This window comes from Variovorax sp. 160MFSha2.1 (assembly GCF_048305075.1).
Classification (GTDB): domain Bacteria; phylum Pseudomonadota; class Gammaproteobacteria; order Burkholderiales; family Burkholderiaceae_C; genus Variovorax; species Variovorax guangxiensis.
Genome location: NZ_CP157624.1, coordinates 2,500,300 through 2,725,397 on the forward strand (window position 1 = coordinate 2,500,300; position 225,098 = coordinate 2,725,397).

Consider the following 225,098-nt stretch of genomic DNA (forward strand, 5'->3'; position numbering starts at 1 on the left):
CAGGCGCTGCTTGATGACGAAGACCTCGACGAAGAGCGCTTGGACAAGCAGGTGGAGTACTACACGGCAGTCGAGATTACCCGCGACCTGCTGGCGGAGCAGGCCTACCAGCCCGTGCATGCGGATGTCGCATTGCAAAAGCATGCGAAAGTTGAGATGCCGCGGACAACGTACTACGGGATCGCGCGGCTGGCAGACTTGGTGGCTCTGCACCAGGCGCACGGAAAAGCCCTGTACGAGCGCAATATCCGTTACTTCCTAGGCAGTAGCAAATCCGATGTCAACAAGGCCATCAAGACGACCTTGCATGACTGTCCTGCGGACTTCTTCTATTTGAATAACGGCGTCACTGCCGTCTGCGACTTGATCGAACCCAAGGCCAACAAGAACGGCATCAAGAATTTCAAGGTGCGGGGCCTGTCCATCATCAACGGCGCGCAGACCGTGGCGTCGGCCGCCGAGTTCGTGCGGCAGCATCCGGGCAGGAGCATCGATGACGCCAAGGTGATGCTCACGTTGATCAAGGCATCGGCAGACGGCCAGTTTGGGAAGAACGTGACCAAGGCCCGCAACCACCAGAATCCGGTTCAAACCGCGAACTTCGCGTCGCTTGACGAGAACCAGGAGCGGCTGCGGCAGGAGATTGGCCACCTGGGATTCGATTACCACTATCGCCCCGAGGCCCTCGCAACCGGTGCCGGGGCCATCACGCTCGACGAGGCGTTGCGGGCGTTGGCCTTGCAACAGAACGATCCACGCTATGCTGTTTGGCTCAAGACCGAACCGGCGCGGCTCGCCAACCCCGACTCCGTCGAATACCAGGGGCTGTTCGCCGCCAGCCTATCGGGGGCGTTGTTGGTCAACGCCGTCCTGTACCACCGCGCGATTCGCACTCTAGTGGTGGATTACGAACAGAATGCCCCTGCGCGCAGTCAAGAACGCCTCATCTATCGACATGGCATTCACTTGATCGCGACCGTCATGATGAAGCGCCTGCGCAACCGCATTCGCGCAGCAGCCGTCATCGAATCCGCTGCGATTCCCGCGCTGATCAGCCAGCCGCTCGATCAACTCCGACAGCAGGCTTTCGATCTCGGCGGGCAACGGCTGATTCTGGAGGGTCCGTTGGCTTACTTCCGCAATCAGGGCAACGTCGCAGCCTTCCTGGCCGAGCTGATGGAAGCACATTTCGCGCTTAGTACCGATCCGGCCCTAGCGCCCCTACGCAATACCCAGAATGCATCGGACGCGTATCCGCGCAAGCGCCTGATCGACTACTTGTCGAGTCGGGCGCCACAACTATGAGAGTGATGTCATGACTAAACAAAAACTAGAACTTACCTGGATCGGCAAGGAGAAGCGGCCGAAGCTGGAACCGCGCATCCTTCTAGAAGATCCAGAGAAGTCGTATCACGCCAAGCACCGTGTGACGAACAATGACGTCTTCGACAACCGATTGATTTTTGGCGACAACCTATTAGCGCTCAAGGCGCTGGAGGCCGAGTTTGCTGGCAAGGTGAAGTGCGTGTTCATTGATCCGCCCTATAACACGGGAAGCGCGTTCGAGCATTATGAGGATGGACTAGAGCACTCCATCTGGTTGGGTTTGATTCGTGACCGGCTGGAGCTCATCAAACGTCTGCTTTCAGATGATGGATCGCTATGGATATCTATTGACGACAATGAAGCACACTACCTAAAGGTGCTGTGCGACGAGATCTTCGGGAGAGCTAATTTTGTTGCGTCGGTGATATGGCAGAAACTCTTCACGGTAAAGAACTCTGCGAAGTATTTTTCCGACATGCATGAATACGTTCTTGTTTACGCCAAGGATATTGCAGGGTGGCAACGAAATCTTTTACCTAGAAGCGCCGCGCTTGATGACTCGTACTCCAATCAGGATAACGATCCGCGTGGCCCTTGGACTACCAATGCTATTCAAGCGCGCAACTTTTACAGTCAGGGAACATACGAAATCGTCTCTCCATCCGGGAAGTCTTTCACCCCGCCATCAGGCACCTATTGGCGAGTCTCGAAGGCTACGTTTGACGAACTTGAAAAGGATGGGCGCATCTGGTGGGGTCGAGCTGGCACTGCAACGCCTCGAATCAAGAAATTCCTCAGCGAAGCGAAGCAAGGAGTAGTTCCGGCGACACTATGGTTTCACGAAGAAGTAGGAACCAACGCAGAAGCGAAGGTTGAAATTCGCAAGCTCTTCGAGGGGATAAATGATGACGATGTTTTCATGACCCCCAAACCCGAAAAACTGCTTAAAAGAATTTTGGAGCTCGCTACCAACCCTGGCGATCTGGTGCTCGATTCCTTCGCAGGCTCAGGTACCACCGGGGCGGTTGCTCACAAGATGGGCCGTCGCTGGATCATGGTCGAGTTGGGGGAGCACTGCCACACCCACATCATCCCGCGCCTGAAGAAGGTGATCGACGGCGAGGACAAGGGCGGTATCACCCAAAGTGTCGACTGGAAAGGAGGCGGCGGGTTCCGCTATCACCGCCTCGCCCCCAGCCTGATCGTCAACGACCGCTGGGGCAACCCGGTCATCAATCCCGAATACAACGCTGCGCAACTGGCCGAGGCGTTGGCCAAGTTGGAAGGCTTCACCTACGCGCCATCGGAAACACACTGGTGGCAGCACGGCCATTCCAGTGAGCGCGATTTCATCTACGCCACCACACAGAACCTCTCTGCGGAACAGTTCCAGGCGCTGTCCGATGAAGTGGGCGCTGAGCAAAGCCTGCTGGTGTGCTGCGCCGCTTTCCACGGCGTCACGGCGGCCAAAGCGGCGGAGCGCTGGCCGAACCTGACGCTGAAGAAGATCCCGAAAATGGTGCTGGCTCGCTGCCACTGGGGCCGCGACGACTACAGCCTGAATGTGAGCAACTTGCCGATGGTGGATATGGAGAAAGCTGAGCCTGCGGCCGCTGGTAATACCGCTAAGAACACCAAGAGCAGAAAAGCCGCCCTCGCCGACGCGGGACAGGGTGGCCTGTTCGGGGAGAACGAATAATGAACGCCCGCGTCCTGCACGCCGTCACCGGTCGCCTGTCTCTTCGTCCGCCCCAGGCGGAATCTCTCATTAAGCTGGTTAGCGCGCTCGACGCAGCGCCCGAACTCTTGGATCACGAGCGCGATGTCTCGGCGATTCTTTCCACGCTGAAGGCTGAGTTCAGCACGCTGGAGGACTTCGAGCGCGAGTTTCCGTCACTGTGCTTTGCGCTGGCAACAGGAGTGGGCAAGACGCGCCTGATGGGAGCATTCATCGCTTACCTGCATCTGGCCCACGGCATCAATAACTTCTTCGTGCTCGCGCCCAACCTGACGATCTACAACAAGCTCATCACGGACTTCACGCGCAACACGCCGAAGTACGTTTTCAAGGGCATCGCCGAATTCGCGCAACAACCGCCGCTGATCATCACAGGTGACAACTACGACCAGACTGGCGCGGCGGTGGATGACCAGCCACAGGGCTTCGCCCACGACGTGCGCATCAACATCTTCAACATCTCCAAAATCAACTCCGAGGTGCGCGGCGGCAAGGAGCCGCGCATCAAGCGGATGAAGGAAGTGCTGGGCGACAGCTACTTCAACCATCTCGCGACCCTGCCAGACCTCGTGCTGCTGATGGACGAATCGCATCGTTACCGCGCCAGCGCGGGTGAGCGTGCCATCAATGAACTGAGGCCGCTGTTTGGCCTGGAGGTGACGGCGACGCCATTCGTCGAATCGAGCAAGGGGCCGGTGCCGTTCAAGAACGTGGTGATGGACTATCCGCTGGCGCGGGCGATGGAGGACGGCTTCGTCAAAGAGCCTGCCGTGGTCACCCAGCGCAACTTCGACGCCAAGGCGCACACGCCCGAGGAGATCGAGAAGACCAAGCTGGAAGACGGTGTGCGCCTGCACGAGACGACCAAGGTCGAGCTGCTCACCTACGCCCGCGAGAACGGCGTCAAGCCAGTCAAGCCTTTCATGCTTGTCATCGCTCGCGATACCACGCACGCGGGTCAGCTCTTGGCGCTTCTGGAGTCGGAAGCCTTCTATGAGGGCCGCTACCAGGGCAAGGTGATTCAGGTCGATTCAAGCCGTACCGGCGCGGAAGAAGAGATGATCACCCGCCTGTTGGCCGTGGAGAGCGTGGACGAGCCGACCGAGATCGTGATTCACGTCAACATGCTCAAAGAAGGTTGGGACGTGACCAACCTCTACACCATCGTGCCGTTGCGCGCAGCCAATGCCCGCACCTTGATCGAACAGTCCATCGGCCGCGGCCTGCGACTGCCCTACGGCAAGCGCACGGGCGTCGCGACGGTGGACCGCTTGAACATCGTCGCGCACGACAAGTTCCAGGAGATCATTGACGAGGCCAACCGCGGCGACTCGCCGATTCGCCTAAAGCAGGTCATCCTCGATGCGCCCAGTGCCGACGACAGGAAGGTCAGCGTGCAGGTCGAGTCTGGGGCGGCGGCGCGCCTCGGTCTGACGGAAGCCCCGGTCGTGGTCACGGGGGCTTCAGCCACTGACAGTGGAGCGGAAGTCCCCGTGCCCAAACCGGTGTTCAGCACGGAGGCGGAGAAGCAGGCCGCGCGCGTGGTCATGGACGTCATCGGCAAGTACGAGGTCAAGCGCGATCTTGTGCCCACCAGCAGCGCGTTGCTGAAACCCGAAGTTCAGAAGGAAATCCTCGCGGAGGTCGCGGAGCGGCTGAAGCCGCTGCAAGGCGAATTGCTGGCGGGCGCGGATGCATCAGCCTCCGCTCTTGATTTGTCCTCCGTGGTGGCGAAGACCACCGAAATCGTCGTGCAGCAGACCATCGACATCCCGCGCATCGCGGTGGTGCCGACTGGCGAAGTCACAACGGGCTTCCACGCCTTCAAGCTGGATGTGAGCCAGCTCCATCTTCAGCCGGGTGAGCGCGCGATCGTCGGGCAGATGCTGCGCACCAACGAGCAGTTCACCCTTGCCGCCGAGGTCGGGCTCAAAGAGCAGCGCCCTGAAGACTACATCGTCCACGCGCTGGTGGACTTCGACGACATCGACTACTTCACCCACGCCGATCTGCTCTACGACCTCGCAGGCCAGATGGTGCAGCACCTGCGCGGCTATCTGTCCGAGGATGAAGCCATCAGCGTTCTTGATCGTGACCGCCGCCTGATCGCGCGGGAAATCCACGCGCAGATGATGGCCCACTTCTGGGAAGAGGCGACGGAGTACGAGGTGCAGGTCAGTCGCGGCTTCACCGAACTCAAACCGTGCAACTACACCGCCACGGCGGGCCAAACGGCTCACCACTTCCGGGAGACCGTGACTGAGACAAGTCGCATCAAGCAGATGCTATTCGGCGGCTTCGCGCGTTGCCTGTACCCGCTGCAGAAGTTCGACTCGGATACCGAACGGCGCTTCGCCATCATCCTGGAGCGCGAAGCGACGAAGTGGTTCAAGCCTGCTAAGGGGCAGTTCCAGATCTACTACAAGCTTGGCACCGAGCAGCCGGAGTACATCCCGGACTTCGTCGCCGAAATGGACTCGACGATCTTGGTGGTGGAGACCAAAGCACGCGGCGACATCAACACGCAAGAGGTGCAGGCCAAAGCTGCTGCTGCCTTGCAGTGGTGCCAGCACGCGTCGGACTTCACGGCGAGCGTCGGCGGCAAACCGTGGCGGTATCTGCTCGTACCTCACGATGAAGTCAATGAGTCGCGGCGGATGGCCGACTTTTTGAGATTTGTCAAGGCTTGAGGCACTACCGTATCTGGCGACTTGCTCAACTCAGATGACGCAATAAGGAATAGCCATGGCCAAGGCCGAAGCAAGCGTTGAAGAGCTGGTATCAATGATCGAGCGGGGCGAACTGCGCTTGCCAGAGATGCAGCGCCAGTATGTGTGGCGCTCCACGCGAGTGCGCGATCTGCTGGATTCGCTGTATCGCGGCTACCCCTCGGGCGCAATCCTGCTTTGGGAAACGGATGAAGCTGTGCCGCTGCAGGATTTCGCGGTCAGCCAGAGCACGAATCCTTACCAGAGCACGCGGCTCCTGCTGGATGGTCAGCAGCGTCTGACATCGCTCTCTGCCGTCATTCGCGGCGAGCCAGTATCGGTACGCGGCCGTCGTCGGCCTATCGACTTGCTGTTCAATTTGGAACATCCCGACCAGTTGGCGGTCGTGACCGAAGTGGAAGAGAACGGCGACGACGAGGATGATGTTGACGACGATAGCGAACTGATTGGCGATGAGACGGACTCGACCGAGGACGAACTGCTCAAGCGCTTCAACAAGATGACTTTCGTGGTGGCCACGAGGAAGCTGGAGCAGTTGCCGCATTGGGTGAAAGTGTCGGAAGTGTTCAAGACCGACAACGATGCGCCGTTCCTCAAACGTGCGGGCATCAGTGGTTTTGACGATCCTCGTTACGAGAAGCACAGCCAGCGTCTGGCCCGGCTACGTGGCATCCGCAAGTACGTTTATCGGATGGATGTACTGGAACGGATGCTTTCCTACGATGAGGTCACGGAAATCTTCGTCCGGGTCAATTCACTGGGAGCCAAGCTGCGCAGTTCCGACCTGGCTCTGGCGCAGATCACCGCGAAATGGCGGCACTCGCTGCAAACGTTCCAGGATTTTCAGAAGGCCTGTGCCAAGACGGGCTTTGACCTCGATCTCGGTTTGCACCTGAAGAACCTGATGGCGTTTGCCACCGGTCAATCACGTTTCCAGATCGTGGGTAGCCTGAATGTGGAGAAGCTGCAGAAGGCATGGAAAGAAGCCTGCGATGGCATGGAATTCGCGCTCAACTTCCTGCGCAGCAATCTTGGCATCGATAGCCCGGCACTGTTGTCGTCGCCTTTCCTGCTGGTGGTGCTGGCGTATTTCGGGCATAGCCGCAACTATGCGCTGAGCAACGATGAGGCCCGCCAACTGCGCTACTGGGCGCTGATAGCCAATGCCAAAGGCCGCTTCTCCCGAGGCTCCAGCGAGACCATTCTGGATCAGGATTTAGCAAATATTCGTCAGGGCGGAGCGGTGAGCGAGCTGATCGACCGGCTGCGCCTGCAGTTCGGCCGCCTCGACATTACCGCGGAGGAGCTGGAAGGCCGCAACCAGCGCAGCGCGCTGTTCAAGACCATGTTCCTGGCTTTCCGTGCTGCCGGTGCGAAAGATTGGCGCAGCCATCTGACCATTGCTCTGGATCATTCGGGCGCCCAGCATCGCTTGCAGTTCCATCACATCTTTCCCAAAGCTGTACTGAAGACCAGCTTCACTGCCCGCGAGGCGGATGACATCGCCAATCTGGCCTTCATCGGCGGCAAGACGAATCGCGCGATCAGCGACAAGGCTCCGGCGGTTTACTTGCCCCCGCTGGTGGACCAGCTTGGCGAGCCAGCGTTCGCAGCACAGTGCATCCCGGTTGAGGCTTCGCTGCTGGAAGTGGAAAGCTACAAGGCTTTCTTGCTTGAACGACGCAACAGGATTGCAACTGTGCTGAATACGTTTGTTGGGCCTGCAGACTAAGTCGGTGGATGGCTGCGTATGAGGCCAGGGGTGTTGAGTTCCATGCAACAGTCCCCCTTGGAGCTTACTGGATCAGTTACAGATGGAAATCAGCACTCTGTCGTGTGATGGGCACAGTTCGCTCCCGACCGCCCTCGGTCCATGACCCTTGAGGGCGATGTGGTCGCCTCGATTCGCGTAACTGGGTTGGAACTTGTTCGCGTCCTCCCGACGCAATCCGAAGGCGGCCTGTAGCTGAAAGCCCATGCGTACGTGCGAGTCAAATCTGGCCGACGGTACCCAGTTTTGGGCGGCCATTTGATGAGATCGAGAGGCCACGCGACCGAGAACTACGGCTTGGGAATAAGCAGAGCGATCACGTACACCAGTTCGAGCCGCATGACCTTAGTGCTCTAGAAGCCCGCATGCGCTCGTTTCTGCGGCGGCACTCCGTACTGCCATCCCTCACCTTTGCGGCATATCCTTCACCGAGTAGCCAAGACTCACAGTCGCATCCTCCGGAATAGCCGGCATGGTCGCATTCCACGCCTGCCAATCCGCCCGCATCGCAGCCAGCCGCTCAGGCTGCTTCTTCGCCAGATTCGCCCGCTCGCGTTCGTCGCCGGGGATGTTGAACAGGTACTCGTTGCCGTCGACCTTCAGGTACTTCCAGTCGCCGTCGCGCAGGGCCTCTTGCCCGCGATGGTTCATGCGCCAGTGCAGCGGGCGGCGGAAGCTCTTCGATGCGTCCTTGAGCACGGGCATCAGCGAAACGCCGTCCAGCGGGTAGTCGGGGTGCGCGGCCACGCCGGCTGCGTCGAGCATGGTGGCGGACCAGTCCATGGTCATGCACAGCTGGGTGCTCTCGCCGCCCTTGCCGATCACCGCTGGCCAGTGCGCGATCCATGGCACGCGGATGCCGCCTTCGGTCAGATCCATCTTGCCGCCGACCAGCGGCCAGTTGTCGGAGAAGCGTTCGCCGCCGTTGTCGCTGGTGAACACGACCAGGGTGTTGTCGGCCATGCCGTGCTTCTTCAGCGCGTCCATGATCCAGCCGATGCCTTCGTCCATGTGATGGATCATGCGGCGGTACACGTGGATGTTGCCGCCGGCCAGGTCGAACAGGTTGTCCTTGATGTTCGGTGCCTTGGCCGCGTCGTCGCGGGTTTCCCAGGGCCAGTGGGGGGCGGTGTAGTGCAGGCTCAGGAAGAAGGGGGCTTCCTCTTTTTTCTGAAGCTCTGCCATGCGCTCGACGTAGTCGACGGCGCGTTTGGAGAGGATGTCGGTGAGGTAGCCCTCTTCAACCTTGTCTTCCTCGCCGAACCACAGGTCGTGGCGGCCGGTGGAGTCGCAATGCGTGAAGTAGTCGACGCCGCCCGACATGGGTCCGAAGAACTCGTCGTACCCCGAGCGCAGCGGGCCGAAGGTGGGCGGGTAGCCCAGGTGCCATTTGCCGATGAGCGCGGTCTGGTAGCCGCTGGCCTTCAGCAGCGAGGGCAGGGTGGGGTGGTCGGTGGGCAGGCCCAGGGTGGTGCTGCCACGGCTCCTGCTGTTGATGGGCTCCTCGGCCGCGCCGCGCAGGCGGTACTGGTAGCGGCCGGTGATCATGCCGAAGCGCGTGGGTGAGCACACGGGCGAGTTCGAGTAGCCCTGCGTGAGCTTCAGGCCGTTGGCGGCCAGGCCGTCGAGCACGGGCGAGACGGGGCCGAACGCAGCGTCGCGGCCGCCGTAGCAGCCGAGGTCGGCATAGCCGAGGTCGTCGGCCACGATGAAGATGATGTTGGGTCTTGCCATGTCTCTCTGGGGCTCTCTCTCGCTTGCTTGGTTCTTTGCTTCTGCTTGTCGGGGGTCAGGGCTGGTAGCCTGATTTCTGCACCACCGGCGCCCATTGCGCACGGTAGGCCTTGAGCATCGCAGCGGTCTGCGCCTGGGTGCTCACCACGGGCGTCATGCCCGAGTCCTTGAACTTGCGCTGCGTGTCCGGGTCCTGCATGACTTCGCGGATGACGACGGCGAGGCGCTCGACCTTTTCCTTCGGCATGGTGGCCGGCGCGAAGAAGGTGTTCCAGCCGGTGGCCGCGAGGTCGAGGCCGGCTTCCTTGAAGGTGGGCACGTCGGGCACGAAGGGCGAGCGCTTGGCGCCCGAAATGGCGAGGATGCGCAGCTTGCCCGCGGTGTGCTGCGGCACGGCCACGTCTTCGGTGTCGACGGCCACGGGCACCTGCCCGCCGATCACGTCGTTCAGCAGGGGCGCCGAGCCGCGGTAGCCGATCACCTGGGTCTGCACCTTGGCCTTCTCGCCGACCATGAGGCCGAAGAAGTGCGGCAGGCTGCCGGTGGCCGGCACGCCCACGTTGGCCTGCGCGGGGTTGGCGCGCATCCAGGCGAGCAGGTGGTTCAGTTCGCGCACGGGCAGGGTGGGCGACACGGCGAGCGCGAAGTTGTAGTCGTTGACGTACGACACGGGCACGAAGTCGCGGTCGGGGTCGTAGTTGTTGTCCTTGAAGACCAGCGGCGCCACGATCATCACGGCGGGGTTGGCGAGCATCAGCACGTTCTGGCTGGCGGGCGTGGCCTTCACCTGCTGCGCCGCGAGGCGGCCGCCGGCGCCGGGCTTGTTGTCGACCACCACGGGCACGCCCAGGCGGGTGGTGAGCTTGTCGCCCACGATGCGCGCCACGCGGTCGGTGGCGCCGCCGGGGGCGTAGCCGACGACGATGCGCAGTGGCGTGTCGAACTTGACCTCGGCGGCCGTCGCGCCGCCAGCGAAAGCCGTCGCGAGGCCGGCGATGGCCAGCAGGCCGGCAAGGCGGCGGGTGATGGAGAGGGATGGGGTCGGCAGCATGGTGGGCAGGTCCTTGTCTTCGTCGTTCAGGCGATGGCTATCGATGGCAATCGAGTATGGCCGCGGGATCCGCAGTTGCGGACGATTCTGAAGAGGCCGCGCTCGATTGATCAAATCAACCATTCACCGGACTTACCCTTCCTTCATTGCCGTTCTGCCTGCTGTCTCAATCCACCTTCATGCCGGTGGCCTTCACGATGCGGCCGTAGCGCGCCTGGCTGGCGGCCAGGTGCTCGCTGGCCACGGTGCCGGTTTCTCCCAGCGGAACCATGTCGAGCGAGGCGAGGCGCGACTTGATCTCGGGCAGCGCCATCGCCTTCTGCAGCGCGGCGCGCAGCGTCTGCGCCACAGGCTCGGGCGTGCCGGCCGGCAGCATCGAGACGTAGAGCACTTCGAATTCGAGGCCCTTCAGGCCCAGTTCGCCCACGGTGGGCACCTGGGGCAGCAGCGGCGAGCGTTGCTTGCCGGTCACGGCCAGGGCGCGCAGCTTGCCCGCCTGCACCTGCGGCAGCAGGCCCGGCGTGGCGAGGATGCCGGCCTGCACCTCGTCGCCCATCAGCGCCAGCACGGCGGGGGCGTTGCCCTTGTAGGGCACGTGGGTGATCTTCGCGCCCGTGTCGCTGGCGAAGATCTCGGCGGCGATGTGGCCCGGGCTGCCGTTGCCGGCCGAGCTGAAGGTGGCGGGCTCGGCCTTGGCCTGGGCGATGAACTCGGGCAGCGTCTTCGCCTTCACGCCCTGCGCCACGCCGAAGGCCAGGCCCGAGGAGCTGAAGATCATCAGCGGCTTCAGGTCTTTTGCCGCGAAGGGCATCGAGGCGTACAGGTGCGGGTTGATGGTGAAGGTGCTGTCGATGCCCAGCAGCACGGTGTAGCCGTCGGCCGGGCTCTTGGCGACCAGGTCGGCGCCGATGTTGCCGCCCGCGCCGGGCCGGTTGTCGACGATGAAGGGCTGCTTCAGGTCTTTTTGCAGCGCGTCGGCCAGCGCGCGGGCGAGGATGTCGATGGGCCCGCCGGCCGGGAAGTTGACGAGCAGCCGCACCGCCTTGGCGGGGTAGGGCGCGTCGGCGGCCAGGGCCTGCGTGGTGGCGGTGGCGCCGAAGGCGAGGGCTGCGCAGGCCGCAAGGGCAGCGGCGAGGCGGCGGCGCGTGCCGCGAAAGGTGTTGCTGGGCGAACCGGTGGTCATGTCGTCTTGTCTCCGTTATCCAGGGCAACTCTAGGTGGCCGGCGGGGGCGGCACAACTGAAAGCTCTTCTGCCAGCTATTCCAGCTGGTTATATTGAAGAGGCCACTCTCCCAAGGAAACACCGTGTCAGCCATGAACTTTGGGCGCCTGAAGATGCGCCACCTGCAGTGCCTCGTGATGGTGGCGCAGGAGCGCAACCTGGTGCGCGCGGCCAAGGCGCTGTCGCTCACGCAGCCGGCGGTGTCGAAGACGGTCGCCGAGCTGGAGGAGATCGTCGGCCGCCAGCTGCTGCTGCGCCGCCGGCGAGGCGTGGAGCTCACTCCCGCCGCCGAGGTGCTGGTGCGCCACGCCGTCTCGGCGCTGCGCGGCCTGCGCGAGGGCCTGGGCCTGGCCATGGACCAGCCCGAGGCCGACCAGCTGCGCGTGGCCGTCGGCGCGCTGCCGAACATGGTGGCCAACCTGCTGCCCGAGGCCGTGGCCATGCTGCACGCCTCGCAGCCGGCGCTGCGGGTGCGCGTGGTGAGCGGCACCAACGCGCAGCTGATGACGCAGCTGCGCCAGGGCGAGATCGACCTCGTGCTCGGCCGCCTCGCGCAGGCCTCGGCCATGGCCGACCTGGCCTTCGAGCAGCTCTACAGCGAGCCGCTGCTGCTGGTCGCGCGGCCCGGGCATCCGCTGGCGGCACGCCGCAAGCCGCCACTCGACGCGCTGGCGGGCCACCCGCTGGTGCTGCCGGTGTCGGGCACGCTGATACGGCACACGGCGGATGCCTTTCTCATCGCGCAGGGCATGGCGCTGCCCGGGCGGATGGTGGAGGCGACCGACACCAGCTTCGTGCTGGGGCTGCTGCGGCGCTCCGACGCGGTGTGGTTCGCGCCGCAGGGAGCCGTCGAAGGGCTGGTCGAGCGCGGTGAACTCAAGCGGCTGGCCATCGACACCTCCAGCACCGAGGGGCCGGTGGGGCTCACCATGCGGCGCGGCGACGAGCCCGGCGAGGGCGCGCGGCTGCTGGTCGATGCCATCCGCGAGATCGTGGCTGCACGGCCCCGCGAGCCTGAGCGGGTGCCGGCATGAGCGGCAGCGAGAAGACCGCCCCCGGCGAGCGCCAGTCGCTGGTCGACGCCCTGCGCGGCTTCGCACTGCTGGGCATCCTCGTCGTGAACATCGCGAGCTTTTCTTCCACGTATTACGGCGCGGGCATTCCAGACCCGATGGCGCAGTCGGTGCTCGAACGCGCGGCGCTGCTGGTGCGCACGCTGGTGTTCGAGACCAAGTTCTACCTGCTGTTTTCCTTCCTCTTCGGCTACAGCTTCACGCTGCAGATGCAGCCGGCCGAGCGCAACGGAAAGTCTTTCGTGCCGCGCATGGGGCGGCGGCTGGTGGGGCTGTGGGTGCTGGGGCTGCTGCATGCGGTGGTGCTGTACCACGGCGACATTCTCACCACCTACGCGGTGCTCGGGGCGGTGCTGCTTGTGCTGCGGCGGCGCGGCGACTTGTTCATGGCGCGCGCCGCGGTGTTCCTGGTGCTGGCCACCTCGCTGCTGTGGGCGGGCATCGGCTACCTGCTGGTGAAGGCGGGCGTGCCGAACGATACGCGCACGGCCTATGCGGATGCCGCCAGGGCGCTGGCCGCGTATCGCGGAACGCCGTTCACGGTGATCGTGCAGCACCTGCGCGAGCTCTCGCAGATCTGGTGGATCACCGGACTGGTGCAGGCGCCGACGGCGCTGGCGATGTTCTTCGCGGGCTTCATCGCGGGGCGGCGCGAGCTGTTCGCCAATGCCGATGCGTACCGGCCGCTGTTCGAGCGCCTGCTGCGCTGGGGGCTGGTCATCGGGCTGCCGGGCGCGGCGGTGTACGCCTTTCCTTCGATCCGGCTGGACAACCCGGTGCGCGAGCTCTATGGCCTCGCGGCCACGCTGCTCACCGCGCCATTCCTCACGGCAGCCTACGCGGCCGGCCTCGTGCTGCTGATGCTGTCGCCGCGCGGCCGGGTGCTCGAAGCCATGCTCGCGCCGGCAGGCCGCATGGCGCTGACCAACTACCTGATGCAGTCGCTGGTCTGCGCATGGCTCTTCCTGGCCTACGGGCTGCGCTGGATCGGCACCATGGGCCCGCTGGCCGCCACCGGCATCGCCTTCGCGATCTTCGCGGCGCAGCTGGTGCTGAGCCGCTGGTGGATGGGGCGCTTCGTCTACGGGCCGGTCGAGTGGGTGCTGCGTGCGTTCACGAACCTGGAGCGTCCGCCGATGCGGCGCAAGGGGGTTCAGCGCGGCAGCAGCGTCGACAGCTGATAGACCGCGAAGCCCAGCAGGATCGCGCCCGACAGCCGGTTGATCGACTGCATGGTCTTGGCACTGAGCTTGTGCCGCACCGACGACACCATCGTCGACAGCCCCAGCCACCACAGCGCGGAGCCCAGGAACACGCCGAGCACCATCGTCGCGGCCTGGGAGGCGCCGAGGGTGTGGCCTGCAACGTGGCCCGTCGAAATGGACGCGAACACCGCGACGAAGGACAGGATCGTCATCGGGTTCGCCAGCGTGAGCACGAAGACCGAGAGCGTGGCCTTCAGCGGCGTGGTGGCGTCCGCCGCCTGCCGGGCCTCGGTCGCCACCGGCGCGCGAAGCAGCTGAACGCCCATCCAAGCGAGGAAGGCGGCGCCGCCCAGCGCAAGCGGCACGCGGGCCGCCACCATCGACGCGATGACGGCCGACACGCCCAGTGCGCCGATGGCGCCATAGAAGGCATCGGCCAGCGCGGCGCCGAGCCCGCTGAGAAAGCCGATGCCGCGGCCATGCGCGAGGGTGCGCTGGATGCACAGGAGGCCGATGGGGCCTACGGGTGCCGCGATGGAGAGCCCGATGACGAGGGCCTTGAGGAAGAGGGTGGAGTCCATGCTGTAAATTGTGTTTACAGCTTCGCCTGAGGAGAATGGCGAAGCTCAGGCGGAATGCGCTTCCTGCCTGAAATTCAAGACGAATCGACCGCCGAAGCCTGAAATCCATGGAAATCGACAGCAAGAACTGGCAGATCCTCGAAGTGCTGCAGGCCGATGCGCGCACCTCGCTCACGGCGCTGGCGCGGCAGGTGGGGCTTTCGGTGCCGTCGACCTCGGAGCGCGTGAAGCGGCTGGAAGAAGCCGGCGTGCTGGCCGGCTACCGGGCGGTGGTGCCTCCGCGCAAGGTGGGCTATACGGTGACGGCACTGGTCGGCATCACCACGCCGCAGCCCGACAAGGCGCGGCTGCTGAAATTGCTGGAGGGTCGAAACGAGGTGCTCGAGTGCTTCCACGTCACGGGGCAGGACTCTTACGTGCTGAAGGTGGCCGCGCGCGACATCGAGCACCTGGAAGCCTTCGTGAGCGCCATCAACCACCTGGGCGAGACGCGCACGTCGATCGTGATGTCGGTGCCGATTCCGCCGCGCGCCGTTACCGCCCCGAACATGGAAAAGCAGCCGCGCCGCTAGGGGCGCCAGGGTGCTAGGTTGGAGGCAGTGGCCGCGACCACAGCCAGGCCAGCACGCAGGCCATGCACCCGATGGCCAGCGCGGCGAGCCACGCACGGTGCGCGGTGAACGACACGATCACCGCGCACACCGCCATCGTCACGGTCGCGCTCCATTTGGCGCGCCGGCTCACGGTGCGGCCGTTGGCCCAGTTGTGCAGCAGCGGGCCGAAGAGGCGGTGGCTCAGCAGCCACGCATGCAGCCTCGGCGAGCTGCGGGCGGCGGCCCATGCGGCCATCAGGATGAACACCGTGGTCGGCATGCCGGGCACGATCACGCCGATGAGGCCCAGCACCAGGCACAGCACCGCGAAGGCATAGAGCAGCGCGCGCGTGAGTGCGGGCTTGCGTTCGGGGGCGGGGGCCGGCTCTGGCTTCAAGACAGGATCAGGCCGGGGCCTGTCCTTGTTGCGGCAGCTGTTCGCGCTCGGGCAGCCCGTCGGCCGAGATGCGCATCTTCGGCAGGAACTGCGGATACTCGCGCTGCATGAAGTCGATGAGGCCCTCTCGCACGCTGCAGCGCAGGTCGAAGGTCAGGCCCGAGGTGGCGGCCGTGCACAGCACGCGGATCTGCATGGTGCGCTCCGTGGCGTCGGTCACGCGCACGTTGAAGAAGCGGCCGTCCCACTCGGGCGCGGCCTTCACGATGCGCTCGACCTCGGCGCGCAGCGGCGCGAGCGGCATGCCGTAGTCGACGTAGACGAACACCGCGCCCAGCAGTTGCGACGAATGCCGCGTCCAGTTCTGGAACGGCTTCTCGATGAAATAGCTCAGCGGCAGGATCAGGCGGCGCTCGTCCCAGATCTTCAGGACGACGAAGGTGCCGGTGATTTCCTCGACGCGGCCCCATTCGCCCTCGACCACCAGCACGTCGTCGATGCGGATCGGCTGCGCCAGCGCGATCTGCAGGCCGGCGATGAGGTTGCTGAACACGGGCTTGGCGGCAAGACCGGCCACGATGCCGATCACGCCGGCCGAGGCCAGCAGGCTCGCGCCCACCTGGCGCGCGCCGGGGAAGGTCATGAGCATCATCGCGCCGCCGGCCACGATGACCACCGACATGGCGGTGCGCGCCAGCACACGGGTTTGCGTGAGCACGCGGCGGGCCTGCAGGTTGTCGGCGATGTCGGAGGGGTTCTGCGCCAGCACGCCTTCGGCGAAGCCGCTGATGGCCTTCACCGTGAGCCAGGTGGCGGCGGCGATGAGCAGCAGGCCGGTGAGATGGCGGACGTTGCCGATGAAGCGCAGGTCGTCCGGCGCGCCCTGCCACACCATGGTGAGCGCCACCAGCGGGAACACGAGCCGGGCGGGAGCCCTGCAATTGACCACCATCGCATGGATGGCCGGCGCGGGGCGGGTGATCCGCCTGAGCACCAGGCCGACGATGCGGTGGGCGAGAAGAGAGAGGGGAACTGCGATCAGTGCGGCAAGCCAGGTGCCGAACCAGGGATGGGCGAGTATCTCTTGGGTCATCAGGCTGTGGTCGTCTTCGCTTGTGCTGTTGTCTCGTTCAGAGGTTGAAGAATGCGCGCCGCGTCGTCGCGCAGCTGCGTGGCGAGTGCCGTGGCCAGGTCGAGGCGGCGAAGCAGCCAGGGGCTGATGTCGTTGTCGAACGGGTCGGGCAGGGGGATCGGGCCGCCGACGGCGGTCGAACCCGAACTCTCGGGGTGGGAGGGGCCGGTGGTCGGAATGGTTCCGATGGCCGCCTCGATTCGTTGCGCGGTGCGGCCGATGGGGCCTTCCACCTCCGCCGGCGTGAGGCGGTCGCGCCGCAGCACCAGCATCGACTTCACCGCGCTGAGCTGCGCGAGCAGCTGGTAGCTGTGGGCCTGCAGGTGCTCCAGCGGCTCCAGCGGCGGCTGCACGGCGCGCGGCTCGGAAAGCGAACGCTGCGTGGCCTGCACCAGCGCCGAGAGGCTGTCGTAGGCCTCGCGGCGCGCAAGGCGCCACTCGAGCTCGGGGCTGCTGTCGATGGCCTTGAGCTGGCCCAGGCCCAGCGCGAGGCGTGCATGGCGGGCCTGCGCGGTGAGCACGCGCGAGACCAGCGCCGGGATCTGCGTGCGCTCCCACGAGGGCAGCACGTAGCAGAAGCCCCAGGCCAGCGCGGCGCCGATGAGCGTGTCGGCGATGCGCTCGAAGAGCGCGAAGATCGGCGCGATGCCCACGTTCAGCATGTGGGCCTGTACCAGGCCCAGCACGGTGGCGGCCACCGCCGTGATGAGGTAGCGCCGCACCGCGAAGCTGTGCGCGATGGCCTGCGCGACCGTGACGATGACCAGCAGCATCAGCGCCGAGGGGTGCGCCGACAGCAGCCCCACCGCCAGCACGCAGCCCAGCAGCGTGCCGGCCACGCGGGCGTTGCGCCGCTCCAGCGTCTGCGAGAGGCTGCCGCGCAGCACCACCACGATGGTCAGCAGGATCCAGTAGTCGTGCGAGCCCCAGGGCATCGACACCGCGATGGCGTAGCCGGCCGCGATGGCCAGCGCGGCGCGGATGGCGTGGCGCAGCGGCGGCTGGTCCCAGCTCCACAGCGTGAAGAAGGGGCGCAGCGACCAGTCGGTCGGGCTCACGAAGAGCTGCCAGTTGGCGCGCACCACGGCCAGGTTGGGCTCGGCGTCGCCGCGTGCCATGGCCGACAGGCGCAGCACCTCGTCGTTGATGTGGCCGATGCGGCTGGCCAGCCCGCGCGCGAGCATGGCGGCCGTGGGCCCGATGTGGCCGCCGCCGCTGCCATCGGCGCTGTCGTCGGCCGAGACGTGGATGGCCGCCAGGCGCGGGCGGCGGTCGACCACGGCGTCGGGGTGGCGGCCGAAGAGCAGGGCGTCGGCCAGCGCGACGGTTTCGTCGGCGAGTTCTTCGAGCACGCGGCGCATCTCGATGAGCGCCTCCGCATGCGCGGGGTGGGCGCGCAGGGTGTCCAGGTCGAGCTCGCTGGCCAGCAGCTGGTCGCGCATCTCGAGCACGATCACCAGCATGGCGGCCAGGCGCTGGCGGCGCGGGGTGCGCGGCGATTCGAGGACGATGTCGCGCGTGGCCTGCAGCTGGTCGGCCAGCGCGGCCTGCTCGCGCAGCAGCTGGCCCAGCAGGGGCGCGGGGGTGTCGCGCACGTCGCGGGTCTCGTCCTGCGGCAGGAACTGGCTGGCCTCGGTGCGCATGAGCGCGGCCAGCGAATACAGCACGTCGGCCACAGACTGGGTGCGAAAGCGCCCGTTGAGCGCCAGGTTGGCGAGCGTGGCCCAGATCACGTACAGCCCCGCGCCCAGCCCGAAGTGCCAGGTGCGCTCGATGGCGTCGGCCATGCCGGAAGGCGCGGGCGTGGCCATGGAGAAGATCATCGAGAACATCACCGCGATGGCGATCGGGATGCCGCGCTTGCCCCAGGCCATGGCCAGGAAGGCCATGAAGGTGGCGGGCACCAGCACCAGCCCGAGGCGGATGGGGGCGCTGTGCAGCATCTGCACCGCGAAGAAGAGCGGCAGCCCGATGAGCGGCGCTGGCAGCATCTGCAGGAACTTGCCGCGGCGCGGGCCGGGCAGGTCGGGCGGCGCGGTGACGATCACGCCGGTGGCGGCGGCCGATGCCGCGATGGTGCCCAGCCAGAGATGGACCCCGCCGGAGATGAAGAGCAGGCCCAGCGCGACGGTGAGCCCGCTCGCGACGTAGTGGCTCAGCGCGATGCGCAGAGCGGCACGGACCCGGGGCGCGGCGCTGCTGGGCCCCTGCATCGTCACTTGGCGGAGGAGTTGCCTTCGGAAGGCGCGCCGTTGGCGGGTGCCTCGCGGCGCACGCGCGTGAGCTTGCGCGGAGCGGGAGCCGCCGCCGGCGCGGCCGGGGTTTCGGCTTCGGCTGCCTCGTCGGCGAAGCCCGGCACCGTACTGCGGGCGTAGAGGTCGGTCGAGTCGTTGGAGTTGCCGGCGCTCGCCTTGGCGGAGGCAGACACGGCGCGCACGCGGTCGCTGGCGCGAAGCTTGTCGTCCACGGTGGCGAATTTGGAGTACTTGGCGAGCAGCGGCACCAGCTGGCCGTACACGCGCGGGGCACCGGCCAGGCATTCGCGCTGGTCCATGAACTCGGGCTCGCCCGTGAAGTTGCCGATCAGGCCGCCGGCCTCGGTGACCAGCAGCGAGCCCGCCGCCACGTCCCAGGGGTTCAGTCCGGTCTCGAAGAAGGCGTCGGTGAAGCCGGCCGCCACGTAGGCGAGGTCGAGCGCGGCGGCGCCGGGGCGGCGCAGGCCGGCGGCGCGGGGCATCATGTCCGCCATGATGGCCAGGTACTGCTTGAAGTTGTCGCCGGTGCGGAAGGGGAAGCCGGTGGAGATCAGGCACTCGTTGAGGCGGGTGCGCTTCGAGACGCGGATGCGGCGCTCGTTCATGTAGGCGCCGCGGCCCTTGGTGGCGGTGAACAGGTCGTTGCGGGTGGGGTCGTAGACCACGGCCTGCTCGATCTTGCCGCGCACCGACAGCGCGATCGACACGCAGTAGACCGGGAAGCCGTGGATGAAATTGGTGGTGCCGTCCAGCGGATCGATGATCCAGACGTAGTCGGAGTCCTTGGCGCCGTACTGGCTGCCGGATTCTTCCGCCAGGATGCCGTGCCCCGGGTACGCGCCGAGCAGCGTCTCGATGATCGCTTGCTCGCTGGCGTGGTCGACTTCGGTGACGAAGTCGTTGACCTGCTTCTGGGAGATGCGCACGGCCTCCACGTCGAGGGCGGCACGATTGATGATGGCGCCAGCGGCGCGTGCGGCCTTGACGGCCACGTTGAGCATGGGATGCAGGTTGGGGGACGACATTGGATTGTGGGAAGAACGGTGGGGAGGGCCCCCGGAGACGGCCCGGCGATGCGGGCGGCGAGAATCGGGGGATTTTACCGGCTCCGCCCGTTAGTGTCCGCCAACCCTCCATGCGCACCCGTTTCATCCTGATCCAGACCAGCCACGCCGGCAACGTGGGCGCCGCCGCCCGCGCCATGAAGACCATGGGTTTTTCCGACCTGGTGCTGGTGGCCCCGCGCTGGGCCAACGTGCTGCGGCGCGAGGAAACCATCCAGCGCGCGAGCGGCGCGCTCGACGTGCTGGCCAACGCCCGCATCGTCGAGACGCTCGACGAGGCCCTCGACGGCGTCACACACCTGTGCGCCACGGCAATGATCCCGCGCGACTTCGGCCCGCCCACGCGCACGCCCCGCGAGCACCTGGAGCCGCTCGCCAAGCAGGGCGACCAGCACGTGGCCTTCCTGTTTGGCTCCGAGCGTTTCGGCATGCGCAACGAGGACGTCTACCGCTGCAACGTGGCCCTGAGCATTCCCACCGACCCGAAGTTCGGCTCGCTCAACCTGGGTGCGGCCATCCAGGTGATCGCCTACGAATGGCGGCTGGCGCTGGGCGGCTACGAGGTGCGCGAGGCCATCCAGCCCGTGCAGGCGGCAGACGCCCAGGCCGTGGCCGGCATGCTCGACCACTGGGAGCGCTCGCTGGTGGAGATCGGCTTCCTCGACCCCGGGGCGCCCAAGAAGCTCATGCCCAGGCTGCAGCAGCTCTTCAACCGGGCCCAGCCCACGCCGGAGGAGATCCACATCCTGCGCGGCATCGCCAAGGCGATGAGCGACGCCACCCGGCCGCCGAGGGGAGACAAGGCAGACAAGGGCGGCAAGGCCCCCGGGAACGACTAAAACCTTATCGTTCGTACGCGAAGACGCCCGGCCTTAGACTGCGCGGCCCCTATCGATATAACGACAACAGACAGAAGGCACAAGGCAGCGATGTTCTCCAGACTGCGCGCCGACATCCGGTGCATCCTCGAACGCGACCCGGCCGCCCGAAGCGCCTGGGAAGTGATCACGGTCTACCCCGGCTTCCACGCCGTGGTGCTGCATCGCTGGGCGCACGCCTGTTGGACCCATGGCTTCAAGTGGCCCGCGCGCGCCATCGCGCACTGGGCCCGCTGGCTGACCGGCATCGAGATCCACCCCGCCGCCAAGATCGGCGAGCGCGTGTTCTTCGACCACGCCATGGGCGTCGTCGTCGGCGAGACGGCCGAGATCGGCGACGGCTGCACCATCTACCAGGGCGTGACGCTGGGCGGCACCTCGCTCTACAAGGGCACCAAGCGGCATCCGACGCTGGGGCGCGACGTGGTCGTGAGCGCCGGGGCCAAGGTGCTGGGCGGCTTCGTGGTGGGCGACGGCGCCAAGATCGGCAGCAACGCGGTGGTCATCAAGCCGGTGCCGGCCGGCGCGACGGCGGTGGGCATCCCGGCGCGGATCATCCCCTCGAAGGCCGGCGAGAGCGCCGACGTGGCCACGCCGCAAAAGTTCTCTGCCTACGGCATCACGCAGGACGACGACCCGCTGAGCCAGGCCATGCGCAGCCTGATCGAAAACGCATCGAGCCAGGAACACCAGATCGCGCTGCTGTGGCAGGCCATCGAGAAGCTCTCGGCGCAACCCGGCAGCAAGGACTGCGTGCCGGGCGACGCGGCGCGCGACGAGAGCTTCGAGGCCGACAAGCTCTCGCAGCTCATCGGCAAGTAGAAGGAAAAGAGAAAAAAGAAGCGCGGTCAGCCGCCGCGCTTGGCCGGCGCATGCAGCGCGCCGTGGACGTGGCCCGCGTGCTGCCCGAAGCTCTCGGGTGCCAGCGCGGTGGTGTCCAGCTCCTGCAGGATGCCGCAGGCGTTCGCCGATTCGGGGCCGCAGCACTGCTGGCGCAGCGCCTTCAATTGCTTCTCGAGCGTCTTCAGCTCGGCGATGCGCGCGGCCACGTGGCCGATGTGGTCGTCCAGCAGCTGGTTGACCTCGCCGCAGTCTTCCTGCGGCGCATCGCGGAATTTGAGCAAGCTGCGGATCTCGTCCAGCGTCATGTCCAGCGAGCGGCAGCGGCGGATGAAGCCCAGGCGCTGGGCGTGGTCTTCGTCGTAGATGCGGTAGTTGCCCTCGGTGCGCGCGGGCTCGGGCAGCAGTTGCTCGCGCTCGTAGTACCGGATGGTTTCGACCGGCGTGTTCGCGACCTTGGCCAGTTCACCGATTTTCATGATGCGGCAAATGAACAAGTGGAATGAGTGATTGACTCTACACCTGCTTCAGGGTTTCCAATCGATTCCATGACGAACCAGAACGCCCTGAACCCGCCCGTGCCGCGCGCGCATGCGCACTCTCATCCGCATCCGCATGCCCATGAAGAGGGACATGGTCACACCCACGAGCACACGCAGCCGAAGGCGGCCGATGCATGCTGCGGCTGCAGCGCAAGCAGCCACTCGGCGATCCCGCTGGCGCCCGATGTGAGCGACGTGCCCACCGGCGCCTTGCTCTTTCGCATTCCCACCATGGACTGCGCGGTGGAAGAGTCCGAAATCCGCCGTGCGCTGGAGCCCATCGCGGGCGTCAAGGCGCTGCGCTTCCGCCTCGGCGAGCGCACCATGGCCATCACCACCGACGACGGCGTGCTGCCCGAGGCGCTTGCCGCCATCCGCAAGGCGGGTTTCAAGCCCGAGCCGCTGAATGCACCGGGCGCGCAGGCAGCCCCGGCAGCGCCCGCGAAGATCGCCGGCATGAGCGCGGGGCTCGCGCGGCTGGTTGCGGCGCTGGTGCTGGCGATCGCGGCCGAGTCGGTCTCGTTCATGGGGCTGGAGGGCCGGGGCTTCATGGTGTTCGAGATGGCGCTGGCGCTTGGTGCCATCGGCCTCGCGGGCCTCGACACCTACAAGAAGGGCTTCGCGGCGCTGGTGCGCGGGCGCCTGAACATCAACGCGCTGATGGCGGTGGCCGTCACCGGCGCATTCATCATCGGCCAGTGGCCCGAGGCCGCGATGGTGATGGCGCTCTACGCCATTGCCGAGCTCATCGAGGCCCGCGCCGTGGACCGCGCGCGCAACGCCATCCAGAGCCTGCTGGCGCTCGCACCCGAGCAGGCGGAGGTGAAGCAGGCCGATGGCAGCTGGAAGACGGTGATGGCGAGCGAGGTGCCGCTGCAGGCCATCGCGCGCATCCGCCCCGGCGGTCGCGTGCCGCTGGACGGCATCGTCACCGAAGGCTCCAGCGCGATCGATCAGGCGCCGGTCACCGGCGAGAGCATTCCGGTCGACAAGACCATCGGCGACCAAGTGTTCGCCGGCACCATCAACCAGACTGCCGCGCTGGAGTTCCGCGTGACTGCCGTAGCGGCCAATACCACGCTCGCGCGCATCATCCACGCGGTCGAGGAGGCGCAGGGCTCGCGCGCGCCCACGCAGCGCTTCGTCGACAGGTTCGCCGCCATCTACACGCCCACCGTCTTCGTGCTGGCGCTGGCCGTCGCGGTGCTCACGCCGTTCTTCATGGACTGGACCTGGCTGCAGGCCATCTACAAGGCGCTGGTGCTGCTGGTCATCGCCTGCCCGTGCGCGCTGGTGATCTCCACGCCGGTGACGGTGGTGAGCGCGCTGGCTTCGGCCGCGCGGCGCGGCATTCTCATCAAGGGCGGCACCTACCTCGAAGAGGCGCGCAAGCTCAAGGCCGTGGCGCTGGACAAGACAGGCACCATCACCGAAGGCAAGCCGAAGCTGGTGGAGTCGTCGCTGATCGGCGAATCCTCGGGCAACGAGGCGGCCGTGTTCGCCGTGGCTGCGAGCATTGCCGGCCGCTCCGATCACCCGGTGTCGAAGGCCATCGCCGAGGGGCTGAAGGGACCGCAGGGCGCCGTCGCCGACTTCACCGCGCTGCCCGGCCGCGGCGTGCAGGCCGCGCATGCTGGGCAGGTCTATGTGCTGGGCAACCACCGGCTGATCGAGGAGCGCGGCCTTTGCACACCGTCGCTCGAAGCCGACCTCGAGCGCCACGAGGAAGCCGGCCGCACCGTCACGCTGCTGGCTTCGGACAAGGCCGTGCTCGCGCTCTTCGCGGTGGCCGACACCATCAAGGAATCGTCGCAGGCGGCGGTGGCCGAGCTGCGCTCGCTGGGCGTCATGCCCGTGATGCTCACCGGCGACAACACCGCCACCGCCAGGACAATCGGCGCTCATGCCGGCATCGAGGACGTGCGCGGCAACCTGCTGCCCGAAGAGAAGCTCGACGCCGTCAAGGCCATGCAGCAGCGCTACGGCGCCGCAGCGATGACCGGCGACGGCATCAACGACGCCCCCGCGCTCGCGCAGGCCGACATCGGCTTCGCGATGGGCGGCGCCGGCACCGACACCGCGATGGAGGCGGCCGACGTGGTCATCATGAACGACGACCTGCGCCGCATCCCCGAAACCATCCGTCTTTCGCGCCGCGCCCACTCGGTGCTCTGGCAGAACATCACGCTGGCGCTGGGCATCAAGGCCGTGTTCTTCGTGCTCGCCGTGTTCGGCAGCGCGACCATGTGGATGGCGGTGTTCGCGGACATGGGCGCCAGCCTGCTGGTGGTGGCGAACGGGCTGCGGTTGATGCGCGCGCAGAAGTGAGCGAGCCTTACCAGCGCGCGGCCCACTTCTCCAGCGGCACGCGCGCCGCATTGCAGACGTAGCTCACCGAGTGATACCAGCCCGCGAGCATCATCAGTTCGATGAGCTGTGCGTGGCTCCAGTGGGCGCGCAGGGCTTCCCAGAGCGCGTCGTCGACGTCGCTGGTGTGGTGGAGCTGATCGACCATCGACACCAGCAGACGGTCGCGTGGGGCGAGCAGCGAGAGATCGCCGTCGGGCGATGCCATCACGCTGCGGTCGATGTCGTCGAAGCCGGCGGCGTCGGCGAATCCGGTCCAGTGAACGCCCCATTCGTATTCGGCGCCGCAGCGGGCGCAGACCCGCAGGATGACGATCTCGCGCTCCCGCAGGCTGATGGCCGCCTTGCGCCCCAGCAGGTAGCGGCCGAGTTCCATCGTGCGCTCGGCAAGCGCGGGGTTGACGGCCAGCACGCGGAACAGCGCGAGTATTTCGGGCGCCTGCGGCGGCGTCATGCGTGTGAGCAGCTCGCCGATGGGCTCGGGGTAGGGGGCTTCGAGCGGGGGGATGCGCGGGGTGCGCTGTGTGGTGGTGTCGGTCAAGAGGTTGTCTCCTTCGTTGCAACCGGGTTGAAATCGCTACGGAATACGTAGCGGTCGATCGCAGTCTATCGCTACGAATTGCGTAGCGCAAGCGCGTACACTCGCACGATCGATCAATGAAGGCTTCGCATGGAAGACGCACAACCCGCCGCATCGCGCCGCCCCGTCATGCGGTTGCTGGAGCAGCTCGGCCGCAAGGGCACCCTGCGCATCCTCTGGGAGCTGCGCGACGGGCAGCCTCAGAGCTTCAGGGCGTTGCGCACGAGCACGGACCAGATGTCGCCCTCGGTGCTGAACGACCGGCTCAAGGAGCTGCGCGCGGCCGGTGTGGTCGAGCTCGCCGTGGCGGGCTATGTGCTGACCGAGGCCGGCGCGGAGCTGGTCAGGCGCCTGCTGCCGCTGAACCAGTGGGCCAACCGCTGGCTCGATGACGCGGCTTCGAACTAACATCGGCCGAAATCCAACTCCCGGCTACCCGATGTCCGTCACTTCGCTCCTGCTGCAGCTCATCGTCATCCTGGTCACTGCGCGTCTTTGCGGCTGGATCCTTCGCCATGTGGGCCAGCCCGGCGTGGTCGGCGAGATGGCCGCGGGCCTGATGCTCGGGCCGGTCGTGATGGGCGCGCTCTTTCCCTCGCTGCACGCGCAGCTGTTCTCGAAGGAGTCGCTGCAGGGGCTCTCCTCGCTTTCCACGCTGGGGCTGGTGCTCTTCATGTTCGTGGTCGGCCTCGAGCTGCGTGCCTCGAAGGGCGTGCGCGAGCAGCTGCGCTCGGCGGGCTACGTGGGCGTGCTGAGCGTGGTCGTGCCCATGGCGCTGGGCATCGCGATCGCACCGGCGCTGCATCCCACGCTCGCGCCGGCAGGTGTCGGCTTCTGGCCCTTTGCTCTTTTCATCGCGGCGGCGCTGTCGATCACCGCCTTCCCGGTGATGGCGCGCATCCTGAAAGACCGCGGCATGACGCGCACGCCCTTCGGCCAGCTCTCGCTGGGCGCGGCTGCCGTGGTCGACGTGTTCGCCTGGATCCTGCTGGCCGTGGTGGTCGCGCTGGTCGGCGCGGGCGAGGGCTACCAGGGGCTGCTGAAGACCACGCTGGGCATGGCGGTGGTGCTTGCGGCGCTGTTCCTCGGGCTCAAGCCGGCCTTCGCGTGGCTGCTGCGCGTCAAGGCGCCCGAAGGCGAGCCCTCGACCACGGTGATGGCGGCGCTGATGATCGGCCTGCTGGCAACTTCGCTGGTCACCGAGTGGCTGCACCTGCATGCGGTGTTCGGCGCCTTCCTGTTCGGCGCCTGCCTGCCGCGCGACGACCGGCTGCTGAAGTCGCTCACCGAGCGCATCGAGCCGATCTCCATCGTGGTGCTGATGCCGCTCTTCTTCGCCCTTGCCGGACTTGGCACCACGGCCAACGCCTTCTCGGGCGCGAGCCTGGGCGCGATGCTGCTGATCGTGGGCGTTGCCACCGTGGGCAAGATCGCCGGCGGCGCGGCCGGCGCGCGCATGGCGGGCTACGGCTGGCGCGACAGCCTGGCCACCGGCTCGCTGATGAACGCGCGCGGGCTGATGGAACTCATCGTGATGAAGATCGGCCTCGACGCGGGGCTGATCGGCCCCGAGCTCTTCACCATGCTGCTGGTGATGGCGCTCGCGACCACCGCGATGACGGGGCCGCTGATCAACCTGTTCATCGGCCGCAAGCAGGCGGTTGCAGCGGACGCCGCGCACGCCAAGCCCTGACTTCCATCAGCGCTTCGCCACGGTGAAGCCGATACGCGTCTCGCCGCCCCGGCTGGCCGCGAACACCCGCCCGCCGTGCATGCGGGCAATGGCTTCCACGATCGACAGGCCCAGCCCGTGGTGCCGCGTGGAGCCGTCGCGGGCCTGTGCGGCGCGATAGAAGCGCTCGAACAGGCGGGGCAGGGCGGCGGGGTCGATGGGGTCGCCCTTGTTGACCACGGCCACGGCGAACTCGGTGGCGCTTTCCTCGCCGATCTCGATGCGTATCGTCGAAGCCGGCGCCGCGAAGCGTATGGCGTTGCCCAGCAGGTTGAAGAGCGCGCGACGCAGCAGCGCCGCGTCCACATCGGCCATGGCCTCCCCGCGCACCTCGGCGCGCAGGCCGGCTTCCTCCAGCATGGCGTCGTAGAAGTCGATCACGTCGGTTGCCTGCGCCGCAAGGCTCGCCACCGCCCGCGTGCGCATCGGCGCGCCGCGCTCGGCCTGCGAGAGAAAAAGCATATCGGTGACGATGCCCGAGAGCCGGCCGACTTCTTCCAGGTTGGAGGCGAGCACGGTCTGCAGCTCCTCGTTGCTGCGCGGGCGGGTGAGAGCGAGTTCGGTGGAGCCGATCAGGTTGGCCAGGGGCGTGCGCAGTTCGTGCGCCACGTCGGCGTTGAAGGATTCGAGCTGTACATAGGCCCGCTGCACCCGCAGCAGCAGGGCGTTGAACTGGGTGATCCAGGGGCGCAGCTCTTCGGCGAAGTCGCTGGCGTCGATGGGCTGGTTGGCCTTGTCGGGCGCCATCGCGGCGGTGCGCTCGGTCAGCGTCTTGAGCGGCTTCAGGCCCCGGCGCACCAGCCACATGCCGGTGAGCGAGACCAGCGCGGTGCCCAGCACCACGGCGCCCAGCAGCGTCCACGCCAGGCGGCGCAGGAGCTGGGCTTCCTGCGCGGTGTTCACGCCGAGGCGCACCGACAGCTGCGTGGTGGCGCCGGCCTGAGTCCACGGCACCTGCAGGTCGCGCAGCATCCATTTGCCGCCGGTGGCGGGCCTCGATTCGAAGAGCCGCCTGCCGCCGGCGGAGATCGACAGCGTCACGTCGTCCTGCATCGAGAAGAAGTCGTCGAGCTTGTGGCGCAGGAAGACGAGGTCGCCGCCTTTCTCGGCCTCCAGCAGCAGGTGCTCCACCAGCACCGCCTTGTTGGCGAGCTCCTCTTCCTGCTTCTGGCCGAAGTTCCAGGCGGTGACGAGGTAAATGGCGAAGCAGATCACGCTCAGCCCGAACAGGGTCTGTGCGGCGAGCCAGAGGGACAGCCGGCTCTGCAGGGATTGCGGCCGGGCGCTCAAGTCCAGGAGCGGTCTTCCAGCACGTAGCCCATGCCACGCACCGTGTGCAGCAGCTTCACCTCGAAGGGGTCGTCGAGCTTGCTGCGCAGGCGGCGGATGGCCACTTCCACCACATTGGTGTCGCTGTCGAAGTTCATGTCCCACACCTGCTCGGCAAGCGTGGTGCGCGAAAGAATCTGGCCGCGTCGGCGCAGCAGCACCAGCAGCAACGTGAACTCCTTGGCCGTCAGATCCAGCCGCGTGCGGTTGCGCATGCATTTGCGGCTGACCAGGTCGACCTCCAGGTCGGCCAGCCGCAGCACCGTAGAGTCCTGCGGCTTGCCGCGGCGCAGCAGGGCCTGCACGCGCGCCAGCAGCTCGGAGAAGGAGAAGGGCTTGACCAGATAGTCGTCGGCGCCCTGCTGCAGCCCCTGAACGCGGTCTTCGACCTTGTCGCGCGCCGTGAGCACGAGCACCGGCACGTTCTTCGTGCGGCGGATGGCCTGCAGCACGGCAAAGCCGTCGATGCCGGGGAGCATCACATCGAGCAGGATCAGCGCGTAGTCACCCTCGGTGGCGAGGTACTTTCCCTCGATGCCGTCGCGGGCTATGTCGACGACGTAACCGTTCTCCTCGAGCCCCTTCTTGAGGTAGTCGCCCAGCTTGGGCTCGTCTTCGATGACAAGGATTCGCATCTGCGGATGGTATCGAAGCACTTACGGTACGGGGGTTACGTTTCGGTAATCCTGCTGACAGACAAAGCCTCACCCCCCGGTCGTACATTGCGCCGGCCCGCTTCGTTCAGGGCCTGCGCCTTGCAGGGCCATTGCCGAAATGCCCGATGCAGCCCGCCGATATACTTTTTGCCTCCATGCGCCGCTGGTTCCTCATCTTCATGCTCGTCCTGCTGCCGTTCCAGTTCAGCTGGGCGTCGGCATCGGCGTACTGCCAGCATGAGCGCGACACCCGGCCCGACCACTGGGGCCACCACGAAAGCGAAACCCGCGGCACCGACCGCAGCCACAGCGGCGAAGGTGCGCAGAAGAACTCCAGCACCCAGCCCAATGCGGTGGTCGGCGATTGCGCCGTCTGCCACTTCGGCCATGCCCAGCATGCCGATGCGCTGGACGAACCGGTGGCCTCCGTGGCGCGTGTGGCCCAGCCGCTGCGCGCGACGCCCGACGAGCGTTTCGCCTCGCATGTCTCCGACGTTCCGGTCCGCCCCGACTGGTCTCTCGCCTCCTGATTCGGCGAGAGCACACCACCCCCTTCTGATACCCACCATCAGCTAGCCGAGCTCTCGCCGAATTCGTCCGTCCGTTGTTTCGCAACCCAGGAGAATTCGATGCGCACGCTCTTCGTGCCGCTGGCCGTGCTGGCCATGGCGGCGCCCCCGGCTTTTTCGCAGGTCGCTCAGGCCTCCGCCGGAGTCCCCCATTCACAACCCGCGCCGTCCGGTGCGGCCAACACCCGTGTGCAGGAGCCCGCGGGTCCGCTGACCCTTCGCAGCGCCGTCGCCATGGCGATGCGGGCCAACCCCGGCCTGTCCTCCGCATTGCGCGAGCAGGAGGCCACCGAGGGCGCCGTCGTCCAGGCCGGCGCCTGGCCCAACCCCACGCTCGACGTGCAGTTGGAAGACATGCGTCGCGACAACCGCACCACCACGCTGCAGCTGAGCCAGCCCATTGAGCTGGGCGGCAAGCGCTCGGCCCGCGTCACAGCGGCCGAGCGGGCGCGCGACCAGGCGGCCTCGGCGCTGGCTGGGCGCCGCGCCGAGATCCGCGCGGCCACTGTCACAGCCTTCTTCGACGTGCTGACCGCGCAGGAGCGCCTGCGGCTCGCGCAGGATTCGGTGGGCCTCGCGCAGACCGCCACCCGCGCTGCCGCCAACCGCGTGGCTGCCGGCAAGGTCTCGCCGCTGGAGGAAACCAAGGCGCGCGTGGCCGAGGCCGGCATCCGCGTCGAGCTGATGCAGGCCGAGGGCACGCTGCGCTCGGCACGCCAGCAGCTCGCAGCGCTGTGGGGTAATCCCGCCCCCCGCTTCACGCAGGTGGATGGCGCGGTCGACCAGCTGCCGGCGATAGCTTCGGCGCAGGACATCGCCGGCAGGCTCGCCGATGCACCGGTGGTGCGGCAGGCGCGGCTCGAGGTCGATCGGCGCAAGGCGCTGGCCGACCTGGAGCGCGCCAGGCGCATTCCCGACGTGACCGTCTCGCTGGGCGCCAAGCGCGTGCCGGCTTCCGAGGGCGAGACCGGCAGCAGCCGGCGCAACCAGGTGGTGCTGGGGCTGTCGGTGCCGCTGCCGATCTTCGACACCAACCGGGGCAACGTCGCCGAGGCGCTGAGCCGCGAGGAAAAGGCACGCGACGACCTCGCCGCCGCCGAGTTGCAGCTGGGCACCGACGTGGCCCAGGCCACCGAGCGCCTGCGCTCCGCGCACGCCACCGCCGAGACGCTGCAGCGCGACGCGCTGCCCGGCGCCGAGAGCGCCTACAAGGCCGCCACCAAGGGCTTCGAGCTGGGCAAGTTCAGCTTTCTCGAAGCGCTGGATGCGCAGCGCACGCTGTTCCAGGTGCGCGCGCAGTACCTGCTCGCCCTGGCCGACGCGCACCGCGCCGCGGGAGAGCTCGACCGGCTGCTGGGCAATGAAGGCGACGCGACCGCTCCCGCGATGACCACGCCCGTCGCGCGCTGACAGGCAAACAAGGAATTCCACAGATCATGAACACAGAAGAACGCAAGACTTTCGCCGAGCGTGTCGGCAAGAAGCAGCTGATCGCCATCGCGGCGGTGCTCGTGCTGGGCGCGGGTGCCGGGGCGCTGATATTGCGCAGCGCGCCAGCCAAGCCCGAGGCGGCCGGCCATTCGGAAGCCGCCGGCCATGGCGACGGCGAGCACCACGAGGAGGGCGGCCACAAGGAAGAGGGCCACAAGGAGGCCAAGGCCGGCGAAGACCATGACCACAACCACGGCGAGGCCAAGGGCCACGGCGACAAGGAGCATCACGCCGAGGAAGGCAAGGGCGAGGCCAAGGCAGCCTCCGGCGAAACCAGAGGCGAAGAGAAGTCCGCCGCCCACAAGGAAGACGAGGAAAAGATCGCCTTCACCGACGAGCAGATCAAGGCTGCCGACATCGCCATCGAGAGCGCCGGCCCCGCGCGCATCAAGCTGTCGCTGCAGCTGCCCGGCGAGATCAAGTTCAACGAAGACCGCACGGCGCATGTGGTGCCGCGCGTGGCGGGCGTGGTCGACAGCGTGCCGGCCAACCTGGGCCAGGAGGTCAAGCGCGGCGAGGTGCTCGCGGTGCTGTCGAGCCCGGGGCTCTCTGAGCAGCGCAGCGAGCTGCAGTCGGCGCAGCGCCGGCTGGAGCTGGCCCGCACGACGTATGAGCGCGAGAAGAAGCTGTGGGAGGAGAAGATCTCGCCGCAGCAGGACTACCTGCAGGCCGAGCAGGCCATGCAGGAGGCGCGCATCGCCGTGGCCAACGCCAACCAGAAGCTGCTGGCGCTGGGCGCCACGCCCGGCTCGTCGGCGCTGGGCCGCTACGAGCTGCGCGCGCCCTTCGACGGCATGGTGGTCGAGAAGCACATCTCGCTCGGCGAATCGGTGGGCGAGGCGGTCAACGTCTTCACCATCTCCGACCTGTCGACCGTGTGGGCCGAGATCAGCGTGGCCGCCAGCAACCTGAACCTGGTGCGCGTCGGCGAGCAGGTGAAGATCCGCTCCAGCGCCTTCGACCAGACCGCGACCGGCAAGGTCTCGTACGTGGGCTCGCTGATCGGCGCGCAGACGCGCACCGCCACGGCGCGCGTCACGCTGACCAACCCCGACCGCATCTGGCGCCCGGGCCTCTTCGTGAATGTCGAGCTGGTGGCCTCCGAGACCGAGGCGCCCGTGACGGTCGCGGCCGACGCGGTGCAGACCGTGGAAGACAAGCCCACCGTGTTCCTGCGCGTGCCCGGCGGCTTCCTGCCGCAGCACGTGCAGACAGGCCGCAGCGACGGCAAGCGCGTCGAGATCGTCGGCGGGCTGAAGCCCGGTACGGCGTATGCGGCCAGCGGCAGCTTCGTCGTGAAGTCGCAGCAGGGCAAGAGCTCGGCCACGCACACCCACTGAGGAAGCCCGCATGTTCGAACGAATCATCCGCTTCTCCATCGAGCAGCGCTGGCTGGTGCTGCTCGCCGTGTTCGGCATGGCGGCGCTCGGCATCTTCAGCTACCAGAAGCTGCCTATCGACGCCGTGCCCGACATCACCAACGTGCAGGTGCAGATCAACACCGCCGCGCCCGGCTACTCCCCGCTGGAGACCGAGCAGCGCGTGACCTACCCGGTAGAGACAGTCATGGCCGGCCTGCCGGGCCTGCAGCAGACGCGCTCGCTCTCGCGCTACGGCCTCTCGCAAGTCACGGTGATCTTCAAGGACGGCACCGACATCTACTTCGCGCGCCAGCTCGTCAACGAGCGCATACAGTCCGCGCGCGAGAGCATGCCGCGCGGCATCTCGCCGGTGATAGGGCCGATTTCCACCGGCCTGGGCGAGATCTATCTCTGGACCGTCGAGGCGGAGGAGGGCGCGAAAAAGGCCGACGGCAAGCCGTATTCGCCCACCGACCTGCGCGAGATACAGGACTGGATCATCAAGCCGCAGCTGCGCAACGTGCCGGGCGTGACCGAGATCAACTCCATCGGCGGCTTCGCCAAGGAGTTCCAGATCGCGCCCGACCCGGCCAAGCTGCTGGCCCACGGCCTGACCATGGGCGATATCGTGCTCGCGCTGGAGCGCAACAACGCCAACGTGGGCGCGGGCTACATCGAGAAGCGCGGCGAGCAATACCTCATTCGCGCGCCGGGGCAGGTGAAGTCGGCCGAGGACATCGGCAATGTCATTCTGGGCAACGCCAACGGCATTCCGCTGCGCGTGCAGGACGTGGCCGAGGTCGGCATCGGCCGCGAACTGCGCACGGGTGCTGCCACCGACAACGGCCGCGAGGTGGTGCTGGGCACAGTGTTCATGCTGATCGGCGAGAACAGCCGCACGGTGTCGCAGGCCGTCGACAAGAAGATGCAGGAAATCAACCGCACGCTGCCCGCCGGCGTGAAGGCTGTGACGGTGTACGACCGCACGGTGCTGGTCGACAAGGCCATCGCCACGGTGAAGAAGAACCTGTTCGAGGGCGCGGTGCTGGTCATCGCGATCCTGTTCCTGTTCCTCGGCAACATCCGCGCCGCGATCATCACGGCGCTCGTCATTCCGCTGTCGATGCTCTTCACCTTCACCGGCATGGTGAACCAGAAGGTCAGCGCCAACCTCATGAGCCTGGGCGCGCTGGACTTCGGCATCATCATCGACGGAGCGGTGGTGATCGTGGAGAACTGCGTGCGAAGGCTGGCCCACGCGCAGGCCCACAAGGGCAGGCCGCTCACGCGCAGCGAGCGCTTCCACGAGGTGTTCGCAGCCTCGCAGGAGGCGCGGCGCGCGCTGCTGTTCGGCCAGCTGATCATCATGATCGTGTACCTGCCGATCTTTGCGCTCACGGGTGTCGAGGGCAAGCTGTTCCACCCGATGGCCTTCACCGTGGTGATCGCGCTGTTGGGCGCGATGGTTTTGTCGATCACCTTCATTCCCGCTGCCGTGGCGCTCTTCATCGGCAACAAGGTCAGCGAGAAGGAAAACCGCCTGATGCTGTGGGCCAAGCGAGTCTACGAGCCGCTGCTGGCGCGCGTGATGGCGGCCAAGCCGCTGGTCATCACCTTCGCCGCCGTTGCTGTGGTGCTGTCGGGCCTGCTGGCCACGCGCCTGGGCACGGAGTTCGTGCCCAGCCTGAGCGAGGGCGACTTCGCCATCCAGGCGCTGCGAATTCCGGGCACCAGCCTGACGCAGTCGGTCGAGATGCAGAAGCAGCTCGAGCGCACGCTGAAGGCGAAGTTTCCGGAGATCGAGCGCGTGTTCGCGCGCACCGGCACGGCCGAGATCGCGTCCGACCCGATGCCGCCGAACATCTCCGACGGCTACATCATGCTCAAGCCCGAGAGCGAGTGGCCCACGCCGAAGCGCTCGCGCGCCGAGGTGCTCGCGGCGGTGCAGGAAGAAGTGGAGAAGCTGCCGGGCAACAACTACGAGTTCTCGCAGCCCATCCAGCTTCGCTTCAACGAGCTGATCTCGGGCGTGCGCAGCGACGTGGCGGTGAAGATCTTCGGCGACGACATGGACGTGCTGAACAAGACCGCGGCAGAGGTCTCGGGCGTGCTCAACGGCATTGCCGGCGCGGCGGAGGTGAAGATCGAGCAGACCACCGGCTTGCCGATGCTCACGGTGAATATCGACCGCACCAAGACCGCACGCTACGGCCTCAACGTGGGCGACGTGCAGGACGCCATCTCCGCCGCCGTGGGCGGGCGCGAGGCGGGCACGCTGTTCGACGGCGACCGGCGCTTCGACATCATCGTGCGCCTGCCCGAGGAGCTGCGCACCGACCTTGAGGCCATCAAGCGCCTGCCCGTGGCCCTGCCCAAGGGCGCGGGCGCCGAGGGCCTGCGCACCAGCTTCATTCCGCTGGGCGAGGTGGCCACGCTGGATATCGCGCCCGGCCCCAACCAGGTGAGCCGCGAGGACGGCAAGCGCCGCATCGTGGTCAGCGCCAACGTGCGCGGGCGCGACCTCGGCTCCTTCGTGGCCGAGGCCGAGGAGGCGATGGGCAAGGTGAAGATCCCCACCGGCTACTGGACCGTGTGGGGCGGCCAGTACGAGAACCTCGCCTCGGCCACGCAGCGGCTGCAGATCGTGGTGCCGGTGTCGCTGCTCCTGGTGTTCACGCTGCTGTTCGCGATGTTCGGCAACATCAAGGACGGGCTGCTGGTGTTCACCGGCATCCCGTTCGCGCTCACGGGCGGCATCGTGGCGCTGTGGATGCGCGGCATTCCGCTGTCGATCTCGGCGGCGGTGGGCTTCATCGCGCTGTCGGGCGTGGCGGTGCTCAACGGGCTGGTGATGATCTCCTTCATCCGCAACCTGCGCGAGAGCGGACTGCCATTGGACGCGGCCATCCGCGAGGGTGCGCTCACTCGGCTGCGGCCGGTGCTGATGACGGCGCTGGTCGCCTCGCTGGGCTTCGTGCCGATGGCCATCGCCACAGGCACCGGCGCCGAGGTGCAGCGGCCGCTGGCCACGGTGGTGATCGGCGGTATCCTGTCGTCGACCGCGCTGACGCTGCTGGTGCTGCCGCTGCTCTACCGCATCGCCCACCGGCGCGACGAGGAAGAGGAGAAGGCGCAGCAACAGGCGATCGGCGCGCCGCCCGATCCTTCGGACCCTTCACTGCGAGGTTCCCATGGCACATGAGCATGCCCACGCCACCGGCGGCAACGAGAAGGCACTGCGCTGGGCGCTGCTGCTGACCTCGGCCTACCTCGTTGCCGAGGTGGTGGGCGGGCTGGTGTCGGGCAGCCTCGCGCTGCTGTCCGATGCCGCGCACATGTTCACCGACACGGTGGCGCTGGCGATCTCGCTGGCCGCCATCTGGATCGGCAAGCGGCCGGCCGACCGGCGGCGCACCTTCGGCTACTACCGCTTCGAGATCCTGGCGGCGGTGCTCAACGCGGTGCTGCTGTTCTTCGTGGCGATCTACGTGCTGTACGAGGCCTACCGGCGCATCTCGGCGCCGGCCGAGATCCAGTCGACCACGATGCTGCTGGTGGCCGCCGGCGGGCTGGTGGTCAACCTCATCGGCATGCGGCTGCTGGCCTCCGGCAAGGACCGGAGCCTCAACGTGAAGGGCGCGTACCTGGAGGTGTGGGCCGACATGCTGGGCTCCATCGGCGTGATCGTCGGCGCCATCGTCATTCGCTACACGGGCTGGGGCTGGGTCGACTCGGTGATCGCCGTGGCCATCGGCCTCTGGGTGCTGCCGCGCACCTGGCGCCTGCTGCGCGAGAGTCTCAACGTGCTGCTCGAAGGCGTGCCCGACGAGGTGGACCTGCCCGCGATCGAGAGCGCGCTGCTGGGCAGCGAGGGCGTCGCGAGCCTGCACGACCTGCACGTGTGGGCGCTGTCCAGCGGCAAGGTGAGCCTGAGCGTGCACGTGGTGTGCACGCCGGAGGTGGGCGACCTGGCGCCGCTCACGCAGCGGCTGCGCGCGATGCTGGCCGAGCGCTTCGATATCCACCATTCGACCGTGCAGGCTGAACGGGTGCCCTGCGAGCAGGCGGCCGACACGCACGGTTTCGGGGCGGTGAAGGGGCGGTGAGGGCCCAGAGCGGGGTTCGGGCCGATTTTTTTGGAAGAAAGAGCGATCCGGCTGTCACAAGCGCGTGCGGCCGGACGTCTTGCAGGCGAGGGCGGCCATCGGGGGCGCCCCTTCGCACTCCTCGCACTCTTTCTTGACCAAGGAATCGACCATGAAGATCGCCATCATCGGAGGCTCCGGCCTCATCGGCTCCAGGCTTGCCGCCCGCCTGCGGGAGGCCGGCCACGACGTCGTCGCCGCATCGCCCTCCACGGGCGTCAACACCCTCACCGGCGAGGGCCTGGACGAGGCGCTCGCGGGCGCCCGCGTCGTCGTCGACGTGGCGAATTCGCCCTCGTTCGAGGACCAGGCGGCGCTCGACTTCTTCGCGACCGCGGGGCGCAACCTGCTCGCGGCCGAGGTGAAGGCCGGCGTGGTGCATCACATCGCGCTGTCGGTGGTCGGCACCGCGCGCCTGCTCGACAGCGGCTACTTCCGCGCCAAGCAGCTCCAGGAAGACCTGATCGAGGCCTCGCCCGTGCCCTACACCATCGTGCAGGCCACGCAGTTCTTCGAGTTCGTGGGCGCCATCGCGGCGTCGGGCGTGCAGGACGGCGTGGCTCGGCTTTCGGACGCGCTCATCCAGCCGATGGCGGCCGACGACGTGGCGGCGGCGCTGGCCGAGGTCGTGACCGAGCTGCCGGCGCGCGGCCGGATCGAGATCGCCGGGCCCGAGGCCTTGCCGCTCGACGCGCTGGTGCGCCGCTTCTTCGCGGCGACGGGCGATGCCCGGAAGGTCGTGACCGACCCCGGCGCACGCTACTTCGGCGTGCAGCTCGACGACCGTTCGCTGACGCCCGGATCGAACCCGCGCCTGGGCGCGATCCGCTTCGACGAGTGGCTGGCGCGGCGCGCAGCGGCCTGAGCGAGGAGGAACACAGCCACCGGCCGTTTCAGCCTGCGGGGGACGGCTGTTGGACAATCGCGTCCGGACTACCTCCCCATGCACGCAGATCGATGAGCAGCCGCTACGACAACAAGTCTTTCACCCAGGCGAAGGCCGAGCCGCGCGCCCCGCAGCGCCGCAGGGTCCACGGCGGCTCGCCGGCGCAGCCGCCGATGGCCTTCGACGTGGGTTACGGCTCGGCACCTCCCGCCGCGCCGGCGCGGACCTGGCGCTCGACGGTGGTCGGCATCGCTATAGGCTTCGGCATCGTGCTCGCCTTCGCCATGAAGTGGCTCATGAGCTACCAGATCGATAGCGCCGAGGAACGGCGCGTTCAGCAGAAGGCCGTGCGCGCGGCCGCTGCGCGCTGCTACGGGCTGGTGTCGAACGCCGCCATCAACGCCTGCCTGAAGGACGTCGAGGCGAAGAGCGCGCAGGCGGCGCAATGAGCAACAGGCTCAGCGGGCTCGAATGGCCGACTTGGGCCTGAAGGCCTTGCAGACGGAATCGTCGGTCTCGAGATAGGGCCCACCGATCAGGTCGATGCAATAGGGCACGGCCGCGAAGATGCCCGGCACCACCTGCACGCCCTCGGTGTCCTTCAGCCCTTCGAGCGTTTCCGCGATCGACTTGGGCTGGCCGGGCAGGTTGATGATCAGGCTCTTGTCACGGATCACCGCCACCTGACGCGAGAGGATCGCGGTGGGTACGAAGCGCAGGCTGATCTGGCGCATCTGTTCGCCGAAGCCCGGCATTTCCTTGTGCGCTACGGCCAGCGTGGCCTCGGGCGTCACGTCGCGCAGGGCGGGGCCGGTGCCGCCGGTGGTCAGCACCAGCGAGCAGCCGGCGTCGACCAGCTCGATCAGCGTGGCGCTGATGCGGTCCGCCTCGTCGGGGATCAGCCGGGGTTCGAATTCGATGGGGTTCTTCAGCGCCCGGCCCAGCCATTCTTTCAGCGAGGGCAGGCCCTTGTCCTCGTAGGTGCCGCTGGAGGCGCGGTCGCTGACGGAGACGATGCCGATGCGCACCGGATCGAATGCAGCCTCGCTCATGCGTCTTCTTCCCGGTCCTGGGCTGCCGCTGCGGCGGCATGGTCGGCGCCGCCGTGCACGGCCAGCTGGGCGCGCACCACCTGGAACACCTCGCGATAGGCCTTGCCCTGGCGCGGCGCCTCGCCGGCGGGGCCGGCCTTCATGTCCTTGCGGGCCTGGCGCACCAGGGCGCGAAGCTGCTGGGCGTCGGTGGCGGGGTGGGTTTCGATCCAGCCGCCGAGGGCGTCGTCGTCGGCAATCAGCCTGTCGCGCCAGCGCTCGGCCTCGTGCAGGGCGGCGACTTCGGCGGCCGGCACGGTGTTCTGCTCTGCCAGGGCCCGCTTCACGGCCTCCAGCGCCTCGGGCTCCAGCTTGCGCATGAGCTTGCCGACGTACTGCATCTGGCGGCGCTTGCCCTCGAAATTGGTGATGCGCTTGGCTTCGGCGATGGCCTCGACCAGCTTCTCGTCGAGCTGGAGCGCGTCGAACAGGCCGGCGCGCAGGGTGAGCAGCTCGGCGCCCAGCTTCTGCAGCTCTTCGCTTTCGCGCTTCAGGTCGGTGCGGCTGGCGTCGTCGGAGCCCTTGAGCTCGCGCTTGAGTTCGAGGTCGAGCTCGCTGCCTTCGGCCACGAAATGGCCGCGGACGTAATAGCCTTTTTTGGGTTTGCGGGACATGGGATGGATTCTGGGCCGCGCCGCGAGGCGTTGCAACGCGTGCAATGCGCGGTGGGAAGCTGCTGAAAACGGGAAATGGGGGGCGCAAGTATCATAGCCACCACATGACGACATCCTCCTCGCGCGCCGATTCCGGCTTCGCCTACAGCCGCTCCTTCTTCGAAAACCTGGTCGACACCGCCCTGGCGCACGCCAAGCGGCTGGGTGCCACCGACGCCGGGGCCGAGGCCTCCGAGGGCTGCGGCCTGAGCGTCTCGGTGCGCAAGGGCGAACTGGAAAACGTCGAGCGCAACCGCGACAAGTCGCTGGGCGTCACGGTCTACGTGGGCCACCGCCGCGGCAATGCCAGCACCTCCGATTTCTCCGAGGCGGCCATCGCCCAGACGGTGCAGGCGGCCTACGACATCGCCCGCTTCACCGCCGAAGACCCCGTGAGCGGCCTGCCGGACGAGGAAGACATCGCCAAGGAGCACCCCGAGCTCGACCTGTTCCACCCCTGGGACGTGACCAGCGAGCAGGCCGCCAAGCTGGCCCTCGAATGCGAGGAAGCGGCCCTTTCGACCGACAAGCGCATCACCAACAGCGAGGGCGCGGGCGTCTCGGCCCAGCAGAGCCACTTCTTCAGCGCCCACACGCATGGCTTTCGCGGCGGTTATGCCAGCTCGCGGCACTCCATCTCGGTGGCGCCCATCGCCGGCAAGGGCGACGACATGCAGCGCGACGCCTGGTACAGCTCCATGCGCTCGGCCGACGAACTGGCCAGCCCGCAGGCCGTAGGCCGCTACGCCGCCGAACGCGCGCTCAGCCGCCTGAAGTCGCGCAAGATCAAGACCGTCGAATGCCCGGTGCTCTTCGAGTCGCCGCTGGCCGTGGGCCTGCTGGGCTCGCTGGTGCAGGCCGTGAGCGGCGGATCGCTGTATCGCAAGAGCACATTCCTGCTCGACTCGCTGGGCAAGCCCGTGCTGCCCGCGCACGTCGACGTGGCCGAAGACCCGCACCTGTTGCGCGGCAAGGGCAGCGCCCCCTTCGACGACGAAGGCGTGACCACCCGGGCGCGCAAGGTGGTCGATGCAGGCCGCCTCGAGGGCTACTTCCTCTCGACCTACTCGGCGCGCAAGCTGGGCATGAAGACCACCGGCAACGCCGGCGGCTCGCACAACCTGACGCTGAGCTCGCGCCTGACGAAGCACACCGACGACCTCGACGCCATGCTCGCCAAGCTGGGCACCGGCCTCTTCGTGATCGAGCTGATGGGGCAGGGCGTGAACTACGTGACCGGCGACTACTCGCGCGGCGCCAGCGGCTTCTGGGTGGAAAAGGGCAAGATCGCCTTCCCGGTGCAGGAGATCACGATCGCCGGCAACCTGAAGGACATGCTGCTGGGTATTGAAGCCATCGGGGCCGATGCCTACACTTTCGGCGCCAAGACCACGGGGTCGGTCCTGGTGAACCGCATGAAGGTCGCCGGCGCCTGAAGGCTGCGCCGCCGGCCTGCGCGCGAGGGCTAGTCGAACATGAGGCACAACGCAGCGCGAAAACCCGAACTCGAGCACGAACTGATGCGCGACCCGAGGCTCGGCTTCGAGCCGGCGGGCGGCAGTTCGGTGCGCTGCCTGCAGCACGGCGTGCCCTGGCCCTTCGACTGCTGGCACTACCACGACGAATACGAGCTGCAGTGCATCAACCGCAGCAGCGGCGATGCCTTCGTCGGCGACCACATCGGGCGCTTCGAGCCCGGCTACGTGGCGCTGGTGGGTGCCCGGCTGCCCCATACCTGGATCTCGCACGACGTGCCACCCGAGGGCATCGCCGAGCGCAGCATGGTCATCCACTTCCGCGACGAGCCGCTGCGCAAGGGCACGGACCTGTTCCCCGAGCTGAAGGCGGTGCTGCCGATGCTCGACCGGGCGAAGCTGGGCATCGAGTTCTTCGGCATCGGCGACCTCGTGCGCGAGCGCTTCCAGCGCGTGCAGGGGCAAGAGGGCATGGCGCGGCTGTCGGCCTTCATCGGACTGCTGCACGAGCTGGCCCGCTGGCCCGACTGGCGGCAGATTTCCAGCACTGCGGAGCCGGTGGCCGAGGATCCGAGCGTCAACACGCGCATGCGCCGAGTGCTCGACCACCTCGACCGGCACCTCACGGAAGAACTCTCTCTGCCGGCAGTGTGCGCCGTGGCCAACATGGCCGAGAGCAGCTTCTCGCGCTGGTTCCACAGGCACATGGGCGCCACCTTCACCGACTTCGTCACGCGGCTGCGCGTGGCCAAGGCCTGCGAGATGCTGCAGAAGTCGGACAGGCTGGTGAGCGACATCTGCTACGAGGTGGGCTTCGCGAACCTTGCGAACTTCAACCGCCGCTTCCTGCAGCTCAAGGGCATGACGCCCTCGGTCTACCGGCAGCAGGCGCAGGACCGCTTCGGGCTGCGCACCGCGCAGAACACGCCGCTGGTCACCACGGACTGAAGTCAGGCGGCCGTGTCTCGCGGCGTCAGGTGCCGGGTCAGCGCCCAGAACAGCAGCGCCGCGCCGCTGACAAGGGCTCCGGCCAGGCAGACGCCGTTCCAGCCCGCATGGGCGTACACCATCGTCGAAGCCATCGATCCAGTGGCGGAGCCGATGGAGTAGAAGATCATGTACCCGGCCGTCAGCCGGCTCTGCGCCTCGGGGCGCACGCGGTAGATCAGGCTCTGGTTGGCCACGTGCACCGACTGCAGGCCGAAGTCGATGACGATCACGCCCGCCACCATCGCCCAGATGGACCACGGCAGCATCGCGATGAGCCCCCACGACAACAGCATCGCGCTCAGGCCGATGCAGGTGGTGCGCTGCGCGCGGCCTCGGTCCGACTGGCGGCCCGCTCGCGCGGCACCTAGCGCCCCGGCCGCGCCTGCCAGCCCGAACAGGCCCACCTGCGTGTGCGAGAGCGAGAAGGGCGGTGCCGTGAGCGGCAGCACCATCGGCGTCAGCAGCATGGTGACGGACATGAAGATCAGCATCGCGAGCACGGCGCGGATGCGCAGCACCGGCTCCTGCGCGAAGAGCGCGAACACCGAGCGGATCAGCCGGGGGTACGAGATGCCCGGCGCGGGCCGCGTGCGCGCGGGCAGTACCATCCACAGCAGCCCGGCGACCACCAGCGTGGCCGCCGCCGAGGCCAGGTACACCGAGCGCCAGCCGAAGAGATCCGACAGCGTGCCCGAGACCGCCCGCGCCAGCAGGATGCCGATGATGATGCCGCTGGTGACGGTACCCACCACGCGGCCGCGCTCGCCTGGCGCGGCCATGCTCGCGGCGTAGGCGACCAGCACCTGCGTCACCACGGCCAGCACGCCCACGGCGGCCATCGCCGGCAGCAGCACCGACGCGCTGGGCGCCAGCGCCACGGCCAGCAGCGCGGCCACCGACAGCAGCGACTGCCCGACGATCAGCCGGCGGCGGTCGACGAGGTCGCCCAGCGGAACCACCAGCAGCAGCCCCAGCCCGTAGCCGATCTGCGTGATGGTGATGACGACGCCGACAGTGGCGGGCCGGATGCCGAAGGTGTGCGCCAGCGTGTCCAGCAGCGGCTGCGCGTAGTAGACGTTGGCCACAGCCAGACCGCAGGCGATGGCGAAGAGGAGCGCCAGTGCGCCCGATATCGACGGCGTGTCGCATGGGCGCGCGAAGGTGGCCTGGCATGGCGGCGTGGTGCTCATGATTGCTCTATTTGGTTTCAAATAAAAACTGAAATCGATTCTATCGATGAAGTTTTGAAATGCAACCAGGCGGGGTCGAAAGCCCTCGACTCCGGCAAAACCCCAAGCAGGCTGGTCATGAAAATACCAGTGCCCCGGCTCGCGTGTACGCGGCGCCGCGCCGCCGCTGCCTACGCTTCGTTCCACCTGTTTCCGCCGCGATCCGCCGGCAATTCGCGACAGGTTCAAAGGAGACAAAACGATGGCTGTTCAAGAAAACCGGCACCGGCTCAAGGGCTGCGCGATGCTGCTGGCGGCGCTGGCCGCATGGGGCGGCGCGGCCCAGGCCCAGCAGGTCTGCAAGGAGGACCTGCGCGTCCTGTCCCAGCCCCGCGACGGGCTGACCCTGCTCGAAAAGTACAAGGACGAGTTCAAGGCCCTGAGCGGCGCCTCGTTCAGCATCGACAACCTCAACGAGAACGACCGCCGCACCAAGACCCGCGCAGACGCCTCGACCGTGGGCAAGTACAACGTGTACTACGTCGACGAGGCCAATGTGCCGCTGTTCGCCCAGTCGAAGTGGATCGTGCCGCTGGCGAAGTACTACCCCGCCGACTACGACTACGCCGACTTCGACCCCGGCCGCCAGAAGGTCGCGACCTTCGACGGCCAGGTCTGGTTCGCGCCGCTCACCGGTGGCGGCGACCTGCTGGTCTACCGCAAGGACCTGCTGGAGAAGGCCGGCATCAAGCCCCCGACCACGCTGGAGGAATTCGCCGAGGCCGCGAAGAAGCTCAACGATCCGGCCAACGGCGTCTACGGCGTGGCGCTGCGCGGCCAGCGCGGCTCGGGCGCCAATGTGTGGCGCTGGATGCCTTTCTTCCGCGGCTATGGCGGCCAGTGGTTCGACGGCGACAAGCCCGTGTTCGACTCGCCCGCGGCCGTGAAGGCCACGCAGACCTATCTCGATCTCTTCAAGTACTCCGCGCCCGGCACCAAGACCGGCGGCTGGGACGAATCCACCGGCGCCTTCCTCGCAGGCAAGGTGGCGATGCTGATCGAGTCGACTCCGCTGGCCGGCAACGCGCTCGACCCGAAGATGTCGACCGTGATCGGCAAGGTCGCCTACCTGCCGCCGCCCACGCCGCTGACCGGCGGCGGCTACGGCCACGGCCTGGCCATCGGCGCCAAGGCCAACAAGACCGAGGAGGCCAAGAAGTGCGCCGGCCTCTTCGTCGCCTGGGCCACTTCTAAGAAGCAGGAGCAGCGCCGCCTCGCCGAAGGCCAGTTCGGCGAACTCAACCGCACCAGCGTGCTGGCCAGCCCCGAGTTCGCCAAGCGCTACGGCGCCGACCTCGGCAAGGCGCTGGCCGACACCGGCAAGGTCACGGCCGTGAACTTCTGGCAGGACCCGGCCTGGCCCGACCTCGGCGACCGCTGGGGGATCATCCTCGAAGAGCTGATCACCGGCTCGCGCACCGACATCAAGGGCGGGCTCGACGAACTCGACGCCTACGCGAAGCAACTGGTCGCGCGGCGCAAGAAGTAATGACGCTCAGGGAGAAGAAAAAGAAGACGGCGACGGCAACCCGGCTGCCGCTCGTCTTCATCGGGCCCGGCCTGCTGGTGCTTGCAGTGCTGGCGCTGGTGCCCACCCTTTTCGCGATCGGCATCTCGCTGCAGGACCGCGAGCTGGGCCAGGCCGACACCGCCTGGGTCTGGCTGTCGAACTACGTCCAGCTCTTTTCCGACCGGCGCTTCCTCAATTCGGTGCGCGTGTCGCTGGTGTGGGAGGTGCTGACCGTCAGCGCCACCATGGGCCTCGCGGTGCTGCTGGGCGTGCTGATGTTCCAGTGCACCACAGCGCGCTGGCGCAACGTGCTGTCGATGCTGTTCATCGTGCCCGTGCTGCTGCCGCGCGTGTCGGCGGCCTTCGTGTGGAAGTTCGCCTTCCACCCGCTGTTCGGACTGCTGACCTGGCCGTACAAGGCCGTCACCGGAGAACCGCTGGACCTGCTCGCCAGCCCGGTGACCGCGCTGCTGACCGTGGCCTTCGTCGACGTGTGGCAGTGGGGCCTGTTCTTCGCAGTCATCGTGCTGAAGCTGCTCGAAACCCTGCCGCCGCAGCCCTTCGAGGCCGCGCGCATGGACCACGCGAAGACCTGGGAGGTGTACGCCTACGTGGCTCTGCCGATGCTCAAGGCGCCGCTGGTCAGCCTGTGCTTCGTGAAGATGGTGGAGTCGCTGCGCGCCTTCGACCTGATCTACGTGATGACCCGCGGCGGCCCCGGCATCTCGACCGAGACGCTGGACATGTACGCCTTCTCGCAGGGCTTCATCGAGTCGGGCCGCATCTCGTACGCCTCGGGCATGGCGGTGCTGATGATGATCGCCTCGACCGTGGCCTTCACCTACATCTGGAAATGGACGCGGCCGAAATGAGCGCATCCCCCAACAGGAAAATGAAGAAGCTGTCCCTCGGCACGCTGCTCGCGCGGCTGGTGCTGGTCCTGGCCGGGCTCTCGGCGCTGGTGCCGGTGCTGTGGACCTTTCTCAACTCGTTCAAGAACCGGGTCGACATCGTCTCGGCCGTGCCCAAGTTCTTCTTCACGCCCACCCTGGAGAACTACGTCTACGTGCTGAGCCGCGAGGCGGTGACGCAGGGGCTGCTCAACTCCGTCGTGGTGGTGGGCGCGGCGGTGATCGCGGGCGCGGTGCTCGGGCTGCCTGCGGCCTACGCGCTCGCGCGCTATCCGCTGCGCTGGGCGAACGACATCCAGTTCTTCGTGCTCTCGATGCGCTTCCTGCCGCCGGTGGCGGTGGCCATTCCGCTGATGGTGATCTGGCTGCAGCTGGAGTTGTACGACACGCGCATCGCGCTCGTCGTCACCTACACGCTGCTCACGCTCTCCACCGTGATCTGGCTCGCCATTCCCGCCTTCAAGGCGGTACCGAAGGAAGTGGAGGAGGCCGGCCGCGTCGACGGCTACGGCCCCTACGCGATCTTCTTCAAGGTGGCGCTGCCGATCGCCGCGCGCTCGCTGATCGGCGCCATCGCCTTCGGCTTCGTGCTGGTGTGGAACGAGTTCCTCATCGCGCTGATGCTCACCACTTCGGATGCGAAGACGCTGCCCATCGTGGCCTCCGAGCTGAGCCAGCTCGGGCGCGACGTGCCCTGGGGCATCCTGAATGCCTCCGTCATCCTGCTGTCGCTGCCGCCGCTGCTCATGGTCGGCGTGCTCAGCGGCTTCCTCAACGCGGCGTTCAAGCGCAAGCGCGACGCGGCATGAGCCCCGGCGTGCATCACGGCGCACAACCCATTTCCCTGAAGAACGACATGTCCGCAATCAGCTGTCACAACATCATCAAGCGCTACGGCGACACGCAGGTCGTCCACCAGTTCGACCTCGACGTGTCCGACAACGAGTTCGTCGTGTTCCTCGGCCCCTCGGGCTGCGGCAAGTCGACCATCCTGCGCATGCTCGCGGGCCTGGAAGACATCTCCGGCGGCGACCTCATGATCGGCGGCCAGCGGGTGAACGACCTGCCGCCGCAGGAGCGCGGCATCGCGATGGTGTTCCAGAACTACGCGCTCTATCCGCACATGAGCGTGCGCGACAACATCGCCTTCGGCCTCAAGCGGCTGAAGGTGCCGAAGGCGGAGATCGACGCGCGCATCAAGGAGGTGTCGGACACGCTGGGGCTGGAGCGCTACCTGCAGCGCAAGCCCACGGAACTCTCGGGCGGGCAGCAGCAGCGCGTGGCGATCGCGCGGGCGATGATCAAGACGCCGAAGGTGTTTCTCTTCGACGAGCCGCTGTCGAATCTCGACGCCAAGCTGCGCAACCACATGCGCATCGAGATCGCCCGCCTGCACCAGGCGCTGAAGACCACCACCGTCTACGTGACCCACGACCAGCACGAGGCGATGACGCTGGCCGACCGCATCGTGCTGCTGCGAGACGGGCGCATCGAGCAGGTCGGTTCGCCGCGCGAGATCTTCGAGCGGCCGCGCTCGGCCTTCGTGGCAGGTTTCATCGGCACGCCGCCGATGAATCTGGTGGAGATGGATGTGCGCGACGACGGGGTGGCCACCGGAACCATCGAACTCGCTGGCCTCGAAGGCACCGTGTGGGTGGACGCGCACCGCTTCGCGCTCGAAGGCCGCAAGCGCGTCACGCTCGGCGTGCGGCCCGCGCACCTGCACCCCGACGCCAGCGAAGGGCAGGGTGGCGGCTTCCACGGCGAGGTGCAGCTCATCGAGTACCTCGGCAACGAGGTGCTGGTGAGCTTCGGACAGGGCGACGGCGAGATCGCCGCGCTCATGCCCTCCGCGCAGTGCCCGGGGCTGCGCGAGCGCGTGCGCTTCGTGGCCGACCCGGCGCAGGTGCACCTCTTCGACATCGACTCCGGCGCCTCGCTGCTGCGCGCCGGCACCTCATTGCATTGACCGACGACACACAGACAACACCCATTCAAGGACTCGAATACATGAAAGCACTGGTTCTGGAAAAGGCGCACGAGCTCAGGCTGCGCGACGTCGAACTGCCCCTGGACATGGGGCCGCGCGACGTGAAGATCCGCATGCACACCGTGGGCGTGTGCGGCAGCGACGTGCACTACTACCAGCACGGCGGCATCGGCCCCTACGTGGTGGAGGACCCGATGGTCCTCGGCCACGAAGCCTCGGGCACCGTGGTCGAGGTGGGCGCCGAGGTCACGAACCTCAAGCCCGGCGACCGCGTGTGCATGGAGCCCGGCATCCCGGCGGCCGATTCGCGCGCCACGCTGGAAGGCATCTACAACCTCGACCCGGCCGTGCGCTTCTGGGCCACGCCGCCCATCCACGGCTGCCTCACGCCCTACGTGGTGCACCCGGCGGCCTTCACCTTCCGGCTGCCTGACAACGTGAGCTTCGGCGAGGGCGCTATCGTCGAGCCGCTGTCGATCGGCCTGCAGGCCGCGAAGAAGGCGGCGCTGAAGCCGGGCGACGTGGCCGTGGTCGTCGGCGCCGGCACCATCGGCGCGATGACGGCGCTGGCGGCGCTCGCGGGCGGCGCGGCGCGCGTGATCCTCGCGGACCTCGTGCCCGAGAAGCTGGCGCTCTTCGACAGCAACCCGGCGGTGACGACCGTCGACGTGCGCGGCGCCGACCTCGCCGGGGCCGTGAAGTCGCTCACCGACGGCTGGGGCGCCAACGTGGTCTTCGAGGCCAGCGGCAGCGCACGCGCCTTCGAGGGCATCGTCGACCTGCTGTGCCCCGGCGGCTGCCTGGTGCTGGTGGGCATGCCCGGCGGCAAGGTGCCGATGGACATCGTCGCGATCCAGTCGAAGGAAGTTCGCATCGAGTCGGTGTTCCGCTACGCCAACATCTTCCCGCGCGCGCTGGCGCTGATCGCCTCGGGGCAGGTCGACGTCAAGCCCTTCATCTCGCGCACCTTCGCGTTCACCGATGGCGTGCGGGCCTTCGAGGAAGCGGCGGCGGGGCGCGCGGGCGACGTGAAGATCCAGATCGAGTTTCCGCAGGGCGCAGAAGCCTGACGCATTCCTGAAGCCCCGTTCCGGCAGCCGCCGGGGCAAGGGGAAATGCCGGGGGGCGGGGCGCGCATGCGCGGCTACAGTGGCCGGGTTTTGCCACCCGGAGACCGCGAGCCGATGCCCCTGCAGTTTCGCAACGTAGTCCTCACAGGCGCCTGCGGCGGCCTGGGCCAGGCGCTTGCACGCGAGCTGATCGAAGAAGGAGCGCAGGTTGCGCTGGCAGGGCTCGATGCCGGAAAACTGGAAGCACTGGCCGCGCTGGCACCCGGGCGCTGCGCGGTCTACACGCCCGACGTGTCGAACGGGCCGCAGATGCAGGCCCTGGCCGTCGACTGGATGGCCAGGGCCGGCGTGCCCGACCTGGTGATCGCCAATGCCGGCGTCGCCGGCGGCTACAACACCGCCCAGGCCGACGACCTGGCCGTGTTCCGCCGCATGCTCGAAATCAACCTGCTGGGCGCGGCCACCACCTTCCAGCCTTTCGTCGCCGCGATGTGCGCGCAGCGGCGCGGCGCGCTCGTCGGCATGGCCAGCATCGCCGGCTGGCGCGGCATGCCGGGCAACGGCGCGTACTGCGCGAGCAAGGCCGGCCTGATCCGCTACCTTGAAAGCCTGCGCGCCGAGTTGCGAGAGACGGGGCTCACGGTGCACACGGTCAGCCCGGGCTACATCCGCACCGCGCTCACCGCCGGCAACCGCTTTGCGATGCCGGGGCTGCTCGAAGCCGACGATGCCGCGCACCGGCTGCTGGCGGCCGTGGCGGCTGGGCGCGAGAAGATCGTGCTGCCGCGCCGCATCGGCTGGCTGTCGAAGGCGCTCGACCTGCTGCCGGAGAAACTGCACGACCGCCTGCTGCGCGGCCAGCCGCGCAAGCCGCGCGTGGGCGAGGCGGGCGCCACTGCAATTCCCGGACTTCCCAAGGAGCCTCCGACCCGATGACGCCGCCGAACGACGCCGTACCCACCCACGAACAGATCGCGCTGATCGGCGCCGGCCCCTCCGGCCTTGCCGGCGCACGCAACCTGCAGAAGCACGGCGTGCCGTTCCAGGGCTTCGAGGCGCATGGCGACGTGGGCGGGCTGTGGGACATCTCCAACCCGCGCTCCACGGTCTATCACTCCGCGCACCTGATCTCGAGCAAGCGCACCACCGAGTTCAGCGAGTTCCCGATGGCCGACACGGTGGCCGACTACCCGAGCCACCGCGAACTGCGCCGCTACTTCAGCGACTTCGCCGACCGCTTCGGGCTGCGCGAGCACTTCCGCTTCAACACGCGCGTGCTGCGCGTCGAGCCGGTGAGCGATTCGCCCGGCACGCACTGGCTCGTGACCGCCGAGGATGCCGAAGGCACCATCGAGACGGCCGAGTACAGGGGCGTGGTCATCGCCAACGGCACGCTCGCCGAGCCCAAGCGGCCCAGCTTCGACGGCCACTTCGACGGCGAGCTGCTGCACACCAGCGACTACAAGCACCCCGAGCTCTTCAAGGACAAGCGCGTGCTGATCGTCGGCGCGGGCAACTCGGGCTGCGACATCGCGGTCGATGCCGTGCACTACGCGAGGAGCGTCGACATCTCTGTGCGGCGCGGCTACTACTTCGTGCCCAAGTACGTGTTCGGCAAGCCGGCCGACACGCTGGGCGGCAAGCGCCCGCTGCCGCCATGGCTCAAGCAGCGCATCGACTCGACGGTGCTCAAGTGGTTCACCGGCGATCCGGTGCGCTTCGGCTTCCCGAAGCCCGACTACCGGATGTACGAGTCGCACCCCATCGTGAACTCGCTGGTGCTGCACCACGTGGGCCACGGCGACATCGGCGTGCGCGCCGACATCGCGCGGCTCGACGGGCATACGGTGCACTTCAAGGACGGCGGCGCGCGCGACTACGACCTGATCCTCGCTGCCACCGGCTACGCGCTGCACTACCCGTTCATCGACCGCGAGCTGCTGAACTGGCAGGGCATGGCGCCGCGGCTGTACCTGAACATCTTCTCGCCGCGCTTCGAGAACATCGCGGTGCTCGGGATGATCGAGGCCAGCGGCATCGGCTGGCAGGGCCGCTACGAGCAGGCCGAACTGGTGGCGCGCTACTTTCGCGCGCAGGCGGGCGATTCGCCGAAGGCAGCCGCCTTGCGGGCCGCTGCGCAGGGGCCGGCGCCCGACCTGTCGGGCGGCTTCAAGTACCTGCAGCTGGAGCGCATGGCGTATTACGTGCACAAGGACACCTATCGCGCGGCCGTGCGCAATGCCGCCGCTGCGCTGGCCGATCCCACCTGAAGAAAAACGAAGGAGGCCCTCCGCATGCTGCCTGTCGACGAGATACGCCTGCATTTCAATCCGGCCTCGCTGGTGCTGCTCAACGTGGTGCTGGGCTTCCTGATGTTCGGCATCGCGCTGGACACGCGCATCGAGGACTTCAAGCGCGTGGCGCGCATGCCCGGCGCCATGGCCGTGGGCATCGGCGCGCAGTTCATCGTGCTGCCGGCCGTGACCTATGTGCTCACGCTGGTCCTCAAGCCGGGACCGAGCATCGCGCTGGGCATGATCCTGGTGGCCTGCTGCCCGCCGGGGAACATTTCGCAGATCCTCACGCACCGCGCGGGCGGCAACGTGGCGCTGTCGGTGTCGATGACGGCGATCTCGAACGCGATCTCCATCGTGGTGATGCCGCTGAACTTCGCCTTCTGGGGCGGCCTGCATCCGACGGCCTCGGCGCTGTTGAAGACCATCGCGCTCGATCCGCTGGACATGCTGGGGCACATCGTGGCGATCATCGGCATTCCCTTCGTGCTGGGCGTGGCCTGCGCGCACAGGCTGCCGGCGCTCACGGCGCGCATCAAGAAGCCGGTGGGCGTGCTGAGTTTTATCGCGCTGATCGTGTTCATCATCGGCGCCATCGCGGGCAACTGGCGCTTCTTCCTCGACTACGTGGGGCTGGTGCTGCTGGCGGTGGTGATCCACGACGCGCTGGCCTTCGGAACGGGATACATCTGCGCGCGGCTTTCGGGGCTGGGCGACTACGACCGGCGCGCGGTGTCCATCGAGGTGGGCATCCGCAACTCGGGGCTCGGGCTGGTGCTGATCTTCAGCTTCTTCGGCGGGCTCGGCGGCATGGCCGTGGTGGCGGGCGTATGGGGCTTCTGGGACATCATCGCGGGCCTCGCACTGGCGAGCTGGTGGGGGCGCAAGCCCGCGAAGCCATGAGCGGCGGCGAAGGCATCGTGGCGCGTCGCGTGCTGGTGACCGGGGCCGACGGCTTCCTGGGGCGCAGCCTGCTCGCCACCCTGGCGCAGCAGGGCACGCTGGAGGCGCTGGTCGCGGTCGACGTGCGCGAAGTGCCGCCGGACCGGCAGCTCATGGGCGTCACCTACCGGCAGCTGGACGTACGCGATTCGCGCGTCGCCGAGACCATCGCCGACCACGCCATCGACACGGTGGTGCACCTCGCTTCCATCGTCACGCCCGGCAAGGATTCGAACCGCGTCTTCGAGCATTCGGTGGACGTGGGCGGCACGCGCAATGTGCTCGACGCCAGCGTGGCGAACGGTGTGCGGCACATCGTGGTGTCGTCCAGCGGCGCGGCCTACGGCTACCACGCGGACAACCCGGCGTGGATCACCGAGTCACAGCCGCTGCGTGGCAACACGGTGTTCGCCTACGCCGACCACAAGCGGCAGGTGGAGGAGATGCTGGCCGACTACCGCGCCCGGCATCCCGCGCTGGCGCAGACCGTGCTGCGCATCGGCACGATCCTCGGCGAGCGGGTGGACAACCAGATCACGGCGCTGTTCGAGAAGAAGCGGCTCATCGCGATACGCGGCAGCGCGAGCCCCTTCGTCTTCATCTGCGACGAGGACGTGACCGGCGCCATCGCGCATGCGCTCGGCGGTGCGCCGCCCGGTTGCTACAACCTCGCGGGCGACGGCGCGCTGGGCATCCACGAGATCGCTTCGCGCCTCGGCAAGAGCGCGGTCGACTGGCCGGCCGGCGTGCTGAAGACCGCGCTGGCGGTGGGCTCGGCGCTGGGCGTGAGCCGCTACGGGCCGGAGCAGCTCGACTTCCTGCGCTACCGGCCGGTGCTGCTCAACACCGCGCTGAAGGAGCGCTTCGGCTACGTGCCGAGCAAGACCAGCAGCGAAGCCTTCGACGCCTTCGTGGCGGCGCGGGCGCGGCTGGGGCGGCCGGTCACTGCAGCTTCCTGACCTCGTCGGGAGGCGGCGCGACCAGGTAGTCGAGCATGCGCCGCGCGTTGAGCGGCAGGTCCTCCGACGAGCGCACGCAGGCCATCAGCGTGCGCTCGGCCCACGCGTCGGCGAGCGAGGCGCGCGCGATCTTCATCGAGCGGGCGCAGCGCTCGGCGGCAGTCTGCGGAACGATGCCGACGCCGATGCCGTACTCGACCATCCGGCAGACCGCCTCGAAGTTGCGCACGCGCACGCGGTAGGCCAGATGCCTGCCCAAGGCGCGCACGTGCTGGGTGATCAGCTGCTGCAGCGCGCTGTCGGCGGGCAGGCCGACGAATTCGCTGTCGACCACCTCGGCCAGCTTCAGGCGCCGCCGGGTAGCCAGTGCGTGGCCGCGCGGCATCACCAGCACGAGGTCGTCGCGGCGGAAGGGATGGCATTCGAGGCCCTCGCTGTCGATGGCGTCGGAGACGATGCCGATGTCGCACAGGCCGGCGCGCAGGGCTTCCACCGTGTCGGGGCTGGGGCGCTCTTCCAGGTCGACCGAGATGCGCGGATGCTCGGCGAGGAAGCGGCTCAGCACCTCGGGCAGGTGCTCGGTCAGCGCCGAGGTGCCGCACATGAAGCGCACGTGGCCCTTGAGGCCCTGGCCGTATTCGCCGAGTTCGCCGCGCAGGCGCTCCATCTGCTGCAGCACGACGCGCGCATGGTGCAGCAGCGTGCGGCCGGCCTCGGTGGGCTTCACGCCCTGTGCGTGGCGGGTGAGCAGGGGGCTGCCGAGGGCGTCTTCCATGCCACGCACCCGCTGGCTGGCGGAGGCCAGCGTCATGTGCGAGCGCCCGGCGCCGGCGGTGAGGCTGCCGGCCTCGACGACGTGGATGAAGAGCCGCAGGTCGGTGAGGTCGAATCGCATGGTTGGGCGGAGTGTGCACCAGGAGCCTCAGCCTGAGACTGAGGCCTGCTTCGCGAATCCCGCATTTGCGGCGGCGGGCTTCGTTGGCAGAGTCGACGTCCGATGACGCATCCGATCGACGCAACCGCTTTCTGGGCCGCCGCCACGGCCGTGTACCTGCTGGCCGGAGTGATCAAGGGCGTGGTCGGCCTCGGGTTGCCGACGGTGTCGATGGCGCTGCTCGCGCTGTGGATGTCGCCGGCGCAGGCGGCTGCGCTGCTGATCGTGCCCTCGCTGGTCACCAACATCTGGCAGACCGGGCCCCGCGCGACCTTCATGCCGGTGCTTCGGCGCATCGGCGGCATGCAGGTGGGGGTGGTAGTCGGCACGTTGGCGGGGGCACTATGGCTGGGCGTGCCGGCGGGTGCCTGGGCTTCTTTCGCGCTTGGGGTGGCGCTGGTCGTCTATGCGCTCTGGGGGCTGTCCGGGCGGCAGCTGCATGTGAGCGACTCGCAGGCGCGCTGGATCGGGCCGCTGGTGGGCGTGGTCACCGGGCTGGTGACGGCGGTGACGGGGGTGTTCGCGGTGCCGGCGGTGCCGTACCTGCAGGCGCTGGGGTTCCAGCGCGATTCGCTGATACAGGCGATGGGGATCTCGTTCACCACCTCGACGGTGGTGCTGGCCATCGGGCTGGCCGGGAACGGCGGGTATCCGGTGTCGGCGATCGGAGGCTCGATCGCGATGCTGGCGCCGGCCATCGGCGGCATGGTGCTCGGGACCTGGCTGCGCAAGCGGCTGTCGGTGGCGGTGTTCCGGCGCTGCTTCCTGATCGGGCTGGCGCTGCTGGGGCTCTACATGGCCGTGCGGGCCGCGGCCTGATGAGGCGCTTCTTCCAGTCAGGCCGCGAGCACCAGGGCGGTGCGCACGCGCTCGATGGTCTGGCGATAGGGCAGGGCGAAGTCGTCTAGCGCGTCGCCGGCATCGAGCCAGCTGAAGAGGAACACCAGGCCCTCTTCCTCGGGGCTGCCCGTGGCCGTGTGGGTGAAGCTCTCGGGCAGGGCGCTCTCGGCGCGCATCAGGAACAGGTGCCACAGCTGCGGGTGGCGATGCGTGTTGCCTTCGACACCGGCTTCGCATTCGCGCTCCAGCGTGCCCAGCGACTGCAGCTCGCCGGCGTAGTCGATGCCGGATTCCTCGAGCAGCTCACGGCGAACCGCCACTTCGGGCGATTCGCCGGGCTCGATGGTGCCCTTGGGAAGCTGCATGTTGCCATCCTCGGGATGGCGGAACACCAGCAGCCGGCCCCGTGCGTCGATCAGGCAGGCGCAGGCCTTGGGGATGGTGACGCTCGGGCTGCCGGCGTTCATGCTCAGGCGCCCGTCAGAGCGGCCTTGACCGCTGCGCTGACCTGGCCCATGTCGGCCTTGCCGGCCAGGCGGGTCTTGACCACGCCCATCACCTTGCCCATGTCGCCCGGGCCCTTGGCGCCCAGCTCGGCCACGATGGCCTTCACCTCGGCGGCGACCTCGTCGGCGCCCATGCGCTGGGGCAGGTAGACCTCCAGCACCTTGATCTCGGCGGCTTCCTTGTCGGCGAGGTCGGTGCGGCCGCCGGTGGTGAAGGCGGCGATGGAGTCCTTGCGCTGCTTGACCATCTTGTCGACGATGGCGACCACCATGGTGTCGTCGAGCTCCACGCGCTCGTCGACTTCCTTCTGCTTCATCGCGGCCAGCAGCAGGCGGATGGTGGCCAGGCGCTCCGAGTCCTTGGCGCGCATCGCCGTCTTCATGTCTTCGGTGATCTGTTCTTTGATAGTCATTCGGCAACCTTTCGGAAAAAACAAAGCCGCGGCAGGTTTCCCTGGCGCGGCTGAGGCAACGAGGCGACCGGGCCGACTTTCGTCTGGGGCCCGCCGCCGGGGTGTCGCTTAGTACAGCTTCTTGGGCAGCTGCATGCTGCGCACGCGCTTGTAGTGGCGCTTGACCGCGGCTGCCTTCTTGCGCTTGCGCTCGGCGGTCGGCTTCTCGTAGAACTCGCGGGCACGCAGGTCGGTCAGCAGGCCGAGCTTTTCGATGGTGCGCTTGAAACGGCGCAGGGCGACGTCGAAGGGCTCGTTTTCTTTAACGCGGATGGTGGTCATTGATGAATCGTTGAAATGAATTTGGCCTGGAGAGATCGAGGCCCCAAGCCGGGGTTCCTCAACTGAAAACTTTTGCGGCCGTTGAGGGGAGGCCAGAGTTAGCCCGCGATTATAGCACTCCCCCAGGCGAAAATGGCACTCCCCCAGGCTTCGCGCACTTCGTGTCGCTTCGCCAACCCCCTCGCCGGGGGCGACACCTGAAGCCCGGCAAAGCCGGTTCTTCGGTGTCTCTGAGATGGAGCGGGGAAGGTCAAAGGGCCTGGGCGCACGCATGGGCGCTGGCCCAGGCCCACTGGAAGTTGTAACCGCCGAGCCAGCCCGTCACGTCGACCACTTCGCCGATGAAATACAGGCCTGGCTGCTTCGATTCCATGGTCTGCGACGACAGGTCGCGGGTGTCGACGCCGCCGGCCGTGACTTCGGCCTTTTTGTAACCTTCTGTCCCGCTGGGGACGATCTGCCAGCGCGCGATGCGCTCCGAAAGCGCCGCCAGCGCCTTGTCGGCCGCCTCGTTCACCGGCCGCTGCAGGGCAGGGTCCTGCCCGACCCAGGCATCGGCCAGCCGCGAGGGCACCAGCGCGGCCAGCTCGTTGGCGATGCGTTTCTTCGACAGCAGCTTGGCCTCGCCCAGCGCCTCGGCCACGTTCACGCCGGGGGCGAAATCGATGGTCAGCGGGGCGCCGGGCTTCCAGTAGCTCGAAATCTGCAGCACCGCCGGACCCGAAAGGCCCCGGTGGGTGAAGAGCAGGTCTTCGAGGAAGGCTGTCTTTTCCTTCTTCGCGCCGGTCTCGATGCGCACCGGCAGCGCCAAGCCAGCCAGTTCGGCATACGGCGCCCAGGCGTCGCCGCCGAAGGTCAGCGGCACCAGCGCGGGCCGGGGCGTGACCATCCGCAGCCCGAATTGCTCGGCGATGCGGTAGCCGAAGTCGCTGGCGCCGATCTGCGGGATCGACAGGCCGCCGGTCGCGACCACGATCTTCGGCGTCTCGACCGGCCCCCGATTGCTCTCGATTCGATAGCTGCCGGCTCCCGTCCCATCTGCATTACCGGCGGAAAATGCAATCTCTCCGATCCTGCACGGCTGCCAGCGCTCGACCCCGCCCGCCTCGCATTCGGCCAGCAGCATGTCGACGATCTGCTGCGACGAGCCGTCGCAGAAAAGCTGCCCCTTGTGCTTCTCGTGGAAGGCGATCCCGTGCTTCTGCACCAGCTCGATGAACTGCTGCGGCGCATAGCGCGACAGCGCCGAGCGGCAGAAATTCGGGTTGTCGCTGATGAAGTGCCGCTGCGGCGCGCGCACGTCCAGGTCGCGGTTCGTGAAGTTGGCGCGTCCGCCACCCGAGATGCGGATCTTCTCGCCCACCTTCTCGCTGTGGTCCACCACCAGCACCTTCAGCCCGCGCTGGCCCGCCACGCCGGCGCAGAAGAGGCCCGCGGCCCCGGCGCCGATCACGACGACGTCGAACTCCGCCGCGCTCAAGGTCCATCGGCCGCGAGCAGCGGCGGCGGGTTGTATTTCAGGTGGCCCACGTAGCGCAGCGGCTGCGTGGCGGCGATGGAGGGCACGTCGCCCTCGCGCATGTGCAGCAGGTCGGCCGGGCTCACCCAGCGCGGGTCGGCGTTGGTGATCGGCATGCCTGCCTGGCGGTAGGCCTCCAGCACGAACTGGGAGCAGAAGAACTGGTCGTCGCGGCTCGCGCCCAGCTGCACCATGGCCAGGCCGCTCATGCAGTAGTGGCTGACGGCGGTGGGCACCAGCGGCAGTTCGCACAGGCGGCGGTTCAGCACGAAGGGCGCGTTCAGCAGCACGCCCACGGTGTTGTAGCTGGTGCCGACCTGCGACAGCGCCCATTCGCGCATGCGGGCGGCGCTCGCGTCGTCCACGCCGGGCACGCGGAAGGCCACGACCATCTGTTCCTCGTCGACCACCTCCGAGAGCGGCCGCGCGCGCACGCCCGTGCCCACGGCCTCGGCGATCTGGCCGTTGCCCAGGTACAGCACCGCGTGGCTCACCGGCGAGAAGGTGCCCAGCCGGATGCCGAAGGAGTTCACCGTGGCGATGGAGGTCAGCAGGATGTCGCCCGGCGCCAGCGCGTCGGCGGCGATGAGCTCGCCGCCGTTGCCCGGCGCGATGACCGAGCTCTGCACGCGCAGGCGCAGGCCGGTGTCCTTGGTCGGCAGGTCGAGCCGGGTGGCGCAGGCCGAGAGCAGCAGGGCGGCGCCCGCGGCAACGATGGCCGCGGCGGAACGGAAAGCGATGCGCATCAGCCCTTCCAGACGAACGGGAACTTCAGCTGCTTGAAGAATCCGTTGGGCACGTAGTCGCCCAGCACGCCGTACTTCTCGGGCCAGAGCTTGGTGCTCTTCACGGCGGTGCCGAAGATGTAGTCGAGAAAGGCGTAGTGCGCCGCGTAGTTCTTGTCCAGCGCCTCCTGGTCCTGGCTGTGGTGCCAGTGGTGGAAGTTGGGCGTCACGATCAGGTAGCGCAGCGGGCCGAGCCGCACGCTCACGTTGCAGTGGTTGAACACCGCCTGGAAGCCCACCACCACGATGTAGGCGTCGATCACGTCCTTGCTGAAGCCCAGCACGTAGATGGGCGCCAGCACCAGCGTGCGCGTGATCAGCAGCTCGAGGATGTGCTGGCGCGAGCCGGCCATCCAGTCCATGCTCTTCACGCTGTGGTGCACCGCGTGCAGGCGCCACAGCACGGGCACCTCGTGGTAGGCGCGGTGCGTCCAGTACTGCACCAGGTCGGCCACCAGGATGATCAGCAGCAGCCCCGCCCAGAACGGCAGGTTGCTCACCCAGCCCCGGATGCCGTCGTTGGCCGCCCAGCCGAAGAGCTTGTGCACCATCAGGTTGGTGGCCAGCAGCACGAAGCCCACGATCATGTGGTTCACCACGAAATGGTGGAAGTCGGTCTGCCACTCCTCGCGGAACACCGGCTGGTCCTTGCGCAGCGCGAACAGCTTTTCGATGAAGATGAAGATCAGCGAGGAGCCCAGCAGGTCGAGGATGAACCAGTCGAGCCCGATGTAGGGCGTGTTGTCCGCGAAGTCGTGCACCGGCACCTTGTGCCCGCCCAGCAGCGCCGAGGCCGCCACCAGCAGGAACGCGGCCGAGGAGAGCCAGCGCGAGCGGTTGAAGATGATGTTGACCAGCGAGAGCCCGCCCGAGACGACCAGCGCCGCCAGCAGGATGATGCGCATCACGTCGACGTTGTAGCTCTTGCGCAACTCCGGCGTCGTGAGGTACTGCGGGAAGTGGAAGGCCAGCACGCCCAGGAAGCACAGGATGGCCAGGCTCAGTGCGATGGTGCCGGTGACCAGGCCCTGTCCGCGGCGCAGCTCGCCGTGGTTCTGGGTGAATTCGTTGAGCTTGTCGATGTCCAGCATGCCCCGCCTCTCTCTCTTCTTGACTTTTGTGGGTGCGCGATTTTAGAGGCGCGGCGGGAAAATGCTCACCCCCTGCGCACGGAGCGCCGCCGCAGCAGGGCCGCCGTGCCCAGCGCCACCGCCATCACCAGCAGCGACACCACGGTGGTCACCGTCCCCAGCGCATAGATCGAAGGCGTGGTCACCGTCGACGTAAGCCCCTGCAGTTCGAGCGGCAGGGTGTTCACGTCGCCGATGGCCTGGGAGGTGCGGGCGATCTCGTCCCACGACAGCGTGAAGCCGAACATGCCGATGCCGACGATCGACGGCCCGATCAGCGGCAGCACCACGAAGCGGAAGGTCTGCCAGGGCGTGGCGCCCAGGTCGCGAGCGGCTTCCTCGTAGGCGGGGTCGAAGCGGTTGAACACCGCGAACATGATGAGCAGCCCGAAAGGCAGCGTCCACGTCAGGTGCGCGCCGAGCGCGGAGCTGAAGAGGCCCAGCGCGGTGCCGTAGCCTTCGAGCAGCGTGGTGGCGTCCATCGCCGTCAGCACGCTCTTGATGCCGGTGTCGATCAGCCGGAACTGCAGGCCGATGCCCAGCGAAATGATGATCGACGGCATGATGAGGCTGGCCACCGTCACGAAGAACAGGGCGTTGCTGCCCGCGAGCTTCTTGCGGAACGCGAGGCCGGCGAGCACCGACAGCACCACGGTGAATGCCATCACCACCGCGCCCAGCGCCAGCGAGCGCCTGAAGGCCGCGCCGATGTCGACCGTGCCCAGCCCTTCGGCCAGCTTGTGGAACCAGTGCAGCGATACACCACGAAGCGGAAAGGTCAGCCCGCCCTCGGCGCCCTGGAAGCTCAGCACGAAGATCGTGATCATCGGGCCGTACAGGAACAGCACGAAGAGCCCGAACACGGTGGCCAGCGGCCAGAAGCCGGGGGCGCGCTGGGCGCCGATGGGTGTCTGCATCTCAGAGCTCCTTGCGGATGTCGACCATCCGGGTCAGGCCCCAGATGATCATCAGCACCACGGCCAGCAGGATCATGGCGTTGGCCGCCGCCAGCGGGAACTGCAGGTACGAGGTCTGCACCTGGATGATCTTGCCGATGGAGGCGATCTGCTGGCCGCCCATCACGCCGATGGTGACGAAGTCGCCCATCACGATGGTGATGACGAAGATCGAGCCGATGAGGATGCCGGTGCGCGACAGCGGCACCACCACGTTCCACAGCGTCTGCCAGCCCGAGGCGCCGGCGTCGCTGGCCGCTTCGAGCAGCGAGCGGTCGATGCGCATCATGCTGTTGAAGATCGGCACGATCATGAACATCGTGTACAGGTGCACGAAGGCCAGCACCACCGAGAAGTCGGAGAACAGCAGCCATTCGACCGGCTGGTTCACGAGGCCCATGCCCATCAGCGCCTGGTTGACCAGCCCGTTGCGCCCCAGCAGCGGCACCCACGAGATCATGCGGATCACGTTGGAAGTCCAGAAGGGGACCGTGCACAGCACGAACAGCACCGTCTGCATGGTCGACGAGCGCACGTGGAACGCCAGGAAGTACGCCACCGAAAAACCGATCACCAGCGTGATGCCCCACACCAGCAGGCAGAACTTGAAGGTGCTCAGGTAGGTGTTCAGCGTGACGCACAGGTCGCCGTTGTCGGTCAGCCGCGAGCAGCCCTCGAACAGGCTCAGGTAGTTGCGCAGCGTGACGGCAGGTATCAGCTCGTACTCGTTGAAATTCCAAAGGCTGACCATCGCGACCAGCGCCAGCGGAATCAGGAAGAACAGGAGAAACACCAGCGCGAACGGCGCCGCCTGCCACCAGGCTTTCACGGCGTGAACGGGGGCGGTGGCGGCATGGCTGGACGCGACGGGTGTACTCATGGATGAAAGCGAAAAACTGTGCCCAAGGGCGAGCAAGGCGAAGCCCGTTCGCGGGACACCGCGGAACCGGCTTTGCCGGGCCGCAGGTGTCGCCCCCTTACAGGGGGTTGGCGAAGCGAAGCGCAGCCTGGGGGTCGAGTTCGTGGACTGCCGTCAGGCAGCCACGAACTCGTTCCATTTCCTGACCATGTATTCGTTCTCGTCCATCACGGCGTTCCAGCACGCGATGCCGCCCATGCGCTGCTCGTAGCTGCCGCCGTCGCGCACCGCGCCGGCCTTGGCGATCACGTCGCCCTGCGGGCTCTTGATGTCCTGTGCGGCGGGCTTGCCTTCCATCCAGTAGGCCCACTCGTAGGCTTCCATCTTGGTCTTCGCGGTGTCGAGCACGGCGCTGTAGTAGCCCTGGCGGTTGAGGTAGGCGCCGGCCCAGCCGTCGAGGAACCAGTTGATGAACTCGTAGGCGCCGTCGAGCTTCTTGCCCGACAGCGTGGCCGGCAGGCCGAAGCCCGAGGCCCAGGCGCGATAGCCTTCCTTGAGCGGCTGGAAGGTGCAGTCGATGCCCTTGCTGCGCACGGCCGTGACCGCGGGCGACCACATCGACTGGATCACCACCTCGCCCGAGGACATCAGGTTCACCGACTCGTTGAAGTCCTTCCACAGCGCGCGGAACTGGCCGGCCTTCTTGGCCTCGATCAGCGCCTTGATGGTCAGGTCGATCTCGGCCTTGGTCATGTTGCCCTTGTCGGCGTACTTGTGAATGCCCTTGGCCTCCACCACCATCGCGGCGTCCATGATGCCGATAGAGGGAATGTTCAGGATCGCGGCCTTGCCCTTGAACTCCGGGTTCAGCAGCTCCGCCCACGAGCCGATGGGACGCTTGATGAGGTCGGGGCGGATGCCCAGCGTGTCGGCGTTGTAGGTGGTCGGAATGAGCGACATGTACTGCGTGGCCGACTTGGCGAAGGCCTTGCTCTTCTCGCCTTCGAGGTAGATCACCTTCACCGGAGCCGTGCCCTGGTCGCCCACCTTCTTGCCGGCCACTTCGCCCTTGGTGAAGAGCGAGGTGATCTTGTCCGCGTTCTTCACGCGCTTGGTGTCGATGCCCTTAAGGTTGCCGGTGGGCACGATCTTCTTGAGCGAGAAGAACTCGGTATCGATCAGGTCGAAGCTGTTGGGCGCGGTGACTGCGCGCTTGGTCACGTCGTCGGTGGTCACGGCCACGTACTGGATCTCGATGCCGGTGTCGGCCTTGAATTTCTCGGCGATCGCCTTGTCCTGGTTCACCGCGGTGCCGAGATAGCGCAGCACGACCTTCTCCTGTGCATGCACGAAGGGGGCGATGCCCGTGGCAAGAATGCCGGCGGTGCCTTGCAGCAGGGTGCGGCGCTTGAGGCCGTTGTTGTCGATGGAATCGGTCATGGGCAGGGTCTCCATTGCAGAAAGAAAAGGAAAGTGAAGGGGAACGAACGCGGAGAAAAGCGGGTGGCGCGGGCGCTCAGAAGGGAACGGCGAGCACGGCGGTGTCGTCCTGTCGGGCGGCTTCGGCCCCGGCGGGTGCCGGTGCCCGCTCGCTCGGCGGCTTGGCGCCGGGGCCGAGCACACGCGCGTCGGCTTCGGCCCACGAGAGGTGCACCGCCTCGCCGTGCGCGTAGGGGCGCGCGAGGAAAGCGGCTTCGCTGAGCAGCACCGAAACGTTCTGGCGTCCGGCGGCGGCGACACCATCGAGCGCCAGCCCGAGCAGGACGTAGGTGCCCTGGTACTCGACGTCGGTGACAGTGGCTGCGAGAGCTCCACCTGTTGCTGCCTGCGCGGCGGCTGCGATCCGCATGCGGTCGTTGCGCACCGCGATCGGCCCGGCAGGCGTGTCGAACACGTTGTGGCCGCCCATGAAGCGCGCCACGAACTCGCTCGCCGGATGGTTGTAGACCGCGTGCGGCGAGCCGACCTGCTCGATGACGCCATGGTTCATGACCACCATGGTGTCGGCCAGCGCCATCGCCTCTTCCTGCGAGTGCGTGACGTGGATGAAGGTCAGGCCCAGCTCCTTCTGCCAGCGCCGAAGCTCGGCGCGCATCTGGATGCGCAGGAAGGGGTCGAGGGCGGAAAGCGGTTCGTCGAGCAGCAGCACGCGCGGCTCGGTGATGAGCGCGCGCGCCAGCGCCACGCGCTGCTGCTGGCCGCCGGAAAGCTCACCCGGCTTGCGCGCGGCAAGGTGGCCCATCGCGACGCGCTCGAGCAGGTCGTTCGCACGCTTGTGGCGCTCGGCCTTGCCCACGCCCTTCATCTTGAGGCTGAAGGCGACGTTGTCGGTGGCCGAAAGGTGCGGGAAGAGCGCGAAGCTCTGGAACATCATCGCCGTGCCGCGCGCGGCGGCGGGCAGGTTCGTGATGTTGCGGTTGTCCAGCAGGATGTCGCCGCTGCTGACCGATTCGTGCCCCGCGATCATGCGCAGCGTGGTGCTTTTGCCGCAGCCCGAAGGCCCCAGCAGGCAGCAGTAGCTGCCGCTGGCGATGCGCAGGTCGATACGGTCGACGGCGGCCGGCGTACCCGGGGCGTAGCGCTTGGTGAGAGCGACGATCTCGACGGCGGCGGGTTCAGGCGTGGCGGCTGCATTCATTGCCCATCGCTGAGCACGATCCATGCCACGTTGTGGTGCGCGGCGCCCGCGCCGCTTGCACCGGCGCCGCCCTGGTCAGGTGCGGTTCAGGTGCCGAACCTGGTCGCGCCCACCGCTGTCTCGGCCGCTGCCAGCCCGCGCAGCACGTCGCCCACCACGATCACCGCGGGGCTCGCGAGGCCGGCTTCGGCGATGCCGTCCTGAAGCCTGCCCAGCGTGGTCGCGATGTGCTTCTGGTGCGGCAGGCTCGCGTGCTGGATCACCGCCACCGGCGTGTCGGCCGGCAGGCCGTGCAGCAGCTCGCGCTCGATATGCGCCGCGCCCGACACGCCCATGTAGATCACCAGCGTGAGCCGCGCGTTGTAGGCGGTCGCTGCCAGCGCGCGCCAGTCGGTCGGGTCTTCGGCCGCGCCGGCGCCGGTCTTGGCATGGCCGGTGACGAACACCACGCCCTGCGCATGGTCGCGGTGCGTGAGCGGCACGCCCAGCGTCGTCACGGCCGCGAGGCCTGCGGTGATGCCGTTGACCACCGTGCATTCGATGCCGGCTTCGCGCAGGTGCTCCACCTCCTCGCCGCCGCGGCCGAAGATGAACGGGTCGCCGCCCTTCAGGCGCACCACCGTCTCGCCTTCGCGCACGGCGGTGATCATCAGCCGCTCGATGAAGGCCTGCGGCGTGCTCTTGCAGCCGCCGCGCTTGCCCACGTGCACGATGCGCGCCCCGGGCCGTGCGTAGGCCTGCACGATCTGGTCGTTCACGAGGTCGTCGACCAGCAGCACCGTGGCCGCCTGGATCGCCTTCGCGGCCTTGATGGTCAGCAGTTCCGGGTCGCCGGGGCCTGCGCCCACCAGCGTGCATCGGCCGGAGATGAGGGAGTTGGGGTTGTCGTTGTTCATGCGTGGGATGCCAATGCCAGTTGCGTGATGTGCCTGACCTGCGTCGCGATGGCCTCCGGCACGGGAAGCTCGCCGGCCAGCACGCGGCGCGTGTAGTCGGCGGTGGTGGCGACGTCGATTTCCTTCGGCAGCCCCGGCACCTCCGAGGCGGTGCCGGCCTGCTGCGACTGCAGCTCGGTGCGTGCGCCGCGCACGAAGCCGTCGATCTGCGCGGTGCGGCGCGGGTCCGACACCACTTCGCCTTCGAGGCCGCGCGAGAGCAGGGCGGTCATGCCCATGAGCTCGAAGGTCTCGGCCATGACGCGCGCGTATTCGGGGTGCGTGTAGCTGGCCACCACCACGCTCGGCCCGGCGGTGGGCTGCATCAGCTTCACCACGCTGTGGCCGGGGTTGCGCAGGCCGACCACGCGGCGCACGTCGAGCAGGCGCTTGAGCGCGGGATTCAGCAGCTCGGTGGAGGCAAAGGCCGCTTCGCCGTTGGCGACGGCGCGGATGGCCGTCATCGGCGCATGGCCCAGGGCGGCGAGCACGTTCGACGCCAGCACGCGCGATGTTTCGCTGGCGCTGCCGTGCACCAGCACCGGCAGGCCTTCGCGCGCCAGCAGCAGCGCCAGCAGCGGCGTGAGCACCGGCAGCTTGCGCGCGCCGTTGTAGCTGGGCAGCACGATCAGCGGGCGGTCGCCGGCGGGAACCATCCGGAGCCGCGCATGGGTGGCATCGAGAAAACCGGCCATCTCCTCGGGCGTCTCGCCCTTGATGCGCATGGCCAGGCAGAAGCCGCCGATCTCCAGGTCGGTCACGGTGCCGTCCAGCACCTCGCCGAACAGGTCGGTGGCCTGTTCGCGCGTGAGCGGCTTGGCGCCTCGCGCGCCGCGGCCGATTTCCTTGATGTATTGGCTGATTCCCATGGGTAGGCGGATTGTCCTGCAACGCTTATGCCGGAATGTGAGTCGGCTTATGCACCTGTCAGGGCGCAAGCGCCTCCGCCTCGGCCGGCGTCGCCCGCACCATGCGCTTGAGCTCGGGAATGCACGAGCCGCAGTTGGTGCCGCACTTCAGCGCGCCCTGCAGCCTGGCCAGCCGCTCGTCCGGCGTGCCGGCGCAGCGCGCCAGCTCGGCCTGGATCGCCCCATCCGCCACGTTGAAACAGGTGCACACCGTCTTGCCGCGCGACTGCACCGCCACCGGCGCCTTCGAGCCGGCCGACAGCAGCAGGCGGCCGTAGCTCTGGGCGGGCAGTTCCTCGCGCAGCAGGGTGGCGATCCATGCCTCGGCGCTGGTGTCGCCGCCCAGCAGGAAGGCCTCGAGGCCCGCGCTGCCGTCGGCGCGGCGCGCCAGCCGCGCCGAGCGGCGCTGGCCGCGGCGGCGGTCGGCGTAGCGCAGGGTGTCGGGCGTCTGCAGGCCGAGCAGGGCTTCGATCTTCCCGACCAGCGCGTCGTCGGGCGCGTCGTGCGCGGCGGCGCGAAAGAGCAGGCCGCTGCGTTCGCCTCCCTGCGTGTTGCCGGAAAACGGCACGCAGGTTGCAAAAGGAAAGAGCGCCATCATCGGCTGCAGCGCGCGGTGCGCCGCCAGCGCCTCGCCGTCGGGCAGCCAGGCCATGGCCAGCAGCGACCACGGCAGCTCTGCCTTGAGGATCTTCACCGCCGCGTGCTTCAGCTCGGGCTGCTTCGAGGTCGGGCAGAAGGCCGGCGTGGTGATCGCGTTGATGCCGGCCAGCCGCGTGCCGTTCGACGAGCAGCCGCTGAGGTACTCCTCGCCCCAGTGCATGGCGACGAAGGCCTGGCTCAGCCCCACCTCGGCGCTGGCGCGCGCGGGCAGCATGATCGAGCCGCGCTTCGAGGTCAGGTGCACCAGGTCGCCTTCGCCGATCTGGCGGCGCGCCATGTCCTGCGCGTTCATCTGCACCACCGGCTCGGGCACGTGGCCGAACAGGCGCCCGGCCGTGCCGGTGCGGCTCATGCCATGCCATTGGTCGCGCAGGCGGCCGGTGTTCAGCGAGAAGGGATAGCGGGCCTCGCGCGCCTCGGCCACCGGCTTGTAGGCGGTGTCAACGAAGCGCGCGCGGCCGTCGGGCGTGGGGAAAACGCCGTCTGCGTAGAGGCGCGCGCGGCCGATGCTTTCGCCTTCCTTCAGCGGCCATTGCTGCGGGCCGGCGCTCTCCAGCATCGCGTAGCTCAGGCCGGTGATGTCGAGGTCGCGCCCGCGCGTGGATTCGCGATGCTCGTTCCAGACCGATTCGGCCGTCTCGTACGGGAAGAGCGAGAGGCCGCTGCCGGCCAGCGCTTCGAGCCGGTGCGCGAAGGCCACCGCGATCGACCAGTCGTTGCGCGCCTCGCCCGGCGCCGCAACGGCCGGGCGCACGCGCGAGATGCGGCGCTCGCTGTTGGTCACGGTGCCTTCCTTCTCGCCCCAGGTGGTCGCTGGCAGCAGCAGGTCGGCGAAAGCGCAGGTGGCGGTGGTGGCGAAGGCTTCCTGCACCACCACGAACTCGGCGCGCTCCAGCGCGCGGCGTACGGTCGCCTGGTCGGGCATCGACTGCGCCGGGTTGGTGCAGGCGATCCACAGCGCGCGGATCTCGCCGTCGGCCGCCGCCTGGAACATCTCCACCGCGGTCTTGCCCGGCTTCTCGGGCACCGAGGGCACGCCCCAGAGCGCCGCCACTTCGGCGCGATGGTCGGGGTTGGCCAGGTCGCGGTGCGCGCTCAGCAGGTTGGCCAGGCCGCCCACCTCGCGCCCACCCATCGCGTTGGGCTGGCCGGTCAGCGAGAAGGGGCCCGCGCCGGCGCGGCCGATCTGGCCGGTGGCCAGGTGCAGGTTGATGAGCGCCGCGTTCTTCGCCGTGCCGCTGGACGACTGGTTCAGGCCCTGGCAGTACAGGCTCAGCGTGGCCGGCGAGGTGGCGAACAGCCGCGCGGCCTCGAGCAGGTCGTCCTTCGGGATGCCGCAGACCTGCGCCACCTTGTCGGGCGTGCACTCGCGCACCGTGGCCTTCAGCGCGTCGAAGCCGCTGGTGTGCGCCGCGATGTACTTCGCGTCGGTCCAGCCTTCCCACAGCATCAGGTGCAGCATGCCGTTGAAGAGCATCACGTCGGTGCCGGGCTGGATCGGCAGGAACAGGTCGGCGATCTCGACCGTGTCGGTGCGGCGCGGGTCTGCCACCACGATCTTCAGCGCCGGGTTCGCCGCCTTCGCGTCCTCGATGCGGCGGAAAAGAATCGGGTGCGCCCAGGCCGTGTTGCTGCCCACGATGAAGAGGCACTGCGCATGCTTCAGGTCGTCGTAGCAGGCCGGCGGCGCGTCTGCGCCCAGCGTCTGCTTGTAGCCGGCCACCGCGCTGCTCATGCACAGGCGCGAGTTGGTGTCGATGTTGTTGGTGCCGATCAGGCCCTTGGCCAGCTTGTTGAAGACGTAGTAGTCCTCCGTCAGAAGCTGGCCCGACACGTAGAAGCCGACCGCGTCGGGCCCGTGGTCGCGGACCACCTGCGCGAACTTGCCGGCGGCGTTGTCCAGCGCGGTGTCCCAGCTCACGACCTGGGGGGCCTCGCCGCGCGCGAGGCGCTGCATGGGCTGCAGCAGCCGCGTCTGGCGCGTGACCGTGGCGCTGGCCGTGAGGTGCAGCGTCGAGCCCTTGGTGCACAGCCGCCCGAAGTTGGCGGGGTGCGCCGGGTCGCCGCGCACGCCGGTGATCTGGTCGCCGGTCGACTCGATGATCACGCCGCAGCCGACGCCGCAGTACGGGCAGGTGGACCGGGTCTCCCGCATCATGGGTTTATTCCAGCGGAAGGACCGACAGCACCGCGAAAGGCTTCGGGCCCGCGCTCGGGCGCTCCAGGTCGATGGCGTGCGTCGCCAGTTCGGCCGCGTCGAGGTGCACCACGCCGTCTTCCACCTTCACCGCGAACTTCGGCGTGCAGCCCTCGTCGGGTGCCTTGGCGCAGCCGTCGTCCAGCCCGATGGCCCAGTTGTGCAGCGGGCAGGCCACGCTGGTGCCGAACACGATGCCCTGGCTCAGCGGGCCGCCCTTGTGCGGGCAGCGGTCGAGCAGCGCGAACACCTGGTCCTCCGAGTTGCGGAACACGGCCACGTCCAGCCCGGCCGGCCGCGTCACGCGGCGCGCGCCGAGCACGGGGATGTCGTCGATGCGGCAGATCACTTTCCAGTCGCTCATGGTGGGGCTCTTCTTTCTTTCGTTCCTTGTTGCGGTTCAGGCGGCCGCCGTCAGCGGCGTGAACTGCCGCACGTCCACCGAGGCCTGCGCCGACTCGAACCACGGGTCGGGTTCGCCGTCGAGCGCGAACTGCAGGCGCTCCCACAGTGCCTTGCGGCCCTCGGCGTCGTCGAGGATCTTCTTCTTCACGTAGTCCAGGCCCACGCGGCCGATGTAGTGCACCGTGCGTTCCAGGTACCAGCCTTCCTCGCGGTACAGCTGCAGGAAGGCGCCCGAGTACTCCATCACCTCGGCGGCGGTCTTCACCTTCACCAGGAACTGCGCTACCTCGGTCTTGATGCCGCCGTTGCCGCCCACATAGAGTTCCCAGCCGGAGTCGACGCCGATCACGCCCACGTCCTTGATGCCGGCCTCGGCGCAGTTGCGCGGGCAGCCAGAAACGGCCAGCTTGACCTTGTGCGGCGAGTACATGGCCCACAGCGCGCGTTCCAGGTCCTTGCCCATCTGCGTGCTGTCCTGCGTGCCGAAGCGGCACCACTCGCTGCCCACGCAGGTCTTCACCGTGCGCAGCGACTTGGCGTAGGCGAAGCCGCTGGGCATGCCGATGTCCTTCCACACGCCTTCCAGGTCTTCCTTCTTCACGCCCAGCAGGTCGATGCGCTGGCCGCCCGTGACCTTGACGGTCGGGATCTTGTACTTGTCGGCCGCGTCGGCAATGCGGCGCAGCTCGTCGGGCGTGGTGTGGCCGCCCCACATGCGCGGAATGACGGAGTAGGTACCGTCCTTCTGGATGTTGGCATGGCTGCGCTCGTTGATGAAGCGGCTCTGCGGATCGTCCTTCGCCTCCTTGGGCCAGGTGCTGATCAGGTAGTAGTTGATGGCCGGGCGGCAGGTGGAGCAGCCGTTGGGCGTGCGCCAGCCGAGGTTGCGGTAGACCTCGTCGTGCGTCAGGTAGTGCTCCTTGCGGATGGCGTCGCGCACGTCCTGGTGGCTCGCGTCGGTGCAGCCGCACACCGCCTTCTTCTTGGGCGTGGCCGAGTAGTCGCCGCCGGCGGTGAACATCAGGATCTGCTCGACCAGCCCGGTGCACGAGCCGCAGCTCGCGCTGGCCTTGGTGTGCTTCTTCACCTCGTCGAGCGTGAACAGGCCCTTTTCCTTGATGGCCTTGCAGATGGTGCCCTTGTTCACGCCGTTGCAGCCGCACACCTCGGCGTCGTCGGGCATGGTGGCGGCCTTGTTGTGGCCCTCGTGGCCGGTGTCGCCGATGTTCGATTCGCCGAACATCAGCTTGTCGCGGATGTCATGCACGCTGCGGCCGTCGCGCAGCAGCTTGAAGTACCAGCTGCCGTCCACCGTGTCGCCGTAGAGGCAGGCGCCCACCAGCTTGTCGTCCTTGATGACCAGCTTCTTGTAGACGCCGCCGAAGGGGTCGCTCATGACGATCTCTTCCGTGCCTTCGCCGCCCATGAACTCGCCGGCCGAGAACAGGTCGATGCCCGTCACCTTCAGCTTGGTGGAGGTGAGCGAGCCCAGGTAGCGGCCGATGCCGAACTGCGCCAGGTGGTTGGCCGCCACCTTGGCCTGCTCGAACAGCGGCGCCACCAGCCCGTAGGCGATGCCGCGGTGCGCCGCGCATTCGCCCACCGAGTAGATGCGCGCGTCGGTCACGGTCTGCATGGTGTCGGTGACGACGATGCCGCGGTTGCAGTGCAGCCGCATCTTCTCGGCCAGCTCCACGTTGGGGCGGATGCCCACGGCCATCACCACCAGGTCGGCCGCCGTTTCGGTGCCGTCCTTGAAGCGGATGGCCTTCACGCGGCCATCCTCTCCACCCACCAGTTCCTGCGTCTGCGCGCCCATCATGAACTTCAGGCCGCGGTCTTCCAGCGACTTCTGCAGCAGCTTGCCCGCCACGTCGTCGAGCTGGCGCTCCATCAGCCAGGGCATGACGTGCACCACCGTCACGTTCATGCCGCGCAGCATCAGGCCGTTGGCGGCTTCCAGGCCCAGCAGGCCGCCGCCGATGACCACCGCGTTCTTGTGCGTGCGCGCGGTCTCGATCATGTAGTCGGTGTCGGCGATGTCGCGGTAGGCGATCACGCCCTTCAGGTCCTTGCCGGGCACCGGCAGCATGAAGGGGTTGGAACCGGTGCACATCAGCAGGCGGTCGTAGGCGGCCTCGGTGCCATCCTCGGCGCGCACGATGCGTTTCACGCGGTCGACCTCCACCACCTTCTTGCCGGCGTGCAGCGTGATGTTGTTCTCGGCATACCACTCCCAGCTGTTGAGCACGATCTCGTCGATCGTCTGCTCGCCCGCGAGCACCGGTGACAGCAGGATGCGGTTGTAGTTGGGATGCGGCTCCGCGCCGAAGACGGTGATGTCGTACAGGTCGGGCGCGATCTTCAGAAGCTCTTCGAGCGTGCGCACGCCGGCCATGCCGTTGCCGACCATCACGAGTTTCATTTTCTTCATGGGGCTGGACCTTTCAGGGAAATCAAGCGGACTTGCGCCCGCAGCGCGCGTTCAGAATCGCGCCATGAGCTTTGAAGTGGATATCGGCTACAGCAGCCGTCGCGGACCGCGCGAGGTGAACGAGGACTTCGCCGGCGCGGTGCACGCGCCGCCCGGCGACGAGGCACGCGGGCTCATCGCGGCCATTGCCGACGGCGTGTCCAGCGGAGGCCGGGGCCGCGAGGCGGCGCAGACCACGGTGATGGGGCTTCTGGCCGACTACTTCGCCACGCCCGCCACCTGGGAGCCGACCGCCGCGCTCGACCGGCTGGTCGCCGCGCAGAACGGCTGGCTGGCCGACCACAACCGCCGCCGCCAGAGCAGGAGCAGCGAGGAAGGCGGCACGGCGCTGACCACGCTCACCGCGCTGGTGCTGCACGGCCAGGGCTACACGCTGGCGCACGTCGGCGACACCCGCGCCTGGCGCGTGCGTGCCGGCGGCGAAGCGGCGGTGCCGCTCACGCAGGACCATGCCTTCGACCATCCCGACATGCGCAGCCGCCTGACGCGCGCCATCGGCCTGGACGACCAGGTGCGCGTCGACTATGTGCAGGGCGACGTTCGCGTGGGCGACTGCTTCGTGCTCACCTCCGACGGCGTGCACGGCGTGCTCAAGCCCCAGCAGGTGGCCGCGCTGGCCCTGCAGGGCGACGACGCCGAGGCCGCCAGCGAGGCGCTGGTGCATGCGGCGCTCGACGCCGGCACGCGCGACAACGCGACCGCGCTGGTCATCCGTGTCGTGGGTTTGGACGCCCGCCAGCTCGACGACGAACTCGGCGACGGCCGCCGTCTCGCGCCGCCGCCCGCGCTGAAGGTGGGGGAGGTGCTCGACGGCTACGCCATCACCGCGCTGGTGGCCGACACCGGCGTGCACCTGCTGTACCAGGCGCGCCATCCGGCCACGCGCGAGCTGGTCGCGCTGAAGACGCTGCACCCCTCGCGCGCCGGCGATCCGCAGGAGCGCGCGATGCTGGCCCACGAGGCCTGGCTGGGGCTGCGCGTGGGCGGCAATGGTTTCGTCCGCGTGCATGAGCGCGCCGCGGACGCGAGCGCGCTGTACGTCGTGTTCGACTGGCACGGCGGGCGCACGCTCGAGCAGCTGCGCAAGGCCAACCCGCGCGGCGCGGTGCCCGAAGTGGTGGCCGCCGCCATCGAGCTCAGCCGCGCGCTCGGCAGGCTGCACCGCCAGGGCGTGATCCACCGCGACGTCAAGCCCGGCAACCTGCACCTGGGCGAGGACGGGCGCTGGCGCATCCTCGACCTGGGCGTGGCGCTGTCCGGCCGGGAGGGCGCGGCGCAGCGCGAGCTGCATGCGGGCACGCCCAGCTACATCAACCCCGAGCAGTGGGAGGAGGGCGGCACCGCGAACGCGGCCAGCGACCTGTTCGCCCTCGGCGTCACGCTCTACCAGTGGCTCACCGGCCATCTGCCCTACGGCGAGATCGAGCCCTACCAGGTGGCGCGCTACCGGCGCGACCCGGTTGCGCTCTCGCGGTTGCGGCCCGACGTGCCCATCTGGCTCGACCACCTGGTGCGCAAGGCCGTCGCCCGCGATCCGCGCGAGCGTTTCGAGACCGCCGAGGAGCTGCTGCTCGCGCTCGAACGCGGTGCATCCCGCCCCGTGAACGCGCCCGCCGCCACGCCGCTGATCCGCCGCGACCCGCTCGCGCTCTACCAGCTGGCGCTGGGCGTGTCGGTGCTGTTCAACCTCCTGTTGATCGTGTGGCTCCTGTTCTTGCCACGATGAGCGGAGGCGGGCGGGGCGGTTCATGACCGGGCAGCCTTCCGCGTGTTGTTGACTGCGGGCGAAGCATGTGCCGGCGCGATGCGCGCACGGCCACCCTTCTCGGCCCAGGTGCGGGTCCAGCGGATCTGCATCACGCGCATCACGCCCAGCATCACGAGCGAGAGCACCGCGAAGAAGATGAAGCCCCAGAGGTAGCTGCCCAGGTACTGCTTCGACAGGCCCATGGCGTTGGGCACGAGGCCGCCGCCCAGGGCGCCGATCTCGCCGATCATGGAGCCGGCCACCGCGGTGCTCGCGGGCCAGCGCAGCGGCACCAGCTGGAACAGCGCGCCGTTGCCCGCGCCCAGCGCTGCGAAGCAGACGATCAGCGCCAGCGTGGTCACGGCCAGCGAGGCCGACGAGACGCCCACCAGCACCAGGCTGGCGGTCACCACCAGCAGCACCACCGTGAGGGTGTTGACGCCGCCCCAGCGGTCGGAGATCCAGCCGCCCGCGACGCGCACCGCCGCACCCATGAAGGCCGCGAGCATGGTCAACTGGCCGGCCTGCACCTTGCTCACGCCGAACTGGTCGTAGTAGTAGGAGGGCAGGAAGGTCGTGAGGCCGATGAAGCCGCCGAAGGTCACGCCGTAGATCAGGCTGAACACCCAGCCGTCCTTCTCGAACAGGCAGGCGATGTGCTCGCGGAAGCTCGAATGCGCGTTCACGTCCGGCGGCTCCTTGGCGAAGAGCACCATCACCACCATCGGAATCAGGATGGCGACGGCGGCCACGCCGTACACCGCCTGCCAGCCCAGCCAGTTGGCCAGCGGCGGCGCCACCAGCACCGACACGGCAGTGCCCACGTTGCCCGCGCCCACCAGGCCCATGGCCAGGCCCTTGTGCTGCGGCGGGAACCAGCCCGAGCCCAGCGACAGCGCCACGCCGAAGCTCGCGCCCGCGATGCCCAGCAGCACGCCCATGGCGAGCAGGTCGTTGAAGCTCTTCACGAAGAAGAAGCCGAAGAGCATCGCCACCGCGATCAGCGCCATCTCCACCAGCGTGGCCTTCTTGCGCCCGATGTACTGCGACAGGATGCCCAGCGGAAAGCGCATGAGCGCGCCCGCGATGATCGGCACCGACAGCATCAGTCCCTTCTGCGCCGGCGAGAGGCTGAAGGTTTCGCCGATGAAAGGCGCCATGGCGCCGTTGAGCACCCAGATGCAGCAGGAGAACGAGAAGTACAGGAAGGCCGCGAACAGTGTCGGACTGTGGCCTGACTGCAAGAAATTCCTGAAACCTGACATGGCGTTCAAAGATGCAAAGAGCCGCGGCGCGGCCCTGGGGAGGCCGTGTCGACGGACGGGGTTGGGAGCGGAGTGCCGGCAGCGGACGCTGTCGACGTGGGGGTGCGCGCGGCATGTGCGTTGCCGGGCCGGATGCAGGAGCCTGCAGCCTCTTCACCAAAGCGGTGCTTCGTTACACCGCGCCCTGTTTCATGCAAGAGGCGTGCCTGCGAATTCGCGCGGGCGTGGCCTATGCTCGCGGTGCGCTCCCGCACCGCTTCTTTTCCACGATGTCCCTTCTCGTTGTCCTGCCCGATGAAACCGCCGGCCTCGTGCTGCCAGAGGCGCTGGCGAAGGCCCTGTCCGGTGCGGGAATCGATGTGCTCGCGGTTGCCGATTGCGCCGGCTTCGCGCGGCAGGTCGAGGCGCTTTCCCCTCGGCAGGCGCTGATCTTCCTGTCTCTGCCTACGCCCGCGCTGTTCGACACCTTGCACAGCTGGGCCGGCGTGCCACCGTGCGCGCTGAGCCTTGTCAGCGAGCCGCTGAGCGCCGCGCAGCACGAGGAACTGGTCGCGCTCGGCGTGCACGCCTGGATACAGGCCGAAGCCATCGAGGCCGGATCGCTCGTCGCATTGATGGCGCGCGCCTCGTCCCGCTGGCAGCGCGAAGCCGCGCTGCGCACCGAACTGGAGAACCTGCGCACCCGCATGGACGAGCGCAAGTGGGTCGATCGCGCCAAGGGCCTGCTGATGTCCGCGCGCGGCATCGGCGAGGACGAAGCCTTCGGCCTGCTGCGCGGTGCCGCGATGCACGCGAACCTGCGGCTCGGAGAGGTGTCGCGCTCGGTCATCGAGGCCGCGCAGTGGGCGGACGCCATCAACCGCGCCGGGCAGCTGCGCATGCTCTCGCAGCGGCTGGTGCGCGTGGCGGCGCAGCTGCTGGGCGGCATCGACGCGCAGCGCGCCCGGCTGCTGCGCACGCAGTCTTCCGAGCGGGTGCAGCAGAACCTGGATCATCTGGCGGCCCTCGGGCTTGGTGCTGCCGGCGTCGAGGCGCTCGCGCAGGCGCAGGCCGCGTGGAGCGGGCTGGCCGATGCGCTCACGGCGAAACCGACTGCTACAGGGCTGGCCGACATCGACCGGCGTGCCGAAGTGCTGCTGGAGGCTGCCGAGGCGCTGACCGAGGCGCTGGAAACCTCGGGCGCGCGCCGCGCGCTGCGCATCGTCAACATCTGCGGGCGGCAGCGCATGCGCGCGCAGCGGCTCGCGAAGGACGCGCTGCTCGCGGCGGCGCTGAAGGAAGAAGCGGCCAAGGCGCGGCTGGTGCCGACCATGGCCGAGTTCGAAGCCGCGCTGCTCGAACTGGAGCGCGCGCCGCTGAGCACCGCAGAGATCCGCGCCGCGCTGGCGAGCGCGCGCGACGAATGGCTGCGGCTGGTCGGCGGCGTGCAGGCGCTGGACAGCGCCGATGGCCGCGCCACGCTGGTGCGTTCCAGCGAGGCGCTGGTCGACACCTTCGAACGCCTCACGGCGTCGTACGAGCACAGCCTCCAGGTCATCATGTCGTGACGCCTCCGGTGCCGGCGCTCGGTCTGCGTCAGGCCGCGACCTTCTCCACGTGCGCCTGGCGCGTGTAGAGGAAGTCGATCACCGCCTTGCGCGCGTGCACGTAGACAGGGTCCTCGGCCAGTTCGACGCGGTTGCGCGGGCGGGGAATGTCCACCGACAGCACGTCGCCGATGGTGGCGGCCGGGCCGTTGGTGAGCATCACGATGCGGTCGCTCAGCAGCACGGCCTCGTCCACGTCGTGCGTGACCATGACGACGGTGCTATGCGTCTTCTGCACGATGGCCAGCAGCTCGTCCTGCAGCTTGGCGCGGGTGAGGGCGTCGAGCGCGCCGAAGGGCTCGTCCATCAGCAGTACCTTGGGCTCCATCGACAGCGCGCGAGCGATGCCCACGCGCTGCTTCATGCCGCCGGAGATTTCGCCGGGGCGCTTCTGCGCGGCGGCGGTGAGGCCCACCAGCGCCAGCGCGGCATCGGTGCGAGCGCGAAGCTGCACCTTGCTCTCGGTGGCCGCGAACACGCGCTCGACCGCGAGGTAGACGTTCTCGAAGCAGGTGAGCCAGGGCAGCAGCGAGTGGTTCTGGAACACCACCGCGCGCTCGGGGCCGGGGCCCTTGATCTCCTTGTTGGCGCACAGCAATGCGCCCTCGGTGGGCGTGGTGAGCCCGGCGATCAGGTTCAGCAGCGTCGACTTGCCGCAGCCCGAGTGCCCGATGAGCGTGATGAACTCGCCCTTGGCCACGTTCAGGTTCACGTCGCGCAGCGCGACGAAGCGGCCCTTGGGCGTCTTGAAGGCCTGCTCGACGCCGTGGATCTCGATGTACTTGGTGTCGTTCATGATGTGTGCTCCTGAATGCGGGGACAGAACGCAGAAGAAAGTCAAAAACTACGCAGAAGTCGCAGAAGGAAGACCGAAGATTTTTTGTTTCTCTTCTGCGACCTTCGCGGAACCTTTGCGATTTCTGCGTTCGGCTGTCCGAATCTGTCTTCAGCTCAGCCCTTCACTTCGTCGAAGGTGAAGGCCGTCGCCAGCTTGATGAGCGCGAACTCCAGCACCAGGCCGACGATGCCGATCACGAAGATCGCGATGATGATGTTGGCGACGTTGAGGTTGTTCCACTCGTCCCACACCCAGAAGCCGATGCCCACGCCGCCGGTGAGCATCTCGGCGGCCACGATCACCAGCCAGGCGGTGCCCACGGCAAGCCGAACGCCGGTCAGCATGTAGGGCAGCACGGCGGGGAAGAGGATCTTGGTGAGGATCTTCCATTCGCTGAGGTTCAGCACCTTGGCGACGTTCATGTAGTCGGTGGGCACGCGCTGCACGCCCACGGCGGTGTTGATGACCATCGGCCAGATCGAGCAGATGAAGATGGTCCAGATGGCCGCCGGGTTTGCGCCCTTGAACACCAGCAGGCCGATGGGCAGCCAGGCCAGCGGCGAGACCGGGCGCAGCAGGCTGATGAGCGGGTTGAACATGCGCGAGAGGAACTCGAAGCGCCCTATGGCGAAGCCCGCCGGAATGCCCACCAGCGCCGCGAGGCCGAAGCCCAGCGCCACGCGCTGCAGCGAAGAGAGCACGTTCCAGCCCACGCCCTGGTCGTTGGGGCCCTTGCTGTAGAACGGGTCGCTGAACACCGTCACCGCCTGCTGCCAGGTGGCCGCGGGCGTCGGGAAGCCGGTGGTGCTCTTCATGGCCACCACCTCCCAGATCAGCAGCAGCAGGCCGAAGCCCGCCAGCGGCGGCAGCACGCGCATCCAGAAGGCGCGCAGGTCGATGGGCGCGCGCGCCCGTGGCTCGGGTGCAGGGGCGGGAGCCGGCTGCGGGGCGACTGCCTTGGAGGCCGCCGGCTTGGCCGGGGCGGAGGGCGCCGCCTGCGCGGCGGCCACATCGAGCGGCGAGTGGAAGACTGCGCTGACCATGGTGTTCTCCCTATGCATGGAGCTTGAAGGATTCGGCGTACTTCTTCGGGTCCTTGCCGTCCCAGACGGAGCCGTCGAAGAGCTTGCTGCTGCGCATCGCGTCCTTGGGCACCGGCGTCTGCGTGGCGGCGGCGGCCTGCTTGTAGATGTCGATGCGGTTGATCTCGGTGGCCACCTTCAGGTAGTCGGGGTGCTCCTTCAGCAGGCCCCAGCGCTTGTGCTGCGTGAGGAACCACATGCCGTCCGACAGGTACGGGAAGTTCACGGCGCCGCCGTTGTAGAACTTCATGTGGTTGGGGTCGTCCCAGCTCTTGCCCAGGCCGTTGGTGTAGCGGCCCAGGATGCGCTGGTTGATGGCGTCCACGCTGGTGTTGACGTAGCTCTTGTCGGCGATGGTCTCGGCCATCTTGTTCTTGTTCTGCAGGCCGGTGTCGATCCACTTGCCGGCCTCGAGGATGGCGGCGGTCACGGCGCGCGCGGTGTTCGGGTACTTCTTCGCGAACTCGGCCGTGGTGCCCAGCACCTTCTCGGGGTGGTCCTTCCAGATGTCCTGCGTGGTGATGGCCGTGATGCCGATGCCGTCCATGATCGCGCGCTGGCCCCAGGGCTCGCCCACGCAGTAGCCGTCCATGTTGCCCACGCGCATGTTGGCGACCATCTGCGGAGGCGGCACGGTGATGTTCTTCACATCCTTGAACGGGTCGATGCCGGCCGATGCGAGCCAGTAGTACAGCCACATGGCGTGCGTGCCGGTGGGGAAGGTCTGGGCGAAGGTGTATTCGCGCTTCTCGGCGGCGATGAGCTTGGCGAGCGAGGCGGCGTCGACCGCGCCCTTGTCGGCGAGCTTCTTCGACAGCGTGATGGCCTGACCGTTGTTGTTGAGGGTCATGAGCACGGCCATGTCCTTCTTCGGGCCGCTCAGGCCCAGGTGCATGCCGTAGACCAGGCCGTAGAGCACGTGGGCGAAGTCGAGCTCGCCGTTGGCCAGCTTGTCGCGCACGCCGGCCCAACTGGCTTCCTTGCTGGGCACGATCTTCACGCCGTACTTTTTGTCGATGCCCAGTACCGACGCCATCACCACGCTCGCGCAGTCGGTCAGCGGGATGAAGCCGATCTTCACTTCTTCCTTCTCGGGCTTGTCGGAGCCCTGGGCCCAGACGGCCGCGCGCAGGGCGGGGTCGATGCCCACGGCGCCGATGGCGGCGGCTTGCAGGACGCGGCGTCGGCTGAGACGGGTTTTGAGCAGGTCGGTCATGGGGCGGGGCTCCGGTTGAAGACGAACAAACAAGAAGACAAAAACGAAAAGGCGTCCGCACCGCGCAGGGGCTGCTCGAAAACGAGCCCTTGCGGGATGGGGACGCCTTTGTCCGGTTCGACAGGAGGCACCCGCCGTTGGGTGTCGCCTGCCTGAAGGCCCATCGAGGGCCTGTGAACTTGTTGCTTGCAAGCCGTGTGCCAGCTTGGAGATTCGCCGGACGCTATCAAGAAAGTAGCTGGATGTCGCGCGAAGGCGCGGAGCGCCGTGGGTGATGGGCGGATTGAGGCGGCGATCGCAGTGGCACGGTTGTTGTGCGGTGCACCAAGTTCGAACGCCGCGGGAGCGCTCGCCTCAACGCGGCGGTGCGCGGTCGAGCATGGGCAGGTAGTCGGCCATCGCGAGCATCGACTCGGCCACGTCCACCAGCCTGCGCTTCTGGTTCATGGCGGTCTGGCGCAGCATCTTGTGCGCCTCTTCCTCGCTGAGGCGGCGGTGCGCCATCAAGAGGCCCTTGGCGCGCTCGACGATCTTGCGTTCGTTGAGCGAGGCGCGCACGGTCTCGAGTTCGTCGCTCATGGCCTGCAGGCGCTGCGACTGCTCGCGGACCATGTCCAGCACCGAGCGCTCCAGGTGTCGGCCGAACTGGGCAGGTGCGGCCGCCTGCGCGTCGGCGTCGTCGAAGAAGAGGGCGCCGGCCTGTGGCGTGAGCGTGTCCAGCAACTGGCGGTATTCGCGCAGTTCGCTGCGGGCCTGCGCGGTCTTGTGCTCGCACAGCGTGCGCAGGTCGCAGGCGAGGCGGTCCTCGACGGTCTTCATGGCGTCGATGCGGCGGGTGCAGCAGTCGAACCAGGCCTGGCTCAGCGCCACGTCGGCCGGCGCCGCGATGCCGCCGCGCCGGCGGATGCGTTCGAGCTCGGCCACCTCGGCGTCGGGCTGGCTGTCGCGCCAGAGCGCGAGCACCGCCTCGCCCGAGAAGTCGGTGAAAACCTGGAAGCAGCGTTCCTGCGATTCGATCAGGTGCAGCCACTGCAGGCGCTGCGCCTCGTCGCTGCGGCCCAGCGCGAGCGCTGCGGCGCCGAAGGCGCGCTCCTGGCCGGCGAACTCCTTGCCCTGCATGAAGTTGAACATCGCCACCAGCAGGCGCGAGATCTCGGGGTCGGTGGCGCCGTCGGCCGCCTCGAACACCACCGAGAGCAGGCCGGCGACCAGCTTGGCGAAGGCGGCGGTGGACTGGGCGGGCTTCAGCTCCAGCGCGTCGATGCGGCGGCGCAGGGCGGGCAGGGCGTCCAGGCCCGGCAGCACCCAGGCGATGCGGCTGAAGAGGCGCGCGTTGTTGCCGGCGTCGGCACCACGGTGGTAGTTGTCGGCTTCGAGCTGGTCGAAGCCGGCTCGCACTTCCTGCTCCAGCACGAGGCACTCGGCGATCTGCGGGCCGCGCTGCTCGGCGAAGCGGCTGCCGCGCGAGGTGAGGAACATGTTCGACATGCCGCGCTCGCGCTGCAGCGCATGGACCAGCCGCCCGATCACGCCCACCAGCTCGCTGGTGCGGGCGAGCCGGTCCAGCTCGTCGATTTCGCAGCGGCGGGCGGCGATGAGGAAGCTCAGTCCGGATTTCATGGTGGGGCGGTGCTCGAGAGCGTCACTGCAACATCCGTGCCGTTTGCCCCTTCGCGGGCGCCGGCCAGGGGGCGCCGCCTACACTCGGCGGCATGCTCTTGTTGGGAATCGAATCATCCTGCGATGAAACCGGCGTGGCGCTGGTCGAGTCGCAAGGCGACGCGCTGCCGGTGCTGCGTTCGCACGCGCTGCACAGCCAGATCGCCATGCACCAGGCCTACGGCGGCGTGGTGCCCGAGCTGGCCAGCCGCGACCACATCCGCCGCGTGCTGCCGCTGACCGAGACGGTCATGGCCGAAGCCGGCCGCTCGCTCGGCGAGATCGACGTGGTGGCCTACACGCGCGGGCCTGGGCTGGCGGGCGCACTGCTGGTGGGCGCGGGCGTGGCCTGCGCGCTGGGCGTGGCGCTGAGCAAGCCGGTGCTGGGGGTGCATCACCTCGAAGGGCATCTGCTGTCGCCGTTCCTGAGCGCCGATCCGCCGGAATTTCCGTTCGTCGCGCTGCTGGTGTCGGGCGGCCACACGCAGCTGATGCGGGTGGATGGCGTGGGGCGCTACGAGCTGCTCGGCGAGACCATCGACGACGCGGCCGGCGAGGCCTTCGACAAGAGCGCCAAGCTGATGGGCCTGCCGTACCCGGGCGGGCCTTGGCTCGCGAAGCTGGCGGAAGGCGGCGATGCCGCGGCCTTCAAGCTGCCGCGGCCGCTGCTGCACAGCGGCGATCTCGACTTTTCCTTCGCCGGCCTGAAGACGGCCGTGCTCACGCAGGCCAGGAAGCTGGGCGACGAGCTCGAAGTGCGCAAGGCGGACCTGGCGGCGTCCACGCAGGCGGCCATCGTCGAAGTGCTGCTGAAGAAATCGCTCACGGCGCTCGACCAGACCGGCCTGAAGCGGCTGGTGGTGGCGGGCGGCGTGGGAGCCAACAGGAGCCTGCGCGAGCAACTGAACGCCGCGTGCGCCAGGCGCAAGGTGCGCGTGCACTACCCCGAGCTGCACCTGTGCACCGACAACGGCGCCATGATCGCCATGGCCGCCGCGATGCGCCTGCAATCAGGCCTGTCGCAGGCGAGCGAGCGCTATGCCTTCGACGTCAGGCCGCGATGGCCCATGGCGTCGCTTTCGGTGCCTGAGACGGCGCTACCTGAGACTGCGTAATCGTTTGCTTAGACGGCCGGCCGACGGCCGGCAGCGGCAACACGTCCAGCACATTGCGCCAGAGCTGGCGCCATTGCGGCCAGTCGTGGCCGCCCTCGATCGTGAAGACCTGTTCCGGCGGCAGGGCGTCTGCCAGCAGCTTGTGGTTGCTCGCGAAGCGGTCTTCCAGCCCGAAGCCCAGGTAGAGCCGCGGCAGGTTCTTCGACGGCTTTGCCGACAGGTACTGCTGGAAGAAGGGCCAGAGCTTGCGGTCGGGCTCCTCGTCGGGCAGCGGACCGGTGGGCGCCTGCCAGGCACGCAGGCCGCCGGCCTTCTTGATCTCCGCGCCGAGCACGCGCCGGCCCAGGTAGGGCGCGAGCGCCACGATGCCGTCCACCGAGCCCGGCCGCGCCAGTTCGTGGATCAGCGCACCGAAGCCGCCGATGGAGATGCCCACGAGCCAAATCGACTTGTAGCCCTTGGCGCGCTGCGGCTCGATGACCTCGGTGTGCAGGCGGTCGCTCAGGGTCTGCTCGTAGTAGTAGGAGACATCCGCGTCCACCAGCAGCGCATCGGCCGCCAAGTGGCGTTCGCGCACGGCGGCGATGAAGCCCTCGCGCTCGAACTCGTCGGGCTTGAGGTACGCGCCCGGCAGGAACACCAGGAGCGTGTCGGATTGTTCGTTGGGATTTGCGGGCTGCAGATGAGTTTTCATGGTGCCTTGAGGGGGCACCCGAACCGCACCGTCGGGAAATCAGTGCGTTTACAAGACGCCCACGAAGAAGAAAGTTCTAAAAAAACGTCACATCATGTGACGTTAATCCAGCGCTATTGTGAATAAGGTGCTCGTTTAATGTCAAAAACGAGGTCTTACTAACATTTTCCTCTTGTGGGCTTAGGCCTGTTTAGTTGATTTGCAACTGCGTGGCCTGGCTCACCGGCACCAGCTTGCCGAGCTTCAGCGTAAGCACGCCGTTCTCGAGCTTCGCCTCGCTGGCGGCCACGTCAATGTCCTGCGGCAGCTCGTAGGCGGCCTTGAACTGGCGCTTGGCTTCGGCCTTGCTCTCGATGCGCAGCACGGCGCCTTCGATGCTGATGGCGAGGTCTTCACGCGCGAAGCCCGGCACGTCGAGCGAGAGGGTCCAGCTCTTGTCGTCCTGCTCCACGAGGGGCGAACGGCGGGTGCCTGCGAAGGCCTCTGCGGCGAAGCGCTCGAATGCGCGGTCGTAGGCGCGGGGAGCGAAGCGGGCGGTGCGAAGGGTGGGGGCGAAAAACATGGTGAAGAACTCCTGAATGAACACAATGGGGACAAGAAATGTGTGTCCCTTACACTGCGCGGCCGTTCCATCGTGAGTGCCGCTTGAGACCTCATCTAGGCGCAGCGGCACGCGTTTCAAGACAATGAATCCCCCCTTTAATTTGCGTCGCGAGACCTTGAAATTCGCGGCGCTGGCGCTATGCGCGAGGCCCTTCGCTGCGCTTGCTCAGACGCCTGCGGCACCCATTCGCCTGGCCCTCATCGAAAGCATGAGCGGGCCTTTCGCCAACACCGGGGAGGCCGTGTTCCGCAACCTGCTGTGGGCGGTGGAGCGCGTGAATGCGCGTGGCGGTGTGAAGCTGCCGGGCGTTCCCGGCGGCGCGCGGCCGCTGCAACTCGACCGCTACGACAGCAAGGGGCAGAACGAGGAAGCGCTCTCCGCGCTGCGCGCCGCGCTGGACGACGGCGCGCGCGTCGTGCTGCAGGGCAACTCTTCGGCCACTGCAGCGGCGCTGATCGATGCCATCGACAAGCACAACGAGCGCGACCCTTCGCGGCGCGCGATCTTCCTCAACTACGCGGCGGTCGACCCCGCACTCACCAACGAGCGCTGCAGCTTCTGGCACTTCCGCTTCGACGCGCATGCCGACATGCGCATGGCCGCGCTGATGGACGTGATGAAGGACGACGCGGCGCTCAAGCGCGTCTACCTGATCGGGCAGGATTACAGCTTCGGCCAGGCCGTGCTGCGCGAGGCGCGCCGGCAGCTGGGCGCGCAGCGGCCCGACGTGGAGATCGTCGGCGACGAGCTGCACCCCATGGGCAAGGTGAAGGACTTCGCGCCCTACGCCACGAAGATCATCGCCAGCGGTGCGCAGGCCGTGATCACCGGCAACTGGGGCAACGACCTCACGCTGCTGGTGAAGGCCGCTCGCGAGGCGGGTTTCGGCGGCAGCTTCTACACCTTCTATGGCAATGCGCTGGGCGCGCCGGCGGCCATCGCAGACGCGGGCATCGGCCGCGTGGTGGCCGTGGCCGACTGGCTGCCCAATGTGCAGACGGCGCAGTCGGAAGCCTTCTACCGCGCCTTCCGCGCGCGCTTTCCGAAGCCTTCCGACGACTACGTGCATATGCGGCTGCAGCTCATGGTCGAGGCGCTCGCGCAGGCCATCGAGCGCGCTGGCAGCGCCGATGCGTTGCCCGTGGCGCGCGCCCTGGAGCAGGCCGACGTGAGCATGTACGGCCAGCGCGGGCGCATGCGCGCGGCGGACCACCAGTTCCAGCAGCAGCTCGTGGTGGGCGTGATGGACAGGCAGGGCCGGCCGGGCGTGCAGTTCGACGTGGAAGGCTCGGGCTACGGCTTCCGCGTGGTCAAGACCATCGCCCCGGAGCGCGCCGAGCTGCCGACCTCGTGCAAGATGAAGAGACCTTGAAGCTGATGACGAACAACAGGAACTGCCTACATGCGTGAAGCCATCCACAACCTCGAAGCATCGAAGATCCGCGAAGTCGCCAATGCCGGCATGGGCCGCGACGACGTGCTGGCCTTCTGGTTCGGCGAGAGCGACGAAGTCACCCCCGAGGTGGTCCGCCAGGCAGCCATCGAATCGCTGCAGCGCGGCGAGACCTTCTACGCCCACAACCTCGGCCTGCCCGAGCTGCGCGAAGCCATCGCGCGCTACACCAGCGCGCTGCACCCCGCCGTCGAGGCGTCGCGCATCGCCGTCACTTCGGGTGGCGTGAGCGCGCTGATGCTGGCGGTGCAGGCGCTGGTCGATGCGGGCGACGAGGTGGTCGCCGTCACGCCGGTGTGGCCCAACCTCACGGCGCAGCCCGCGATCATGGGCGCGCACGTGCGCACGCTGCCGCTGGTGCCGGTGAACGGGCAGTGGACGCTCGACCTGCCGGCGCTGCGCGCGGCGGTCACCTCGAAGACCAGGCTGCTGATCGTCAACGCACCGAACAACCCGACGGGCTGGACCATGAGCCGCGACGAGCAGCAGGCCGTGCTCGACCACTGCCGCCAGACGGGCACGTGGATCCTGGCCGACGAGGTGTACGAGCGGCTCTATTTCGAGCCCACGCCCAACGCCTGCGCGCCGAGCTTCCTCGACATCTCGAAGCCGGACGACCGGCTCGTGGTCACGCACAGCTTCTCCAAGAGCTTCCTGATGACCGGCTGGCGCCTCGGCTGGCTGGTGCTGCCGCCGTCGATGGTCGATGGCATCGGCAAGCTGATCGAGTTCAACACCTCGTGCGCCAGCGTGTTCACGCAGCGCGCAGCCATTGCCGCCATCGAGCACACGGCCGAGATCACGCCGCGCGTGGTGGCGCACCTGAAGCAATGCCGCGATACGCTGGTGCCGCTGCTGGCCGCGCTGCCGGGCGTGCAGGTGGCGCCGGCCAAGGGCGGCATGTACGCCTTCTTCCGGCTCGAAGGCTTCGGCGATTCGCTCGAAGTGGCCAAACGGCTGGTGGCCGAGGCCGGCCTGGGGCTCGCGCCGGGCAATGCCTTCGCGCCCGAGGCGCAGGGCTGGCTGCGCTGGTGCTTCGCGTCGAAGGATCCGCAGCGGCTGGTGAAGGGCGTGGAGCGGCTGCGCGACTGGCTGGCGCGGCAGAAGTAACACCGGCTGCAACACGGCCGGTCGGCCGGCTGCAATTTCGTTCAATACGCGGCGCGGCCGGGCCGCGAAGCTCGGGCTTTTCTCCACGAAGGCGGAAGGTCCGGGATGTCGCAACGGTTCAAGGGCATGGCGCTTTGTGCGCTGGCAATGGTCACGGTCGGGAGCACGGTGGTGGCCAGCAAGGTCATCGCGGCGGGGCTGCCGCCTTTCACTGCGACGGCGCTGCGCTTCGCGCTGGCGCTGCCGGTCTTTCTCGTGCTGCTGCGGTTGACCCGTACGCCATTGCCGCGGCCCGATCGGCGCGACCTGGCGCTGCTGGTGTGCCAGGCGGGGCTGGGGAGCGTGGGTTACACGGTGCTGCTGATCCTCGGCGTGCGCTGGGCGCCGGCCGCCAGCGCGGGCGTGGTGGCGGGCACCTTGCCGGCGGTAGCTGCGCTGGTGGCGGTGATCGCGCTGCGCGAGCGGCCGGGGCGGTATCTGGTGGGCAGCATCGTGCTGGCGACGGCGGGGGTGTTGGCGATCAACTGGCCCGGGGGCGGTGCGGCGGCTGGATCGAGCTCCCCGGCGGCGCTGGCAGGCAACCTGCTGGTGCTGGGTGCGGTGATCTGCGAGGCGATGTTCATCCTGCTCAACAAGCGGCTGCGGGTTCCGGTGCGGCCGCTGGCGCTTTCTACGCTGATGACGGCGTTCGGGCTGCTGCTTTCGCTGGTTCCGGCTCTTTTCGAGCGGGCCTGGGAGCGGCCTTTGCCCGCCGAGGCGCTGGCCGGCGTCGCCTACTACGCGCTGGTGCCCACGGTGCTGGGCTTCGTGCTGTGGTTTGCGGGGTCTTCCCGGCTGAACGGGGCAGAGGCGGCGCTGTTCACGGCCGTCCTGCCGGTCTCGGCGCTGGTGCTGGCGGCGCTGTGGCTGGGCGAGAGCATCAGCGCGGCGCAGATCGGCGGGGCGGCCTGCGTGCTGGGCGCGGTGGGGCTGGCGTCGCTCGACGGGAGGCCTGCCCGTGCTTCCAAGGGGGTAAAAGGGCGGGGCGGGGCGGTCGGGCTATAATCCCAAGGCTTTGCATGCCGCAAGGCGCACGGCGAGGGCAGTTCCAGTCCTGGCCGCAAGTCAAACATCCAGGAACAAGGAAATCAACATGATCGCAGCCTCCATCAAGGCCGAAGTTGTCAAGGACAACGCCCGCGCCGCCAACGACACCGGCAGCCCCGAAGTGCAAGTCGCACTGCTGACCGCCCGCATCAACGAGCTCACCCCCCACTTCAAGACGCACGCCAAGGACCACCACGGTCGTCGCGGCCTGCTGCGCATGGTGAGCCGCCGCCGCAAGCTCCTCGACTACCTCAAGTCCAAGGACGCCGACCGTTACACCGCGCTGATCGCCAAGCTGGGTCTGCGCAAGTAATCCAAATCGCATGAAAAAACGCCTGGGTTAGTCCGCTAGCTCAGGCGTTTTTTACTTCGCGATCCACTTTCGGAGTGCCCAAACAGAGCGAAGCTGTGTCATTCCAATGAAGTTCCCGCCGAGCTTCGCTGGAATGGCATCGTGTTCTGAGAAGCCTCCGTCACCTGCGGACTCCGTGTAGTTCGCTATCAAAACAGGAGCAAAACATGAGCCTCTTCAACAAAGTCACCAAGTCGTTCCAATGGGGCGGCAAGACCGTGGTCATGGAAACGGGCGAGATCGCCCGCCAGGCCAGCGGCGCCGTGCTCGTCGACATCGAGGGCACCGTCATCCTCGCGACCGTGGTCGCCTCCAAGTCAGCCAAGCCCGGCCAGGACTTCTTCCCGCTGACCGTCGACTACATCGAGAAGACCTATGCCGCGGGCAAGATCCCCGGCAGCTTCTTCAAGCGCGAAGCCAAGCCCAGCGAGCATGAGACGCTGACCAGCCGCCTGATCGACCGCCCGATCCGTCCGCTGTTCCCCGAAGGCTTCCTGAACGAAGTGCACGTGGTCGTGCACACGATCTCGCTGAACCCCGAAGTCGACGCCGACATCGCCGCCATGATCGGCGTGAGCGCCGCCCTGTCGATCTCCGGCGTGCCGTTCAACGGCCCGATCGGTGCCGCCCGCGTGGGCTACATCAACGGCCAGTACGTGTTGAACCCGGGCCAGACCGCCCGCAAGGATTCGCAGATGGACCTCGTCGTGGCCGGCACGCAAGCCGCCGTGCTGATGGTCGAGTCCGAAGCCCTGCAGTTGAGCGAAGAAGTCATGCTGGGTGGCGTGGTGTTCGGCCACGAGCAGGCCAACATCGCCATCGACGCGATCCATGAACTCGTGCGCGACGCCGGCAAGCCGGTGTGGGACTGGCAAGCGCCCGCCGAAGACGAAGCCTTCGTCGCCAAGGTCAAGGGCCTGGCCGAAGACAAGCTGCGCGCCGTCTACCAGATCCGCAGCAAGCAGGCCCGCACCCAGGCCCTGCGCGAAGCCAACGCCAGCGTGCTCGAGGCCCTGAAGGCCGAAGGCGCCGAATTCGACTCCGGCAAGGTTTCCGACCTGCTGTTCGCCATCGAATCGAAGATCGTGCGCAGCCAGATCCTGTCGGGCGAGCCGCGCATCGACGGCCGCGACACGCGCACCGTGCGTCCCATCGAAATCCGCAACTCGGTGCTGCCCCGCACCCACGGCTCGGCCCTGTTCACGCGCGGCGAGACGCAGGCGCTGGTCGTGACCACGCTGGGCACCGAGCGCGACGCACAGCGCATCGACGCGCTGGCCGGCGAGTACGAAGACCGCTTCCTGTTCCACTACAACATGCCTCCCTTCGCCACCGGTGAGGTGGGCCGCATGGGCTCCACCAAGCGCCGCGAAGTGGGCCACGGCCGCCTGGCCAAGCGCGCGCTGGTCGCCGTGCTGCCGAACAAGGAAGAGTTCCCGTACACGGTCCGCGTGGTGTCGGAGATCACCGAGTCGAACGGCTCGTCGTCGATGGCATCGGTGTGCGGCGGCTGCCTCTCGATGATGGACGCCGGCGTGCCCATGAAGGCGCACGTGGCCGGCATCGCCATGGGCCTGATCAAGGAAGACAACCGCTTCGCGGTGCTGACCGACATTCTGGGCGACGAGGATCACCTGGGCGACATGGACTTCAAGGTGGCCGGTACGACCAACGGCATCACCGCCTTGCAGATGGACATCAAGATCCAGGGCATCACCAAGGAAATCATGCAGGTCGCGCTGGCACAGGCCAAGGAAGCGCGCATGCACATCCTCGGCAAGATGCAGGAAGCGATGGGCGAGGCCAAGTCCGACGTGTCGCAGTTCGCACCGCGCCTGACCACGCTGAAGATCAACCCCGAGAAGATCCGCGACGTGATCGGCAAGGGCGGCGCGGTCATCCGCGGCCTGCAGGAAGAAACCGGCACGACGATCAACATCGACGAAGACGGCACCATCACCATCGCCTCGACCGATCCGGAGAAGGCCGAGATGGCCAAGAAGCGTATCGAGCAGATCACTGCCGAAGTCGAAATCGGCAAGGTCTACGAAGGCCCGGTCACCAAGATCCTGGACTTCGGTGCGCTCATCAACCTGCTGCCCGGCAAGGACGGCCTGCTGCACATCAGCCAGATCGCGCACGAACGCGTCGAGAAGGTGACCGACTATCTGAGCGAAGGCCAGATCGTGAAGGTCAAGGTCCTCGAGACCGACGACAAGGGCCGCGTCAAGCTGTCCATGAAGGCCCTGACCGAGCGTCCGGCCGGCATGGAGTTCAGCGAGCGTCCCCCGCGCGAAGACCGTGGTGACCGCGGCGAGCGTCGTGAGCGTGGCGACCGCGGAGACCGCGGTGATCGCGGCGAGCGTGGTGGTGACCGCGGCGGCGATCGCGGCGAACGCGCGCCTCGCTTCAACGAACAGCAGCAACAGCCGCGCAGCGAAGCGCCGGCCGGCGAGCAGCCGCAGCAGCAAGCTCCGCGCGAGCCTCAGGAGTAAGAAGGGCGCGAGGGTGGCGGCTGTGCATGCAGCCGCCATTGCTGCCTCTTCATCTTTTGAACGTCAAGCTGCGCCCCATCTGCGGGCGCTGGAGGCCGAAAGACCATGAAAGCCATTGAAATCACTTCGTACGGCGCCCCCGAGGTGCTGCGCGTCGCCGAGCGTCCCGACCCCGTCGCGGGCGCCGGCGAACTGCTGATCCGCGTTGCGGCGAGTGGCGTCAATCGCCCCGACGTGTTGCAGCGCAAGGGGCACTACCCGGTGCCGCCGGGCGCGTCCGATCTGCCGGGCCTCGAAGTGGCTGGCGAGATCGTGTCGGGCGATGCCGCGGCGCTGGCAGAGGCCGGCTTCAAGGTCGGCGATCGCGTCTGCGCGCTGATTGCCGGCGGCGGCTATGCCGAGCTGTGCGTGGCGCCAGTGGCGCAATGCCTGCCAGTGCCCAAAGGGTGGAGCGATCTCGAAGCGGCTTCGCTGCCCGAGACCTTCTTCACTGTCTGGAGCAACGTGTTCGAACGCGGCCGCCTCCAGAAGGGTGAGACGCTGCTCATTCAGGGCGGCTCGAGCGGCATCGGCGTCACGGCGATCCAGATCGCCAAGGCGCTCGGCGCGACCGTGATCGTCACGGCCGGCAGCGACGACAAGTGTGAAGCCTGCCTCAAGCTCGGCGCCGACCACGCCATCAACTACCGCACCAGCGACTTCGTCGAAGAGGCGAAGAAGCTCACGGACGGCAAGGGCGTGGACGTGGTGCTCGACATGGTCGCTGGCGACTACGTGGCGCGCGAGGTCGAATGCCTGGCCGAAGATGGTCGTCTGGTCATCATCGCGGTGCAGGGCGGCGTGAAGAGCGAGATCAATGCGGGTCTCGTGCTGCGCAGGCGGCTCACGATCACCGGCTCGACGCTTCGTCCGCGGCCCGTGGCGTTCAAGGGCGCCATTGCCAGGGCGTTGCGCGAGAAGGTGTGGCCGTTGCTGGAAAGCGGCGCGATCAAGCCCGTGATCCACAGCACCTTTGCCGCGGCGGGCGAGCCCAGCGGCGCGGCCCAGGCTCATGCGTTGATGGAATCGAACCAGCACATTGGCAAGATCGTGCTGACGTGGTGAGCAACGACAAGAAGAACGAGATGACGACCAAGAAGAAACTGATCGCCGGCAACTGGAAGATGAACGGCGGCCTGGCTGCCAACGAGGCGCTGGTGAAGGCCCTCCAGCAGGGCCTGGCCGCGAGCCCGGCCGCGTGCGACGTGGCGCTGTGCGCGCCCGCTCCGTATTTCGCGCAGCTGCAGTCGCTGCTGGCGGCTTCGCCGGCCTTGGCGCTCGGCGCGCAGGATGTCTCGGCGCACCCGCAAGGCGCGTTCACGGGCGAGCAATCGGCCGCGATGCTGAAGGACTTCGGCGTGCGCTATGCAATCGTCGGCCACTCCGAGCGTCGCCAGTACCACGGCGAAAGCGACGAAGCGGTTGCTGCCAAGACCGCGGCTGCGCTGGCCAACGGCATCACGCCGATCGTCTGTGTGGGCGAGACCCTTGCGCAGCGCGAAGCAGGGCAGACCGAAGAGGTGGTCAAGCGCCAGCTGGCTGCCGTCATTCACGTGAACGGCCATTGCATCAGCGAGATCGTGGTGGCTTATGAGCCTGTCTGGGCCATCGGCACAGGCAAGACGGCCACGCCGGAGCAGGCGCAGGCAGTGCACGCGGTGCTGCGCGCACAACTGCATCACGCGGCCAGCGAGCATGCCGCCGGCATCCGCATTCTTTATGGCGGCAGCATGAATGCGGCGAACGCCGCGGAACTGCTCGCGCAGGCCGACATCGACGGCGGCCTCATCGGCGGTGCGTCGCTCAAGGCGCCCGACTTTCTGCAGATCATTTCCGCCGCTGCGCGTTGAACGCGCAACGGTTGCATCAAATTAGGAGTAAGAACGAATGAACGTGGTCCTCAACCTTCTGGTCGGCGTGCAGATGCTGGCAGCCCTCGCGATGATCGGCCTCATCCTGATCCAGCACGGCAAGGGCGCCGACATGGGCGCGGCCTTCGGCAGCGGCAGCGCCGGCAGCCTGTTCGGTGCCAGCGGCAGTGCCAACTTCCTGTCGCGCACCACGGCAGTGCTTGCCGCGGTGTTCTTCGCTTGCACGCTGCTGCTGGCCTACTTCAGCCATGCGCGTCCTGCTGGCGGCGGCAGTCTTCTGGAGCGTGCGGCAGTAGGTGCGCCTGCTGCGCCGGCCTCCGGTGCTGCGAACGAGATCCCCGGTGCGGCAGCTCCGAATGCGCCTGCTTCGGCTCCTGCAGCCCCTGTTTCGGGTGCGGGGCAGATTCCGGGCAAGTAATCAACTCGTTTTCATGAGTTGCCCGTGAGAAATGGCTCCATTTCAGGGTAAACTCTAAATCTGTTCGGAAAGCCAAATTCCTCTTGCAGGTACCTCATGCCATCCGAACAGCAAAAACCGCGGTCGTGGTGAAATTGGTAGACACGCTATCTTGAGGGGGTAGTGGCGAAAGCTGTGCGAGTTCGAGTCTCGCCGACCGCACCAAATCTCATCGGCGGAAAACCTCATCCAGAGGTTCTTCCTGCCGGTGGCAAGCGGTGAAAAACTCTCGATGAATCTCGACTCCTACCTCCCCGTCCTTTTGTTCATTCTGGTCGGAGTCGGCGTAGGCGTCGCCCCTCAGGTCATCGGATACATTCTCGGCCCCAACAGGCCCGACACCGCGAAGAACTCCCCGTACGAGTGTGGCTTTGAGGCCTTCGAGGATGCGCGCATGAAGTTCGACGTGCGCTATTACCTCGTCGCGATTCTCTTCATCCTGTTCGACCTCGAAATTGCATTCCTCTTTCCATGGGCTATTGCGCTCAAGGAAATCGGCGCTGTTGGCTTCTGGGCCATGATGATCTTTCTCGCCATCCTCGTCGTGGGCTTCGCCTACGAGTGGAAAAAGGGCGCGCTCGACTGGGAATGACAAGGAAGAAACACGATGGCCATTGAAGGCGTTCTCAAGGAAGGCTTCGTCACCACGACCTACGATTCGGTCGTCAACTGGGCGAAGACTGGTTCTCTCTGGCCGATGACCTTCGGCCTTGCATGCTGTGCGGTGGAGATGATGCACGCGGGCGCCGCCCGCTATGACATCGACCGCTTCGGCATGCTGTTCCGCCCCAGCCCGCGCCAGTCCGACCTGATGATCGTGGCTGGCACGCTGTGCAACAAGATGGCTCCAGCCCTGCGCAAGGTCTACGACCAGATGCCGGAGCCGCGCTGGGTTCTCTCCATGGGTTCGTGCGCGAATGGCGGTGGCTACTACCACTACAGCTATTCGGTCGTGCGCGGCTGCGACCGCATCGTGCCGGTCGATGTCTACGTTCCGGGTTGCCCGCCCACCGCCGAGGCCTTGCTCTACGGCGTGATCCAGCTGCAGCAGAAGATTCGCCGCACCAACACCATTGCCCGCGCCTGAGGGACCGCCGACGATGACTGACTTTGCAATTTCGCCGGAGGTGCTGCGCGCCACCGTCGCCGAGACGCTCGGCGCCAAGGCCAAGAGCGTGACCGTCGCCCTCGACGAGGTGAACGTGGTGGTCGGCGCTGCCGACTACCTCGAGGCTGCACTGCTGCTGCGCGATGCGCCCGGCTGCCGCTTCGAGCAGTTGATCGACCTCTGCGGTATGGACTACTCCGACTACCGTGACGGCGAATGGCAGGGCGGGCGCTATGGCGTCGTCTCCCATCTGCTGTCGGTGAGTCTCAATCAGCGCGTGCGCCTGACGGTGCTCGCATTGAGCGACGACTTCCCCGTGGTCGACTCGCTGCAGTCCGTTTGGAACTCCGCCACCTGGTTCGAGCGCGAAGCCTTCGACCTCTATGGCATCGTGTTCGAAGGCCACGACGACCTGCGCCGCCTTCTGACCGACTACGGCTTCATCGGCCATCCGTTCCGCAAGGACTTCCCGGTGTCGGGTCATGTCGAGATGCGCTACGACGAAGAGCAGAAGCGCGTGGTCTACCAGCCGGTTTCCATCGAGCCGCGCGAAATCACCCCGCGCGTGATCCGCGAAGACAACTACGGCGGCGGTTTGCACTGACTGATATGGCCGAAATCAAGAACTACACACTCAACTTCGGTCCCCAGCACCCGGCAGCGCACGGCGTGCTGCGCCTGGTGCTCGAGCTGGACGGCGAGGTCATCCAGCGCGCCGACCCCCACATCGGCCTGCTGCACCGCGCCACCGAGAAGCTTGCCGAAACGCGCACCTTCATCCAGTCGCTGCCGTACATGGACCGTCTCGACTACGTGTCGATGATGAGCAACGAGCACGCCTACTGCCTGGCCATCGAACGGATGCTGGGCCTCGAGGTGCCGGAGCGCGCGCAGTACATCCGCGTGATGTTCGCCGAGATCACCCGCCTGCTGAACCACCTGCTGTGGCTCGGCGCGCACGGTCTCGACTGCGGCGCGATGAACATGCTCATCTACTGCTTCCGCGAGCGCGAAGACCTGTTCGACATGTACGAGGCCGTTTCCGGCGCGCGCATGCACGCGGCGTACTTCCGTCCGGGCGGCGTGTACCGCGACCTGCCCGACGCGATGCCGCGCTACAAGGTCAGCAAGGTCAAGAACGCGAAGGCCATCGAGAAGCTCAACGAGAACCGCCAGGGGTCGCTGCTCGACTTCGTCGACGACTTCTGCAAGCGCTTCCCGAAGATGGTCGACGAGTACGAGACGCTGCTCACCGACAACCGCATCTGGAAGCAGCGCACCGTCGGCATCGGCGTGGTTTCGCCGGAGCGCGCCCTGAACCTCGGCTTCACCGGCCCCATGCTGCGCGGCTCGGGCATCGAATGGGACCTGCGCAAGAAGCAGCCCTACGACGTCTACGACCGCATGCAGTTCGACGTGCCCGTGGGCAAGACCGGCGACTGCTATGACCGCTACCTGGTCCGCGTCGAGGAGATGCGCCAGGCCAACCGGATCATCCAGCAGTGCTCGGCCTGGCTGCGCGCCAACCCCGGTCCTGTCATCACCGACAACCACAAGGTCGCCGCGCCCGCGCGCGAATCGATGAAGGCGAACATGGAGGAGCTGATCCACCATTTCAAGCTCTTCACCGAAGGCTTCCATGTGCCCGAAGGCCAGGCCTATGCCGCCGTCGAGCACCCGAAGGGCGAGTTCGGCATCTATCTCGTGAGCGACGGCGCCAACAAGCCGTACCGCCTGAAGATCCGCGCCCCTGGTTTCCCGCACCTAGCCGCCCTCGACGAAATGTCGCGCGGTCACATGATCGCCGACGCTGTCGCGGTGATCGGCACGATGGACATCGTGTTCGGCGAGATCGACAGGTGAGAAAGAGCGAATGACTTCCTCGACCCACCATGACACGGCGCCCTCGGCGCCTTCTGCCCCTCTGGAGCCTGCGATCCTCGAGCGCTTTGCGCGCGAGGTGGCGAAGTACCCCGAAGCGGGCAAGCAGTCGGCCGTGATGGCCTGCCTGTCCATCGTCCAGCAGAACGAGGGCTACGTCAGCCTGCAGCGCGAGCGCGAGATCGCCGAGTACCTCGGCATGGCGCCCATTGCCGTGCACGAGGTGACGACCTTCTACAACATGTACAACCAGCATCCGGTGGGCAAGTTCAAGCTCAACGTTTGCACCAACCTGCCTTGCCAGTTGCGCGACGGCGTCACCGCCCTCGTGCATCTCGAGAAGAAGCTCGGCATCAAGATGGGCGAGACCACGCCCGACGGCCTGTTCACGCTGCAGCAGAGCGAATGCCTGGGCGCCTGCGCCGATTCGCCCGTGATGCTGGTCAACGACCGCACGATGTGCAGCTTCATGAGCAACGAGAAGCTCGACCAACTGGTCGACGGCCTGCGCAACGCCGCGCCGGCCACCAAGGGGGAGGCTTCCTGATGTCACCCGAACAAGTGCTCCAGCAGTTCCAGGCGACGGGCGTCCAGACCTGTTTCCATGACCGCCACATCGAGCCGCAGATCTATGCCGGCCTCGACGGCACCAACTGGCGCCTGGCCGACTACGAGGCGCGCGGCGGCTACCAGGCCCTGCGCAAGATCCTGACCGAGGGCCTCACGCCCGACCAGGTGATCGCCGAAGTGAAGGCCTCCGGCCTGCGCGGCCGCGGCGGCGCGGGCTTCCCGACCGGCCTGAAGTGGAGCTTCATGCCCCGCCAGTTCCCGGGCCAGAAGTACCTCGTCTGCAACTCCGACGAAGGCGAGCCGGGTACGTGCAAGGACCGCGACATCCTGCAGTTCAACCCGCACATCGTGATCGAGGGCATGGCCATCGCCGCTTACGCGATGGGCATCAGCGTGGGCTACAACTACATCCACGGCGAGATCTTCCAGACCTACGAGCGCTTCGAGGAAGCCCTCGAAGAGGCGCGTGCCGCCGGCTATCTCGGCGACAAGATCATGGGCAGCACGTACAACTTCCAGTTGCACGCGGCCCACGGCTTCGGCGCCTACATCTGCGGCGAGGAAACCGCGCTGCTCGAATCGCTGGAAGGCAAGAAGGGCCAGCCGCGCTTCAAGCCGCCGTTCCCCGCCAGCTTCGGCCTGTACGGCAAGCCCACCACCATCAACAACACCGAGACCTTCGCGGCGGTGCCCTGGATCATCCGCAACGGCGGCCAGGCCTACCTCGAGTGCGGCAAGCCGAACAACGGCGGCACCAAGATCTACTCGGTGAGCGGCGACGTCGAACTGCCCGGCAACTACGAAGTCCCGATGGGCACGCCGTTCTCCAAGCTCCTGGAGCTGGCCGGCGGCGTTCGCAAGGGCCGCACGCTGAAGGCGGTGATTCCCGGCGGTTCGTCCGCGCCGGTGCTGCCCGCGTCGATCATGATGGAATGCACGATGGACTACGACTCCATCTCCAAGGCCGGCTCGATGCTGGGCTCGGGCGCCGTCATCGTGATGGACGACAGCCGTTCGATGGTCGAGTCGCTGCGCCGCCTGTCGTACTTCTACATGCACGAGTCCTGCGGCCAGTGCACGCCGTGCCGCGAAGGCACGGGCTGGCTCTACCGCGTGGTCGACCGCATCCACAACGGGCAGGGCAGGGCGTCCGACATGGATCTGCTGAACTCGGTGGCCGACAACATCCAGGGCCGCACGATCTGCGCCCTCGGCGACGCAGCGGCAATGCCGGTGCGCGCCATGATCAAGCACTTCCGCCATGAGTTCGAGGCCCTGATCCCGGGCTACGTACCGAAAGCGCCCGTCAAGGCCTGAGCGCGAGAAATACACATATGGTTGAAATCGAACTCGACGGCAAGAAGGTCGAAGTCGCCGAAGGCAGCATGGTCATGCACGCTGCCGACAAGGCCGGCACGTACATCCCGCACTTCTGCTATCACAAGAAACTGAGCATCGCGGCCAACTGCCGCATGTGCCTCGTGGACGTGGAGAAAGCGCCCAAGCCGATGCCGGCCTGCGCCACGCCCGTCACGCAGGGCATGATCGTTCGCACCAAGAGCGAGAAGGCCATCAAGGCGCAGCAGTCGGTCATGGAGTTCCTCCTGATCAACCACCCGCTGGATTGCCCGATCTGCGACCAGGGCGGCGAATGCCAGCTGCAGGACCTGGCCGTCGGCTACGGCGGTTCCTCTTCGCGCTACGAAGAGGAAAAGCGCGTCGTCTTCCACAAGGACGTCGGCCCGCTGATCAGCATGGAAGAGATGAGCCGCTGCATCCACTGCACGCGCTGCGTCCGCTTCGGCCAGGAAGTGGCCGGCGTGATGGAGCTCGGCATGTCGAACCGCGGCGAGCACTCCGAAATCGAGACCTTCGTGGGCGACTCGGTCGACTCCGAACTCTCGGGCAACATGATCGACATCTGCCCGGTCGGCGCGCTCACGAGCAAGCCCTTCCGCTACAGCGCCCGCACCTGGGAACTGTCGCGCCGCAAGTCGGTGAGCCCGCACGACTCCACCGGCGCCAACCTGATCGTCCAGGTCAAGAACAACCGCGTGATGCGCGTGGTGCCGCTCGAGAACGAAGACGTCAACGAATGCTGGATCGCCGACCGCGACCGCTTCTCGTACGAAGCGCTCAACGGCCCCGAGCGCCTGACGCAGCCCATGCTGAAGCAGGGCGGCCAGTGGCAGCAGGTCGACTGGCAGACGGCGCTCGAGTACGTCGCCAACGGCCTCAAGCAGATCAAGGCCGACCACGGCGCGCAGAGCATCGGTACGCTGGTCAGCCCGCACAGCACGCTCGAAGAGCTGCAGCTCGCAGCCATGCTCACGCGTGAGCTCGGCAGCGACAACATCGATTACCGCCTGCGCAATGCCGAATTCGCCGCCTTCGAAGGCGTGCGCTGGCTCGGCACTTCCATCGCGTCGCTCACGCAGCTGCAGCGCGCGCTCGTCGTGGGTTCGAACCTGCGCAAGGAGCACCCGCTGTTCGCGCAGCGCATCCGCCAGGCCGTGCGCAAGGGCGCCGCGCTGTCGGTGATCACTTCGGCCAGCCTGATGGCCGACCGCGACGCCTGGGCCATCAACGTGGCGCAGTCGACCATCGTCGATGCCGGCGAGTGGGTCGAGGCGCTGGCCGCGGTGGCTGCAGCCATCGGCGAAACCAGTGGTGCGGCCGCTCCTCTGGCTCCGAAGAACGCACCGGACGACGCCGCCAAGGCGATCGCTGCCTCGCTGCTGAGCGGCGAACGCAAGGCCATCCTGCTCGGCAATGCAGCCGCGCACCACGCACAGGCCAGCAGCCTGCTGGCGCTTGCCAACTGGATCGGCGCGCAGACCGGCGCCACCGTCGGTTACCTGACCGAGGCGGCCAACACCGTGGGCGCGCAGATCGTCGGCGCGTTCCCGAAGAACGGCGGCCTCGATGCCGGCCGCATGCTCGCCGCTGGCTCGGGCCTGAAGGCCGTGATGCTGCTGAACACCGAGCCGGTGTTCGACTCGGCAGCCGGCGCAGCCGCGGCCGATGTCATCGGCAATGCGCAAATGGTCGTCACGCTGAGCCCCTTCAAGGCCAACCTCGAATTCAGCGACGTGCTGCTTCCGATCGCCCCGTTCAGCGAAACGCCCGGCACCTTCGTCAACGCCGAGGGCCGCGTCCAGGGCTTCCACGCCGTGGTGAAGCCCCTGGGTGAGACCCGTCCGGCCTGGAAGGTGCTGCGCGTGCTGGCCAACCTGCTGGGCCTGCCCGGCTTCGCGTTCGAATCGACCGCCGAAGTGCTGGCCACCGTGGGTGAGAAGGGCGCCGTGCCCGCGAATGCGCTGAGCAACGCCACGTCCGCCACTGCGGTCGCTGCCGACGGCGCGGCTGCTGCACCCGTGGTCGCGAGCATCTACCAGCTGGATTCGATCGTGCGCCGCGCACCATCGCTGCAACTGACTGCCGACGCGCGCAACGCATCGGCCGGCTCCAACGTGACGGCTGGTGCCGAGGAGGCATTGGCATGATCGTCGACACCATTCACGGCTTCGGCCAGGGCCTGGTGGCCGCGGGCTGGTGGACCGGCGTGGTCTGGCCGGTGATCTGGACGCTGATCAAGATCATCATCGTCGTCATCCCGCTGATGCTGGCCGTGGCGTACCTCACGCTGTGGGAGCGCAAGGCCATCGGCTTCACGCAGATCCGCATCGGCCCGAACCGCATCGGACCGCTGGGCCTGCTCCAGCCGATCGCCGACGCGCTCAAGCTGATGACCAAGGAAATCATTCTTCCGACGGTCGCCAACAAGGGCCTGTTCCTGCTCGGCCCGATCATGACCATCATGCCGGCGCTCGCCGCATGGGCGGTGATTCCCTTCGGCCCCGACGTGGCGCTGGCCAACATCAACGCCGGCCTGCTGTTCGTGATGGCCATCACCTCGCTCGAGGTGTACGGCGTGATCATCGCCGGCTGGGCGTCGAACTCGAAGTACGCCTTCCTTGGCGCGCTGCGCGCCTCGGCACAGATGGTGAGCTACGAAATCGCGATGGGCTTCTGCTTCGTCGTGGTGCTGATGGTCACCGGCAGCCTGAACATGACCGAGATCGTCAACGTGCAGGGCAAGGGCATGTTCGCGGACATGGGCATCAGCGTCCTGTCGTGGAACTGGCTGCCGCTGCTGCCGATCTTCGTCGTCTACTTCATCTCGGGCCTCGCCGAAACCAACCGCCACCCCTTCGACGTGGTGGAAGGCGAATCCGAAATCGTGGCCGGCCACATGATCGAGTATTCGGGCATGAGCTTCGCGATGTTCTTCCTGGCCGAATACGCCAACATGTGGCTCGTCTCGATCCTGACCGTGGTGCTGTTCCTCGGCGGATGGCTGCCCCCGTTCGAGTTCCTGAGCTTCATTCCGGGCTGGATCTGGCTGGGCCTCAAGACCTTCTGCGTGGTCACCATGTTCCTGTGGGTGCGTTCGACGTTCCCGCGCTTCCGCTATGACCAGATCATGCGTCTGGGCTGGAAGATCTTCATTCCCGTCACGCTCGTGTGGCTGGTCGTGGTCGGTGGCTGGATGCAGACGCCGTTCAACATCTGGAAATAACAGGGAGCGCCAACCTCATGTCTGCTGCGCACACCGCAACACCATCCGCGCCTTTCTCGCTCAAGGACTTCCTGAGCAGCTTCATGCTGTTCGAGCTGTTCAAGGGCCTGGCCATCACCGGCAAGTACGCCTTCGCCCGCAAGATCACGGTGCAGTTCCCCGAAGAGAAGACGCCGCTGTCGCCGCGCTTCCGCGGCCTGCACGCGCTGCGCCGCTACGAGAACGGCGAAGAGCGCTGCATCGCCTGCAAGCTCTGCGAGGCCGTCTGCCCGGCGCTGGCGATCACCATCGAATCGGACGTGCGCGACGACGGCTCGCGCCGTACCACGCGCTACGACATCGACCTGACCAAGTGCATCTTCTGCGGCTTCTGCGAAGAGAGCTGCCCGGTCGACTCGATCGTCGAGACGCACATCTTCGAATACCACGGCGAAAAGCGCGGCGACCTGTACTTCACCAAGGACATGCTGCTGGCCGTGGGCGACCGCTACGAGAAGGAAATCGCAGCGAACAAGGCGGCCGACGCCAAGTACCGCTGACCCGGTTCAGCCCGAAACCCGTACCAATTCGAATTCCAATGGACGTCAAGACCGGTCTGTTCTATCTGTTTGCCGTGGTGCTGCTGTTCGCAGCATTCCGCGTCATCACCGCCCGCAACCCCGTGTACGCCGCGCTGTACCTGGTTCTGGCCTTCTTCCAGGCATCGGCCATCTGGCTGCTGCTGCGCGCCGAGTTCCTCGCGATTTCGCTCGTGCTCGTGTATGTGGGCGCCGTGATGGTGCTGTTCCTGTTCGTGGTGATGATGCTGGACATCAACGTCGACAGCTTGCGGGAGGGCTTCTGGAAGCACTTCCCGCTGGCGGCGGGCGTGGGTGCGCTGATAGCGCTCGAGATGGCGGCGGTGCTCATGGGCGGTTTCCGCCTGGGCGAGGCACCCCGCGCCGCGGCCAATGCGGCAGCGGCCAACACCTCCAATACGCTCGAACTGGGCAAGCTGCTCTACTCCGAATATCTCTATCCGCTGGAAATCGCCGCGGTCATCCTGCTCGTGGCCATCGTGGCCGCCATCGCACTGACGCTGCGCACCCGCAAGGACAGCAAGTACGTCAACCCGGCCGACCAGGTCCGCGTGAAGGCGCGCGACCGCGTGCGCATCGTGCAGATGCCGGCAACGCGTGCCGCGGAGCCTGTGGTTGAAGCTGCGGACGCTGCAAAGGAAAACAAGGCATGACGCTCACGCTCGGACACTTTCTTTCGCTCGGCGCGATGCTTTTCGCGCTGTCCGTGATCGGCATCTTCCTGAACCGCAAGAACCTGATCGTCCTGCTGATGGCCATCGAGCTGATGCTGCTGGCGGTCAACATGAACTTCGTGGCCTTCTCGCACTTCCTGGGCGACATGCATGGCCAGATCTTCGTGTTCTTCATCCTGACGGTGGCCGCGGCCGAGTCGGCGATCGGGCTGGCGCTGCTGGTCCTGCTGTTCCGTAACAGGTCGAACATCAACGTCGACGAACTCAACTCGCTCAAGGGTTGACAGCAACATGAGCGCAACCCTTTCCGCATCCACACTGCTGGCCGTTCCGCTGGCACCCCTGGTCGGCGCAGCCCTGGCCGGCGTGTTCGGCACGAAGTTCGGCGGCAATCACATCGGCCGCAAGGTCACGCATTCGCTGACCATTCTCGGCGTGCTGGTCGCCTTCATCATCTCGGCGATGACGCTCAAGAGCGTGATAGCCGACGGTGCCCGCTTCAACCAGACCATCTACGAATGGATGGTGGTCGGTGGCCTGAAGATGGAAGTCGGCTTCATGGTCGACGGCCTCACCGCCATGATGATGTGCGTCGTGACCTTCGTGTCGCTGATGGTCCACATCTACACCATCGGCTACATGGAAGAGGACGACGGCTACAACCGTTTCTTCGCGTACATCTCGCTGTTCACCTTCTCCATGCTGATGCTCGTCATGAGCAACAACATGCTCCAGCTGTTCTTCGGCTGGGAGGCGGTGGGCCTGGTGTCGTACCTGCTGATCGGCTTCTGGTTCAACAAGCCGACCGCGATCTTCGCGAACATGAAGGCCTTCCTGGTCAACCGCGTGGGCGACTTCGGCTTCATCCTCGGCATCGGCCTGATCGCGGCCTACGCCGGCACGCTGAACTACACCGAAGCCTTCGCCAAGGCGGGCACGCTGGCCGGCATCACCTTCCCGGGCACCGAGTGGATGCTCATCACGGTGATCTGCATCTGCCTGTTCATCGGCGCGATGGGCAAGAGCGCGCAGTTCCCGCTGCACGTGTGGCTGCCCGACTCGATGGAAGGCCCGACCCCCATCTCGGCGCTGATCCACGCGGCGACCATGGTGACGGCCGGCATCTTCATGGTGGCGCGCATGTCGCCGCTGTTCGAGCTGAGCGACACGGCGCTGAGCTTCATCCTCGTGATCGGCGCCATCACCGCGCTCTTCATGGGTTTCCTGGGCATCATCCAGAACGACATCAAGCGCGTGGTCGCGTACTCGACGCTCTCGCAGCTCGGCTACATGACGGTGGCGCTCGGTGCCTCGGCCTACTCGGTCGCGGTGTTCCACCTGATGACGCACGCGTTCTTCAAGGCGCTGCTGTTCCTCGGCGCGGGCTCGGTCATCATCGGCATGCACCACAACCAGGACATCCGCTGGATGGGCGGCGTGCGCAAGTACATGCCGATCACCTGGATCACCTCGCTGCTGGGTTCGCTCGCGCTGATCGGCACGCCGTTCTTCTCGGGCTTCTATTCGAAGGACAGCATCATCGAGGCGGTGCACGAAAGCCACCTGTGGGGCGCGAACTTCGCCTACTACGCGGTGCTGGCCGGCGTGTTCATCACGGCGTTCTACTCGTTCCGCATGTACTTCCTGGTCTTCCACGGCAAGGAGCGCTACGACCAGAACCCCGACGCGCATCATGACGACCATGGCCACGGCCACGACGATCACGGCCATGGCCACGACCATAAGCCGCACGAGTCGCCCTGGGTTGTCTGGCTGCCGCTGGTGCTGCTGGCCATTCCCTCGGTGGTGATCGGCTTCATGACGATCGACCCGATGCTGTTCGGCGAGTTCTTCAAGGGCGCGATCTTCGTGGACGGCACCAAGCACCACGCCATGAAGGAACTGGAAGAAGCCTTCCACGGCCCGGTGGCCATGGCCATCCACGGTCTGCAGACGCCGCCGTTCTGGCTGGCGCTGGCCGGCGTGGTCATGTCCTGGTACATGTACATGATCAATCCGGCGCTGCCGGCGGCGATCAAGCGTGCCTTCGGCCCGATCTACCGCCTGCTCGAGAACAAGTACTACATGGACTGGTTCAACGAGAACGTCATCGCCCGCGCCACGCGCGCCCTGGGTACCGGCCTGTGGAAGGGCGGCGACCAGGCCCTGATCGACGGTGCCGTGGTGAACGGTTCGTGGAAGGTCGTGGGCCGTATCTCTGGTGTGGTGCGCTGGATGCAGTCGGGCTACATCTATCACTACGCCTTCGCGATGCTGCTCGGCGTCTTCATCCTGATGACGTACTTCGTCTGGTTCAAACGCTGAGCCTAGCGCTGGAGAAAAAGAAAAATGGGTTTGTTGAGCCTTGCCATCTGGGTGCCGATCGCATTCGGTGCCGTGCTGCTGGCGTTTGGCCGTGACGAGCACGCCAGGGGCGTGCGCTGGGTCGCGCTCGTCGGTTCCATCGTGAGCTTCCTGGTCACGGTGCCGCTGTTCACGCGCTTCCAGAACGGCACCGCCGCGATGCAGTTCGTCGAGAAGACGGGCTGGATCTCGCGCTTCAACGTCAACTACCACCTCGGAGTCGACGGCCTGTCGCTCTGGCTGGTGCTGCTGACGTCGTTCATCACGGTCATCGTGGTGATCTCGGCCTGGGAAGTGATCACCGAGCGCGTGAACCAGTACATGGGTGCGTTCCTGATCCTGTCGGGCCTCATGATCGGCGTGTTCGCCGCGCTCGACGGCGTGCTGTTCTACGTGTTCTTCGAAGCCACGCTGATCCCGATGTACCTGATCATCGGCATCTGGGGCGGCCCGAACAAGATCTACGCGGCGTTCAAGTTCTTCCTCTACACCTTGCTCGGCTCGCTGCTGATGCTGGTGGCGCTGATCTACCTGTACAACAAGTCGGGCGGCAGCTTCGACATCCTGTCGTGGCACAAGCTGCCGCTGGGGTCGACCGCGCAGACCTTCCTGTTCTTCGCCTTCTTCGCGGCCTTCGCCGTGAAGGTGCCGATGTGGCCGGTGCACACCTGGCTGCCCGACGTGCACGTCGAGGCGCCGACCGGCGGCTCCGCCGTGCTGGCCGCGATCATGCTGAAGCTGGGCGCCTACGGCTTCCTGCGCTTCTCGATGCCCATCGCTCCCGACGCCTCGCACGAATGGGCCTGGCTCATGATCGCGCTGTCGCTGATCGCGGTGATCTACGTCGGCCTGGTGGCGCTGGTGCAGCAGGACATGAAGAAGCTGGTGGCCTATTCGTCGGTGGCCCACATGGGTTTCGTGACGCTCGGCTTCTTCATCTTCAATGAGCTGGGCGTGTCCGGCGGCATCGTGCAGATGATCGCCCACGGCTTCGTCTCGGGCGCCATGTTCCTGGGCATCGGCGTGCTGTACGACCGCGTGCACTCGCGCCAGATCGCCGACTACGGCGGCGTGGTGAACACCATGCCCAAGTTCGCCGCGTTCGCGCTGCTGTTCGCCATGGCCAACTGCGGCCTGCCGGGCACCGCCGGTTTCGTGGGCGAGTGGATGGTGATCCTGGGCGCCGTGAAGGCCAACTTCTGGATCGGCCTGGGAGCAGCCACCGCGCTGATCTTCGGCGCCGCCTATACCCTCTGGATGTACAAGCGCGTGTATCTGGGCCCGGTCGGCAACGACCACGTGAAGGAACTCAGCGACATCAATTCGCGCGAATTCCTGATGCTGGCGCTGCTGGCCATCGCCGTGCTGTGGATGGGCCTGTTCCCGAAGCCGTTCACCGACGCGATGGACGCCTCCGTGACCGAGCTGCTGCGCCACGTGGCAGTCTCGAAGCTGCCCTCCTGATGCCACGCTGAAGAAGAGAACGAGATGATTGACAAACTCAGCTGGGTCACGATCTACCCCGAAATCGTGTTGCTGGTCATGGCCTGCATCATTGCGCTGGTCGACCTGTCGGACACGAGCCCGCGCCGCACCCGTACCTATGTCCTGACGCTGCTCACGCTGGCCGTGGTCGCAGTGCTGTCGGGTCTGCAGGCTTCCGAAGCCAAGACCATCTACGGCTTCGGCGGCATGGTCGTCAGCGACCCGATGGGCAACTGGCTCAAGTGCTTCGCCACCGTCGCCCTGATGATCACGCTGGTCTACGGCCGTCCCTACGCGGCCGATCGCGAGATGCTGCGCGGCGGCGAGATGTTCACCATCAGCATGTTCGCGCTGCTGGGCATGTTCGTGATGATCTCGGGCAGCAACTTCCTGCTGATCTACCTGGGCCTCGAACTGCTCACGCTGTCGAGCTACGCGCTGGTGGCGCTGCGCCGCGACAACGCGGTGGCCAGCGAAGCCGCCATGAAGTACTTCGTGCTCGGCGCCATGGCCAGCGGTTTCCTGCTCTACGGCCTGTCCATGATGTACGGCGCCACCGGTTCGCTCGACGTGAACGAGGTCTTCAAGACCATCGCAACCGGCAAGGTCAACCACCAGGTGCTGGTGTTCGGCCTCGTGTTCATCGTCGCCGGCCTGGCTTTCAAGGTGGGCGCAGCCCCGTTCCACATGTGGGTGCCCGACGTCTACCAGGGCGCTCCGACGGCGATCACGCTGCTGATCGGCGCGGCGCCCGAGCTGGCCGCCTTCGCGATCATCATCCGCCTGCTGGTCGACGCGCTGCAGCCGCTGGCCATCGACTGGCAGCAGATGCTCGCCGTGCTGGCCATCGCCTCGCTGCTGGTCGGCAACCTGGCCGCCATCGCGCAGAGCAACCTCAAGCGCATGCTGGCCTATTCGACGATCTCGCAGATGGGCTTCATGCTCCTCGGCCTGGTTGCCGGTTCGGACCAGCAGGGCACCTACAACGCCCAGTACGCCTACAGCGCCGCGATGTTCTACATCGTGACCTACGTGCTGACCACGCTCGCGAGCTTCGGCATCATCCTGCTGCTGGCGCGCGAAGGCTTCGAGAGCGAGGAAATCACCGACCTCGCCGGCCTGAACCAGCGCAGCCCGCTGTACGCCGGCGTGATGTCGATCGCGATGTTCTCGCTGGCCGGCCTGCCGCCGCTGGTCGGCTTCTACGCGAAGCTGGCCGTGCTGCAGGCGCTGATCGCCTCGGGCCACGCCATCTACATCGGCCTGGCCGTGTTTGCGGTGATGATGTCACTGATCGGCGCCTTCTACTACCTGCGCGTGGTCAAGGTCATGTACTTCGATGCGCCCGTCACGGCCACCACCGTGTCGGCACCGCGCGACGTGCGCACCGTGCTGACGATCAACGGCGCGCTGATCCTGATCCTGGGCATCGTGCCCGGCGGCCTGATGACGCTGTGCTACGACGCCATCGTGGCGACGCTGGCCCACTGACGCGGCCGACCTAGGGTGTCGCAGACCGCGTCCGTCTGGGTCGTTCTCCTGGTGGCCCTCGTGGCCGCCAACCTGCCGTTCTTCAACGACCGCCTGTTCGGCGTCGTGCCTCTGGCGACTGCGCCCAAGTCGCTCGCGGTGCGCCTCGCCGAACTGGTGGTCTTGTACTTTCTGGCCGGCGGCGTCGGGCTACTGTTCGAGCGCAGGGCAGGGCAGATCGCCGCGCAGGGCTGGGAGTTCTATGCGGTGACCGGCGCGCTGTTCATCGTGCTGGCCTTTCCGGGGTTCACCTGGCGCTACCTGATGAAGCACAGGCACTGAAGAGGACGAGCGACCGACCATGACCACCAAGCCGACCGACACCTCCACCGCCGATTCGCACCTGAAGGAAGAGCTCCAGAGCCGCGAGGAGCTGTTCAACGGCAAGTTCCTGAAGGCCCGGCGCGACACCATCCGCCTGCCCGATGGCCACAGCGCCACGCGCGAGTACGTGGTGCACCCGGGCGCCGTGGTGGTCATTCCGCTGCTTGACGACGGCCGCATCGTGCTGGAGCGGCAGTTCCGCTATCCGGTCGGCCACGTGATGATCGAGTTTCCCGCGGGCAAGCTCGATGCGGGCGAGGATCCGTTCGACTGCGGCCGGCGCGAGCTGATCGAGGAAACGGGCTACACCGCGCGCGAGTGGGCGTATGCGGGCGCCATGCACCTCGCCGTGGCCTACTCGACCGAGATCATCCATATCTACTTTGCGCGGGGCCTTTCGCTCGGCGAGCGGCAACTCGACCACGGCGAATTCCTCGACGTGTTCACGGCCACTCCCGACGAGCTGGCCGGCTGGTGCCGCGAAGGCAAGGTCACCGATGCCAAGACGCTGACCTGCACGCTCTGGCTGCAGAACGTCCTTTCGGGCGCATGGGCACTGGACTGGCAGGCTGCGCCCGCGCAGGGCGGCGCGGGATAATCCGTGCCATGAAGGTTCTCGATCTCCGCTGCACCCACGGCCACGGCTTCGAAGGCTGGTTCGCCTCGAGCGAGGATTTCGAGACCCAGCTGGCATCAGGTCTGGTCGAATGCCCGGTCTGCGGCGACACCGCCATCGTCAAGCTGCTGAGCGCGCCGCGCCTCAACCTCGGCAACGTCAGGGCGCCGAAGGAGGCTGCTGCGGTTGCTCCAGTCGCTGCTGCTTCCAACGTTCCCGCCGATCCCTCGCCCGAAGCCCGCTGGATGCGTGCAGTGCGCGAGGTGCTGGCGAAGACGGAGGACGTCGGCGAGCGCTTTGCCGACGAAGCCCGGAAGATGCATTACGGCGAGACCCCCGAGCGCGGCATCCGCGGGCAGGCCACGCCCGAGCAGACCGAGGCGCTGCTCGACGAGGGCATTCCGGTGATGGCGCTGCCGATTCCGGCGGCACTGAAAGAAACCCTGCAGTAACTGGCTGAGTAGCGCGGCCTGTTCAGGCCGTGAACTGGAGTGCGGCCAGCCGCGCATACACGCCGCCCTGCGCGACCAGCGCCGCGTGCGTTCCCTGCTCGACGATCCCGCCGTGGTCCAGCACCACGATGCGGTCGGCTTTCTGCACCGTCGCCAGGCGGTGGGCGATCACCAGCGTGGTCCGGTTCTCCATCGCCGATTCGAGCGCGGCCTGCACCATGCGTTCGCTCTCCGCGTCGAGCGCGCTCGTGGCTTCGTCGAGCAGCAGCAGCGGCGGGTTCTTGAGGATCGCGCGCGCGATCGCGATGCGCTGTCGCTGTCCGCCCGAAAGCCGCACGCCGCGCTCGCCGAGGAAGGTGTCGTAGCCCTCGGGCAGCGCCTGCAGGAAGTCGTGGGCGAAGGCGGCGCGCGCTGCGGCCTGCACTTCCTCGGCCGTCGCCTCGGGGTTGCCGTAGCGGATGTTCTCGAAGGCGCTGGCCGAGAAGATCACCGCGTCCTGCGGCACGAGGCCGATGCGGGTGCGCAACTCGGGCAGGGCCAGCGAGGCCAGCGGTGCGCCATCGAGCAGCACGCGGCCCGTTTGCGGGTCGTAGTAGCGCAGCAGCAGCTGGAACACGGTGCTCTTGCCGGCGCCGCTGGATCCCACCAGTGCCACGGTCTCGCCGGGTGCGACATCGAGGCTGAAGTCGCGCAAGGCCGGTGTGCCGGGGCGGGAAGGGTAGTGGAAGGTCACCGCGTCGAACCTGATCGCGCTGCCCGCTACGGGGACGGGCGCAACCGCCGGATTCGCGGGTGACACGATGGCGGTGGGCGCGTGCAGCAACTCCATCAGCCGTTCGGTCGCACCGGCCGCGCGCAGCAGGTCGCCGTAGACCTCTCCGAGCACAGCGGTCGCGCTGGCGAGGATGGCGACGTAGACCACGGTCTGGCCCAGGTGTCCGGCGGTGATGTCGCCGCGCAGCACGGCCTGCGTGCCCTGGTAGAGGCCCCAGAGCAGCGCCGCGGAGGTCGCGATGATGATGAAAGCCACCAGCACCGATCGGGCCCGGGTGCGGCGCACGGCGGTGCGGAAGGCGTTCTCGGTGGAGCCGCTGAAGCGCGCGGCCTCGCGGCCCTCGGCCGTGTAGCTCTGAACCACCGGAATGGCATTCAACACTTCGGCGGCGATGGCGCTGGAATCGGCCACGCGGTCCTGGCTGGCGCGCGACAGCTTGCGCACGCGGCGGCCGAAAACCATGCTCGGCAACACCACCAGCACGAGGATGCCCAGCACCTGCACCATCACGTAGGGGTTGGTCCAGATCAGCACCGCCAGGGCGCCCACGCCCATGACCGCGTTGCGCAGGCCCATGCTCAGCGATGAGCCGACGACCGTCTGCACCAGCGTGGTGTCGGCTGTCAGGCGCGACAGCACCTCGCCGGTCTGCGTGGTCTCGAAGAAGGCGGGGCTCTGCCTGAGCACATGGCCGTAGACGGCGTTGCGGATGTCGGCCGTCACGCGCTCGCCCAGCCAACTCACCGTGTAGAAGCGCGCCGCCGAGAACACGCCCAGCGCCACGGCCACGGCGAAGAGGGCGCCGAAATGCTCGCGCAGCGCCATGGTCTGGGCGCCCTTGTCGGAGCTGATGAGGCCGTTGTCGATCAGGCTGCGCAAGGCGATAGGAAAAGCCAGCGTCGTTACCGCCGCCATCACCAGGAAGACGCCCGCCAGCACGATCTGCACACGGTACGGACGAAGAAAAGGGCTCAGGCCCGAGAGCGATCGGGGCGAGCCCTTGGCCATGGAAGACGGTGGGGAGGAAGCCATGCGCCAATTCTACCGATCCCTTGCCTCTACAAAGGTAGCCTTGACAATAATTGCCGAGGCAACTAATATTGCGGCCATGAGCGATGCCAACACCCCTCAGAACCCGTCGGCTTCCACCGGCGAGGAGCGTCGTGAGCCCGTCGCCTTCTACACCCCGGAAACCTACCGCGCCGAGGAGAGCATCGGCTACCTCATGCGCCGCATCGTCACGGCGGTCGGCCAGTCGGTCGAAACCCGCATGTGCGAGCCGGGCAGCCCCACCTATCCGCAGTGGGTGCCTCTCTACAAGCTGCACGTCGGCGCGGCCACCACGGTGGCCGAACTGGCCAGGGCCTGCGAGCTCGACACCGGCGCCATGACGCGCCTGCTCGACCGCCTCGAGGCCAAGGGCCTGTGCCGCCGGGTGCGCTCGCTCGAAGACCGGCGCGTGGTCAACATCGAGCTCACCGACGAAGGCCGCGCGGCCGCCAAGGAAGTGCCGCACGTGCTCAGCAGGGTGCAGAACGAGCACCTCGCAGGCTTCACCACCGAGGAATGGGAGCAGCTCAAAGGCTATCTGCGCCGCATTCTCGACAACGCCCAGGCCCTCGCGGCCCGTGGAGATAAAAATGACTGACTCCCTCGCCGTGCGCGCCATGCGCCGCACTCCCGTCGTGGCCGCCGCGCTGCTGGTGGTTGCACTCGCCGGCTGCGCCGACATGGCCGGAATCGGCTCGCAGGCCAAGCTGCGCGACGCCTCGTCGCTGGGCATCGCGCCCGACAGTGCCGCTGTGCCCGTGTCCCGCCTCGACAGCCAGTGGTGGCTCGCCTTCGGCGACTCGCAGCTCAACTCGCTCATCGACCAGGCCGTGGCCGGCAACCCCAACCTGCAGGTCGCGCAGGCCCGCCTCGCGCGCGCGCAGGCATCGGCCGACATCGCCGGCGCCGCGCTCAAGCCGCAGGTCAAGGGCGAGCTCGACCTGAACCGCCAGAAGTTCAACACCAACTACATCTACCCGGCGCCGCTGGGCGGCTCCACCCAGAACATCGGCCTGCTGCAGCTGGGCGCGAGCTGGGAGCTCGACTTCTTCGGCAAGAACCGCACCGCGCTGGACACCGCCATCGGCGCCGCCAATGCAGCCGCGGCCGATGCCGACGCGGCCCGCGTGCTGCTCGCGAGCAACGTGGCGCGCAGCTACTTCCAGTGGGCGCGCCTGAACGATCAGCTCACCGTTGCCAGGCGCACGCTGGCGCAGCGCGATGAAACGCTGAAGCTGGTGCGCGACCGCGTTTCCGCCGGCCTCGACACCCGCCTCGAACTGCGCCAGAGCGAAGGCGGCCTGCCTGAAGCCCGCCAGCAGATCGAAGCGCTCAACGAGCAGATCGCGCTGCAGCAGCACGCGCTCGACGCGCTCGTGGGCCAACCGAACGTCACCGCCTCGCTCAAGCCGCCGGTGCTCGATGGCGTGAAGCCGATGGCGCTGCAGGCGAACATCCCGGCCGACCTGCTCGGCCGCCGCGCCGACATCGCCGCCGCGCGCTGGCGCGTCGAAGCTGCCACCAGCGACGTGGCCAACGCCAGGACGCTCTTCTATCCCAACGTGAACCTCACGGCCTTCGTCGGCTTCCAGAGCCTGGGCTTCGGCAAGCTGTTGAAGTCGGGCAGCGAGCAGTGGGGCGTGGGCCCGGCCATCAGCCTGCCGATCTTCGAGGGCGGCAAGCTGCGCGCCAACCTGCGCGGCAAGTCGGCCGACCTCGATGCGGCCGTCGAGAGCTACAACGCCACCGTGATCGACGCGGTGCGCGACGCGGCCGACCAGGTCACCAGCGCCCAGTCGATCACCCGACAGCAGGCCGAACAGCGCGCCGCGCAGACCGCGGCCGAAGGTGCCTACGACATCGCCGTGCAGCGCTACCGCGCGGGCCTCGGCAACTACCTCAACGTGCTGACGGCCGAAACGGCAGTGCTGGCCCAGCGCCGGCTCGCGGTCGACCTCGCGGCCCGCGCGCTCGACACCCAGGTGGGCCTGGCGCGCGCGCTCGGCGGCGGCTGGCAGCCGCCGACCACCGCCACGGCATCGGCATCGGCATCGGCTCCCTCGGCCCCGCTGAACTGATCGGCACGGCGCAGATCCAGCCCGGCCCGACTCCTTCGTCTTCGGAAAGAACTTCATCATGAGCGACAACAACACTCCGACGCCCGCTGCAGCCGCAGCTTCCGCAGCCCCCGAGGCGCCCGCCGGCAACGGCAAGCGCCGCCGCGCACTCACCGCGCTCGCAGCGGTGGTCATCGTCGCCGGCGGCGGCTGGGGGCTCTACGAATGGCTGGTGGCCAGCCACTACGAGGACACCGACAACGCCTACGTCTCGGGCAACGTCATCCAGATCACGCCGCAGATCGGCGGCACGGTGATGGCCATCAACGCCGACGACACCGACTTCGTGAAGGCCGGCCAGCCGCTGGTGCAGCTCGACCCGGCCGACGCCAAGGTCGCGCTCGAGCAGGCCGAGGCCGCGCTCGCGCAGGCGGTGCGCCAGGTGCGCACGCTGTACGCCAACAACGGCTCGCTGGCCGCGCAGGTCACGCTGCGCCAGGCCGACATCGTCAAGGCGCAGAGCGACATCGCCAAGGCCCAGGACGACCTGCAGCGCCGCCGCGCGCTGTCGGGCAACGGCGCCGTGTCGAAGGAAGAACTCAACCATGCCGAGACGCAGCTCGACACCGCCAAGAGCCAGCTCGCCGCCGCGCAGGCAGGCGTCGTGGCCGCGAAGGAAGCGCTGGTCAGCAACCAGTCGCTGACCGAAGGCACCAGCGTGGCCCAGCACCCGAGCGTGCTGGCCGCCGCCGCCAAGGTGCGCGAGGCCTATCTCGCCACCCAGCGCGTGGCCATGCCCGCGCCGGTCGACGGCTACGTCGCCAAGCGCACCGTGCAGCTCGGCCAGCGGGTGGCGGCCGGTACGCCGATGATGTCCATCGTGCCGCTCAACCAGCTGTGGGTCGACGCCAACTTCAAGGAAGTGCAGCTGCGCAATATCCGCATCGACCAGCCCGTGAAGCTCACCGCCGACGTGTACGGCAAGAAGGTCGAGTACACCGGCAAGGTCGCGGGACTGGGCGTGGGCACCGGCAGCGCGTTCGCGCTGCTGCCCGCGCAGAACGCCACCGGCAACTGGATCAAGGTGGTGCAGCGCGTGCCCGTTCGCATCGCGCTCGACCCCGAGCAGCTCAAGGCCAACCCGCTGCGCATCGGCCTGTCGATGGACGCCGAGGTCGACATCTCGCAGAAGGGCGGCAAGATGCTCGCCGATGCGCCGCGTGCCACCGCGCTGGCGCAGACCGCGGTCTACAGCCAGCTCGACCGCGGTGCCGATGCCGAAGTGGAGCGCATCGTCGCCGCCAACATCGGCGGCAAGGGCGGCGCCACGGCTGCGGCACCCGCCAAGGCGCCTGCCGCGCCTGCCGGCAACACTTCCGTGGCCGTGCAGGGCCAGCCGGGCTGATCGCGTTAGCGTTCGTCCGGACCTTTCTTCCGTCCAGGTAAACAGCCCGCCCCATGGCCACCGCTGCTCCTGCATACGTTGCGCATCCGCCGCTCGAGGGCGCAGCCCGCGTCTGGGGCACGGTCGCGCTTTCTGCGGCAACCTTCATGAACGTGCTCGATTCGTCGATCGCGAACGTGTCGCTGCCTGCCATCTCGGGCGACCTGGGCGTGAGCACCACGCAGGGCACCTGGGTCATCACCAGCTTCGCGGTGGCCAACGCCATCGCGGTGCCGCTCACCGGCTTCATGACGCAGCGCTTCGGACAGGTGCGCCTGTTCATGGCCAGCGTGATCCTGTTCATGATCAGCTCGCTGCTGTGCGGCCTCGCGCCGAACATGACGACGCTGATCGCCTTCCGCGCGCTGCAGGGCTTCGTGGCGGGGCCGATGATCCCGCTGTCGCAGGCGCTGCTTCTGTCGAGCTATCCGCGCGCCAAGGCGGGCCTGGCGATGGCGATGTGGTCCATGACGACGCTGGTCGCGCCGGTGATGGGACCGCTGCTCGGCGGCTGGATCACCGACAACATCTCGTGGCCGTGGATCTTCTACATCAACATCCCGGTGGGCATCGTCGCTGCCGCCATCACCTGGGCGCTCTACCACAAGCGCGAGAGCGCCACGCACAAGGTGCCCATCGACGCCATCGGCCTCGCGCTGCTGGTGCTGTGGGTGGGCTCGCTGCAGCTCATGCTCGACAAGGGCAAGGAGCTCGACTGGTTCCACTCCGCGCAGATCGTCACGCTGGCGGTGGTGTCCGTGGTCGGCTTCGCCTTCTTCCTGGTCTGGGAGCTGACCGACAAGCACCCGGTGGTCGACCTGTCGCTCTTCAAGCGCCGCAACTTCTGGTCGGGCGCGGTGGCGACGGCGGTGGCCTACGGCCTCTTCTTCGGCAACGTGGTGCTGCTGCCGCTGTGGCTGCAGCAGTGGATGGGCTACACCGCCACGCAGGCGGGGATGATCATGGCGCCCGTGGGGCTGCTGGCGATCTTCTTCTCGCCGGTGGTGGGCCTCACGGTGGCCAAGATCGACCCGCGCCGCTACGCGACCTTCTCGTTCCTGGTGTTCGCGCTGGTGCTGTGGATGCGCTCGAACTTCAACACGCAGGCCGACTTCGTGACGATCATCATCCCGACGATCATCCAGGGCATCGCGATGGCGTTCTTCTTCATCCCGCTGGTGACGATCACGCTGTCGGGCCTCACGCCCGACCGCATCCCGGCCGCCTCGGGCCTGTCGAACTTCCTGCGGATCACCGCGGGCGCGATGGGCACGTCCATCACGACCACGCTCTGGGACAACCGCGCGACGCTGCACCACGCCCAGCTGGCCGAGACGATCAACCAGGGCAACAACGCGGCCACCAGCGCGATGGCCGGTCTGAACGCCAACGGCTTCGGCACCGACCAGGTGATGGGGCAGATCAATCGCCTCGTCGACCAGCAGTCGTACATGCTGGCGACCAACGATATCTTCTATGCGTCGGCGATCCTGTTCCTGCTGCTGATTCCGCTGGTGTGGCTGGCAAGGCCGCAGAAGGGCGGAGCAGGCGGCGACGCCGCGGCCGGCGCGCACTGACCGCGCCAGACCCCCTCGCAACCCCCAGCCTCCGCAAGGAGCCTGGGGGTTCTTCTTTTTCGTTGCCGCTTCTACCTGCCCAACGCGCGCAGCACGTCGTGGCAAGCGCCCATGGTGTGATAGTCGGTCTTGCCTGCCGGACTCTTCTCGTCGCCGATCTTCCCGTTCGTCGGCGTGAGGATGCGATACCAGGCGCCGTGCCTGTGGTCGACGAAGTGCTCCCAGCTGTAGGCCCAGATGCTGTCGTACCAGTCCCAGTAGCCTGTTTCGCCGGTGCGCACCGCGAGCAGGGCGGCGGCCGCGAAGCTCTCGGCCTGCACCCAGAAGTACTTGTCGCCGTCGCACACCTTGCCGTCGGGGCCGAAGCCGTAGACCAGCCCGCCGTTGTCGGCGTCCCAGCCGCGGAACATGGCGGTGTCGAAGAAGTGGCGCGCGCGCGGCACGATCCAGCCGGCCTCGCGGTCTTCGGTGGCGAGGTGGCCTTCGAGCTGCAGCAGCAGCTTGGCCCATTCGCTCAGGTGGCCGGTCTGGAAGCCCCAGGGCTTGAAGATGTCGGTCTTGTTGCCGCGGTTGTAGTCCCAGTCGACCGACCAGTCCTCGCGGTAGTGCTCCCACACCAGCCCGTCGGCCAGAGAGGCCAGCCAGCCGGTCACCGATTCGGCCACGGCCAGCGCACGCTCGAGGTAGCGCGCCTCCTGCGTGGCCTCGAAGGCGGCCATCAGCGCCTCGCAGGCGTGCATGTTGGCGTTCTGCCCCCGGTAGGCACCGACGCGCCAGTCGGTCGTGGCCTCGTCGGCATAAAGCTGGTGCCGCGGCTCCCAGAAATGCGCGTCCATCAGTCGCCAGGTGTGATCCAGCCCCGGGTACGCCTCCTCGATGCCGGCCATGAGCGCATGCGCCTGCGCGAGCAGCACGAAGTCCAGGCCGTAGCAGCGGTTGGTGGCGTCTTGCACGGTGGCGCGCTGCTCGTGCCAGTCGAGCTGCCATGCATAGCCGCCGTCCTGCTGCCTGTGGGCATGTTCGATGAACGCGAGGCCGTGTCGCGCGGCCGCAAGGTCGGCAGGCTTGCCGAAGCGCCGGTAGGCCGTCGCGTGGTTGAACACGAAGCGCGTGCTGCTCACCAGGTGGCGCGTGCGCCGGTCGTACACCGTGCCGTCGTCCCTGAAGAAATGGAAGAAGCCGCCGGTGGCGTCGAGATTGCGCGTCTCGTAGAAGGCCAGCGTGTGCAGGATGTGGTCGGTCAGGAAGTCCGGAGAGCGGAAGTCGGGCATGTGCAGCGATGTCGTTGGTTCCATGGTCGCGGTCATGCCCGGCGCTTGCCGGTGCGGCCTTCGACGTGATGAGTCCCGGTCAGTTTAGGTTGGCACCCGCGAGACGGCGTGCCGTGATTTCCCCGACGGAAGTCGGCGCTGCCGGCGCAACATGCGTGCGATCTTTGCCGTGCTCCGGATTCCGCTTTGTCGTCGAGATGACAGTCGTGGCGAACAAGCCTGCGGCGCCGTGAAATGGTTGCACTGCAGCATAGGCATTTGCCCCAGTATGCAAGCCGGAGGCACCCACGAACAATCGGTCCGCGCTCGATGGTTGGCGCATTGAGATGGACCGCATGACCCACATTCTTCACACGAACCCGGGCGACTTCGCGAGATGAGCGACGTCATCCTCGAAACACGCCAGCTCACCAAGGAATTCAAGGGGTTCACCGCGGTCAGCAAGGTCAATCTGTCCGTGGTGCGCGGCTCCATCCACGCGCTCATCGGCCCGAACGGCGCTGGCAAGACGACCTGCTTCAACCTGCTGACCAAGTTCCTCGAGCCCACCACCGGCACGATCCTCTTCAACGGCCAGGACATCACGCGCGAGCGCCCCGCGCAGATCGCACGCCGCGGCATCATCCGCTCGTTCCAGATCTCGGCCGTGTTCCCGCACCTCACATTGCTGGAGAACGTGCGCCTGGGCTTGCAGCGCCGTCTCGGCACCTCGTACCACTTCTGGAAGAGCGAGAAGTCGCTCAAGCCGCTGGATGCCAGGGCCCGCGAGCTGCTGGCCGAAGTCGGCCTCGAAGAGCTCGCCGACGAACAGACCGTGAACCTGCCCTACGGCCGCAAGCGCGCGCTGGAGATCGCCACCACGCTGGCCATGGAGCCCGAGCTGATGCTGCTGGACGAGCCCACGCAGGGCATGGGCCACGAAGACGTGCACCGCGTTGCCGAACTCATCAAGCGCGTGTCGGCCGGCCGCACCATCCTCATGGTGGAGCACAACATGAGCGTGGTCTCGACCATCGCCGACACCATCACGGTGCTGCAGCGCGGCGCCGTGCTGGCCGAAGGCCCGTATGCCGTGGTCTCGAAGAACCCGCAGGTCATGGAGGCCTACATGGGCACCACCGAAGGCCAGTTGCAGGGAGCCCACTGACATGACGGCTGCACTCGAAATCAAAGGCCTGCAAGCCTGGTACGGCGAATCGCATGTGCTGCACGGCGTCGACATGGTCGTGCAGCCGGGCGAGGTCGTCACGCTGCTGGGCCGCAACGGCGCGGGCCGCACCACCACGCTGCGCGCCATCATGGGCCTGACGGGCGCACGCAAGGGCAGCATCGAGGTCAACGGCCGCGAGACCGTCGGCATGCCCACGCACCGCATCGCGCATCTCGGCGTGGGCTATTGCCCGGAAGAGCGCGGCATCTTCGCCAGCCTCTCGTGCGAGGAAAACCTGATGCTGCCGCCCGAGCTGAAGGGGGCGGGGCCGGGCATGTCGGTCGAAGAGATCTACGCCATGTTCCCGAACCTCGCAGAGCGTCGCCACAGCCAGGGCACTCGCCTGTCCGGCGGCGAGCAGCAGATGCTGGCCGTGGCCCGCATCCTGCGTACCGGCGCCAAGCTGCTGCTGCTCGACGAGATTTCCGAAGGCCTCGCGCCGGTCATCGTGCAGGCGCTGGCGCGCATGATCACCACGCTGCGCGCCAAGGGCTACACCATCGTGATGGTGGAGCAGAACTTCCGCTTCGCCGCGCCGCTGGCCGACCGCTTCTACGTGATGGAGCACGGCCGCATCGTCGAGAAGTTCGGCGCCGCCGAGCTCGAAGCCAAGATGCCCGTGCTCACCGAACTGCTGGGCGTCTAAAACACATCGAGTCCACAAGACCTGTCCTTCCATCCCACAAAGATTTCTCCAGGAGACAAAAGCATGAACAAGAAACTCGGCCTCATCGCAACCGCAATCGGCATCCTCGCCATGAGTGCAGGCGCCGCGCAGGCGCAGGAAAAAGTGAAGATCGGCTTCGTCACCGACCTGTCGAGCCTTTACGCCGACCTCGAAGGCAAGGGCGGCGCCACCGCCATCCAGATGGCCATCGACGACTTCGGCGGCAAGGTGCTGGGCCAGCCCATCGAACTGCTGACCGCCGACCACCAGAACAAGGCCGACATCGCCGCCTCCAAGGCCCGCGAGTGGATCGACACCGCCGGCGTGACCATGGTCTTCGGCGGCACCAATTCGGGCGTGGCGCTGGCCACCGCCAAGGTGGCCGAAGAAAAGAAGCGCGTGTACTTCAACAACGGCGCCGGCAGCTCGGTGCTCACCAACGAGCAGTGCAGCCCGTACACCATTCACTATGCCTACGACACCGTGGCCCTGGCCAAGGGCACCGGCGCCGCGGTGGTCGACCGAGGCGGCAAGAGCTGGTTCTTCCTGACGGCCGACTACGCCTTCGGCCACGCGCTCGAAGCCGACACCACCAAGGTCGTGAAGGAGAAGGGCGGCACCGTGGTGGGCGCCGTGCGCCATCCGCTGAATGCTTCGGACTTCTCCTCGTTCCTGCTGCAGGCGCAGAACTCCAAGGCGCAGATCCTGGGCCTGGCCAACGCGGGCGGCGACACCATCAACTCGATCAAGGCCGCCAAGGAGTTCGGCATCAACAAGACGATGAAGACCGCCGGCCTGCTGGTCTTCCTGAGCGACATCCATAGCCTGGGCCTTAAGAACACCGAAGGCCTGCTGCACACCACCAGCTGGTACTGGGACCTGAACGACGAGTCGCGCAAGTTCGCCAACCGCTTCTTCGAGAAGACCAAGCGCATGCCCACCGACGTGCAGGCCGCCGACTACTCGGCCACCATGACCTACCTGAAGGCTGTGGCCGCCGCCAAGACCACCGACTCCGACAAGGTGATGGCGCAGCTCAAGAGCATGAAGATCGACGACTTCTACGGCAAGGGCCAGATCCGCGCCGACGGCAGCTTCATCCACGACATGTACCTGGTGGAAGTGAAGTCGCCCGCCGAGTCGAAGAAGCCCTGGGACTACCTGAAGGTGCTGAAGACGCTGCCGGGCGACCAGGTCTTCACGACCAAGGCCGAGACCAAGTGCGCGGCCTGGAAGTGATCGCCTGACGCGGCAGTCCGGGTTCTCCTTCTCCTTTCTCTTCCCTCTTTCCTTCCACCGAAGTCATCACGAGGATCAAGCCATGAAACGCACGCTCATTGCCTCCGCCTGCCTTGCCGCCACCTGCCTCGTGGCGGTGGGAGCCGCTCAGGCACAGGACAAGGTCAAGATCGGCTTCATCACCGACATGTCGAGCCTGTACGCGGACGTGGAGGGCAAGAACGGGGCGCTGGCGATCCAGATGGCCATCGACGACTTCGGCGGCAAGGTCAACGGCATGCCCATCGAGCTGCTGCAGGCCGACCACCAGAACAAGGCCGACATCGCCGCTTCCAAGGCGCGCGAGTGGATCGACACGCAAGGCCTGACGATGCTGTTCGGCGGCACCAGCTCGGGTACCGGCCTGGCCATGGCCAAGGTGGCGCAGGAGAAGAAGCGCGTGTTCATCGTGAACGGCGCGGGCAGCTCGGCGCTCACCAACGAGCAGTGCAGCCCCTACACCGTGCACTACGCCTACGACACCGTCGCGCTGGCCAAGGGCACGGGCAGCGCCGTCATCGCGCGCGGCGACAAGAGCTGGTACTTCCTGACGGCCGACTACGCTTTCGGCCAGGCCCTGGAAGCAGACGCCTCCAAGGTCGTGAAGGAGAAGGGCGGCACCGTGGTGGGCAGCGTGAAGCATCCGCTGAACACCTCCGACTTCTCCTCGTTCCTGCTGCAGGCGCAGAACTCCAAGGCGCAGGTGCTGGCGCTCGCGAATGCGGGCGGCGACACGCAGAACGCCATCAAGGCGGCGCGGGAATTCGGCATCACCAAGAGCATGAAGATGGTCGGCCTGCTGGTGTTCGTGACCGACGTGCACAGCCTGGGCCTGAAGAACACCGAGGGCCTGCTGCTGACCACCAGCTGGGACTGGAACCTCGACGACAAGACGCGCGCCTTCGGCAAGCGCTTCTTCGAGAAGACCAAGCGCATGCCCACCGACATCCAGGCCGCCGACTACTCGGCCACCATGACCTACCTGAAGGCCGTGCAGGCCGCCAAGACGGTCGATGCCGACAAGGTGATGGAAACGCTCAAGTCCACCCCCATCGACGACTTCTATGCCAAGGGCAGCATCCGCGCGGACGGCCGCTTCGTGCACGACATGTACCTGGTGCAGGTGAAGTCGCCGGCCGAGTCGAAGCAGCCGTGGGACTACTACAAGGTGGTCCAGAAGCTCAAGGGCGAAGAGGTCTTCACGACCAAAGCCGAGAGCAAGTGCGCGTTATGGAAGTAACCCCCCAGGCTGCGCGCACTGCGTGTCGCTTCGCCAACCCCCCTTTGCAAGGGGGGCGGGCCGGCCGCTTCGGGCGGCCGTGCGCGGCGGCCCCCGCGAAAAAGAAGAAACGGCCAGTGGTGTCCTGAACTTTCTATGAACATTTCCCTTCCCGCCCTGTTGAGCCAGCTCCTGCTTGGGCTGGTCAACGGTTCCTTCTACGCCATCCTGAGCCTCGGGCTGGCGGTGATCTTCGGCCTGCTCAACGTCATCAACTTCGCGCACGGCGCGCTGTTCATGCTCGGCGCCGTCCTGACGTGGATGGCCATGGAGTATTTCGGCATCAACTACTGGGTGATGCTGATTGCCGCGCCGGTCGTCATCGGCATCTTCGGCGTGCTCATCGAGCGGCTGCTGCTGCGCTGGATCTACAAGCTCGACCACCTCTACGGCCTGCTGCTCACGCTGGGCCTCACGCTGCTGATCGAGGGCGTGTTCCGTTCGATCTACGGCGTTTCGGGCCTGCCCTACGACGCGCCCGACGCGCTGTCGAGCGCCACCGACCTCGGCTTCATGGTGCTGCCCAACTACCGCGCATGGGTGGTGGTGGCGTCGCTGGTGGTGTGCTTCGCCACCTGGTACGTGATCGAGAAGACCCGCATCGGCGCCTACCTGCGCGCCGGCACCGAGAATCCGCGCCTGGTGGAGGCCTTCGGCGTCAACGTGCCGCTGATGATCACGCTGACCTACGCCTTCGGCTGTGCGCTCGCCGCCTTCGCCGGCGTGCTCGCCGCGCCCGTCATCCAGGTGTCGCCGCTGATGGGGCAGAACCTCATCATCGTGGTGTTCGCCGTGGTCGTGATCGGCGGCATGGGCTCGATCATGGGAGCGATCCTCACCGGCCTCGGGCTCGGCGTGATCGAGGGGCTCACCAAGGTTTTCTATCCGGAGGCATCCTCCACCGTCGTGTTCGTGATCATGGTCATCGTGCTGCTCATCCGTCCGGCCGGCCTGTTCGGCAAAGAAAAATAAGGCGGACGGCATGAACATGAAAAAGATATCCACCGTCGTCTACGCGCTGCTGCTGCTCGCACTGGTCCTGGCACCGTTCTTCGGCGCCTACCCGGTGTTCGTGATGAAGCTCATGTGCTTCGCGCTCTTCGCGGCCGCGTTCAACCTGCTGCTGGGCTTCACCGGTCTGCTCTCCTTCGGGCACGCGGCATTCCTCGGCGGCTCGGCCTACGTGGCGGGCCATGCGATCAAGGTCTGGGGCCTCACGCCCGAGCTGGGGCTGATCGCGGGCACGCTCACCGGCGCCTTGCTCGGCTGGGTCTTCGGCGTGCTGGCCATCCGCCGCCAGGGCATCTACTTCGCGATGATCACGCTGGCGCTCGCGCAGATGATGTTCTTCGTCGCGCTTCAGGCCAAGTTCACCGGCGGCGAGGACGGACTGCAGGGCGTGCCGCGCGGCAAGCTGTTCGGCGTGATCGACCTGTCGAACGACCTCACCATGTACTACGTGGCGCTTGTCATCGTGGTCGTGGCCTTCCTGCTGATCGTGCGCACCATCCATTCGCCCTTCGGGCAGGTGCTGAAGGGCATCAAGGAGAACGAGCCGCGCGCTCTCTCGCTGGGCTACGACGTGAGCCGCTTCAAGCTGCTGGCCTTCGTGATCTCGGCGGCGCTGTCGGGCCTGGCCGGCTCGCTCAAGACGCTGGTGCTGGGTTTTGCCACGCTATCGGACGTGCACTGGACCGCCTCGGGCCAGGTCATCCTGATGACGCTGGTGGGTGGCCTGGGCACGCTCTCGGGTCCGCTGGTGGGCTCGGCGGTGGTGGTGCTGCTGGAGAACAAGATCGGCGAACTCGGCAACCTGCTCGCGCGCATCACCACGGTGGACTGGTTCAACACGCTGGGCGAGTCGGTGACGATGGTCACGGGCCTGATCTTCGTGATCTGCGTGCTGGCTTTCCGCAAGGGGATCATGGGCGAGATCATCGCGTTCATCGACCGGCGACGGACGAAGTAAGAAGCTAAGAAACCGACTGCAAACGAAAAGGGAGCCTGTCCGGGCTCCCTTTTCCGTTTTGCGGCGCGGTGATCAGGGCCTCAGCAGTTGCCCTTCTTGGCCTGCCCGGGGGGGCAGAAATACTCGCCGCGGTCGCGATCATGGCCGTGCCGGTGGTCGCGCTCGTAGCGGTCATGGCGGCGGTCTTCTTCCCACTCGCGTTCGCGTCGCGCTTCACGGTAAGCCTCGCGCCTGCGCCAGTCGCCTTCGGTCCAGCGCCAGCCGCCGCGATCCTCGATCCAGCGGCCGGGCGCATAGACGTAGCCCGGGCGCTCCTGCTGCCATCCGCCCGCGCGCCATGCATAGGCGCGGCCGTCCCAGATCCAGCGGCCCGGCACCCAGACGAAGCCGCCGCGGGGCGGGGGCAGGGGCTCGTAGCGCGGCGGGGGAGGTGCCGTCATCACGAGGCCGGGCACGTTGATGTTGACCGAGACCTGCGCGTTGGCAGCCAGGGGGCTCGCAAGGATGGAGAGCGCGCCGGCCGCGGCCAGCAGTGCGATTCGGGTTTTCATGGGGGCTCCTCTGAGTCGGGTGATTATTTATGGGAAATTTTCCCAACGCATGTAGGAGGCGTTCGGTTGTCAGCTGCCGCGCATGGCGACAACAGTTACAGCTTCAGCGGCGCGACGTATGCGGTCATCTCACTACAAGCCCGTTGGCGCCGCGGCTGTTCAGCTTGGGGGTCATCCAGACAATCAACCGCCTTGAAGCGCTGACGGCGGGAAAAACACCCAATCTCTGATTGCGTTAAATGCGTGAGTTGGCAGCGTGCCGGCGATTGCAAATTGCCAGAGGGAGTACGAATATGGTCAAGCGATAGTCATGGCTACATGATGATACGCAACCATCTTTAATCATCTTTTTTGATTGGTTAAAAAAATGAGTGCAAGAGAATTTCTTTGAAGATAAAATATGTGAGATGCTAATTTCCAATCTTCCGGCAATCATTGCGGCAGTAGACGAGTTCAGCCAAAGTCATTCATGAATTGTAGAAATCGCGATTGATTTCCGTGTTCATAAAAGTCTCTGTAAAGACAATTTGAGTCACGAAGGTCTCTCGATTTAACATTGCGTTGTTTTTGACTCAATAAACCCCAAATTCCTTAGCCGCTTCTAAAAAAAGCAGACAGCCACGCTATCTTCCCCTATGTGAAACCGCAGAGTTCAGCATTGGGAGGGATTAATGACGGGCACGATAGAGGCGCTGACTGGGGCCGCTCTACAGGCAGGCACGCATCCGAGTTCCGCACGAAAAGAGCCGCCGCCTAGGGCGACGGAGTCTCTTATTGCGCTCTGCACTCTCGCGCGGTTCCATCAGATCGCAGCCGATGCGTCGCTGCTGACTCACCAGCTGGGTCTTGCATCCGCTGAGGCTGTCGACACCCCCACGCTGCTGCGCGCAGCCAAGCACCTGGGCCTGAAGGCCAAGTCCTCCCGCGCCACACTTGACCGCCTGTCGCTGACGCCGCTGCCCGCATTGGCGGTGCTGCGTGGAGAAGATGGTGCTGAACGCTTCGTCATCCTCGCCCAGTGCGATGCCCAACGCGTCCTGCTGCAAGACCCTTCTTCCTCGAACGGCCGCCCCGTCATCGAGCCCCTGGAAGTCTTCGCCGCGCACTGGACAGGCGAACTCATCCTCATTACCAGCCGCGCAAGCCTGGCAGGCGAACTCGCCAAGTTCGACTTCTCCTGGTTCGTCCCCAGCCTCGTCAAGCACAGGAAGCTGCTCGGTGAAGTGCTCTTCATCTCCTTCATCCTGCAGCTCTTCGCGCTGGTCAGCCCGCTGTTCTTCCAGGTCGTCATGGACAAGGTGCTCGTGCACCGCGGCCTCACCACGCTGGACGTGCTCGTCGTCGGCCTGCTGGTGGTGGTCGTCTTCGAATCGCTCCTGAACGGCCTGCGCAGCTACGTCTTCAGCCACACAACCAATCGCATCGACGTCGAGCTCGGGGCACGGCTGTTTCGCCACCTTGTGCAACTGCCCCTGGCCTACTTCCAGGCCCGACGCGTCGGCGAATCGGTCGCCCGTGTGCGCGAACTCGAGAACATCCGCAGCTTCCTGACCGGCAACGCCTTGACCGTGCTGCTGGACGTCGTCTTCTCTATCGTCTTCATCGCCGTCATGCTGTTCTACAGCGTGCCGCTGACGCTCATCGTGCTCGCGAGCATGCCGCTGTACTTCGGGCTGAGCCTGGCGGTGGTGCCCATCCTGCGCCGGCGCCTGGACGAGAAGTTCGCACGCGGCGCGGAGAACCAGGCCATGCTGGTGGAAACCGTCAGCGCCATCCAGACCGTCAAGGCCACCGCGCTCGAACCTGCGTTCGGGCGCCGCTGGGACAACCAGCTCGCCGCCTACATCTCCGCGAGCTTCCGCACCCAGAACCTCGCGAGCTGGGCGCACGAGGGCTTCAACCTCATCGGCAAGCTCGTCAACGCCGCCACCCTCTGGTACGGCGCGCACCTCGTGATGAACAACGACCTGACGGTGGGCCAGTTCGTCGCTTTCAACATGTTCGCCCAGCGCGTGTCGCAGCCCATCATGCGCATGGCCCAGCTGTGGACCGACTTCCAGCAGACCGGCATCTCCATGGCCCGGCTCGGCGACATCCTCAATACCCGCACCGAAGTGCCGCCAAGCACCGCGGCCCAGTTACCCGCCCTCAAGGGGCGCGTGACCCTGGACAACCTCAGTTTCCGCTACCGCCCCGAGGCCGCGCCCGTGCTCAACGGCGTCAGCCTGGACGTGCGCCCCGGCGAAGTCATCGGCATCGTCGGGCGCTCGGGCTCGGGCAAGAGCACACTGACCAAGCTCATCCAGCGGCTGTACTCGCCCGAGCAAGGGCGCCTGCTCGTCGACGGCATCGACATCAGCCTCATCGATGCGGCCCAACTCAGAAGGCAGGTGGGCGTGGTGCTGCAGGAGAACACCCTCTTCAACCGCAGCGTGCGCGAGAACATCGCCGTCGTCGATCCGGCGGCACCGTTGGATGCGGTGATCCATGCGGCCCAATTGGCGGGGGCTCATGAGTTCATCAGCGAACTGCCCGAGGGCTACGACACCATGGTCGGTGAGCAAGGGGCCTCCTTATCCGGCGGGCAGCGCCAGCGCATCGCCATTGCCCGGGCGCTGTTCACTCACCCGCGCATCCTGATCTTCGACGAGGCCACCAGCGCGCTGGACTACGAGAGCGAGGCCATCGTGCAGCGCAACATGGCGCACATCTGCAGGGGGCGCACGGTCTTCATCATTGCCCACCGCCTGAGTGCGGTACGCCATGCCAACCGCATCATCGTGATGGACAAGGGCAGGATCGTCGAAGGCGGTACGCACGAGAGTCTGCTGAACCGGCCCAAGGGCATCTATGCGCACCTGTGGAACATGCAGGGTGGTGGGCATCCGACGGAGACGGAAGGCTCGAAGGGCATAGGAGCTCCCGCATGACGCCAGAAGTCTCCACCACTGCTCCTGCGGCCAATGCGCCCAGCGTTCGCCACCCAGTCTTCGAACTGCTGGGCCGCTACAGCGCGATCTTCAAGGCCGCCTGGAAGCTCCGCCACGAACTGGCCGGCCCGAAGCGCCTGGCCGATGAGGCGGCGTTCCTGCCTGCAGCACTGAGCCTGCAGGACACCCCCGTGCACCCAGCCCCAAGGCGGCTGGCCTACGCGCTGATTGCACTATTCCTCATTGCGCTGGCCTGGTCCATCTTCGGGCAGGTCGACATCGTGGCGGTAGCGCCGGGCAAGATCATCGTGAGCGAGCGCACCAAGATCATCCAGCCACTGGAGGTGAGCGTGGTCAAGCGGGTGCTGGTGCGGGACGGAGACCATGTGGAGGCAGGCCAATCTCTGGTCGAGCTCGATCCCACGATGGCCACGGCCGACAGGACGAACGTCCACGAGCTGCTGAAGTCGGCCCAATCCGAGGTAATGCGCACTCGAGCACTCCTGAAGGCGTTGAACGCCGCTGAGCCGCATGCTCCGGATCTGGGCAAGGACATTCCGTCAGGGTGGACCGATGAAGACGTGAGTTCAGCCCGCGCGGAGCTAAATGACGAGTGGAGCGACATCACGGCCAAGCTGGCCAAGGCGGCGGCGGAGATCAACCGGCGTCAGGCCGAGATCGCGACTGCGCGCGAGGTGGTCACCAAGCTGGAAACGACCCTCCCCATCGCAAGACAGCGGGAGGCCGACTTCCGCCAACTGGCGGACCAGGGCTTCATGTCCAGCCATGCGAACCAGGACCGCACGCGCGAGCGCATCGAGATGGAGCGGGATCTGGCGACGCAGCGGGCGAGATTGGCGGAAGCCAATGCCACGCTGAGGGAAAGCGAGAACACCAGGGCGGCTTACATCGCGGAGACCAAGCACAGCCTGAGGACGCGGGAAGCTGCTGCCGAACTCAAGCGCCAGCAGGGCACGCAGGACCTGGCCAAGGCGGGACAGCGGGAGCGCCTGACCACGCTCAAGGCGCCGGTGGCGGGCACGGTGCAGCAACTCGCCGCGCACACCGAAGGCGGGGTGGTCACGGAAGCGCAGCCCCTGATGGTGATCGTGCCCGATGGGGCACAGGTGACGGCCGAGGTGACGCTGGAGAACAAGGACATCGGCTTCGTGAGTCCGACGCAGGAAGCGGCGATCAAGCTGGAGACGTTCCCGTACACGCGCTACGGCACGGTGAACGCGACCGTGAAGACGGTGACGGCGGATGCGGTCAATGACGAGAAGCGCGGGGCGATCTTCCCGGTGACGCTCAGCCTGAGCTCGACGACGATCGATGTGGATGGCAGGCCGATCAGGCTGTCTCCAGGGATGAATCTCACGGCGGAGATCAAAACGGGCAAGCGGCGAATCATCGAATTCCTGCTGAGTCCGGTTCAGCGGGCAACGAGCGAAAGCTTGAGGGAGCGCTAGTGTCAAACAACATTTAATTATGAATATCTATCAAAAGATTGGCAAAACGATTTGCATCGGATTGGCGGGAGTACTTCTGGGATGTGCCTCGGGCAGATCCTGGTTGGCTGGAGAAGCCCCCCCGCCCAAAGTCCAGACCACCGAAGACCTCCTTTCTGCACTGAAAGATGGCCTTGATCAGGGAGTTCTGGGAAATCCTGAATTCTATTGGCGAAGGATTGGATACAAATTTACGCGATTCCCAATAAACAGGAATGACCCCAGCGAGTTTGGCTATGGCACTGGCGAGGCAATAAAAATGGACGAAGGCGCATTCGGCGGGTCAATGGCCGGGCTAAATAAAAGAGATGTAGATAAAAAAAGAAAAGTCATAAGCGTTGGATTTCCTGCGCCAGGCTGCACGGAGTATGAAAGGGTTGAGGAAATATTCATGCAGCCATTTAAATATGTTCCAGAAAACATTCTTTTTGCCGCGCGCCCAATAGATTGGCCTGGGCAATACAGAATCTCAAAAATATATAAAAATTCGGAGCAATCAATTACTTTATATATAGGTGGCTCGACCGGTTGCCTGCAAAGAATTGAAGCGACGGAAATCTTTAATCAGGAGTAGTTAATATGACCGTGTCCTTGAACATGAAAATGGCTAACGGAAAGCCATTCTTTCAGGTGGAGAATGAAGTAACGCAACCTGCCGCCAAGTGGACTGAGCTTCACATGCAGATCATTAATGCGTCACCGGCATTGACCACACAATATGAGGCAGCAGCTGCCGCCAATACGCCGTATATTATCTCTGCCACCAGGCCAGGAATTTCTTTTGACCCCAATCTCGGGACTGTTGGGATATATATTTCGCAAGACTATTTTCGCACAGGTACGCCGGCAAATATTTTTGCCAACTCGCTGTACATTGCGATCGAAGGCGGCCACGAAACACAGCATGACGCGGACAACCGAAATCCCTCCATCGGAATTCCCCGGATAGAGGATTACAGAAGCCCGGGGGACTATAGCGTGGCCCGAGGAGTCGTCGAAGGACGCGCTGTTGCTTTTGAAGCGCTGGCTGATTCGCAATTGCAAGGAAAGAAATTCGTTATAAGCGGCCGAACCTTGACCATAGATCCACTGTCGTTCATCGTTGGGCAAAGCTCAATCTTGGACTCCTTGCTGGCAAAAACCTATGCCGACCCTGCCTTGACTGCTGCTCAAAAATTCGATAAGGCCGCCTTCGGAGCAAAGGATGCGTACCTAGATCAAATCACTTCCACTGGCGCCGGTGGAATTTCATATTTCGAACAAAATATGAAAATATTCGCGCAAGCATGGTCTGGTTTCAAAGAAAAAGAAATCACCAGCGTCTCACAGGACAACAACGGCTACTGGTCGGTGACCGCAACGATTCCGGGCGGCACCGTGACGAAAAATTACGACCCCAGAACCGCTGTCGGCTTGTATGCCCCAGCCCCTCGACCGAATTCTCAGGTCACCACTAGCAATCTGGATGGCGGCGCGACCCTGATGGACAGCGTCAACTACAACACCGACAGAGAGTCAATTCAACTCTTCGATGCAGATCAAAATTTGATCCGCCGTACAGAGATTGTTGCCATGAAGGGAGGAGGGAGCATTTCGACCGTCAGCACGTATCTGCCGGGCGCAATGCAGCCAGAACACGTTGAAGTTCAGCAGTTTGATGCCAATGGTGTGCGCATTGCTCCTGAGACCAACGGCACTGAGATCAACACTGCCGTCCTGAATACGGCAACCACGACGCCAGTGGCTGGTGAGACAAGGACACCGTTCAGCACGAGTTCAGGCCCGAGCGGCGCCAACAATAACTTGGTCACCGGCGGAAGCTATACCGCTGGTATTGGCAACTTCTGGAACGTCAATACCGCCGTCGGCAACCAGGCCATTGCAAGCTACGCGATCACGGATGGTTTGCGGCCCGGCAACTTCAACTTCGGTCTGAACATCAACGCATCGAGTGGTCTGGGCCTGCCGTTCTCCAATACCGGCGGTGTTGGAAACATCGACCCCCTGGCGGGACCTGTCGACTACAGTCTTTTCGGCAGCAGCCTGAACAATGCGTCGGCCTTCAACTTCAACCTCTTTCCCGCAGACCCCTTGCTGCTGGACCTGAACGGCGACGGCGTAAAGCTCACCGACTCCGGGACATCCCCCGTCCTCTTCGACGCCGACAACGACGGCGGCTCTTTGGAGCAAACCGGCTGGGTCAGTGCGCAGGACGGGATCGTCGTGCACGACCTCAATGGCGACGGAAAAATCAACAACATCAGCGAGACGCTGAGCGAGTACTACAACGGCGTGACCGGTTCCGGCGGCGTTGCCGGCACCAAGCCGTATGCGAATGGCTTCGCGGCCCTCCGGAGCCTCGACAGCAACGCCGACGACCAGTTCACCGCAAAAGATGCGGCCTGGAATAACCTGCGTGTCTGGGTCGATGCCAACCACGACGGCAAGACCGATGCGGGCGAACTGAAGACTTTTGCCGAACTGGGCATCACTGCGATCAATCTGTCGGCTGTCGCGCAGAGCGGTGAAGTGCGCGATGGCAACGAAGTCTTGGCCCGGGGTACCTTCACGCAAAACGGCATCAGCAGGGAAGCCATCGCGGCCAACTTCCTGGCCAACCCTGCAGGCAGCACCGTCACACAGAACGAGAAGGGTAGCTCCGTCACCGTTGTCACGGAGAGCGCTGTCGGGGGCGCGGCTGCCACGACGGCCTATGTGTCGAAGAACACCAATGCTGCCATCGCCGAAATCCTCGATGCGGCGTCTCTCAAGGTGCGCAATCTCACCGGTGGGGCTGGCAGCGACCTACTGGCGGGTGATGCTGGCAACAATTGGTTGGCTGGCGGCGCGGGCGCCGATACCCTTCTTGGCGGCGTCGGAGACGACGTTTTGCTGTTCGACGCGGCAGACAAGCGGGTCGATGGCGGTGATGGCTTCGACATTGCCCAGGTGATGGGCGCTCAAGGTGTTTCGCTCAACCTGAGTCAGAGCAACATCGAGATGGCCATCGGCGGCGTCGGAAACGATGTCTTCATAGGGGGAGGCCACTCCACCGTGGTTGTGCGTGGCGGCGCGGGGGGCGACGTGATCATCGGCGGTGCTGCCAATGACGTGCTGTCGGGCGAGGATGGCGATGACACCCTGGATGGCGGTGCAGGCAACGATCTGATTCGCGGCCATCGCGGGCGTGACAAACTGATAGGCGGTGCGGGTGACGATGTGCTCGACGGCGGCCTGGACGATGACACCCTGAGTGGCGGCGCGGGCAATGACGTACTTATCGGTGGCGGGGGCGATGACAGCCTGAACGGCGGCGATGGCATCGATGTTGCCCAATACGCCGGGAGCTATGCTGACTACCGCATTACCAAGCTCAACAGTGCAAAGGGAAGTGCCCGCTATCGCGTGGTAGATACCCGCACCGGCCGTGATGGTGCCGACACACTTATTGGCATCGAGAAACTGAGCTTCGCCGACGTCAACCGCGTCGACCTGACCATTGGCAGTCCATTGCCGGTCAAGGATGTTCTGACCGTCAACTCCGCAGGGCAGGCGCTGAGTCGAACCGCCGCTCACCTGCTGTCCAGAACGCAGTTGCTTATCAACGATCGCGACTGGGACAGCCGAATCGATCAACTCAGCATCACCGAGGTTCTGGACGCCAAGGGCGGTACCGTCGCACTCACCGGCAGTGGTGACGTGCTTTTCACGCCCGATCCGAACTACACCGGAGTGATGGGGTTCAAGTACAAGGTGAAGGATGCCGAGGGGCATTCCACGGAGGTGAGCAATGGCACCACTGGCCAGACGGAGTCTATGAAGGCTGCTGTCTACCTGCACACGGATGACCTGCCGAGGGACCCGCTGGCTGTAGAGCAGTGGTACCTGAGCGATGTCAACGTGATGCCTGTGTGGAAGGACTACACCGGCAAGGGCGTCAGAATCGGCCAGTTCGAGCCAGGCGGTGCGTTCAGTGCGGGGCCCGAGGTGTTCGACTACCGTCACCGGGATCTTCAGCCCAATGTCGACAAGGCTTGGCTGAACACGCTGGACGCGAATGGGAGAAACGACACGCCCCAGACCTTCAGCAGCCATGCGACCATGGTGGCTGGCGTCATGGTCGCAGCGCGGAATGGCGAGGGCGGCGTCGGTGTGGCCTACAACGCAACGCTCGCGGGTCATTACATCCAGGGCGAAGGCCTGGAAGTCGGCAAACTCGGCCAGGAAATCTCCAATGCACTGGCCAAGTTCAAGAATTTCGACGTGGTCAACAACTCGTGGGGTGCTTCCACGAGTTTCGGGCTGAATGTGGTTCCAACAGGCACCGTCGAAACCGGGATTCTTGAGGCCATTTCCCGCGGTCGAAACGGGCTTGGCACGGCAATCGTGATGGCCGGTGGCAATGATCGCGCGACGGGCGCCAACACCAACTACAACGCACTGACCGCAAACCGGGCTGTGATCGTTGCGAGCAGCATCAACGCGCCGGGCGATCTGGGCACGTTGCAACAGGGGAGCAAGCCTTTTAGCAACCCGGGCGCCTCCATCCTGGTGTCGGCACCTGGCAGCAACATTGGTTCGACCAGTCGCGAACTCATCGGGGATAACGGCTCGACCTTCGGAGGCAATTACGGCACCAGCCAGGGCACAAGCTTCGCGGCACCGATCGTGTCTGGGGTCATAGCCCTGATGCTCGAAGCCAACCCATCACTTGGCTACCGCGACATACAGGCCATCCTGGCTATGACGGCCACGAAGGTGGACGATCCAAATGGCACCGACTGGGTCACAAACAGTGCCAAGACTTGGAATGGCGGGGGCATGCATGTCAGCCACGACTACGGCTTCGGCAAGCTCGATGCCCGTGCCGCGGTACGGATGGCCGAATCCTGGATCGAGGAGCAGAACACGTACGCGAACGAGTTCGTTGCAAGTGCCTCCAGCGGCGCCCTGAGCGCTGCGATTCCCGATGGTGCCGGCATTCTGACGCGCATCCTCTCCGTGGGAGCCGGCCTGGAGGTCGAGAGTGCGCAAGTCACGCTCGACCTGGATCATCAGCGTTGGGGCGATCTGATCATCAAGCTGATTTCTCCCGGAGGAACCGAGAGCATTCTGGTCAACCGGCCCGACAAGGCGCCGGGGAGTGCGGCCACCGACCTGGGAAATGCGTCGTCGGGTCCACTCAGCTTCAGCTTCAACACGACTCATGTGCGAGGGGAACAAAGCGCGGGCGACTGGAAATTGCAGGTCATCGACGCAACCGCCGGGAATTCCGGGACGCTCAAGAGCTGGAAGCTGGATCTCTACGGCAAGAAGACCGGCCCTGACGATGTGTATGTCTACACCGATGAATTCGGCAGCAAGGAGCAGTTCGTCCGCGGCATCCGGATACCCACGCTTCAGATCCCCAGCATGTTGGTGGACAGCAATGGTGGAATCGACACCATCAACGCCAGCGCCGTAACGAGCGACAGCACGATCAATCTGCTCAGTGGGAGCACCAGCACCATCGCGGGACGGGAGCTGAAGGTCCTAAGCGGCGACATCGAGGCTGCGATCGGCGGTGATGGCAACGACATCCTGATGGGGAACGGGCTGGGCAACGTGTTGATAGGGGGGCGTGGCGCGGATGTCATCAGCGGTGGCGGCGGCAACGACACGCTGGACGGCGGCAAAGGCAACGACGTGCTCACGGGCGGAGAAGGTAGCGATCTCTTCGTCATCGGCAAGGATGCAGGGTCGCGGGACGAGATTGTCGACTTCGGAGTGGGAGACAGCGCGGATGCTCCTGAAGCCATTGCATTGGTGGGCTTCGGCAACATGAATTTCGCCTCGCTCGCTCGCACTCAGGTAGGGGCAGACGTCCGCTTGGACCTGGGCGACGGCCAGCGTGTGCTCGTGCGGAATCGGCAGGTGGATCAGCTCGGTGGGGCGCAGCTGCGGTTCTTTGCCTCACCGGCAGCGCTGCAAACTTGGCAGAAGGCAGGTCAAAAATTGGGCGAAGGCGTCGAGAGCAAGGGCGTCGGGCTCCAAGACACCGCCCTGCCGTTTGGTGGTGGCGGTAACACCACCTCGCTGGGCACCGACGGCAACGACAGGCTGCTGGGTAGTGGGGCGGTTGATACCTTGAATGGCGGCGCCGGAGACGATGTTCTCGTGCTGGATGGTGACCAAGGTCGTGTTTCGTATTCGACGGGGCGGGCAGGTGCAGGCACGCGGACAGGCGGAGCCGGAGCTGACCGCTTCGTGGTTGCGGCGGGTGGCGGCGGTTCGAGGTCGATGAGCTTCATGGGCAGCGACATGGGCGCCAGCAACCTGATCGCGGATTTCGAACTGGCGGCGGACAGGATCGACCTGAGCCAGTTTGCCTGGATCAAGGATTTCAGCCAGCTCAAGATCAACAAGGCGATGAACATCAACGGCAAGTTCATCACGCGCGTGCTGGCCGAGGCGCCGGGACAGTCGCTGGTCTCGGTCGGACTCTTTGCCGTCGAACCTGCGGCCCTTACAGCCGCTCATTTCATCTTCGCCGGGAGCCCGGACGCGACGCCGATGTCGCTGCCTGCTTTGAAAGCGAGCGGTGTCACAGTGCCCGGTGCTGCGCTACTGGGAACTGGCGCTTCCGCAGCGACTGCCGCTCGACCGGCGCAGCCTTTGCCCATCGCGGGTACGAGCGGGAACGATGTGCTGACAGGCGATGCGGGTGCCAACACGATCAATGGCATGGAAGGCGCGGACAGCATGACCGGCCGTACCGGAGACGACACGTACATCGTCGACAACGTGCGCGACACCGTCAACGAACTGCCAGGTGGCGGCTACGACACCGTACGATCTAGCGTGAGCTATAGCTTGCCGGACGAGGTCGAAGTACTCGAGCTCGAGGGCACCGCGAACATCAATGCGACCGGCAACGGTCAGCGCAATCGCTTGTTGGGCAACGCCGGCGACAACCGATTGGACGGGGGAGCCGAGGCAGACGATATGGCGGGCAGAGCGGGCAACGATACCTATGTCGTTGATGACCAACTGGATACGATCCATGAAGATGTCGATGCCGGCATCGACACTGTCGAGTCTTCCGTTTCTTGGACGCTGGGCAAGAACCTGGAGAACCTCACGCTGACCGGCAAGCGCAACATCAACGCGACAGGCAATGAGCTTTCGAACGTGTTGACTGGGAACGCAGGTGACAACACCCTGGACGGTGCGCAAGGGGCTGACAGCATGGCGGGCGGCTCCGGTAGCGACACTTACTATGTCGACGACCTCGGCGATACGGTGATGGAGGCGGTGGACGGCGGATACGACACTGTCTATACGAGTGTGAACACTACGTTGGCGGCGAATGTGGAAAAGGGCGTGCTACTGGACCGCGCGACGGTGCTGGCCGGCAACGACCTGAACAATACCCTGATCGGTAACGAGCAAGCCAACTCGCTGTACGGGGGCGCCGGAGCCGACGTGCTGGATGGAGCGGGGGGCGATGACGTGTTGGAGGGCGGTGCTGGCAACGACATCTACCTGATGAGGCGAGGCTATGGCGTCGATCGCATCGTCGAGAACGATACAACGGTCGGGAACAAGGACGCCGTGCTCTTCGATGACTCCGTCGATATCAATCAGCTGTGGTTCCGTCGAACATCAAATGACTTGGAAATCAGTCTGATCGGAACCCTAGACAAGATGATTGTCAGCAACTGGTACCTAGGCAGTCAGTATCAGGTAGAGGAGTTCAAGTCGGTCGGCGGCAGGACATTGATGGATAGCCAAGTGCAGAACCTCGTCCAAGCCATGGCAAGTTTCTCGTCGCCAGCCTCAGGCCAGACTACGCTGCCAGCCAACTACCAAAGCAACTTGACGCAAGTCATTGCTGCTAACTGGCATTAGGCGCGGTAGCACGCGGCGCTGCCCAGGGTACTGGGGTATCACAGCTTCAGCGGCGTCGCGTAGCCCGTCATCTCCAGATACCCCCGTCCCAGTCGCTCCCCCTGCCCATCGACCAGGTCGCTCAGGCCTTCCCAGTACACGCCGCCAGTGGAGCCTCGGCTGTCCAGTTCCTGGTCGTCGAGCAGGGCGCGCACTTCGAAGTTGCCGGCGGGCGTCCGTACGCGCCATCGCGTCGGATACGTCGCCTGCGTGCGGGGGCTGATCCATGTGGCGAGGCTCTCGAAGCTGACCTCGTCGTGCCGGAAGATCCGCGCCGCGCCATCGCGCGGCCGAAACGAGCCGCCGGCCCACAGCGCGCTGCCGTCGCTGCGTCGCAGGTGGAAGGCGGTGAGGGCGCTGCCGTCGTCGAGGTTCATGCCGATCCAGTCCCAGCCCACGGCCTCGGGGTGCATGAGCGCCTCGCTCCATTCGTGGTCGAGCCAGGCGGTGCCGGCGACGTCGAAGGGCTGGCCCTTGAGCGTGAGCCTGCCCTGGGCCTTGAGCTGCGGCTCGCTGTAGTAATAGCTGGCCTGCGATTCTTCAGGCCCCTTGCGCGAGAGCCCGGCGTTGCCTTGCAGCAGCACAGGCTGCGTGGGCGTGAAGCGCAGTTCGAGCGCGAATTCGCCTGCCGGAATGCGCGCGACATAGATGCCGTTTTCGCGTGCCAGAGACCAGTCGCGGATGCGCACGTCGGTGTCGTCCGCCGAGGCCTCCGCCACGCCGAAGCCTGCGCGCGCGATGCGCTGGTCATGCAACAGCACGCGGCCTTCGAGATCGGTGACGGCCGCATGCGCGAACACCAGGTGCTTCGCTGCGAAGGCCGAGCGCATGCCCTGCGTGGCCTCGACGCGCGAGCGGAAGAAGGTGACCTGGTAGCCGAACTCGCGCCCGGCGGATGTCTTCGCGTGGCCGGTGATGTACCACCACTCGGTGCGCAGGTCGGGGTGGCTGCCGAAGTCGCGCGGGAACTGCAGGCGGCGTTCGGGCAGCGCCCATGCGGCCAGCGGGCCGGATGCGAGCGCGGCCAGCAGCAGGCTTCTGCGCGAAAGGGAGAATGAGAAAGGTGCTTGCTGCATGGGTTCCAGTCCAAGAATCGGCTTTGCACGAATACGGTCGTCGGCCTACCAGTCTTCCTTGACCGCCAGCACCACGTCCTTGCCTGCGGCCGCGCGGCCCGCCATCCAGGCCGTCACGGTGCCCGCCGCCACCACCGCAGCGCACAGCGCCAGCAGCCGCTCCCACGGCACCAGCAGGTCCATGCTCCAGTGGAAGCTCTGCGGGTTCACCACCTTCACCAGCACCACCGACACGGCCAGCCCCAGGCCGAGCCCGGCGACGGCGCCGATGGCCGTCCACGCGGCGCCTTCGCCGGCGACCACCGCCAGCACCTGCCGCCGCGTGAAGCCCAGGTGCGCGAGCAGGCCGAACTCCTTGCGCCGCGCCAGCACCTGCGCGCTGAAGCTGGCCGCGATGCCGAACAGGCCGATGGCGATGGCCACCGCCTGCAGCCAGTAGGTGACCGCGAAGCTGCGGTCGAAGATGCGCAGCGAGGTTGCGCGGATCTGCCCCACCGAGGCGATCTCCACCGAGCCCGCGGATGAATCGCCTGTGCCACCTTGCCGCGCCGCCAGTTCCCGCACCGCCGACTGCACGGCGCCCTCCGATGCGCCGGGTGCGAGCCACAGCGCCACGTCGCTCACTTTGCGCTCGCCGGTGAGGCGCTCGAAGTCGCGCGCATCCATGGCGATGGCGCCGAACTGCCGCGCGTAGTCGCGCCACACGCCGGCCACGAAGAACGAGGCCCCAGCCTTGCCCATGGCGGCCGACAGCGGCGCGAACACCGTGCCCGGCTTCGCGCCGTAGAGCTCCACCATCGGCTCGCTCACGTAGATGCCGATCTGCCCTTCGGGCACCGGCAGTGCGCTGCCCACCAGCGGCAGAGACTGCGCGGCTCCGCCTTCGAGGCTGCGCGCGATCAGCGTCACCGCCGGCCGCGCCGCATCCAGCTGCAGCGGTTGCGTGCGCAGCGTGCCGGTGCGCGCCACGCCGGGCAACTGCGCCAGCGACTGGACGAAGGCCGGCGCGAAGGTGGCGGTGTCGGTGCTGCTTCCGCCGCCGCTGTTGCCGCCGCGTCCGCCCGAGGTGGCGCGCACGTACAGGTCGGCAGGCAGCACCACGTCGAGCCAGTGCGTAACCGAGTCGCGGAAGCTCGCGACCATCACCGTGAGCGCGACCGCAAGGCTCAGGCTCGCGACCACGCCGCTGACCGCCACGGCCGCCGTGCCGCGCATGCGCCGGGCTCGCTCCACCGCCAGCATCGGCAACACGCGTTGCGAGAACAGCGGCGCCACGCGGTCGTACAGCAGCGCGATCAGCCAGGGCAGGGCGGTGATGCCACCCACCAGAAGGCAGGCGACCGAGAGATACGCCGCCACCGGAATGCCGCCGATGGCCGGCAGGTTGGCCAGCACGGCGCCCAGCGCGACCAGGCCCAGCGCCAGCCAGTGGCTTTTGCCTTGCGTGGGCGCGGCGCCCAGGCCCTTGAGCGTCTGCGCCTCTGGCAGCGACTGCGCCGCGCGCGCGGGCCACCAGCCGCCGACCAGCGCGGCCAGCACGCCGAGCCCGCCGTAGAGCAGGGCGGCGCCCGCGCTCCAGTGCAGCGTGGGCGCCACGCCCTCGAAGTAGCCGCCGCCCAGGTCGCCGCCCAGCACGCGCAGCGCGAAGGCCGCCAGCGCCGTGCCCAGCGCGAGGCCGGCCAGGCTTCCGATCAGGCCCAGCACCAGCGATTCGGCCAGCACCAGACGCAGCCGCTCGCGCGGCGTGAGTCCGAGCACGCCCAGCAGCGCGAACTGCTGCGCGCGCTTGGCCACGCTCAGCGCCAGCACCGAGAACACCAGGAAGGCGCCCGTGAAGAGCGCCACCAGCGCCAGCACCGTGAGGTTCACGCGGTAGGCGCGCGACAGGTTGCTCACGCGCTGCGCCGCGTCGCCGGGCTCGGCGAACTGCACGCCTGCGGGCCAGCCGGGTGCGCGCTGCAGCGAGGCCATGAACGCGGCCCGGTCTGTACCGGGCGCGAGGCGCAGGTCGATGCGGCTGAGCTCGCCGATGCGGCCGAAGAGCTCCTGTGCCGCCGCGATGTCCATCACCGCGAGCGCCTTGCCGCCCGCGGCCACGTGGCCGGCCACCGAGAGGCTGTGCCAGGCGTCGCCGCTGCGCAGCTGCACTTTCTCGGCCCTGCCGTCGGCCGGCGCCTGCGCGGGCAGCCCCAGCGCATCGCGAGCCGCGAGGTTGAGGAACACATGGCCCGGCGCAAAGAGGGCGAAGCGGTCGGCACCCGCCGCGGCCTGCGGCATCAGCGCGGGTGCGATGGTCGGCAGCGCCAGCGCGTCGATGCCGATCACGCGGATCGGCACTTGCTGCCCGCCGGCAAGCGCCAGGCCCTGCACCTCGACCACCGGACTCGCCAGCGCCACCTGCGGATGGCGGGCGAGTTGCGCGAACACGGCCTCGTCGAAGCCGCCCTGCACGGCGCGCACCTCCAGGTCGGGCTCGCCGTTGACCGAGCGCACCGCGCTCGAGAACTCGTCGAGCGCCGAGGCGTTGATCAGCTGTACCGAGAAGGCCAGCGCGACGCCGAGCATCACGGCCAGCACGGCCGCCGCGTTGCGCCAGGGGTGGTGGCGGAGTTCCTGCCAGGAGAAGGTGCCGAGCAATGCGCGCATCGGCCGATTGTCGTCGCGGCGCGCGAGGGGGACTCCGGACGTGGCAGGATTGCGGCTCTTCGAACGCCTGAGGAATCCGACGATGCGGCTCATGCCCCATGCCTTGCTGTACCGCTCCTGGCTTGCGGCCTGGCTTTTCGTCCCTCTGCTGGCCGGCAATGCCCTGGCGCAACTGCAGCCGCCGCAACAGCAACAACAGCCCCTGACGCTGGCAAGCGATCCGGCCGTTCTTGCGAAAGCAGCCCTCGGCACCGAGCGGGGCACGATGGTGGTGGGCACGCTGCACGACGGGCAGGTGGCCTACGGCGCCGCCTACAACCCCGAGCCGCCGTCGCAGCCACGTGCCATCGCATCGGGCAGCGCAGAGCAGCCGATGTTCGAGATCGGATCTGTCACCAAGGTGTTCACCGGCCTGCTGCTCGCGCAGGCGGTGCAGCGCGGCGACCTGAAGCTGGACGACACGGTCGGCAGGCTGCTTGCCGGCAAGGTCGACGGCCTTTCGCCCGCGGTGGCCTCGGTCACGCTGCGCCAGCTCGTCACGCACACCGGCTGCATGCCCGTGATGGCCGACGGCGTGACCGGCGGCGCGCCGCTCGTCGAGCAGTTCCACTCCTACGACAAGCCCATGTTCTGGGCCGCGCTCGCGCGCATCAGGCTCACTGCCTCGGCGCCGCCCTGCGAGGGCGCGTACAGCAATTTCGGCATGGCGCTGCTCGGGCAGCTGCTCGCCGAGCGCTACGACACGTCGTGGGGCGAGCTGGTGCGCGCGCGCATCACCGAGCCGCTGGGCATGAACGACACCGTCATCACGCTGGGCGACAAGGCCTCGCGCATGGCCCCGGCCTTCGCGGGCGACCGCCGCCAGCCGCTGTTCGACATGCAGGCCTACGCGCCGGCCAGCGCGCTGCGCTCCACCGCCGCCGACATGATGACCTTCAGCCGCGCCATCCTCGCGGGCGCCGCCGGCCCGCTGGGCCCGGCCGCCGCGCGCATGCTCACGCCGCTGGCACGCTACGAGGGCGCCGAGATCGGCTATGCCGTGATGGTGCGCGGGCCCGAAAGCGGCCGGCGCACCTACTATCACGCGGGCGTCACAGAGGGCTACCGCACGCTGTGGCTGCTCGCGCCCGACACCGGCGAGGCGATGATCGTGCTCAGCAGCAACGCGCGCGCGCCGATGCAATCGGTGATGCTGGCCATCGGCAAGAGCCGCTATCCGGTGCCGACCGCCGAAGTGCCGATCGATGCGAAGCGGCTGGACGAGTACCGCGGCGAATACCGCGTGACCAGGAACAAGTCGCTGAGCTTCACCGTGCGCAGCGGCAGGCTGCTGGTGCGCGAGACGGGCCGCGGCTACAGCGCGCTCACGCCCACGGGCAACGACCGCTTTGCTGTGACTGCCATCGGCGCGCAGGTCATGTTCAGGCGCGATGCGGCGAATGCGGTGGTGGGAGTGTCGCTGGCGCAGGGCGGCAGCCAGCTCGATGCGCGGCGGGTGGGGGACGCGGCCGTGCAGCCTGAGTAGTCGCCGGGCTTCGTCAGCCTGCCAGTGCGAGGAGCTGCCCGGCCATCTCTTCGATTTCCGCGCGCATCACGAGCTTGTCGAGCCAGTCCCGCGGAATGCCTTCGACGCCGTAGTAGGCGCCTGCCAGCTGGCCGCAGATGGCGGCCGTGGTGTCGGCATCGTCGCCCAGGTTGGCGGCAGCGAGCACGGCTTCCTCGAAGGAGCCGGTGTTCGCGAAACACCAGAGCGCCGCTTCGAGCGATTCGACGCAGTAGCCCGATCCCTTGATCTGCCCGACGGTCTTCGAGGCATGGTCGTTACTTGCCAGCGCCGCGACTTTCTCGCTCAAAGGCGCCAGCGGTTCGGTCGAGAGGACGGCTGCCTTGTCTGCGCCAAGCAGCGCCGCACGCAACTGCAATGCGAAGAGCCGAGAGCATTCGATGGCCTCCAGCGCGCCGTGCGTGGTGCGCGTGCTTTCGCCGGCCTGCTTCCAGGTGGCCTCGGCGCTTGCCGCGTAGAACATCGGCACCGGCGCGAGCCGCATCAGCGCGCCGTTGCCGGCAGTGCGCGGATCGGGGTCGCCGGCAAAGGGATCGCCCGAGGCCAGGTAGCGGGTGAGGGCGCCCGACACCGTCAGGCCGATGTCGAAGCAGCTGCCGGTGCTGCTCATGTAGCCCACGTTGCGCCAGTTGCAGTAGCGGTTCATCTGGTCGATTGCGTCGAAGCCCTTGCAGTGGATCAGGCTCGCGGCGAGGCACAGGGCCATCGAGGTGTCGTCGGTCCACTCGCCCGCGGCGAGCCCGAAGGGCCCGCCGCCGTGCATGCCCGTCACCGGCGCGAAGCTCCCGCGCGTGCGGAACTCGACCGTGGTGCCCACCGCGTCGCCACAGGCCAGACCGAGCAGGCAACCCCGATAGCGCTCGATCACGTTCATGGCCGCTGCCTCAGCGCCTCGCGCGCGGCCATGAGCGCGAAGCCCAGCAGGTTGAGCCCCTTCCATTCGCGCGGGTCCTGCGCGAGCGGATCGTTGGCGGCACGTCCGATGCCCCAGATCGGATCGACAGGGCTGGCCTCCACCAGCACATGGTGGCCCGTGCCGAGCAGGAAGGCGCCGAGCTCCGCGTTCTGCGAGAACTTGGCGATGTTGCCCTGCGTCACGATGTCCAGCCGGGCGGCCACCCATGCGGCCTCGTCGAAGCCGCGTATCTCGCGGCCCAGCTTCTTGGCCTCGCCGGGCGTGCGCGCGGCGAGGATGCGATCACAGATTTCTTCATCGCCGAACAGGCGCGCCTTGCCGGCCATCATGAAATGCTCGGCCGTGCGGTACCGGACGCCGTCGACGGTGAACGCGGCTTCGAACCATTGGCTGAAGCAGCTCTTGTTCACGCCGGTCTTCGGCGCCTGATGGCCCCAGAAGAGAAGGAACTCTGGGCGATGGCCCTGCGCGAAGTAGGCGGGCAGCTCGCGGGTGCTGCGGGGTGTGACGGTGGTGGTGTTCGTTGTTGTTGTCGTCGTCATTTGGAATTTTCCTTTTCTAAGCCGATTTCGAGCACATGCTCCACCGGCAATTGCAGCTCGGGGCTATCGTCCTGCGCCAGTGGGCGCTGCGCGGCCACGAAGGCGCGCATGTCGATGACCTCTAGCAGTTCCTCGTGCGCGAAAGCAGCCAGCGTGCGGCCGCGCAGTCCCAGCTGGATCGCGCGGCGTTCGAGCTTGCCACCCTTCGGCGAATGATCCGGGTCCCATTGCAGGCGCACCTCGGAGCCCCCCACGGCTTCCTGCCAAGCCTCGCGGCTCGGGTAGCCGGCTGCACCGAAAGTCGAAGGCACCGCCTCACGGACCACGCGCTCGAAGAACGCGCGGCGCAGCCGCAGGCCCAGAACGACTTCCTGGCCTTCCTTCGTACCCCACCCGCTGCGATACATCATCCAGAGGAAGTTCGGCTTGATCCAGCTCATCCGCGAAAGGCTGAAGTCCGGACCGTCGAGCCGGCCGTGCCTGATGGCGTATTCGCCGATGGCGGGGCGGTAGGCCTGGTAGACGATGACCGAGTTCGCGTCGTGGTGGGCGAGGATGTGCTGGCCGCTTCGAGGCCAGCGGGCGCGTTGGGCAACGTGCGATTCCGTTGGAAGTGGCGCGTTCATGGGGCGAGCACTTTCTTGAATGTCTTGTAGACCTCTTGCTGGGCAGATGTGTCGAGCACCGAGAAGATGATGCGTTCGAATCGCGCAGCCCACATTGCATTGCCATGGAGAAGGTCGCGGAATGCCCGCGCCACCATGGCCGGATCGTTTCGAAAGACGCCACAGCCCCAAGCGCCCAGGATCAGGGTAGGGCAGCGTTGAAGAGCGGCGCCAGCCAGGACGAACTCGGCTCGCCTGCGAAGCGCGCTCTCGATCTGCTCGACATCGTCGGGCTGGTTCTTCGCAACGGCCCCCGCATTTGGCGCGGCGCAGGTGATGAAGGTCACCAGCTCCGGCTGCCGCAGCAATCGGCCGTCATCCGCGCGAAAAACAGGGCAGTCGGGCGACAGGATCAAAGCGTCCGAGTACAGGCACGACGTCTCCGCGCGGTGCCGCTCGTAGAACTCCGGTGCCTGCAGCAGCGACGAATAGAGCGCCGAACTGCTCGCCAGCGATTCCTCCTGGGCGAGGCTGCCTCCGAGGAAGCCGCCGCCAGGATTCCGTGCGGACGCGAAGTTCAACGCCGCCACGCGGCCATCGTTCTCGCGCAATGCGCGCGAGATGCCGGCCAGCGTTGTTTCATTGCTGACCTCGATGGATGCGAGGCGAGTTTGCCGGGGCTGCGCAGAGGCTTGCTGGAGCAGGGCAGCTGTTTCGGATGGGGCGATATGGCGGGTTGTGCGCAGACATTCATCGATGAGCGCAGCCAAGTCGACGGAAAGACCTTCGGTCGTTGTGTAGTGCTTTTGCTCGAGGATGGCCAGCGTCTCTTGCGCCATGAGCATACGTTGGTGGCGATTCATTTCTTGTTCTTCGTTGTTGTTGCGTGTGACAGCATTTTTAGTTGTTCAGTACAACTAAATATAGGTTGTATAGTACAACTAAATATCCGGGAGTCAAGCAATCCGTGAATTCGCCTTCTTCAGAGTTTCCGCCACTGACCTTCCCGCGCCCGCTGGTCACCGTCGACATCGTGATGTTCACCGTACTCGGCGACGCCCTCCAGGTGCTGCTGGTGAAGCGGCCCGCCGACACCGACGAGCCCTTCCCGGGCAAGTGGGCCTTGCCCGGCGGCTTCGTGAACATCGACGAAGACGCCACGCTGCTCGACTGCGCGCTGCGCAAGCTGCGCGAGAAGACGGGCGTGGTCACGCCCTACCTGGAGCAGTTGGGCAGCTGGGGCGGCGCGCAGCGCGATCCGCGGGGCTGGTCGGCCACGCACTGCTTCTACGCGCTGATCCCCGCGCAGGCGATGCAGCTGCGCAGCGGCGCGAACGCGACCGAGGTGGCGTGGTTCGAGGTCGATGCCGCCTCGCGCAAGCGGCTGGCCTTCGACCATGGCGAGCTGCTCGATGCGGCCGTGGCGCGGCTGCGCGGCAAGGTCGAATACACCTCGCTGCCGGCCTTCCTGCTGGAGGAGCCGTTCACGCTGCCGGCGCTGCAGCACACCTACGAGGTCGTGCTGGGCAGGGCGGTCGACAAGAGCGCCTTCCGCAAGCGCATGCTCGACGGCGGATTCATGGAAGAGGCCGGCATGGTCACCGGCAGCCTGGGGCGGCCGGCCATGAGCTACCGGCTGCGCGACCGCTCGCAGGCGGCGCTGTTTCCGCGCACCTTCAACGCGACGAAGTAGCTGGGCGACGGCTCAGAGCCGATCCGACATCGCGTGCAGGTACGCACGCACGGCCGCGTTGGAACTCAGCCCGATGGCCCGGTCGAACGCCTGCCGGGCGGCGGAGCGCGCACCACCGGCCGCGAGCAGATGCGCTCGTGCAGCCCAGTACGGCTGGTAGTTCGCCACGTCCTGCGCGGGAATGGCTTCCAGTGCCCGCAGGCCGATCTCCGGGCCGCGCGCGTTCGCGAGCGCGCAGGCGAGGCTGACCTGCGCGCCGATGCTGGTCCGCAGCGCCAGCAGTCCCTCGTACAGCGACACCAGCGCCTCGGGCGGCACCGGTGCGCCGACGCGGCGTTCGCAGTGGGCCGACTGGATCGCGGCTTCGAGCTGGTAGGCGCCGAGCGACTTCATTTCGGACGCGCGGCGCAGGCAGAGCTCGGCCTCGGCGAGCAGGTCGGGGTTCCAGCGCAACGGGTCCTGCTGGTCGAGCGGCACGTAGGCGCCGGTGTCGCTGCGGCGCGCAGGCATGCGGGCCTCGCAGAAGAGCATCAGCGCCAGCAGGCCCAGCGGCTCGGGTTCGGTGGGCATCAGGCCGCAGAGGATGCGGCACAGGTCGATGGCCTCGGTGGTGAGGCCGCGCGGCAGGGCGTCGGCGCCGTCGATGTCGTCCCAGCCGGTGCCGTAGGCGGCGTAGATGCCATCGAGCACGTCCTGCAGCCGCTGCGGCAGGTCGCGCGCCTGCGGGTATTCGAAGGGAATGCCGGCTGCCCGGATGCGGGCCTTGGCGCGCACCAGCCGCTGCCCGAGGGTCGAAGGCGCGGTGAGGAAGGCGCCGGCCATGCGCGCCGCGTCGAGGCCGAGCACGGTCTGCAGCATGAGCGGCGCACGTGCCGGGGCATCGACGGCCGGGTGCGCGCACACGAAGAGCAGGCGCAGCCGCTCGTCGGGAATGGCGCCGGCGCCGTCGGCGGCGTCGTCGACTTCACCCGCGAGCAGCAGCAGGGTCTGCGTGGCCTGGTCCTGCACGCGGCTGTGGCGCCAGGCGTCGAGCTTGCGGTGGCGCGCCACGCTCAGCAGCCAGGCGTCGGGCTCGGCCGGAATGCCGTCGGCGGGCCAGCGTTCGAGCGCGCGGGCGAAGGCGTCGGCGAGCGCGTCCTCCGATGCGGCGATGTCGTGGGTGCGCGCGGAGAGGATGGCCAGCAGCCGGCCGTACGACTCGCGCGCCGCCCGCTCGGCGGCCCAGTGAGCCGCCGGGTCGCTCATGCAGCAGCCAGGGCCGTGGCCACGAAGACGGGCCGCACCTCCACCCCGCCGCTGGTCGCGCAAGGCGCACGCGCGGCCCATTCGAGCGCGGCGTCGAGGTCGGGAACGTCGATCACGAAGTAGCCGCCGAGCTGCTCCTTGGTGTCGGCGAAGGGGCCGTCCTGCACCTGGCGCCTGTCGCCGCGCACGCGCAGCGTGGTGCCGGTCATGGGCGGGAAGAGGCCGTGGCCGCCGAGCGAGATGCCCGACTGGCGCACGGCGTCGGCATATGCGACCCAGCTGGCGCGGTAGGCCTGCGCGGATGCGTCCTCGCGTTGCTCGAATTCGGCCGCGGGCTGATAGAACATCAACATGTACTGCATGGTGTCTCTCCGTCGTGGAAAAGCTTGCTGAGCAGGATCGCTCACCACAATGACGGCCCGCCGGCGGTCATTTCGACACGGGCCTCGTGTCGAGCAGAACATTTTTTACGTGGAAGCCGCCCGGTGCAACGGTGGCTGCACCGAAGCGAAAAGTTCTCGGCCCGCCTCCTTCAGGCGGCCTCTGCCTGCGCCGCGGGCGCGAACAGGGCTTCCATCTCGTTACGCAGCTTGTAGGCCGCGGTATTGGTGTCGATAGCCACGTCGGCCCAGCTCAGGCTCTGGCCCTTCTTCACCGGGCGCACCAGCCTGATGTTGTGCGCCAGCCCGAGCGGCAGGCCGCCCAGGCGCAGCGAGCGCCCGGCCGGCAGCAGCTTGCCCCAGACGGTATAGCCGCCTTCGCCGTCGAGCATCTCGCCGGCGGCCAGGTCGCGCTTGGCGGTGGCGACCACGTCGGCGTTCCAGCAGGTGGCCACGCCGGTGGCCTCGCCGCGCAGCGCCACGCTGGCCACCGACATGCCCACTTCGAGCCCGATCAGGTGCCAGCGCTTGTAGAGCGTGAAGTAGCGCCCGCTCGGGTCGGTGTGGGCGTTGTATTCCTCGAAGCAGTTCTTGATGTACTCGGTCTCGGCCTCGACCGTGACCCACACGCCCATGCGGATGTCGTACGGGATCTTCCGTCCGTCGGCTTCCAGCGAAGAGACCACCTCGACCATGCCCTTGCGCTCCAGCACGCCGCCTTCGCTCCTGGGCCGGGTGACGAAGGGAATGTCTTCCACGCTCGCGGGCGGGTAGAGCAGGCCGTCCGATGGCACCGCGAGGCCGGTGGCGTTGGCCACCGCCGAGCTTTCGATGGAAGGCTTGGAGCCGTCGAGGAAGCTGTTGAACATCTTCGGATTGAGCCCGCCGCGTTTCGCCTGCTCGGGCGTGAGGCCGTAGTTGCCCCACACCGTCTCGGGCGTCGATTCGGTGAAGCGCGGCAGCCACTTGTGGCCGCGCCCGGCCGCCACCACCGGAAAGCCGCAGGTGCGCGCCCAGTCCACCAGGTCGCAGATCAGCGCGGGCTGGTCGCCGAAGGCCAGCGAATAGACCACGCCGGCCTGTTGCGCCCTGCGCGCGAGCAGCGGGCCGCAGAAGGCATCGGCCTCGACCGTCACGTTCACCACGTGCTTGCCGTGCGCGAAGGCATCCAGGCAGTGGTCCACCGCCGCGATGGGGTTGCCGGTGCACTCGACCACGATGTCGATGGAGGGCTCGCGCGTCACGGCCTGCCAGTCGTCGGTGATCCAGGTGGTGCCTTGCTTCAGCGCCTCCTGCACCGATGCGGCTGCGGCGCGGCCGGGCTCCCAGCCCACGCGCTCGAGGTTGACGCGGGCCGCGTCGGGCGAGAGGTCTGCGATGGCCACCAGCTGCACGCCGGGCGTGCGCGGAATCTGCGCGAGGTACATCGAGCCGAACTTGCCGGCGCCGATCAGGCCGATGCGGATGGGGCGGCCTTCGGCGGCGCGCTGCTGCAGGCGGGCATGGAGGCTCATGTCGTCAGGCCTCCACGGTGTCGAGCACGTCGGGCGAGGTGCGCAGCGCGCTCTCGGGCAGGCCGTTCTTCCACGGCACATCCACGGGGTAGGGCTTCAGCAGGCAGTCGTCGGGCAGCAGCTCGATGGGCGTGAAGTCGCGATGGGCGATGTATTCGGGCCGCTTGTGGCGGCGGATGTGGTTGCTGACGGCGCACAGGCTCAGGTACACGGCCACTCGGTTGAAGGGCGAGAGGTTGCTGCCCGAGGCATGCACCAGGCAGCTGTGGAACAGGATCATCGACCCGGCCGGCCCCTTGGGCGAGACGATGCCGCCCTGCTTGCCGCCGGCGCGGTCCACCAGCTGGCGGATCAGGTCGTTGTCGACGGTCCACAGCGGATAGCTGGTGGTGGTGAGGTCGTGCTTCGCATCGACCACGCCCTTGCGGTGGCTGCCCGGGATGAACATCAGCGGGCCGTTGTGCTCGTTCACGTCGTCCAGAAAGATTGCGACGTTCATCGCGCGCTCGGTGGGCATCAGGTCGTCGTTGAGCCAGGTACCGTAGTCCTGGTGCCACTGCCACACGTCGCCTTCGAAGGCCATCTTTCCGTTGATCTTGAACTGGTGCATGTACACGTCTTCGCCGAAGAGATCGGTCACCGGCTCAACCATGCGCGGGTGGCGCGCGAGCCGCGCGAAGGGCTCGCTCACGAGGTGCGCGGCGAAGTTCGTGCGCACGGCGTCGGAGCCTTTCTCGCGCACGTTGAAGGCCTCGCGCTTCGCATAGAGATCGGGCACCGCGTCGGTCAGCACCTTGGTTTCTTCGGCCGAGAAGTGGCCGGGGAAGAACAGATAGCCGTCGCGCTCGAACTGCGCGCGCTGCTCGGGGTTGAGCTTCATGCCTTGTCTCCTTTTTGCTTGGGGGTGATGGCGGTGTGCGGGGATGCGGCATGCGCCAGCAGCCGTTCGCTCAGTGCTTCGCTGGCCCGCGAGACGTGTTCCTCGCTCAGGCGCGCGGCGCGGTCCGCGTTGCCTGCCGCGATGGCGTCGGCAATGGCTTCGTGCTCGTCCCACAGCGTCTCGCGCTGCGGCTCGGCCTGCAGCACCGCGCCCATCGCGCGGCGCAGGTGGCGCCAATGCGGATCGGCGCTCTGCGCGATCAGCGGATTGCCCGATGCCTCGTAGATGGCCTGGTGGAAGGCCACGTCGGCGTCGATCATGGCCTCCACGTTGCGCCCGCGCGCGGCGCGCCGGCCGCGCTCGATGAGCTTCGGGTCGATGCGAAAGCGCTGCCGCGCCGCCAGCCGCGCGGCCAGGGCATCGAGCGCACCGCGCACCTGGTAGACCTTGCGCATCGCCTCCGCTTCGAGCGGGGCCACCAGCACGCCACGGCCGGGCGCGTCGAGCACGAAGCCGTCCTTCTTCAGCAGCCGCAGCGCCTGCAGCACCGGCTGGCGCGACACCGAGAGGCGCTGCGCGATGTCTTCCTGCGTGATGCGCTCGCCGGGTGCGAGCGTGCCGCTGCTGATGGCGCCGAGCAGGGCGCGGTAGACTTGGTCGACGAGGTCGGGCGCGACCTCGATGCTGACGAGCTGGGCGGGCACGGTTGTCTCCTTGCGCCGGGTTCTTTGAACTCTGTATACAGAGTACGAAGTTCAGCGCTGCCGCAGCTAGCGGGTTTTTACCCATTGGGGCTGCAAAAGAGCGGAAGCCGCCGCTAAGCTCGACCCCATGCAACTACCCACCTACGACGACGTCATCGCCGCAGCCGCGCGGCTCGAAGGCCATGCCCACCGCACGCCGGTGCTGCGCTCCACCACCGCCAACGAGCGCTGGGGGGCCGAGTTCTTCTTCAAGTGCGAGAACTTCCAGCGCATGGGCGCCTTCAAGTTCCGCGGCGCGTTCAACGCGCTGTCGAAGTTCGACGCCTCGCAGCGCAAGGGCGGCGTGATTGCCTTCTCGTCGGGCAACCACGCGCAGGCCATCGCGCTGTCGGCGCGCCTGCTGCAAATGCCGGCCGTGATCGTGATGCCCAAGGACGCGCCGGCCGCCAAGGTCGCCGCCACCAAGGGCTACGGCGCCGAGGTTGTGATGTACGACCGCTTCACCGAGGACCGCGAGGCGCTGACGAAGAAGCTGGCGCAGGAGCGCGGCATGACGATGATCCCGCCCTATGACCACCCCGACGTGCTCACCGGCCAGGGCACGGCGGTGAAGGAACTGATCGAGGAAACCGGTCCGCTCGACCATCTGTTCGTGTGCCTCGGCGGCGGCGGGCTGCTCTCGGGCTCGGCGCTGTCGGCGCGCGCGCTGTCGCCGGACTGCAAGGTCTACGGCGTGGAGCCCGAGGCGGGCAACGACGGCCAGCAGTCGTTCCGCGCCGGGAAGATCGTGCACATCGAAACCCCGAAGACCATCGCCGACGGCGCGCAGACGCAGCACCTGGGCGAGTACACCTTCGGCATCATTCGCCGCGACGTGGACGACATCTTCACCGTCACCGACGAGCAGCTCGTCGACGCGATGCGCTTCTTCGCCGAGCGCATGAAGATGGTGGTGGAGCCCACCGGCTGCCTCGCCTTCGCGGGCGCGATCGCGGCGGGCAAGGCGATTGCGGGCCAGCGCGTGGGCGTGCTGATCAGCGGTGGCAACGTCGACCTGTCGCGCTTCGCGGCGCTGATCGCACCGCAGTAACTCTCGGCCTCGTTCAGGCCCGGATTCCGCTGGCCGTGAGGTGCAGCAGGCGATCGGCCTGCGCGGCCGCGCTTTCCGAGTGCGTCACCAGCACCAGCGAGGCACCGTGCTCCCGGGTCTGGCCGATCAGCAGCTCCATCACCTTCGCGGCGGTGGTGGGGTCGAGGTTGCCCGTGGGCTCGTCGGCCAGCAGCAGGGTGGGGCGGTGTACCAGCGCGCGTGCGATGGCCACGCGCTGCAGCTGGCCGCCCGACAGCGTCTGCGGCAGCCGCGTACCCATGCCGGGCAGGCCCACCGCCTCGAGCATGTGCGCGATGCGGCCTTCGCTGTCCTTCTGCTGCCCCAGCAGCATCAGCGGCAGCGCCACGTTCTGCGTCACGTCCAGGTGCGGCAGCACGTGGAAGGCCTGGAACACGAAGCCGACATGCCGCCGCCGCCAGAGCGCGCAGGCTTCGCCGTCGAGCGCGCCGATGTCGACGCCGTCGTGCGTCACCGTGCCCTGGTCCCAGCTGTCGAGGCCGGCCATGCAGTTGAGCAGTGTCGACTTGCCCACGCCCGATTCACCCACGATGGCGACGAACTCGCCGGGCTCCACGGTGAGCGTCACGTTCTCGAAGACAGGCGCATCACCGTAGTGCTTGCCGAGGTTGGAAATACGCAGCGTCATCTGGGAGCGACGGCCTTGGCCATGAGTTGAACGGCGGCCTGCACCGCGTCGGGAGCGTCGCAGGCGATCACGGTGCGCTGCGGCATGCTGCGCAGCCAGGTGACCTGCCGCTTGGCGAGCTGACGCGTGGCGGCGATGCCGCGCTCTCGCAGATCGGCCATGGCCCTGGCGTCGGGCGCCGCGCTGCCGGCCGCATCGAGCGTTTCCCAGGCCTGCCGGTAGCCGACGCAGCGCATCGAGGGCAGGTCGGTCGAAAGATCGCCGCGTGCGCGCAGGGCACGCACCTCGTCGAGGAAGCCTGCGGCGAGCATGGCGTCGAAGCGCTCGGCGATGCGGCCGTGCAGCCACGAGCGGTCGGCGGGCTCCAGCGAGAACAGCGCGCCGCCTTCGACAGCGCCGGCTGCCTTGTTGTCGCTCGCATGGAAGCTCGACAGCGGCTGGCCGCTGCTTTCCCAGACTTCGAGCGCGCGCTGGATGCGCTGGCTGTCCTGCGGTGCGAGCCGTGCGGCCGTGACCGGATCGACCTGCGCGAGCCGCGCGTGCATGGCGGGCCAGCCGAGCGCGGCCGCGTCGGCGTCGATGCGCGCGCGCACCGCGGCATCGGCCGCGGGCATGGCGTCGATGCCGTCGAACAGCGCCTTGAAATAGAGCATGGTGCCGCCCACCAGCAGCGGCAGCGCGCCGCGCGCGCGGATCTCGCCGATGAGCCGCGTGGCGTCGGCCACGAAGGCGGCGGCGCTGTAGCTCTCGCGCGGATCGAGGATGTCGATCAGGTGGTGCGGCACGGCGGCCTGCTCGGCGGGCGTGGGCTTGGCGGTGCCGATGTCCATGCCGCGGTAGACCAGCGCCGAATCGACCGAGACGATCTCCACCGGCAGCAGGCGCGCGAGCGCCAGCGCGGCGGCCGTCTTGCCCGAGGCGGTGGGACCTGCGAGCGCGATGTAGCGCGGTGGAGTCGGGGAGGGCGCGGCATCGGGCGATGCGCGGGTGGCGGTCTTCGCGGCCGCGTCGGAACTGGGAGACATGGTGCGCCGAGCGTAGCAAATGGCGCGGGCCCGGCAGCGTGCCGGGCCTTGGGTGGAGGCGGGGAGGTGGCCGCCCTCAGATGGCGGCGGGCACTGGCGGCTCCACCTTGCCGCTCACGTCCTGCGGCGTGAGCGGGGCCGAGGCAGCCGGCGGCGCGAGGCGCGGTGTCGGCCGCACGGCAGCGTTGCTGGCGACCATGTTCTCCGGCTTCATGCGGAACAGCTGGGTCAGCGCCGCGCGGTACTGCGCCTCGCCGATGGAATTGGTGTTGTGGTGCGAGCCGCCCTCGACCAGCACGAACATCTTGGGCCCGGTGGCCGCGTCGTACAGCTTGCGGCCCAGCGTCGGGTTGATGAGGCTGTCGGCCGTGCCGTGCACCACGAGCAGCGGCGAGCCGATGTCCTTGACCGCGTTGATCGCCTCGAAACGCTGCGTAATGAACGGGCCGAAGGGCAGCCAGCCCCACTTGAAGCCGCTGACCACGTCGGCGATGGAGGTGAAGGTGCTCTCGACGATGGTGCCGCTCTCGTCTTTCACGTGCGCGGCGAGATCGATGCCGATGGCGCCGCCGAGCGAGTGGCCGAAGATGTAACGGTGCTGCCTGGGGTGGCGCGCGGCCAGCCAGGTCCAGGCGGCGCGGGCGTCCTCGCGGGCCGATTCTTCCGAGGGCAGGCCCTTGGAGCTCTTCCCGAAGCCGCGATAGTCGATGGCCAGCACAGAGAAACCCAGCTCATGCATGCGCTGGATGCGTGGTGCCGAGCCGGCCACGTTGTAACGGGCTCCGTGCAGGTACAGCAGGACAGGAGTGGCGGTGGTCTCGGGCGCGCCGCCCAGCCACAGGCCGTGCAGGCGCGCGGGCTCGCCGGTGAGGGAAGACTGGAAGTCGATCCACACGTCCTCCATGCCCTGGGCCATGGAGGCGGTGTTGCCCCAGCTGCGGTCGCTGGGCTGGAAGATCCATTCGCGTTGCTGCTCGTCGAGCGTCGAGCAACCGGCGGCAAGCAGTGCACACAGCGAGAGGACAGACGCGAGGAGGGTCCAGCGTTTCATCATGGGTTTGAGGGACAGCGGAGTCGGCTCGAAAGTTCACCTGCTTTCACCTTGATGCGCCGACACAGCAGCAAGGTAACTCCCTGAAACAGTGCTCGCCGGCACTTTACCGAGCACATGCAACGGATGTGCCTGGGATTTCGCCGACTGCGGAAAACCCTAGAAAAAAGGCTTAAAAATGTCCGAAAACCGCGGATCGAGCGGAGTTTCGCTGCTTATCGGCCACGCATGAAGAGCGAATCCAGCTCGCGCACCGAAAGCTGGCGCCAGGTCGGCCGGCCGTGGTTGCACTGGTCCGAACGCTCGGTGGCCTCCATCTGGCGCAGCAGCGCGTTCATCTCGTCGATGGTGAGCTTGCGGTTGGCCCGCACCGCGCCGTGGCAGGCCATGGTGGAGAGCAGTTCGTTCTGGGCGCGCTGCACCACCGTGCTGGCGTCGTGCTGGCCCAGTTCGGCCAGCACGCTGCGTGCGAGTTCCACCGGATCGCCGTCGGCCAGCGTTCCGGGCACGGCGCGCACCGCGAGCGTGCGCGCCGAAAAGGGCGTGATCTCCAGCCCCAGCGTCGGCAGCACCTCGGCGCAGGCCTCGGCCGTGGCCACTTCCTGCGGCGTGGCCGCGAAGGTCGCCGGAATCAGCAGCGGCTGGCTGCTGATGGCAGCGCCGTCGAGCTGCGTCTTGAGCCGCTCGTAGACGATGCGCTCGTGTGCCGCGTGCATGTCGACGATCACCAGGCCCTGGCTGTTCTCGGCCAGGATGTACACCCCCTGCAGCTGGGCCAGCGCGCGGCCCAGCGGCCAGGCCTCGTCGTTGTTGGCGATGGACTGCGTGCCAGGGCTCGGCGCAAGGGGAAGTCCGCTCGGAGCCTGGAAGCTTGCCGGCGCCGCGCTGGCAGCGGGCCAGGGTGGCGGCGCGGAAGGTTCCGCCGCATGCAGTGCAACCTGCCGCGGCTGCTCGCTGCGCTGGGGCCACATCGCCTCGAAATCGCCGGTGCCGCGTTCGCGCGGCGTGAAATCCATGGCCGGCTGGGCCCAGCTGGCATTCGGCGGCAGCGGCGCCTGCTTGAAGAAGGGCTGCGGCGCGCCTGCCGGCGCTGTCGCGTCATTGGCGCGCGGAGCCGCCAGCGCGTCCTCGACGGCATGGCGTACGGCCTGGTGCACCTCGCGCCCGTCGCGAAAGCGCACTTCGATCTTGGTCGGATGCACGTTCACGTCGACGCGCGACGGATCGATTTCGAGGTACAGCGCATACACCGGCTGGCGCTGGCCGTGCAGCACGTCTTCATAGGCGCTGCGCACCGCGTGCGACAGCACCTTGTCGCGCACGAAGCGTCCGTTGACGTAGAAGAACTGATGATCGCCGCGCGAACGCGCCGCGTCGGGAATGCCCGCGCGGCCGACCACGCGCACCGCGCCGCCTTCGCGCGCGACGGCCACGCTCTGCGACACGAACTCGTCGCTCAGCGCATCGGCCAGCCGCTGCTCGCGCGTGGCGGCTGCGCGCCACTGCTCGACCAGCTTGCCGTCGTGCCAGATCGAGAAGCCCACCTCGGGCCGCGCCAGCGCATGGCGGCGCACCGCCTCGATGCAATGGGCCAGCTCGGTGGCGTCCGTCTTCAGGAATTTGCGGCGCGCGGGGGTCGCGAAGAACAGCTCGCGCACCTCGACCGTGGTGCCGGCTGAGCGCGCCACGGGCCGCAGCTCGCCGGTGCGCCCGTCGAGCGCGAAGGCGGAATCGGAGCCGGCGAAGCGCGAAAGAATGCTGAGCTCGGCAATCGCATTGATGGCGGCCAGCGCCTCGCCGCGAAAGCCCATCGTGCCGACCGTCTCGAGGTCGTCGAGGCTGGCGATCTTGCTGGTCGCGTGGCGGCGCAGCGCCACCGTGAGTTCCTCGCGGGGGATGCCCAGGCCATCGTCTTCCACGGAGATCAGCCGCACGCCACCGGAGGCCAGCCGCACCGTGATCTGGCCGGCACCTGCGTCCAGCGCGTTGTCCAGCAACTCGCGCACCACCGAGGCCGGACGCTCGACGACTTCACCGGCGGCGATCTGGCTGATCAACTCGTCGGGAAGCTCGCGGATCGGGCGGCGTTGTGGGGGGGAGATGGTGGTGGGGAGGGCGCTCACCGGGGCATTCTAAAAGCGCGGGTTCAGAGGCGTCCGCTCAGGGCTGCTGCAGCTGCTTGAACATCACGTAGGCATCCACGAAGCCGTGCCGCGGATGCCTGAACGCGCCCGGCAGCGTGCCGACGATCTCGAAGCCCATCTTGCGCCACAGGCGCACCGCGCCTTCGTTGGTGGACACGACGAAGTTGAACTGCATCGCGCGAAAACCCATGCGCAGGGCCTCCTGCTGCGAGTGTGCGCACAGGGCCGATGCGACACCCATGCCGCGCGCCGCGTCGGACACGACGTAACCGCAATTGCTTACGTGCGAGCCCTGGCCCGGCTGGTTGGGTCGCAGGACGTAGGTGCCGAGCACCGCACCCTGGTCGTTGCAGGCGACGAAGATCGCCGTGGGCACCTTCATCCACGAGTGGCGTGCCTGTTCCTCGGTCACGTCGGGCGCATACGTGTAGGTGTCCGCGCGGCGGAAGGTGGGTTCCAGGACGGACCAGATGGCGGGCCAGTCCGCATCCGTGGCGGCGCGTATGTGCAGCATGGGGTGATTCGCGAGTGCGTCGAGGTCGAGCAAGGATAATCCGCGCCCATGGAAATCATCAGCTTTCTCGTCGACTTCATCCTTCACGTCGACAAGCACCTCGAGGCCTTCGTCATCGCCTACGGCCCCTGGGTCTATGCCTTGCTGTTCCTCATCGTCTTCGTGGAAACCGGCGCGGTGGTGATGCCGTTCCTGCCGGGCGACTCGCTGCTCTTCATCGTCGGCGCGCTGTGCGGCGCGGGGCTCATGAACTATCCGCTGGCGTGCGGCATCCTGATCGCGGCCGCGATCCTGGGCGACCAGTGCAACTACTCCATCGGGCGCTACTTCGGGCCGAAGGTGTTCCAGTGGGAGAACTCGCGCTTCTTCAACCGCAAGGCTTTCGACCAGGCCCATGCCTTCTACGAGCGCTACGGTGGCATCACCATCATCCTCGCGCGCTTCATGCCCTTCATCCGCACCTTCGCGCCCTTCGTGGCCGGCGTGGCCGAGATGAACCGCGCGAAGTTCACGATGTTCAACGTGGTGGGCGGGCTGATCTGGGTGCTGGGCATCGCCACCGCCGGCTACTTCTTCGGCAACCTGCCTTTCGTGCGCCAGCATCTGGACAAGATCATCTGGGCGCTGATCTTCGTACCGGGCCTTCTGGCGATCTACGGCGCGTGGCGCGCCTCCAAGGCCGAGAAGGCGCGCGAGGCCCAGGCCTCGCAGGCCTGATCCGACTTCGCCAGCCAATGAAAAAGCGCGCCGGGGGGCGCGCTTTTTTCATTCAGGCCCGTTGTCCAGACCGTGCATCAGTAGTTCGGCCCGTTGCCCGGGTAGTAGCCGCTGCCGCGCGGATAGCGTTGCTGGTTGTAATAGTTGCGTTCATCGGCATTGCGGCCGACCTGGTTGCCGATGAGGCCGCCGATGGCCGCGCCGCCCACGGTGCTCGCAGTGTTGCCGCCGATGGCATTGCCCACCAGAGCGCCGCCCACGGCGCCTACGCCGGTCCCGAGGTTCTGATTGGGACCGCTTGCGCAACCCGCAATGGTCATGACCGAAGTGGCTGCGGCTGCAGCGATCCAGAGACGTGTGTTCATGATGTCCACCTTTCGATGAGTGATGGTTCATCATGTCCAAAGCACCCCGGTGCGCCGTGTAGGAACCAGCCGCACGTGCCTGTGCGGCCTCGCGGGGCGCACCGCGTGGGACAGCAGTGCATGCTTTGGCCCTACAGCCGGAAGCGGCGGGGCCGGAGCGCGATCAGAGCTGCCGGCTGCGCGCCAGCGGCGGGTTCTGCGCGAAGTAGCGCTGGATGCCGCGCATCAGTGCGTCGGCCAGGTTCTCCTGGTAGTCGACACGGCGCAGGTTGGCTTCTTCTTCCGGATTGCTGATGAAGGCGGTTTCCACCAGCACGCTCGGGATGTCGGGCGCCTTCAGCACGGCGAAGCCGGCCTGTTCGACCTGGCCCTTGTGCAGCCGCGCGCCGATGCCCTTGATCTCGCCGAGCATTGCGCCGCCGAGCTTGAGGCTGTCGTTGATCTGCGCGGTGGTGCTCATGTCGAGCAGCGCTCGCTGCACCTGGGCCTCGTGGTTGCCCACGTTCACGCCGCCGACGCGGTCGGCGTCGTTCTCCTTGTTGGCGAGCCACCGTGCGGCGCTGCTGGAGGCGCCGCTCTGGCTCAGCGCGAACACGCTGGCGCCGCGCGCGGCGGGCGTGGTGAATGCGTCGGCGTGGATGCTCACGAACAGGTCGGCCTGCACGCGCCGCGCCTTCTGCACGCGCACGCCCAGCGGCACGAAGAAGTCGGCGTCGCGCGTGAGGAAGGCGCGCATGGGGCTGCCGTTCACGCTGCTCGCGTTGATGCGCTGGCGCAGGCGGTGTGCCACCTGCAGCACGATGTCTTTCTCGCGCGTGCCGTTGGGGCCGATGGCGCCGGGGTCTTCGCCGCCGTGGCCGGGGTCGAGCGCCACGATGATGATGCGGTCGGTGCGATTGGCCGTGGCGGAAACCGGTGGTGGGGGCGGCACGGGCGATGCGGACGGCGCAGGGGGCCTGGCAGGCGCGGCGGCCACCACGGGAGGCGGTGGTGGCGTCACGGGCCTTTCGCCGCCGGCCGTTGCGGCGGGAGGCGGCGATTGCGGGCCGGGTCGCATCGACTGCTGCGCCATCAGGTCGCCCAGCGGATCGGCGGCCGGTGCAGGCGCGGTTGCCGGCGGCGCGACGGCGACCGCGGAGCCGCCGCCCGAAGCGCGCGGCGCATCGCGCAGGCGCTCGGCGATCAGCGCTTCCATCGGGTCGATCGCCTGCTCGGGGTACAGGTCGAGCACCAGGCGGTGCTTGTAGGCGGCCACGGGCGCGAGCGAGAACACCTGCGGCACCACGGCCTGCTTCAGGTCGAACACGATGCGCACCACCTTCGGTGCGTTCTGCCCCACGCGCAGGCCATTGATGTACGGGTCGCCGGGCTTGATCTTGCCGACGAGCTCGCGCAGTTCGGGGTTGAGGTCGATGCCCTCGATGTCGACCGCGAGCCGAGGCGGGCTGCCCACCACGAGCTGCTGCGAGTTCAGGCGTGCGTCGGATTCGATGGTCACGCGCGTGTAGTCGGCGGCGGGCCACACGCGCACTGCGAGGATGGTGGCTCCGCGCGCGATCTGGTGCACGCCGAGCATCAGCGCAATGCTGCCGCCCTGCAGCAGCACGCGCCGTTTGAGGCCGGCCGCCTTCATGCGGCGATGCGCGCCAGCAGATCGCTGCCGCGAGCGGTGTTCGCCAGGAGGGTCACGCTGCGTGTGTCGTCAGTCATTGCTTCTATTTTAATAGCGAGGTCGGCAATTGGCGTACGGCCCGCGGCGTTGTCCGGCCACTCGGCCAGCTTGAGGCCCGGCCCGGCGAAGATGTCGCGGAAGCCGGCGTCGTCCCATTCGCGCGGATCGGCGAAGCGATAGAAGTCGAAATGGAAGATCTGAAGCCCGTCGGGCGCCTCGTGGGGCTCGACCACCGCGTAGGTGGGGCTCTTGATGCGCCCGGTGATGCCCAGGGCGCGCAGGAGGTGGCGTACGAAAGTGGTCTTGCCGGCGCCGAGGTCGCCATGCAGTTCGATGAAGGCGTCGCGCAATGCGGGTGACGAGGCCAGAGCCTTCGCGAAGACTTCGGTGTCGGCTTCGCTGCACCAGCGCAGGCTGCGGGTGCTTTTGTGCGTTTCTACAATCGGCAAGTGATCGTCAGCCATCCACTCGTTGTTCGTATTCAGGCCTTGGCCAGGGAACTCGGATTCTCCCAAATCGGAATCGCGGGCGTCGATTTATCGAGCGCCGAGGCCGGTCTGATGCAATGGCTGGCCCATGGGTTCCATGGCGAGATGCAATACATGGAAACGCACGGCACGCGCCGCGCGCGCCCGGCCGAACTGGTGCCGGGCACGGTCAGCGTGATCACCGCGCGCATGGACTACCTGCCGCGCACCACCGAGCCCGAGTGGCAGGCCATCGAGTTCGACCGGCTGAAGCGGCCCGGCGAGGCCATCGTGTCCGTCTACGCCCGGGGCCGCGACTATCACAAGGTGCTGCGCAACCGTCTCGCGAAGCTGGCCGAGCGCATCGCCGAGGAGGTCGGCCCCTTCGGCCATCGCGCCTTCACCGACTCGGCCCCCGTGCTCGAGGCAGAGCTGGCCTCGCGCAGCGGCCAGGGCTGGCGCGGCAAGCACACGCTGGTGCTCGACCGCGATGCGGGCTCGATGTTCTTCCTGGGCGAGATCTACGTCGACATGGAACTGCCGCCGAGCGAGCCCGTCACCGCGCACTGCGGCAGCTGCAGCGCCTGCATCGACGTGTGCCCGACGCAGGCCATCGTGGCGCCGAAGCGGCTCGATGCGCGCCGCTGCATCTCGTACCTCACCATCGAGCACGGCGGTTCCATTCCGGTCGAACTGCGTCCGCTGATGGCCAATCGCATCTACGGCTGCGACGACTGCCAGTTGATCTGCCCCTGGAACAAGTTCGCGAAGAAGAGCACGCTGCCCGACTTCGACGCGCGCGAAGAGCTCACCGGCCGCACGCTGGCCGATCTCTTCGCGTGGACCGAACAGGACTTTTTGCGCCGCACCGAAGGCAGCCCGATCCGCCGCATAGGGCACGAGCGCTGGCTGCGCAACATCGCGGTGGCGCTGGGCAACGCGGTGCGTTCGGGCGAGGGTGGTGCGAAGGAAGCGCTGGCGACGCGGGCGGAACACCCGAGCGAACTGGTGCGCGAGCACGTCGCCTGGGGCCTCGCGCAACGCGCAGACTGAGCCTCAGGCCGGCAGGATCCCGCGCACCCGCTCCCACGGCCGGCACATCAGCGTGCCGCGCGGCGACACCACGATGGGCCGCTGCAGCAGGATCGGGTGTTCCACGATGAAGTCGAAGATCTGGTCGTCGGTCCATTTCGGATCGGCGAGGTTCAGCTCCTCGTAGGGAGCCTCCTTGGCGCGCAGCAGGTCGCGCGCGCCCATGCCCATGGCCTTGGAGAGTTCGCGCAGCTTCTTCTTCGAGGGCGGCGTTTCAAGATAGAGAACGATCTCGGGCTCCACGCCGCTTTCGCGGATCAACTGCAGCACGTTGCGCGACGTGCTGCAGTTGGGCTTGTGGTAGATCGTCATCGGGTAGGCGGTGGCGGGGGTGCGTGCGGTCATGGTGCCGATGATAGGAAACAGGCGCCGCTCAGCTTTCCTGCGCGTCCATCGAGAACGGAAACCGCGCCTCCCAGAATTCCGCCAGGCGCGGATCGGCGTCGACACGGCGCACCACCTGCGCCATGCGCGGCGCCACGCGATAGAAGCGCCGGCGGCGCGGCGTCCAGCGCGACACCACTGTCACGTACAGGTCGAGCATGCTGATCTTCTCGCCCAGCAGGTAGGGCGCGGGCTCGTCGATCTGCGAATCCATCAACTGCCAGCAATGCGCGATGCGCTCGGCGGTGCGTTCGAGCATCGCCGGCTGAGCCGCCGGGTCGGGCACGAGGCGCGAAGGCTCGTCGCGCACCCAGAACATCGAATAGATGGCGGCCGGCAGGTAGACCATCCAGCGCAGGTACCGCGCACGCAGCGGGTCGTCGGGCGCGGGGCAGAGTTGGGCCTCGGGATAGCGGTCGCCCAGCCAGAGCAGGATGGCCGCGCTCTCGGTCATCACCTCGCCCGAAGGCAGCACGAGCGCCGGCACCTGCCGCATCGGGTTGACGCCGGCGACCCGCTCGCGCTCGGCATCGCCCTCCCACGGGGCGATGTCGACGGTCTCGACCTGCGCGCCGATCAGCGTGAGCGCGGCGTGCACGGGCGTGGCGCCCGAGCCGGGGGCGCCGTAGAGGGTGTAGCGGTCTTCGCGGGCGGAGGTGGATGGAGCGTTCATCCGCGCAGGTTACGCAGGCCCGCCCCCGATGTCACGTAGGTCAGGCGGCCAGAAGCGCGTCCACCTTCTTCAGCCCTTCGAGCGTCTTCACGCAGGCCTCGGCCACTTCCGTGCCCTTCACCGCGAAATGGCGGTGGAAGTACTTGCGGTGCTCCACGTGCTCGTGGAAGTGGTGCGGCGTGAGCACGGCCGAGAAGATCGGCACGTCGGTTTCCAGCTGCAGCGACATCAGCGTGCTGACCACCGTGTTCGCCACGAACTCGTGGCGGTAGATGCCGCCGTCGACCACCAGCGCGCAGCCGACGATGGCCGCGTACTTGCCCGAGTTGGCGAGCCGCTTGGCGTGCAGCGGAATCTCGAAGGCGCCCGGCACGTCGAAGATGTCGATGAGGTCGCGCGCCACGCCCTGGCGCTCCATCTCCTCGAGGAAGGCGTCGCGCGCCTGGTGGACGATGTCGGAATGCCACTGCGCCTCGACGAATGCGATGCGCGTGCCGCGCGGCGAACCCGACGCGGTGACGGCGGAAAGGGGAAGGTCGTTGATCTGACTCATGGTGTGCCTCTTGAAGAAAGCAGGTTTCCTGAATCAGGGCGCACGAAACAGCGAGCCCGCTCGCGCGCCGGTTCGCCTGAAAAAGCGCAGCGCGCGGGCCGACCCGCATTTCGCGCTCTCTTTCATCCGGACTGTGACCGTCGGCTTCGGAATCGCACCGAAATCTGCTGACCCTGGAGCTCATTGCGAGCCCCAGGCGCTCGCGGGCTTGTGCTGCCTTTCCTTCCGGAACATGCCGCCATCACCGCCGGTGGGGAATTTCGCCCCGCCCTGAGAACGCTTGCCGCGCGGCGAACCGCGCAGCGGGGGCGATTCTAGGTGGCACCCACGGTGCCGGCCTGTCGCCCCCGCGCCAGACCTTCGCCCGGACAAGGATTTTCTTCAGAAGCGATACGTGGCCGCCGCAGTCACGGTACGGCGCTGGCCGTAGAAGCAGTCGCCGCGCGCGAGGCAGGTGGTCAGCTGAACCTTGTCGGTCAGGTTGCCCACGTTGAGCGACAGGCGCAGCGGGCCGTTGTCCCAGGCGATCATCGCGTCGAGCAGCGTGACCGAGGGCACCGGGTTGGCGTCCATGCCGTCGTACGATTTGCCGAGGTAGCGCACGCCGCCGCCCAGCGAGAAGCCGGGCACGCCGCCGATGGAGAAGCGCCGCATCAGCCAGGCCGAGGCCGTGTGCTTCGGCACGCCCGAGATGCGCTTGCCCAGGTCGGAGCCGGTGCTGCGCGAGACGCGTGCGTCGGTGTATGCGTAGGAGGCGACCCAGTCCCAGTCGCGGCCGATGCTGCCCTTGTATTCGAGCTCCAGCCCCTTCACGTGCACCTCGCCGAGCTGAATGCTGTTGAGCGGATTGGTCGGGTCGGTGGTCTTGCGGTTGGTGTCGCGCAGGTCGTACACCGCCGCCAGGAACGAGGTGCGCTGGCCTTCGGGCTCCCACTTCACGCCGGCTTCCCACTGCTTGCCGCGCTGCGGCTTGAATGGCTTGTTGTTCACGTCCGCGCCGCCCAGCGGCAGAAACGACTCGGCATAGCTCAGGTAGGGCGCCCAGCCGCCGTCGGCCAGGTAGACGAGGCCGGCGCGCTTGGTGGTGGCCTTGTCGTCGACCGCCACCGCGGGGCGGCCTTCGGTGTCGGTGGTGGCCTTGTCGTGGCGCAGGCCGAGCAGGCCGATCCAGCGGCCGTACTTGACCTGGTCCTGCACGTAGATGCCGGCCTGCTTCTGCAGCACCGCGGGCTGCCGCGTGAGGAAGGTGGGCGCGGAGTAGTTGCCGTACACCGGCGCGTAGACGTCGAGCGCGCCCGCGCGGCCGCGGCCGGTGAGCTGCGAGGTCTCGTTGCGCTGGAAGTCCGCGCCGACGAGCAGCGTGTGCTCCGCCGCGCCGGTCTTGAAGTGCGCCTCGGCCTGGTTGTCCAGCAGCAGCATCTTGCCGCCGTTGAGCTGCACCACCAGGTCGCGCTCGATGGTGCGCTGGTCGGCGTTGAACACCGGGCGCGCCGGGCGGCCGGTGAGCCGGTTGGCGGTGAAGCTGGTGTAGGCGGTGTTGTAGACCACCTTGCTCTCGGTCGAGCGCAGGTTCTGCCTGAAGGTCCAGGTGTCGTTGAAGCGGTGGCTGAACAGGTAGCCCAGCGAGGTGTTGCGCGTGTCGAAGCGGTCGAAGCCTGGCTCGCCGGTGAAGGTCGAGGTGGGAATCTGTCCGTAGAGCGAGGGCAGCAGCGTGCCCTGCCATGGGAAGAAGCCGATCAGCGAGCCGCTCTTGTCCTTCTGGTAGAGCGCTTGCAGCGTGAGCGAAGTGTCGGCGCTCGGGCGCCAGGTGAGCGAGGGCGCCAGCAGGATGCGGTCGTCGGGCACGTGGTCGACCTGCGTGCCGCTGTCGCGGTTGACGGCCACCAGGCGGTAGAGCCACTTGCCCTCGGTGTCCAGCGGCCCGGTGAAGTCGGCCGCGACCTGCTTGCGGTTATGGCTGCCCAGCTGCACCTGCACCTCGCGCTGCTGCTCGGCCTGCGGCCGCTTCGACACCAGGTTCAGCACGCCACCGATTCCGCCCTGGCCGTAGAGCACCGAAGAGGGCCCGCGCAGCAGCTCGACGCGCTCCAGCGTGTACGGATCGGCGCGGGTGGTGTTGTACACACCGTAGCTGCGCTGCAGCCCGTCGAGGTACTCGATGGCATCGCCGCCGCGCACCTTGAAGCGGTCGACGCGGCTGTCGAAGTTGCTCGACACCACGCCCGCCGTGTAGTTGGTGGTCTCGCGCAGCGTGAGCGCGCTCTGCGCCTCCATCTGGTCGCGCGTGATCACCGAAATGGCCTGCGGCGTCTCGATCAGCGGCGTGTCGGTCTTGGTGGCGGTGCCGCCGCGCCTGGCGACGAAGCCGGTCACCGGGCCGGTCGCGCTCTCGACCGCGTCACCGGTCACGGTGATGGTCGGCAGGGCCTTGCGGGTCTCGGCGGATTCGTCTTTTTCCTCGGCGTAGGCTGGTATGGAGGCGCCCAGCGCCATGGCGGTTGCGGCGAGCGTGGCGCGGCGGGTATGCGAAATGCGCCAGGTGGGGCGCCAAGCCGGGCGCCGATGCTTCTTCGATGTCATGTGCAGCTTCTCCTGTGTCCTGCGTTTGGGGGGAGTGGCTGCGGCGTGCGCCGGATGTGGGCGCGCCATGGCTTCTCGTCTCTGATCCGGTGATTCCGTCGATCCGGACGAGCGCAACCGGCGGCTCGCTTCGGGCTGGCGGCCGGTGTGTTTTGTGGGTTCTTGTTGCGTCGTCGCGGGCAGCTTTTTCGGCTGCGGTCTTCGTTCCTTCGAAGACGGCTGGCGCCCGTTGCGGGCGGCTGGCTGAGGCCGGCGATTATAGGAAGAAAGATGTCAGCGCCCGGCGAGAAACAGCGTCATGCGTTGCAGTTCGTCGTCGAGCGCCGCGCGGAACCCCGCGTCGCGAGGCCTCTTGTCGGCATAGCCGAACACCGGCTTCAGCCGGCCCTCGGGCGAGCTGCCGAAGTTGGCCCAGCCGATCACGCGGTCGTGCCACAGCATCGGCAGCGCGTAGTAGCCGAACTGGCGCTTCGGCGCGGGCGTGTAGGCCTCGAACTTGTAGGTCCAGCCCCAGAGCAGCTCGAAGCGGCGGCGGTCCCACACGACAGGGTCGAAGGGCGCGAGCAGGCGCACCGCGTCGTCGGGCGCGTGGCGGCGCGAGGCCGGGTTCTCGTCGGCGGGCCAGAACCAGGTGGTGCCATCGATGCTGCAGCTGGCGAGTTCTTCGCGCGCGATGCGCAGCGCCGCCTGCGTCTGCGCCGAAAGATGCGGCGCACCGTAGCCGAGCAGCCGCACGAGGTACGTGAGGCTCGATGCAGGCAGCGGCGCGTACTTGCGCACCACCAGTTCGATGAGCGCCGCCGCACGCCAGGCGCGGCCGGCAGGGCTGTCGTCCGCGGGCTCGTGCGTCACCGCCTCGTAGACGCGCGTGCCGCTGTCGCGCCGCACCACGCGCAGCATGCCGCGGTAGTGCATGCCGTCGAGCAGGTGCGTGGTCGCGTTGCTGGAGCCGCCCCAGTAGTTCTTGACGCGGCCGTGCGCGAAGTGCTGCTCGACCTGGCGCGGATGCACCGGGCCATGCTCCTGCACGTAGGCGAGCACGTCGGCCGCCTTGCGCCGCGTATCGGCGTCCCAAGCCTGCCTGGCCTCGCGCGGATGCATCAGCGCCAGATGCTCGCGCGGCAGGAAGCCGTAGTTGACGAGGCAGTCTTCCTCGATCGCGAGGCGCGTGTAGCGGTTTTCGAGATCGCCCGCGCGGTAGTCCTTCACGCGATGGCGCAGCGTGAGGTCTTGCGCGCGTGCCGGGGCTCGGATCGGGTCGGCCTGCACGAAGCCGAGCCGGCGGATCGCGGCGGGCAGGGTCGTTGGCTTGAAGAGGGTGCGCGCCACTGCGTAGCGGCGCAGGTCGTCGAGGGTCGGGGCAGGCATCGGCGGATTGCAGCACAGGCGGGGCGGTTTCGCTTTGCTGGGTTTGTTTGTTGAGCGCTGCTGTTGTTCAGGGCGCGCTCACGCCGACGGGGTACCTTGCTCCGCGAATGTCCTCCGCCCTTCGGGCTCCTCCTTTATTTCGCTGCGCAAGGCACCCCGTCGGCGTGAGCGTTCAGCGCCGCTGCGACATGGGCTCACGGGGGCTTGCGCACGGCGCATGCGGAAGCTGCATTTGTTGGCAGTCTCGGCGACTTCCTGCTGAGCGAGGAGGCGTCTTGCAGTGTTCTTCTCTAGAGTGAATGCCCCTGTCACTCAACACCTCGCCAAGGGGAGCAGAAAGGAGCCACCCACTCAAGTCACCCAGATGTTCAAAGGCTGCTTGCCTCGCGGCAGGTTGTCGGTGCGAAAGCAGCGATGCAGATGCGAGGTATCAAAAGGCGACGGCCAGGGTGTTACTAGCACCCCAGCCGTCTAACCAAGTTCGTGCAACACCTTGGAAGGACCGCACAAAAATGGCTACCAAGACTATAGCCCGGCCAACTACGCCGGTAGCTTCCGCAGAAACCGCCCAACAAGATCCGGCGGATCTTCTCGAAAACACCCTCACTCAGCTTGAAGCTCTACTGTGGGTCTGCCACGGGGAAGAGATCGACTGGTGCAGCGGGGATGGACCTCGGCAATTGAACAACCTGCTCTGGCTCGCGGCTGAAATGGCTCGCAAGGCTGGGGAGTTGTTTCAGATGAGCGAGAAGGCGCGGCGTGGGGCGCTTGAGACCGGCGGTTAGTTGCCGGTCTGCGGGCCGCGAGTTTCGCGGCCTGCCTGATGGCCCGGTGGTGAAGGGAATTCGGTTCGATTGAGGTTTGCGACACAGGGCTCCATGGCGACTATGTGTTCCAGGTTGACCACTGGCTGGCAATGCGCGCCCCCGCTTTGCAGCGATGCCGGCGATGGTTGTGGCGAGGTGGATGGTTCTACCGACCCGGACCTGACACTCACGACCGTGCGGCTCACGTGCCCAGGTCTAAGGATTGCCTGAGCGGCGAGGCCTACGCCGAGGGCGTTCAGCCTTTTCGCATGGTGATCGCATGAAAAGGGCAAGTCACTGCGCAATCGCTGCACACTGTGCACCGATTCGCGTCTTGGAGGGTCGACGACTTCCTCCATTGCTTGACTTCGAGGCTGAGAAGGTGGAGGTCGCACGCGGCGACGCACCAACCGCAGCCCGTGCAGCGCGCGACGTCGACAACTGGCAGCCAACCCGGTCGGTGCGGGCGGCGAGGTGGGTGTGCGTCCATCTATGATTCGAACGAGCGTATCGGCGCGAAAGGTAGCATGCCGCTGGCTCCGGCCGGCCAGGACCGGACGCCCCCGACCTCTCCTGCCAATTCGCCTGCAGATGCCACAGCATGCCCATTGAAGCTGACCTCAACATCGCTGAGATTCCCTACGACTCAGGAGCCGTCAGACTCCGTTATGCGCGGGTGATGGCACCAGACCGAACGCGCTGGATTCGACACGGCCTCTTTGTTGAGTACCACGAGAATGGCAAATTGGTTTCCGAAGGCCAGTACGTGGATGGCAAGGAAGACGGGCTCTGGCGCGACTTTCATGCGAACGGCCAACTTGCAGCAGAGGGGCGCTATCGCGCGGGCAAGGAGGTTGGCGTGTGGCGGTTTTGGAGTCCCGCTGGAATCGAAGAGCCGAGCACGAATTTCAACTGACGGCTAGGAGCTGCAGTCCGCCAAGCCCTCAAATCCTTCATGAATCTTCGTTCAAAAACTATGGATCGCTGGGTTCCGATTTCTCGTGACGAACTGGAGGAACTGGTGTCCGCCCAGCTCATCGAGTATTCACCAGAGCAAGCCGACCAATTTGCCCGTCTTCGCGTCCCGTTTCGTGCCGCACCGATCATGCGTGCTGGTGTGAGCGAATCGGTCTTCATCGTGGCACAGCTTGGGGAAATGGCTATTTACTACGAAGACGTTGAAGATGGGTTCAACGTTTCGGAGGTTGCACCTGATGGCTCGATTGTCACCCCTGGCTTCGAACAGTGGACTATCGCGGATGCGATCCAGCATCTTCTAGCTTTCCCGTGCGATCCCATTCGCCGTGGGGCTGCATCCTCTCTTCTTTGACAGGCAAAGTTAGGCCAGATGTAGTCGCTCTTCAGCAGAGCTCAGTCTTTGATTCAACAAAGGGGTGGGGAAAATGCAGACTCTGAAGAGTCCGTCGATGTGGGGAAGACTCATCAAACGCCTCAAGCTGGCGCTACTTCGGAGCGGGGCGAAGATTGACTGAGCCCGGCCAGAACCGGCCGTTTGCTGGGCCGGCACAATGCGGCCAGCAGCGGACGTTGCTCCCCCCGAACCATCCTCCTTAAAGCACGCTATGGTCAGAAAGGTACTGGAATGGATAGCGGCTTTGCGAAAAGATCGGTCCGTTCCCGAGCAAGCTGGTGCCACCGCTCAGTTTGCAACAGTAGCAGCCGACGACTCGGTTTGCGATTCACTTGTTCAAGCCGGCCGTTGTGTGTGGGTGCCCGAAGAGTGGGTGCGAGAACGTCAAGTTGATGGGTTCGTGTTGTATTGCGCCCCCGACTCACGCCGCGGGATGGTTCGAATAGTCGTGCCAGGCTCGCGAGGCGCAATTGAGTTCTTGATGGAATGTCCTCCGGGCTCCTCATGCGCTGCGACAACTCCCGAGGCGCAGTTCCATTCGCTCCGAGCGCAATCCCGACCGCCGCGCGAAGGTCGGCTTTCCTGAGGCAGCCATACCGCAAAGGGCTCAGACTTGGTGCCGGCAACTGCCGGCAGAATCCGGCCAGAAGCCGACGGTCGTTGCCTCGGCAGAAGCCGGCGATATGGTCTTCTTTACGTAGAGAATCGGCGACCAGACAGCGCATAACGGAGTGCAGAATTGGGGCACCAAACAGTTGTATACGGGTCTATTGAAGTCTTTCAATCCTCGGACGTTCCGGGCGCTGACGCTCGTACGGATGAAGCATTGATGCGCTTGCCGGAGATTGACGAATGGCCGTTTCTCACGCGCTCGATGTTCAGCGTCACTCCACCTGGCTACGGACCACATGGCTCCTATCTGTACAGGGTGATTTCGTTCGGCGCCTCCTACAAGGCCGTTGAATGGGAGTGGGCTGAGTGGTTGCTTAAATTTGAGCGATTGCTAGCATCGCTCGATTTCACATACGCGAGAGTGCATCTTGAGACGGAACTGGTCGGCAAGCACACCTATATCTGGGATGGACATTCCGACGACGGCAAGAAGATCTCACCGGACCATTGGCAATTTTCGGGAGGGCCGCGCACCTTCTCCGATTGACGTCCTCATGGCTCACAGCGGCCAGAAGCGGCCGTTCGCCGAGCCGGCACAACGCGGCCACAAGCGGACATGGCCCTGAGCAAGCGAACTTGAATATCTCATTCCACTTCAACTCATGAGTGCAACTCATCGCACCGATCAGATCCTCCTCCACGCAGCTGAACCTCCCTCAGCGGGAAGCCAACGTGTTGTGTCAAGGGTGGAAGTGGAAACTGGGTCTGGCTATGTTCATGTCTTGCAGAACACGGTCGCATCCAAGCACGAACTCGACACCTTTTGGGCATCATGTCTCAGCGCTGATCAGTCCATTGAGCCCGTGCGAGCTCAGATAGAGGCGGCAGACCCGGCTCAGCTGCAGGGGATTCTCGAATCCATTGGACGCGATCTTGCTCGAGTGGAAAGTGTCGCGACGATCAATATGTTGACGCCGGTAGACGAATGCTTTCACGTCATAAATGGGTGTGAGCATTGTTTTGGGCATGTGTTACTGCTGAGCTCACATGGCAACGCTGTGTTCATTCATTGGCATCGGGAGTCGTAGACTCCACTCGACCAAAAGGAGTCAGTCGCGCATGCGGTCTGATTTCGCCCAGAAGCGGACGTTGAGGAACCGGAATGATTGCATCGCAAGTGCGCGACGAGTTGCTCCAGGCGGAGCATGTTCTCGATACGAAGTTCTCGTTCGATCAGGCTGAGCCGTTCTATCGGCGCTGCCTTGCGCACATCGAATCTGCACCGGAAGACCGCGAGGCCATTGAGCAGCTCCTGATCCGGCTGTTCCGCGAGCGGCAGATCAGCAGCGAGCCATTGGCGTACCTAATGCACGTCCTGCGGTGGGAAAGTGTGCGCCACGCAATCGAAGCGGACCTACGAAGCCAAACAGCGCCCATCATCACTGGTGTCGAGCATGGAAAGGTGCTGGATGGCTTCGAGACGGATTGGGGCAACAAGGTGTTCTACCGTTTCTCGTGACAGCCTGTGCTCGGCATGAAGCGCCACAGGATCCATCGGGCATCTAGCTGTCTAGCTCCTGTGGCACGATTCGGCAAGAACCGGACGTTTGCCGAGCCGGCACAATGCGGCAGCAACCTGTCATTCGACCTCGGCTCACAAATTCAATGAAATCTGCGCTTTCCGTCAACGCCGCGCTTGATGAACTTGCGACCTTGAGAGGTCAGGACATCGCAGTGGAAGGCATTTTGCGCTTCGAGTTTGAAGGAACGGCGCTGGATCACTTCCCTAAGGCCGAGCGCCGCGGTGCGAAAGATGAGGGGCCGCTTGAGGCCTCCAGCGTGTGGCTGTGCGTTGGATCTGGCGCTTTGCAATTCAACGAGGACCAGCTTCGCCGATGGCATGGCAAACGAGTCACCGTGCTCGGCACCTTGCTGGGTCCCGATGAGAAGCTCGGAGGGTGCGGCCATTTTTCGGCGTATCCCGCCGAGCTATCGGCTCGCTCAATTGAGCGAATCTAATCGACAACATCGAACGGTCGGCCGCGCGTCAGAATTCGCGGGGAGCCGGGGTGGTGAATGCGACGCCCCCGGAATCCTCAACCATTTATCCCCTGCACCTGACCGATGCTTACTCTTCACGCATTCATCACATCAGCCGACGACGTCCAGCCGTTGGAGGCCCTGGAGCCAAAGCTAACCGGACTCTTTCAGGGGGAACACAGCGCTCGGCCGGATGTATCGTCTAGCAGCCTGCCGTTTCGGAACGTGCCCCGGCTCCTCTATCACTGGCCAACATGGAGTTTTTCCGTGACATGTGAGAGCGGCTCGGAAGTCGCCGCAGATGCAGCGCTCGCGCAAGAGGCAGGTGCCGAATTCCCCGGCGGCCCGCCCGTCAATCGCATACGGGTTGTTTTTGCACACGACGAGAGCCAGCTCTTCACGAACCACATCATCTGGATTGCGGACTGGCTCAAAGAAATCCCAAGCGCCGTGGTCTACGATGACGTGGGCAAGTGTCTGTGGTGACAGGTCCTTCAGCGACGAGCTTCGGCCACAACCAGACCTTCGCCATGAAGCCAGAAAATTGCCCGGTACCTGCAACGGTGGACTACGTCAAAGTCGGTCGTGAGTCGCACGAGTTGGCGCTTCGCCACGGGCGGGATGCACACAGATATGCACCGCGAATGTCTCAGCAAGCCAAGGACGCTGGCGATGAAGACGCTGCCGCATTCTGGTACGCGGTAAACCGGACGCTAGAGCCGAGGGCATAGCAGGCCACTTGCCAGGCTGGCTCCCTTGGGCCTTCGCGATAGTTGGGCGACCAGCTACAGTCGGCCACAACCGGACATTGACTAGATGGAATTTCTACAACGTTTCATGCCTCAAAATGACGAGCCTTTTCGGGGAGTTCAAGAGCCTCTACTGACCTTTGACGAATCCAGGTATTGGCGCGTTTACACGCTGACTGAGGCACTCGAAGCCGACCCGAGGCAAATGGAACTAGCTCAGGCGCTCACGTTGAATCCGAGCAAGCCTCGGATGGGCCTCAAAGGAACCTTCGGTCTGTTTGGCTCGCCCCAGTGGTGGGACAGCATCAATCGGCGAAAGATGCCGCTACGCTTCATCTCCGGGACTATTGTCGAGGCCTATGAGGCAGGGCAAGACAGCAAGACCGGTTTAAACAACAGCATGCTGCTTGAGCTCGGGACTGGGAGTAGAGAGCACTTCGGAATCTATACGAACAACAAGAAGCAGGCAAAGCTATTTGTCCCCGGTGCCACTGTCTTGATGGTCGATGCGCTCGACGAGTACAAGCGACCTGAACATAACGGGCCTGAATCCGGGATCACGCTTGAAGTCGTCATAAGCAAGCCTGATTCGCAACGTCTCGGCTGATCTTCCGCTTAGGGCCCGAACGAGACATTCGCTGACTCCCAAAGAGGTCAGTCCTGTTTCCCCCTAAGGTCTGAGGCCCGTGGTCGCTGGATGATCGTTTTCGGCGCGGCCATCCGTTGCAGGATGAAGCACGGCTGCTCCTGCAGCGCATAGAACTCTTCGGTCCATGGCGCGGCCCCGAGCCTTCCGAGAAGATTCGCCATCAGTGATTCGTTGAGACGGTCGCTTTTGCGCCGAGCCAAATATGAGCTGGCATCTTCTGCAGGCAACGGGGAGCCGATTTCTCCAAAGAGCCACTTGCGGTCATTCTGAACTGCATAAACCGACCGTTCGACCACGGTTGCTTCTTCCAAGCTTCGATATGTGAATGTTGCGCCGGGCTGCGTTGTCGTTATCGAATCGTGCGCGTTCCAATGGACAGTGGTCAGGCCATGATTGGCAGTGATGCAATAGCAAAGCGAGTCGTAGCCGTCGCAAAGGAGGCTGTTATTCCAGAGGACGGTCCAATCGGAATGTGTCGGCAAGAGCAGGAAGTAAGTCGGCACATTTGCAAATTCTGTGGCCGCTCCAAATGCCGCATCCAAATTGGCATATCGGGACCAGGACTTCGACAAGGCCTCAGCACCAACGAAGCGAGTTACCTCGGCCTCGACTGCTACTGCCACTTGAGGAACTGTCCCTCGCACCAGGTCCAATGATTGAGTGGTCGGCCACCATCGTTCAAGAGATTCACTACGCAGCATAGTCTCTAATGCAGATATCAAGGGCCGTTATCGGCAGAACACCGCCGTTTTCGGGTGCCGAAACTTTGTTCACGCAGTGTTGAACGCGTACTGCTCAGCAACTGAAACGGGCCGCCTCGAACTGGTCTGTGTCGAACCTTCCTTGGTGCTCAAGAACGGGTAGAAGTTGAAGCATTGGTCCCCTGGCAGTCGCCGTACGTCTTCCTCCCAGCCGGTCCAGCGCATTCCATCGTAGAAAGTGCGCAACCGATCCGTGAATGCCCATTGTGTGAAAGCAGAGTGACTGAACCCAAGACTTTCCCATGTCAGCGTGTCTGGAGCGAGATAGTGCACGGCGCCTCTATCGTCGCCGAGCGCACCCCCATTGATAGCGAAGAAGCCGCCAACCGCATCGTCGGCCACAAGGCAGAACCCGTTCGACCGCCCGGCATTCCATGCGCCGATGTTGCGGGTCAACTTGGGATGCCCGGACCCGAGCATTCTGAGCCAGCCACCGTCCACCAGAACGCCACCGGTTCCATAGGCCAGCGCTCCAAGGACCGATCGAGTCGTCACTTGCAGTTCGATGAGGACGTCGCCCCGGCTGGAAGACGGAGGCAATATTTCAACCGAGAGGGCGGCTGCTCTCGCCCAATGCTCAACCTGCGGCAGGGCTGGTTCCTGGGTGTCCAGCAATTCGTCTAGTGAACGCAAGGCTCCTCCTCAAAGTCCGGTTTTGGCCGATGGCGGCCATCGTATCCGCGAAAGCCACGGACCCTGGGCGGTCTTACTATTCGCTTGAAAGCAGACGCTCTCCAAACCGCGATCACCGTGCGCCGCCGGCTAGGGGCAACGCAGAACGACTGATGCACCAATAGCCTCGAGGGCCTCGGCGATAGGCCTGAGTTCCGCGTCTATCGGCCACCCCGCTTTGATCCGGAAATTGCCGGTTTCCAGCGATGCTTTGACTTCGCTCGGATTGCGGCCTGTCACTTGACGGATGATGCTGAACACCTTTGCTCGATTCTGGCCAATCGATGTCAGCCATAGTTCCGGATCTGGGCAAGGGCCATAGGAGAGGCGAGGTTCGAAGGTGCCGTATTCCTGTCCCAAACAAGTCATGGCGTCACTCAGCGGCTTGTATGCCAAGGCTCTTGCTGCTGGCAGGTGGCCAGAGCAGAACCACTCCATGGATCGAGGATGCCCAGCTGCACCTTCACTGAGAGGCAAGTAATCGGCGAACCTTACATATCCGCCTCCGGCTTGGAGGTGCCATGACTCGCAGCGGCAATCCTTGTGGCAAAGGTGACAGTACTCGGGCTTCATAGGGCTTCGTCCGCGGTTGTATGCAAAAGTCCGAAACCGGCAGATATTAGCCCCCCAATCAGCGTCATCGCAGGTCAGCAGCACTCGGCTTCCCCATTGAACGCGCTACTCCAATGGCGACCGCGCCAGCATAAGCCCTTCGACCTTCTGCTTGTCCGCTGCTCATCTCACACAAAAGCTCGGCGGGTTGCGCCCCGCATGCTCATCTGCGATCCGAAGCAGAGGTCAAACCGCCAGCGCCACAGCCGCGCTCATCGTGCACAGGGCATCGGGTGCTCCCCGCAGCGAAATAAAGGAGGAGCCCGAAGGGCGGGGGACATTCGCGGAGGGGAGTGCCCGATGGCCTGTGCACGCCCCCCGAACAACGCGCATACAAAGCAGCTCTAGACCGCCTGCTTGTGCCGCTCGATACAGACGTCCAGCGTCTCAGCCCCAGTCCGCTGCCACCAGTCAAGATTCGAAAAGATCTCCACCTCGCTGAACCCCGCGAAGCCCGCGTCTTCCACCCACCCACGGATCTTCTTCAGCTCGACCACCCCATCCCCCATCATCCCGCGGTCGCTCAGCAGATCGCGCGTAGGCGTGAGCCAATCGCAGACGTGGTACGCCAGAAGCCGCTCGCGGCCTGCGCGCGCAATCTGCTGCTGCAGCTTCGGATCCCACCACACGTGGTAGATGTCCAGGGCCACGCCCAGCATGCCGCTTTTGCCCGCGTCGAGTTCGTCGCACAGGTCAAGCGCATGTTCGAGCGTGTTGATGCACGCGCGATCAGCCGCCTGCATCGGGTGCAGGGGCTCGATGGCGAGAGGCATGCCGACCTCGCGGGCGTATTCGAGCGAGGCGGCGATGCCGTCGCGCACCTCGCTGCGGGCGCGGCCGATGTCCTTGTAGGCGGCCTTGCCTTCGAGCGCCCCGGGCAGGGCGCCGACCACCAGCACTAGGCAGGGTGCATCGAGCGTCTTGGCCTCGTCGATGGCGCGGCGGTTGTCGTCCAGCGCGGCCTTCAGGCCGGCGGCGTCGGCAGCCGGAAAGAAGCCGCCGCGGCAGTAGCCCGAGAGGCCGATGCCGTGCGCCTTCAGCTGCTTCGCCACCTTGTCGAGCCCGACGGCTGCCACCTGGTCGCGCCACGGGCTGATGGCGCGGATGCCGCGTTCGGCGCACTGGTCGATGATGCGGTCCAGCGGCACCTCGGCGCCCGACTGCTTGCGCACTGTGGCGGTGTTGATCGAGAGCCAGTCGTGGTTCTGCGAGAAATCGCGCATGCTCGTCTTCAGCCTTCCACGCCGTGCAAAGCCAGCAGCGTCTTCATGCGCCGCACCGCCAGCTCGGGCTGCTCCAGCAGGTTGGCCGCATCAGCCAGCCTGAACAGTTCCGCGAAGTGCTGCAGCGAGCGCGTGCTCTGCTGGCCGCCGACCATCGTGAAGTGCTTCTGGTGGCCATTCAGCCACGCCATGAACACCACGCCGGTCTTGTAGAAGCGCGTAGGCGCGGCAAAGATGTGGCGCGACAGCGGCACCGTGGGGCCGAGGATGTCGTGGAACTTCTTCTCGTTGCCTTGCGCCAGCGCACCGAGGGCCGCGCTCGCGGCGGGTGCGATGGCGTCGAAGATGCCCAGCAGTGCGTCGCTCTTGCCGTGCGTGGGCTCGCTGCCGAAGCCGTCGCCTGCGATCAGCTCGGCGTAGTTGAAGTCGTCGCCGGTGTACATGCGCACCCCCGGCGGCAGGCGGCGGCGCATCGCGATTTCCTTGTCCTTGTCGAGCAGCGAGATCTTGATGCCGTCCACCTTGTCGGGATGCGCGGCGATGATGCCGAGCGCCGTGTCCATGGCTGCATCGACATCCTTCGTGCCCCAGTAGCCCGCCAGCGCCGGGTCGAACATGTCGCCCAGCCAGTGCAGCACCACCGGCTGCTTCGCCTGGCTCAGGATGCGGTCGTACACCCGCTCGTAGTCGGCCGGGCTCTTCGCCACGCGGGCCAGCGCGCGGCTGGCCATGACGATCAGCTTGCCGCCCAGCGCCTCGATGGCGGCCATCTGCTCTTCGTAGCCGCGGATCACGTCGTCGACACTCTTCACGCTGTCGATGTCCAGGTGGTCGGTGCCGCAGCCCGAGGCGACCAGCGCGCCGGGCACGTCCTTCGCGGCGTCGAGCGAACGGCGGATCAACTCCAGCGAGGTGGGCCAGTCCAGGCCCATGCCGCGCTGCGCGGTGTCCATGGCCTCGGCCACGCCCAGGCCCAGCGAGAACAGGTGGCGGCGGTAGGCGATGGTGGTGTCCCAGTCGACCGCGCACTGCAGCCACGGGTCGATGGCGGCCATCGGGTCGGCCACCACGTGGGCGGCCGAGTAGGCAATGCGGTTGAACTTGACGCCCGCATCGGGCTTCACCGGTGCGGTGCCGCGCAGCGCGTAGGGCGCGAGCGTGCCGCCGGCGGTGGGGAGGTTCAGCGAGAGTGCCATGTCAGACCTTCAGTGCAGGCACGTCGACCCAGCGGCGGTCCTTCCACGACTCGAGCGCGGCTTCGACCAGCTGCACGCCCTTGGCGCCTTCGGGCAGCGTCCACTTGTAGGGCGCGTCTTCCACCACGTGGCGGATGAAGTGTTCCCACTGGATCTTGAAGCCGTTGTCGTAGAACTGCGAGTCCGGAATCTCCTGCCACTGGTCGAAGAAGTTCATGGTCTGCTTCTCGTCGGGGTTCCACACCGGGCGCGGCGTGGCCACGCGCGACTGGGCGCGGCAGCTCGACAGGCCGGCCACGGCCGAGCCGTCGGTGCCGTCGACGTGGAAGGTCACGAGGTCGTCGCGGCGCACGCGCGTGACCCAGCTCATGTTGATCTGCGCGATGACGGGCTCGCCGTTGTGGCCGGTGAGCTCGCAGGTGGCGTAGGCCGCGTCGTCGGCGGTGGCCTCGTAGGGCTTGCCGGCCTCGTCCCAGCGCTTGGGGATGTGGGTGGTGCCCAGGCAGCTCACCGACTTCACCTCGCCGAACAGGTTGTCCAGCACGTAGCGCCAGTGGCACATCATGTCCAGGATCATCCCGCCGCCGTCTTCCTTGCGGTAGTTCCAGCTCGGGCGCTGGATGGGCTGCAGGTCGCCCTCGAACACCCAGTAGCCGAACTCCAGGCGCACGCTGAGCATGCGGCCGAAGAAACCTGCGCGGCGCAGCATGTCGAGCTTGCGCAGGCCTGGCAGGAAGAGCTTGTCCTGCACAGCGCCGTGCTTCAGGCCCTTGGTCTTCGTGGCTTCCTCGGCCAGGCGGGCGATCTCGACGGCCTCGTTGAGGTTGGTGGCAATGGGCTTTTCGCAGTAGACGTGCTTGCCGGCGCGGATGGCCTTGGCCAGCAGGGCGGGGCGCATCTGCGTGGTGCCGGCGTCGAAGAAGATGGTGTCGTCCTTGTTCTCCAGCGCCTTGTCGAGGTCGGTGCCCCAGCGCGGGATGTTGTGCGCCTTGGCCAGCGCTTCCATCTTCTCGGCGTTGCGGCCGATGAGGATCGGATCGGGCATGACCTTGTCGCCGTTCGACAGCGTGACGCCGCCCTGGGCGCGGATGGCGCAGATCGAGCGGATCAGGTGCTGGTTCATGCCCATGCGCCCGGTGACGCCGTGCATGATGATTCCTAGACGTTGGGTGGCCATCGTTTTCTTCCTTGGGGTGCGAGAGATTTGTGCGGGCTGGACGCGCGCTTCGGTTCAGTAGACGGAACGCATCGCGTCCCACGAGATGCCGGCGCCTGGCTTGCCGGTGGCGAAGCCGGGCGCGGCGTTGAGCGAGGACAGGTCGAGCTGCCCTTCGCGGATGGCGAGGCGCACTGCGCCGTCGCTGGTTTCGTAGAGGCCCGGGTGGGCGCGCAGCAAAGCCTGCTGCTCGGCCTCGGGCGCCGCTGCGAGGCCGTTGACGTAGTGGTGGCCGTTGCGCTCGACATGCGAGAGGCCGAGCCAGGAGACGAGTGCCAGGTCTTGCTGCACGCCGATGCCGGCCTGCATGGTCAGGTCTTCGCCGGAGAGGAAGTAGCGCGGCTTCTCAGACGCGGCATTCCACTGCGCGCAGCGCGCGGCGTTGATCACCGACTTGTAGAAGCCCTTGCAGCTCTTGCTCGACACGCCGGTGTAGCCCAGCGCGCGGGCCTGCACGAAGGCGTCGAGCGTGGCGTCCGATTCGTCGATGAGCAGCGGAATGCGCTTGCCCAGCGCCGACACGTCGCGCTGCAGCGCCGCGTCGCGGCGGATCGGCTGCTCGACGAACACCGTCTTCTGCGCGAGCTTCCACAGCGTGGGCGTGGAGAGCATACGGTCGAGAAAAGTGGCGAAGTCGTCGGCGTCCGCGTACTGCTCGTTGCCGTCGAGCGTGACGAGCTGGGCCTGGCCGTCGATCACGCGAGCGATGCGCTGGAGCCGGTCGATGTCCTGCGCGGTGTTGCCGCACAGCTTCAGCTTGAAATGGGTGTGGCCGTAGCGCTGCACGGCGGCCTGCAGCGTCGTGGGCAGGCCGTCGGTGGGGGCATCGGGCGAGGCGTCGTACTCGTCGATGGCGTCCGCCAGCCCCACGGTGTGGCGCGCGGCGATACGGTCGCGCGGCGACTGCTTCGCCAGGAAGGCCTGCATGTCGAAGCCCGCGAGGTCGTCGGCCAGGCCGCTGCCGGCGATGTCGATGCCGCAGAGGTTGCCGCTCATCGCCGCCGCGAAGCTGGCGCCGCTGTGCAGGCACAGCGCATCGAGCAGGGCGCGGTCGATCAACGCAGGGCCGTAGCTGGCCACCAGCGGCTGCAGGCCCTTGGCCCTGGCGCGCGACTGCAGCGCGGCGTAGTTGGAGGCGAAATGCGTCCAGGCGGTCTGCGCGTCGGGCTCGGCGGTGTAGGCCTCGCGGGCGTCGCGCAGCGCGAAGCGCAGCTGCTCGAAGTTCTGCTCGTTGTTCAGGGCCGGGTTCTTGTCGAACCACTTCGGAATCATCATCTCCGCCGCACAGCCCTCGGCCGTGCGGCCGTCGGCAAAGCGCACGCGCGCCTTCACGTAGACCTGAGGGCAGGCCGTGACGGTGGCGGCGCCGAAGCGGAAAGGCAGCCGCAGCGCCACGTTGCGCTCGGCGAAGCGGATCTCCTCGACGTGAAAGCGGATCGCGTCCATGGCCGGCTCTCGCTCTTCAGTGGTCCAGGATGCCCTGCGAATAGAAATGCGCGCGCACCAGCTTGGTGTAGGCGCCGAACTCGGGTGAGGACATGACGTCCAGCGTGCGCGGGCGCGGCAGGTCGATGTCGTACACGGCGGCGATGGAGCCGGGGCGCTCGCTCATCACCATCACGCGGTCCGACAGGAAGATGGCCTCGGGAATGCTGTGGGTGATGAGCATCACCGTCTTCTTCGAGGTCATCCAGATGCGCTGCAGCTCCAGGTTCATCTTCTCGCGCGTCATCGCGTCGAGCGCGCCGAAGGGCTCGTCCATCAGCAGCACCGAGGGGTCGTGCAGCAGGGCGCGGCAGATCGACGCGCGCTGCTGCATGCCGCCCGAGAGCTGCCACGGGTACTTGCCCTCGAAGCCCTTGAGGCCGGCCATCTCCATCAGCTCGCGGGCGCGGGCCCTGGCTGCGTCCATGGGCATGTGGCGCATCTCGGCCTGCAGCAGGATGTTGTCTTCCACGCTGCGCCAGGGCAGCAGCACCGCGCTCTGGAACACGATGCCCACGTCTTTCTGCGCACCCTTGATCGGCTTGCCGGCCAGCGTGAGGCTGCCGCCGCTGATAGGCAACAGGCCCGCCACCATCTTCAGCAGCGTGCTCTTGCCGCAGCCCGACGGACCGACGACGGAGACGAACTCGCCTTCCTTGATGGCGAAGTCGAGCGGCTTGAGCGACTCGACGGGGCCGTCCTTGCTTTGGTAGATCTTCGAGACGCCGCGCGCTTCGATCAGGTTGACTTGGGACATGGAATGCGTGAGAGGTGACTACTGCGGAAGGCGCGCGGGGTTCAGGACCGAAGGAAGGTCAGGGGAGGAAATCCAGAGTGACGTAGTCCTCGGGCTTGCCGCGCGTGGAGGCATCCATGCCGCCGTACTGCACCAGCAGGTCGAGCGAGTCGTTCACGTTCTTCATCTGCACGCGGAAGGGGCGCTGGTTGGCGGTTTCCTTCGTGTGGTAGAGCGCCACGCTCTGCTTCATGCCCACGATGAGCGTGTCGCGCACGCCGGCCTTGGGGTTGGCCTTGAGCATCGCGTCGACCGCGGCCTCGGGGCTCTTCTCGGCGGCTTCGGCGGCCTTGGTGGAGGCGCGCATGAAGCGCTTCACCAGGTCGGGGTTCTCGGTCAGCAGGTTCTTGTTGGCGATGATCCCGGAGCTGATCTGGTTCACGCCCGAGTCGGCAAAGCGGATCGGCGTCACCGGCTTGCCGGTGGCGTCCTGCAGCTTGATGGCCTGGTCCATCACGTAGCCCAGCAGCAGGTCGGCCTGGCCGTTGGTCACGGCATTGAGCTTGGTCTGCGCGTCGCCCGAGACGGTCTTGATCTGGTCGGGCTTGATGTCGTTCATCTTCAGGAAGAGCGGCCACATCTGCGACATCGAGTCGCCAGGCGTCACCGCCACGGTCTTGCCGATGATGTCCTTCGGCGTCTTGATGTTCTTCTCGGTGAAGCCCATCACCGACATCGGGCTCACCTGGAACAGCACGCCCGTCGACTTCAGCGGCGCGCCCTTGGCGGCGGCCTTGATCATGGTCGTGACGTCGATGTAGCCGAAGGTCGCCGACTTGGCGGCCACCGCCTGCGCGGTGACGGCGGAGCCGCGGCCTTCCTGGATGTCGAGGTCGATGCCCTCCTCTGCGTAGAAGCCCTTTTCCTTGCCGAGGAAGAAGGGCGCGTGCTCGCTGTACAGATACCAGTTGAGCATCAGCGTGATCTTGTCCTTGGGCTTGTCGCCCTGCGCATGGGCAGGTGCGATGGCGAAGGTAGCGAGCGCGGCCGCGGCGAGCAGCGTGGGAAGCAGTTTCTTCATGGTGTTGTCTCCGGGAGTTGTTGGCTTTGCGAAGGAAATCAGTGCGTGTGGCGCTGCGAGGCGTGCCAGGGAATCATCACGCGCTCGACCAGATCGACGGCTACGAAAAGAATGACGCCGATGCTCGAAAGCACCACCAGCGCCGCGAACATCAGCGGCAGGTCGAGGTTGCCGTTGGCCACCTGCAGCACGTAGCCGATGCCCGAGTTGGAGCCGACGAACTCGCCGACCACCGCGCCTACCACCGCCAGCGTGACCGACACCTTCAGGCCGCTGAAGATCTGCGGCAAGGCCTGCGGCAGGCTGATCTTGAAGAAGGTCTGCAGGCGGCTTGCGCCCATGGAGCGCGAGAGGTCGAGCATGTCGGGCTCGACCGACTTGAAGCCCATCACCGTGGACACCACCACCGGGAAGAAGCCCAGCAGGAAGGCGCTGATGACCTTCGGGAAGATGCCGAAGCCGAACCACACCACGAAGAGGGGCGCGATCGCCACCTTGGGAATGCTCTGCGAGAACACCAGCAGCGGATACACGTACGACTCGATGACGCGCGAGTAGGCGATGACCATCGCGATCGGAATGCCGATGAGGATCGTCAGCCCGAAGCCGCCGAGCGTGGCGAGCGTGGTCTTCCAGCTCTCGGCGAGCAGGCGCGGCCATTCGGCGACGAGCTGCTTCACCACCTCCCACGGCGGGGGAATCAGGTAGGCCGGAATCCTGAACAGGCGGATCGCCAGGTCCCACAGCACCAGCAGCAACAGGATCAGGAGGAAAGGGCGCAGGGCCGGGGAGAGCAGGAGCTTGCGGAACATGGCGGGAGCCGGGGCTTTCGGGAGAGCGAAGGGAGCGTGCTTGCGTTGCTTACTGTTGGACCGAGAGGCCGGCCGCCTTCACGAGCTGGGCGTTGCTCGCGATTTCTTCCTTGATGTAGGCGTCGAACTGCTCGGGCTTGAGCGTCCAGGCGTCGGCGCCCAGCTTGGCGAAGCGCTCCTTCACCTCGGGCGTGGCCAGTGCCTTCGCCACCTCGGCGTTCAGGCGCTCGACGATGTCGCGCGGCGTCTTGGCCGGCGCCATCATTCCGATCCAGAAGTTGAACTCCGAGCCAGGCACGCCGGCTTCGCTGGTGGTGGGCACGTCGGGCAGGGCGGCCGCGCGCTTGGGCGAACCCACGGCCAGTGCCAGCAACTGGCCTTCCTTGATCTGGCCGATGACCGGCGCGATGGGCGAGAAGTAGTAGTCGACGCGACCCGAGAGCACCTCGGTCACGGCCTCGCCCGATCCCTTGAAGGGGATGTTGGTTGCGTCGATCTTCGCGGCCAGCTTGAACTTCTCTGCGTTCAGGTGCGTGGCGCTGCCCTGGCCGGCCGAGGCGAAGTTCATGCTGCCCGGCTTGGCGCGCGCGGCGGCCAGCAGCTGCGGCAGCGTCTTGATGTTCTTGCCCGGCGAGATCACCAGCGCGTTGGGCAGCGACGAGATCGGCGTGACGCCCGCGAAGTCGTGCACCGTGTCGAAGGGCAGCTTGGCGAAGGTGGAGGGGCTCACCGTGTGCGACGACGAATGGATCATCACCGTGTAGCCGTCGGGCGCGGCCGTGGCCACCGCCTGCTGGCCGATGGTGCCGCTCGCGCCGCCGCGGTTGTCGACCACCAGCGTCTGGCCCATGCTGGCGCTCATCTTGTCGGTGATCGCGCGGGCAATGATGTCGGTGGTGCTGCCGGCCGCGAACGGCACGATCACGCGGATCGGCTTGTTCGGATAACCGTTCTGCGCCGCCGCCAGCCCCGGCAGCAGCGCCGCGATGCAGGTCAGGGAGGCGAGGGCGGCGGTGCGTGCCGCACTGCTGGCAATGAACTTCATGGATGTCTCCGCGCGGTCGGTCCGCATTCTTGAAATCGATCAATTCACCATTGAGTGAATTATTGATTGTAGGAACGGCCGCGCGGGAGCGTCAACGGGCGCTCCCTAGTGAATACCCGCAGGAGGAGGTTCAGTGGTTTTCAGGTGCGACTGCGCAGTGCACGGTCGTCGGAACCGGCACGGGCCAAGGTCGGGAACACCGTGGAACCGGCTTTGCCGGGCCACCGGTGTTGCCCCCGGTAGGGGGTGGCGAAGCGACACGAAGTGCGCGAGCCTGGGGGCGAGCCCAGCCTTACCGCGGAACCGGCTTTGCCGGGCCGCTGGTGTTGCCCCCGGAAGGGGGTTGGCTTCGCGCACGAAGTGCGCGAAGCCTGGGGGCTATTTCAGTACATAGCCGAGAACCAGGTCGGTCATGTGCGAAAGCCGCTGCGCCATCGCCTTGGGCGCACGCAGGTCACGACCGAAGATGGCCGATAGCGTGTGGTTGTTCGAGAGGTAGAAGTAGCAGAGCGACGCGATGGAGATGTAGAGCTGCACGGGGTCCACGCCCGCGCGGAACAGGTCGTCGCGGCGGCCGCGCTCCAGCACGGTGTCGAGCAGCTGCACCAGCGGCGAGTTCATCTCCTGGATGCGTTCCGAGCGCTTCAGGTGCGCCGCGCAATGCAGGTTCTCGCTGTTGAGCAGCGTGATGAACTCCGGGTGCTCGAGGTAGTAGTTCCACGTGAACGACACCAGCTGGCGGATCGCCTCCACGGGGTCGATCTCTTCGAGGTGCAGGCGCTGTTCCGCCTCGCGGATGTCCGCGTAGACGCGCTCCAGCACGGCAAGGAAGAGGTCGTCCTTGCTGCCGAAGTAGTAGTAGATGAGGCGCTTGTTGAGGCCCGCGCGCTCGGCGATGCTGTCCATGCGCGCGCCCGCGAGGCCGCGCGCGGAGAACTCGTCGCGGGCCGAGGCGAGGATGGCCAGCTGCGACCTGTCCGCGTCGCGCGAGCGGGGTTCCATGGCCTCGATGGCGATGTCGGGCGTGGGGTCCTTGGAGGCCTTCATGGCGCGAATTTAACCAATTGGGGAATTAACGCAAGGCGTCTGGAGCGGGCGCACATAATTGCCGGAGACATTTGCAGCTGAGGTTCCTACTTCCCATGAGTACATCACAACCCGCAGGCCACCTGATCGTGGAGTGCCTGGTAGAGCAAGGCATGGAGATCGCATTCGGCGTGCCGGGCGAGAGCTTCCTGGCGGTGCTCGACGGCTTCCACGCCTATCGCGACCGCGCGCGCTTCATCGTCAACCGGCAGGAGGGCGGCGCCGCCTTCATGGCCGAGGCGCACGGCAAGCTCACGGGACGGCCGGGCGTGTGCTTCGTCACCCGCGGTCCGGGCGCGACCAATGCGTCGATCGGCGTGCACAACGCCTTCCAGGATTCGACGCCGATGGTGCTGTTCGTGGGCGACGTCGGCAGCGACTTCCGCGACCGCGAGGCCTTCCAGGAGGTCGATTACGCGAGCTTCTTCGGCCCGAGCACCAAGGGCTTCGCCAAGCGGGTCGAGCGCATCGACGACGCGAACCGCATTCCCGAGTACATCGCGCGCGCCTTCGCCACCGCGATGAATGGGCGGCCGGGGCCGGTGGTGCTGGTGCTTCCCGAAGACATGCTGCGCAGCGAGACCGCCGCGCGTCCGCTGGCGCGGGTGGAGGCGGTGGAGCCATGGAGCGACCCGGGCGCGCTGCGCACCCTGCGCGAGCTGCTGCTGAAGTCGCAGCGTCCGCTGGTGATTGCTGGCGGCGGCGGCTGGACGGCGCAGGCCGCGCAGGCGCTGCAGCGCTTCGCCGAGAACTGGCGCCTGCCGGTGGCGAATGCCTTCCGCTTCCAGGACACCTTCGACAACCACCATCCGCAGTACGCGGGCGACGTCGGCATCGCCATCAACCCGAAGCTGGCGCAGCGCGTGAAGGACGCCGACCTGATCCTCGCCATCGGCCCGCGCCTGGGCGAGATGACCACCAGCGGCTACACGCTGCTCGAGGCCCCCAAGGCGAAGCAGACGCTGGTGCACATCCACGCGAGCGCCGAGGAACTCAACCGCGTCTACCAGGCCGACCTGGCGATCAACGCTGGCATGAGCGCGGCCGCGCGCAGCCTGGAAGTGCTGAGCGCGCCGCCGACGCTGCCCTGGGAAGAATGGACGCTGCAGGCCCATGCCGACTACGAAGCCAACCTCGTGCCGCAGGCGCTGGCCGGCATGCCGGCCGAAATGCCGCGCGGCCCGGTCGACATGGCGCAGGTCGTCGCGCTGCTGCAGAAGCACCTGCCCGCGGATGCGGCCATCACCAACGGCGCGGGCAACTTCGCGAGCTGGGTGCATCGCTACTTCCGCTACAGCGGTCTCGCCAAGGGCGCGAAGACGCAGCTGGCGCCGACCAGCGGGGCGATGGGCTACGGCGTGCCGGCGGGCATCGCCGCCAACCTGGCGACGGGGCGCGTGGCCTTCACCATCGCGGGCGACGGCGATTTCCTGATGACCGGGCAGGAGCTGGCGACGGCTTCGCAGCACGGGGGCAAGAGCATCATCGTGCTGCTCAACAACGGCATGTTCGGCACGATCCGCATGCACCAGGAGCGCGAGTATCCCGAACGCACCAGCGGCACGGCGCTGCGCAACCCCGACTTCTGCGGTCTTGCGCGCGCCTATGGCTACGCGGCCGAGCGGGTGACGGAAACGGCGCAGTTCGAGTCGGCCCTGCTGCGCGCGCTGGAGGCCGACACCGGCACGCTGATCGAGATTCCGCTCGACCCCGAGGTCATCACCACGCGCGGCACGCTGTCGTCGATCACGCGTTCGGCGAAGCAGCAGCAGGCACAGGGCTGAACGCGGCGCGATGGCGGGCCACCTCCTCGCGCAGGAACGGCGAGCGCAGCTCGAAGACGTCGAACAGGCCGAGTGCGTCGAGGGTGGGGATCAGCGAGGCGAAATCCTGTTCGGCGGCCTGCCTGTCGGCGGCGGATGTGCCGGCGTCTTCGAGGATGCGCGCGTTGGCGAGGAAGGCGGCGACCGATCCCTTGCGCAACGTGCGGCCGTTGATGGTGGTGAAGTCTTCGCCGTCGGGGAGTACGTCCTGGGCTTTCATGGAGGCTGTTCCTTGCTTGGAGTTGAGAGGGTTTCGATGCTAGGCAGCGCCGCTTATTCGGGCTTGCGGGGCGGGGCCAATCGATACCTCCCGCGGGCCACCCATGGCTGAACGGACGCCCGCGACGCTGTGGATCAATGCCCACGAGGCGGCGCGCGTCACCGGCTATCACTCGCACGAGACCGGGCAGCTGTTCGCCTTGCGGGAGGGGCTGCAGGTCATCGAGACGCCGTCGGGCCGCTGGGTGCAGCCGCCGGGGTGGATCGGCTGGATCGCGCCGCGCTGTGCTCATGCGGCGCAGACCTTCGGCGCCACCGCGGGCTGGAGCCTGCACATCGATGCAACGACGGCACAGACGTTGCCGGGCGTGCCGCACGTGTTCGCGGCGACGCCGCTGGTGCGCGCGCTTGTGGACCGCCTGACGGGCATGGATGCATCCGAGCCCCTGCTGGAGTCCCGTCGAGGGCGTCTGGTGGGCGTGCTGATCGACGAGCTTGCCGCGGGCGACAGGCCGTCCCTTCATCTGCCGATGCCGCAGGACAGCCGGCTGGCAGCTATGTCTGCAGCCCTGGCCCACAACCCGGCGCTGCCGGACGGCATCGACCGATGGGCCGATCGCATCGGCATGGCACGAAGGACGCTCACGCGCCGATTCGCTGCCGAGACGGGACTGAGTTTCGCGCTGTGGCGCCAGCAGGCGCGGCTGCTCAAGGCGGTCGAGTTGCTGAGCCTGCGCGAGAGCGTCACCGCGGTCGCGCTGACGGTGGGTTACAGCTCCGTCAGCGCCTTCATAGAGGCATTCCGCAAGCACTTCGGCTGCACGCCGGCGCGTTTTTTCGAAGAGGGCGGGGCGATGCCGGAGGCGAAAAAAAAGCCCGCATGAAGCGGGCTTCTTGATTCAGGAGCGCGAGGCCCCCGAGGACTTACTTGACGTGCTTGCCGATCAGCGCTGCCAGTTCGAACATCGACACTTGCGGCTTGCCGAAGATTTCCTTCAGCTTGGCGTCGGCGTTGATGTTGCGCTTGTTGGCCTTGTCCTGAAGGTTGTTCTTCTTGATGTAGTCCCACAGCTTGCTCACGACAGCGGTGCGCGGCAGCGGCGTGGAGCCGACGACGGCGGCCAGTGCCGGGCTGGGGGTCAGTGCCTTCATGAACGCGGCGTTGGGCGTGCGCTTCTTGGCGGGAGCTGCCTTCTTCGCGGGGGCCTTCTTGGCAGGAGCAGCCTTCTTCGCCGGTGCGGCCTTCTTCGCCGGAGCCGCCTTCTTGGCCGGAGCGGCCTTCTTCGCCGGAGCCGCCTTCTTTGCAGGAGCGGCCTTCTTTGCCGGAGCTTTCTTGGCCGGAGCCTTCTTTGCAGTTGCCATGGTTGATTTCCTTTTTTGGTTGAACACTCACCAATGAAAAACTTGCGTCTCCAGTGGCACTGCGGATGCTAAATGAGAAAAAACGCGTTTCCAAGGGAAAAAGCGCTTTTTTCATTGGGAGTTGTTGTTTTTTCAGAGGGGAGAAGCCCCGTTTTTCACGTTCGGCGCCCAGGCCACGTTGCAAGCACCACGCCGATGAGCGCAACGACGAACGCAACCAGCTGTGGGGAAGAGAGGCTTTCGCCGAGCACGAGCACGCCTACGAGGGCCGCGCTCACAGGCAGCAGCACGGCGAAAACACCCGCTTGTGCGGCTGGTACGTGGCGAAGTCCGGTCATCCAGAGCCATACCGTCCAGATGCTCGCGGCCAGTGCGTAGGCCACGAGCAGTGCCCAGGTGCCGAAGCGCACGGCAGTGAAGTCGAACTGCAGCGCGAACCAGATGCCGAAGGGCATCGACAGCACGAAGCCCCAGAGGTTGATGAGCGAAGCGATGCGCTTGGGTCCGAGGCGCCCGGTGAGCGACTTGCCGATCACCGCATAGGCCGTCTCGCAGAGCACCGCGCAGAAGACGAGCAGATTGCCGAGCCAAGGCATCGACGTCGACGCAGATGCGGTCGCGGTGGAAGCCGGCGCATGCGATGCCGAAGGCGACAGCGCCAGCAGTCCGATGCCGATTGCCGCGCAGGCGATGGCCAGGCCGATGCGCACCGTGATGCGCTCGCGCAGGAAGAGCCAGCTCGCGACGGCGACGCACGCCGGGATCGACGCCATGATCACGCCCGCCGATACCGCGCTCGTCAGGCTCACGCCGAAGAGCATGCAGATCGAGAACAGGAAGTTGCCGAGGAAGGACTCGAGGAACACCAGCCAGCGCGTGCGCGTGGTCATCGGCGGTTCGTCCGGCGAGCGCTTGAGCCAGTGCGGCATGGCCAGTGCCGCAATGCCGAAGCGCAGCCAGGCGAGCAGCAGCACCGGAAAGGCCGCGACGAGGGGTTTGGAGAGGGCGACGTAGCCGCCGACGAGCGACATGCTCAAGGCCAGGCAGCCATAGGCCACGAGACGACCTGATGCGGGGGCAGCGGAGTTCAATAGACTGGACGACGTGTTGTTGTGAAGGAAGGAGTGCGCTTTCGATGATGCCCCACGTTTTTGTCTACGGCACGCTGCGCGGCGGCGGACGCAACGACATCGCGCGCTACCGGCCCGCGCCGAAGTTCATCGGCCAGGCGTGCATCGCCGGCACGCTGCTCGATCTGGGCGCCTATCCGGGCATCGTGCTCGGTGGTGAAAGGCGGGTGAGGGGAGAGGTCTACGCCATCGAGCCTGCGGTGGAAGCGGCGCTCGACGTGCTGGAGGAAGTGGCGGACGACGATTCCGGCGAGTACATCAAGCGGCAGGTGCGCGTGGAGGTGAATGGGCAGTGGTTCGATTGCCTGGTCTATGAGATCCACCCGACACGCATCGCAGGGCTCGAAGTGATCGAAAGCGGCGACTGGATCGCCCATGCGGCACGCAGCGACGCCGCATTTTCACAACCGAAAGATTGATTGCGCATTACGGAATGTGCGCCTGCTGCGCCGCAATATTTTTTCTCGATATGGGAAAAATGATTCTGCATTGAGAAATATATCCGTAAGTTGTTGATTTTATTGGTGCAAAAATATGTCTTCTATAAGACATAAGAGTCCGCGGCGGAGTTACAGTAACTCCACGGCCGCAGCGCCAATCCTTCAATCAACCTCACGGAGTGACCATGCCCCAGACCCTCACAGAACAACTGAGCCGCGAACAGCAGATCGCCGCACTCGAGAAAGAATGGGCCACCGACCCCCGCTGGAAGGGCGTCAAGCGCGGCTACAGCGCGGCTGACGTCGTGCGCCTGCGCGGTTCGTTCCCCATCGAGCACACGCTGGCCAAGCGCGGTGCCGAGAAGCTCTGGGACAAGATCAACGGCGGCGCCAAGAAGGGCTATGTGAACGCCTTCGGCGCGATCTCCGCCGGCCAGGCGATGCAGCAGGCCAAGGCCGGCCTCGAGGCCGTGTACCTGTCGGGCTGGCAGGTCGCCGCCGACGGCAATACCTCCGAGACGATGTACCCCGACCAGTCGCTGTATGCCTACGACTCGGTGCCGACGATGGTCCGTCGCATCAACAACACCTTCCGCCGTGCCGACGAGATCCAGTGGGGCCGCGGCATCAACCCGGGCGACAAGGAATTCATCGACTACTTCCTGCCCATCGTGGCCGACGCGGAAGCCGGCTTCGGCGGCGTGCTCAACGCTTTCGAACTGATGAAGAACATGATCACCGCCGGTGCCGCCGGCGTGCACTTCGAAGACCAACTGGCCGCCGTGAAGAAGTGCGGCCACATGGGCGGCAAGGTGCTGGTGCCGACGCAGGAAGCGTGCGAAAAGCTGATCGCCGCGCGCTTCGCAGCAGACGTGCTGGGCGTGCCGACCATCGTCCTGGCCCGCACCGATGCCGAAGCCGCGAACCTGATCACGTCCGACCACGACGCCAACGACAAGCCGTTCCTGACCGGCGAACGTACGCAGGAAGGTTTCTTCCGCGTCAAGAACGGCCTGGAGCAAGCCATCAGCCGCGGCGTGGCCTACGCCCCCTACGCCGACCTGGTGTGGTGCGAGACCGGCGTGCCCGACATCGGCTTCGCCCGCGAATTCGCGCAGGCCGTGCACGCCGCCTGCCCGGGCAAGCTGCTGTCGTACAACTGCTCGCCTTCCTTCAACTGGAAGAAGAACCTCGACGACAAGCAGATCGCCTCGTTCCAGGAAGACCTGTCGGCGCTGGGCTACAAGTACCAGTTCATCACGCTGGCCGGCATCCACGTCAACTGGTTCAACACCTTCCAGTTCGCCCATGCATACGCTCGCGGCGAAGGCATGAAGCACTACGTGAACATGGTCCAGGAACCCGAGTTCGCCGCACGCGACAAGGGCTACACCTTCGTGTCGCACCAGCAGGAAGTGGGCGCTGGTTACTTCGACGACGTGACCACCGTGATCCAGGGCGGTTCCTCCAGCGTGAAGGCGCTGTCGGGTTCGACCGAGGAAGAACAGTTCCACTGATCCGACGGACAGTTTTCGCTGTCACTTTCAGCCCGGCCTCGTGCCGGGCTTTTTTGTTTCCGCTGCAGCGAGGTCAGGCCTCGAGCCGCACTTCGCGTACGCCGCGTCCCAGCCGCTGGCGCAGCAGGGTGCGCAGCGTGACGCCGTCGGCATAGCCGACCATGCCGGCGATCTGCTCCAGGCTCTTGTCGCTGGTCTTGAGCAGGTGCACGGCGCGCTCGACACGCAGGTCCTGCACGTACGAGAGCGGGCTCTTGCCCAGCACCTGCTGCATGCGGCGGGCCAGCGTGCGCTTGCTTGTTCCCGCGGCCAGGGCCGCCTCGTCGAGCGAGAAGCCCTCGGCCAGCCGGCCGCGCGCCCAGCGCTCGAAGCGCTCGACCAGCGGATCGGAGTGCGAGAGATGGTCGGAGATCACGTAGGCCGACTGCGACGGGCGCGAGTCGACGATCAGGTAGCGCGCCACCAGCGTGGCGAGTTCGGGGCTGGCCTGGCGGACGATCCACAGTGCCAGGTCGACATGGCTCAGTGCGGCGCCGGCGGTGACCAGATGGCCCGAGCTGACCAGCATGCGCGAGTCTTCCAGTTGCACGCCGGGGTAGCGCTGGCGGAACAGCGTGGCGAGCCACCAGGTCGTGGTCGCCTTGTGCCGGTCGAGCACGCCCGACTCGGCGAGCACGAAGGTGCCGATGCAGGCGGCGGCCACGTTGGCGCCTCGATCCGAGCGTTCTCGCAGTGCGGCGCAGGCGTCGCGCACGTCGGGGCGGGCTAGGGCGGGCTCCAGCGTTTCGGGCATCTTGCAGCCCAGCGCGGGAACGATCAGCCAGTCGGCCGTGCCGGCGCCGAGCGCGCGGGCGATCGGCACGGCGAAGCCCTGCGAGGTCCGCACGCGCTTGCGGACGCCCGTCACCACGACTTCGAAGGGCGCCACGTCGAGCTGCAGCATGGCTGTGAGTTCGTTGGCGGTGGTGAAAACGTCGAGCACGGCGGACAGGCCGGTGTCGAATACGCCATCCAGGGCGAGTATGTCGAGTTTCATGGCCATAACGATATCAAAGATGTCAAAAACGCCAATGGCTACAGAGGCGGCGGCTGCCTAGAGTTCATGCCAACGCCGCGCAATGTCGCGCGCCGTTCAACACTCAGGAGATTGACCCATGATCAAGTACGCACTGTTCGTCCGCCTCGAAGCCAAGCCAGGCAAGGAAAGCGATGTCGAGAAGTTCCTGGAGGCCGGCCTTGGGATGGCCCGCGACGAGAAGACCACGCCGATCTGGTTTGCGCTGCGCCTGTCGCCGACCACCTTCGGGGTGTTCGATGCTTTCGAGAACGAGGCCGCCCGCCAGGCCCACCTGACCGGTCCGATCGCCCAGGCGCTGATGGCGAAGGCCCCTGAGCTGTTTGCCGCGCCGCCGTCGATCGAACCGATCGAAGTGTTGGGACTGAAGAACACTGCGGCCGCGTCCTGAGCGGGCAGCGGCTAGAATTGCCGGCTCTGCACTCCAACAAGAGCGAGAAAGGCACCTTGGTTATGACACCGCGAACTACCCGGCAAGGTTTCAGCGGCTTTTTCTTCCCCGAAGGAAAAGGCCGGTAGCCCCGCGCTCGCTGGTTTTCGCCAGCTACACAACCAAGCAAAGCGCGGTCATCCACCGCGCTTTTTTGTTTTTCTCACCGAGGTTTTCCCAAAATGATCCAGATCACGCTCCCCGACAACTCGCGCCGCGAGTTCCCTGGCCCGGTCTCGGTGGCCGAAGTCGCCCAGTCCATCGGCCCCGGCCTGGCCAAGATGACGGTGGCCGGCAAGGTCGACGGCCGGCTCGTCGATGCCAGCGACGTCATCGACCATGACGCGAAGCTGCAGATCATCACGCCGAAGGACGAAGAGGGCCTGGAAATCATCCGCCACTCGACGGCTCACCTGGTCGGCCATGCGGTGAAGCAGCTCTACCCGACGGCCAGGATGGTGATCGGGCCCGTGATCGACGAGGGCTTCTACTACGACATCGCCTACGAGCGCCCGTTCACGCCCGAGGACATGGCCGCCATCGAGGCGCGCATGCGCGAGCTGATCGCGCAGGACTACGACGTGATCAAGAAGATGACGCCGCGCGCCGAGGTCATTGAGGTCTTCAAGTCGCGCGGCGAGGACTACAAGCTGCGCCTGGTCGAGGACATGCCCGACGAGCAGGCCATGGGCCTGTACTACCACCAGGAATACGTCGACATGTGCCGCGGCCCGCACGTGCCGAACACGCGCTTCCTGAAGGTCTTCAAGCTCACGAAGCTGGCCGGCGCCTACTGGCGCGGCGACGCCAAGAACGAGCAGCTGCAGCGCATCTACGGCACGGCCTGGGCCGACAAGAAGCAGCTCGACCAGTACATCCAGCGCATCGAGGAAGCCGAGAAGCGCGACCACCGCCGGCTCGGCAAGGAGCTCGACCTGTTCCACATCGACGAAGTGGCGCCGGGCGTGGTGTTCTGGCATCCGAAGGGCTGGGCGATCTGGCAGGCGGTGGAGCAGTACATGCGTGCCATCTACCGCGACACGGGCTACTGGGAAGTGAAGGGGCCGCAGATCCTCGACAAGAGCCTGTGGGAGAAAACGGGCCACTGGCAGAACTACCGCGACAACATGTTCACGACGGAGTCGGAAAAGCGCGAGTACGCGCTCAAGCCGATGAACTGCCCGGGCCACGTGCTCATCTTCAAGAGCGACCTGCGCAGCTACCGCGACCTGCCGCTGCGCTACGGCGAGTTCGGCCAGTGCCACCGCAACGAGCCCAGCGGCGCGCTGCACGGCATCATGCGCGTGCGCGGCTTCACGCAGGACGACGGCCACATCTTCTGCACGGAAGACCAGATCCTCGACGAATGCATCGCCTACACGGCCCAACTGCAGAAGGTCTATGCCGACTTCGGCTTCACGGACATCCTCTACAAGGTCGCGACGCGTCCGGAGAACCGCGTCGGTTCCGATGAGCTGTGGGACAAGGCCGAGCATGCGGTGATGGAGTCGCTGCGCCGGTCGGGCGTCGACTTCGTCATCGCGCCGGGCGATGGAGCCTTCTACGGCCCGAAGATCGAATACACGCTGCGCGATGCCATCGGCCGCCAGTGGCAGTGCGGCACGATGCAGGTCGACTTCAACACGGCCGAGCGTCTTGGCGGCGAATACGTGACGGAATCGAGCGGTCGCGCGCACCCCGTGATGCTGCATCGCGCCATCGTCGGCAGCCTGGAGCGCTTCATTGGCATGCTGATCGAACACCACTCCGGCGCAATGCCCGCATGGCTCGCGCCGGTGCAGGTTGCGGTGCTGAATATCAGCGAAGGGCAGGCGGATTACGCTGCTGAAGTTGCGAAAACGCTGCAAAATCAAGGGCTTAGGGTCCAGCTCGACCTGCACAACGAAAAGATTACGTATAAAATACGGAAGCATTCGTTGCAAAAGCTCCCTTACATCGTTGTCGTGGGCGACAAGGAAAAGGAAGCAGGTGCCGTCGCAGTGCGCGCCCGGGGCAATCAAGACCTCGGTGCAATGTCCCTCGAATCGTTCATGCAGCGGCTCGTTCAGGATGTTGCCGACAAGCGTTGATTTGTCCTCGAAACACCCCACATGTTTCCCTGCCAAATCGTGCCGCTTGTCCGCGAGGGCTGAGCGGCGTTCGCTACAGATTTTGTAGCAAATTTTGAAGGATTCTGACCATCGCTACTGCATTCCGCGACCGCCGCCACCGCGAGGAACGCCAACACCGCCTGAACCGGGAAATCATGGCCCCGGAAGTCCGCCTGATCGGCCCGGATAACGAGCAATTGGGTGTCGTGAGTCTTGCAGAGGCTCTACGCCTTGCCGGTGAGCAGGACGTGGACCTGGTGGAGGTCGTCGCGGCGGCCAACCCGCCCGTGTGCCGCCTGATCGAGTACGGCAAGTTCAAGTACCACGAGCAGAAGAAGGCGGCCGAGGCGAAGTCGAAGCAGAAGGTCATCGAGGTCAAGGAAATCAAGTTCCGGCCCGGTACCGACGATGGCGACTACAACATCAAGATGCGCAACATCCGGCGCTTTCTTGATGAGGGTGACAAGTGCAAGATCACGCTTCGCTTCCGCGGCCGCGAGATCACGCACCAGGAACTCGGCCTGGCCCTGCTGCAGCGCATCCGCGACGAGCTGGGCGACTCGATCATCGTCGAGCAGTTTCCGAAGCTCGAAGGCCGGCAGATGATCATGATGATCGCGCCGGGCCGCAAGAAGCCCGGCGGCGGTGGGCAGCAGAAGCCGGCAGCCGATGCCGGCGCCGCTCCGGCAGCGACGCCCGCTGCGGCCTGACGGGCCGAAGGCTGGAGCCGCGTTAGAGAGGTTTTGAAGGGATTTCGCCATTGCCCGCATTTCGAAAGAAATGCAGGCGAGGGCGGGATGAAGAAGTGTCTCGGGGCCAACAAGTCCGTGGAGCATCCATGGCGCCTCACGAGCACAAACTAAAGGAGCATTCACATGCCCAAAATGAAGACCAAGAGCAGCGCGAAAAAACGTTTCCGCGTTCGTCCCGGTGGCACCGTCAAGCGCGGTCAAGCCTTCAAGCGTCACATCCTGACGAAGAAGACCACCAAGAACAAGCGTCACCTGCGTGGTGCAGTCGCAGTGCATGAAACCAACATGGTTTCTGTCGCCGCCATGCTGCCCGGCCGTGGCATCTAACTCAGACGAACAAGGAGTACACACATGCCTCGCGTCAAACGTGGTGTAACGGCTCGCGCCCGCCACAAGAAAGTTCTCGCACTCGCCAAGGGTTTCCGCGGTCGCCGCGGCAATGTCTTCCGCGTCGCCAAACAGGCGGTGATGAAGGCAGGCCAATACGCCTACCGTGACCGCCGTACCAAGAAGCGCGTGTTCCGTCAGCTGTGGATTGCGCGTATCAACGCCGCCTCGCGTGAACTGGGCCTGACCTACAGCCAGTTCGCCAACGGCATCCGCAAGGCCGGTATCGAGATCGACCGCAAGATGCTTGCGGACATCGCCGTGCACGACAAGGCCGCTTTTGCCGGCATCGTGGAGCAGGTCAAGGCCAAGCTGGCTGCTTGATTCTGCATAGCGGGGCGCTGCCTTCGGGCAGCTTCCTGCGCCCACGGCTCAAGGGCTGGCGCTTGAAAAGGCTCCAGCTCTTTTTTATTTCCCCTCGAAGATTTTTGTTGCTATGAACGAGTTGGACTCCCTGGTCGACACCGCACGCGCCGCCTTCGCCGAAGCGAAGACACCCGCCGAGCTTGAAAACGCCAAGGCCCAGTTCCTCGGCAAGTCGGGCCGCATCACCGAGTTGATGAAGGGCATGGCCGCGCTGAGTGTCGAAGAGAAGAAGTCCCGCGGCGCCGCCATCAACGTCGCCAAGCAAGCCATCGAAGCCGCGCTGACCGAGCGCCGCCAGCAACTGGCCGACGAGGAGCTCTCTCTGCAACTTCGTGCCGAGGCGCTCGACGTGAGCCTGCCCGGCCGCCGCCGCATTTCGGGCGGCCTCCACCCCGTGAGCCGCACCCTGGAGCGCATCGAGGAAATCTTCTCCAGCATGGGCTTCGACGTGGCCGACGGCCCCGAGATCGAGAGCGACTGGCACAGCTTCACCTCGCTCAACAACCCGCCGAACCATCCCGCGCGTTCGATGCAGGACACCTTCTACGTCGACCTGAACGGCGACGACGGCATCCCCTACAACCTGCGCCCGCACACCAGCCCGATGCAGGTGCGTTATGCGCATCAGCACATCAAGAAGTACGCCGCCGAGTTCGCGGCTGCCGCGGCCGACACCACAGGCACCGTGAAGGCGCCCGAGATCCGCGTGATCGCGCCGGGCCGCACCTACCGCGTCGACAGCGACGCCACCCACTCGCCCATGTTCCACCAGTGCGAAGGCCTGTGGCTCGGCGAGAACGTGAGCTTCAAGGACCTGAAGGTCGTCTTCACCGACTTCTGCCGCACCTTCTTCGAGCGCGACGACCTCGTGCTGCGCTTCCGCCCGAGCTTCTTCCCGTTCACCGAGCCGAGCGCCGAGATCGACATCCAGTTCGCGAGCGGCCCGCTGGCCGGCCGCTGGCTGGAGGTGTCGGGCTCGGGCCAAGTGCACCCGAACGTGGTGCGCAACATGGGCCTCGACCCCGAGCGCTACATCGGCTTCGCCTTTGGCATGGGCCCCGACCGGCTCACGATGCTGCGCTATGGCGTGAACGACCTGCGCCTCTTCTTCGACGGCGACCTGCGTTTTCTCTCGCAGTTCCAGTAAGCAGCAGCACCCCATCACAGAAAAAACCAGATCGAGATCGAAGAGATGCAATTCCCGGAATCCTGGCTGCGCGAGTTCTGCAACCCGCCCATCGACAGCGCCGCACTGGCCGAAACGCTCACCATGGGCGGCTTCGAGGTGGAAGAGCGCCGTCCGGTGGCGCCGCCTTTCACGCGCATCGTGGTCGGCGAAATCAAGGAAGCCGTGCAGCACCCGAATGCCGATCGCCTGCGCGTGTGCCAGGTCGATGCGGGGCAGGGTGCCCTGCTGAACATCGTGTGCGGCGCGCCGAATGCGCGTGTCGGCATCAAGGTGCCGTGCGCGCTGGTCGGCGCCGAACTGCCGCCGGGTGAGGACGGCAAGCCCTTTCTCATCAAGCTCGGCAAGCTGCGCGGCGTGGAAAGCCAGGGCATGCTGTGCTCGGCGCGCGAACTGCAGCTGAGCGAAGACCACGGCGGCCTGCTCGAGCTCGACGCCGACGCGCCCATCGGCGCCGACGTGCGCGAGGTGCTCAAGCTCGACGACATGCTGCTCACGCTGAAGCTCACGCCCAACCTGGCGCACGGCCTCAGCGTCTATGGCGTGGCGCGCGAACTGGCCGCGCTCACGGGCGCGCCGCTCAAGACCCCCGAGATCGCACCGGTCGCCACCTCGTTCGCCGACGTGCTGCCGGTGAAGGTCGAGGCGCCCGAGCTCTGCGGCCGCTTCTCGGGCCGCATCATGCGCGGCGTGAACACCAAGGTCGCGACGCCGGCCTGGATGGTCGAGCGCCTCGCGCGCTGCGGCCAGCGCAGCGTGACGCCGCTGGTCGACATCTCCAACTACGTGATGTTCGAGTACGGCCAGCCCAGCCACATCTTCGACCTCGACAAGATCCATGGCGGCCTCACGGTGCGCTGGGGCAAGCCGGGCGAGCAGCTGAAGCTGCTCAATGGCAACACGATCACCGTCGACGACAAGGTCGGCGTGATCGCCGACGACCGCGAAGTCGAGTCGCTCGCCGGCATCATGGGCGGCGATGCCACCTCGGTGTCCGACGACACGCGCAACATCTACGTCGAAGCCGCCTTCTGGTGGCCCGAGGCCGTGCAGGGGCGTTCGCGCCGCTTCAACTTCTCGACCGACGCGGGACATCGCTACGAGCGCGGCGTCGATCCGAGCCGCACGGTCCAGATCATCGAGCGCATCACGCAGCTGATCGCCGAGATCTGCGGCGGCCAGGCTGGCCGCATGGACGACCAGACGCTGAGCGTGCCCCAAGCCGTGCCCGTCACGCTGCGCGTGGCGCGCGCCTCGCGCGTGATCGGCATGCCGCTGACGCAGGCCCAGTGCGCCGAGGCGCTGAACCGCCTCGGCTTCGCCATCACCGAAGGCGAAGGCACGCTGACCGTGACCCCGCCGCCGCACCGCTTCGACCTGCTGATCGAGGAAGACCTGATCGAGGAGGTCGCGCGCCTGATCGGCTTCAACAACCTGCCGACCACCGCGCCGCTCGCGCCCATCACCGCGCGCGTGCGTCCCGAGGCGCAGCGCAGCCGCTTCGCGGTTCGCCGCAGCATCGCCGCGCTGGGTTACCAGGAAACGATCAACTTCAGCTTCGTCGAAGCGCACTGGGAGCAGGACCTGGCCGGCAACGCCAACCCTGTGAAGCTGCTGAACCCCATCGCCAGCCAGATGAGCGTGATGCGCTCGTCGCTGATGGGGTCGCTGCTGCAGGTGCTCAAGTTCAACCTCGACCGCAAGGCGCCGCGCGTGCGCGTGTTCGAGCTGGGGCGCGTGTTCATGCGCGACGACAGCGTCGTCACCACCGACAGCACCGTGCGCGGCGTGAGCCAGCCGATGCGCGTGGCGGGCCTCGCATGGGGCGACGCCGACGAGGCGCGCTGGGACGGCAAGCCCGAGCGAATCGACTTCTACGACGTGAAAGGCGACGTCGAGGCGCTGCTCGCTCCGCTGCAGCCCGTCTTCGAGGCGGCCGAACATCCGGCCCTGCACCCGGGCCGCTCGGCACGCGTGCTGGTCGACGGCAAGGCCATCGGCTTCGTCGGCGAACTGCATCCGCGCTGGCGCCAGAAGTGGGATTTCTCGCAGGCGCCCGTGCTGTTCGAACTCGACCTCGACGCCGTCACCGCGCGCCTCGTGCCCGTGGCGCAGCCGGTGCCCAGGCACCAGGCCGTCGAGCGCGACATCGCCGTCGTGGTGGCCGAGGCCGTCACGCACGACGCGCTGATGCGGGCCATCCGCTCCACCGCGGCGGCCAAGGGCCTGCTGCGCGACGCCGTGCTGTTCGACATCTACCGCCCGCAGCCGCTGCGCGACGGTGCGGTGGCCGCGGCCGGCGCGCTGGCGCAGGGCGAGAAGAGCATGGCGGTGCGCCTGAGCTTCCAGAGCGACAGCGCCACGCTGACGGACGAGCAGGTCGAGCCCGCTGTCCGCGCGATCGTCGAACAACTGGGCGCCAAGCTCGGCGGCCGCTTGAGGGGGTGATGAGAATGAACGCTGCCGAATTCACGCTCGAGGCTCTGGAAACGCCTGCGCTCACCAAGGCGCATCTCGCCGACCTGCTGTTCGAGCAGATCGGCCTGAACAAGCGTGAGTCCAAGGACATGGTCGAGGCGTTCTTCGAGCTCGTGGCCAACAGCCTCATCGAAGGCACGGACGTGAAGATCTCGGGCTTCGGCAACTTCCAGATCCGCGTGAAGGCGCCCCGGCCCGGGCGCAATCCGCGCACCGGCGAAGCCATTCCGATCGGCGAGCGCCGCGTGGCGACGTTCCATGCGAGCGCCAAGCTCAAGGAACAGATTCACGGAAGCATCGATCAGGGCGGGACATCCGAAGTCGAGTGGAGCCTCGGCTCCGAATAAGTGCTTGGTGCTGCGCGGCCGCGTAGAGTAATCTCTGAGGTTTCCCGCGCACAGTCTTGATTTCAATGGAGAAAACGCTCCCTCCGATCCCCGTCAAACGCTACTTCACCATCGGTGAGGTCGGCGAGCTGTGCGGCGTCAAGCCGCACGTGCTGCGTTATTGGGAGCAGGAGTTCACGCAGCTGCGCCCGATGAAGCGGCGCGGCAACCGCCGCTACTACCAGCACCACGAGGTGCTCATGATCCGCCGCATCCGCGATCTGCTCTACGACCAGGGCTTCACGATCAGCGGCGCGCGCAACAAGCTGCAGGAACTGGTGCAGGGCGAGCGCGACCGCCGCAAGGCGGGCGAAGTGCCGCTCGAAGGCGTGGAGGCCATCGAGATCGACCAGGAAGAGTTCGACGCCGCCATCGTCGAGGATTCGCCCGCGTCCGCAGCCGTGCAGACGGCCGATCTTTCGCAGCTGCTGCACCTTCGTCGCGAACTATTTGAAATTCGTGAGCTGCTGACCGTCGGGCGCTGAATTTCCAAGGCTATAATCGAGAGCTTCGGTGTGTGGCGCAGCCTGGTAGCGCACTTGCATGGGGTGCAAGGGGTCGAAGGTTCGAATCCTTTCACACCGACCAAAGTCAGTAGATGGAACAACGGCTTACGCTCAAAAGGCGTAAGCCGTTTTTCTTTGGGCCCCCGATCGCCACGGCCAAAAAAAAGCTCACCCAAGGGTGAGCTGAAGGACCCCGTTCTCGCATGGGGTCGGAGGGAGGAGCCCGCCGGAGGGAGGCGGGCAAGGCGATGATCGCGACCAATCTGGGAGACATCGAGGACGAGTCGCCTGTTTCGGGGCTCTCGCGCGTCTATTCCGAAGAAATGCGGACGCCCCGGAATTAGTTCCTTTGTTTGCTGTGCCTTCGCGCCTATCCTTCGCGCCCAACATGAATCCCGCACAGCAACTGCAACTCCTCGTCGACCTGCCCGATGGCTGGTCCAGCCGCATCGACATCAAGCGCACCACCAACGGCCGTTACGCCGGCGTTGCCGAACTGAATCTGCGAGGGCTCAGGCGCGGCGTGCTGGTCTTCATGCAGCAGCCCACGCTGGAAGCCGCGCTGCAGCGCGTGCGGTTGCGGGCCAGCCAGTTCGCAAGAGAACGGCTCGTCCCGCAGGATGCGCCGTCGAAGAGGGGGGCGAGGCCCGCCTGAAGAAGCCGCGTCGGGAGGTTGGTGTTTCCTATCCCGCGGATGAGGATTCCCAACCCACGAAGCGTCGCTCCTGCGGCACCATCAGGCGTCATTCCCACTCCAGGATCACGCCATGAAAGCATTCAGAAGACTCGTCGGCGGCGCCATCTCCATCGCCGGAGCCGTGGTGCTCATCACCCAGCATCTTTAGCATCGTTCGCATCTTCAGGCAGCAGGGAGATGAGCGCTGCCCCGCCGTCCATCATCAGCCGAATGTGAACGCGTAGGCCTGTGCGCCCGCGTCCAGAAACTCGATCTCGAACAGTCGGTCCTTCACGTCCGACGTCTGTCGCACCAGCTGATAGAGCCGCTGCCCGTCGATGACGCCGTTGCCTTGCGCGTCGGTGTCCGTGCCATGGTCAGTGAGCGGCAGCGCGCCGTCGATCCGTACCCTGAAGCGCACCGGCTTCCCGTCCGCCGATGGCCCGAGCACCAGGTGCAGGTCGCGCGCGTGGAAGCGATAGGCGATGCGGCCGTTTGGCTGCACCAGCACCGCACGCTCTCCTTCCACCTTCCACTCGCCGGCCAGCGTCCACTGATTGATGCGCAGCGCCGAAACCCCTGAATAGACCCGTGCGCGATCATTCGAGATGCCACCGGGCGACGCGAAGTTGCGCGCCTGCCCGTACCCCAGGTAGGTCTCGCCCGAAAGAGCCGGCTCCGGGGCTGCCGCAGCTTGCGTGCCCTTGCCCTCGGGCGAGACAAGTGCCCGCGAATCAACCGGCCTGCCGGCTTCCGCCAGCAGTTGCTGAATGGCCTGCTCCGACTTCGCATACTGCCCCTCGCCGAACTGGTGGTGCCTGATGCGCCCCTGTGCGTCCACAAGATAGAAGGCCGGCCAGTACTGGTTGCCGAAGGCGCGCCAGATCGCGTAGTTGCTGTCGACGGCCACCGGGAAACCGATGCCCAGGTCCTTCGTCGCGCGGCGCACGTTGGCCGGCTGCTTCTCGAAGGCGAACTCCGGCGTGTGCACGCCCACCACCACCAGCCCGGCGTCCTTGTACTTCTCGGCCCACGCGCGAACGTAGGGCAGGGTGCGCAGGCAGTTGATGCAGGAGTAGGTCCAGAAGTCGACCAGCACGACCTTGCCGCGAAGGCTCTCTGGCGTGAGCGGGGTCGAGTTGATCCACTCGGTGGCGCCTGCGAGCGACGGGAGCATGCCCTCGTCGGGCAGCGTCAGCGAAGGCTTCTTGGGCTCGGGCTGCGTCGACGTCAGCATCAGGCCGCCGGGGTCGACGGATGCCTGCTGCGCGGACGAAGGCTGCTGCGACGGCATCGGCATGCCGATCCTCTCCACCAGGGCCTTCTCCAGCGCCGAGGTCGTGCCGATCGACAGCTGCGCGAGCAGCCCCGTGTCCAGCCCCGACGCGATGGCCGCCACGCCCGCGAGCACCGCCACGCCGGCCACGCGCCGCGCCCATTCGCCCGCGTGCAGCGATCCCTTCATCGCCGAGAACACCCGTCCTCCGAAGAGCAGCGCCGCCGCCAGCGAGGTGCACGCGCCAGCCGCATAGGCCAGCAGCAGCAGCGAGGTACCGACGCTCGCGCCGTTGAGCGCTGCACCCGTCAGGATCAGCCCGAGAATCGGCCCCGCGCAGGGTGCCCACAGGAATCCGGTGCCGATGCCCAGCAGCAGCGGCGAGAACACCGACGCCTTCGCGTCCGTCGCCGGCCCGGACAGCCGAAGCCCCAGCGCCACCAGCGGCCGGGTCAGCCGATCGGCCACCGAAGGAAACAGCAGCGTCACACCGAACAGCGCCAGCAGCGCGATCGCCGTATGGCGCCCGTACTCGTTGAGCGCCACCACCCAGCCGCCGCCCACGGCCGCCAGCGTGGCGACGGCCGAGAACGCCAGCGCCATGCCCAGCAGCATCGGCAGGCCGTGCGAGCGGAACGGCCGGTCGGCGCGCGCGAACACGAAGGGGAGCACGGGCAGGATGCACGGGCTCAGGATGGTGAGCACGCCACCGAGGTAGGCAACGATGAGGAGGAACATGGTCGGATTCCTGTCGGTGAATGTTGTCGATGAATGGCTGAAAAGGAAAGTCGAGGGCGAGCAGCGGCCTTCGCGGTCTCGCCATGCGAGCCGCTTCTTCGTCGGTCAGTGATTGGGGGCGGCGGCTCAGTCCGGTGGCGCGGCCGTGTTGGTATTCATGGTCAGCCGGGCTTCCAGCCCGCCTTGGTCCCGGTTGCGCAGCGTGAGCTCCGCGCCCATTGCCGTCGCCAGCTGCTGGGCGATGGCCAGGCCGAGACCGGTGCCGCCGGTGTTGCGGTTGCGCGAGCCCTCCACGCGGTAGAAGGGCTTGAGCACGTTCTCCAGCTGGTCGGGCGGAATGCCGGGGCCGTTGTCGATCACGGCCAGCGTCAGCCGGTTGCCGCCGGCATCGGCACTGGCATGCACCTGCAGCCGCACGTCGGTGCCGAACTTCAGCGCGTTGTCGATCAGGTTCGTCAGGATGCGCCGCAGCGCGTTCGGCCGCGTCACCATGGGCTCGCCCACGCGGCCCTCGAGCAGCACCTGCTGGCCCGAATCCTCGTAGTCGGCCACCATGCTCTCGAACAGCGCGTCGGCGTCGATGCGACGTGGCGGCTCGGTGGCTCCGTGCAGGGTGCGCGCGTAGGTCACGCCTTCGCGCACCAGGGCGTGCATGGCGTCCAGGTCCTGGCGGAACTTGTCGCGGTCATGGCCATCGTCCATCAGGTCGGTGCGCAGCCGCATGCGGGTGATGGGCGTCTGCAGGTCGTGCGAGATGGCCGCGAGTATCTCCACCCGCTCGGCCATGTAGCCGGCGATGCGCTTCTGCATCGCGTTGAAGGCGCGCGCCGCGTGCTGCACCTCGGTCGGTCCTTCCTCGGCCAGCTGCTGGCCCTTCAGGTCGGGGCCCAGCTCGTCGGCCGCGTCGGCCAGCTGCGCCAGCGGCCGCGTGACCAGCCGCACCGCATACCAGGCGCACACCGCCAGCACCAGCAGCTGCACCCACAGCAGCCACATCACCCAGCTCGACACCGGCATGTCCACGCGCCGCGCATGCACGATCACCGAGGAGCCGTCCGACAGCCGCACCTGGATCTGCAGACCCTGCGGCGGGCTGCTCACCTGGCCGATCTTCACGATCTCGAAGGGGCGCATCGCGTCGGCGATGGCGGTCGCGAACTGCTGCGTCGAAGCCGTGTCGGGCGCCTTGCCCTGTGCGTTTCCGCCGAGCACGAAGTGGTAGTTGCGCCGCTCCAGCCGCGCCAGCCAGCCCTCGCGCTCGGCGGCCGGCAGCCGGTCGAGGATGGCGACCGAGCTGGCGATGTCGCGCTCGATGCCGATCATCATCAGCTCGCGCATCGCGATGCCGCGCTCGTAGCCGATGGCCATGAAGGTCAGCAGCTGCGCGATGGCCAGCCCGACGACGATGATCAGCGTCACCCGCGAGAACAGCGAGCGCGGCAGCAGGCGGCGCAGGCCCGTGGCGGGGGAGGCCGGGGCGATGTCGGCAGGAAGGCTGGCGGCGGAAGTAGGCATGGGCAGGTTTATAGACCCGCTTGCGCCTCGCGGCGCGGCGCTTTGTATTCCAGTGTGTTGGGCGGCGTGGCCCGACATACAACATTACCCGCCACACCCGGGCCGCAGCCGTGGCGCCGGCCGGGCAACATAGTGTGGCCGGCTCGCCCGCCGGATACACGGGAATACAAAACCACCCGATCCGGCGCCCGTCCGGGCTACATTGCACCTGCCCGCTTTTCCTCGGGCGCCTCGCCGCACCGCCATGAACATCGCCAAGACCTCCGACCACATCCTCATCGTCGACGACGACCGGGAAATCCGCGAACTGCTCTCCACCTACCTGGTCAAGAACGGCCTGCGCGTGGTGACGGTGCCCACGGGGCGGCACATGCGCGCGGCGCTGGAGGAGTCGGGGCCCTTCGATCTCATCATCCTCGACCTGATGCTGCCGGGCGAAGACGGCCTCACGCTGTGCCGCGACCTGCGCACCGGCAAGTACAAGGCCACGCCCATCCTGATGCTCACCGCGCGAAGCGAGGAGGCCGACCGCATCCTCGGGCTGGAGATGGGGGCCGACGACTACCTGGCCAAGCCGTTTTCCGCGCGCGAGCTGCTGGCGCGCATCCGCTCGGTGCTGCGCCGCACGCGCATGCTGCCGCCGAACATGCGCTCCACCGAGTCGGCCTCGAGGCTGGCCTTCGGCGACTGGCAGGTCGACACCACCGCGCGCAACCTGATCGACGACAGCGGCGTGATGGTGGCGCTCAGCGGCGCGGAGTACCGGCTGCTGATGGTGTTTCTCGACCATCCCCAGAAGGTGTTGAGCCGCGACCAGCTGCTGAGCCTCACCCAGGGCCGCGAGGCCGAGCTCTTCGAGCGCTCCATCGACCTGCTGGTGAGCCGCCTGCGCCAGCGGCTGCGCGACGATGCGCGCGAGCCGCGCTACATCAAGACGGTGCGCAGCGAGGGCTACGTCTTCTCGTCGGCCGTCGAGGCGCTGGACTGAGGCCGAAACCGCGGGCCTACACTGGCGGAATGATCAAGCCACTGTTCCTCCCGGCGGGCGCGCTTCTTTCGCTTCTGCTGGTCACCGCGTGTGCCCAGCCCGAGCCACCCCGGCCCGCGCCGCCGCCGGTCGGCATGGCGAACCCGGCCTCGGTCTACTGCAAGAGCCTCGGGGGCAAGACGCTCCTGAGGTCGAACGACAAGGGGCAGTACGGCATCTGCGAGCTTCCGGATGGCAGGCAGATCGAGGAGTGGGAGCTCTACCGCCGGGATCATCCGGCGAAGTAGAGCGGTCTCAGCTTCACTTCGACGGCTTGCGCGAGCCGTCTTCCCGTCTGGACGAGATGCATTGGCAGCTCACCGGATTGCGGATTTCATGCGCGACGCCGCCCGCGAAGAAGAGCAGGGCGAGCCAGAGTTTCTTCATGTCTGCTGCTCCGCGCGGCTTCAGGTTCCCGAAGGAGCCGCAGTGGTGGTGGCGGGCGCAGGCTCGGCCAGCAGCGCCTGGATCTTCTTCTCCGTGGTCCCGTAGCTGCCCTCGCCGAAGTGCGAGTAGACGATCTTCCCCTGCTTGTCGATCAGGTACACGGCGGGCCAGTACTGGTTCCTGAAGGCCTTCCAGGTGCCGTAGCTGTTGTCCTGCGCAACCGCGTGTTTGATCTGCAGGCGCTCGATGGCGTCCTTCACGTTCTTCGTCGACTTCTCGAAGGCGAACTCCGGCGTGTGCACGCCGACCACCACCAGGCCCTTGTCCTTGTACTTCTGGTTCCAGTCCTTCACGTAGGGAAGGTGGTTCAGGCAGTTGATGCAGGTGTAGGTCCAGAAGTCGACCAGCACCACCTTGCCGCGCAGCTCGCTGAGCTTGAGCGGCTGCGAGTTGAGCCAGTTGTCGATGTTCTGGAATTCGGGCGCAGGCGCAGCCTCGCTGGCGGGAACGTCGCCACCGAAGGGCGAGGGCGCGGCGAAGGTCAGCGTGAGGGCGGCCGCCGAGGCGGCGATGGCGACTGCGAAATAGAGGGCGGAAGAGCGAAAGCGCATGGCGGTTCCTTCGGAAGAGTGACGGACGTTCGTCTGTGAACGGAGCCGATTCTTCGCCGGGCCGCCTGCGCGCGCAGCGGATTGCGTATTCCTCTGTATCTGCGGGGCGCTGGCCGCACACTACGTTTCACACTCCACCGGGCGCGAGGGTCAGTCGACCCTGATGTTGCGCGCGCGGACCAGCGCGCTCACCCTGCCGGTCTCGTCCTTCACGAACTTCGCGAAGGCTTCCGGCGTGGTGCCGGCCGGTTCCAGGCCGAGCTGCAGCAGCTTCTGGTTCACTGCGGGGGCGTTGACGGCGGCCTGCACCGCCTTGCCCAGCTTCTGCACGATATCGGCCGGCGTGCCCTTGGGCAGGAACACGCCGTTCCACTCGACCACGTTGTAGCCCGGCAGGCCAGACTCGGCCAGCGTCGGCACATCGGGCAACCCCGGCACGCGCTTGCTGGAACTCACGCCCAGCGCGCGCAGCTTGCCGCTCTTCACGTAGCTCAGCGTCGAGGCCACGTTGCCGAAGTAGGCCGACACCTGCTCGCCCATCACGTCGGTCAGCGCGGGGGCGCCGCCCTTGTAGGGCACGTGCATCAGGTTGATCTTCGCCTGCTCGTTCAGCGCCTCGCCCGCCAGGTGCGAGCCGGTGCCGCCGCCGGCCGACGCGAAGCTCAGCTTGCCCGGGTTCTTGCGCGCGTAGTCGATGAACTCCGGCACCGTCTTGTAGGGCGCGGTCGCGGGCACGACCAGGATCTGCGGCGCCGTGGCCACCAGCGACACCGGAATGAAGTCCTTCGCCGCGTCGAAGGGCAGCTTGCGCAGCGAGGGGTTCACCGAGAACGCCGAGGCGTCGTACAGCACGGTGTAGCCGTCTGCCGCGGCCTTGGCCACGTTGTCGGCGCCGATCACGCCGCCCGCGCCCGGCTTGTTGTCGATCACGATCTGCTGGCCCAGCGCGGCGCTCATCTGCTGCGCGACGATGCGCGCCGTGTTGTCGGCGCCGCCGCCTGCGGCATACGGCACCACCATGCGGATCGGCTTGTCGGGCCAGGCGGCCCAGCCAAGCAGGGGAACGGCGCAGGCCAGGGCGGCAATGGATTTCAGGAGTCGCTTCTTCATCTCGATGTCTCGGGTCTTGGGGTTCATTGAAAGTCGTAGAGCCGCGCGGGGTTGTCGACGAGCACGCGGCGGCGCGCGGTCTCGTCGGGCACCCAGCGGCCCAGCAGGTCGAAGAGCTGCGCGTCGTCGGGCTTGGCCGTGCGCTCGGTGGGGTGCGGCCAGTCGCTGCCCCATACGACCCGCTCGGGCGCCTGCGTCGCCCAGGCCCTGGCAACGTCGATAGTGTCGGCATAGCCGCCTTCGGCGCCGGCTGCGGAGTCGAGGTAGGCGCCCGAAAGCTTGATCCAGGTGCGGCCGTTGTCGAGCAGCCGGCTCACCACCCGGCATGCCGGGTGCGAGAGCCTATCGGGCTGCGGCAGCCGCGCGAGATGGTCGAAGACCACCGTGCAGGGCAGGCGATCGAGCAGCGCCGCATGCGCCGCGATCTGGTCGGCGCTCCAGTGCAGCTGCACATGCCAGCCCAGCGCGTGCACACGCCGTGCGAGCGGCTCGACCATGGAGAAATCCGTTGCCGCGTTCGCCGAGGTGTACAGCGTGAAGCGGATGCCCCGGATGCCTCCCTCGTGCAGCTGCTTCAGCTCGGCATCGCTCACCTCGGGCCGCACCACCGCCACGCCGCGCGTGCGGTGCGCGCCCAGCGCCCGGATGGCTGCGAGCGTCACTCTGTTGTCGGTGCCGTGCACGCGCGGCTGCACGATCACCGTGCGCTGCGTGCCGTTGCGCTGCTGCAGCAGGCGGTAGTCGTCGGCGGTGGCGTTGTCCAGCATGGCATCGGGCGAGCCGTACATCGGAAAGCGGCGGTCGTACACGTGGATGTGCGCGTCGCATGCGCCCTCTGGCGCCGCGATGGCCGGCTTGCGCGTGCCGGCGCTGTAGGGCAAGGCGATCATCTCGTCGGGCATTTCTCAGTCGTCCGCGCGTCGCCTGGCCAGTACGGCGGCCGTGTGCTGCCCCAGCGTCGGCGCTGCAAAAGGCTCGGGGCCGGGCGTGCGGCCGAAGCGCACCGGGCGGGTGAAGCCCCGGTACGAGCCCAGCGTCGGGTGCGGGAAGTTCGCCACCATGTCCTCGGCCCGCACCTGCTCGTTGTCGAACATGTCTTCCACGGTGCGGGCGGCGGAGCAGGGCACTTCCTCGCCGAAGATCTCTTCCCATTCGAGCGCGCTGCGCCCGGCCAGCGCCGCGCGCAGCTTCGGCACGATCTCGGCCGCGTGCTGCGCGCGCTTGCGCACCGAGTCGTAGCGCTCGTCGGCCGCGAGCTCGGGCAGTCCGGCCTTGGCGCACAGCGCCTGCCAGAAATGCGGCGTGTTGGCCGAGATGTAGATGTGCCCCTCGCGCGTCGGGTGGATGCCGGTGATGCCGCCGGAGCGCATGTCGCGCCCCACGTCCTTCGGCTCGCCCTCGGCCCACACCATGCGCGCCGACTGCATCGTGAGCGCCGAGCGCAGCAGCGACACGCCCACGAACTGGCCTTCGCCGCTCTTCTCGCGCTCGTACAGCGCCGAGGCGACGCCCGCGGCCACCAGCGCGGCCGCGTAGTAGTCCACCACAGAGCCGTAGATGATCTCGGGCGGCTCGCCGCGCTTGCCCTGCAGCGCGCACATGCCGGTCATGGTCTGCAGCACCTGGTCGTAGCCGGCCTTCTCGCGCAGCGGTCCGGTTTCGCCGTAGCCGGTGACGGCGCAGTAGATGAGCCGCGGGTTCACCGCCTTCAGCTGCTCGTAGGCGATGCCCAGCCGCGGCGGCACGCTGGGCCTGAAGTTGTGCACCAGTACGTCGGCGCCGCGCACCAGCTCCATCAGCGCGGCCAGGTCCTCGGGGTTCTTCAGGTCGAGCACCGCGCCCAGCTTGCTGCGGTTGACGCCGATGAAGGCTCGGCTCTCGGCCTCCAGCGTCGAAGGGTATTTGCGCAGGTTGTCGCCGGCGGGCGGCTCGATCTTGATGACTTCCGCGCCCTGGTCGGCCAGCAGCGAGCAGCCGTACGGGCCCGCGATGTAGGCGCTCAGGTCGAGCACGCGCAGGCCGCTCAGCGGCCCGGCGGGGCCCTGGCGCTCTGGCAGGCGCGTGTTCTCAGGGGCGGTGTGGCTCATGGGCTTTCTCTTTCCTTGTTCAGTCTGCGGTGATGTTCTGTTGCTTCGCCAGCTTCTTCCAGCGCTCCACGTCCTCGGCGATGACGGTGCCGAACTGCGCCGGCGTGAGCGGCGTGGCGATGGCGCCTTCGCGCAGGAAGTTGGCCGCGATCTCGGGCTTCGACAGGATCTGGTTGACCGCGCCGTTCAGCTTCGCGACCACGTCGGGCGGCGTGCCCGCCGGCGCCAGCAGGCCCCACCAGAGTTCGAACTCGTAGCCGGGCACCGCAGTCGAAATGGGTGTGAGGTCGGGTGCGATGGGGCTCGGCTTCAGGCTGGTGATGCCGACCGCGCGCAGCTTGCCGGCGCGCACCATCGGCAGCAGCGAGGGGCCGCTGGAGATCAGCAGCTGCGTCTGGTTGCCCACGAGATCGGTCACCGCCGGGCCCATGCCCTTGTACGGGATGTGAGCGATCTGCAGGTCGCCCACCTTGGCCTTCAGCAGCTCGGTGCCGAACTGGTTGACGCTGCCCGAGCCGGAGGACGCGTAGTTGTACTGGCCCGGCTTCTCCTTGATGGCGGCGATCAGCTCGGCCGGCGTCTTCGCCGGGAACTCGTTGTTGACCGCGACGATGAACGGCCCCTTGGCGAACATCGCCACCGGCGCGAGCCCCTTGACCGGGTCGAAGGGCAGCTTCGACTGCACCGCCGCGTTGGTCGTCATGCTCGAAGACACGGCTACCAGGGTGTAGCCGTCGGGCGCCGCCTTGGCCACCTGGCCCGTGCCGGTGTTGCCGCTCGCGCCGGGGCGGTTGTCGATGATGACCGGCTGCTTGAGCTGGTCGCCCAGCTCCTTGGCCACCTGCCGCGCGAAGGTGTCGTTGGAGCCACCGGCCGGGTAGGGCACGACGATGGTGATGGGCTTGGAAGGGTAGGCGGCCTGCGCGAGCGCGGTGCCGCCCAGCGCGGCAAGCACGAGCGCCGAGGCCGCGGCGAGCGCGCGCGGGCGAAGGAACGAGGGAATACGCATCTGTCTTGTCTCCGGTTTTCTTATGGATGGGGAAGCAGGTCCAGCCCGAAATCAGTTCGGGATCAGACCGAGGCTGCGCGCGCTCTCGACGATGGCGCGCGCGCGGATCACGAAGGGGATGTCGATCATCTTTCCGTCCACCACGTACGCTCCGACGCCCTTGGCGTCGGCTTCGCGCGCCGCCTCGACCACCTTGCGGGCGTGCGCGATCTCCTCGTCGGTCGGGCGGAACACCTCGTTGGCGATGGCGATCTGGCTCGGGTGGATGCAGGTCTTGCCCAGGAAGCCGAGGTCGCGCGCCAGCTTCGCCTCGGAACGGAAGCCCTCGGCGTCGCGGATGTCGGCGAAGGCGCTGTCGTAGGCGTACAGGCCCGCCTCGCCAGCGGCAATGCGCACCGCGAACATCGCCTGGAGGATCGCCGAGGGCTCGCGCCGGGCGATGCCCAGCGGCTCGAACAGGTCGCCCAGCCCCAGCTGCAGCCCCGCCACGCGCGGATGCGCCAGCGCGAGTTCGGCGGCCATGCGCAGGGCGGCGGGCGTCTCGATGTTCAGCAGCAGTCCGATGGGCGCCTGCACGCCGTTGGCCCGCTCGGCGCGCTCGATGGCTTCGGCGGCTGCGCGCACATGCGCGGGGCTCTGCGGCTTGGGCAGGTTGATCAGGTGCACGCCGGTGCGTGCGACTGCCGCAATGTCGCGCTCGAAATGCGGCGTGTCCATAGCGTTGACGCGCACGATCAGCGTCTTGCGCGACGAAGCCGCGTCGCCGCTCTCGAGGAACTGGCGCACCGTCTCGCGCGCATCGTCCTTGCGTGGCTCGGACACGGCGTCTTCCAGGTCGAGGCTGATGGCGTCCGCCTCGCCCGCGAGCGCCTTGGCGAACAGTTCGGGGCGGGTGCCGGGGACGAAGAGTTTGCTTCTCATGAGGGCAGTGTCGGCAGTTCATGAGAAGAGAAAAACAGCTGTTCACTGCGATCACATCGCAGAAAATCTATCTTCATGGAAACGGCCTATCTGCAAAGCTTTCTTCTGGTGGTGGAGTCGGGCTCGATGTCCGAGGCCGCGCGCCGGCTCGACCTCACGCCCGGCGCGGTGGCGCAGCAGATCCGCGCGCTGGAGCGCGAGCTCAACGCGCCGCTGCTCGCGCGCGCCGGCCGCACCGTGCAGCCGACCGAGGCCGGCCACCGGCTGGTGCAGCGGGCGCGCACGCTGCTGCGCGAGGTGAGCGACATCAAGGCGCTGCTGGGCAGCGAGTCGGCGGGCGGCGAGTTGGTCATCGGCACCATCAACACGGCCATCCACAGCCTGCTGCCGGACATCCTCGCGCGCTTCGTGAAGACGCATCCGGGCGTCAAGGTGTTCCTGCAGTCGGGCACCACCGCCACGCTCTACAAGGCGATGCAGCAGGGCGATCTCGACGCGGCCGTGTGCCTGTACCCGCAGTTCGCGCTCGCCAAGACATTCGACTGGGCGCTGCTGCGCGAGGAGCCGCTGGTGCTGCTCGCGCCCAGCCGCCTCGCGCGGCGCGACCCCCACGAGCTGCTGCGCACCTCGCCGCTGATCCGCTACGACCGCAACCTCGGCGGCGGCAAGCAGGCCGACCGCTACCTGCGCGCCGCCGGCATCGTGCCGCAGGAGCGCTTCGAGCTCAGTTCGTTGCTGGCCATCGCGATGATGGTCGACCGGGGCCTGGGCGTGTCGGTCGTGCCCGACATCGCTTCACCACTGCTCGAAGGGCAGCGCATCGCGAAGATCCCGCTGCCGCTGCCCTCGGAAACGCGGCGCTTCGGCATCCTGTGGCTCAGGGCTTCACCGCGGCTGAAGCTGATCCATGGCTTCGTCGAGAGCGCGGGGCTGGTCACCGCCGCGAAGGGCGAGGGCGGCGGTTCCCGCAAGCGCTAGCGTCGAGGCTTTGGCTCCCCGTACGGCCGCCGCTGGAACAGCGCGAGTGCGACGTCGAAGCCGCGGCTCGCCCCGACCGCGACCGCACCCGTGACCGTCAGCATCGCCGCCATGTGCACGCCGACTGCCGCGAAAGCCAGCGCCAGCGAGCCCGACGCGGTGATCTCCCGGGCCGCCGGCGCTTCGCTCATGCAAAGCGGGATCAGCGCCGGCACCAGCATCAGTCCGGCGCCGTGGGCGGTGGACATCATGAAGGACCAGAGTGCGAGCCCGGCGTGGCCGGTCTTGCTGCCGCGCCACATGTGATGCGCGATCACGGCGACGAGCAGCATGCCCGCCGCCCACTGCAGGGCGACGCGATCCATCGAGGGAGCGAGCACCACTGCGCCAGCCACGAGCGCTACGGACGCGGCGTGCCCGAGGGCGATCGGCACCAATGCCCGCAGCACCCGCGAACGGTCTCCCGACCGGAGGCCGCTGGCGGCCGCGAAGACCCAGCCGGAGGCGGGGTTCAGCCCATGAAGGGCGCCGACTCCCGCGACCGCCAGCCAGGGCCAGAGGCTTGCCATGATGTCGTCGCCTTCACGCGCTCGGAGCACCGCTCGCGCTTCAGGCCTGCCTGTCGCAGCAGCACGCGCCGATGGCGGGCGTTTCCGTCTGCGACTCGTAGCGGTCGTGGTGGCGCACCCAATCCATCTTGTAGGGCACGTCGCGCTCGTCGCGGCCCTTGGGCATGAGGTCCATCATGTTGTAGGCACCCATCATCACTTCCACGCCGCGGCCGAAGGTCGAGTAGGTGTGGAACACCTCGCCGGCCTCGTTCCTGTAGAACGCGCTGATGCCGGGTGCCTCGTCGTGCGGGAAGGGCAGCTTGCCGTAGTTGTAGTAGACCTCGCCGGTGGCCAGCTCCTCGGGCGTGAAGCTGACGTGGAAGTCGAGGTTGAAGTCGCTGCCGTGCGACGACACCCAGTCGAAGCGCCAGCCCATGCGTTCGCGGAACTGCATGATCTTCGCGAGCGGCGCGCGCGAGACGGCCACCAGCGTGATGTCGCGGTGCGCGAGGTGCACGTTCATGCCGTCGGAATGGTCGGCCATGAAGGAGCAGCTCTGGCAGCCTTGCTCCCAGTCCGGGCCGAGCATGAAGTGCTGCACCAGCAGCTGGCTGCGGCCCTTGAAGAGATCAGCCAGCGTGCGCTTGCCCTCGGGCGTGTCGAAGACGTAGTTCCTCTGCACGCGCTCCCACGGCAGCGCGCGGCGCTCGCGGGCGATCTGGTCGCGCAGATGTGTCAGCTCCTTTTCGCGTGCAAGGAATGCCTTGCGTTCCGCGAGCCACTGCTCGCTGGAGACGACGCGGTGGTTCGTCGTTTCGGGTCTCTCGATGGTCGTGGTGTTCATGATGGATGGCTCCTGGGTCAGTGGCTGGACTGGGGACGGCGCACCGCGCGGACCTTGCCGCTGGCGCCGCCCCCGGCATAGAAGAGACCGGCGCCGTCGGACTCGAGCCCGCTCACGCCCGCGCCGCGCGGCATTTCGAGCCGCTCCAGCACGGCGCCTGTCTGCGGGTCGATGCGGCGGATGTCGCTTTCCTCCGCCTCCCAGGTGCCGTGCCAGAGTTCGCCGTCGACCCAGGTCACGCCGGTGACGAAGCGGTTCGACTCGATGGTGCGCACCACGGCGCCGGTCTCGGGGTTGACCTGGTGGATCTTGCGGTCGCGGTACTGGCCCACCCACAGGCTGCCCTCGGCCCAGGTCAGGCCCGAGTCGTAGCCGTTGCCGGGCGAGGGGATCGACGCCAGCACCTTGCCGGTGGCCGGGTCGATCTTGTCGATGCGCGACTCGGCGATCTGGTAGAGGTACTTGCCGTCGAAGGCGGTGCCGGCGTCGCAGGGCACGTCCAGCGTCTGGCTGGCCTCGCCGCTGGCGGGGTCGAAGGCCACCAGCTTCGCGCCGGTGGCGGCCCATACGCGGCGGCCGTCGTGGGTCACGCCGTGGACCTGGCCGGCGCCGCCGAACGGGCCGTATTCGCGCACGATCTCGGCGGCGCGTACCGTGGGATGGCTCTTGCCTGTCTTGCTGCTCATCGTTGGCTCCTTGTGTGAAGCGCCCCGGACAGGCGCCTGGAGCCAACTCTATTCAATAGGCAGCGCAGCGGGGAGTAACAAGATCGTCGTGAATCCGGCCAGCGGCGGCGCGAGCCACTTCTGCGACCGCGCCTTGCCGATGGAACGCACCCGGCCCTGCGCCTCCAGCTCGACCAGCGCGCGCTGCACCGTGCGCTGGCTGGCCCCCAGCGCCAGCGCAAGGGCCGAGGTGGACCACGCGGCGCCGTCGGAAAGCAGCGCCACCAGCGAGGCCTGCTCGCCGTCGATGGGCGGCGCAAGCACCGCGACGCCGCACTCGCCGTGCGGCCGGAGCACGAAACCGCGCGGCGTGGCCTCGATGTTCGCCATCGCTTTGACGAGCGCGCGCAGCCGGCCTATCTCCACGCGCAGGCGCGCGCGATGCGTTTCGTCGGGGTGGCGGGTGCGGAAGGCGCTTTCGATCAGGGCCTCGCGATCGACATCGCCCGGCCATGCCTCGGCGAGCGAGCGTGCCAGCGAGAACAGCACCGGCCGCCGCGCCAGAGGCCGCCACGCATCGCCGGCGCCCAGGCCACGGCGGCAGGCGTCGACCACCAGCGTGTCCGAGGCGAGGAGGGCGGCGACTTCGCCCAGGCGCAGCGGCTGCTCGCCGCCGGAGCCGACCCGCCGGGCGGCGGGGCGCTCGAAGGCGGCTTGGGCCTCGGCGACTTCGGCGAGCAGGGCCGGCACGCGCGCGCGAACCGCTGCTTCGTGCGCACGGGCGAGCGAGGCCTGCGCAGGCGCGATGCGCAATGAGCGAAGCGACAGTTCTGTCGCCGCAAGCTCGGCCACCGCCGTCAGCGAAGGTGGCAGCCCGCGCGTGTTGAGATGAGCGAGGGCCGCCTCCGCGTCTTCGAGCCGGCCCAGCAGCAGCAGGCGGCGCGCCGCGATCAGCCGGGCCTGCACTGCATTGGCGTGATCCTCGTGCGATTCCAGCGCGGTGGCGGCATGCGCCAGCGAGCGTGTCGATCCGCCCAGGTCGCGCATGGCCAGGGCGACTTCGGCCTCGGCGACGATGCAGCGGGCGCGCGAAAGCTCCTCATGCGCACCGAAGCCGCGCGCGGCGCGCCGCAGCAACTCGCGCGCACGCGGATGCTCGCCGAGCTGGGCCATCGCGATGCCGCGCAGCGCCAGCGCCGGCGGATCGTCGCGCAGGGCGACCCGCTTGAGCGCTCCGAGCGCATCGCCCGCGGCAAGGGCGCGGGCGGAGGCGGCGATGAGGGAGTCCATGGAGGCGGATTATCTTGATGGCGGCCTCCGCATTGACAGTTTGTGTTGCTTTGCCGCTTCAGGCCGCGAGCTTCCCGTTCTTCGGCTGCGGCACGCGCGACTGCGGTGCCTGCCGGGGCCAGACACCGGAGCAATACAGCGCCCAGGCAATAAAAACGGGCTGGAACAGCGGCCGGATCCAGAAGTACCACGCGCCGAACTCCAACCCCTGCACCGTCTGCCCCTTGAGCGCGACGCTGATGTTCGCGCTGACCACGCAGACCAGCATCACCGAGAGCCAGATGCCCGCCTGCCGCTGCAGGTTGGGCAGGCCGAGGCGCCGGTAGACCGGCACCGGGACCAGCAGGCCCAGCCCGCCGGCAAGCTCCGCAACGCCGGTCAGGTAGACCCATGCCAGCGCATGACCCGCGAGGGCGTCGGGAATCATCGGCGCGTAGCGCGTGGAGGCGCTCACGAAGTGGTCGACGCCGGTGAACAGGAAGCCGAGGCCCATGCCCCAGCGCATGGCGGCGCGCAGGCCCAGCGGGCGCTTCAGCAGATGGGACACCGCCCAGGCGATCACGCCGAAGGAGGAGATGAAGACGAGAAAGCTCATGACGGATGACGTGTGTTTACAGTGGAAACATTGTGCGGGCGTATAGTTTCCATTGTCAACATCAGGGCATTGCCGATGAGCACGACCTCGTCCTCCTCTTCCTCCTCTTCTTCTTCATCCTCTTCGTACCACCACGGCGATCTCAAGGCGGGCCTTCTTGCCTATGCCCGCGAGCAGATGGAGCGCGACAACCTCGACGGCCTTTCGATGCGCGAGATGGCCAAGGCGGTGGGCGTCTCGCACACCGCCGCGTACCGCCATTTCCAGGACAAGCGCGCGCTGATGGAGGCCGTGGCGCTGCAGGGCTTCGAGGAGATGCAGGCCGCCTGCCAGTCGGCGATCGACGCGGCTCCCGCCGGCGCCCGTTCGAGGCTCAAGGCCTGCGGCAGCGCCTATGTCGGCTTCGGGTTGAGGTCGCCGCGGCTGCTGGCCCACATGTTCGGCGCGGTAGCTCAATCGCGCTCGAACGAAGGGCTGGTGCAGGCCGGCGCGCGACTTTTCGACCAGCTGCTCCAGCTGGTGGGCGACGGTCAGGCCGATGGCACCTTCCGCGAGGGCGATGCCCGGCAGCTTTCGCACACCTGCTGGGCGATGGTGCATGGCCTCTCGGCATTGCTGGGCGTGGGCGTGATGCGCACGCCCGATGCGCAGATCGACACCCTGATGCTCAGCGCCGGGCAGGCGCTCGATGTGCTGCTCGACGGAATTGCGGCGAACACTGCCTCATGCTGATGGCTCGGGTGCCGTGCGCATCCCGCACAACACTTGTCGCCGCGCCCGCCTAGGCGTGAAGGAAGGCTGTTCCTAGACTTTCCCCCATCGATTTCGATGGACCTACAGGAACAGCAAACATGTCTTTCTCATCAGGACTCTCCCGCCGCGGGCTCATGGGCCTGCTCGTCGCACCGTACGCGGCCGGCATCGTCGGCACCTCTGCGGCGGCAGCGACAACGACGGCAGACGCACCCACGCCCACCATCCGCGCCATGTCGGGCGCGAAGCCGATACAGCAACTGCGCCGCAACGCGACGGCGCTGCTGGTGATCGACTTCCAGAACGAATACTTCACCGGCCGCATGCCCATTGCCGACGGCGCGCGCGCCGCTGCCCAGACCAGGCGCCTGCTGGCCTGGGCCGACCAGCACGCGATGCCCGTCTTCCAGATCCAGCACATCGCCCCCGAAGGCGCGGCCACCTTCGCCAGGGACGGCAAGACCGTCGCCTTCCACCCCGAGATGCAGCCCCGCTCGCGCGACAAGGTCGTGCAGAAGACCACCGTCAGCGTCTTCGCGAGCACCGACATCGCGCAGCAGCTGCGCTCGGCCGGCGTGCAGACGCTGGTGATCGCCGGTCTGATGACCCATGCCTGCGTGGCCGGCGCCGCCCGCGACGCAGGGCCGCAGGGCTTCGACGTGGTCGTGTCTTCCGATGCCACCGCCACCCGCGCGATCCGCCGCGAGAACGGCGACACCGTGTCGCACGACAGCCTGCACCGTGCGGCACTGGCCGAGATCGAGGACACCTTCGGCGACGTGCTGAGCACTTCGCAGATCCTGGCCCTGCCGGTCGCCTGACGGAAAATGCGCGGCTTCTGAAGTACCCGCGGGAGGGCGGCGCATGGATCAGGTCAAGGCGATGCGTGCCTTTCAACGCATCGCGCAGGCGAAGAGCCTCTCGGCGGCAGCCCAGTCGCTGGACACGACGCACTCCAGCCTCTCGCGCCAGCTGCAGGCGCTGGAGAAATCGCTGGGCGCGCAGCTGGTGCGGCGCGACACGCGCGGCATCACGCTGACCGAGGCGGGCAGCCGCTACTACGCCGCCTGCGCCGACATCCTTTCGCGGCTCGATGCCGCGCAGGCGGATGTCGCGGCCGATGGCAAGGCGCCCTCGGGCACGCTGAAGGTGAGCATGCCGCTGGCGATCGCGACGCTCGAGCTGCCCGAGTGGCTGCCGGCGTTCCAGTCGCGCCATCCGGGCATCCGGCTGGAAGTGGTCTGCACCGACCGCTTCACGAAGCTGGTCGCCGAAGGCATCGACGTCGCGCTGCGCATCAGCGACGGGCTGAAAGACGCTTCGATGATGGCGAGGACGCTGGCGGTCTCCGACATGGTGCTTGTCGCCGCGCCGCGCTACCTGGTGGAGCACGGTGTTCCCGCAGCGGCGGACGAGCTGTCGAAGCACCAGTGCCTGCTCCACAACGGGCCCGAAAGTCTCGCGCACTGGGCGCTGCACATGCCCGATGGCCGGCAGCAGCCATTCAAGCCGGAAGGGCGCTTCGCCTGCGACACGATCACCGCGCTGTACTCGGCCGCGAAATGCGGCCTTGGCATTGCCGCGCTGACATGGCACACGGTGCGTGCCGACCTGCAGTCGGGCGCCCTGGTCCGCGTGCTGCCGGAGGTCACGCTGGGGCAGCGCACCTATGCGGCGCTGTATCCGCGCACGCGACATGTTCAGCCCTCTGTGCGCGCCTTCATCGATTTCATGGCGGGCCACTACCGGTAGCGGCCGCGGCCGGCTACGCTTCCTTCAGCTCCGGCAGCACCGAGGTCAGCGCGAAGTCGACGAGGTGCAGCCAGGTCGCTTCCAGTCCCATGATGTTGTGATGGTCCGAAGCCGGCACGGTCGTCACGCTGACGGGCGTGGGCCATGCCGCGATGAGCTTCTGCGAGCGCTCGGGCAGCACCACGTCGTCGGTCTCGGCCAGCAGCACCTGCGTCTTGGCCGCGACCTCCTTGCAGTGCTCCAGCGAGTTGAACTGGTGGCGCAGCAGCAGCGACAGCGGCACCAGCGGAAAGCGCTTCTTCGCCACCTCCAGCATCGAGTCGTAGGGCGTCACCAGCTGCAGGCTCGCGAACTCCTGCCGCGCCACGAGCTGGATGGCCACGCCCGTGCCCAGGCTGCGGCCCACCACGTGCAGGCGCGCGTGGGGAAAGGCCTTGCGCAGGTGCCTGGCGAACTGGCAGGCGTCCTGCACCGAGGCGATCTCGGACGGATGCCCCTGCGAGTCGGCCACGCCGCGGTAGTTGACCGCTGCGAAGCCGAAGCCCTCGGGCAGCCAGTGCAGCGTCTGCGCGGTGGCGCGCACGTCCTCGCCGCGGCCTGCGAAGTAGATGAAGAGGTCCTGCAGCGCCTCCTCTCCCTGCGGGTGGTAGACATAGCCGCGCACCATGCCGCCCGGCACGGTGTGGGAGTAGGTCGAGAAATCGTCGGACAGCGGAACGACCGGCAGCTTGCGGGCGTTGAAGAGGATGTGCCCCTGGCGCGTGGCGAGCAGTGTCCAGTAGGCGGCGATGCTCCCGATCGCGGCGGCCGAGGCGGAGAGGGCGATGCGGGCGGCTTTGGATGACGACAAATTGGGCTCCGGGGGGAGAAAGGCTGGCGCCTAGTTTCGCCTCTTTCTCCGGTGCGGAGCCCTTGCCGGTCTTTTCGCCTGTTTCTCTTTCTTTCCTTTTCAGCGTGCCGCAATCAGCTGCAGGCGGCCGGCCCCGATGCCCGGGGTCTCGTCAGCGTGGTTCTGGCGATGCTGCTGCTCCAGCCTGAACTTGCCGACGATGCGCGACAGGCTGCCCGCCTGTTCCTGCAGCGACTGTGCCGCCGCCGAGGCCTGCTCGACCAGCGCCGCGTTCTGCTGAGTCGTCTGGTCCATCTGCGTGACGGCCTGGTTGATCTGCTCGATGCCCGAGGTCTGCTCCTGGCTCGCGGCGCTGATCTCGCCCATGATGTCCGTCACCCGCTTCACGCTGCCGACGATCTCTTCCATGGTGCGGCCGGCGTCGGCCACCTGGCGGCTGCCTTCCTCGACCTTCTCGACCGAATCGCCGATCAGCGACTTGATTTCCTTGGCCGCGGCTGCCGAGCGCTGCGCGAGGCTGCGCACTTCGGAAGCCACCACCGCGAAGCCGCGGCCCTGGTCGCCCGCGCGCGCGGCCTCGACGGCCGCGTTCAGCGCGAGGATGTTGGTCTGGAAGGCGATGCCGTCGATCACGCTGATGATGTCCACCACCTTGCGCGAGGAGGCATTGATCGAGCCCATCGTCTCCACCACCTGGAACACCACGCTGCCGCCGCGCGCCGCCACTTCCGAAGCGGAGGTGGCCAGCTGGTTGGCCTGTCGTGCGTTGTCGGCGTTCTGCTTCACGGTGGAGGTCAGCTCCTCCAGCGATGCGGCGGTCTGCTCCAGCGAGCTGGCCTGCTCCTCGGTGCGCGAGGACAGGTCCTGGTTGCCCACGGCGATCTGCGTGCTGGCGGTCGACACGTTCGCCACCACGCCGTGCACCTGCGCCAGCGAGCCCTGCAAGGCGGTGCGCATCTGGTCGAGGGCGCGCAGCAGGTGGCCGGTCTCGTCGCCGGCGTAGCTGGCCTGGGGATTGCCGGTCAGGTCCATCTCGGCGATGGCCTGCGCGATGGCCTCGGCGCTGCGCAGCGGCCGGGTGATGCTGCGCGCCAGCATCCAGGCCAGCAGGGTGCCCAGCACCAGGCTCACGGCGGAGCACACGATCAGCAGGGTGCCGGTCTGCGCGCGCAGGTCGTTGGCGCGGACGGCGGCGGCGTCCAGATGCTCGCGCTGCATGTCCACCACCTGCTGCACGCCGGCGATGTAGCTGACCGAGGTGGGCTGGAACTGCGCGTCGAACACGCGGTTGGCGCCCTGCAGGTCGCCCGCGAGCTTGAGCTTGCTCACTTCCTCGCGCGCGGCCAGGTAGGCCTTGCGCAGGCCCGCGACCTTCTCGAGCAGGGCGCGCTCGTCGGGCTGGACCAGCTTCTCCTCGATGAACTTCTGCAGCTCGTTGGTGTTCTTGATCGACGCCGCCGTGGCCGGCGCGAAATAGTCGATCAGGCTGGCGTCGCTGCTCTTGGCGATGGCCGCGGCGCGCTGCACGCCGGCGGTGGTGTGGCGCAGCCAGTCGGAGCCGGCGCGCTCGGTCTTCACGTTGTCCTCGATCATGGTCTCTATCTCGCGGCTGAGCTGTTGCAGCTTCCATACCGCGGCGGCGCTGGTGGCGAGAAACAGCGCCAGGATGATGCCCAGCACGATGGCCAGGCGCTTGCCGATTGAGACGTTGCTCAGGAACATGATCGAACTCCGGAAACCAGGAATGAGAGGAAGGAGGGCAGCCCTCGGGCTGCCCTCCAACGCTGGTTATCGGCCGATCAATTGAAAACTTTAGAAAACTTCTGATGAAGCCTTGCGGGAGCACCGGCCGGCTGCCGGCCCCGCCACTCAGATCTTCAGCGGCGGGAAGGACTTCACCAGGTCGTCCAGCGCCTTGATCTGCGTGAGGAAGGGCTCCAGCTTGTCCAGCGGCAGTGCGCTCGGGCCATCGCACTTGGCCTGGGCCGGGTCGGGATGGGCTTCGAGGAAGAGGCCCGCCAGCCCCACGGCCATGCCGGCGCGCGCCAGGTCGGCCACCTGTTCGCGGCGGCCGCCCGATGCGGCGGCGCCGGCCTCGCGCTGCTGCAGCGCGTGGGTCACGTCGAAGATGATGGGCAGGTTCTGCGACACCTTCTTCATCACGCCGAAGCCCAGCATGTCGACCACGAGGTTGTCGTAGCCGAAGCAGGTGCCGCGGTCGCAGAGGATCAGCTTGTCGTTGCCCGCTTCCTTGAACTTCTCGACGATGTTGAGCATCTGCGAGGGGCTCAGGAACTGGGGCTTCTTGATGTTGATGACCCGCCCGGTCTTCGCCAGCGCCACCACCAGGTCGGTCTGGCGGGCCAGGAAGGCGGGCAGCTGCAGCACGTCGACCACCTCGGCCACGGGCGCGGCCTGGGCGACTTCGTGCACGTCGGTGATCACCGGGACGCCGAAGCCGTCCTTCACGGCCTGCAGGATCTTCAGGCCCTCGTCGAGGCCGGGGCCGCGGTAGGAGTGGATGGAGGAGCGGTTGGCCTTGTCGAAGCTGCCCTTGAACACATAGGGAATGCCCAGCTTCTGCGTGACGCGCACGTATTCCTCGGCGCTGCGCATGGCGAGGTCCTTCGATTCGAGGACGTTGACGCCGCCGAAGAGGACGAAGGGGGCCTCGTTGCTGGTGGCGACTTTGGGGGTGATGGTGACGGTGGACACGGTTTTCTCCTGACGGTGCTTCGTTCGGTGCAGGGGCCTATTGTCGTTGCGCCGGCCCGGCCGGGGTTCAGCCCCCCGGCGTCACCGTCAGGTAGAAGGGCGTGAGCGTGCCGGCCACCGGCCGCAGCAGCTTGAGCAGCAGCGGCTTTCCGTAGCCTTCGCCCGCCAGCCGCTTGAGCAGGTCGGACAACTGGGCCAGCGGTACGCCGTCGCAGCCGATGAGGATGTCGCCGGCGCGCAGCCCGTCGCGCGCGGCGGCCGATCCGGCCACCACCTCGACCACCCGCACGCCGGTGGCCACCGGCCATTCGTTCTCGCGCACCCAGCGCCGGGGCAGGGCCACCGCCGCGCACTGCACGCCCAGCTTGCCGCGCCGCACGGCGCCGTGGCGCATCAGCTCGCCGGCCACCCAGCGGGCGGTGTCGATGGCCACCGCGAAGCTCAGGCCCTGCGCCGACGGGATCACGGCCGTGTTCACGCCGATCACCTGCGCCGCGCTGTCCAGCAGCGGGCCGCCCGAGTTGCCGGGGTTGAGCGCCACGTCGGTCTGGATCACGTCCTCGATCATCCGCCCGCCGCGCGAGGGCAGGCTGCGGCCCAGCGCGCTCACGATGCCGGCGGTCACGGTGAAGTCGAAGCCCAGCGGGTTGCCGACCGCCACCGCCAGCTGGCCAGGCTGAAGCGCGGCCGAGCTGCCCAGCGGCAGGAAGGCACTGGGGTGCGACTCGATGCGCAGCACGGCGATGTCGGTGGAGGCATCCGTGCCCACCAGCCGCGCCGTGCTCTCGGTGCCGTCGGCGAACGCGGCTCGCAGCTCGCCCGCGCCCTCGACCACGTGGGCGTTGGTGATCGTGAAACCGTCTGGGGTGAAGAGAAAGCCGGAGCCGCTGCCGTGGGCCGCGGCATTGCCACGCTGGGCCGGTTTCCGGACCTTGATGTGGGCGACCGCCGCGCTGGCGGTGTGAGCCACCTGCGTGACGGTGGCCGAGTAGGAGTCAAGAATGAATTCGTCGCGCGCGCCCATGGAGCACCTCTTCTTTCGGTCGGCTGAACCTGAAGGAAGTGGCGGTGCGCGCCCGGTTTTCAACCCGGCGCCGCGGCCTCAGGGCCCCTTCGGCCGCGACGACGGCTCCCACGAGTCCGGCGTGGTCGCCACCAGCGACTTGAAGTCCTTCCACGGCCGCGCCCCGGGGATGGTGCGCCCGCCGACGATCAGCCCCCTGGCGAACACCACCATGCGCTCGCGCAGGTAGGCGCGGTCCGATTCGGGCCAGGTCTCGATGGAATGCGGCCCGCGGGCGAGCACGATCTCCTTCAGGCCGCGGATGCGGTTGTAGGCCGCCACCGTGCCTTCCAGCGTCTCGGCGCGGTCCCACAGGCCCTTGCCGAAGAAGGCGGCGGGCCAGCGGTCCATGCCCGCGAGCGTGGACGAGTTGGGATAGAACACGATGTGGTGCTCCGCCGCCATGCCGCCCAGGAACAGGTTGCGGTCGGCCAGGTCGGGCGAGTCGCCCACGTAGCCCGCGCCGCTCGCGAACGAAGACAGCAGCAGCGCACCGCGGATGTTGCGCAAGCCCTTGGGCGGCGTGCAGTTGGGCTGGGGCATGTCGAAGCTGCACTGGGCGACGTAGTTCTTCGTCATTGCCCAGGCGGTGGACATCGAGCCGCGCGAGTAGCCGCCGAGCACCAGCGGAATCTCGCTGGCCGGCATGCCCGCCAGCAGCCGGCCCCGCGTCGCTTCGCCTTCCAGCAGTTCGCCCCTGGGCGTGAGGATGCGCAGGCCGCGCCCGGTCTCCAGCGCCGTGAGCGCGCGGAACACGTCCTCGCCTTGCTCCAGCGTGTTGGTGTCGCTGAAGCCCCCCGAGAGGCCCTCGCCGCGCCGGTCGTAGGCCAGCACGTCGAAGCCGGCCCGATTGAGCGCGTACAGGTTCTCGCGCCACCAGCGCTGGCCCATGGTCTCGGTGGTCGCGTTGGGAAAGCTCACCGGCACGGTCTTGCCGGTCTTCTGGTCGACGCGGTACGCCACCTCGTCGGGATGCTGGATGGCCGTGAGCTGCCCGCCGCCGCCCGGCGCCATGACCACCAGCGCGCGCGTCTTCTTCCCCTTGCCGTCGTCGATGCCGGCGCCCTCGATGTACCAGCCTCGCAGCTTGATGTCGCCGGTCATCTTCAGGTCGATGCGCTCGAAGGTGTCGCGCGGCGCGGTGAACTCCACCACGTAGGTGCGTGCATCGGCCTCGGCGATGCCTTCGCGGTAGGGCGCCCTGGCGAAGAATGCCGGCCGGCGGATCTGCTTCAGGTCGACGTTGGCGCTGTCCGGATCGATCCGGCCCGACGGGTCGACCACGCCGGTCGAGCGCGTGGCGCGTTCCTTGTTGGGCGGCAGCCAGCGCTGCATCTGCGCGTCGATGCGCCTGAAGCAGGCCGGGTCTTCCTTGCAGGCGCGCCAGCGGGCCTTGAGCTTGTCGTCGGTGAACTCGCCGATGTAGTAGTTGCCGCCCGCGTAGCCGGCCGGCGGGTGGTTGGCCGTCATCAGCACCGGCACGCAGACCTTGGGCCCCTTGGCGTCCTTCGGATTCTTCGGCAGCAGGTAGCCGCCCATCATCGCGTTGCGGTCGGTGCCGACCCAGGCCGTGCAGTCGGTGGGCGGCGCCGTGGTCACCGCCGCCTGGCGCTGTGCCTCGCTGGGGCCGCCGCACGCGGCCAGCTGGAGGGCGAGCGCGGCAACAGCCAGGGCGGACGCGACGCTGCGCGGGCGGAGCCGGGCAGGGAGCGTGAGGGTTGCGGTCATCGGGGCAGGCCTTGCGGCGGAGAGAAAAAAGAGCATGCAGCGAAGTGCGAATCGGGAGGCCCCGATCTTCGCCGCATCGGCGCGCGGAAAACCAAGCCATGGCCGTTTCCGGGTGAAAGATGGCGCCTCGATCCGTGTAGGACGTTTCCTGCATGCGCATGCGCTTCTTTCTCCCTCCCGACACCGCGCGGTGCGCGCCCAATCGCCGCCGACCCGCGAGCGAATCGCGGAATCGCGAATTGCGGCAGCAAGGAGACATCAGAGATGACGAATTTCGAAGGCATCTACTGCTTCGACAGTGCGAGCGTGCGCTTTGCCT

207 protein-coding genes, 2 tRNA genes, 1 pseudogene and 1 riboswitch (2 of these 211 only partly in view) are annotated in these 225,098 nt (G+C 66.8%); of the genes and pseudogenes, 108 read left to right on the forward strand and 102 right to left on the reverse strand.

Annotated features, from left to right (window positions below; all coding sequences use genetic code 11):
• The 4 genes in view from ABL838_RS11140 to ABL838_RS11155 are tightly spaced (at most 55 nt apart) and all read left to right on the forward strand, a layout consistent with a single transcriptional unit that may run on beyond the window.
• Positions 1 to 1,305, forward strand: the 3' portion of a protein-coding gene (locus ABL838_RS11140) for an AIPR family protein (RefSeq protein WP_418125348.1). The gene continues 486 nt to the left of window position 1, outside the view; the window shows 1,305 of its 1,791 coding nt (coding positions 487–1,791); the start codon falls outside the window, past its left edge; its stop codon occupies positions 1,303 to 1,305.
• A 10-nt stretch (positions 1,306 to 1,315) separates the two neighbouring features.
• Positions 1,316 to 3,025 carry a site-specific DNA-methyltransferase gene (locus ABL838_RS11145; RefSeq protein ID WP_418125349.1) on the forward strand — a complete coding sequence of 570 codons (1,710 nt, stop codon included), beginning with the start codon at positions 1,316 to 1,318 and terminating at the stop codon, positions 3,023 to 3,025.
• Positions 3,025 to 5,754, forward strand: a complete 2,730-nt coding sequence (locus ABL838_RS11150) for a DEAD/DEAH box helicase (RefSeq protein WP_418125350.1) — start codon at positions 3,025 to 3,027, stop codon at positions 5,752 to 5,754. The genes ABL838_RS11145 and ABL838_RS11150 overlap by 1 nt, the downstream gene beginning before the upstream one ends.
• A gap of 55 nt (positions 5,755 to 5,809) precedes the next feature.
• Positions 5,810 to 7,525 carry a GmrSD restriction endonuclease domain-containing protein gene (locus ABL838_RS11155; protein WP_418125352.1) on the forward strand — a complete coding sequence of 572 codons (1,716 nt, stop codon included), beginning with the start codon at positions 5,810 to 5,812 and terminating at the stop codon, positions 7,523 to 7,525.
• Between the two features lie 103 nt (positions 7,526 to 7,628).
• Here the strand turns inward: ABL838_RS11155 and ABL838_RS11160 are convergent.
• The 4 genes and pseudogenes from ABL838_RS11160 to ABL838_RS11175 all read right to left on the reverse strand — a co-directional run.
• Positions 7,629 to 7,786: pseudogene (locus tag ABL838_RS11160) on the reverse strand (integrase domain-containing protein); the annotation flags it as partial.
• Positions 7,787 to 7,969: 183 nt separating this feature from the next.
• Positions 7,970 to 9,298, reverse strand: a complete 1,329-nt coding sequence (locus ABL838_RS11165) for a sulfatase (protein WP_418125354.1) — start codon at positions 9,296 to 9,298, stop codon at positions 7,970 to 7,972.
• A 55-nt stretch (positions 9,299 to 9,353) separates the two neighbouring features.
• A complete protein-coding gene (locus ABL838_RS11170) occupies positions 9,354 to 10,349 on the reverse strand; it encodes a Bug family tripartite tricarboxylate transporter substrate binding protein (RefSeq protein WP_418125355.1) in 996 nt (331 codons plus the stop codon).
• A gap of 166 nt (positions 10,350 to 10,515) precedes the next feature.
• Entirely contained in the window at positions 10,516 to 11,532 is a 1,017-nt protein-coding gene (locus ABL838_RS11175) for a Bug family tripartite tricarboxylate transporter substrate binding protein (protein WP_418125356.1), read from the reverse strand.
• Between the two features lie 132 nt (positions 11,533 to 11,664).
• On the opposite strand from ABL838_RS11175, the gene pcaQ reads away from it, so the two are divergent.
• A complete protein-coding gene (pcaQ, locus tag ABL838_RS11180) occupies positions 11,665 to 12,606 on the forward strand; it encodes a pca operon transcription factor PcaQ (RefSeq protein WP_184636757.1) in 942 nt (313 codons plus the stop codon).
• The gene (locus tag ABL838_RS11185) at positions 12,603 to 13,826 is read left to right on the forward strand and encodes a DUF418 domain-containing protein (RefSeq protein WP_418125357.1); all 1,224 of its coding nucleotides are present in this window, start codon (positions 12,603 to 12,605) and stop codon (positions 13,824 to 13,826) included. Before pcaQ ends, ABL838_RS11185 begins: the two co-directional genes overlap by 4 nt.
• On the opposite strand, the gene ABL838_RS11190 is transcribed toward ABL838_RS11185, so the two are convergent.
• Positions 13,799 to 14,431, reverse strand: coding sequence for a LysE/ArgO family amino acid transporter (locus tag ABL838_RS11190; RefSeq protein ID WP_184636427.1), 633 nt, complete (start codon positions 14,429 to 14,431; stop codon positions 13,799 to 13,801). The genes ABL838_RS11185 and ABL838_RS11190 overlap by 28 nt on opposite strands.
• A 107-nt stretch (positions 14,432 to 14,538) precedes the next feature.
• On the opposite strand from ABL838_RS11190, the gene ABL838_RS11195 reads away from it, so the two are divergent.
• Positions 14,539 to 15,003 (forward strand): Lrp/AsnC family transcriptional regulator, encoded by a 465-nt coding sequence (locus tag ABL838_RS11195; RefSeq protein ID WP_418125358.1) that lies wholly within the window; start codon positions 14,539 to 14,541, stop codon positions 15,001 to 15,003.
• Between the two features lie 13 nt (positions 15,004 to 15,016).
• Here the strand turns inward: ABL838_RS11195 and ABL838_RS11200 are convergent, their stop codons facing one another.
• The 4 genes from ABL838_RS11200 to ABL838_RS11215 are packed head-to-tail and all read right to left on the reverse strand — an operon-like array spanning position 15,017 to position 19,833.
• Entirely contained in the window at positions 15,017 to 15,421 is a 405-nt protein-coding gene (locus tag ABL838_RS11200) for a YbaN family protein (RefSeq protein WP_418125360.1), read from the reverse strand.
• Positions 15,422 to 15,428: 7 nt separating this feature from the next.
• A complete protein-coding gene (locus ABL838_RS11205) occupies positions 15,429 to 16,514 on the reverse strand; it encodes a mechanosensitive ion channel family protein (RefSeq protein WP_369658687.1) in 1,086 nt (361 codons plus the stop codon).
• A complete protein-coding gene (locus ABL838_RS11210) occupies positions 16,514 to 18,766 on the reverse strand; it encodes an FUSC family membrane protein (protein WP_418125361.1) in 2,253 nt (750 codons plus the stop codon). Before ABL838_RS11210 ends, ABL838_RS11205 begins: the two co-directional genes overlap by 1 nt.
• A gap of 2 nt (positions 18,767 to 18,768) precedes the next feature.
• Positions 18,769 to 19,833, reverse strand: coding sequence for an inositol monophosphatase family protein (locus tag ABL838_RS11215; protein ID WP_126018166.1), 1,065 nt, complete (start codon positions 19,831 to 19,833; stop codon positions 18,769 to 18,771).
• A gap of 110 nt (positions 19,834 to 19,943) precedes the next feature.
• Between ABL838_RS11215 and ABL838_RS11220 the strand changes: the two genes are divergently transcribed.
• Together ABL838_RS11220 and cysE are read left to right on the forward strand one after the other, a co-directional pair.
• Positions 19,944 to 20,711 carry an RNA methyltransferase gene (locus ABL838_RS11220; protein WP_184636435.1) on the forward strand — a complete coding sequence of 256 codons (768 nt, stop codon included), beginning with the start codon at positions 19,944 to 19,946 and terminating at the stop codon, positions 20,709 to 20,711.
• A gap of 90 nt (positions 20,712 to 20,801) precedes the next feature.
• Positions 20,802 to 21,572 (forward strand): serine O-acetyltransferase, encoded by a 771-nt coding sequence (gene cysE, locus ABL838_RS11225; RefSeq protein WP_126018171.1) that lies wholly within the window; start codon positions 20,802 to 20,804, stop codon positions 21,570 to 21,572.
• A gap of 26 nt (positions 21,573 to 21,598) precedes the next feature.
• Here cysE and cadR read toward each other — a convergent pair whose 3' ends face one another.
• Positions 21,599 to 22,069: a Cd(II)/Pb(II)-responsive transcriptional regulator gene (gene cadR, locus ABL838_RS11230; RefSeq protein ID WP_418125362.1), complete on the reverse strand. Its 471-nt coding sequence runs from the start codon at positions 22,067 to 22,069 to the stop codon at positions 21,599 to 21,601.
• 69 nt (positions 22,070 to 22,138) lie between these two features.
• Here cadR and ABL838_RS11235 point away from each other — a divergent pair, with 69 nt between their 5' ends.
• The gene (locus ABL838_RS11235) at positions 22,139 to 24,460 is read left to right on the forward strand and encodes a heavy metal translocating P-type ATPase (RefSeq protein WP_418125363.1); all 2,322 of its coding nucleotides are present in this window, start codon (positions 22,139 to 22,141) and stop codon (positions 24,458 to 24,460) included.
• Between the two features lie 7 nt (positions 24,461 to 24,467).
• Here the strand turns inward: ABL838_RS11235 and ABL838_RS11240 are convergent, their stop codons facing one another.
• Positions 24,468 to 25,040, reverse strand: a complete 573-nt coding sequence (locus ABL838_RS11240) for a carboxymuconolactone decarboxylase family protein (RefSeq protein WP_418125364.1) — start codon at positions 25,038 to 25,040, stop codon at positions 24,468 to 24,470.
• A 129-nt stretch (positions 25,041 to 25,169) separates the two neighbouring features.
• On the opposite strand from ABL838_RS11240, the gene ABL838_RS11245 reads away from it, so the two are divergent.
• Both ABL838_RS11245 and ABL838_RS11250 read left to right on the forward strand, forming a co-directional pair.
• Complete coding sequence (locus ABL838_RS11245) at positions 25,170 to 25,487, forward strand: winged helix-turn-helix transcriptional regulator (protein ID WP_126018181.1); 318 nt, start codon at positions 25,170 to 25,172, stop codon at positions 25,485 to 25,487.
• 31 nt (positions 25,488 to 25,518) lie between these two features.
• On the forward strand, positions 25,519 to 26,772 hold the full coding sequence (locus ABL838_RS11250) for a cation:proton antiporter (protein WP_184636454.1): 1,254 nt from the start codon (positions 25,519 to 25,521) through the stop codon (positions 26,770 to 26,772).
• A 6-nt stretch (positions 26,773 to 26,778) separates the two neighbouring features.
• On the opposite strand, the gene ABL838_RS11255 is transcribed toward ABL838_RS11250, so the two are convergent.
• The gene (locus tag ABL838_RS11255) at positions 26,779 to 28,101 is read right to left on the reverse strand and encodes a heavy metal sensor histidine kinase (RefSeq protein WP_418125365.1); all 1,323 of its coding nucleotides are present in this window, start codon (positions 28,099 to 28,101) and stop codon (positions 26,779 to 26,781) included.
• On the reverse strand, positions 28,098 to 28,775 hold the full coding sequence (locus ABL838_RS11260) for a heavy metal response regulator transcription factor (RefSeq protein WP_126018189.1): 678 nt from the start codon (positions 28,773 to 28,775) through the stop codon (positions 28,098 to 28,100). Before ABL838_RS11260 ends, ABL838_RS11255 begins: the two co-directional genes overlap by 4 nt.
• 176 nt (positions 28,776 to 28,951) lie before the next feature.
• Between ABL838_RS11260 and czcI the strand changes: the two genes are divergently transcribed.
• The 7 genes from czcI to ABL838_RS11295 all read left to right on the forward strand — a co-directional run bounded on the left by czcI (position 28,952) and on the right by ABL838_RS11295 (position 37,697).
• Positions 28,952 to 29,326, forward strand: a complete 375-nt coding sequence (gene czcI, locus ABL838_RS11265; protein ID WP_418125366.1) for a cation efflux protein, CzcI family — start codon at positions 28,952 to 28,954, stop codon at positions 29,324 to 29,326.
• A gap of 99 nt (positions 29,327 to 29,425) precedes the next feature.
• Complete coding sequence (locus tag ABL838_RS11270; RefSeq protein WP_418125367.1) at positions 29,426 to 30,775, forward strand: TolC family protein; 1,350 nt, start codon at positions 29,426 to 29,428, stop codon at positions 30,773 to 30,775.
• 26 nt (positions 30,776 to 30,801) lie between these two features.
• Positions 30,802 to 32,196 carry an efflux RND transporter periplasmic adaptor subunit gene (locus ABL838_RS11275; RefSeq protein WP_418125368.1) on the forward strand — a complete coding sequence of 465 codons (1,395 nt, stop codon included), beginning with the start codon at positions 30,802 to 30,804 and terminating at the stop codon, positions 32,194 to 32,196.
• A 10-nt stretch (positions 32,197 to 32,206) separates the two neighbouring features.
• Positions 32,207 to 35,419 carry a CusA/CzcA family heavy metal efflux RND transporter gene (locus ABL838_RS11280; protein WP_418125369.1) on the forward strand — a complete coding sequence of 1,071 codons (3,213 nt, stop codon included), beginning with the start codon at positions 32,207 to 32,209 and terminating at the stop codon, positions 35,417 to 35,419.
• Positions 35,409 to 36,323 carry a cation diffusion facilitator family transporter gene (locus ABL838_RS11285; RefSeq protein ID WP_418125370.1) on the forward strand — a complete coding sequence of 305 codons (915 nt, stop codon included), beginning with the start codon at positions 35,409 to 35,411 and terminating at the stop codon, positions 36,321 to 36,323. Before ABL838_RS11280 ends, ABL838_RS11285 begins: the two co-directional genes overlap by 11 nt.
• A gap of 151 nt (positions 36,324 to 36,474) precedes the next feature.
• Positions 36,475 to 37,227, forward strand: coding sequence for an SDR family oxidoreductase (locus ABL838_RS11290; RefSeq protein WP_418125371.1), 753 nt, complete (start codon positions 36,475 to 36,477; stop codon positions 37,225 to 37,227).
• 92 nt (positions 37,228 to 37,319) lie between these two features.
• Positions 37,320 to 37,697 carry a hypothetical protein gene (locus ABL838_RS11295; protein WP_184636467.1) on the forward strand — a complete coding sequence of 126 codons (378 nt, stop codon included), beginning with the start codon at positions 37,320 to 37,322 and terminating at the stop codon, positions 37,695 to 37,697.
• Positions 37,698 to 37,706: 9 nt separating this feature from the next.
• Here ABL838_RS11295 and mog read toward each other — a convergent pair whose 3' ends face one another.
• Positions 37,707 to 38,276 carry a molybdopterin adenylyltransferase gene (mog, locus tag ABL838_RS11300; protein WP_418125856.1) on the reverse strand — a complete coding sequence of 190 codons (570 nt, stop codon included), beginning with the start codon at positions 38,274 to 38,276 and terminating at the stop codon, positions 37,707 to 37,709.
• 20 nt (positions 38,277 to 38,296) lie between these two features.
• Entirely contained in the window at positions 38,297 to 38,953 is a 657-nt protein-coding gene (yjgA, locus tag ABL838_RS11305) for a ribosome biogenesis factor YjgA (protein WP_369658669.1), read from the reverse strand.
• Positions 38,954 to 39,057: 104 nt separating this feature from the next.
• Here yjgA and pmbA point away from each other — a divergent pair, with 104 nt between their 5' ends.
• Positions 39,058 to 40,428 (forward strand): metalloprotease PmbA, encoded by a 1,371-nt coding sequence (gene pmbA, locus ABL838_RS11310; RefSeq protein ID WP_369658668.1) that lies wholly within the window; start codon positions 39,058 to 39,060, stop codon positions 40,426 to 40,428.
• Positions 40,429 to 40,467: 39 nt separating this feature from the next.
• Positions 40,468 to 41,415, forward strand: a complete 948-nt coding sequence (locus tag ABL838_RS11315; protein WP_418125372.1) for a helix-turn-helix domain-containing protein — start codon at positions 40,468 to 40,470, stop codon at positions 41,413 to 41,415.
• 2 nt (positions 41,416 to 41,417) lie between these two features.
• Here ABL838_RS11315 and ABL838_RS11320 read toward each other — a convergent pair whose 3' ends face one another.
• The gene (locus ABL838_RS11320) at positions 41,418 to 42,647 is read right to left on the reverse strand and encodes an MFS transporter (RefSeq protein WP_418125373.1); all 1,230 of its coding nucleotides are present in this window, start codon (positions 42,645 to 42,647) and stop codon (positions 41,418 to 41,420) included.
• A gap of 241 nt (positions 42,648 to 42,888) precedes the next feature.
• On the opposite strand from ABL838_RS11320, the gene ABL838_RS11325 reads away from it, so the two are divergent.
• The 9 genes from ABL838_RS11325 to ABL838_RS11365 all read left to right on the forward strand — a co-directional run bounded on the left by ABL838_RS11325 (position 42,889) and on the right by ABL838_RS11365 (position 52,362).
• Entirely contained in the window at positions 42,889 to 44,175 is a 1,287-nt protein-coding gene (locus ABL838_RS11325) for an ABC transporter substrate-binding protein (RefSeq protein ID WP_418125374.1), read from the forward strand.
• Entirely contained in the window at positions 44,175 to 45,068 is an 894-nt protein-coding gene (locus ABL838_RS11330; RefSeq protein WP_126018218.1) for a carbohydrate ABC transporter permease, read from the forward strand. Before ABL838_RS11325 ends, ABL838_RS11330 begins: the two co-directional genes overlap by 1 nt.
• Positions 45,069 to 45,088: 20 nt before the next feature.
• Positions 45,089 to 45,916, forward strand: coding sequence for a carbohydrate ABC transporter permease (locus ABL838_RS11335; RefSeq protein WP_418125375.1), 828 nt, complete (start codon positions 45,089 to 45,091; stop codon positions 45,914 to 45,916).
• Positions 45,917 to 45,963: 47 nt separating this feature from the next.
• A complete protein-coding gene (locus tag ABL838_RS11340) occupies positions 45,964 to 47,076 on the forward strand; it encodes an ABC transporter ATP-binding protein (protein ID WP_418125376.1) in 1,113 nt (370 codons plus the stop codon).
• A gap of 41 nt (positions 47,077 to 47,117) precedes the next feature.
• Positions 47,118 to 48,167: an NAD(P)-dependent alcohol dehydrogenase gene (locus ABL838_RS11345; protein WP_418125377.1), complete on the forward strand. Its 1,050-nt coding sequence runs from the start codon at positions 47,118 to 47,120 to the stop codon at positions 48,165 to 48,167.
• Between the two features lie 114 nt (positions 48,168 to 48,281).
• Entirely contained in the window at positions 48,282 to 49,103 is an 822-nt protein-coding gene (locus tag ABL838_RS11350; protein WP_418125378.1) for an SDR family oxidoreductase, read from the forward strand.
• On the forward strand, positions 49,100 to 50,437 hold the full coding sequence (locus ABL838_RS11355; RefSeq protein WP_418125379.1) for a flavin-containing monooxygenase: 1,338 nt from the start codon (positions 49,100 to 49,102) through the stop codon (positions 50,435 to 50,437). Before ABL838_RS11350 ends, ABL838_RS11355 begins: the two co-directional genes overlap by 4 nt.
• Positions 50,438 to 50,461: 24 nt before the next feature.
• Positions 50,462 to 51,364 carry a bile acid:sodium symporter family protein gene (locus ABL838_RS11360; RefSeq protein WP_418125380.1) on the forward strand — a complete coding sequence of 301 codons (903 nt, stop codon included), beginning with the start codon at positions 50,462 to 50,464 and terminating at the stop codon, positions 51,362 to 51,364.
• Complete coding sequence (locus tag ABL838_RS11365) at positions 51,361 to 52,362, forward strand: SDR family oxidoreductase (protein WP_418125381.1); 1,002 nt, start codon at positions 51,361 to 51,363, stop codon at positions 52,360 to 52,362. Before ABL838_RS11360 ends, ABL838_RS11365 begins: the two co-directional genes overlap by 4 nt.
• Here the strand turns inward: ABL838_RS11365 and ABL838_RS11370 are convergent.
• Positions 52,346 to 53,257 carry a LysR family transcriptional regulator gene (locus ABL838_RS11370; protein ID WP_126018232.1) on the reverse strand — a complete coding sequence of 304 codons (912 nt, stop codon included), beginning with the start codon at positions 53,255 to 53,257 and terminating at the stop codon, positions 52,346 to 52,348. The two genes, ABL838_RS11365 and ABL838_RS11370, sit on opposite strands and share 17 nt — an antisense overlap.
• A 102-nt stretch (positions 53,258 to 53,359) precedes the next feature.
• Between ABL838_RS11370 and ABL838_RS11375 the strand changes: the two genes are divergently transcribed.
• Positions 53,360 to 54,115 carry a sulfite exporter TauE/SafE family protein gene (locus ABL838_RS11375; RefSeq protein WP_184636492.1) on the forward strand — a complete coding sequence of 252 codons (756 nt, stop codon included), beginning with the start codon at positions 53,360 to 53,362 and terminating at the stop codon, positions 54,113 to 54,115.
• 17 nt (positions 54,116 to 54,132) lie between these two features.
• On the opposite strand, the gene ABL838_RS11380 is transcribed toward ABL838_RS11375, so the two are convergent.
• From ABL838_RS11380 to nirB, 15 genes are all read right to left on the reverse strand, one after another.
• The gene (locus ABL838_RS11380; protein WP_369658657.1) at positions 54,133 to 54,603 is read right to left on the reverse strand and encodes an NUDIX domain-containing protein; all 471 of its coding nucleotides are present in this window, start codon (positions 54,601 to 54,603) and stop codon (positions 54,133 to 54,135) included.
• 2 nt (positions 54,604 to 54,605) lie between these two features.
• Entirely contained in the window at positions 54,606 to 55,055 is a 450-nt protein-coding gene (locus tag ABL838_RS11385; protein WP_184636494.1) for a GatB/YqeY domain-containing protein, read from the reverse strand.
• A gap of 108 nt (positions 55,056 to 55,163) precedes the next feature.
• A complete protein-coding gene (gene rpsU, locus ABL838_RS11390) occupies positions 55,164 to 55,376 on the reverse strand; it encodes a 30S ribosomal protein S21 (protein WP_007833691.1) in 213 nt (70 codons plus the stop codon).
• Positions 55,377 to 55,626: 250 nt separating this feature from the next.
• Complete coding sequence (locus ABL838_RS11395; RefSeq protein ID WP_418125382.1) at positions 55,627 to 56,856, reverse strand: NAD(P)/FAD-dependent oxidoreductase; 1,230 nt, start codon at positions 56,854 to 56,856, stop codon at positions 55,627 to 55,629.
• The gene (locus ABL838_RS11400; RefSeq protein WP_418125383.1) at positions 56,853 to 57,641 is read right to left on the reverse strand and encodes a YaeF family permuted papain-like enzyme; all 789 of its coding nucleotides are present in this window, start codon (positions 57,639 to 57,641) and stop codon (positions 56,853 to 56,855) included. The genes ABL838_RS11395 and ABL838_RS11400 overlap by 4 nt, the downstream gene beginning before the upstream one ends.
• Complete coding sequence (locus ABL838_RS11405; RefSeq protein WP_418125384.1) at positions 57,641 to 58,771, reverse strand: sterol desaturase family protein; 1,131 nt, start codon at positions 58,769 to 58,771, stop codon at positions 57,641 to 57,643. The genes ABL838_RS11400 and ABL838_RS11405 overlap by 1 nt, the downstream gene beginning before the upstream one ends.
• Before the next feature lie 65 nt (positions 58,772 to 58,836).
• Entirely contained in the window at positions 58,837 to 59,727 is an 891-nt protein-coding gene (locus ABL838_RS11410) for an ABC transporter permease (protein WP_418125385.1), read from the reverse strand.
• 1 nt (position 59,728) lies between these two features.
• A complete protein-coding gene (locus ABL838_RS11415; RefSeq protein ID WP_418125387.1) occupies positions 59,729 to 60,646 on the reverse strand; it encodes an ABC transporter permease in 918 nt (305 codons plus the stop codon).
• Between the two features lie 153 nt (positions 60,647 to 60,799).
• On the reverse strand, positions 60,800 to 62,065 hold the full coding sequence (locus ABL838_RS11420; protein ID WP_418119941.1) for an ABC transporter substrate-binding protein: 1,266 nt from the start codon (positions 62,063 to 62,065) through the stop codon (positions 60,800 to 60,802).
• A 76-nt stretch (positions 62,066 to 62,141) separates the two neighbouring features.
• Entirely contained in the window at positions 62,142 to 63,263 is a 1,122-nt protein-coding gene (locus tag ABL838_RS11425; RefSeq protein ID WP_418125388.1) for an ABC transporter ATP-binding protein, read from the reverse strand.
• 86 nt (positions 63,264 to 63,349) lie between these two features.
• Positions 63,350 to 64,159 carry a uroporphyrinogen-III C-methyltransferase gene (cobA, locus tag ABL838_RS11430; protein ID WP_418125389.1) on the reverse strand — a complete coding sequence of 270 codons (810 nt, stop codon included), beginning with the start codon at positions 64,157 to 64,159 and terminating at the stop codon, positions 63,350 to 63,352.
• On the reverse strand, positions 64,156 to 65,067 hold the full coding sequence (gene ybiB / locus ABL838_RS11435; protein ID WP_418125390.1) for a DNA-binding protein YbiB: 912 nt from the start codon (positions 65,065 to 65,067) through the stop codon (positions 64,156 to 64,158). The genes cobA and ybiB overlap by 4 nt, the downstream gene beginning before the upstream one ends.
• A 58-nt stretch (positions 65,068 to 65,125) precedes the next feature.
• On the reverse strand, positions 65,126 to 67,921 hold the full coding sequence (locus ABL838_RS11440) for a molybdopterin-dependent oxidoreductase (protein WP_418125857.1): 2,796 nt from the start codon (positions 67,919 to 67,921) through the stop codon (positions 65,126 to 65,128).
• Between the two features lie 7 nt (positions 67,922 to 67,928).
• Entirely contained in the window at positions 67,929 to 68,327 is a 399-nt protein-coding gene (gene nirD, locus ABL838_RS11445; RefSeq protein WP_184636514.1) for a nitrite reductase small subunit NirD, read from the reverse strand.
• 36 nt (positions 68,328 to 68,363) lie between these two features.
• Positions 68,364 to 70,802, reverse strand: a complete 2,439-nt coding sequence (gene nirB / locus ABL838_RS11450) for a nitrite reductase large subunit NirB (protein ID WP_418125391.1) — start codon at positions 70,800 to 70,802, stop codon at positions 68,364 to 68,366.
• 64 nt (positions 70,803 to 70,866) lie between these two features.
• On the opposite strand from nirB, the gene ABL838_RS11455 reads away from it, so the two are divergent.
• Entirely contained in the window at positions 70,867 to 72,588 is a 1,722-nt protein-coding gene (locus ABL838_RS11455; protein WP_418125392.1) for a bifunctional protein-serine/threonine kinase/phosphatase, read from the forward strand.
• A 20-nt stretch (positions 72,589 to 72,608) separates the two neighbouring features.
• Here the strand turns inward: ABL838_RS11455 and ABL838_RS11460 are convergent, their stop codons facing one another.
• Positions 72,609 to 73,874: an MFS transporter gene (locus ABL838_RS11460; RefSeq protein WP_126018264.1), complete on the reverse strand. Its 1,266-nt coding sequence runs from the start codon at positions 73,872 to 73,874 to the stop codon at positions 72,609 to 72,611.
• A 269-nt stretch (positions 73,875 to 74,143) separates the two neighbouring features.
• Between ABL838_RS11460 and ABL838_RS11465 the strand changes: the two genes are divergently transcribed.
• On the forward strand, positions 74,144 to 75,421 hold the full coding sequence (locus tag ABL838_RS11465; protein WP_418125393.1) for an ANTAR domain-containing response regulator: 1,278 nt from the start codon (positions 74,144 to 74,146) through the stop codon (positions 75,419 to 75,421).
• Between the two features lie 28 nt (positions 75,422 to 75,449).
• On the opposite strand, the gene ABL838_RS11470 is transcribed toward ABL838_RS11465, so the two are convergent.
• From ABL838_RS11470 to ABL838_RS11485, 4 genes are all read right to left on the reverse strand, one after another.
• Positions 75,450 to 76,256 carry an ABC transporter ATP-binding protein gene (locus ABL838_RS11470; protein WP_418125394.1) on the reverse strand — a complete coding sequence of 269 codons (807 nt, stop codon included), beginning with the start codon at positions 76,254 to 76,256 and terminating at the stop codon, positions 75,450 to 75,452.
• A gap of 155 nt (positions 76,257 to 76,411) precedes the next feature.
• Positions 76,412 to 77,341, reverse strand: a complete 930-nt coding sequence (ntrB, locus tag ABL838_RS11475) for a nitrate ABC transporter permease (protein ID WP_418125395.1) — start codon at positions 77,339 to 77,341, stop codon at positions 76,412 to 76,414.
• 10 nt (positions 77,342 to 77,351) lie between these two features.
• Positions 77,352 to 78,596: a CmpA/NrtA family ABC transporter substrate-binding protein gene (locus ABL838_RS11480; protein ID WP_418125396.1), complete on the reverse strand. Its 1,245-nt coding sequence runs from the start codon at positions 78,594 to 78,596 to the stop codon at positions 77,352 to 77,354.
• A 354-nt stretch (positions 78,597 to 78,950) separates the two neighbouring features.
• Positions 78,951 to 80,216, reverse strand: a complete 1,266-nt coding sequence (locus tag ABL838_RS11485; protein ID WP_126018274.1) for a nitrate regulatory protein — start codon at positions 80,214 to 80,216, stop codon at positions 78,951 to 78,953.
• Positions 80,217 to 80,308: 92 nt separating this feature from the next.
• On the opposite strand from ABL838_RS11485, the gene tsaD reads away from it, so the two are divergent.
• The gene (gene tsaD / locus ABL838_RS11490; protein ID WP_418125397.1) at positions 80,309 to 81,370 is read left to right on the forward strand and encodes a tRNA (adenosine(37)-N6)-threonylcarbamoyltransferase complex transferase subunit TsaD; all 1,062 of its coding nucleotides are present in this window, start codon (positions 80,309 to 80,311) and stop codon (positions 81,368 to 81,370) included.
• Here tsaD and ABL838_RS11495 read toward each other — a convergent pair.
• Both ABL838_RS11495 and ABL838_RS11500 read right to left on the reverse strand, forming a co-directional pair.
• A complete protein-coding gene (locus tag ABL838_RS11495) occupies positions 81,306 to 82,064 on the reverse strand; it encodes an alpha/beta fold hydrolase (RefSeq protein WP_184636532.1) in 759 nt (252 codons plus the stop codon). The genes tsaD and ABL838_RS11495 overlap by 65 nt on opposite strands.
• 190 nt (positions 82,065 to 82,254) lie before the next feature.
• A complete protein-coding gene (locus ABL838_RS11500) occupies positions 82,255 to 82,626 on the reverse strand; it encodes an Hsp20/alpha crystallin family protein (protein WP_126018280.1) in 372 nt (123 codons plus the stop codon).
• 124 nt (positions 82,627 to 82,750) lie between these two features.
• Between ABL838_RS11500 and ABL838_RS11505 the strand changes: the two genes are divergently transcribed.
• The 26 genes from ABL838_RS11505 (at position 82,751) to ABL838_RS11630 (ending at position 107,695) form a co-directional block, all read left to right on the forward strand.
• On the forward strand, positions 82,751 to 84,040 hold the full coding sequence (locus ABL838_RS11505) for a branched-chain amino acid ABC transporter substrate-binding protein (RefSeq protein ID WP_418125398.1): 1,290 nt from the start codon (positions 82,751 to 82,753) through the stop codon (positions 84,038 to 84,040).
• Between the two features lie 30 nt (positions 84,041 to 84,070).
• Positions 84,071 to 85,231 carry a pyridoxal phosphate-dependent aminotransferase gene (locus ABL838_RS11510; RefSeq protein ID WP_418125399.1) on the forward strand — a complete coding sequence of 387 codons (1,161 nt, stop codon included), beginning with the start codon at positions 84,071 to 84,073 and terminating at the stop codon, positions 85,229 to 85,231.
• Positions 85,232 to 85,336: 105 nt separating this feature from the next.
• Complete coding sequence (locus ABL838_RS11515; protein ID WP_418125400.1) at positions 85,337 to 86,275, forward strand: DMT family transporter; 939 nt, start codon at positions 85,337 to 85,339, stop codon at positions 86,273 to 86,275.
• A gap of 88 nt (positions 86,276 to 86,363) precedes the next feature.
• Positions 86,364 to 86,630: a 30S ribosomal protein S15 gene (gene rpsO, locus ABL838_RS11520; protein WP_007837783.1), complete on the forward strand. Its 267-nt coding sequence runs from the start codon at positions 86,364 to 86,366 to the stop codon at positions 86,628 to 86,630.
• A 206-nt stretch (positions 86,631 to 86,836) separates the two neighbouring features.
• A complete protein-coding gene (gene pnp, locus ABL838_RS11525; protein WP_418119953.1) occupies positions 86,837 to 89,164 on the forward strand; it encodes a polyribonucleotide nucleotidyltransferase in 2,328 nt (775 codons plus the stop codon).
• A gap of 105 nt (positions 89,165 to 89,269) precedes the next feature.
• Positions 89,270 to 90,268: an NAD(P)H-quinone oxidoreductase gene (locus tag ABL838_RS11530; RefSeq protein ID WP_369658638.1), complete on the forward strand. Its 999-nt coding sequence runs from the start codon at positions 89,270 to 89,272 to the stop codon at positions 90,266 to 90,268.
• A 20-nt stretch (positions 90,269 to 90,288) separates the two neighbouring features.
• Positions 90,289 to 91,053 (forward strand): triose-phosphate isomerase, encoded by a 765-nt coding sequence (gene tpiA, locus ABL838_RS11535; protein WP_184636544.1) that lies wholly within the window; start codon positions 90,289 to 90,291, stop codon positions 91,051 to 91,053.
• A 37-nt stretch (positions 91,054 to 91,090) separates the two neighbouring features.
• Positions 91,091 to 91,492, forward strand: a complete 402-nt coding sequence (gene secG / locus ABL838_RS11540) for a preprotein translocase subunit SecG (protein ID WP_126018292.1) — start codon at positions 91,091 to 91,093, stop codon at positions 91,490 to 91,492.
• Positions 91,493 to 91,611: 119 nt separating this feature from the next.
• A tRNA-Leu gene (locus tag ABL838_RS11545) sits at positions 91,612 to 91,696 on the forward strand.
• A 67-nt stretch (positions 91,697 to 91,763) separates the two neighbouring features.
• Complete coding sequence (locus ABL838_RS11550) at positions 91,764 to 92,123, forward strand: NADH-quinone oxidoreductase subunit A (protein WP_026346262.1); 360 nt, start codon at positions 91,764 to 91,766, stop codon at positions 92,121 to 92,123.
• Positions 92,124 to 92,138: 15 nt separating this feature from the next.
• Positions 92,139 to 92,618, forward strand: a complete 480-nt coding sequence (locus tag ABL838_RS11555; protein WP_007837763.1) for a NuoB/complex I 20 kDa subunit family protein — start codon at positions 92,139 to 92,141, stop codon at positions 92,616 to 92,618.
• A 13-nt stretch (positions 92,619 to 92,631) separates the two neighbouring features.
• Positions 92,632 to 93,243 carry an NADH-quinone oxidoreductase subunit C gene (locus ABL838_RS11560; RefSeq protein WP_418125401.1) on the forward strand — a complete coding sequence of 204 codons (612 nt, stop codon included), beginning with the start codon at positions 92,632 to 92,634 and terminating at the stop codon, positions 93,241 to 93,243.
• Positions 93,244 to 93,248: 5 nt separating this feature from the next.
• Complete coding sequence (locus ABL838_RS11565; protein WP_126018296.1) at positions 93,249 to 94,502, forward strand: NADH-quinone oxidoreductase subunit D; 1,254 nt, start codon at positions 93,249 to 93,251, stop codon at positions 94,500 to 94,502.
• Between the two features lie 10 nt (positions 94,503 to 94,512).
• Positions 94,513 to 95,067, forward strand: coding sequence for an NADH-quinone oxidoreductase subunit NuoE (gene nuoE / locus ABL838_RS11570; protein ID WP_240650452.1), 555 nt, complete (start codon positions 94,513 to 94,515; stop codon positions 95,065 to 95,067).
• Complete coding sequence (gene nuoF, locus ABL838_RS11575) at positions 95,067 to 96,407, forward strand: NADH-quinone oxidoreductase subunit NuoF (RefSeq protein ID WP_369658637.1); 1,341 nt, start codon at positions 95,067 to 95,069, stop codon at positions 96,405 to 96,407. The genes nuoE and nuoF overlap by 1 nt, the downstream gene beginning before the upstream one ends.
• A 17-nt stretch (positions 96,408 to 96,424) precedes the next feature.
• Positions 96,425 to 98,596, forward strand: a complete 2,172-nt coding sequence (gene nuoG, locus ABL838_RS11580) for an NADH-quinone oxidoreductase subunit NuoG (RefSeq protein ID WP_418125402.1) — start codon at positions 96,425 to 96,427, stop codon at positions 98,594 to 98,596.
• A complete protein-coding gene (nuoH, locus tag ABL838_RS11585; protein ID WP_221297392.1) occupies positions 98,593 to 99,672 on the forward strand; it encodes an NADH-quinone oxidoreductase subunit NuoH in 1,080 nt (359 codons plus the stop codon). Before nuoG ends, nuoH begins: the two co-directional genes overlap by 4 nt.
• A gap of 17 nt (positions 99,673 to 99,689) precedes the next feature.
• The gene (nuoI, locus tag ABL838_RS11590; RefSeq protein WP_019653385.1) at positions 99,690 to 100,211 is read left to right on the forward strand and encodes an NADH-quinone oxidoreductase subunit NuoI; all 522 of its coding nucleotides are present in this window, start codon (positions 99,690 to 99,692) and stop codon (positions 100,209 to 100,211) included.
• Between the two features lie 38 nt (positions 100,212 to 100,249).
• Positions 100,250 to 100,903 (forward strand): NADH-quinone oxidoreductase subunit J, encoded by a 654-nt coding sequence (locus ABL838_RS11595; protein WP_126018304.1) that lies wholly within the window; start codon positions 100,250 to 100,252, stop codon positions 100,901 to 100,903.
• A complete protein-coding gene (gene nuoK / locus ABL838_RS11600) occupies positions 100,900 to 101,208 on the forward strand; it encodes an NADH-quinone oxidoreductase subunit NuoK (protein ID WP_093204819.1) in 309 nt (102 codons plus the stop codon). The genes ABL838_RS11595 and nuoK overlap by 4 nt, the downstream gene beginning before the upstream one ends.
• Positions 101,209 to 101,215: 7 nt before the next feature.
• Complete coding sequence (gene nuoL, locus ABL838_RS11605; protein ID WP_126018306.1) at positions 101,216 to 103,249, forward strand: NADH-quinone oxidoreductase subunit L; 2,034 nt, start codon at positions 101,216 to 101,218, stop codon at positions 103,247 to 103,249.
• A 24-nt stretch (positions 103,250 to 103,273) separates the two neighbouring features.
• Positions 103,274 to 104,752: an NADH-quinone oxidoreductase subunit M gene (locus ABL838_RS11610; RefSeq protein WP_184636550.1), complete on the forward strand. Its 1,479-nt coding sequence runs from the start codon at positions 103,274 to 103,276 to the stop codon at positions 104,750 to 104,752.
• A gap of 24 nt (positions 104,753 to 104,776) precedes the next feature.
• A complete protein-coding gene (gene nuoN / locus ABL838_RS11615) occupies positions 104,777 to 106,264 on the forward strand; it encodes an NADH-quinone oxidoreductase subunit NuoN (RefSeq protein ID WP_418119957.1) in 1,488 nt (495 codons plus the stop codon).
• 15 nt (positions 106,265 to 106,279) lie between these two features.
• Positions 106,280 to 106,585: a DUF2818 family protein gene (locus ABL838_RS11620; RefSeq protein ID WP_126018312.1), complete on the forward strand. Its 306-nt coding sequence runs from the start codon at positions 106,280 to 106,282 to the stop codon at positions 106,583 to 106,585.
• A 19-nt stretch (positions 106,586 to 106,604) separates the two neighbouring features.
• Positions 106,605 to 107,225 (forward strand): NUDIX domain-containing protein, encoded by a 621-nt coding sequence (locus ABL838_RS11625; protein ID WP_418125403.1) that lies wholly within the window; start codon positions 106,605 to 106,607, stop codon positions 107,223 to 107,225.
• Between the two features lie 8 nt (positions 107,226 to 107,233).
• Positions 107,234 to 107,695, forward strand: a complete 462-nt coding sequence (locus tag ABL838_RS11630) for a DUF1178 family protein (protein ID WP_418125404.1) — start codon at positions 107,234 to 107,236, stop codon at positions 107,693 to 107,695.
• Positions 107,696 to 107,717: 22 nt separating this feature from the next.
• On the opposite strand, the gene ABL838_RS11635 is transcribed toward ABL838_RS11630, so the two are convergent.
• Positions 107,718 to 109,502: an ABC transporter transmembrane domain-containing protein gene (locus ABL838_RS11635; RefSeq protein ID WP_418125405.1), complete on the reverse strand. Its 1,785-nt coding sequence runs from the start codon at positions 109,500 to 109,502 to the stop codon at positions 107,718 to 107,720.
• A gap of 76 nt (positions 109,503 to 109,578) precedes the next feature.
• Between ABL838_RS11635 and ABL838_RS11640 the strand changes: the two genes are divergently transcribed.
• Genes ABL838_RS11640 through ABL838_RS11655 form a run of 4 tightly spaced genes read left to right on the forward strand, consistent with a single transcriptional unit; the run spans position 109,579 to position 114,598 of the window.
• A complete protein-coding gene (locus ABL838_RS11640; RefSeq protein WP_418125406.1) occupies positions 109,579 to 110,118 on the forward strand; it encodes a MarR family winged helix-turn-helix transcriptional regulator in 540 nt (179 codons plus the stop codon).
• Positions 110,111 to 111,598, forward strand: coding sequence for an efflux transporter outer membrane subunit (locus ABL838_RS11645; RefSeq protein ID WP_418125407.1), 1,488 nt, complete (start codon positions 110,111 to 110,113; stop codon positions 111,596 to 111,598). The genes ABL838_RS11640 and ABL838_RS11645 overlap by 8 nt, the downstream gene beginning before the upstream one ends.
• Before the next feature lie 58 nt (positions 111,599 to 111,656).
• Complete coding sequence (locus tag ABL838_RS11650; protein WP_184636558.1) at positions 111,657 to 112,982, forward strand: efflux RND transporter periplasmic adaptor subunit; 1,326 nt, start codon at positions 111,657 to 111,659, stop codon at positions 112,980 to 112,982.
• Between the two features lie 53 nt (positions 112,983 to 113,035).
• Positions 113,036 to 114,598 (forward strand): DHA2 family efflux MFS transporter permease subunit, encoded by a 1,563-nt coding sequence (locus ABL838_RS11655; protein WP_126018326.1) that lies wholly within the window; start codon positions 113,036 to 113,038, stop codon positions 114,596 to 114,598.
• 71 nt (positions 114,599 to 114,669) lie between these two features.
• Here the strand turns inward: ABL838_RS11655 and ABL838_RS11660 are convergent, their stop codons facing one another.
• Positions 114,670 to 115,905, reverse strand: a complete 1,236-nt coding sequence (locus ABL838_RS11660; protein ID WP_418125408.1) for an AGE family epimerase/isomerase — start codon at positions 115,903 to 115,905, stop codon at positions 114,670 to 114,672.
• Positions 115,906 to 116,245: 340 nt separating this feature from the next.
• Here ABL838_RS11660 and ABL838_RS11665 point away from each other — a divergent pair, with 340 nt between their 5' ends.
• The 6 genes from ABL838_RS11665 (at position 116,246) to ABL838_RS11690 (ending at position 122,272) form a co-directional block, all read left to right on the forward strand.
• Positions 116,246 to 117,016 (forward strand): ABC transporter ATP-binding protein, encoded by a 771-nt coding sequence (locus ABL838_RS11665; protein WP_126018330.1) that lies wholly within the window; start codon positions 116,246 to 116,248, stop codon positions 117,014 to 117,016.
• A gap of 1 nt (position 117,017) precedes the next feature.
• Entirely contained in the window at positions 117,018 to 117,725 is a 708-nt protein-coding gene (locus ABL838_RS11670; protein WP_126018332.1) for an ABC transporter ATP-binding protein, read from the forward strand.
• Positions 117,726 to 117,788: 63 nt separating this feature from the next.
• Entirely contained in the window at positions 117,789 to 118,985 is a 1,197-nt protein-coding gene (locus ABL838_RS11675) for an ABC transporter substrate-binding protein (RefSeq protein WP_184636562.1), read from the forward strand.
• Between the two features lie 82 nt (positions 118,986 to 119,067).
• Entirely contained in the window at positions 119,068 to 120,264 is a 1,197-nt protein-coding gene (locus tag ABL838_RS11680) for an ABC transporter substrate-binding protein (protein ID WP_418125409.1), read from the forward strand.
• Between the two features lie 135 nt (positions 120,265 to 120,399).
• Positions 120,400 to 121,275 (forward strand): branched-chain amino acid ABC transporter permease, encoded by an 876-nt coding sequence (locus ABL838_RS11685; protein ID WP_184636566.1) that lies wholly within the window; start codon positions 120,400 to 120,402, stop codon positions 121,273 to 121,275.
• A 10-nt stretch (positions 121,276 to 121,285) separates the two neighbouring features.
• Entirely contained in the window at positions 121,286 to 122,272 is a 987-nt protein-coding gene (locus ABL838_RS11690) for a branched-chain amino acid ABC transporter permease (RefSeq protein ID WP_418125410.1), read from the forward strand.
• An 80-nt stretch (positions 122,273 to 122,352) separates the two neighbouring features.
• Here ABL838_RS11690 and ABL838_RS11695 read toward each other — a convergent pair whose 3' ends face one another.
• Positions 122,353 to 122,823, reverse strand: coding sequence for a hypothetical protein (locus ABL838_RS11695; RefSeq protein ID WP_418125411.1), 471 nt, complete (start codon positions 122,821 to 122,823; stop codon positions 122,353 to 122,355).
• A gap of 671 nt (positions 122,824 to 123,494) precedes the next feature.
• Between ABL838_RS11695 and ABL838_RS11700 the strand changes: the two genes are divergently transcribed.
• From ABL838_RS11700 to ABL838_RS11715, 4 genes are read left to right on the forward strand one after another with little or no spacing between them, the layout of a single operon-like run.
• Positions 123,495 to 125,753 carry a type I secretion system permease/ATPase gene (locus ABL838_RS11700; RefSeq protein WP_418125412.1) on the forward strand — a complete coding sequence of 753 codons (2,259 nt, stop codon included), beginning with the start codon at positions 123,495 to 123,497 and terminating at the stop codon, positions 125,751 to 125,753.
• A complete protein-coding gene (locus ABL838_RS11705; protein ID WP_418125413.1) occupies positions 125,750 to 127,222 on the forward strand; it encodes an HlyD family type I secretion periplasmic adaptor subunit in 1,473 nt (490 codons plus the stop codon). The genes ABL838_RS11700 and ABL838_RS11705 overlap by 4 nt, the downstream gene beginning before the upstream one ends.
• 19 nt (positions 127,223 to 127,241) lie before the next feature.
• A complete protein-coding gene (locus ABL838_RS11710; protein ID WP_418125414.1) occupies positions 127,242 to 127,835 on the forward strand; it encodes a hypothetical protein in 594 nt (197 codons plus the stop codon).
• A gap of 5 nt (positions 127,836 to 127,840) precedes the next feature.
• Entirely contained in the window at positions 127,841 to 135,151 is a 7,311-nt protein-coding gene (locus ABL838_RS11715) for a S8 family serine peptidase (RefSeq protein ID WP_418125416.1), read from the forward strand.
• A 38-nt stretch (positions 135,152 to 135,189) separates the two neighbouring features.
• Here the strand turns inward: ABL838_RS11715 and ABL838_RS11720 are convergent, their stop codons facing one another.
• Positions 135,190 to 136,266, reverse strand: a complete 1,077-nt coding sequence (locus ABL838_RS11720; RefSeq protein ID WP_418125417.1) for a lipocalin-like domain-containing protein — start codon at positions 136,264 to 136,266, stop codon at positions 135,190 to 135,192.
• Between the two features lie 45 nt (positions 136,267 to 136,311).
• Complete coding sequence (locus ABL838_RS11725; protein WP_418125418.1) at positions 136,312 to 138,912, reverse strand: FtsX-like permease family protein; 2,601 nt, start codon at positions 138,910 to 138,912, stop codon at positions 136,312 to 136,314.
• Positions 138,913 to 138,994: 82 nt separating this feature from the next.
• Between ABL838_RS11725 and ABL838_RS11730 the strand changes: the two genes are divergently transcribed.
• The gene (locus ABL838_RS11730; RefSeq protein WP_418125419.1) at positions 138,995 to 140,437 is read left to right on the forward strand and encodes a serine hydrolase domain-containing protein; all 1,443 of its coding nucleotides are present in this window, start codon (positions 138,995 to 138,997) and stop codon (positions 140,435 to 140,437) included.
• Positions 140,438 to 140,450: 13 nt separating this feature from the next.
• Here the strand turns inward: ABL838_RS11730 and ABL838_RS11735 are convergent, their stop codons facing one another.
• From ABL838_RS11735 to ABL838_RS11750, 4 genes are read right to left on the reverse strand one after another with little or no spacing between them, the layout of a single operon-like run.
• Positions 140,451 to 141,350 carry an ADP-ribosylglycohydrolase family protein gene (locus tag ABL838_RS11735; protein WP_418125420.1) on the reverse strand — a complete coding sequence of 300 codons (900 nt, stop codon included), beginning with the start codon at positions 141,348 to 141,350 and terminating at the stop codon, positions 140,451 to 140,453.
• Positions 141,347 to 141,934 carry an NADAR family protein gene (locus ABL838_RS11740; RefSeq protein ID WP_418125421.1) on the reverse strand — a complete coding sequence of 196 codons (588 nt, stop codon included), beginning with the start codon at positions 141,932 to 141,934 and terminating at the stop codon, positions 141,347 to 141,349. The genes ABL838_RS11735 and ABL838_RS11740 overlap by 4 nt, the downstream gene beginning before the upstream one ends.
• Positions 141,931 to 142,560: a DUF4291 domain-containing protein gene (locus tag ABL838_RS11745; protein WP_418125422.1), complete on the reverse strand. Its 630-nt coding sequence runs from the start codon at positions 142,558 to 142,560 to the stop codon at positions 141,931 to 141,933. The genes ABL838_RS11740 and ABL838_RS11745 overlap by 4 nt, the downstream gene beginning before the upstream one ends.
• Complete coding sequence (locus ABL838_RS11750; protein ID WP_418125423.1) at positions 142,557 to 143,402, reverse strand: TIGR02452 family protein; 846 nt, start codon at positions 143,400 to 143,402, stop codon at positions 142,557 to 142,559. Before ABL838_RS11750 ends, ABL838_RS11745 begins: the two co-directional genes overlap by 4 nt.
• A gap of 173 nt (positions 143,403 to 143,575) precedes the next feature.
• On the opposite strand from ABL838_RS11750, the gene ABL838_RS11755 reads away from it, so the two are divergent.
• Positions 143,576 to 144,232, forward strand: coding sequence for an NUDIX hydrolase (locus ABL838_RS11755; RefSeq protein ID WP_240650515.1), 657 nt, complete (start codon positions 143,576 to 143,578; stop codon positions 144,230 to 144,232).
• Positions 144,233 to 144,244: 12 nt separating this feature from the next.
• On the opposite strand, the gene ABL838_RS11760 is transcribed toward ABL838_RS11755, so the two are convergent.
• The 5 genes from ABL838_RS11760 to ABL838_RS11780 all read right to left on the reverse strand — a co-directional run bounded on the left by ABL838_RS11760 (position 144,245) and on the right by ABL838_RS11780 (position 148,955).
• Positions 144,245 to 145,477, reverse strand: a complete 1,233-nt coding sequence (locus ABL838_RS11760; protein ID WP_418125424.1) for an RNA polymerase sigma factor — start codon at positions 145,475 to 145,477, stop codon at positions 144,245 to 144,247.
• Positions 145,474 to 145,839, reverse strand: coding sequence for a YciI family protein (locus ABL838_RS11765; RefSeq protein ID WP_126018360.1), 366 nt, complete (start codon positions 145,837 to 145,839; stop codon positions 145,474 to 145,476). Before ABL838_RS11765 ends, ABL838_RS11760 begins: the two co-directional genes overlap by 4 nt.
• A gap of 170 nt (positions 145,840 to 146,009) precedes the next feature.
• Positions 146,010 to 147,371 (reverse strand): NAD(P)H-dependent oxidoreductase, encoded by a 1,362-nt coding sequence (locus ABL838_RS11770; RefSeq protein ID WP_418125425.1) that lies wholly within the window; start codon positions 147,369 to 147,371, stop codon positions 146,010 to 146,012.
• A 4-nt stretch (positions 147,372 to 147,375) separates the two neighbouring features.
• Positions 147,376 to 148,251, reverse strand: coding sequence for a phytanoyl-CoA dioxygenase family protein (locus tag ABL838_RS11775; protein ID WP_184636588.1), 876 nt, complete (start codon positions 148,249 to 148,251; stop codon positions 147,376 to 147,378).
• Complete coding sequence (locus ABL838_RS11780) at positions 148,248 to 148,955, reverse strand: GntR family transcriptional regulator (protein WP_418125426.1); 708 nt, start codon at positions 148,953 to 148,955, stop codon at positions 148,248 to 148,250. Before ABL838_RS11780 ends, ABL838_RS11775 begins: the two co-directional genes overlap by 4 nt.
• Before the next feature lie 127 nt (positions 148,956 to 149,082).
• On the opposite strand from ABL838_RS11780, the gene ABL838_RS11785 reads away from it, so the two are divergent.
• A complete protein-coding gene (locus ABL838_RS11785; RefSeq protein WP_418125427.1) occupies positions 149,083 to 150,045 on the forward strand; it encodes a threo-3-hydroxy-L-aspartate ammonia-lyase in 963 nt (320 codons plus the stop codon).
• A gap of 13 nt (positions 150,046 to 150,058) precedes the next feature.
• On the opposite strand, the gene ABL838_RS11790 is transcribed toward ABL838_RS11785, so the two are convergent.
• From ABL838_RS11790 to ABL838_RS11810, 5 genes are all read right to left on the reverse strand, one after another.
• Positions 150,059 to 150,712, reverse strand: a complete 654-nt coding sequence (locus ABL838_RS11790; RefSeq protein ID WP_418125428.1) for an ABC transporter ATP-binding protein — start codon at positions 150,710 to 150,712, stop codon at positions 150,059 to 150,061.
• Positions 150,709 to 151,737, reverse strand: a complete 1,029-nt coding sequence (miaA, locus tag ABL838_RS11795) for a tRNA (adenosine(37)-N6)-dimethylallyltransferase MiaA (RefSeq protein ID WP_418125430.1) — start codon at positions 151,735 to 151,737, stop codon at positions 150,709 to 150,711. The genes ABL838_RS11790 and miaA overlap by 4 nt, the downstream gene beginning before the upstream one ends.
• A gap of 76 nt (positions 151,738 to 151,813) precedes the next feature.
• Entirely contained in the window at positions 151,814 to 152,788 is a 975-nt protein-coding gene (locus ABL838_RS11800) for an alpha/beta hydrolase (protein ID WP_260319211.1), read from the reverse strand.
• A 215-nt stretch (positions 152,789 to 153,003) separates the two neighbouring features.
• Positions 153,004 to 154,911, reverse strand: coding sequence for a DNA mismatch repair endonuclease MutL (gene mutL, locus ABL838_RS11805; RefSeq protein WP_418125431.1), 1,908 nt, complete (start codon positions 154,909 to 154,911; stop codon positions 153,004 to 153,006).
• 37 nt (positions 154,912 to 154,948) lie between these two features.
• Positions 154,949 to 155,479, reverse strand: a complete 531-nt coding sequence (locus ABL838_RS11810; RefSeq protein ID WP_418125432.1) for an N-acetyltransferase family protein — start codon at positions 155,477 to 155,479, stop codon at positions 154,949 to 154,951.
• A 15-nt stretch (positions 155,480 to 155,494) separates the two neighbouring features.
• On the opposite strand from ABL838_RS11810, the gene ABL838_RS11815 reads away from it, so the two are divergent.
• The gene (locus ABL838_RS11815) at positions 155,495 to 156,163 is read left to right on the forward strand and encodes a DedA family protein (RefSeq protein WP_126018377.1); all 669 of its coding nucleotides are present in this window, start codon (positions 155,495 to 155,497) and stop codon (positions 156,161 to 156,163) included.
• A gap of 77 nt (positions 156,164 to 156,240) precedes the next feature.
• Here ABL838_RS11815 and ABL838_RS11820 read toward each other — a convergent pair whose 3' ends face one another.
• The 3 genes from ABL838_RS11820 to tsaE form a co-directional block, all read right to left on the reverse strand.
• A complete protein-coding gene (locus ABL838_RS11820) occupies positions 156,241 to 156,528 on the reverse strand; it encodes a glycine zipper domain-containing protein (protein ID WP_126018379.1) in 288 nt (95 codons plus the stop codon).
• Positions 156,529 to 156,691: 163 nt separating this feature from the next.
• Positions 156,692 to 158,161 (reverse strand): N-acetylmuramoyl-L-alanine amidase, encoded by a 1,470-nt coding sequence (locus ABL838_RS11825; RefSeq protein ID WP_418125433.1) that lies wholly within the window; start codon positions 158,159 to 158,161, stop codon positions 156,692 to 156,694.
• The gene (gene tsaE / locus ABL838_RS11830) at positions 158,158 to 158,664 is read right to left on the reverse strand and encodes a tRNA (adenosine(37)-N6)-threonylcarbamoyltransferase complex ATPase subunit type 1 TsaE (RefSeq protein ID WP_184636604.1); all 507 of its coding nucleotides are present in this window, start codon (positions 158,662 to 158,664) and stop codon (positions 158,158 to 158,160) included. Before tsaE ends, ABL838_RS11825 begins: the two co-directional genes overlap by 4 nt.
• Here tsaE and queG point away from each other — a divergent pair.
• The gene (gene queG / locus ABL838_RS11835; RefSeq protein WP_418125434.1) at positions 158,650 to 159,720 is read left to right on the forward strand and encodes a tRNA epoxyqueuosine(34) reductase QueG; all 1,071 of its coding nucleotides are present in this window, start codon (positions 158,650 to 158,652) and stop codon (positions 159,718 to 159,720) included. The genes tsaE and queG overlap by 15 nt on opposite strands.
• Before the next feature lie 3 nt (positions 159,721 to 159,723).
• On the opposite strand, the gene arsC is transcribed toward queG, so the two are convergent.
• The 5 genes from arsC to ABL838_RS11860 all read right to left on the reverse strand — a co-directional run bounded on the left by arsC (position 159,724) and on the right by ABL838_RS11860 (position 165,317).
• Complete coding sequence (gene arsC, locus ABL838_RS11840) at positions 159,724 to 160,104, reverse strand: arsenate reductase (glutaredoxin) (protein ID WP_418125435.1); 381 nt, start codon at positions 160,102 to 160,104, stop codon at positions 159,724 to 159,726.
• Positions 160,105 to 160,132: 28 nt separating this feature from the next.
• Positions 160,133 to 160,816 (reverse strand): glutathione S-transferase family protein, encoded by a 684-nt coding sequence (locus tag ABL838_RS11845; protein ID WP_418125436.1) that lies wholly within the window; start codon positions 160,814 to 160,816, stop codon positions 160,133 to 160,135.
• A gap of 40 nt (positions 160,817 to 160,856) precedes the next feature.
• Positions 160,857 to 161,369, reverse strand: a complete 513-nt coding sequence (locus ABL838_RS11850) for a 6,7-dimethyl-8-ribityllumazine synthase (protein ID WP_369658612.1) — start codon at positions 161,367 to 161,369, stop codon at positions 160,857 to 160,859.
• 110 nt (positions 161,370 to 161,479) lie between these two features.
• Positions 161,480 to 161,651: riboswitch (FMN riboswitch) on the reverse strand.
• Positions 161,652 to 161,750: 99 nt separating this feature from the next.
• On the reverse strand, positions 161,751 to 163,949 hold the full coding sequence (locus ABL838_RS11855; protein ID WP_418125437.1) for a TonB-dependent siderophore receptor: 2,199 nt from the start codon (positions 163,947 to 163,949) through the stop codon (positions 161,751 to 161,753).
• A 273-nt stretch (positions 163,950 to 164,222) separates the two neighbouring features.
• Positions 164,223 to 165,317 carry a DNA glycosylase AlkZ-like family protein gene (locus ABL838_RS11860; RefSeq protein ID WP_418125438.1) on the reverse strand — a complete coding sequence of 365 codons (1,095 nt, stop codon included), beginning with the start codon at positions 165,315 to 165,317 and terminating at the stop codon, positions 164,223 to 164,225.
• Positions 165,318 to 165,829: 512 nt separating this feature from the next.
• Between ABL838_RS11860 and ABL838_RS11865 the strand changes: the two genes are divergently transcribed.
• Positions 165,830 to 166,102 (forward strand): hypothetical protein, encoded by a 273-nt coding sequence (locus ABL838_RS11865; RefSeq protein ID WP_418125439.1) that lies wholly within the window; start codon positions 165,830 to 165,832, stop codon positions 166,100 to 166,102.
• A gap of 277 nt (positions 166,103 to 166,379) precedes the next feature.
• Here ABL838_RS11865 and ABL838_RS11870 read toward each other — a convergent pair whose 3' ends face one another.
• On the reverse strand, positions 166,380 to 166,613 hold the full coding sequence (locus ABL838_RS11870) for a 4Fe-4S binding protein (RefSeq protein ID WP_418125440.1): 234 nt from the start codon (positions 166,611 to 166,613) through the stop codon (positions 166,380 to 166,382).
• 111 nt (positions 166,614 to 166,724) lie between these two features.
• Here ABL838_RS11870 and ABL838_RS11875 point away from each other — a divergent pair, with 111 nt between their 5' ends.
• The 6 genes from ABL838_RS11875 (at position 166,725) to ABL838_RS11900 (ending at position 171,503) form a co-directional block, all read left to right on the forward strand.
• A complete protein-coding gene (locus tag ABL838_RS11875) occupies positions 166,725 to 167,039 on the forward strand; it encodes a toxin-antitoxin system YwqK family antitoxin (RefSeq protein ID WP_418125441.1) in 315 nt (104 codons plus the stop codon).
• Positions 167,040 to 167,078: 39 nt separating this feature from the next.
• Positions 167,079 to 167,453 (forward strand): hypothetical protein, encoded by a 375-nt coding sequence (locus tag ABL838_RS11880; RefSeq protein ID WP_418125442.1) that lies wholly within the window; start codon positions 167,079 to 167,081, stop codon positions 167,451 to 167,453.
• 781 nt (positions 167,454 to 168,234) lie between these two features.
• Positions 168,235 to 168,654: a hypothetical protein gene (locus ABL838_RS11885; protein ID WP_418125443.1), complete on the forward strand. Its 420-nt coding sequence runs from the start codon at positions 168,235 to 168,237 to the stop codon at positions 168,652 to 168,654.
• A 615-nt stretch (positions 168,655 to 169,269) separates the two neighbouring features.
• Positions 169,270 to 169,626 (forward strand): hypothetical protein, encoded by a 357-nt coding sequence (locus ABL838_RS11890; protein ID WP_418125445.1) that lies wholly within the window; start codon positions 169,270 to 169,272, stop codon positions 169,624 to 169,626.
• Positions 169,627 to 169,772: 146 nt separating this feature from the next.
• A complete protein-coding gene (locus ABL838_RS11895) occupies positions 169,773 to 170,126 on the forward strand; it encodes a hypothetical protein (RefSeq protein WP_184642659.1) in 354 nt (117 codons plus the stop codon).
• An 837-nt stretch (positions 170,127 to 170,963) separates the two neighbouring features.
• Positions 170,964 to 171,503 carry a hypothetical protein gene (locus ABL838_RS11900; RefSeq protein ID WP_418125446.1) on the forward strand — a complete coding sequence of 180 codons (540 nt, stop codon included), beginning with the start codon at positions 170,964 to 170,966 and terminating at the stop codon, positions 171,501 to 171,503.
• 47 nt (positions 171,504 to 171,550) lie between these two features.
• On the opposite strand, the gene ABL838_RS11905 is transcribed toward ABL838_RS11900, so the two are convergent.
• The 12 genes from ABL838_RS11905 to ABL838_RS11960 all read right to left on the reverse strand — a co-directional run bounded on the left by ABL838_RS11905 (position 171,551) and on the right by ABL838_RS11960 (position 183,431).
• Positions 171,551 to 172,168 (reverse strand): hypothetical protein, encoded by a 618-nt coding sequence (locus tag ABL838_RS11905; protein ID WP_369661258.1) that lies wholly within the window; start codon positions 172,166 to 172,168, stop codon positions 171,551 to 171,553.
• A 147-nt stretch (positions 172,169 to 172,315) separates the two neighbouring features.
• A complete protein-coding gene (locus ABL838_RS11910) occupies positions 172,316 to 172,921 on the reverse strand; it encodes a DUF2625 family protein (RefSeq protein WP_418125447.1) in 606 nt (201 codons plus the stop codon).
• 147 nt (positions 172,922 to 173,068) lie between these two features.
• Entirely contained in the window at positions 173,069 to 173,374 is a 306-nt protein-coding gene (locus tag ABL838_RS11915) for a hypothetical protein (RefSeq protein WP_418125448.1), read from the reverse strand.
• 560 nt (positions 173,375 to 173,934) lie between these two features.
• Positions 173,935 to 174,813, reverse strand: a complete 879-nt coding sequence (locus ABL838_RS11920) for a sugar phosphate isomerase/epimerase family protein (protein ID WP_418125450.1) — start codon at positions 174,811 to 174,813, stop codon at positions 173,935 to 173,937.
• Between the two features lie 8 nt (positions 174,814 to 174,821).
• A complete protein-coding gene (locus ABL838_RS11925) occupies positions 174,822 to 176,009 on the reverse strand; it encodes a dihydrodipicolinate synthase family protein (protein WP_126469119.1) in 1,188 nt (395 codons plus the stop codon).
• Between the two features lies 1 nt (position 176,010).
• A complete protein-coding gene (locus ABL838_RS11930) occupies positions 176,011 to 177,186 on the reverse strand; it encodes a Gfo/Idh/MocA family protein (protein WP_184641881.1) in 1,176 nt (391 codons plus the stop codon).
• A 54-nt stretch (positions 177,187 to 177,240) separates the two neighbouring features.
• Entirely contained in the window at positions 177,241 to 178,671 is a 1,431-nt protein-coding gene (locus tag ABL838_RS11935) for an enolase C-terminal domain-like protein (protein WP_418125451.1), read from the reverse strand.
• Positions 178,672 to 178,687: 16 nt separating this feature from the next.
• Positions 178,688 to 179,467, reverse strand: coding sequence for an ABC transporter ATP-binding protein (locus ABL838_RS11940; RefSeq protein ID WP_369658604.1), 780 nt, complete (start codon positions 179,465 to 179,467; stop codon positions 178,688 to 178,690).
• Between the two features lie 58 nt (positions 179,468 to 179,525).
• Positions 179,526 to 180,527 carry an ABC transporter substrate-binding protein gene (locus tag ABL838_RS11945; protein ID WP_418125452.1) on the reverse strand — a complete coding sequence of 334 codons (1,002 nt, stop codon included), beginning with the start codon at positions 180,525 to 180,527 and terminating at the stop codon, positions 179,526 to 179,528.
• Positions 180,528 to 180,565: 38 nt separating this feature from the next.
• Positions 180,566 to 181,339, reverse strand: a complete 774-nt coding sequence (locus ABL838_RS11950; RefSeq protein ID WP_418125453.1) for an ABC transporter permease — start codon at positions 181,337 to 181,339, stop codon at positions 180,566 to 180,568.
• 49 nt (positions 181,340 to 181,388) lie between these two features.
• Positions 181,389 to 182,384, reverse strand: a complete 996-nt coding sequence (locus ABL838_RS11955; RefSeq protein WP_418125454.1) for a tripartite tricarboxylate transporter substrate binding protein — start codon at positions 182,382 to 182,384, stop codon at positions 181,389 to 181,391.
• Between the two features lie 378 nt (positions 182,385 to 182,762).
• Positions 182,763 to 183,431 carry a TetR/AcrR family transcriptional regulator gene (locus tag ABL838_RS11960; RefSeq protein WP_184641887.1) on the reverse strand — a complete coding sequence of 223 codons (669 nt, stop codon included), beginning with the start codon at positions 183,429 to 183,431 and terminating at the stop codon, positions 182,763 to 182,765.
• 95 nt (positions 183,432 to 183,526) lie between these two features.
• Here ABL838_RS11960 and ABL838_RS11965 point away from each other — a divergent pair, with 95 nt between their 5' ends.
• Entirely contained in the window at positions 183,527 to 185,254 is a 1,728-nt protein-coding gene (locus ABL838_RS11965; protein ID WP_418125455.1) for a thiamine pyrophosphate-binding protein, read from the forward strand.
• On the opposite strand, the gene ABL838_RS11970 is transcribed toward ABL838_RS11965, so the two are convergent.
• Entirely contained in the window at positions 185,217 to 185,513 is a 297-nt protein-coding gene (locus ABL838_RS11970; protein WP_418125456.1) for a hypothetical protein, read from the reverse strand. The two genes, ABL838_RS11965 and ABL838_RS11970, sit on opposite strands and share 38 nt — an antisense overlap.
• Before the next feature lie 103 nt (positions 185,514 to 185,616).
• Here ABL838_RS11970 and ABL838_RS11975 point away from each other — a divergent pair, with 103 nt between their 5' ends.
• Positions 185,617 to 186,396, forward strand: coding sequence for an AraC family transcriptional regulator (locus ABL838_RS11975; RefSeq protein WP_418125457.1), 780 nt, complete (start codon positions 185,617 to 185,619; stop codon positions 186,394 to 186,396).
• Between the two features lie 40 nt (positions 186,397 to 186,436).
• Here ABL838_RS11975 and ABL838_RS11980 read toward each other — a convergent pair whose 3' ends face one another.
• The gene (locus ABL838_RS11980; protein WP_126018423.1) at positions 186,437 to 186,874 is read right to left on the reverse strand and encodes an SWIB/MDM2 domain-containing protein; all 438 of its coding nucleotides are present in this window, start codon (positions 186,872 to 186,874) and stop codon (positions 186,437 to 186,439) included.
• A 155-nt stretch (positions 186,875 to 187,029) separates the two neighbouring features.
• On the reverse strand, positions 187,030 to 187,965 hold the full coding sequence (locus tag ABL838_RS11985; protein WP_418119995.1) for a DMT family transporter: 936 nt from the start codon (positions 187,963 to 187,965) through the stop codon (positions 187,030 to 187,032).
• A gap of 44 nt (positions 187,966 to 188,009) precedes the next feature.
• Here ABL838_RS11985 and ABL838_RS11990 point away from each other — a divergent pair, with 44 nt between their 5' ends.
• On the forward strand, positions 188,010 to 188,423 hold the full coding sequence (locus tag ABL838_RS11990) for a gamma-glutamylcyclotransferase family protein (protein WP_418125458.1): 414 nt from the start codon (positions 188,010 to 188,012) through the stop codon (positions 188,421 to 188,423).
• Between the two features lie 206 nt (positions 188,424 to 188,629).
• On the forward strand, positions 188,630 to 189,961 hold the full coding sequence (gene aceA / locus ABL838_RS11995; RefSeq protein ID WP_019653316.1) for an isocitrate lyase: 1,332 nt from the start codon (positions 188,630 to 188,632) through the stop codon (positions 189,959 to 189,961).
• Between the two features lie 73 nt (positions 189,962 to 190,034).
• Here aceA and ABL838_RS12000 read toward each other — a convergent pair whose 3' ends face one another.
• A complete protein-coding gene (locus tag ABL838_RS12000; protein WP_418125459.1) occupies positions 190,035 to 190,997 on the reverse strand; it encodes a GlxA family transcriptional regulator in 963 nt (320 codons plus the stop codon).
• 118 nt (positions 190,998 to 191,115) lie between these two features.
• Between ABL838_RS12000 and ABL838_RS12005 the strand changes: the two genes are divergently transcribed.
• From ABL838_RS12005 to ABL838_RS12055, 11 genes are all read left to right on the forward strand, one after another.
• Positions 191,116 to 191,427 (forward strand): putative quinol monooxygenase, encoded by a 312-nt coding sequence (locus tag ABL838_RS12005; RefSeq protein WP_418125460.1) that lies wholly within the window; start codon positions 191,116 to 191,118, stop codon positions 191,425 to 191,427.
• Between the two features lie 221 nt (positions 191,428 to 191,648).
• A complete protein-coding gene (thrS, locus tag ABL838_RS12010; RefSeq protein WP_418125461.1) occupies positions 191,649 to 193,556 on the forward strand; it encodes a threonine--tRNA ligase in 1,908 nt (635 codons plus the stop codon).
• A 101-nt stretch (positions 193,557 to 193,657) separates the two neighbouring features.
• On the forward strand, positions 193,658 to 194,287 hold the full coding sequence (gene infC, locus ABL838_RS12015; RefSeq protein WP_126018435.1) for a translation initiation factor IF-3: 630 nt from the start codon (positions 193,658 to 193,660) through the stop codon (positions 194,285 to 194,287).
• Positions 194,288 to 194,452: 165 nt separating this feature from the next.
• The gene (rpmI, locus tag ABL838_RS12020) at positions 194,453 to 194,656 is read left to right on the forward strand and encodes a 50S ribosomal protein L35 (protein WP_007832497.1); all 204 of its coding nucleotides are present in this window, start codon (positions 194,453 to 194,455) and stop codon (positions 194,654 to 194,656) included.
• A gap of 24 nt (positions 194,657 to 194,680) precedes the next feature.
• On the forward strand, positions 194,681 to 195,040 hold the full coding sequence (gene rplT / locus ABL838_RS12025) for a 50S ribosomal protein L20 (protein WP_007832499.1): 360 nt from the start codon (positions 194,681 to 194,683) through the stop codon (positions 195,038 to 195,040).
• Between the two features lie 112 nt (positions 195,041 to 195,152).
• Complete coding sequence (gene pheS / locus ABL838_RS12030) at positions 195,153 to 196,229, forward strand: phenylalanine--tRNA ligase subunit alpha (protein WP_369658593.1); 1,077 nt, start codon at positions 195,153 to 195,155, stop codon at positions 196,227 to 196,229.
• 45 nt (positions 196,230 to 196,274) lie between these two features.
• Positions 196,275 to 198,716, forward strand: coding sequence for a phenylalanine--tRNA ligase subunit beta (gene pheT / locus ABL838_RS12035; protein ID WP_418125462.1), 2,442 nt, complete (start codon positions 196,275 to 196,277; stop codon positions 198,714 to 198,716).
• 5 nt (positions 198,717 to 198,721) lie between these two features.
• Positions 198,722 to 199,093, forward strand: coding sequence for an integration host factor subunit alpha (locus ABL838_RS12040; protein WP_126018443.1), 372 nt, complete (start codon positions 198,722 to 198,724; stop codon positions 199,091 to 199,093).
• Between the two features lie 65 nt (positions 199,094 to 199,158).
• Complete coding sequence (locus ABL838_RS12045; protein ID WP_184641898.1) at positions 199,159 to 199,617, forward strand: MerR family transcriptional regulator; 459 nt, start codon at positions 199,159 to 199,161, stop codon at positions 199,615 to 199,617.
• Positions 199,618 to 199,643: 26 nt separating this feature from the next.
• A tRNA-Pro gene (locus ABL838_RS12050) sits at positions 199,644 to 199,720 on the forward strand.
• Positions 199,721 to 200,026: 306 nt separating this feature from the next.
• Positions 200,027 to 200,293: a hypothetical protein gene (locus tag ABL838_RS12055; protein WP_184641899.1), complete on the forward strand. Its 267-nt coding sequence runs from the start codon at positions 200,027 to 200,029 to the stop codon at positions 200,291 to 200,293.
• A 244-nt stretch (positions 200,294 to 200,537) separates the two neighbouring features.
• On the opposite strand, the gene ABL838_RS12060 is transcribed toward ABL838_RS12055, so the two are convergent.
• Positions 200,538 to 202,328, reverse strand: coding sequence for a cytochrome c biogenesis protein DipZ (locus tag ABL838_RS12060; RefSeq protein WP_418125463.1), 1,791 nt, complete (start codon positions 202,326 to 202,328; stop codon positions 200,538 to 200,540).
• 126 nt (positions 202,329 to 202,454) lie between these two features.
• Positions 202,455 to 203,843: an ATP-binding protein gene (locus ABL838_RS12065; protein ID WP_418125464.1), complete on the reverse strand. Its 1,389-nt coding sequence runs from the start codon at positions 203,841 to 203,843 to the stop codon at positions 202,455 to 202,457.
• A 244-nt stretch (positions 203,844 to 204,087) separates the two neighbouring features.
• On the opposite strand from ABL838_RS12065, the gene ABL838_RS12070 reads away from it, so the two are divergent.
• Both ABL838_RS12070 and ABL838_RS12075 read left to right on the forward strand, forming a co-directional pair.
• Complete coding sequence (locus tag ABL838_RS12070) at positions 204,088 to 204,831, forward strand: response regulator (RefSeq protein ID WP_126018453.1); 744 nt, start codon at positions 204,088 to 204,090, stop codon at positions 204,829 to 204,831.
• Positions 204,832 to 204,860: 29 nt separating this feature from the next.
• Positions 204,861 to 205,118: a DUF333 domain-containing protein gene (locus tag ABL838_RS12075; protein ID WP_184641903.1), complete on the forward strand. Its 258-nt coding sequence runs from the start codon at positions 204,861 to 204,863 to the stop codon at positions 205,116 to 205,118.
• 13 nt (positions 205,119 to 205,131) lie between these two features.
• On the opposite strand, the gene ABL838_RS12080 is transcribed toward ABL838_RS12075, so the two are convergent.
• The 7 genes from ABL838_RS12080 to ABL838_RS12110 form a co-directional block, all read right to left on the reverse strand.
• Positions 205,132 to 205,257: a hypothetical protein gene (locus ABL838_RS12080; protein WP_276312228.1), complete on the reverse strand. Its 126-nt coding sequence runs from the start codon at positions 205,255 to 205,257 to the stop codon at positions 205,132 to 205,134.
• A gap of 20 nt (positions 205,258 to 205,277) precedes the next feature.
• Positions 205,278 to 205,868 (reverse strand): thioredoxin family protein, encoded by a 591-nt coding sequence (locus tag ABL838_RS12085; RefSeq protein WP_418125465.1) that lies wholly within the window; start codon positions 205,866 to 205,868, stop codon positions 205,278 to 205,280.
• 150 nt (positions 205,869 to 206,018) lie between these two features.
• Positions 206,019 to 206,978, reverse strand: a complete 960-nt coding sequence (locus ABL838_RS12090; RefSeq protein WP_369658589.1) for a Bug family tripartite tricarboxylate transporter substrate binding protein — start codon at positions 206,976 to 206,978, stop codon at positions 206,019 to 206,021.
• Positions 206,979 to 207,001: 23 nt separating this feature from the next.
• Positions 207,002 to 207,880 carry an amidohydrolase family protein gene (locus ABL838_RS12095; RefSeq protein WP_418125466.1) on the reverse strand — a complete coding sequence of 293 codons (879 nt, stop codon included), beginning with the start codon at positions 207,878 to 207,880 and terminating at the stop codon, positions 207,002 to 207,004.
• Between the two features lie 3 nt (positions 207,881 to 207,883).
• On the reverse strand, positions 207,884 to 209,065 hold the full coding sequence (locus ABL838_RS12100) for a CoA transferase (RefSeq protein WP_184641907.1): 1,182 nt from the start codon (positions 209,063 to 209,065) through the stop codon (positions 207,884 to 207,886).
• 19 nt (positions 209,066 to 209,084) lie between these two features.
• Complete coding sequence (locus ABL838_RS12105) at positions 209,085 to 210,074, reverse strand: tripartite tricarboxylate transporter substrate binding protein (RefSeq protein ID WP_418125467.1); 990 nt, start codon at positions 210,072 to 210,074, stop codon at positions 209,085 to 209,087.
• A 51-nt stretch (positions 210,075 to 210,125) separates the two neighbouring features.
• Complete coding sequence (locus ABL838_RS12110) at positions 210,126 to 210,995, reverse strand: HpcH/HpaI aldolase/citrate lyase family protein (RefSeq protein WP_418125468.1); 870 nt, start codon at positions 210,993 to 210,995, stop codon at positions 210,126 to 210,128.
• A gap of 75 nt (positions 210,996 to 211,070) precedes the next feature.
• Between ABL838_RS12110 and ABL838_RS12115 the strand changes: the two genes are divergently transcribed.
• Positions 211,071 to 211,973 (forward strand): LysR substrate-binding domain-containing protein, encoded by a 903-nt coding sequence (locus ABL838_RS12115; protein ID WP_418125469.1) that lies wholly within the window; start codon positions 211,071 to 211,073, stop codon positions 211,971 to 211,973.
• Here the strand turns inward: ABL838_RS12115 and ABL838_RS12120 are convergent.
• The 5 genes from ABL838_RS12120 to ABL838_RS12140 are packed head-to-tail and all read right to left on the reverse strand — an operon-like array spanning position 211,970 to position 215,918.
• The gene (locus ABL838_RS12120; RefSeq protein ID WP_418125470.1) at positions 211,970 to 212,542 is read right to left on the reverse strand and encodes a hypothetical protein; all 573 of its coding nucleotides are present in this window, start codon (positions 212,540 to 212,542) and stop codon (positions 211,970 to 211,972) included. The two genes, ABL838_RS12115 and ABL838_RS12120, sit on opposite strands and share 4 nt — an antisense overlap.
• Before the next feature lie 40 nt (positions 212,543 to 212,582).
• Positions 212,583 to 213,368 (reverse strand): DUF899 domain-containing protein, encoded by a 786-nt coding sequence (locus ABL838_RS12125; RefSeq protein ID WP_418125471.1) that lies wholly within the window; start codon positions 213,366 to 213,368, stop codon positions 212,583 to 212,585.
• Between the two features lie 17 nt (positions 213,369 to 213,385).
• Positions 213,386 to 214,054, reverse strand: coding sequence for a DUF6923 family protein (locus ABL838_RS12130; protein ID WP_126018483.1), 669 nt, complete (start codon positions 214,052 to 214,054; stop codon positions 213,386 to 213,388).
• 48 nt (positions 214,055 to 214,102) lie between these two features.
• Positions 214,103 to 215,323 carry a helix-turn-helix domain-containing protein gene (locus tag ABL838_RS12135; protein ID WP_418125472.1) on the reverse strand — a complete coding sequence of 407 codons (1,221 nt, stop codon included), beginning with the start codon at positions 215,321 to 215,323 and terminating at the stop codon, positions 214,103 to 214,105.
• A gap of 58 nt (positions 215,324 to 215,381) precedes the next feature.
• Entirely contained in the window at positions 215,382 to 215,918 is a 537-nt protein-coding gene (locus ABL838_RS12140; protein WP_418125473.1) for a DoxX family protein, read from the reverse strand.
• Between the two features lie 75 nt (positions 215,919 to 215,993).
• Between ABL838_RS12140 and ABL838_RS12145 the strand changes: the two genes are divergently transcribed.
• The 3 genes from ABL838_RS12145 (at position 215,994) to ABL838_RS12155 (ending at position 218,423) form a co-directional block, all read left to right on the forward strand.
• Positions 215,994 to 216,650 carry a TetR/AcrR family transcriptional regulator gene (locus ABL838_RS12145; RefSeq protein WP_184641914.1) on the forward strand — a complete coding sequence of 219 codons (657 nt, stop codon included), beginning with the start codon at positions 215,994 to 215,996 and terminating at the stop codon, positions 216,648 to 216,650.
• A gap of 155 nt (positions 216,651 to 216,805) precedes the next feature.
• The gene (locus ABL838_RS12150) at positions 216,806 to 217,492 is read left to right on the forward strand and encodes an isochorismatase family protein (protein ID WP_418125858.1); all 687 of its coding nucleotides are present in this window, start codon (positions 216,806 to 216,808) and stop codon (positions 217,490 to 217,492) included.
• A gap of 43 nt (positions 217,493 to 217,535) precedes the next feature.
• Entirely contained in the window at positions 217,536 to 218,423 is an 888-nt protein-coding gene (locus tag ABL838_RS12155) for a LysR family transcriptional regulator (protein ID WP_418125474.1), read from the forward strand.
• Between the two features lie 13 nt (positions 218,424 to 218,436).
• Here ABL838_RS12155 and ABL838_RS12160 read toward each other — a convergent pair whose 3' ends face one another.
• From ABL838_RS12160 to ABL838_RS12180, 5 genes are all read right to left on the reverse strand, one after another.
• Entirely contained in the window at positions 218,437 to 219,273 is an 837-nt protein-coding gene (locus ABL838_RS12160) for an alpha/beta hydrolase (RefSeq protein WP_126018493.1), read from the reverse strand.
• A gap of 99 nt (positions 219,274 to 219,372) precedes the next feature.
• Positions 219,373 to 220,995 (reverse strand): methyl-accepting chemotaxis protein, encoded by a 1,623-nt coding sequence (locus tag ABL838_RS12165; protein WP_418125475.1) that lies wholly within the window; start codon positions 220,993 to 220,995, stop codon positions 219,373 to 219,375.
• A gap of 147 nt (positions 220,996 to 221,142) precedes the next feature.
• Positions 221,143 to 221,988: a 3-deoxy-8-phosphooctulonate synthase gene (gene kdsA / locus ABL838_RS12170; protein WP_126018497.1), complete on the reverse strand. Its 846-nt coding sequence runs from the start codon at positions 221,986 to 221,988 to the stop codon at positions 221,143 to 221,145.
• Positions 221,989 to 222,055: 67 nt separating this feature from the next.
• Positions 222,056 to 223,012: a S1C family serine protease gene (locus ABL838_RS12175; RefSeq protein ID WP_184641917.1), complete on the reverse strand. Its 957-nt coding sequence runs from the start codon at positions 223,010 to 223,012 to the stop codon at positions 222,056 to 222,058.
• A gap of 78 nt (positions 223,013 to 223,090) precedes the next feature.
• A complete protein-coding gene (locus ABL838_RS12180) occupies positions 223,091 to 224,779 on the reverse strand; it encodes a hypothetical protein (protein WP_418125476.1) in 1,689 nt (562 codons plus the stop codon).
• A 264-nt stretch (positions 224,780 to 225,043) separates the two neighbouring features.
• Between ABL838_RS12180 and ABL838_RS12185 the strand changes: the two genes are divergently transcribed.
• Positions 225,044 to 225,098, forward strand: the 5' end (the start) of a protein-coding gene (locus ABL838_RS12185) for a hypothetical protein (RefSeq protein WP_126018501.1). It continues 215 nt past the right edge of the window; only the first 55 of its 270 coding nucleotides appear in the window; the start codon lies at positions 225,044 to 225,046; its stop codon lies off the right edge, out of view.

Coding starts and splice junctions, on each gene's coding strand:
- ABL838_RS11870 (WP_418125440.1), bottom strand. CDS start 166,613: ATGGACGCACACCCACCTCGCCGCCCGCACCGACCGGGTTGGCTGCCA.
- ABL838_RS11715 (WP_418125416.1), top strand. CDS start 127,841: ATGACCGTGTCCTTGAACATGAAAATGGCTAACGGAAAGCCATTCTTT.
- cadR (WP_418125362.1), bottom strand. CDS start 22,069: ATGAAAATCGGTGAACTGGCCAAGGTCGCGAACACGCCGGTCGAAACC.
- ABL838_RS11675 (WP_184636562.1), top strand. CDS start 117,789: ATGAACAAGAAACTCGGCCTCATCGCAACCGCAATCGGCATCCTCGCC.
- ABL838_RS11335 (WP_418125375.1), top strand. CDS start 45,089: ATGAAGAAGCTGTCCCTCGGCACGCTGCTCGCGCGGCTGGTGCTGGTC.
- ABL838_RS12130 (WP_126018483.1), bottom strand. CDS start 214,054: ATGAGCAGCAAGACAGGCAAGAGCCATCCCACGGTACGCGCCGCCGAG.
- ABL838_RS11860 (WP_418125438.1), bottom strand. CDS start 165,317: ATGCCTGCCCCGACCCTCGACGACCTGCGCCGCTACGCAGTGGCGCGC.
- ABL838_RS11185 (WP_418125357.1), top strand. CDS start 12,603: ATGAGCGGCAGCGAGAAGACCGCCCCCGGCGAGCGCCAGTCGCTGGTC.
- ABL838_RS11210 (WP_418125361.1), bottom strand. CDS start 18,766: ATGCAGGGGCCCAGCAGCGCCGCGCCCCGGGTCCGTGCCGCTCTGCGC.
- ABL838_RS11480 (WP_418125396.1), bottom strand. CDS start 78,596: ATGACCGACCTGCTCAAAACCCGTCTCAGCCGACGCCGCGTCCTGCAA.
- ABL838_RS11330 (WP_126018218.1), top strand. CDS start 44,175: ATGACGCTCAGGGAGAAGAAAAAGAAGACGGCGACGGCAACCCGGCTG.
- ABL838_RS12055 (WP_184641899.1), top strand. CDS start 200,027: ATGAATCCCGCACAGCAACTGCAACTCCTCGTCGACCTGCCCGATGGC.
- ABL838_RS11670 (WP_126018332.1), top strand. CDS start 117,018: ATGACGGCTGCACTCGAAATCAAAGGCCTGCAAGCCTGGTACGGCGAA.
- ABL838_RS11250 (WP_184636454.1), top strand. CDS start 25,519: ATGTCCGTCACTTCGCTCCTGCTGCAGCTCATCGTCATCCTGGTCACT.
- ABL838_RS11290 (WP_418125371.1), top strand. CDS start 36,475: ATGAAGATCGCCATCATCGGAGGCTCCGGCCTCATCGGCTCCAGGCTT.
- ABL838_RS11645 (WP_418125407.1), top strand. CDS start 110,111: ATGACTGACTCCCTCGCCGTGCGCGCCATGCGCCGCACTCCCGTCGTG.
- ABL838_RS12065 (WP_418125464.1), bottom strand. CDS start 203,843: ATGCCTACTTCCGCCGCCAGCCTTCCTGCCGACATCGCCCCGGCCTCC.
- ABL838_RS11515 (WP_418125400.1), top strand. CDS start 85,337: ATGTCGCAACGGTTCAAGGGCATGGCGCTTTGTGCGCTGGCAATGGTC.
- nuoE (WP_240650452.1), top strand. CDS start 94,513: ATGACTTCCTCGACCCACCATGACACGGCGCCCTCGGCGCCTTCTGCC.
- ABL838_RS11400 (WP_418125383.1), bottom strand. CDS start 57,641: ATGCGCATCGCTTTCCGTTCCGCCGCGGCCATCGTTGCCGCGGGCGCC.
- ABL838_RS11415 (WP_418125387.1), bottom strand. CDS start 60,646: ATGAGTACACCCGTCGCGTCCAGCCATGCCGCCACCGCCCCCGTTCAC.
- pnp (WP_418119953.1), top strand. CDS start 86,837: ATGAGCCTCTTCAACAAAGTCACCAAGTCGTTCCAATGGGGCGGCAAG.
- nuoN (WP_418119957.1), top strand. CDS start 104,777: ATGATTGACAAACTCAGCTGGGTCACGATCTACCCCGAAATCGTGTTG.
- ABL838_RS11775 (WP_184636588.1), bottom strand. CDS start 148,251: ATGAAGCTCAACCCCGAGCAGCGCGCGCAGTTCGAGCGCGACGGCTAT.
- ABL838_RS11295 (WP_184636467.1), top strand. CDS start 37,320: ATGAGCAGCCGCTACGACAACAAGTCTTTCACCCAGGCGAAGGCCGAG.
- ABL838_RS11205 (WP_369658687.1), bottom strand. CDS start 16,514: ATGACCCAAGAGATACTCGCCCATCCCTGGTTCGGCACCTGGCTTGCC.
- nuoH (WP_221297392.1), top strand. CDS start 98,593: ATGATCGTCGACACCATTCACGGCTTCGGCCAGGGCCTGGTGGCCGCG.
- nuoI (WP_019653385.1), top strand. CDS start 99,690: ATGTCTGCTGCGCACACCGCAACACCATCCGCGCCTTTCTCGCTCAAG.
- ABL838_RS11470 (WP_418125394.1), bottom strand. CDS start 76,256: ATGAACGACACCAAGTACATCGAGATCCACGGCGTCGAGCAGGCCTTC.
- rpsO (WP_007837783.1), top strand. CDS start 86,364: ATGATCGCAGCCTCCATCAAGGCCGAAGTTGTCAAGGACAACGCCCGC.
- ABL838_RS11705 (WP_418125413.1), top strand. CDS start 125,750: ATGACGCCAGAAGTCTCCACCACTGCTCCTGCGGCCAATGCGCCCAGC.
- ntrB (WP_418125395.1), bottom strand. CDS start 77,341: ATGGTCAGCGCAGTCTTCCACTCGCCGCTCGATGTGGCCGCCGCGCAG.
- ABL838_RS11340 (WP_418125376.1), top strand. CDS start 45,964: ATGTCCGCAATCAGCTGTCACAACATCATCAAGCGCTACGGCGACACG.
- yjgA (WP_369658669.1), bottom strand. CDS start 38,953: ATGTCCCGCAAACCCAAAAAAGGCTATTACGTCCGCGGCCATTTCGTG.
- ABL838_RS11930 (WP_184641881.1), bottom strand. CDS start 177,186: ATGGCCACCCAACGTCTAGGAATCATCATGCACGGCGTCACCGGGCGC.
- ABL838_RS11630 (WP_418125404.1), top strand. CDS start 107,234: ATGAAGGTTCTCGATCTCCGCTGCACCCACGGCCACGGCTTCGAAGGC.
- nuoL (WP_126018306.1), top strand. CDS start 101,216: ATGAGCGCAACCCTTTCCGCATCCACACTGCTGGCCGTTCCGCTGGCA.
- ABL838_RS11315 (WP_418125372.1), top strand. CDS start 40,468: ATGAGGCACAACGCAGCGCGAAAACCCGAACTCGAGCACGAACTGATG.
- ABL838_RS11555 (WP_007837763.1), top strand. CDS start 92,139: ATGGCCATTGAAGGCGTTCTCAAGGAAGGCTTCGTCACCACGACCTAC.
- ABL838_RS11895 (WP_184642659.1), top strand. CDS start 169,773: ATGAAATCTGCGCTTTCCGTCAACGCCGCGCTTGATGAACTTGCGACC.
- ABL838_RS11165 (WP_418125354.1), bottom strand. CDS start 9,298: ATGGCAAGACCCAACATCATCTTCATCGTGGCCGACGACCTCGGCTAT.
- ABL838_RS11965 (WP_418125455.1), top strand. CDS start 183,527: ATGAGTACATCACAACCCGCAGGCCACCTGATCGTGGAGTGCCTGGTA.
- ABL838_RS11170 (WP_418125355.1), bottom strand. CDS start 10,349: ATGCTGCCGACCCCATCCCTCTCCATCACCCGCCGCCTTGCCGGCCTG.
- ABL838_RS11945 (WP_418125452.1), bottom strand. CDS start 180,527: ATGAAGAAACTGCTTCCCACGCTGCTCGCCGCGGCCGCGCTCGCTACC.
- ABL838_RS11610 (WP_184636550.1), top strand. CDS start 103,274: ATGGGTTTGTTGAGCCTTGCCATCTGGGTGCCGATCGCATTCGGTGCC.
- cobA (WP_418125389.1), bottom strand. CDS start 64,159: ATGAACAACGACAACCCCAACTCCCTCATCTCCGGCCGATGCACGCTG.
- ABL838_RS11700 (WP_418125412.1), top strand. CDS start 123,495: ATGACGGGCACGATAGAGGCGCTGACTGGGGCCGCTCTACAGGCAGGC.
- secG (WP_126018292.1), top strand. CDS start 91,091: ATGAACGTGGTCCTCAACCTTCTGGTCGGCGTGCAGATGCTGGCAGCC.
- ABL838_RS11150 (WP_418125350.1), top strand. CDS start 3,025: ATGAACGCCCGCGTCCTGCACGCCGTCACCGGTCGCCTGTCTCTTCGT.
- ABL838_RS11500 (WP_126018280.1), bottom strand. CDS start 82,626: ATGTTTTTCGCCCCCACCCTTCGCACCGCCCGCTTCGCTCCCCGCGCC.
- ABL838_RS11665 (WP_126018330.1), top strand. CDS start 116,246: ATGAGCGACGTCATCCTCGAAACACGCCAGCTCACCAAGGAATTCAAG.
- ABL838_RS11175 (WP_418125356.1), bottom strand. CDS start 11,532: ATGACCACCGGTTCGCCCAGCAACACCTTTCGCGGCACGCGCCGCCGC.
- ABL838_RS12150 (WP_418125858.1), top strand. CDS start 216,806: ATGGGCCTGCTCGTCGCACCGTACGCGGCCGGCATCGTCGGCACCTCT.
- ABL838_RS11350 (WP_418125378.1), top strand. CDS start 48,282: ATGCCCCTGCAGTTTCGCAACGTAGTCCTCACAGGCGCCTGCGGCGGC.
- ABL838_RS11940 (WP_369658604.1), bottom strand. CDS start 179,467: ATGTCCCAAGTCAACCTGATCGAAGCGCGCGGCGTCTCGAAGATCTAC.
- ABL838_RS11285 (WP_418125370.1), top strand. CDS start 35,409: ATGGCACATGAGCATGCCCACGCCACCGGCGGCAACGAGAAGGCACTG.
- ABL838_RS11730 (WP_418125419.1), top strand. CDS start 138,995: ATGCGGCTCATGCCCCATGCCTTGCTGTACCGCTCCTGGCTTGCGGCC.
- ABL838_RS11990 (WP_418125458.1), top strand. CDS start 188,010: ATGATGCCCCACGTTTTTGTCTACGGCACGCTGCGCGGCGGCGGACGC.
- ABL838_RS11760 (WP_418125424.1), bottom strand. CDS start 145,477: ATGAGCGACCCGGCGGCTCACTGGGCCGCCGAGCGGGCGGCGCGCGAG.
- ABL838_RS11735 (WP_418125420.1), bottom strand. CDS start 141,350: ATGAACGTGATCGAGCGCTATCGGGGTTGCCTGCTCGGTCTGGCCTGT.
- ABL838_RS11280 (WP_418125369.1), top strand. CDS start 32,207: ATGTTCGAACGAATCATCCGCTTCTCCATCGAGCAGCGCTGGCTGGTG.
- nuoG (WP_418125402.1), top strand. CDS start 96,425: ATGGTTGAAATCGAACTCGACGGCAAGAAGGTCGAAGTCGCCGAAGGC.
- ABL838_RS11565 (WP_126018296.1), top strand. CDS start 93,249: ATGGCCGAAATCAAGAACTACACACTCAACTTCGGTCCCCAGCACCCG.
- ABL838_RS11550 (WP_026346262.1), top strand. CDS start 91,764: ATGAATCTCGACTCCTACCTCCCCGTCCTTTTGTTCATTCTGGTCGGA.
- ABL838_RS11640 (WP_418125406.1), top strand. CDS start 109,579: ATGAGCGATGCCAACACCCCTCAGAACCCGTCGGCTTCCACCGGCGAG.
- ABL838_RS11410 (WP_418125385.1), bottom strand. CDS start 59,727: ATGCAGACACCCATCGGCGCCCAGCGCGCCCCCGGCTTCTGGCCGCTG.
- ABL838_RS11190 (WP_184636427.1), bottom strand. CDS start 14,431: ATGGACTCCACCCTCTTCCTCAAGGCCCTCGTCATCGGGCTCTCCATC.
- ABL838_RS11355 (WP_418125379.1), top strand. CDS start 49,100: ATGACGCCGCCGAACGACGCCGTACCCACCCACGAACAGATCGCGCTG.
- ABL838_RS11505 (WP_418125398.1), top strand. CDS start 82,751: ATGAATCCCCCCTTTAATTTGCGTCGCGAGACCTTGAAATTCGCGGCG.
- arsC (WP_418125435.1), bottom strand. CDS start 160,104: ATGACCGCACGCACCCCCGCCACCGCCTACCCGATGACGATCTACCAC.
- ABL838_RS12120 (WP_418125470.1), bottom strand. CDS start 212,542: ATGGCAAGCCTCTGGCCCTGGCTGGCGGTCGCGGGAGTCGGCGCCCTT.
- tpiA (WP_184636544.1), top strand. CDS start 90,289: ATGACGACCAAGAAGAAACTGATCGCCGGCAACTGGAAGATGAACGGC.
- ABL838_RS11660 (WP_418125408.1), bottom strand. CDS start 115,905: ATGACCGCGACCATGGAACCAACGACATCGCTGCACATGCCCGACTTC.
- ABL838_RS11785 (WP_418125427.1), top strand. CDS start 149,083: ATGCAACTACCCACCTACGACGACGTCATCGCCGCAGCCGCGCGGCTC.
- ABL838_RS12075 (WP_184641903.1), top strand. CDS start 204,861: ATGATCAAGCCACTGTTCCTCCCGGCGGGCGCGCTTCTTTCGCTTCTG.
- ABL838_RS11560 (WP_418125401.1), top strand. CDS start 92,632: ATGACTGACTTTGCAATTTCGCCGGAGGTGCTGCGCGCCACCGTCGCC.
- nirD (WP_184636514.1), bottom strand. CDS start 68,327: ATGAGCGACTGGAAAGTGATCTGCCGCATCGACGACATCCCCGTGCTC.
- ABL838_RS11725 (WP_418125418.1), bottom strand. CDS start 138,912: ATGCGCGCATTGCTCGGCACCTTCTCCTGGCAGGAACTCCGCCACCAC.
- ABL838_RS11820 (WP_126018379.1), bottom strand. CDS start 156,528: ATGAACACACGTCTCTGGATCGCTGCAGCCGCAGCCACTTCGGTCATG.
- ABL838_RS12175 (WP_184641917.1), bottom strand. CDS start 223,012: ATGGGCGCGCGCGACGAATTCATTCTTGACTCCTACTCGGCCACCGTC.
- tsaE (WP_184636604.1), bottom strand. CDS start 158,664: ATGGCTGACGATCACTTGCCGATTGTAGAAACGCACAAAAGCACCCGC.
- ABL838_RS11495 (WP_184636532.1), bottom strand. CDS start 82,064: ATGAAAACTCATCTGCAGCCCGCAAATCCCAACGAACAATCCGACACG.
- ABL838_RS11685 (WP_184636566.1), top strand. CDS start 120,400: ATGAACATTTCCCTTCCCGCCCTGTTGAGCCAGCTCCTGCTTGGGCTG.
- ABL838_RS11270 (WP_418125367.1), top strand. CDS start 29,426: ATGCGCACGCTCTTCGTGCCGCTGGCCGTGCTGGCCATGGCGGCGCCC.
- ABL838_RS11950 (WP_418125453.1), bottom strand. CDS start 181,339: ATGTTCCGCAAGCTCCTGCTCTCCCCGGCCCTGCGCCCTTTCCTCCTG.
- ABL838_RS11365 (WP_418125381.1), top strand. CDS start 51,361: ATGAGCGGCGGCGAAGGCATCGTGGCGCGTCGCGTGCTGGTGACCGGG.
- ABL838_RS11420 (WP_418119941.1), bottom strand. CDS start 62,065: ATGACCGATTCCATCGACAACAACGGCCTCAAGCGCCGCACCCTGCTG.
- ABL838_RS11275 (WP_418125368.1), top strand. CDS start 30,802: ATGAACACAGAAGAACGCAAGACTTTCGCCGAGCGTGTCGGCAAGAAG.
- ABL838_RS11770 (WP_418125425.1), bottom strand. CDS start 147,371: ATGAGCCTCCATGCCCGCCTGCAGCAGCGCGCCGCCGAAGGCCGCCCC.
- ABL838_RS12085 (WP_418125465.1), bottom strand. CDS start 205,868: ATGCGCTTTCGCTCTTCCGCCCTCTATTTCGCAGTCGCCATCGCCGCC.
- ABL838_RS11800 (WP_260319211.1), bottom strand. CDS start 152,788: ATGAAACGCTGGACCCTCCTCGCGTCTGTCCTCTCGCTGTGTGCACTG.
- ABL838_RS11890 (WP_418125445.1), top strand. CDS start 169,270: ATGATTGCATCGCAAGTGCGCGACGAGTTGCTCCAGGCGGAGCATGTT.
- pheS (WP_369658593.1), top strand. CDS start 195,153: ATGAACGAGTTGGACTCCCTGGTCGACACCGCACGCGCCGCCTTCGCC.
- ABL838_RS11720 (WP_418125417.1), bottom strand. CDS start 136,266: ATGCAGCAAGCACCTTTCTCATTCTCCCTTTCGCGCAGAAGCCTGCTG.
- ABL838_RS11755 (WP_240650515.1), top strand. CDS start 143,576: ATGTTCACCGTACTCGGCGACGCCCTCCAGGTGCTGCTGGTGAAGCGG.
- ABL838_RS11245 (WP_126018181.1), top strand. CDS start 25,170: ATGGAAGACGCACAACCCGCCGCATCGCGCCGCCCCGTCATGCGGTTG.
- aceA (WP_019653316.1), top strand. CDS start 188,630: ATGCCCCAGACCCTCACAGAACAACTGAGCCGCGAACAGCAGATCGCC.
- ABL838_RS11195 (WP_418125358.1), top strand. CDS start 14,539: ATGGAAATCGACAGCAAGAACTGGCAGATCCTCGAAGTGCTGCAGGCC.
- ABL838_RS11440 (WP_418125857.1), bottom strand. CDS start 67,921: ATGCGGGAGACCCGGTCCACCTGCCCGTACTGCGGCGTCGGCTGCGGC.
- ABL838_RS11650 (WP_184636558.1), top strand. CDS start 111,657: ATGAGCGACAACAACACTCCGACGCCCGCTGCAGCCGCAGCTTCCGCA.
- ABL838_RS11455 (WP_418125392.1), top strand. CDS start 70,867: ATGAGCTTTGAAGTGGATATCGGCTACAGCAGCCGTCGCGGACCGCGC.
- ABL838_RS11980 (WP_126018423.1), bottom strand. CDS start 186,874: ATGGCAACTGCAAAGAAGGCTCCGGCCAAGAAAGCTCCGGCAAAGAAG.
- ABL838_RS12110 (WP_418125468.1), bottom strand. CDS start 210,995: ATGAGAAGCAAACTCTTCGTCCCCGGCACCCGCCCCGAACTGTTCGCC.
- ABL838_RS11485 (WP_126018274.1), bottom strand. CDS start 80,216: ATGAAATCCGGACTGAGCTTCCTCATCGCCGCCCGCCGCTGCGAAATC.
- ABL838_RS12040 (WP_126018443.1), top strand. CDS start 198,722: ATGAACGCTGCCGAATTCACGCTCGAGGCTCTGGAAACGCCTGCGCTC.
- ABL838_RS12145 (WP_184641914.1), top strand. CDS start 215,994: ATGAGCACGACCTCGTCCTCCTCTTCCTCCTCTTCTTCTTCATCCTCT.
- pheT (WP_418125462.1), top strand. CDS start 196,275: ATGCAATTCCCGGAATCCTGGCTGCGCGAGTTCTGCAACCCGCCCATC.
- ABL838_RS12180 (WP_418125476.1), bottom strand. CDS start 224,779: ATGACCGCAACCCTCACGCTCCCTGCCCGGCTCCGCCCGCGCAGCGTC.
- ABL838_RS11625 (WP_418125403.1), top strand. CDS start 106,605: ATGACCACCAAGCCGACCGACACCTCCACCGCCGATTCGCACCTGAAG.
- ABL838_RS11745 (WP_418125422.1), bottom strand. CDS start 142,560: ATGAACGCGCCACTTCCAACGGAATCGCACGTTGCCCAACGCGCCCGC.
- ABL838_RS11655 (WP_126018326.1), top strand. CDS start 113,036: ATGGCCACCGCTGCTCCTGCATACGTTGCGCATCCGCCGCTCGAGGGC.
- ABL838_RS11325 (WP_418125374.1), top strand. CDS start 42,889: ATGGCTGTTCAAGAAAACCGGCACCGGCTCAAGGGCTGCGCGATGCTG.
- thrS (WP_418125461.1), top strand. CDS start 191,649: ATGATCCAGATCACGCTCCCCGACAACTCGCGCCGCGAGTTCCCTGGC.
- ABL838_RS12140 (WP_418125473.1), bottom strand. CDS start 215,918: ATGAGCTTTCTCGTCTTCATCTCCTCCTTCGGCGTGATCGCCTGGGCG.
- ABL838_RS12080 (WP_276312228.1), bottom strand. CDS start 205,257: ATGAAGAAACTCTGGCTCGCCCTGCTCTTCTTCGCGGGCGGCGTCGCG.
- ABL838_RS11465 (WP_418125393.1), top strand. CDS start 74,144: ATGTCCCTTCTCGTTGTCCTGCCCGATGAAACCGCCGGCCTCGTGCTG.
- ABL838_RS12135 (WP_418125472.1), bottom strand. CDS start 215,323: ATGGACTCCCTCATCGCCGCCTCCGCCCGCGCCCTTGCCGCGGGCGAT.
- rplT (WP_007832499.1), top strand. CDS start 194,681: ATGCCTCGCGTCAAACGTGGTGTAACGGCTCGCGCCCGCCACAAGAAA.
- ABL838_RS12155 (WP_418125474.1), top strand. CDS start 217,536: ATGGATCAGGTCAAGGCGATGCGTGCCTTTCAACGCATCGCGCAGGCG.
- ABL838_RS11260 (WP_126018189.1), bottom strand. CDS start 28,775: ATGCGAATCCTTGTCATCGAAGACGAGCCCAAGCTGGGCGACTACCTC.
- ABL838_RS12095 (WP_418125466.1), bottom strand. CDS start 207,880: ATGCCCGACGAGATGATCGCCTTGCCCTACAGCGCCGGCACGCGCAAG.
- miaA (WP_418125430.1), bottom strand. CDS start 151,737: ATGTCTCCCAGTTCCGACGCGGCCGCGAAGACCGCCACCCGCGCATCG.
- nuoF (WP_369658637.1), top strand. CDS start 95,067: ATGTCACCCGAACAAGTGCTCCAGCAGTTCCAGGCGACGGGCGTCCAG.
- ABL838_RS11595 (WP_126018304.1), top strand. CDS start 100,250: ATGGACGTCAAGACCGGTCTGTTCTATCTGTTTGCCGTGGTGCTGCTG.
- ABL838_RS11955 (WP_418125454.1), bottom strand. CDS start 182,384: ATGAAGTTCATTGCCAGCAGTGCGGCACGCACCGCCGCCCTCGCCTCC.
- pcaQ (WP_184636757.1), top strand. CDS start 11,665: ATGAACTTTGGGCGCCTGAAGATGCGCCACCTGCAGTGCCTCGTGATG.
- ABL838_RS11750 (WP_418125423.1), bottom strand. CDS start 143,402: ATGAATCGCCACCAACGTATGCTCATGGCGCAAGAGACGCTGGCCATC.
- tsaD (WP_418125397.1), top strand. CDS start 80,309: ATGCTCTTGTTGGGAATCGAATCATCCTGCGATGAAACCGGCGTGGCG.
- ABL838_RS11825 (WP_418125433.1), bottom strand. CDS start 158,161: ATGAAGGCGGCCGGCCTCAAACGGCGCGTGCTGCTGCAGGGCGGCAGC.
- pmbA (WP_369658668.1), top strand. CDS start 39,058: ATGACGACATCCTCCTCGCGCGCCGATTCCGGCTTCGCCTACAGCCGC.
- ABL838_RS11850 (WP_369658612.1), bottom strand. CDS start 161,369: ATGAGTCAGATCAACGACCTTCCCCTTTCCGCCGTCACCGCGTCGGGT.
- ABL838_RS11635 (WP_418125405.1), bottom strand. CDS start 109,502: ATGGCTTCCTCCCCACCGTCTTCCATGGCCAAGGGCTCGCCCCGATCG.
- czcI (WP_418125366.1), top strand. CDS start 28,952: ATGCGCCGCTGGTTCCTCATCTTCATGCTCGTCCTGCTGCCGTTCCAG.
- ABL838_RS11215 (WP_126018166.1), bottom strand. CDS start 19,833: ATGTCGTCCCCCAACCTGCATCCCATGCTCAACGTGGCCGTCAAGGCC.
- ABL838_RS11375 (WP_184636492.1), top strand. CDS start 53,360: ATGACGCATCCGATCGACGCAACCGCTTTCTGGGCCGCCGCCACGGCC.
- ABL838_RS11405 (WP_418125384.1), bottom strand. CDS start 58,771: ATGCTGGACATCGACAAGCTCAACGAATTCACCCAGAACCACGGCGAG.
- ABL838_RS11975 (WP_418125457.1), top strand. CDS start 185,617: ATGGCTGAACGGACGCCCGCGACGCTGTGGATCAATGCCCACGAGGCG.
- cysE (WP_126018171.1), top strand. CDS start 20,802: ATGTTCTCCAGACTGCGCGCCGACATCCGGTGCATCCTCGAACGCGAC.
- ABL838_RS12090 (WP_369658589.1), bottom strand. CDS start 206,978: ATGAAGAAGCGACTCCTGAAATCCATTGCCGCCCTGGCCTGCGCCGTT.
- nirB (WP_418125391.1), bottom strand. CDS start 70,802: ATGAAGAAAATGAAACTCGTGATGGTCGGCAACGGCATGGCCGGCGTG.
- ABL838_RS12115 (WP_418125469.1), top strand. CDS start 211,071: ATGGAAACGGCCTATCTGCAAAGCTTTCTTCTGGTGGTGGAGTCGGGC.
- ABL838_RS11865 (WP_418125439.1), top strand. CDS start 165,830: ATGGCTACCAAGACTATAGCCCGGCCAACTACGCCGGTAGCTTCCGCA.
- ABL838_RS12045 (WP_184641898.1), top strand. CDS start 199,159: ATGGAGAAAACGCTCCCTCCGATCCCCGTCAAACGCTACTTCACCATC.
- ABL838_RS11370 (WP_126018232.1), bottom strand. CDS start 53,257: ATGCGATTCGACCTCACCGACCTGCGGCTCTTCATCCACGTCGTCGAG.
- ABL838_RS12125 (WP_418125471.1), bottom strand. CDS start 213,368: ATGAACACCACGACCATCGAGAGACCCGAAACGACGAACCACCGCGTC.
- ABL838_RS12005 (WP_418125460.1), top strand. CDS start 191,116: ATGATCAAGTACGCACTGTTCGTCCGCCTCGAAGCCAAGCCAGGCAAG.
- ABL838_RS11320 (WP_418125373.1), bottom strand. CDS start 42,647: ATGAGCACCACGCCGCCATGCCAGGCCACCTTCGCGCGCCCATGCGAC.
- ABL838_RS11960 (WP_184641887.1), bottom strand. CDS start 183,431: ATGAAGGCCTCCAAGGACCCCACGCCCGACATCGCCATCGAGGCCATG.
- nuoK (WP_093204819.1), top strand. CDS start 100,900: ATGACGCTCACGCTCGGACACTTTCTTTCGCTCGGCGCGATGCTTTTC.
- ABL838_RS11935 (WP_418125451.1), bottom strand. CDS start 178,671: ATGGACGCGATCCGCTTTCACGTCGAGGAGATCCGCTTCGCCGAGCGC.
- ABL838_RS11695 (WP_418125411.1), bottom strand. CDS start 122,823: ATGAAAACCCGAATCGCACTGCTGGCCGCGGCCGGCGCGCTCTCCATC.
- ABL838_RS11690 (WP_418125410.1), top strand. CDS start 121,286: ATGAACATGAAAAAGATATCCACCGTCGTCTACGCGCTGCTGCTGCTC.
- ABL838_RS11880 (WP_418125442.1), top strand. CDS start 167,079: ATGAATCTTCGTTCAAAAACTATGGATCGCTGGGTTCCGATTTCTCGT.
- ABL838_RS11790 (WP_418125428.1), bottom strand. CDS start 150,712: ATGACGCTGCGTATTTCCAACCTCGGCAAGCACTACGGTGATGCGCCT.
- ABL838_RS11220 (WP_184636435.1), top strand. CDS start 19,944: ATGCGCACCCGTTTCATCCTGATCCAGACCAGCCACGCCGGCAACGTG.
- ABL838_RS12100 (WP_184641907.1), bottom strand. CDS start 209,065: ATGAGCCACACCGCCCCTGAGAACACGCGCCTGCCAGAGCGCCAGGGC.
- ABL838_RS11345 (WP_418125377.1), top strand. CDS start 47,118: ATGAAAGCACTGGTTCTGGAAAAGGCGCACGAGCTCAGGCTGCGCGAC.
- ABL838_RS11740 (WP_418125421.1), bottom strand. CDS start 141,934: ATGACGACGACAACAACAACGAACACCACCACCGTCACACCCCGCAGC.
- ABL838_RS12000 (WP_418125459.1), bottom strand. CDS start 190,997: ATGAAACTCGACATACTCGCCCTGGATGGCGTATTCGACACCGGCCTG.
- ABL838_RS11460 (WP_126018264.1), bottom strand. CDS start 73,874: ATGTCAGGTTTCAGGAATTTCTTGCAGTCAGGCCACAGTCCGACACTG.
- ABL838_RS11530 (WP_369658638.1), top strand. CDS start 89,270: ATGAAAGCCATTGAAATCACTTCGTACGGCGCCCCCGAGGTGCTGCGC.
- ABL838_RS11845 (WP_418125436.1), bottom strand. CDS start 160,816: ATGAACGCTCCATCCACCTCCGCCCGCGAAGACCGCTACACCCTCTAC.
- ABL838_RS11380 (WP_369658657.1), bottom strand. CDS start 54,603: ATGAACGCCGGCAGCCCGAGCGTCACCATCCCCAAGGCCTGCGCCTGC.
- ABL838_RS11155 (WP_418125352.1), top strand. CDS start 5,810: ATGGCCAAGGCCGAAGCAAGCGTTGAAGAGCTGGTATCAATGATCGAG.
- rpmI (WP_007832497.1), top strand. CDS start 194,453: ATGCCCAAAATGAAGACCAAGAGCAGCGCGAAAAAACGTTTCCGCGTT.
- ABL838_RS11425 (WP_418125388.1), bottom strand. CDS start 63,263: ATGAATGCAGCCGCCACGCCTGAACCCGCCGCCGTCGAGATCGTCGCT.
- ABL838_RS12070 (WP_126018453.1), top strand. CDS start 204,088: ATGAACATCGCCAAGACCTCCGACCACATCCTCATCGTCGACGACGAC.
- ABL838_RS11970 (WP_418125456.1), bottom strand. CDS start 185,513: ATGAAAGCCCAGGACGTACTCCCCGACGGCGAAGACTTCACCACCATC.
- ABL838_RS11145 (WP_418125349.1), top strand. CDS start 1,316: ATGACTAAACAAAAACTAGAACTTACCTGGATCGGCAAGGAGAAGCGG.
- ABL838_RS11385 (WP_184636494.1), bottom strand. CDS start 55,055: ATGACTATCAAAGAACAGATCACCGAAGACATGAAGACGGCGATGCGC.
- ABL838_RS11925 (WP_126469119.1), bottom strand. CDS start 176,009: ATGGCACTCTCGCTGAACCTCCCCACCGCCGGCGGCACGCTCGCGCCC.
- ABL838_RS11710 (WP_418125414.1), top strand. CDS start 127,242: ATGAATATCTATCAAAAGATTGGCAAAACGATTTGCATCGGATTGGCG.
- ABL838_RS12105 (WP_418125467.1), bottom strand. CDS start 210,074: ATGCGTATTCCCTCGTTCCTTCGCCCGCGCGCGCTCGCCGCGGCCTCG.
- rpsU (WP_007833691.1), bottom strand. CDS start 55,376: ATGACCACCATCCGCGTTAAAGAAAACGAGCCCTTCGACGTCGCCCTG.
- ABL838_RS11765 (WP_126018360.1), bottom strand. CDS start 145,839: ATGCAGTACATGTTGATGTTCTATCAGCCCGCGGCCGAATTCGAGCAA.
- ABL838_RS11875 (WP_418125441.1), top strand. CDS start 166,725: ATGCCCATTGAAGCTGACCTCAACATCGCTGAGATTCCCTACGACTCA.
- ABL838_RS12060 (WP_418125463.1), bottom strand. CDS start 202,328: ATGTTCCTCCTCATCGTTGCCTACCTCGGTGGCGTGCTCACCATCCTG.
- ABL838_RS11815 (WP_126018377.1), top strand. CDS start 155,495: ATGGAAATCATCAGCTTTCTCGTCGACTTCATCCTTCACGTCGACAAG.
- ABL838_RS11900 (WP_418125446.1), top strand. CDS start 170,964: ATGGAATTTCTACAACGTTTCATGCCTCAAAATGACGAGCCTTTTCGG.
- ABL838_RS11235 (WP_418125363.1), top strand. CDS start 22,139: ATGACGAACCAGAACGCCCTGAACCCGCCCGTGCCGCGCGCGCATGCG.
- ybiB (WP_418125390.1), bottom strand. CDS start 65,067: ATGGGAATCAGCCAATACATCAAGGAAATCGGCCGCGGCGCGCGAGGC.
- ABL838_RS11920 (WP_418125450.1), bottom strand. CDS start 174,813: ATGCGCGATTTCTCGCAGAACCACGACTGGCTCTCGATCAACACCGCC.
- ABL838_RS12165 (WP_418125475.1), bottom strand. CDS start 220,995: ATGTTCCTGAGCAACGTCTCAATCGGCAAGCGCCTGGCCATCGTGCTG.
- ABL838_RS11360 (WP_418125380.1), top strand. CDS start 50,462: ATGCTGCCTGTCGACGAGATACGCCTGCATTTCAATCCGGCCTCGCTG.
- ABL838_RS11855 (WP_418125437.1), bottom strand. CDS start 163,949: ATGACATCGAAGAAGCATCGGCGCCCGGCTTGGCGCCCCACCTGGCGC.
- ABL838_RS11510 (WP_418125399.1), top strand. CDS start 84,071: ATGCGTGAAGCCATCCACAACCTCGAAGCATCGAAGATCCGCGAAGTC.
- ABL838_RS11680 (WP_418125409.1), top strand. CDS start 119,068: ATGAAACGCACGCTCATTGCCTCCGCCTGCCTTGCCGCCACCTGCCTC.